This window comes from Ancylobacter mangrovi (assembly GCF_024752355.1).
GTDB lineage: Bacteria > Pseudomonadota > Alphaproteobacteria > Rhizobiales > Xanthobacteraceae > Ancylobacter > Ancylobacter mangrovi.
In genome coordinates this window covers 56,266-278,066 of the sequence record NZ_JANTHZ010000006.1, presented here as the reverse complement: position 1 = coordinate 278,066, position 221,801 = coordinate 56,266, and the positions used below count along the sequence as shown (strand labels likewise).

208 protein-coding genes, 1 tRNA gene, 1 pseudogene and 2 riboswitches (1 of these 212 running past the window's edge) are annotated in these 221,801 nt (G+C 69.4%); of the genes and pseudogenes, 119 read left to right on the top strand and 91 right to left on the bottom strand.

Features of this window, described 5'->3' with window-relative positions; translation table 11 throughout:
• Positions 1–97: 97 nt before the first annotated feature.
• Positions 98–856 (bottom strand): DUF1134 domain-containing protein, encoded by a 759-nt coding sequence (locus tag NVS89_RS14960; protein WP_258733556.1) that lies wholly within the window; start codon positions 854–856, stop codon positions 98–100.
• 356 nt (positions 857–1,212) lie between these two features.
• Here NVS89_RS14960 and chpT point away from each other — a divergent pair, with 356 nt between their 5' ends.
• The 4 genes from chpT (at position 1,213) to copM (ending at position 4,134) form a co-directional block, all read left to right on the top strand.
• Complete coding sequence (gene chpT / locus NVS89_RS14955) at positions 1,213–1,860, top strand: histidine phosphotransferase ChpT (RefSeq protein WP_258733555.1); 648 nt, start codon at positions 1,213–1,215, stop codon at positions 1,858–1,860.
• A 190-nt stretch (positions 1,861–2,050) separates the two neighbouring features.
• Positions 2,051–3,079 carry a chemotaxis protein CheW gene (locus NVS89_RS14950; RefSeq protein WP_258733554.1) on the top strand — a complete coding sequence of 343 codons (1,029 nt, stop codon included), beginning with the start codon at positions 2,051–2,053 and terminating at the stop codon, positions 3,077–3,079.
• Between the two features lie 106 nt (positions 3,080–3,185).
• Complete coding sequence (locus NVS89_RS14945; protein ID WP_258733553.1) at positions 3,186–3,617, top strand: hypothetical protein; 432 nt, start codon at positions 3,186–3,188, stop codon at positions 3,615–3,617.
• 64 nt (positions 3,618–3,681) lie between these two features.
• Positions 3,682–4,134, top strand: a complete 453-nt coding sequence (copM, locus tag NVS89_RS14940) for a CopM family metallochaperone (RefSeq protein WP_258733552.1) — start codon at positions 3,682–3,684, stop codon at positions 4,132–4,134.
• Positions 4,135–4,253: 119 nt separating this feature from the next.
• Here the strand turns inward: copM and ctrA are convergent, their stop codons facing one another.
• Positions 4,254–4,955, bottom strand: coding sequence for a response regulator transcription factor CtrA (ctrA, locus tag NVS89_RS14935; RefSeq protein ID WP_258733551.1), 702 nt, complete (start codon positions 4,953–4,955; stop codon positions 4,254–4,256).
• 529 nt (positions 4,956–5,484) lie between these two features.
• Between ctrA and NVS89_RS14930 the strand changes: the two genes are divergently transcribed.
• Positions 5,485–5,883: a flagellar FliJ family protein gene (locus tag NVS89_RS14930; protein WP_258733550.1), complete on the top strand. Its 399-nt coding sequence runs from the start codon at positions 5,485–5,487 to the stop codon at positions 5,881–5,883.
• Positions 5,884–5,895: 12 nt separating this feature from the next.
• Here the strand turns inward: NVS89_RS14930 and NVS89_RS14925 are convergent, their stop codons facing one another.
• Entirely contained in the window at positions 5,896–6,528 is a 633-nt protein-coding gene (locus tag NVS89_RS14925; RefSeq protein ID WP_258733549.1) for a GNAT family N-acetyltransferase, read from the bottom strand.
• Between the two features lie 120 nt (positions 6,529–6,648).
• On the opposite strand from NVS89_RS14925, the gene NVS89_RS14920 reads away from it, so the two are divergent.
• On the top strand, positions 6,649–7,749 hold the full coding sequence (locus NVS89_RS14920) for a sulfate/molybdate ABC transporter ATP-binding protein (protein ID WP_258733548.1): 1,101 nt from the start codon (positions 6,649–6,651) through the stop codon (positions 7,747–7,749).
• A 36-nt stretch (positions 7,750–7,785) separates the two neighbouring features.
• Here the strand turns inward: NVS89_RS14920 and tmpT are convergent, their stop codons facing one another.
• The 4 genes from tmpT to recQ all read right to left on the bottom strand — a co-directional run bounded on the left by tmpT (position 7,786) and on the right by recQ (position 12,232).
• Positions 7,786–8,424, bottom strand: a complete 639-nt coding sequence (tmpT, locus tag NVS89_RS14915; protein WP_258733547.1) for a thiopurine S-methyltransferase — start codon at positions 8,422–8,424, stop codon at positions 7,786–7,788.
• 96 nt (positions 8,425–8,520) lie between these two features.
• Positions 8,521–9,522, bottom strand: a complete 1,002-nt coding sequence (locus NVS89_RS14910; RefSeq protein ID WP_258733546.1) for a YVTN family beta-propeller repeat protein — start codon at positions 9,520–9,522, stop codon at positions 8,521–8,523.
• Positions 9,523–9,720: 198 nt separating this feature from the next.
• Positions 9,721–10,272 carry an SRPBCC family protein gene (locus NVS89_RS14905; protein WP_258733545.1) on the bottom strand — a complete coding sequence of 184 codons (552 nt, stop codon included), beginning with the start codon at positions 10,270–10,272 and terminating at the stop codon, positions 9,721–9,723.
• A 124-nt stretch (positions 10,273–10,396) separates the two neighbouring features.
• Positions 10,397–12,232, bottom strand: coding sequence for a DNA helicase RecQ (recQ, locus tag NVS89_RS14900; protein WP_258733544.1), 1,836 nt, complete (start codon positions 12,230–12,232; stop codon positions 10,397–10,399).
• Between the two features lie 123 nt (positions 12,233–12,355).
• Here recQ and cbiB point away from each other — a divergent pair, with 123 nt between their 5' ends.
• The gene (gene cbiB, locus NVS89_RS14895; protein ID WP_258733543.1) at positions 12,356–13,336 is read left to right on the top strand and encodes an adenosylcobinamide-phosphate synthase CbiB; all 981 of its coding nucleotides are present in this window, start codon (positions 12,356–12,358) and stop codon (positions 13,334–13,336) included.
• A gap of 4 nt (positions 13,337–13,340) precedes the next feature.
• Here cbiB and NVS89_RS14890 read toward each other — a convergent pair whose 3' ends face one another.
• The 6 genes from NVS89_RS14890 to NVS89_RS14865 form a co-directional block, all read right to left on the bottom strand.
• Positions 13,341–14,801 carry a cobyric acid synthase gene (locus NVS89_RS14890; protein ID WP_258733542.1) on the bottom strand — a complete coding sequence of 487 codons (1,461 nt, stop codon included), beginning with the start codon at positions 14,799–14,801 and terminating at the stop codon, positions 13,341–13,343.
• Positions 14,802–14,826: 25 nt separating this feature from the next.
• Entirely contained in the window at positions 14,827–15,051 is a 225-nt protein-coding gene (locus NVS89_RS14885) for an NINE protein (RefSeq protein ID WP_258733541.1), read from the bottom strand.
• Positions 15,052–15,150: 99 nt separating this feature from the next.
• Entirely contained in the window at positions 15,151–15,780 is a 630-nt protein-coding gene (cobO, locus tag NVS89_RS14880; RefSeq protein ID WP_258733540.1) for a cob(I)yrinic acid a,c-diamide adenosyltransferase, read from the bottom strand.
• Positions 15,777–16,283, bottom strand: coding sequence for a bifunctional adenosylcobinamide kinase/adenosylcobinamide-phosphate guanylyltransferase (gene cobU / locus NVS89_RS14875; protein WP_258733539.1), 507 nt, complete (start codon positions 16,281–16,283; stop codon positions 15,777–15,779). The genes cobO and cobU overlap by 4 nt, the downstream gene beginning before the upstream one ends.
• Positions 16,280–17,068: a CbtA family protein gene (locus tag NVS89_RS14870; protein ID WP_258733538.1), complete on the bottom strand. Its 789-nt coding sequence runs from the start codon at positions 17,066–17,068 to the stop codon at positions 16,280–16,282. The genes cobU and NVS89_RS14870 overlap by 4 nt, the downstream gene beginning before the upstream one ends.
• A gap of 13 nt (positions 17,069–17,081) precedes the next feature.
• Positions 17,082–17,267, bottom strand: coding sequence for a CbtB domain-containing protein (locus NVS89_RS14865; RefSeq protein WP_258733537.1), 186 nt, complete (start codon positions 17,265–17,267; stop codon positions 17,082–17,084).
• Positions 17,268–17,300: 33 nt separating this feature from the next.
• A riboswitch (cobalamin riboswitch) is annotated at positions 17,301–17,527 on the bottom strand.
• An 82-nt stretch (positions 17,528–17,609) separates the two neighbouring features.
• Here NVS89_RS14865 and NVS89_RS14860 point away from each other — a divergent pair.
• From NVS89_RS14860 to NVS89_RS14825, 7 genes and pseudogenes are all read left to right on the top strand, one after another.
• Positions 17,610–18,874: pseudogene (locus tag NVS89_RS14860) on the top strand (serine hydrolase domain-containing protein).
• A 20-nt stretch (positions 18,875–18,894) separates the two neighbouring features.
• Positions 18,895–19,109: riboswitch (cobalamin riboswitch) on the top strand.
• A gap of 119 nt (positions 19,110–19,228) precedes the next feature.
• On the top strand, positions 19,229–20,308 hold the full coding sequence (cobW, locus tag NVS89_RS14850; protein WP_258733535.1) for a cobalamin biosynthesis protein CobW: 1,080 nt from the start codon (positions 19,229–19,231) through the stop codon (positions 20,306–20,308).
• A gap of 31 nt (positions 20,309–20,339) precedes the next feature.
• Complete coding sequence (cobN, locus tag NVS89_RS14845) at positions 20,340–23,621, top strand: cobaltochelatase subunit CobN (RefSeq protein ID WP_258733534.1); 3,282 nt, start codon at positions 20,340–20,342, stop codon at positions 23,619–23,621.
• Positions 23,618–24,904 carry a precorrin-3B synthase gene (gene cobG / locus NVS89_RS14840; protein WP_258733533.1) on the top strand — a complete coding sequence of 429 codons (1,287 nt, stop codon included), beginning with the start codon at positions 23,618–23,620 and terminating at the stop codon, positions 24,902–24,904. The genes cobN and cobG overlap by 4 nt, the downstream gene beginning before the upstream one ends.
• Positions 24,905–25,540, top strand: a complete 636-nt coding sequence (locus tag NVS89_RS14835; protein WP_258733532.1) for a precorrin-8X methylmutase — start codon at positions 24,905–24,907, stop codon at positions 25,538–25,540.
• Positions 25,537–26,268, top strand: coding sequence for a precorrin-2 C(20)-methyltransferase (locus tag NVS89_RS14830; RefSeq protein ID WP_258733531.1), 732 nt, complete (start codon positions 25,537–25,539; stop codon positions 26,266–26,268). The genes NVS89_RS14835 and NVS89_RS14830 overlap by 4 nt, the downstream gene beginning before the upstream one ends.
• Complete coding sequence (locus tag NVS89_RS14825) at positions 26,265–27,023, top strand: precorrin-3B C(17)-methyltransferase (RefSeq protein WP_258733530.1); 759 nt, start codon at positions 26,265–26,267, stop codon at positions 27,021–27,023. Before NVS89_RS14830 ends, NVS89_RS14825 begins: the two co-directional genes overlap by 4 nt.
• Before the next feature lie 26 nt (positions 27,024–27,049).
• Here NVS89_RS14825 and NVS89_RS14820 read toward each other — a convergent pair whose 3' ends face one another.
• Positions 27,050–27,856, bottom strand: a complete 807-nt coding sequence (locus NVS89_RS14820) for a cobalt-precorrin-6A reductase (RefSeq protein WP_258733529.1) — start codon at positions 27,854–27,856, stop codon at positions 27,050–27,052.
• Between NVS89_RS14820 and cbiE the strand changes: the two genes are divergently transcribed.
• The 14 genes from cbiE (at position 27,855) to modC (ending at position 47,524) form a co-directional block, all read left to right on the top strand.
• A complete protein-coding gene (cbiE, locus tag NVS89_RS14815; RefSeq protein WP_258733528.1) occupies positions 27,855–29,174 on the top strand; it encodes a precorrin-6y C5,15-methyltransferase (decarboxylating) subunit CbiE in 1,320 nt (439 codons plus the stop codon). The genes NVS89_RS14820 and cbiE overlap by 2 nt on opposite strands.
• On the top strand, positions 29,171–29,569 hold the full coding sequence (locus NVS89_RS14810) for a cobalamin biosynthesis protein (protein WP_258733527.1): 399 nt from the start codon (positions 29,171–29,173) through the stop codon (positions 29,567–29,569). The genes cbiE and NVS89_RS14810 overlap by 4 nt, the downstream gene beginning before the upstream one ends.
• Positions 29,566–30,324: a precorrin-4 C(11)-methyltransferase gene (cobM, locus tag NVS89_RS14805; RefSeq protein ID WP_258733526.1), complete on the top strand. Its 759-nt coding sequence runs from the start codon at positions 29,566–29,568 to the stop codon at positions 30,322–30,324. Before NVS89_RS14810 ends, cobM begins: the two co-directional genes overlap by 4 nt.
• Before the next feature lie 79 nt (positions 30,325–30,403).
• Positions 30,404–31,714: a cobyrinic acid a,c-diamide synthase CobB gene (locus NVS89_RS14800; RefSeq protein WP_258733525.1), complete on the top strand. Its 1,311-nt coding sequence runs from the start codon at positions 30,404–30,406 to the stop codon at positions 31,712–31,714.
• 42 nt (positions 31,715–31,756) lie between these two features.
• A complete protein-coding gene (locus NVS89_RS14795) occupies positions 31,757–32,134 on the top strand; it encodes a DUF423 domain-containing protein (RefSeq protein WP_258733524.1) in 378 nt (125 codons plus the stop codon).
• Positions 32,135–32,222: 88 nt separating this feature from the next.
• Entirely contained in the window at positions 32,223–34,721 is a 2,499-nt protein-coding gene (locus NVS89_RS14790) for a glycogen/starch/alpha-glucan phosphorylase (RefSeq protein WP_258733523.1), read from the top strand.
• Between the two features lie 187 nt (positions 34,722–34,908).
• On the top strand, positions 34,909–37,152 hold the full coding sequence (gene glgB, locus NVS89_RS14785; protein ID WP_258733522.1) for a 1,4-alpha-glucan branching protein GlgB: 2,244 nt from the start codon (positions 34,909–34,911) through the stop codon (positions 37,150–37,152).
• A 7-nt stretch (positions 37,153–37,159) separates the two neighbouring features.
• Positions 37,160–38,428, top strand: coding sequence for a glucose-1-phosphate adenylyltransferase (glgC, locus tag NVS89_RS14780; RefSeq protein ID WP_258733521.1), 1,269 nt, complete (start codon positions 37,160–37,162; stop codon positions 38,426–38,428).
• 63 nt (positions 38,429–38,491) lie between these two features.
• The gene (gene glgA, locus NVS89_RS14775; protein ID WP_258733520.1) at positions 38,492–39,949 is read left to right on the top strand and encodes a glycogen synthase GlgA; all 1,458 of its coding nucleotides are present in this window, start codon (positions 38,492–38,494) and stop codon (positions 39,947–39,949) included.
• Positions 39,946–44,100 (top strand): glycogen debranching protein GlgX, encoded by a 4,155-nt coding sequence (gene glgX / locus NVS89_RS14770; RefSeq protein WP_258733519.1) that lies wholly within the window; start codon positions 39,946–39,948, stop codon positions 44,098–44,100. Before glgA ends, glgX begins: the two co-directional genes overlap by 4 nt.
• A gap of 223 nt (positions 44,101–44,323) precedes the next feature.
• Positions 44,324–44,566 (top strand): hypothetical protein, encoded by a 243-nt coding sequence (locus tag NVS89_RS14765; RefSeq protein WP_258733518.1) that lies wholly within the window; start codon positions 44,324–44,326, stop codon positions 44,564–44,566.
• A gap of 252 nt (positions 44,567–44,818) precedes the next feature.
• Complete coding sequence (gene modA / locus NVS89_RS14760; RefSeq protein WP_258733517.1) at positions 44,819–45,610, top strand: molybdate ABC transporter substrate-binding protein; 792 nt, start codon at positions 44,819–44,821, stop codon at positions 45,608–45,610.
• Positions 45,611–45,734: 124 nt separating this feature from the next.
• Entirely contained in the window at positions 45,735–46,424 is a 690-nt protein-coding gene (gene modB / locus NVS89_RS14755; protein WP_258733516.1) for a molybdate ABC transporter permease subunit, read from the top strand.
• Positions 46,421–47,524, top strand: coding sequence for a molybdenum ABC transporter ATP-binding protein (modC, locus tag NVS89_RS14750; RefSeq protein WP_258733515.1), 1,104 nt, complete (start codon positions 46,421–46,423; stop codon positions 47,522–47,524). Before modB ends, modC begins: the two co-directional genes overlap by 4 nt.
• Positions 47,525–47,560: 36 nt before the next feature.
• On the opposite strand, the gene NVS89_RS14745 is transcribed toward modC, so the two are convergent.
• Positions 47,561–47,734 carry a hypothetical protein gene (locus NVS89_RS14745; RefSeq protein ID WP_258733514.1) on the bottom strand — a complete coding sequence of 58 codons (174 nt, stop codon included), beginning with the start codon at positions 47,732–47,734 and terminating at the stop codon, positions 47,561–47,563.
• Positions 47,735–47,873: 139 nt separating this feature from the next.
• Positions 47,874–48,869 (bottom strand): DUF2865 domain-containing protein, encoded by a 996-nt coding sequence (locus tag NVS89_RS14740; RefSeq protein ID WP_258733513.1) that lies wholly within the window; start codon positions 48,867–48,869, stop codon positions 47,874–47,876.
• 195 nt (positions 48,870–49,064) lie between these two features.
• Here NVS89_RS14740 and NVS89_RS14735 point away from each other — a divergent pair, with 195 nt between their 5' ends.
• Positions 49,065–49,625: a CreA family protein gene (locus NVS89_RS14735; RefSeq protein ID WP_258733512.1), complete on the top strand. Its 561-nt coding sequence runs from the start codon at positions 49,065–49,067 to the stop codon at positions 49,623–49,625.
• Between the two features lie 42 nt (positions 49,626–49,667).
• Here the strand turns inward: NVS89_RS14735 and NVS89_RS14730 are convergent, their stop codons facing one another.
• Positions 49,668–50,015, bottom strand: coding sequence for a hypothetical protein (locus NVS89_RS14730; RefSeq protein WP_258733511.1), 348 nt, complete (start codon positions 50,013–50,015; stop codon positions 49,668–49,670).
• Between the two features lie 319 nt (positions 50,016–50,334).
• On the opposite strand from NVS89_RS14730, the gene cysS reads away from it, so the two are divergent.
• Entirely contained in the window at positions 50,335–51,726 is a 1,392-nt protein-coding gene (gene cysS, locus NVS89_RS14725) for a cysteine--tRNA ligase (RefSeq protein ID WP_258733510.1), read from the top strand.
• A gap of 50 nt (positions 51,727–51,776) precedes the next feature.
• Positions 51,777–52,223 carry a GNAT family N-acetyltransferase gene (locus NVS89_RS14720; RefSeq protein ID WP_258733589.1) on the top strand — a complete coding sequence of 149 codons (447 nt, stop codon included), beginning with the start codon at positions 51,777–51,779 and terminating at the stop codon, positions 52,221–52,223.
• Positions 52,224–52,245: 22 nt separating this feature from the next.
• Here NVS89_RS14720 and NVS89_RS14715 read toward each other — a convergent pair whose 3' ends face one another.
• Positions 52,246–52,857 (bottom strand): LOG family protein, encoded by a 612-nt coding sequence (locus NVS89_RS14715; RefSeq protein WP_258733509.1) that lies wholly within the window; start codon positions 52,855–52,857, stop codon positions 52,246–52,248.
• 176 nt (positions 52,858–53,033) lie between these two features.
• Here NVS89_RS14715 and NVS89_RS14710 point away from each other — a divergent pair, with 176 nt between their 5' ends.
• Genes NVS89_RS14710 through pssA form a run of 5 tightly spaced genes read left to right on the top strand, consistent with a single transcriptional unit; the run spans position 53,034 to position 58,174 of the window.
• Positions 53,034–53,435: an ArsR/SmtB family transcription factor gene (locus NVS89_RS14710; RefSeq protein ID WP_258733508.1), complete on the top strand. Its 402-nt coding sequence runs from the start codon at positions 53,034–53,036 to the stop codon at positions 53,433–53,435.
• Positions 53,436–53,459: 24 nt separating this feature from the next.
• On the top strand, positions 53,460–55,382 hold the full coding sequence (locus NVS89_RS14705; RefSeq protein WP_258733507.1) for an ABCB family ABC transporter ATP-binding protein/permease: 1,923 nt from the start codon (positions 53,460–53,462) through the stop codon (positions 55,380–55,382).
• Between the two features lie 25 nt (positions 55,383–55,407).
• Positions 55,408–56,484, top strand: coding sequence for a patatin-like phospholipase family protein (locus tag NVS89_RS14700; RefSeq protein WP_258733506.1), 1,077 nt, complete (start codon positions 55,408–55,410; stop codon positions 56,482–56,484).
• Positions 56,485–56,543: 59 nt separating this feature from the next.
• Positions 56,544–57,242 carry a phosphatidylserine decarboxylase gene (locus NVS89_RS14695; RefSeq protein WP_258733505.1) on the top strand — a complete coding sequence of 233 codons (699 nt, stop codon included), beginning with the start codon at positions 56,544–56,546 and terminating at the stop codon, positions 57,240–57,242.
• A gap of 17 nt (positions 57,243–57,259) precedes the next feature.
• Positions 57,260–58,174 (top strand): CDP-diacylglycerol--serine O-phosphatidyltransferase, encoded by a 915-nt coding sequence (gene pssA, locus NVS89_RS14690; RefSeq protein WP_258733504.1) that lies wholly within the window; start codon positions 57,260–57,262, stop codon positions 58,172–58,174.
• A gap of 54 nt (positions 58,175–58,228) precedes the next feature.
• Here the strand turns inward: pssA and NVS89_RS14685 are convergent, their stop codons facing one another.
• Together NVS89_RS14685 and NVS89_RS14680 are read right to left on the bottom strand one after the other, a co-directional pair.
• Positions 58,229–58,471, bottom strand: coding sequence for a transferase (locus NVS89_RS14685; RefSeq protein ID WP_258733503.1), 243 nt, complete (start codon positions 58,469–58,471; stop codon positions 58,229–58,231).
• Positions 58,472–58,884: 413 nt separating this feature from the next.
• The gene (locus NVS89_RS14680; protein WP_258733502.1) at positions 58,885–59,493 is read right to left on the bottom strand and encodes a protease inhibitor Inh/omp19 family protein; all 609 of its coding nucleotides are present in this window, start codon (positions 59,491–59,493) and stop codon (positions 58,885–58,887) included.
• 292 nt (positions 59,494–59,785) lie between these two features.
• Between NVS89_RS14680 and NVS89_RS14675 the strand changes: the two genes are divergently transcribed.
• Complete coding sequence (locus tag NVS89_RS14675; protein ID WP_258733501.1) at positions 59,786–60,553, top strand: SDR family NAD(P)-dependent oxidoreductase; 768 nt, start codon at positions 59,786–59,788, stop codon at positions 60,551–60,553.
• Here NVS89_RS14675 and chrA read toward each other — a convergent pair.
• Together chrA and NVS89_RS14665 are read right to left on the bottom strand one after the other, a co-directional pair.
• A complete protein-coding gene (chrA, locus tag NVS89_RS14670) occupies positions 60,550–61,794 on the bottom strand; it encodes a chromate efflux transporter (RefSeq protein ID WP_258733500.1) in 1,245 nt (414 codons plus the stop codon). The genes NVS89_RS14675 and chrA overlap by 4 nt on opposite strands.
• An 88-nt stretch (positions 61,795–61,882) precedes the next feature.
• Positions 61,883–62,752 carry a LysR substrate-binding domain-containing protein gene (locus NVS89_RS14665; protein WP_258733499.1) on the bottom strand — a complete coding sequence of 290 codons (870 nt, stop codon included), beginning with the start codon at positions 62,750–62,752 and terminating at the stop codon, positions 61,883–61,885.
• 211 nt (positions 62,753–62,963) lie between these two features.
• On the opposite strand from NVS89_RS14665, the gene NVS89_RS14660 reads away from it, so the two are divergent.
• Both NVS89_RS14660 and NVS89_RS14655 read left to right on the top strand, forming a co-directional pair.
• Positions 62,964–64,013, top strand: coding sequence for a DMT family transporter (locus NVS89_RS14660; protein WP_258733498.1), 1,050 nt, complete (start codon positions 62,964–62,966; stop codon positions 64,011–64,013).
• Positions 64,014–64,126: 113 nt separating this feature from the next.
• Complete coding sequence (locus tag NVS89_RS14655) at positions 64,127–64,465, top strand: rhodanese-like domain-containing protein (RefSeq protein ID WP_258733497.1); 339 nt, start codon at positions 64,127–64,129, stop codon at positions 64,463–64,465.
• Between the two features lie 48 nt (positions 64,466–64,513).
• Here NVS89_RS14655 and NVS89_RS14650 read toward each other — a convergent pair whose 3' ends face one another.
• Positions 64,514–65,893 carry an aspartate aminotransferase family protein gene (locus tag NVS89_RS14650; RefSeq protein ID WP_258733496.1) on the bottom strand — a complete coding sequence of 460 codons (1,380 nt, stop codon included), beginning with the start codon at positions 65,891–65,893 and terminating at the stop codon, positions 64,514–64,516.
• Between the two features lie 140 nt (positions 65,894–66,033).
• Positions 66,034–67,416: an aspartate aminotransferase family protein gene (locus NVS89_RS14645; protein WP_258733495.1), complete on the bottom strand. Its 1,383-nt coding sequence runs from the start codon at positions 67,414–67,416 to the stop codon at positions 66,034–66,036.
• Positions 67,417–67,610: 194 nt separating this feature from the next.
• Between NVS89_RS14645 and NVS89_RS14640 the strand changes: the two genes are divergently transcribed.
• The 3 genes from NVS89_RS14640 (at position 67,611) to NVS89_RS14630 (ending at position 70,833) form a co-directional block, all read left to right on the top strand.
• Positions 67,611–69,059, top strand: a complete 1,449-nt coding sequence (locus tag NVS89_RS14640; protein ID WP_258733494.1) for a glutamine synthetase family protein — start codon at positions 67,611–67,613, stop codon at positions 69,057–69,059.
• A gap of 122 nt (positions 69,060–69,181) precedes the next feature.
• The gene (locus NVS89_RS14635) at positions 69,182–70,294 is read left to right on the top strand and encodes a polyamine ABC transporter substrate-binding protein (protein WP_258733493.1); all 1,113 of its coding nucleotides are present in this window, start codon (positions 69,182–69,184) and stop codon (positions 70,292–70,294) included.
• 122 nt (positions 70,295–70,416) lie between these two features.
• Entirely contained in the window at positions 70,417–70,833 is a 417-nt protein-coding gene (locus NVS89_RS14630; protein ID WP_258733492.1) for a VOC family protein, read from the top strand.
• On the opposite strand, the gene NVS89_RS14625 is transcribed toward NVS89_RS14630, so the two are convergent.
• The 6 genes from NVS89_RS14625 to NVS89_RS14600 all read right to left on the bottom strand — a co-directional run bounded on the left by NVS89_RS14625 (position 70,812) and on the right by NVS89_RS14600 (position 76,369).
• Positions 70,812–71,729 (bottom strand): lipid A biosynthesis lauroyl acyltransferase, encoded by a 918-nt coding sequence (locus NVS89_RS14625; protein ID WP_258733491.1) that lies wholly within the window; start codon positions 71,727–71,729, stop codon positions 70,812–70,814. The two genes, NVS89_RS14630 and NVS89_RS14625, sit on opposite strands and share 22 nt — an antisense overlap.
• A 9-nt stretch (positions 71,730–71,738) precedes the next feature.
• Entirely contained in the window at positions 71,739–72,761 is a 1,023-nt protein-coding gene (locus tag NVS89_RS14620) for a zinc-binding dehydrogenase (RefSeq protein WP_258733490.1), read from the bottom strand.
• Positions 72,762–73,027: 266 nt separating this feature from the next.
• The gene (locus tag NVS89_RS14615) at positions 73,028–74,308 is read right to left on the bottom strand and encodes a beta-ketoacyl-ACP synthase (protein WP_258733489.1); all 1,281 of its coding nucleotides are present in this window, start codon (positions 74,306–74,308) and stop codon (positions 73,028–73,030) included.
• 39 nt (positions 74,309–74,347) lie between these two features.
• Complete coding sequence (locus tag NVS89_RS14610) at positions 74,348–75,544, bottom strand: beta-ketoacyl-ACP synthase (RefSeq protein WP_258733488.1); 1,197 nt, start codon at positions 75,542–75,544, stop codon at positions 74,348–74,350.
• Positions 75,537–76,052: a 3-hydroxyacyl-ACP dehydratase FabZ family protein gene (locus tag NVS89_RS14605; protein WP_258733487.1), complete on the bottom strand. Its 516-nt coding sequence runs from the start codon at positions 76,050–76,052 to the stop codon at positions 75,537–75,539. The genes NVS89_RS14610 and NVS89_RS14605 overlap by 8 nt, the downstream gene beginning before the upstream one ends.
• A gap of 35 nt (positions 76,053–76,087) precedes the next feature.
• Entirely contained in the window at positions 76,088–76,369 is a 282-nt protein-coding gene (locus NVS89_RS14600) for an acyl carrier protein (protein WP_163074070.1), read from the bottom strand.
• Between the two features lie 269 nt (positions 76,370–76,638).
• Between NVS89_RS14600 and NVS89_RS14595 the strand changes: the two genes are divergently transcribed.
• Positions 76,639–81,978, top strand: a complete 5,340-nt coding sequence (locus tag NVS89_RS14595) for an alpha-2-macroglobulin family protein (RefSeq protein ID WP_258733486.1) — start codon at positions 76,639–76,641, stop codon at positions 81,976–81,978.
• Positions 81,979–82,039: 61 nt separating this feature from the next.
• Complete coding sequence (gene pbpC, locus NVS89_RS14590; RefSeq protein WP_258733588.1) at positions 82,040–84,130, top strand: penicillin-binding protein 1C; 2,091 nt, start codon at positions 82,040–82,042, stop codon at positions 84,128–84,130.
• Here pbpC and NVS89_RS14585 read toward each other — a convergent pair.
• On the bottom strand, positions 84,117–84,323 hold the full coding sequence (locus NVS89_RS14585; RefSeq protein ID WP_258733485.1) for a DUF1127 domain-containing protein: 207 nt from the start codon (positions 84,321–84,323) through the stop codon (positions 84,117–84,119). The genes pbpC and NVS89_RS14585 overlap by 14 nt on opposite strands.
• Positions 84,324–84,705: 382 nt before the next feature.
• On the opposite strand from NVS89_RS14585, the gene NVS89_RS14580 reads away from it, so the two are divergent.
• Entirely contained in the window at positions 84,706–85,503 is a 798-nt protein-coding gene (locus NVS89_RS14580) for a lipopolysaccharide kinase InaA family protein (protein ID WP_258733484.1), read from the top strand.
• Positions 85,504–85,848: 345 nt separating this feature from the next.
• A tRNA-Gln gene (locus tag NVS89_RS14575) sits at positions 85,849–85,922 on the top strand.
• A 107-nt stretch (positions 85,923–86,029) separates the two neighbouring features.
• Here the strand turns inward: NVS89_RS14575 and NVS89_RS14570 are convergent.
• The 7 genes from NVS89_RS14570 to NVS89_RS14540 form a co-directional block, all read right to left on the bottom strand.
• Positions 86,030–86,278: a hypothetical protein gene (locus NVS89_RS14570; protein WP_258733483.1), complete on the bottom strand. Its 249-nt coding sequence runs from the start codon at positions 86,276–86,278 to the stop codon at positions 86,030–86,032.
• A 237-nt stretch (positions 86,279–86,515) separates the two neighbouring features.
• On the bottom strand, positions 86,516–86,875 hold the full coding sequence (locus tag NVS89_RS14565; protein WP_258733482.1) for a hypothetical protein: 360 nt from the start codon (positions 86,873–86,875) through the stop codon (positions 86,516–86,518).
• Entirely contained in the window at positions 86,872–88,599 is a 1,728-nt protein-coding gene (locus NVS89_RS14560; RefSeq protein WP_258733481.1) for a restriction endonuclease subunit S, read from the bottom strand. Before NVS89_RS14560 ends, NVS89_RS14565 begins: the two co-directional genes overlap by 4 nt.
• On the bottom strand, positions 88,596–90,050 hold the full coding sequence (locus tag NVS89_RS14555; RefSeq protein WP_258733480.1) for a type I restriction-modification system subunit M: 1,455 nt from the start codon (positions 90,048–90,050) through the stop codon (positions 88,596–88,598). Before NVS89_RS14555 ends, NVS89_RS14560 begins: the two co-directional genes overlap by 4 nt.
• A 1-nt stretch (position 90,051) precedes the next feature.
• Positions 90,052–91,017: a GIY-YIG nuclease family protein gene (locus tag NVS89_RS14550; RefSeq protein ID WP_258733479.1), complete on the bottom strand. Its 966-nt coding sequence runs from the start codon at positions 91,015–91,017 to the stop codon at positions 90,052–90,054.
• Positions 91,018–91,020: 3 nt separating this feature from the next.
• Positions 91,021–93,453 (bottom strand): EcoAI/FtnUII family type I restriction enzme subunit R, encoded by a 2,433-nt coding sequence (gene hsdR / locus NVS89_RS14545; protein WP_258733478.1) that lies wholly within the window; start codon positions 93,451–93,453, stop codon positions 91,021–91,023.
• Positions 93,454–93,608: 155 nt separating this feature from the next.
• Positions 93,609–93,905, bottom strand: coding sequence for a hypothetical protein (locus NVS89_RS14540; protein ID WP_258733477.1), 297 nt, complete (start codon positions 93,903–93,905; stop codon positions 93,609–93,611).
• Between the two features lie 184 nt (positions 93,906–94,089).
• On the opposite strand from NVS89_RS14540, the gene NVS89_RS14535 reads away from it, so the two are divergent.
• Genes NVS89_RS14535 through NVS89_RS14525 form a run of 3 tightly spaced genes read left to right on the top strand, consistent with a single transcriptional unit; the run spans position 94,090 to position 96,565 of the window.
• Positions 94,090–95,343, top strand: a complete 1,254-nt coding sequence (locus NVS89_RS14535) for a Ppx/GppA phosphatase family protein (protein WP_258733476.1) — start codon at positions 94,090–94,092, stop codon at positions 95,341–95,343.
• Positions 95,340–96,056 carry an RlmE family RNA methyltransferase gene (locus NVS89_RS14530; protein ID WP_258733475.1) on the top strand — a complete coding sequence of 239 codons (717 nt, stop codon included), beginning with the start codon at positions 95,340–95,342 and terminating at the stop codon, positions 96,054–96,056. Before NVS89_RS14535 ends, NVS89_RS14530 begins: the two co-directional genes overlap by 4 nt.
• Before the next feature lie 26 nt (positions 96,057–96,082).
• On the top strand, positions 96,083–96,565 hold the full coding sequence (locus NVS89_RS14525) for a hypothetical protein (protein WP_258733474.1): 483 nt from the start codon (positions 96,083–96,085) through the stop codon (positions 96,563–96,565).
• On the opposite strand, the gene NVS89_RS14520 is transcribed toward NVS89_RS14525, so the two are convergent.
• Positions 96,566–97,999 (bottom strand): MFS transporter, encoded by a 1,434-nt coding sequence (locus NVS89_RS14520; RefSeq protein WP_258733473.1) that lies wholly within the window; start codon positions 97,997–97,999, stop codon positions 96,566–96,568. It lies immediately after the preceding gene.
• Between the two features lie 304 nt (positions 98,000–98,303).
• Between NVS89_RS14520 and guaB the strand changes: the two genes are divergently transcribed.
• The 4 genes from guaB (at position 98,304) to guaA (ending at position 103,308) form a co-directional block, all read left to right on the top strand.
• Complete coding sequence (gene guaB, locus NVS89_RS14515) at positions 98,304–99,794, top strand: IMP dehydrogenase (RefSeq protein ID WP_258733472.1); 1,491 nt, start codon at positions 98,304–98,306, stop codon at positions 99,792–99,794.
• A 50-nt stretch (positions 99,795–99,844) separates the two neighbouring features.
• Positions 99,845–100,276 carry an MAPEG family protein gene (locus tag NVS89_RS14510; protein ID WP_258733471.1) on the top strand — a complete coding sequence of 144 codons (432 nt, stop codon included), beginning with the start codon at positions 99,845–99,847 and terminating at the stop codon, positions 100,274–100,276.
• Positions 100,277–100,286: 10 nt separating this feature from the next.
• The gene (locus NVS89_RS14505) at positions 100,287–101,612 is read left to right on the top strand and encodes an RsmB/NOP family class I SAM-dependent RNA methyltransferase (RefSeq protein WP_258733470.1); all 1,326 of its coding nucleotides are present in this window, start codon (positions 100,287–100,289) and stop codon (positions 101,610–101,612) included.
• Between the two features lie 112 nt (positions 101,613–101,724).
• Positions 101,725–103,308, top strand: a complete 1,584-nt coding sequence (gene guaA, locus NVS89_RS14500; protein ID WP_258733469.1) for a glutamine-hydrolyzing GMP synthase — start codon at positions 101,725–101,727, stop codon at positions 103,306–103,308.
• Positions 103,309–103,419: 111 nt separating this feature from the next.
• Here guaA and NVS89_RS14495 read toward each other — a convergent pair whose 3' ends face one another.
• The 3 genes from NVS89_RS14495 to NVS89_RS14485 all read right to left on the bottom strand — a co-directional run bounded on the left by NVS89_RS14495 (position 103,420) and on the right by NVS89_RS14485 (position 105,908).
• The gene (locus tag NVS89_RS14495; protein ID WP_258733468.1) at positions 103,420–104,406 is read right to left on the bottom strand and encodes a hypothetical protein; all 987 of its coding nucleotides are present in this window, start codon (positions 104,404–104,406) and stop codon (positions 103,420–103,422) included.
• A 296-nt stretch (positions 104,407–104,702) separates the two neighbouring features.
• Positions 104,703–105,191, bottom strand: a complete 489-nt coding sequence (locus NVS89_RS14490; protein WP_258733467.1) for a hypothetical protein — start codon at positions 105,189–105,191, stop codon at positions 104,703–104,705.
• A 135-nt stretch (positions 105,192–105,326) separates the two neighbouring features.
• Positions 105,327–105,908: a TetR/AcrR family transcriptional regulator gene (locus NVS89_RS14485; RefSeq protein WP_258733466.1), complete on the bottom strand. Its 582-nt coding sequence runs from the start codon at positions 105,906–105,908 to the stop codon at positions 105,327–105,329.
• Positions 105,909–106,150: 242 nt separating this feature from the next.
• On the opposite strand from NVS89_RS14485, the gene NVS89_RS14480 reads away from it, so the two are divergent.
• Positions 106,151–107,236, top strand: a complete 1,086-nt coding sequence (locus NVS89_RS14480) for a Gfo/Idh/MocA family protein (protein WP_258733465.1) — start codon at positions 106,151–106,153, stop codon at positions 107,234–107,236.
• 155 nt (positions 107,237–107,391) lie between these two features.
• Positions 107,392–108,150 carry a GntR family transcriptional regulator gene (locus NVS89_RS14475; protein WP_258733464.1) on the top strand — a complete coding sequence of 253 codons (759 nt, stop codon included), beginning with the start codon at positions 107,392–107,394 and terminating at the stop codon, positions 108,148–108,150.
• 62 nt (positions 108,151–108,212) lie between these two features.
• Here NVS89_RS14475 and NVS89_RS14470 read toward each other — a convergent pair whose 3' ends face one another.
• The 4 genes from NVS89_RS14470 to NVS89_RS14455 form a co-directional block, all read right to left on the bottom strand.
• Entirely contained in the window at positions 108,213–109,736 is a 1,524-nt protein-coding gene (locus NVS89_RS14470) for a tripartite tricarboxylate transporter permease (RefSeq protein WP_258733463.1), read from the bottom strand.
• A 10-nt stretch (positions 109,737–109,746) separates the two neighbouring features.
• The gene (locus NVS89_RS14465) at positions 109,747–110,271 is read right to left on the bottom strand and encodes a tripartite tricarboxylate transporter TctB family protein (protein ID WP_258733462.1); all 525 of its coding nucleotides are present in this window, start codon (positions 110,269–110,271) and stop codon (positions 109,747–109,749) included.
• 81 nt (positions 110,272–110,352) lie between these two features.
• On the bottom strand, positions 110,353–111,321 hold the full coding sequence (locus NVS89_RS14460) for a Bug family tripartite tricarboxylate transporter substrate binding protein (protein ID WP_258733461.1): 969 nt from the start codon (positions 111,319–111,321) through the stop codon (positions 110,353–110,355).
• Positions 111,322–111,450: 129 nt separating this feature from the next.
• Entirely contained in the window at positions 111,451–111,915 is a 465-nt protein-coding gene (locus NVS89_RS14455; RefSeq protein ID WP_258733460.1) for a cupin domain-containing protein, read from the bottom strand.
• Positions 111,916–112,432: 517 nt separating this feature from the next.
• Here NVS89_RS14455 and NVS89_RS14450 point away from each other — a divergent pair.
• The 4 genes from NVS89_RS14450 to NVS89_RS14435 all read left to right on the top strand — a co-directional run bounded on the left by NVS89_RS14450 (position 112,433) and on the right by NVS89_RS14435 (position 116,724).
• Positions 112,433–113,569: a Gfo/Idh/MocA family protein gene (locus NVS89_RS14450; protein ID WP_258733459.1), complete on the top strand. Its 1,137-nt coding sequence runs from the start codon at positions 112,433–112,435 to the stop codon at positions 113,567–113,569.
• 78 nt (positions 113,570–113,647) lie between these two features.
• Positions 113,648–114,652: a Bug family tripartite tricarboxylate transporter substrate binding protein gene (locus NVS89_RS14445; RefSeq protein WP_258733458.1), complete on the top strand. Its 1,005-nt coding sequence runs from the start codon at positions 113,648–113,650 to the stop codon at positions 114,650–114,652.
• Positions 114,653–114,759: 107 nt separating this feature from the next.
• The gene (locus NVS89_RS14440) at positions 114,760–115,206 is read left to right on the top strand and encodes a tripartite tricarboxylate transporter TctB family protein (protein WP_258733457.1); all 447 of its coding nucleotides are present in this window, start codon (positions 114,760–114,762) and stop codon (positions 115,204–115,206) included.
• Between the two features lie 9 nt (positions 115,207–115,215).
• A complete protein-coding gene (locus NVS89_RS14435; protein ID WP_258733456.1) occupies positions 115,216–116,724 on the top strand; it encodes a tripartite tricarboxylate transporter permease in 1,509 nt (502 codons plus the stop codon).
• Between the two features lie 76 nt (positions 116,725–116,800).
• On the opposite strand, the gene NVS89_RS14430 is transcribed toward NVS89_RS14435, so the two are convergent.
• The 5 genes from NVS89_RS14430 to NVS89_RS14410 are packed head-to-tail and all read right to left on the bottom strand — an operon-like array spanning position 116,801 to position 121,093.
• Positions 116,801–117,745, bottom strand: coding sequence for a LysR family transcriptional regulator (locus NVS89_RS14430; RefSeq protein WP_258733455.1), 945 nt, complete (start codon positions 117,743–117,745; stop codon positions 116,801–116,803).
• A gap of 58 nt (positions 117,746–117,803) precedes the next feature.
• A complete protein-coding gene (locus tag NVS89_RS14425; protein ID WP_258733454.1) occupies positions 117,804–118,352 on the bottom strand; it encodes a carboxymuconolactone decarboxylase family protein in 549 nt (182 codons plus the stop codon).
• Positions 118,353–118,362: 10 nt separating this feature from the next.
• Complete coding sequence (locus NVS89_RS14420; protein WP_258733453.1) at positions 118,363–119,385, bottom strand: Gfo/Idh/MocA family protein; 1,023 nt, start codon at positions 119,383–119,385, stop codon at positions 118,363–118,365.
• 53 nt (positions 119,386–119,438) lie between these two features.
• Positions 119,439–120,539, bottom strand: a complete 1,101-nt coding sequence (locus NVS89_RS14415; protein WP_258733452.1) for an LLM class flavin-dependent oxidoreductase — start codon at positions 120,537–120,539, stop codon at positions 119,439–119,441.
• Positions 120,536–121,093: a flavin reductase family protein gene (locus tag NVS89_RS14410; protein WP_258733451.1), complete on the bottom strand. Its 558-nt coding sequence runs from the start codon at positions 121,091–121,093 to the stop codon at positions 120,536–120,538. The genes NVS89_RS14415 and NVS89_RS14410 overlap by 4 nt, the downstream gene beginning before the upstream one ends.
• Before the next feature lie 77 nt (positions 121,094–121,170).
• Here NVS89_RS14410 and NVS89_RS14405 point away from each other — a divergent pair, with 77 nt between their 5' ends.
• The gene (locus NVS89_RS14405) at positions 121,171–122,139 is read left to right on the top strand and encodes a LysR family transcriptional regulator (protein WP_258733450.1); all 969 of its coding nucleotides are present in this window, start codon (positions 121,171–121,173) and stop codon (positions 122,137–122,139) included.
• Positions 122,140–122,162: 23 nt separating this feature from the next.
• On the opposite strand, the gene NVS89_RS14400 is transcribed toward NVS89_RS14405, so the two are convergent.
• The 10 genes from NVS89_RS14400 to NVS89_RS14355 all read right to left on the bottom strand — a co-directional run bounded on the left by NVS89_RS14400 (position 122,163) and on the right by NVS89_RS14355 (position 132,541).
• Positions 122,163–123,188, bottom strand: coding sequence for an amidohydrolase family protein (locus NVS89_RS14400; protein ID WP_258733449.1), 1,026 nt, complete (start codon positions 123,186–123,188; stop codon positions 122,163–122,165).
• Positions 123,189–123,197: 9 nt separating this feature from the next.
• On the bottom strand, positions 123,198–124,727 hold the full coding sequence (locus NVS89_RS14395; RefSeq protein ID WP_258733448.1) for a tripartite tricarboxylate transporter permease: 1,530 nt from the start codon (positions 124,725–124,727) through the stop codon (positions 123,198–123,200).
• A 19-nt stretch (positions 124,728–124,746) separates the two neighbouring features.
• Positions 124,747–125,199 carry a tripartite tricarboxylate transporter TctB family protein gene (locus NVS89_RS14390; RefSeq protein WP_258733447.1) on the bottom strand — a complete coding sequence of 151 codons (453 nt, stop codon included), beginning with the start codon at positions 125,197–125,199 and terminating at the stop codon, positions 124,747–124,749.
• 80 nt (positions 125,200–125,279) lie between these two features.
• Positions 125,280–126,302, bottom strand: coding sequence for a Bug family tripartite tricarboxylate transporter substrate binding protein (locus NVS89_RS14385; protein ID WP_258733446.1), 1,023 nt, complete (start codon positions 126,300–126,302; stop codon positions 125,280–125,282).
• Positions 126,303–126,828: 526 nt separating this feature from the next.
• A complete protein-coding gene (locus NVS89_RS14380) occupies positions 126,829–127,851 on the bottom strand; it encodes a CobW family GTP-binding protein (RefSeq protein ID WP_258733445.1) in 1,023 nt (340 codons plus the stop codon).
• 22 nt (positions 127,852–127,873) lie between these two features.
• Positions 127,874–129,112, bottom strand: a complete 1,239-nt coding sequence (locus NVS89_RS14375; RefSeq protein WP_258733444.1) for an LVIVD repeat-containing protein — start codon at positions 129,110–129,112, stop codon at positions 127,874–127,876.
• 145 nt (positions 129,113–129,257) lie between these two features.
• Positions 129,258–129,995 (bottom strand): FCD domain-containing protein, encoded by a 738-nt coding sequence (locus NVS89_RS14370; protein WP_258733443.1) that lies wholly within the window; start codon positions 129,993–129,995, stop codon positions 129,258–129,260.
• A gap of 101 nt (positions 129,996–130,096) precedes the next feature.
• A complete protein-coding gene (locus NVS89_RS14365; protein WP_258733442.1) occupies positions 130,097–130,786 on the bottom strand; it encodes a TetR/AcrR family transcriptional regulator in 690 nt (229 codons plus the stop codon).
• 40 nt (positions 130,787–130,826) lie between these two features.
• Positions 130,827–132,050, bottom strand: coding sequence for an acyl-CoA dehydrogenase family protein (locus NVS89_RS14360; protein WP_258733441.1), 1,224 nt, complete (start codon positions 132,048–132,050; stop codon positions 130,827–130,829).
• A gap of 11 nt (positions 132,051–132,061) precedes the next feature.
• Positions 132,062–132,541: a VOC family protein gene (locus NVS89_RS14355; RefSeq protein ID WP_258733440.1), complete on the bottom strand. Its 480-nt coding sequence runs from the start codon at positions 132,539–132,541 to the stop codon at positions 132,062–132,064.
• Positions 132,542–132,716: 175 nt separating this feature from the next.
• Here NVS89_RS14355 and hisD point away from each other — a divergent pair, with 175 nt between their 5' ends.
• From hisD to NVS89_RS14320, 7 genes are all read left to right on the top strand, one after another.
• On the top strand, positions 132,717–134,033 hold the full coding sequence (hisD, locus tag NVS89_RS14350) for a histidinol dehydrogenase (protein WP_258733439.1): 1,317 nt from the start codon (positions 132,717–132,719) through the stop codon (positions 134,031–134,033).
• A 237-nt stretch (positions 134,034–134,270) separates the two neighbouring features.
• Positions 134,271–134,915, top strand: coding sequence for a GntR family transcriptional regulator (locus tag NVS89_RS14345; RefSeq protein ID WP_258733438.1), 645 nt, complete (start codon positions 134,271–134,273; stop codon positions 134,913–134,915).
• A gap of 184 nt (positions 134,916–135,099) precedes the next feature.
• A complete protein-coding gene (locus NVS89_RS14340; RefSeq protein WP_258733437.1) occupies positions 135,100–135,915 on the top strand; it encodes an ABC transporter ATP-binding protein in 816 nt (271 codons plus the stop codon).
• A gap of 1 nt (position 135,916) precedes the next feature.
• Positions 135,917–136,783 carry an ABC transporter permease gene (locus NVS89_RS14335; RefSeq protein WP_258733436.1) on the top strand — a complete coding sequence of 289 codons (867 nt, stop codon included), beginning with the start codon at positions 135,917–135,919 and terminating at the stop codon, positions 136,781–136,783.
• A 174-nt stretch (positions 136,784–136,957) separates the two neighbouring features.
• A complete protein-coding gene (locus NVS89_RS14330; RefSeq protein WP_258733435.1) occupies positions 136,958–137,983 on the top strand; it encodes an ABC transporter substrate-binding protein in 1,026 nt (341 codons plus the stop codon).
• A 121-nt stretch (positions 137,984–138,104) separates the two neighbouring features.
• Entirely contained in the window at positions 138,105–139,196 is a 1,092-nt protein-coding gene (locus NVS89_RS14325; RefSeq protein ID WP_258733434.1) for an amidohydrolase family protein, read from the top strand.
• 2 nt (positions 139,197–139,198) lie between these two features.
• Positions 139,199–140,095: a polysaccharide deacetylase family protein gene (locus tag NVS89_RS14320; RefSeq protein ID WP_258733433.1), complete on the top strand. Its 897-nt coding sequence runs from the start codon at positions 139,199–139,201 to the stop codon at positions 140,093–140,095.
• Positions 140,096–140,120: 25 nt separating this feature from the next.
• Here NVS89_RS14320 and NVS89_RS14315 read toward each other — a convergent pair whose 3' ends face one another.
• From NVS89_RS14315 to NVS89_RS14275, 9 genes are all read right to left on the bottom strand, one after another.
• Positions 140,121–140,813, bottom strand: a complete 693-nt coding sequence (locus NVS89_RS14315) for a hypothetical protein (RefSeq protein ID WP_258733432.1) — start codon at positions 140,811–140,813, stop codon at positions 140,121–140,123.
• Entirely contained in the window at positions 140,810–141,658 is an 849-nt protein-coding gene (locus tag NVS89_RS14310; RefSeq protein ID WP_258733431.1) for an ABC transporter permease, read from the bottom strand. Before NVS89_RS14310 ends, NVS89_RS14315 begins: the two co-directional genes overlap by 4 nt.
• Positions 141,655–142,455: an ABC transporter permease gene (locus tag NVS89_RS14305; RefSeq protein ID WP_258733430.1), complete on the bottom strand. Its 801-nt coding sequence runs from the start codon at positions 142,453–142,455 to the stop codon at positions 141,655–141,657. The genes NVS89_RS14310 and NVS89_RS14305 overlap by 4 nt, the downstream gene beginning before the upstream one ends.
• Positions 142,455–143,288: an ABC transporter ATP-binding protein gene (locus NVS89_RS14300; protein ID WP_258733429.1), complete on the bottom strand. Its 834-nt coding sequence runs from the start codon at positions 143,286–143,288 to the stop codon at positions 142,455–142,457. The genes NVS89_RS14305 and NVS89_RS14300 overlap by 1 nt, the downstream gene beginning before the upstream one ends.
• Entirely contained in the window at positions 143,285–144,313 is a 1,029-nt protein-coding gene (locus tag NVS89_RS14295; RefSeq protein ID WP_258733428.1) for an ABC transporter substrate-binding protein, read from the bottom strand. Before NVS89_RS14295 ends, NVS89_RS14300 begins: the two co-directional genes overlap by 4 nt.
• Before the next feature lie 248 nt (positions 144,314–144,561).
• Positions 144,562–145,317, bottom strand: a complete 756-nt coding sequence (locus NVS89_RS14290) for an SDR family oxidoreductase (protein WP_258733427.1) — start codon at positions 145,315–145,317, stop codon at positions 144,562–144,564.
• Positions 145,318–145,327: 10 nt separating this feature from the next.
• Positions 145,328–146,329, bottom strand: coding sequence for a Gfo/Idh/MocA family protein (locus NVS89_RS14285; RefSeq protein WP_258733426.1), 1,002 nt, complete (start codon positions 146,327–146,329; stop codon positions 145,328–145,330).
• 11 nt (positions 146,330–146,340) lie between these two features.
• A complete protein-coding gene (gene kce / locus NVS89_RS14280; protein WP_258733425.1) occupies positions 146,341–147,273 on the bottom strand; it encodes a 3,5-dioxohexanoate:acetyl-CoA acetone transferase in 933 nt (310 codons plus the stop codon).
• 76 nt (positions 147,274–147,349) lie between these two features.
• Positions 147,350–148,303: a cyclase family protein gene (locus NVS89_RS14275; RefSeq protein WP_258733424.1), complete on the bottom strand. Its 954-nt coding sequence runs from the start codon at positions 148,301–148,303 to the stop codon at positions 147,350–147,352.
• A gap of 368 nt (positions 148,304–148,671) precedes the next feature.
• Here NVS89_RS14275 and NVS89_RS14270 point away from each other — a divergent pair, with 368 nt between their 5' ends.
• Genes NVS89_RS14270 through NVS89_RS14255 form a run of 4 tightly spaced genes read left to right on the top strand, consistent with a single transcriptional unit; the run spans position 148,672 to position 151,598 of the window.
• Positions 148,672–149,514, top strand: a complete 843-nt coding sequence (locus NVS89_RS14270) for an alpha/beta fold hydrolase (RefSeq protein WP_258733423.1) — start codon at positions 148,672–148,674, stop codon at positions 149,512–149,514.
• Complete coding sequence (locus NVS89_RS14265; protein WP_258733422.1) at positions 149,511–150,413, top strand: NAD(P)-dependent oxidoreductase; 903 nt, start codon at positions 149,511–149,513, stop codon at positions 150,411–150,413. Before NVS89_RS14270 ends, NVS89_RS14265 begins: the two co-directional genes overlap by 4 nt.
• Positions 150,414–150,416: 3 nt before the next feature.
• Complete coding sequence (locus NVS89_RS14260) at positions 150,417–150,854, top strand: GlcG/HbpS family heme-binding protein (RefSeq protein WP_258733421.1); 438 nt, start codon at positions 150,417–150,419, stop codon at positions 150,852–150,854.
• Between the two features lie 12 nt (positions 150,855–150,866).
• A complete protein-coding gene (locus NVS89_RS14255) occupies positions 150,867–151,598 on the top strand; it encodes an SDR family NAD(P)-dependent oxidoreductase (protein ID WP_258733587.1) in 732 nt (243 codons plus the stop codon).
• Positions 151,599–151,618: 20 nt separating this feature from the next.
• On the opposite strand, the gene gst is transcribed toward NVS89_RS14255, so the two are convergent.
• From gst to NVS89_RS14230, 5 genes are all read right to left on the bottom strand, one after another.
• Positions 151,619–152,320, bottom strand: a complete 702-nt coding sequence (gene gst, locus NVS89_RS14250) for a glutathione transferase, Atu5508 family (protein ID WP_258733420.1) — start codon at positions 152,318–152,320, stop codon at positions 151,619–151,621.
• Positions 152,321–152,531: 211 nt separating this feature from the next.
• Positions 152,532–153,236 carry a glutathione binding-like protein gene (locus tag NVS89_RS14245; RefSeq protein ID WP_258733586.1) on the bottom strand — a complete coding sequence of 235 codons (705 nt, stop codon included), beginning with the start codon at positions 153,234–153,236 and terminating at the stop codon, positions 152,532–152,534.
• Positions 153,237–153,279: 43 nt separating this feature from the next.
• On the bottom strand, positions 153,280–154,086 hold the full coding sequence (locus NVS89_RS14240) for an SDR family NAD(P)-dependent oxidoreductase (RefSeq protein ID WP_258733419.1): 807 nt from the start codon (positions 154,084–154,086) through the stop codon (positions 153,280–153,282).
• 10 nt (positions 154,087–154,096) lie between these two features.
• A complete protein-coding gene (locus tag NVS89_RS14235; protein WP_258733418.1) occupies positions 154,097–154,807 on the bottom strand; it encodes a glutathione S-transferase family protein in 711 nt (236 codons plus the stop codon).
• Positions 154,808–154,822: 15 nt separating this feature from the next.
• Entirely contained in the window at positions 154,823–155,785 is a 963-nt protein-coding gene (locus NVS89_RS14230) for a DMT family transporter (RefSeq protein ID WP_258733417.1), read from the bottom strand.
• Positions 155,786–156,015: 230 nt separating this feature from the next.
• Between NVS89_RS14230 and NVS89_RS14225 the strand changes: the two genes are divergently transcribed.
• Positions 156,016–156,636 (top strand): TetR/AcrR family transcriptional regulator, encoded by a 621-nt coding sequence (locus tag NVS89_RS14225; protein ID WP_258733416.1) that lies wholly within the window; start codon positions 156,016–156,018, stop codon positions 156,634–156,636.
• Positions 156,637–156,672: 36 nt separating this feature from the next.
• Here NVS89_RS14225 and poxB read toward each other — a convergent pair whose 3' ends face one another.
• Positions 156,673–158,412 (bottom strand): ubiquinone-dependent pyruvate dehydrogenase, encoded by a 1,740-nt coding sequence (poxB, locus tag NVS89_RS14220; RefSeq protein WP_258733415.1) that lies wholly within the window; start codon positions 158,410–158,412, stop codon positions 156,673–156,675.
• Between the two features lie 251 nt (positions 158,413–158,663).
• Positions 158,664–159,896, bottom strand: coding sequence for an FAD-dependent oxidoreductase (locus NVS89_RS14215; RefSeq protein WP_258733414.1), 1,233 nt, complete (start codon positions 159,894–159,896; stop codon positions 158,664–158,666).
• 407 nt (positions 159,897–160,303) lie between these two features.
• Between NVS89_RS14215 and NVS89_RS14210 the strand changes: the two genes are divergently transcribed.
• The 7 genes from NVS89_RS14210 (at position 160,304) to NVS89_RS14180 (ending at position 166,907) form a co-directional block, all read left to right on the top strand.
• Positions 160,304–160,714: a c-type cytochrome gene (locus NVS89_RS14210; protein ID WP_258733413.1), complete on the top strand. Its 411-nt coding sequence runs from the start codon at positions 160,304–160,306 to the stop codon at positions 160,712–160,714.
• Between the two features lie 40 nt (positions 160,715–160,754).
• The gene (locus NVS89_RS14205) at positions 160,755–161,732 is read left to right on the top strand and encodes a quinoprotein relay system zinc metallohydrolase 2 (RefSeq protein WP_258733412.1); all 978 of its coding nucleotides are present in this window, start codon (positions 160,755–160,757) and stop codon (positions 161,730–161,732) included.
• A gap of 477 nt (positions 161,733–162,209) precedes the next feature.
• Positions 162,210–163,955 (top strand): lanthanide-dependent methanol dehydrogenase XoxF5, encoded by a 1,746-nt coding sequence (xoxF5, locus tag NVS89_RS14200; RefSeq protein ID WP_309486554.1) that lies wholly within the window; start codon positions 162,210–162,212, stop codon positions 163,953–163,955.
• Positions 163,956–164,188: 233 nt separating this feature from the next.
• Positions 164,189–164,779, top strand: a complete 591-nt coding sequence (locus tag NVS89_RS14195) for a c-type cytochrome, methanol metabolism-related (RefSeq protein WP_374114573.1) — start codon at positions 164,189–164,191, stop codon at positions 164,777–164,779.
• A gap of 4 nt (positions 164,780–164,783) precedes the next feature.
• Entirely contained in the window at positions 164,784–165,641 is an 858-nt protein-coding gene (locus tag NVS89_RS14190) for a substrate-binding domain-containing protein (protein ID WP_258733410.1), read from the top strand.
• Positions 165,642–165,669: 28 nt separating this feature from the next.
• Positions 165,670–166,278, top strand: a complete 609-nt coding sequence (locus tag NVS89_RS14185; RefSeq protein WP_258733409.1) for a PQQ-dependent catabolism-associated CXXCW motif protein — start codon at positions 165,670–165,672, stop codon at positions 166,276–166,278.
• 65 nt (positions 166,279–166,343) lie between these two features.
• On the top strand, positions 166,344–166,907 hold the full coding sequence (locus NVS89_RS14180) for an HXXEE domain-containing protein (protein WP_258733408.1): 564 nt from the start codon (positions 166,344–166,346) through the stop codon (positions 166,905–166,907).
• A 19-nt stretch (positions 166,908–166,926) separates the two neighbouring features.
• On the opposite strand, the gene NVS89_RS14175 is transcribed toward NVS89_RS14180, so the two are convergent.
• The 5 genes from NVS89_RS14175 to NVS89_RS14155 form a co-directional block, all read right to left on the bottom strand.
• Positions 166,927–167,739: a hypothetical protein gene (locus NVS89_RS14175; protein WP_258733407.1), complete on the bottom strand. Its 813-nt coding sequence runs from the start codon at positions 167,737–167,739 to the stop codon at positions 166,927–166,929.
• Between the two features lie 77 nt (positions 167,740–167,816).
• Positions 167,817–168,653 (bottom strand): lanthanide ABC transporter permease protein PedC, encoded by an 837-nt coding sequence (locus NVS89_RS14170; RefSeq protein ID WP_258733584.1) that lies wholly within the window; start codon positions 168,651–168,653, stop codon positions 167,817–167,819.
• A 101-nt stretch (positions 168,654–168,754) separates the two neighbouring features.
• On the bottom strand, positions 168,755–169,540 hold the full coding sequence (locus tag NVS89_RS14165; protein WP_258733406.1) for a lanthanide ABC transporter ATP-binding protein PedB/LutE: 786 nt from the start codon (positions 169,538–169,540) through the stop codon (positions 168,755–168,757).
• 133 nt (positions 169,541–169,673) lie between these two features.
• Positions 169,674–170,660, bottom strand: a complete 987-nt coding sequence (locus NVS89_RS14160; RefSeq protein ID WP_258733405.1) for a PQQ-dependent catabolism-associated beta-propeller protein — start codon at positions 170,658–170,660, stop codon at positions 169,674–169,676.
• 27 nt (positions 170,661–170,687) lie between these two features.
• Positions 170,688–172,019, bottom strand: coding sequence for a lanthanide ABC transporter ABC transporter substrate-binding protein PedA1 (locus NVS89_RS14155; protein ID WP_258733404.1), 1,332 nt, complete (start codon positions 172,017–172,019; stop codon positions 170,688–170,690).
• Between the two features lie 262 nt (positions 172,020–172,281).
• Here NVS89_RS14155 and NVS89_RS14150 point away from each other — a divergent pair, with 262 nt between their 5' ends.
• Genes NVS89_RS14150 through NVS89_RS14135 form a run of 4 tightly spaced genes read left to right on the top strand, consistent with a single transcriptional unit; the run spans position 172,282 to position 175,343 of the window.
• Positions 172,282–172,833 carry a DUF3280 domain-containing protein gene (locus tag NVS89_RS14150; protein WP_258733403.1) on the top strand — a complete coding sequence of 184 codons (552 nt, stop codon included), beginning with the start codon at positions 172,282–172,284 and terminating at the stop codon, positions 172,831–172,833.
• Positions 172,834–172,844: 11 nt separating this feature from the next.
• Positions 172,845–173,846 carry an ABC transporter substrate-binding protein gene (locus NVS89_RS14145; RefSeq protein ID WP_258733402.1) on the top strand — a complete coding sequence of 334 codons (1,002 nt, stop codon included), beginning with the start codon at positions 172,845–172,847 and terminating at the stop codon, positions 173,844–173,846.
• A gap of 7 nt (positions 173,847–173,853) precedes the next feature.
• Complete coding sequence (locus NVS89_RS14140; RefSeq protein WP_258733401.1) at positions 173,854–174,603, top strand: ABC transporter permease; 750 nt, start codon at positions 173,854–173,856, stop codon at positions 174,601–174,603.
• Positions 174,591–175,343 (top strand): ABC transporter ATP-binding protein, encoded by a 753-nt coding sequence (locus NVS89_RS14135; RefSeq protein ID WP_374114580.1) that lies wholly within the window; start codon positions 174,591–174,593, stop codon positions 175,341–175,343. Before NVS89_RS14140 ends, NVS89_RS14135 begins: the two co-directional genes overlap by 13 nt.
• A gap of 199 nt (positions 175,344–175,542) precedes the next feature.
• Here NVS89_RS14135 and fae read toward each other — a convergent pair whose 3' ends face one another.
• A complete protein-coding gene (gene fae / locus NVS89_RS14130) occupies positions 175,543–176,049 on the bottom strand; it encodes a formaldehyde-activating enzyme (RefSeq protein WP_258733399.1) in 507 nt (168 codons plus the stop codon).
• Positions 176,050–176,556: 507 nt separating this feature from the next.
• Here fae and NVS89_RS14125 point away from each other — a divergent pair.
• From NVS89_RS14125 to NVS89_RS14085, 10 genes are all read left to right on the top strand, one after another.
• Positions 176,557–176,766, top strand: a complete 210-nt coding sequence (locus tag NVS89_RS14125) for a hypothetical protein (RefSeq protein WP_258733398.1) — start codon at positions 176,557–176,559, stop codon at positions 176,764–176,766.
• Between the two features lie 193 nt (positions 176,767–176,959).
• Positions 176,960–178,546, top strand: coding sequence for a sensor histidine kinase (locus NVS89_RS14120; RefSeq protein ID WP_258733397.1), 1,587 nt, complete (start codon positions 176,960–176,962; stop codon positions 178,544–178,546).
• Positions 178,543–179,232, top strand: a complete 690-nt coding sequence (locus tag NVS89_RS14115) for a response regulator transcription factor (protein ID WP_258733396.1) — start codon at positions 178,543–178,545, stop codon at positions 179,230–179,232. Before NVS89_RS14120 ends, NVS89_RS14115 begins: the two co-directional genes overlap by 4 nt.
• Before the next feature lie 215 nt (positions 179,233–179,447).
• The gene (gene pqqA, locus NVS89_RS22995; RefSeq protein ID WP_374114579.1) at positions 179,448–179,525 is read left to right on the top strand and encodes a pyrroloquinoline quinone precursor peptide PqqA; all 78 of its coding nucleotides are present in this window, start codon (positions 179,448–179,450) and stop codon (positions 179,523–179,525) included.
• Between the two features lie 58 nt (positions 179,526–179,583).
• Positions 179,584–180,501, top strand: coding sequence for a pyrroloquinoline quinone biosynthesis protein PqqB (gene pqqB / locus NVS89_RS14110; RefSeq protein WP_258733583.1), 918 nt, complete (start codon positions 179,584–179,586; stop codon positions 180,499–180,501).
• Complete coding sequence (gene pqqC / locus NVS89_RS14105; RefSeq protein WP_258733395.1) at positions 180,498–181,235, top strand: pyrroloquinoline-quinone synthase PqqC; 738 nt, start codon at positions 180,498–180,500, stop codon at positions 181,233–181,235. The genes pqqB and pqqC overlap by 4 nt, the downstream gene beginning before the upstream one ends.
• Positions 181,232–181,540 (top strand): pyrroloquinoline quinone biosynthesis peptide chaperone PqqD, encoded by a 309-nt coding sequence (gene pqqD / locus NVS89_RS14100; protein ID WP_258733394.1) that lies wholly within the window; start codon positions 181,232–181,234, stop codon positions 181,538–181,540. Before pqqC ends, pqqD begins: the two co-directional genes overlap by 4 nt.
• A gap of 5 nt (positions 181,541–181,545) precedes the next feature.
• Entirely contained in the window at positions 181,546–182,676 is a 1,131-nt protein-coding gene (gene pqqE / locus NVS89_RS14095; protein ID WP_374114578.1) for a pyrroloquinoline quinone biosynthesis protein PqqE, read from the top strand.
• On the top strand, positions 182,673–183,431 hold the full coding sequence (locus NVS89_RS14090; RefSeq protein WP_258733392.1) for a hypothetical protein: 759 nt from the start codon (positions 182,673–182,675) through the stop codon (positions 183,429–183,431). Before pqqE ends, NVS89_RS14090 begins: the two co-directional genes overlap by 4 nt.
• A 143-nt stretch (positions 183,432–183,574) precedes the next feature.
• Positions 183,575–183,904, top strand: a complete 330-nt coding sequence (locus NVS89_RS14085) for a hypothetical protein (RefSeq protein ID WP_258733582.1) — start codon at positions 183,575–183,577, stop codon at positions 183,902–183,904.
• Between the two features lie 96 nt (positions 183,905–184,000).
• On the opposite strand, the gene NVS89_RS14080 is transcribed toward NVS89_RS14085, so the two are convergent.
• Complete coding sequence (locus NVS89_RS14080) at positions 184,001–184,864, bottom strand: quinoprotein dehydrogenase-associated SoxYZ-like carrier (protein ID WP_258733391.1); 864 nt, start codon at positions 184,862–184,864, stop codon at positions 184,001–184,003.
• A 282-nt stretch (positions 184,865–185,146) separates the two neighbouring features.
• Between NVS89_RS14080 and gltS the strand changes: the two genes are divergently transcribed.
• The 17 genes from gltS to NVS89_RS13995 all read left to right on the top strand — a co-directional run bounded on the left by gltS (position 185,147) and on the right by NVS89_RS13995 (position 201,905).
• Positions 185,147–186,352, top strand: a complete 1,206-nt coding sequence (gene gltS, locus NVS89_RS14075; protein ID WP_258733390.1) for a sodium/glutamate symporter — start codon at positions 185,147–185,149, stop codon at positions 186,350–186,352.
• 38 nt (positions 186,353–186,390) lie between these two features.
• Positions 186,391–186,705 carry a hypothetical protein gene (locus NVS89_RS14070; RefSeq protein ID WP_258733389.1) on the top strand — a complete coding sequence of 105 codons (315 nt, stop codon included), beginning with the start codon at positions 186,391–186,393 and terminating at the stop codon, positions 186,703–186,705.
• A gap of 257 nt (positions 186,706–186,962) precedes the next feature.
• Positions 186,963–187,967 (top strand): glucose-6-phosphate dehydrogenase (coenzyme-F420), encoded by a 1,005-nt coding sequence (gene fgd, locus NVS89_RS14065; protein ID WP_258733388.1) that lies wholly within the window; start codon positions 186,963–186,965, stop codon positions 187,965–187,967.
• 3 nt (positions 187,968–187,970) lie between these two features.
• On the top strand, positions 187,971–188,726 hold the full coding sequence (gene cofE, locus NVS89_RS14060; protein WP_258733387.1) for a coenzyme F420-0:L-glutamate ligase: 756 nt from the start codon (positions 187,971–187,973) through the stop codon (positions 188,724–188,726).
• On the top strand, positions 188,723–189,655 hold the full coding sequence (gene cofD / locus NVS89_RS14055) for a 2-phospho-L-lactate transferase (RefSeq protein WP_258733386.1): 933 nt from the start codon (positions 188,723–188,725) through the stop codon (positions 189,653–189,655). Before cofE ends, cofD begins: the two co-directional genes overlap by 4 nt.
• Positions 189,652–190,353: a 2-phospho-L-lactate guanylyltransferase gene (gene cofC / locus NVS89_RS14050; RefSeq protein ID WP_258733385.1), complete on the top strand. Its 702-nt coding sequence runs from the start codon at positions 189,652–189,654 to the stop codon at positions 190,351–190,353. The genes cofD and cofC overlap by 4 nt, the downstream gene beginning before the upstream one ends.
• Before the next feature lie 12 nt (positions 190,354–190,365).
• Complete coding sequence (locus NVS89_RS14045; protein WP_258733384.1) at positions 190,366–191,106, top strand: alpha/beta fold hydrolase; 741 nt, start codon at positions 190,366–190,368, stop codon at positions 191,104–191,106.
• Positions 191,107–191,279: 173 nt separating this feature from the next.
• Entirely contained in the window at positions 191,280–192,386 is a 1,107-nt protein-coding gene (locus NVS89_RS14040; RefSeq protein WP_258733383.1) for an ABC transporter ATP-binding protein, read from the top strand.
• Positions 192,383–193,519, top strand: a complete 1,137-nt coding sequence (locus NVS89_RS14035) for an ABC transporter ATP-binding protein (protein WP_258733382.1) — start codon at positions 192,383–192,385, stop codon at positions 193,517–193,519. The genes NVS89_RS14040 and NVS89_RS14035 overlap by 4 nt, the downstream gene beginning before the upstream one ends.
• Before the next feature lie 41 nt (positions 193,520–193,560).
• Positions 193,561–194,976, top strand: coding sequence for an extracellular solute-binding protein (locus tag NVS89_RS14030; protein WP_258733381.1), 1,416 nt, complete (start codon positions 193,561–193,563; stop codon positions 194,974–194,976).
• Between the two features lie 118 nt (positions 194,977–195,094).
• Complete coding sequence (locus NVS89_RS14025; protein WP_258733380.1) at positions 195,095–196,018, top strand: carbohydrate ABC transporter permease; 924 nt, start codon at positions 195,095–195,097, stop codon at positions 196,016–196,018.
• Positions 196,019–196,026: 8 nt separating this feature from the next.
• The gene (locus NVS89_RS14020) at positions 196,027–196,863 is read left to right on the top strand and encodes a carbohydrate ABC transporter permease (RefSeq protein ID WP_258733379.1); all 837 of its coding nucleotides are present in this window, start codon (positions 196,027–196,029) and stop codon (positions 196,861–196,863) included.
• Between the two features lie 10 nt (positions 196,864–196,873).
• On the top strand, positions 196,874–197,821 hold the full coding sequence (locus NVS89_RS14015) for an acetamidase/formamidase family protein (protein ID WP_258733378.1): 948 nt from the start codon (positions 196,874–196,876) through the stop codon (positions 197,819–197,821).
• A gap of 10 nt (positions 197,822–197,831) precedes the next feature.
• Complete coding sequence (locus tag NVS89_RS14010; protein WP_258733377.1) at positions 197,832–199,001, top strand: LLM class flavin-dependent oxidoreductase; 1,170 nt, start codon at positions 197,832–197,834, stop codon at positions 198,999–199,001.
• 14 nt (positions 199,002–199,015) lie between these two features.
• The gene (locus tag NVS89_RS14005; RefSeq protein ID WP_258733376.1) at positions 199,016–199,513 is read left to right on the top strand and encodes a hypothetical protein; all 498 of its coding nucleotides are present in this window, start codon (positions 199,016–199,018) and stop codon (positions 199,511–199,513) included.
• Positions 199,514–199,553: 40 nt separating this feature from the next.
• The gene (locus NVS89_RS14000; protein ID WP_258733375.1) at positions 199,554–201,116 is read left to right on the top strand and encodes a GMC family oxidoreductase; all 1,563 of its coding nucleotides are present in this window, start codon (positions 199,554–199,556) and stop codon (positions 201,114–201,116) included.
• 69 nt (positions 201,117–201,185) lie between these two features.
• Positions 201,186–201,905 (top strand): phosphoribosyltransferase, encoded by a 720-nt coding sequence (locus NVS89_RS13995; protein ID WP_258733374.1) that lies wholly within the window; start codon positions 201,186–201,188, stop codon positions 201,903–201,905.
• 11 nt (positions 201,906–201,916) lie between these two features.
• Here the strand turns inward: NVS89_RS13995 and NVS89_RS13990 are convergent, their stop codons facing one another.
• Positions 201,917–204,208: a xanthine dehydrogenase family protein molybdopterin-binding subunit gene (locus NVS89_RS13990; protein ID WP_258733373.1), complete on the bottom strand. Its 2,292-nt coding sequence runs from the start codon at positions 204,206–204,208 to the stop codon at positions 201,917–201,919.
• Between the two features lie 156 nt (positions 204,209–204,364).
• On the opposite strand from NVS89_RS13990, the gene NVS89_RS13985 reads away from it, so the two are divergent.
• Genes NVS89_RS13985 through NVS89_RS13975 form a run of 3 tightly spaced genes read left to right on the top strand, consistent with a single transcriptional unit; the run spans position 204,365 to position 208,751 of the window.
• On the top strand, positions 204,365–206,761 hold the full coding sequence (locus NVS89_RS13985; RefSeq protein WP_258733372.1) for a xanthine dehydrogenase family protein molybdopterin-binding subunit: 2,397 nt from the start codon (positions 204,365–204,367) through the stop codon (positions 206,759–206,761).
• A complete protein-coding gene (locus NVS89_RS13980; protein WP_258733371.1) occupies positions 206,758–207,573 on the top strand; it encodes an FAD binding domain-containing protein in 816 nt (271 codons plus the stop codon). Before NVS89_RS13985 ends, NVS89_RS13980 begins: the two co-directional genes overlap by 4 nt.
• Complete coding sequence (locus NVS89_RS13975) at positions 207,570–208,751, top strand: xanthine dehydrogenase family Fe-S subunit (protein WP_258733370.1); 1,182 nt, start codon at positions 207,570–207,572, stop codon at positions 208,749–208,751. Before NVS89_RS13980 ends, NVS89_RS13975 begins: the two co-directional genes overlap by 4 nt.
• Positions 208,752–209,068: 317 nt before the next feature.
• Here the strand turns inward: NVS89_RS13975 and NVS89_RS13970 are convergent, their stop codons facing one another.
• Together NVS89_RS13970 and NVS89_RS13965 are read right to left on the bottom strand one after the other, a co-directional pair.
• Positions 209,069–209,890 carry an MBL fold metallo-hydrolase gene (locus tag NVS89_RS13970; RefSeq protein ID WP_258733369.1) on the bottom strand — a complete coding sequence of 274 codons (822 nt, stop codon included), beginning with the start codon at positions 209,888–209,890 and terminating at the stop codon, positions 209,069–209,071.
• Between the two features lie 108 nt (positions 209,891–209,998).
• Positions 209,999–210,634 (bottom strand): MBL fold metallo-hydrolase, encoded by a 636-nt coding sequence (locus NVS89_RS13965; RefSeq protein WP_258733368.1) that lies wholly within the window; start codon positions 210,632–210,634, stop codon positions 209,999–210,001.
• A 102-nt stretch (positions 210,635–210,736) separates the two neighbouring features.
• On the opposite strand from NVS89_RS13965, the gene lepA reads away from it, so the two are divergent.
• Both lepA and NVS89_RS13955 read left to right on the top strand, forming a co-directional pair.
• Positions 210,737–212,542 carry a translation elongation factor 4 gene (gene lepA, locus NVS89_RS13960; protein ID WP_258733367.1) on the top strand — a complete coding sequence of 602 codons (1,806 nt, stop codon included), beginning with the start codon at positions 210,737–210,739 and terminating at the stop codon, positions 212,540–212,542.
• 70 nt (positions 212,543–212,612) lie between these two features.
• On the top strand, positions 212,613–212,798 hold the full coding sequence (locus tag NVS89_RS13955; RefSeq protein WP_258733366.1) for a YegP family protein: 186 nt from the start codon (positions 212,613–212,615) through the stop codon (positions 212,796–212,798).
• A 71-nt stretch (positions 212,799–212,869) separates the two neighbouring features.
• Here the strand turns inward: NVS89_RS13955 and NVS89_RS13950 are convergent, their stop codons facing one another.
• The gene (locus tag NVS89_RS13950) at positions 212,870–213,253 is read right to left on the bottom strand and encodes a PRC-barrel domain-containing protein (RefSeq protein WP_258733365.1); all 384 of its coding nucleotides are present in this window, start codon (positions 213,251–213,253) and stop codon (positions 212,870–212,872) included.
• A gap of 233 nt (positions 213,254–213,486) precedes the next feature.
• On the opposite strand from NVS89_RS13950, the gene NVS89_RS13945 reads away from it, so the two are divergent.
• Positions 213,487–214,518, top strand: coding sequence for a L,D-transpeptidase (locus tag NVS89_RS13945; RefSeq protein ID WP_258733364.1), 1,032 nt, complete (start codon positions 213,487–213,489; stop codon positions 214,516–214,518).
• Positions 214,519–214,615: 97 nt separating this feature from the next.
• Positions 214,616–215,449 (top strand): penicillin-insensitive murein endopeptidase, encoded by an 834-nt coding sequence (gene mepA, locus NVS89_RS13940; RefSeq protein ID WP_258733581.1) that lies wholly within the window; start codon positions 214,616–214,618, stop codon positions 215,447–215,449.
• 26 nt (positions 215,450–215,475) lie between these two features.
• On the opposite strand, the gene NVS89_RS13935 is transcribed toward mepA, so the two are convergent.
• From NVS89_RS13935 to NVS89_RS13925, 3 genes are all read right to left on the bottom strand, one after another.
• Positions 215,476–217,101: a GMC family oxidoreductase gene (locus tag NVS89_RS13935; RefSeq protein ID WP_258733363.1), complete on the bottom strand. Its 1,626-nt coding sequence runs from the start codon at positions 217,099–217,101 to the stop codon at positions 215,476–215,478.
• Positions 217,102–217,269: 168 nt separating this feature from the next.
• The gene (locus NVS89_RS13930; RefSeq protein WP_374114576.1) at positions 217,270–218,100 is read right to left on the bottom strand and encodes a lytic murein transglycosylase; all 831 of its coding nucleotides are present in this window, start codon (positions 218,098–218,100) and stop codon (positions 217,270–217,272) included.
• A gap of 126 nt (positions 218,101–218,226) precedes the next feature.
• Positions 218,227–218,970: a DUF3750 domain-containing protein gene (locus NVS89_RS13925; protein WP_258733361.1), complete on the bottom strand. Its 744-nt coding sequence runs from the start codon at positions 218,968–218,970 to the stop codon at positions 218,227–218,229.
• A 156-nt stretch (positions 218,971–219,126) separates the two neighbouring features.
• Here NVS89_RS13925 and NVS89_RS13920 point away from each other — a divergent pair, with 156 nt between their 5' ends.
• Positions 219,127–220,473, top strand: a complete 1,347-nt coding sequence (locus tag NVS89_RS13920; RefSeq protein WP_258733360.1) for an Nramp family divalent metal transporter — start codon at positions 219,127–219,129, stop codon at positions 220,471–220,473.
• A 98-nt stretch (positions 220,474–220,571) separates the two neighbouring features.
• Positions 220,572–221,801: the 5' portion of a malonyl-CoA decarboxylase gene (locus NVS89_RS13915; RefSeq protein ID WP_258733359.1), read on the top strand. It continues 153 nt past the right edge of the window; only the first 1,230 of its 1,383 coding nucleotides appear in the window; it begins with the start codon at positions 220,572–220,574; its stop codon lies beyond the right edge, outside the window.

Below are 221,801 nucleotides of genomic sequence, written 5' to 3'. Positions count from 1 at the left end.
GTCGGGCGTGTCGATCGGCACAGCCTAGCGGCCAACGGTTACAAACACCAAAACGGCCGGGGTCACCCCGGCCGCTATCCTGCAACGCCCCGTTAACTCAGAACGGATTCCAGGTCGCGGTGGGCGTGAACTTGAGGTAGCCGATATTGGCGCCCAGTCGCACACCGACGCCGGAGCGGATCGGTACCACCACGATATTGTCCGAGGCGAGGGCCGTCATGCCGAATCCGGCGACGAAATAGGCCGAGCCCGAAATGCCGCCGAAGCGGCGGAAGATGTCGTTTATCGAGTTCAGATTGTAGACCAGGATCATGGTCCGCGCGCCGTCGCCGCCGAAGTCCCAGCCGAGCGAGGGCCCCTGCCAGAACACCTTCACGTCGCCGGCATTGCGGGTGTAGAGCGTACCCTCGCCGTAGCGCAGGCCGCCGACGAAGGCGCCGGAGCCCTCCTGGCCGAGGATGTAGCCGTTCGGCTGGCCCCACTGGTTGACCGCCTTCTCGATCGACAGGGCGAGGCCGCGCGAGACCTCGCCGAAGAAGCCGTGGCCCTGCTGGAGCAGTTCGTCGCTGGAATAGGTGCTCTGGGCCGGCGCGGCGGCGGGCTGCTGGTACTGGCCCTGCGGATACTGCCCCTGCGCGTACTGGCCCTTGCCGGCCGGGGCCTGGGCATAAGGACCCTGGCCGTACGGGCCCTGATTGTACTGTCCCTGGTTGTACTGGCCCTGGGGATACTGGCTCTGGCGGGGCTGGCTCTGGGCGTAGGGGTCTTGCGCATATTGGGCCTGCGCGGGCGCTGCGGCGATGGGTATGGCGGCGAGCGAGGCGAGGCAGGCAAGAAGGGCGCGCAAGGTCGGCATTGGCGGTCTCGCGTTCTGATCTGAAGACGTGTGCAACGGCCGTGAGGGCCGCCGGCCCGGGTATCATTAGCATGGAGTAAGACCTTAGGAAGGCGTCGGGGGCGCCCTCGCGCCCGGTTGCGCGCGGGTGTGATCCACAAGCCTCGCCCCGGACGTCGCCGCGACCTCACGCAACGTCCCGGCGCGTTCTCCTGCCTCGCGGCGCCCGCCGGTGCCGGCGCACCGGGCGAGCGGACAGGGTACGGGACGAGGCTCGGCGCGAGGTTGGCGGGAGCAGGCGCGCGGTGTATCCAGCGATGAAACCGCGCCGCGCCACAGCCGGTGATTCGTCCAGATCCGACAGACAGAGGGACGCGATGACGACCGCCATCGACCTCGACAAGCTCGACCTTGCCGCCCTTTTGTGCTCGCGCGTGTGCCACGACGTGATCAGCCCGGTGGGCGCGATCGTGAACGGGCTCGAGGTGCTCGAGGACGAGGACGACCCGAGCATGAAGGCGTTCGCGCTCGACCTCATCGCCAAGAGCGCCAAGCAGGCCTCCGCCCGGCTCCAGTTCGCGCGGCTCGCCTTCGGCGCCGCCGGCTCGGCGGGTGCACAGATCGACACCGGCGACGCGGAGAACGTCGCCCGCGGCTTCATCCAGGACGACCGCACCAGCCTCGAATGGAGCGTGCCGCGCGCGCTGCTGCCGAAGAACAAGGTCAAGCTGCTGCTCAACCTGCTTCTGGTCGCCGTCTCCACCATTCCGCGCGGCGGGCGCATCGCGCTGAGCGCGACCGGGGAGGGCGAGGCGGGCGGCTTCCAGCTTCGCAGCGAAGGCAGCCACGCGCGCATTCCCCCGCATCTGGCGGACCTCTTGGCCGGCAACGCGCCCGATGGCGGCATGGTCGATGCGCACGCCATCCAGCCCCATTATACCGGCCTGCTGGCGCGGGCGACGGGCTTCGCCATCCGGCTCTCGCATGAGGGCGATGCGGTGGCGATCACGGTCGAGACGGCCTGAGCCCGATTCACCCAGCGGCATCTTTCAGAAGACATTAACGCGATCGGGGGAAAACTCTGGCTGCGCGCCCTGCGTGGGGCGCGTGAGTTGAGTTTACCCGTGGTTGCCCATGTTGATGCCCGACGCCGATCGCTTCCTGTCCGCCACTGCCCGCCCGGTGCGAGTTCCACCGGCGCCGGAGCGTGCGCAGGTGCTCGTCTTTTCGCTGCACGGCATGCAGTTCGCGCTGCCAGCGAGCCGCGCCATCAACGTGATGCCGCTCTCCGGCGAGCGCTGGGACCGCATGGCCCGCATGGCGCAGGCGGGAACGCTCGGCACCAGCGGGCTGCCGCTGGTGCGCCTTTCCGACCGGCTCGGCCGCGCGGAGGCGATCGGGCCGGGCGAGGGGGCGCTGGTTCTGTTCGGCACGGAAGGGCGGGTGCGCGCGACGCTGCTGCTCGACGCCATGCCGCAGCGCGTGACGGCCGAGGTGGCGACGCTGCCGGCCGACTGGCGCGACCGCTTCGCGCCCTGCGAGGACATGATCGCCGGTATCGCCCGGCTGGCCGATGGCAGCCAGGCGGCGCTGCTCGACATGCCGATGGGCATCGCCGCGGCGCGCCCACGGGTGAGCGTGCCCTGCGCGCGTGACACGGCCCATCTTCTGGTACGCGCCGGAAGGCGCGAGCTCGAGGCGGTGCGCGTGGCCGCGCTGCGCGGGATGAACCCGATCGACGGGCGCAGCGGGCGCATGCTGCTGCTGCTCGGCGGGGAAGGCGAGGCGGTGGCGGTCGACGAGGTGGTCGGGCTGGCGCCGGCCGGGCGCATCGAGCGGCTCGGCGGCGAACGCTTCCTGGTGACGGGCGAGACCCGCTATCGCCTGCTTGAGCCGGGCGAGACCGTGCCGAGCACGACCGGGGCGGCGCGCGTGCTGCTGACCGCGCCGCAGGGGCCGGGGCGGGCGCTCATGGGCGACATCGTTCGCTCCATGGGGCACGACGTGTCGCTGGCCGACGACCCGCGCGCGGCGCGGCTGGCGGGCGATCGCTTCGACGTGGTGCTGGTCGACCTCGACGCCTATGAACTGGCCGGCCAGATGGACGGGGGCCGTGCCCGGCGCATCGGCTTCACGGCCGGGGGGCACCCGCCGGTGCCGGACGGCTTCGACGCCGTGGTGCCGGCCGGCGACGGCGTGGCGCTGGTCGCGGCGCTGCTGGTCCGGCGCGCCCGCGCCGCCTGATCTCCCTATCGTTCACGGTCGCGGCATCCGGCAACGCCCCTGCTTTCCGGCGGCAGCGGCGGTGATATCCTCGCGCCGTTGATCCTCGGAGCGAGCCCTTTCCCGCATGCACATCGTCCGGCTCTGGTTGCGGCTTTCGCGGCTGGTCGTCGCCCTGCTGGCGCTGGGGGCGATGCTCGCCGCCCCTTCGGGCGCGATGGCGGCCATGTCGGCCCCGCCGATGCCCTGCCACGCGGCGGAAACGGCCGTCGGCATGGCGATGAAGGGCGATATGTCCGCCGGCCATGACGCGGGCGCTCCTCTCGCGACCACGCACGACCATGCCGGCATGGCCGGAGCGGGCCTGCCAACCGGCCCGGGGCGGGCCATGCTCTTCCTGCATCTGTGCTGCGCGCTCGGCCAGCTCGCGATGGCGCCGTCGGACGGGGCGGGCCTCGCCCGTCCCGAGGCACGCCCGCTCGCCTTCGACGCGGCCGCGTCCCGCCTTCCCGCCGGCTGGACGCTCGCCATCCCGGAGCCTCCGCCCCGTTCCGTCTGACCGCATGCCCAAGCGCCGGGCGTCCATGCGGGCGCCCGATCACACGGAACAGACGGAGATTCCAATGAGAACCCTGATCACGGCGGCGCTCGGCGCCGCAGCCATCCTCGCGCTTCCCACGCTAGCGGCTGCCCAGAGCAGCCCGATGCCGATGGACCCCGGCACGATGAAGCAAGGCACCATGGAGCCCGGCACGATGGAGCCTGGCGCCATGGGGCACGGCGCCATGGGGCACGACATGTCGATGCCGGGAGGCGTGGCGAGCGGCTCGACCCGCGCCTTCGAGGAGGCCAATGAGCGCATGCACCACGACATGGGGATCGAATATTCCGGCAATGCGGATGTCGATTTCGTGCGCGGCATGATCCCCCATCACATGGGGGCGGTCGAGATGGCGCGGGTCGAGCTCCAGTTCGGCAAGGATCCCGAGCTGCGCAAGCTGGCCGAGGACATCATCGCGGCGCAGGAGAAGGAGATCGCCTTCATGAAGGGCTGGCTGGCCGGCAACGCCAAATAGCCGTGCCTTCCCACGGTGCCGGGCCGGCCATGCCGCGCCCGGTGCTTCGCCCGAGGGCGCCAAAAACGAAAACCCCGCCGTGAGGCGGGGTTTTTTGCGATCGGGAAGGGGAGGCCGGTTCAGGCCGGGATGCGCTGGGGCTCCTCGCCCATGTCGCGCAGCACGTAGCCGCGGCCCCATACGGTCTCGATGAAATTGTGGCCCTGCGAGGCGTTGGCGAGCTTCTTGCGCAGCTTGCAGATGAAGACGTCGATGATCTTCAGCTCGGGCTCGTCCATGCCGCCATAGAGATGGTTGAGGAACATCTCCTTGGTGAGCGTGGTGCCCTTGCGCAGGGAAAGCAGCTCCAGCATCTGGTATTCCTTGCCGGTGAGATGCACGCGGTTGCCCGCGACCTCGACCGTCTTGGTGTCCAGATTGACCACTAGGTCGCCGGTGATGATGACCGACTGGGCATGGCCCTTGGAGCGGCGCACGATGGCGTGGATGCGGGCCACCAGCTCGTCCTTGTGGAACGGCTTGGTGAGATAGTCGTCGGCGCCGAAGCCGAGGCCCTTCACCTTGTCCTCGATGCCGGCGAGGCCGGAGAGGATGAGGATGGGCGTCTTCACCTTGGCGACGCGCAGGCCCTTCAGCACGTCATAGCCCGACATGTCGGGAAGGTTCAGATCCAGCAGGATGATGTCGTAATCGTAGAGCTTGCCGAGATCGACACCCTCTTCCCCGAGATCCGTCGTGTAGACGTTGAAGCTCTCGGACTTGAGCATCAGCTCGATGCTCTGCGCGGTCGCGCGGTCGTCCTCGATGAGCAAGACGCGCATGCCAATCCCCTTCCCTCGCCATGGCCCCGGGGGTTTTCAGCGCTCAATCGGACAACTCCCGTACCGAGCGTGACCCCACCCCGCGCCCGGCCCAGCACACCGATTCGTTCTTCCGTGCGATATGGGTAACAAAATCTGATTCCCGAGCACAAGCGGGAACTCGAATTTTCTTCGAGTCTTCCCGCAAGAGGCTGGCAGCGAACCAGAAAATTTGAACTCAGTCGCTAAAGTCGAACGTTAAGATGCACCCATAAGTGAGTCAGCCGACTCTGCTTTTGGCATTGATCGGCAGTCCACACCGGACGATGACGCGATCATTAATGAGGCCGGTAAACAAATCGTTTCCATCGCCTTGAAGAGTCGTGGATTCCCGTGCCGCGGTACCTTTAAGGCGCAAAGAGTAAGGAAGCGGCAACATCTGTTGGCGATCATGAGGCTGCCGCCGCGTAAGGGCGGACCGAACCGGATGCGTGCCCGCCAGCCGAAAGAGCCCGGCGTGCATACGGCCCGAGCAGGAGTAAAGCCGGCCATGAAGTCGCTCGATACAATCGTCCGCCTCAAGCGGTTCCAGATGGAAGAGAAGCGTCGCCATCTGGTGCAGATCCAGACCATGATCGCGGATTTCGACCGCATGGCGCGTGATCTGGAGCGCGAGATCGAGGCCGAGGAGCAGCGCTCCGGCATCGTCGACACCCAGCATTTCGCCTATTCGACCTATGCCCGCGCCGCCGCCAACCGGCGCGACAATCTGCGCCGCTCGGCCGACGAGCTGAAAGGCCAGCTCGACGAGGCGCAGGTCGCGCTCGACGCCGCGCGCGAGGAACTGGAGAAGGTCGAGGCGCTGAGCGAGCGCGAGCGCGCCGACACGCCGGTCGAGATCGCCCCGCGCAATGCCGGCGGGCGCGCCCGCGCCGTCCTCGGCGCCTGAGGCGCCGTCCTTTCAGTCGATCAGAGGGGCATGGGGCGCGGCATCGGCCGCCAGAAGCCCCGACAGGCGCGGATCGTGCGCCACCTCGATGGCCCTCGCATAGGGCACGAAGCCGGCCCGCCGGTAGAACTCCACGGCGCCCTGCATGTCGAGCGTGCAGGTGTGGACATGCACCCGGCGTGGATCAGCCGCCCAGGCCAGCGCCAGGGCGCGGTTCATCATGAAGCTTCCCGCGCCGCTGCCCACCATCTCCGGCACCACGCCGAAAAAGGCCAGCTCCACCTCGCCCGGCCGACGGAAGTCGAGCTCCAGCAGGCCGACCTCCGCGCCGGCACGCTTCAGCACGTAGACGCCCACCAGAGGGTCGGCGAGCAGCGCGCCGAGTGCCGCCTCGTCCATCTCCAGCCGCGAGAACCACAGCCAGCGCTCGCCCACGCGGCGGAACAGCGCACGGTACCAGCGCGGATCGGGCGAGGGGACCTTCTCCAGCACCAGGTCGTGGCCCGGCTTCTCGGGCAGCGGCGGCGACGGCGCCTTCATTTCCATGAAGGTCACGATCGCCGCGATGCTGCCCGCCGGCAGGGGCGTATAGCCGTCGAGCTCGAGCGCCGGGGCGGCTTTGGCCGGGTGGTCGGAGGTCGTCATTCGGGTGCCCTGATGAACCGCTTGCGCTATATCATGAGCGTGCGCGGCGGGCTTCACAGGCCGGTAATTTCCGATATTATGCGGATAATTATATTCAATACATAAAATGAGAGTGAATTAATGACGGTGGCGGTCACCATCGAAGAGGTCGGCAAGTCGTTCGGCAGCGGCACGCCCGCGCTCGCCGGCATCTCGCTCGACGTGGCGCCGGGCGAGCTGGTGGCGCTGCTCGGCCCGTCCGGGTCGGGCAAGACCACGCTGCTGCGCATCGTCGCCGGGCTGGAGCAGCCGAGCACGGGGCGGGTGCTGTTCAATGGCGAGGACGCGCTGTCGGTGCCGGTGCGCCGGCGCGGCATCGGCTTCGTGTTCCAGAACTACGCGCTATTCCGGCACATGACGGTGGCCGAGAACGTCGCCTTCGGCCTGCGCTCGCGCCCGCGCGCCCAGCGCCCGCCCGAGGCCGAGATCAAGGGCCGGGTGGCGGACCTGCTCGCGCTGGTGCAACTCGAAGCCTTTGGCGGGCGGTTCCCGGCCCAGCTTTCGGGCGGCCAGCGCCAGCGTGTGGCGCTCGCCCGCGCGCTCGCCATCGAGCCGCGGGTGCTGCTGCTCGACGAGCCGTTCGGCGCGCTCGACGCGCTGGTGCGCAAGGAACTGCGCCGCTGGCTGCGCGAACTCCATGACCGCACCGGCCACACCACGCTGTTCGTCACCCACGACCAGGAGGAGGCTCTGGAGCTCGCCGACCGCGTGGTGGTGATGGGCCGCGGCCGGATCGAGCAGGTCGGCACGCCCGACGATGTCTATGACCGCCCGGCCACCGCGGCCGTGTTCGGCTTCATGGGCGAATCGAGCCGTATCGAGGTCGATGTGCGCGAGGGCGTCGCGGTCGCCGGCTCCACGGCCATCGCCGCCGCGACCCAGCCGGTGCCGGACGGGCCGGGCCTGCTCTATGTGCGCCCGCACGACATCTCGCTCGGCCTGCCGGGCACGCCCGGGCTGAGGGGCGAGGTGCGCGCCTTCCGCCGCCACGGCGCGATCCGCCGGGTCGAGGTGGAGGTCGGCAACGCGCTGTTCGAGGCCGACATCGCCCCGACCGTGCGGGTGCCGATCGGCGAGAAGGTGGCGGTGCGGCTGGACCGGGCGCGGCTGTTCGCGTCCGGCGGGCCGGGCGTCGACTGCCGCCCGCCGCCGCCCCAGCAGCCGGGCGATTACGCGATCTGAGAACCCCGCCGGCGCCCCCGTGCGGGCGCCGTCCGGTCAGCGCGGCTTGAGGAGGTAGGCCGCCTCGTGGGCGGGATGGCCGCCTTTCAGCCCACCCTTCATCTCGTGCATCTCGGCGCAGGCGACGTGGTAGGCGGCGCCGTAGTGGCGGCGCACCTCGTGCTCGGTCACCGAGAAGGGCGGGCCGATCGCCAGCGAGGGGTCGTATTCGAAGGTGATCAGAAGCTGCGGCGCGTGCCGGGTCACGGCCGCCAGATGGGCGGCGTAGCGCCCGCGCATCGGCTCGGGCAGGGCGACGAGGGCGGCGCGGTCATAGACGCCGGCGACCTCGCCCAGCGTCTCGCGGTCGAGATCGAGGAAATCGCCGACGAAGACGGTGAGCCGCCCCGCCTCGAAGCGCTCCAGCGGCCCCTGGTCCGTCACTTCGGGGTCGAGCCCCAGTTCGGCGAAGAGCTGCTCCACCGCCAGCCGGCTCAGCTCGGCGCCGACCACGGCGTAGCCCTGTCCCAGCAGCCAGTGAACGTCGCGGCTCTTCCCGCACAGGGGCACGAAGACGCGGGCGCCAGGCGCGAGGCCGAGCGCGGAAAAGTGGCGCAGCAGCAGCGCGTTGGTCTCGCCCTGGTGGAAGCCGATCTCGTCGCTCCGCCACTTCCGATGCCAGAATTCCTCGTCCATCGCAGCGACCTCCGGAGTGTGCGCGGGCGGCGCGCCCACGGTTCCGCATCCATAGGCCAGCCTCCGGCGCCGTTCAATCGGCCGGAAGTCGCGGCGTCACGGGCCGGTGCGGCGGATGAAGGCGCCGAAGGCGCGCGGGCCGTCGGCGACCGGGATGTCGGCGAGGAGCTTCAGCGTCTTCGCGTCGATCACGCCGAGCGTGTTGGTCTCCCAGTTGGCGACATAGACCAGCGTCCCGTCGCGGCTCGCCGCGATGCCCTCGGGATAGTCGCCGACCGGGATGGCGGCCAGCTTCTCGAAGCTCGTCACGTCGAACACGGTGACGGTCGAGGCGTACTGGTCGGTGCTGAAGGCGCGGCCCTGCGCCAGCGCCACCACATAGGGATGGTCGCCCACCGGCACGGTGGCGACGACCTTGCGCGCGGGAATGTCGATCACGCTGACGTCGTTCGAGACCACGTTGGCGGTGTAGGCGCGCTTGCCGGCCGCGTCGATGGTGACACCGAAGGGCCGTGTGCCGACGGCGACGGTGGCGACGCGCTTGAGGCTCGCCGTGTCGATGAGGCTCACCTGGTTGGAATCGCGGTCGGCGGAGAGCAGCAGCCGGCCGTCCGGCGTCACGGCGAGGCCGGAGGGGGAGTCGCCCACCTTCACCTCGCCGGTGATCGCCCCGCTCGCGGCGTCGACCGCGACGATGCGGTGCTGGTACCAGTCGGCGACATAGACCGGGCTGCCGGAAGGATGCACCGCGACGCCGAGCGGCCCGCCGCCGACATCGACGCGGTGCAGCACCTTGCGGGCGGCCGCGTCGATGATGGTCAGTGTCTTGCCGTCCGGCGAGGTGACGAAGGCGCGGGCGCCGTCGGGGGAGACGGCGATGCCGGCCGGCTTGCCGGGAATCGGCAGCGTCGCCACTACCTTGCGGGTGGGCAGGTCGACGATGGAGAGCATCTCCGCCGGCTGCGAGGTGACGAAGGCCTCGTCCGCCCGCGCGCCGGGCGCCGCCGTCAGCGCGGCGCCGAGGAGGGCGGCCGGCAGAAGCGCGCGGAGCCGGCGGGCGGCGGGGCGCGGGAGATGGGCTGCAAGGCGATGCGGCATGGAGCTTTTCCTGCCTTCCGGGCGCTCTTCGCGAGAAGGGGGCCGAGGCGTGCCATGGCTCGGCGGCGAGGCGGTGCCGGCATCCGCGGCACGGGTCCGCGCGGGGCAGATGGCGGGCGGAGGGGCAGGCGTCGGGCACCGGAGGGGGCGCCGAAGGGGCTAGAGGGCGCGCCGCGGGGGCGCGCCCGAAGCGGCGGCTCAGTTTCCGCCTTCGACCTTCTTCTTCAGCCCGGCGAGGCCGGCCTTGTAGACCGCGGTGACCGCCTTGATCGCCGCCTCGTCGTTCAGCTCCGGCGGGGGATCGTTGTTCGGGTAGCCGCGATAGAAGGCGCCCTTCCATTCGACTTCGGACTTCTTGCCGTCGTCGAGCGGGGTCACGGTGAGCCAGGACGAGTAGTTGGTGACCGGGAGCACCTTCACGTCGACCTGCTCGATCCGGTACATCAGCATCATCTTCTCGGGCTCGTACTTGGCGATCACCTCGTCGATGGTGCCGCCCCCCTGAAGAACGAGGCGCCGCTTGGCGCCGACCACGTTGCCGCCCGTGCCCTCGGTCTTCTCGACCGGCGGCAGCCAGCTCATGTCGTGGAACTCGCCGATCACCGCCCAGACCTTGGCCGGGGGCGCGTCGATCTCGATCGTCTCGGTGATCTTCTGGCGGGTCGGCCCGTGCGCGTCGGCGGAGTGCGGCGCGGCCGTGAAGGCGAGGGCAGCCGCCGCGAGCGCGGCGGTAAGCAGCTTGAGTTTCATCGTTTCCATCCCGGAGTGGTCTCGGCCGGGCGTTGGGCGCCCGTTATCCGCAGTCTAGGGAGAGAAACCGGCTTCGTGAACTCTTCTTACGGCTAAAATCGTCGCAGGATATTCTTAGAAGTTCTTAAGAAAATTCTTTGAGAATCCTAAGAAAGGCGGCGCCGAATGCCTCCAGCTTGGCGGCGCCCACGCCGCGTATGCCGCCGAGCTCGGAGCGCGTGCGCGGATGGCCGACGGCCATCTCCTCCAGCGTGCGGTCGGCGAAGATCACATAGGCCGGCACCCCGCGCTCGGCGGCGAGCTCGCGGCGCAGCGCCTTCAGCTTGCCGAGCAGGGCGGCCTCGGCCGGGGGCAGCTCCACCGCGTCCTCGCGCCGCGCATGGCGGTCGCGCTTGTGCCGGGTCGGCGCGCGCAGGGTGAAGGCGCGGGTGCCGGCGAGGATCGAGCTGCCGGCCTCGGTGAGCTCCAGCGCGCCGAAGCGCTGCGGGTCGGCATGCAGCGCGTTGGTGGCGACGAGCTGGCGCAGCAGCGCCCGCCATTCGCTCGCCGGCTTGTCGGCGCCGGCGCCGAACTCGGCCAGCCGGTCGTGGCCGCGCCCGCACACCTGGTCGCTGCGCTGGCCGGTGACGAGGCTCGCTATGTAGGCGGCGCCGTAGCGTTCGCCGCTGGCGCGCACCAGCCGCAGCACGAGCTGGGCCGAGCGGCTGGCGTCCACCACCTTGGGCGGATCGCGGCACACGTCGCAGGCCCCGCAGGCCTTGGCCCGCTCGCCGAAATAGCCCAGCAGCACCGCGCGCCGGCAGGTGACGGCCTCGCAGAAGCCGACCATGGCGTCGAGCCGGCGGGCCTCCACCATCTTGCGCTCGGGCGAGGAATCCTCCTCGTCGAGGAAGCGCCGGCGGGTGGCGATGTCGCCGGCCGAGTAGAGCAGCAGCGCCTCGGACGCCGCGCCGTCGCGGCCGGCGCGGCCGATCTCCTGGTAATAGGCTTCCAGCGTGCCCGGCGCGTCGGCATGCAGCACATAGCGCACGTCCGACTTGTCGATGCCCATGCCGAAGGCGACGGTGGCGACCATGACCACGCCGTCCTCGGCGAGGAACACCTCCTGGTTGGCGGCGCGCGCCTCCGGGCTCATGCCGGCATGGTAGGGCAGGGCGCGGATGCCGAGGCCGGAGAGACGCGACGCGGTCTCCTCCACCTTCTTGCGCGAGATGCGGTAGATGATGCCGGAGACGTTCGGGCGCGCCTTCACGAAGCTCTCGATCTGCCGCACCGGGTCCTTCTTGTCCTCGACGCCGATGAAGATGTTCGGCCGGTCGAAGCCGGAGACGAACACCCGCGCCTGCCCGCCGAACAGGCGCTCCACGATGTCGTCGCGGGTGGCGCGGTCGGCGGTGGCGGTGAGCGCCACCAGCGCGATGTCGGGGAAGATCTCGCGCAGGCGGCCGAGGCCGAGATATTCGTTGCGGAAGGAATGGCCCCATTGCGAGATGCAGTGCGCCTCGTCCACCGCGATCAGGCCGAGCGGCAGGCGGGAGATGGCGGAGAGCATCCGCTCGGTCATCAGCCGCTCGGGGGCGAGGTAGAGCAGGCTGACCTCGCCCGCCGCCACCCGGCGCCAGATGGCGACATTGTCCTCGCGCGACTTCCCGGAATGGATCGCCTCGGCCGCCACGCCCTGCAGCTTCAGCGCGTTCACCTGGTCGTCCATCAGCGCGATGAGCGGGGAGATGACGAGCGAGAGCCCGCCATGCACCAGCGCGGGAAGCTGGTAGCACAGCGACTTGCCGGCGCCGGTCGGCATCACCGCCAGCGTCGGCACGCCGGCGAGCACCGAATCGACCACGTCCTGCTGGCCCGGCCGGAACCGGTCGAAGCCGAACACCTCGGCGAGGCGGCTGCGCTTCAGCGCCTCGATCTCGGGCGGCAGCACGGCGGCGGTGGGCGAAACCATGTTCATCAGGCGGACGTCGTGCTCCGGCTCGTGTCGCGGCTCTTGCCCTCGCGCGGCGGCGCGGAAATGGTGTCAGACGCCGTTCCAACGGATTCGGCGCGCCCGATCCTTCCGACAGAATCACCCGCGATGGCCCTCGACCTTACTCTCGGTTTAACCCTGCTGGCGCTGCTGTGCGAGGCCGCCTTCGGCTATCCGCGCTTTCTGTTCGATCGCATCGGCCATCCGGTGATGTGGATCGGCTGGCTTATCCACCTGCTCGACACCCATCTCAACAGCGAGGCCGACGCGCCGATGGAGCGCCGGCTCGACGGCGTGGCGACGCTCGCCGTCGTGCTGGCGGTGTGCATCGGCGCGGGCGTGGCGCTGCAGGCGCTCGCCCTCGCGCTGCCGGCCGGCTTCGTCATCGCCGCGCTGGCGGGCTCGACCCTGCTAGCGCAGCGCAGCCTCTACGAGCACGTGGCGCGGGTGGCGGACGGGCTGGAGCATGGCCTTGCCGAGGGGCGGGCGGCGGTGGCGCACATCGTCGGGCGCGATCCCGAGGCGCTGGACGAGGCGGGGGTGGCGCGGGCGGCGATCGAGAGCCTGGCGGAGAACTTCTCCGACGGCATCGTCGCGCCGGCGCTGTGGATGGCGGTGGGCGGCATCGCCGGCGCGGTCGCCTACAAGGGCGTGAACACGGCCGACAGCATGATCGGCCACCGCACCCGCCGCTATGCCGAGTTCGGCTGGGCCTCGGCCCGGTTCGACGATCTGCTCAACCTGCCGGCGGCGCGGCTCGCCGGGGTGCTGGTCGGGATCGGGGCGGTGTTCGTGCCGGGCGCCTCGCCGCTGCGGGCATGGCGGGCGATGTGGCGCGACGCCGGCGAGCACCGCTCGCCCAATGCCGGCTGGCCGGAGGCGGCCTTCGCCGGCGCGCTGGGGCTCGCTCTCGCCGGGCCGCGCCAGTATGGCGGGCAGATGAGCGACGACGGCATCATGGGCGCGGGCGGACGGCGCGAATGCACCGCGCAGGACATACGCCGCGCGCTTCGGCTCTACCGCGCGGCGGACGCGGCGACGATCGCGCTGGCGGCGATCGGCTGGCTGGCGGCGGTGCTGGCGATGTGAGGCCTCAGCCGCGCGCCAGCTCCAGCAGCCGGTCGAGATCGACATGGGCGGCGAGATGGGCGGCGAGGGCGTCGAGCGTCTCCTCCACGCCCTCCTCGTAGCGAAGTCCGCTCGGCGGAGCGCCGAGACGCGCGAGCCAGGCGGCGCGCTGGGCATCGTCGGCGAACAGGCCGTGCGCATAGGTGCCCATGACGCGCCCATCGGCCGAGACCGCGCCTTCCGGGCCTTCGCCGTCGATCAGCGCGAAGGGGCGCGCGCGGCCGGGACCTTCGGTCACGCCCATATGCATCTCGTAGCCGCTGAAGCTCACGCTCTCCGCCGTGCCGGTGACGGCGACGAGGCGCTTCTCGCCCGAGAGCACGGTGTCGACCTCGATCAGGCCGAGGCCGGGAACCGTGCCGGGCGGGCCCTCGATGCCGTCCGGGTCGGACAAGGTGCGCCCGAGCATCTGGTAGCCCCCGCACAGGCCGAGCACCCGCCCGCCGCGCCGTACATGGGCGGCGATGTCGATGTCCCAGCCATTGGCGCGCAGCGCGGCGAGGTCCGGTATGGTCGATTTCGAGCCGGGCAGGATGACGAGGTCGGCATCGCCCGGCAGCGCCTCGCCGGGGCGCACGCGCACCACCTCGACCCCCGGTTCGGCGTCGAGTGGGTCGATGTCGTCGAAATTGGCGATGCGCGGCAGCAGCGGCACCGCGATGCGCAGTTTCGCTCCCGGCTTGGCGAGGGGCGCGGCGTCGAGGGCCAGCGCGTCCTCGGCCGGCAGGCGGCGGGCCCCGGGAAAGAAGGGGACGAGGCCGAGCGCTGCCCAGCCGGTGCGGGCGGCGATCTCCTCCATGCCGCTCGCGAACAGCGCCGGGTCGCCGCGGAAGCGGTTGACGAGGAAGCCGCGGATCATCGCCGCGTCCTCCTCCGCCAGCACCGCCCGCGTCCCGACGAGGCTGGCGATGACGCCACCACGGTCGATGTCGCCGATCAGCACGACGGGCACGTTCGCGGCGCGGGCGAAGCCCATATTGGCGATGTCGTTGGCGCGCAGATTGATCTCGGAGGCCGAGCCCGCGCCCTCCACCAGCACGAGGTCGGCCTCGGCGGCGAGGCGCCCGTAGCTCTCCATCACGGCGGCCAGGAGAGAGGGCTTGAGGCGCTGGTAGTCGGCCGCCTTCGCATTGCCGCGGGCGCGGCCCTGCACCACCACCTGCGCGCCGATGTCGCTCTGCGGCTTCAGCAGCACCGGGTTCATGTGGACGGAGGGGGCGACCCGCGCGGCACGGGCCTGCAGCGCCTGCGCGCGGCCGATCTCGCCGCCGTCAGGAGTGACGGCGGCGTTGTTCGACATGTTCTGCGGCTTGAAGGGGCGGACCTTGAGCCCGCGATTGGAGAAGGCGCGGGCGAGGCCGGCGACGATCAGCGACTTGCCGACATCCGAGCCGGTGCCCTGGAACATGAGGGCGCGCGCCCTCATGGCACGCCCGCGCCGCGCGGTCCGGTCAGGCCCGGCGCGATTCCAGATAGTCGACGCGGCGCTCGAGATTGGCCTCGCGCACCATGCCCGGGATCAGGAACAGGTCGACGAACTGGCCGATGCCCAGCAGGCCGACGGTCAGCAGCCACAGAGCGCCGGTCCAGTAGCGGCCGGCATAGAAGCGGTGGATGCCGCACACGCCGATCAGGCCGAAGAACCAGAACAGATAGGCGATGGGGGTGGAGCGCATCGGCGCGGAACTCCCTGAAGCCGCGCCGCGACAGCCGGCGCCTTTCTTCACATAAGGATGCCTCAGCGGAATTTCGAGGTCGCGCGGCGCGGAAGGCCATCAGAATTCGATGCCCTTCTGCGCCTTCACCCCGGCCTTGAAGTGATGCTTGACCAGCGTCATCTCGGTGACGAGGTCGGCCGCCTCGATCAGCGCCGGCTTGGCATTGCGGCCGGTGACGACGACGTGCAGCCCCTCGCGGCGGGCTTTGAGCGTCGCGATCACCTCGTCGAGGGGGAGGTAGTCGTAGCGCAGCGCGATGTTGAGCTCGTCGAGGATGAGGAGGCCGATGCTCTCGTCGGCCATCAGCTCGCACGCCTTCTCCCAGGCGCGGCGAGCGGCGGCGGTGTCGCGGGCGAGGTCCTGCGTCTCCCAGGTGAAGCCCTCGCCCATGGTGTGCCATTCCACCCGCGCGCCGAAGGCCGCGAGCGCGTCGCGCTCGGCGGAGTGCCAGGCGCCCTTGATGAACTGGACGACGCCGACCCGCGTGCCCGCCTGCCCCTCCGGCTGGCCCAGCGTGCGCAGGGCGAGGCCGAAGGCGGCGGTAGACTTGCCCTTGCCGGCGCCGGTGTGGACGATCAGCAGGCCCTTTTCCTGCGTCTTCGAGGCGACCTCGGCATCCTGCACCGCCTTGCGCTTTTCCATCTTCGCGCGGTGGCGGGCGGCCTCTTCGGCGGGGATGTCGCTCATCCTTTGACCCTCATCGGAAGCCCGGCGACCATGAAGATCACCCGGTCGGCCTTCTCGGCAACCATCTGGTTGAGCCGGCCCTGCGCGTCGCGGAAGCGCCGGGCGAGCGCGTTGTCCGGCACGATGCCGAGCCCGACCTCGTTGGAGACCACGACCAGCGGCGCCTTGCACGCGCCGAGCGCGGCGGCGAGCGCGGCGCTCTCGGCCGCGACATCGGCCCCGGCCAGCATGCGGTTGGTGAGCCAGAGCGTCAGGCAGTCGACCAGCACCGGGCGATCCGCCGGCAGGCCGGCGAGGGCGGTGGCGAGGTCGTGCGGCGCGTCGAGCGTGTGCCAGTCCTCGGCACGGCGGGAGCGGTGGAGCGCGATGCGCTCCGCCATCTCCGCGTCATGGGCCTCGGCGGTGGCGATGTAGGTCCAGGGCGGGGCGAGGCGCTCGACCAGTTCCTCGGCGTGCCGGCTCTTGCCGGAGCGGGCGCCGCCGAGGACGAAGGTGAGGCTCACGCCGGCCGGGCCGCGAGCGGCGCGGAGGCCTGCGCGGCGAAGCGCGGGCGCAGATAGCCGCAGAGCCCGCCGAGCAGCACCCAGAACACGAAACTCGCGACCGTGCTCGCCACCACGAAGCTGTGGTGCAGCGCTTCCGGGATCGGAGTCTCGTAGCTCGGCGGCTGCGGCGCGCCGATGGCGTGCGGCACCACGATCACCGCCACGCCGAGCGCGGCGAGCAGCGGCGAGCGGCCGAACACCAGCAGGCCCAGCCCGGTCGCGGTGGCGGCGGCGGTGCCGATCCACCAGAGCTGGCGCGCCATGAGGTCGGCGGCCGGCATGGCGGGCAGCTCCGGCGGAAGGCCGATCTGCGGGGCGATGGTGAACACCGCGAAGCCGGCGAAGCCCCACACTATTCCCTGCCGCCAGTCCTTCAGCCCGCCGGCGAGCTCGCTCGCCGCCAGCAGCAGCAGCGCGAAGCCGAAGCCGGTGAGCGCCATGAACACGAAGGTGAGGCCGTTGCGCTCGAAGCCGTTGGCCGGCTCCCAGCCCTCGTCGTCGTGCACGTGCGCCGCGACCGCGGTGGCGGCCGTTTCCCCGGCGCCGGCCTCGTGCGTGGTGGCGTCGTCGTGGGGGGCGGCATCGTGGGTGTGGGCGGCCGGCGCGGCGTCGCCGGCTTCCTCATAGGCCTCGGCCTTGAGGATGAGGGGCGCGGTGCCGACCATATGGATGCCGGCAACCACTACTCCAGTACCTATACCGGCGAGAGCGGCAGTGAACAGCAAAGTCCTGAACAGCGACATGTTGAACGCTTCCTCAGTGGCAGGGGAAGGCGTTGGCGTGGCGCACGTCGTGCGAGGCGTTGTGGACGGCGCTGATGTGGGAGAAGCCCACGCCGCCGATCACGAACACGCCGAGCAGCGCGACGAAGGTGAGCTGGACGGCGCGCGAGGCGGTCGATTCGTGGGAGGCAGCCGCGACGGGGCTGTGGGAGGTCTTCATGCCAGTCTCCTTTGGCCCTCCACCCGAGGGCCGGTTCGGGTTCTGTCGCCGGCCGGTCTCCTGGCTCGCGGGTCTTGGCCCTTTCCTCCGCCTTCCCGGGACGAATCCCAGTGACTTGCGCCAATGGCCAGTGGAGGGGGCTCACCGCTTACAGTTGCGGGGGCAGCCGCGGAATCGGCGGAAGGCTTTCGCTCTCCACCCCACCGCGTTCCCGTCTTGCGTCCCGTGTCACCACGGGAACCGACGACCGGGCAACTATAGGCGTCAGCGTCGCGACTGCAATCGCCATGTGCGGCATTCGGCGCCGCCGCGGCATCTTGCGGCACTGAGGTAGGGTCTCCTATGGCTTCGCTGCGGCGCGCCGCCAGCATGGCCGCGCGCGAGGAGGAGGGGCGCATGGCCGGGTGGTCCGCATGGTCGGGACGAGGCGCTCCGGCGCGGCTGCCGACGGTCATCGCCATCCTCGCCCTGGTCCTTTCCATCGCCATGTCCGGGGCGCCCGCGCGCTCGGCGCCGCTGCCCTGCGGGGCGCCGCCGCCCGCCGGCGAGGGCTGGGAGGTCGCCGCCCCGGCCTCGGTCGGGCTCGATCCCGCCCTTCTGTGCACGATCGGCGCGCGGCTGGAGAGCCCGGACCGGCCGAACGTGCATGCGCTGCTGGTGATCCGCCATGGCAGGCTGGTCTACGAGGCCTACGCCTCCGGGCGCGACGAGCGGTGGGGCGAGGACATCGGCCTCGTCGACCACGACGCCGGGCGCCTGCACGATCTGCGTTCGGTGACCAAGAGCGTGGTGTCGCTTCTGTTCGGCGTCGCGCGCGAGCGCGGAATGTTCGGCAGGCTCGACGCGCCGATCATCGATTTCTTCCCCGCCGAGACCGGAAATGCCGCGCCGGAGGCCCGCGCCGTCACGCTGCGCGACCTGCTGACCATGACGCCGGGTTTCACCTGGAACGAGGGCGGGCCGTGGTGGAGCCCCGCCAATGACGAGCGGCTGATGCACGAGGCGGCCGACCCCTATGCCTATGTGCTGTCGCGCCCGATGGGCGCACCGCCCGGCACGCGCTGGAATATAGCGGCGGCGCCACGACGCTGCTCGGTGGCGCTCTGGAGCGGGCGAGCGGCGAGAGGCTGGAGGACTTCCCGCGCCAAGCGCTGTTCGAGCCGCTGGGCATCGACACGTTCGAATGGGTGGCGATGAGCAATGGCGAGGCCGCCGCCGCCAGCGGCCTGAGGCTCTCCGCGCGCGACATGGCCAAGATCGGGCAGCTCGTGCTCGACGGCGGCGTCTGGAAGGGGCGGCGCGTCGTCTCTGAGGACTGGATCACCGAATCGACCGCGCCGCGCTTCGAGGGCTGGCGCCCGATGCGCTACGGCTACCAGTGGTGGGTCGGCGCCTCGCCGCATGCGGGCGGGGAGGTGAGCTGGATCGCCGCGATCGGGCTGGGCGGCCAGCGCATCTTCATCGTCCCCGCGCTCGACCTCGTGGTGGTCAGCACCGCCGGGCTCTACCGGGACCCGGATCAGGGCGCGTTCTCGCGCGCGGTGCTCGAGAAGGTCGTGCTGCCGGCCGTCCGCGAGGGCGGGGAGCGGCCGTCCGCCCCGCGTTGACATTCGCCGCGCGGGCTCCTTAAGTGAAGGCGACCGACGGTTTCCTCCCCCCGGGGAGGGACGAAGAGGGAATGCGGTGCGGGACGCCAACCGGAAACGGCGTGTCCCAATTCCGCGGCTGCCCCCGCAACTGTGAGCGGCGAGCCCGTGCCGGATGCCACTGGGATATCCCGGGAAGGCGGCGACGAGGCGGCGACCCGCGAGCCAGGAGACCTGCCATCGGTTCGGTCGTGATCGCCGGCGGGGTGCCCGGCGCTCAGGCAGAGCCGACGGGCACCCATTCCCGGCGGCTTCGCGCGGAAACCTCCGCGGCCGGCGCATCCCGTGACCCGACCGGCCCGCTGGAGACGCCGCATGAGCCAGACCGACCCGACCAACCTTTCGCGGGTGCCGTGCACCATCGTCACCGGCTTCCTCGGCTCGGGGAAGACCACGCTGATCCGGCATATCCTTGAAAACGTGCGCGGAAAGCGGCTCGCCGTGATCGTCAACGAGTTCGGCGACGTCGGCATAGACGGCGAGATCCTCAAGGGCTGCGGCATCGAGACCTGCCCGGAGGAGAACGTGGTCGAGCTCGCCAATGGCTGCATCTGCTGCACCGTGGCGGACGACTTCGTGCCCGCGCTCGACGCCATTCTCGCCCGCAGCCCGAAGGTCGATCACATCCTGATCGAGACCTCCGGCCTCGCCCTGCCCAAGCCGCTGGTGCAGGCCTTCCACTGGCCGGCGATCAAGAGCCGGGTGACGGTGGACGGCGTGGTCGCGGTGGTGGACGGCGACGCGCTCGCGTCCGGCCGGGTGGCGCACGACCACGACGCGCTCGCCGAGCAGCGCGCCAGCGACGTCCAGCTCGATCATGACGACCCGATCGAGGAGGTGTTCGACGACCAGATCGCCTGCGCCGACCTCGTCATCATGACCAAGGCCGACCTCGTCGACGCCGAGGGCCAGGTCCGGGCGCGGGCCGCGCTCGACGCCGAGCTGCCGAAGGGCGTCAGCGTGGTGAGCGTGGCGCAGGGGCGGATCGACCCGGCGGTGCTGATGGGCCTTGGCGTCGGCACCGAGGACGACATCGAGAACCGGCGCACCCATCACGACGACGAGGCCGATCACGACCATGACGACTTCGACAGCTTCGTCGTCGAGGTGCCGGAGATCGACGATCCGGCGGCCTTCGCCGCGCGGGTGGCGCGGGCGGCGGAAGAGGCCGACGTGCTGCGGGTGAAGGGCTTCCTGCCCGTCGCCGGCAAGCCGATGCGGCTGCTGCTGCAGGCGGTCGGCCCGCGCGTCAGCCACCAGTTCGACCGGCCCTGGGGCGCGGGCCCGCGCACCGGGCGGCTGGTCGCGATCGGGCTGAAGGGCCTCGACCGGGCGAAGGTGGAGGCGATCCTCTCCGGCGCCGGCGCCCGCAGCGGCGTCTCGGTTCCGGCCTGACGGCACGACGCGCCGGGCCGGGAGCCGAGCGATGCACATCCTCACCACCACCTCGACCAGCCTCGACGATCTCGTCGAGCCGGTCGACCTCGGCCAGACGCCGGGGGAGGTGGTGGTGCTGTCCTTCACCGACAGCGATCTCGGCGCGCTGGCGCGGGCTCAAGAGGGCGCTCTTGCGGCGGGCGACCGCCTGCCCAGCCTGCGGCTCGCCAGCCTGCGGGACCTGCGCCATCCGATGTCGGTCGATCTGTGGATCGACAAGGTGGCCGTGCATGCGCGCGTCATCGTGGTCCGCCTGCTGGGCGGGCTCGACTGGTGGCGCTACGGGGTGGAGCGGCTGGCGAGCGAGGCGCGCACGCGCGGCATCGCGCTCGCTGTGCTGCCGGGCGAGGACCGCGACGATCCGCGCCTCGCCGGGGCCTCGACCCTGCCGGCCGACGAGCTCGCCGCGCTGCTTTCCTATTTCCGTGCCGGCGGGCCTGAAAACATGCACGCCCTGCTGCGCCGGCTCGCCCGGCATGCGGGGCATGATCCCGCCGCGCACGATCTGGCCCCCGTGCCGGTGCCGATGGCCGGGACGTATGAATGGGACGGGGAGGCCGGGCAGGGGCCGGCCGTTCCGGTGATATTCTACCGCTCCATGTGGCTCGCCGGCGATACCGCGCCGGTCGACGCGCTGTGCGCCGCGCTCGCCGCGCGCGGGCTGGCACCGAAGCCGATTTTCGTCGCCAGCCTGCGCGAGCCGGCCTCGGCGGCCTTTCTCGCGACGGCGCTGGCGGGGATGGAGCCCGCCGTCATCGTGACGCTGACCGCCTTCGCCGCGGCCGACCCCGGGGAGACGAGCGTGCTCGACGCGCCGGGCGTGCCGGTGCTGCAGGCGGTGGTCGCGACCACGCGGCGCGAGGCGTGGGCGGAGGGCGCGCGCGGGCTCACCGCCTCCGACCTCGCCATGCATGTCGTGCTGCCGGAGATCGACGGCCGGGTGCTGGCCGGGGCGCTTTCCTTCAAGGCGCCGGAAGAGGCCGGCGCCGTGCCGGGCTTCACCGCGCTGGCGAACAGGGCCGAGCCGGACCGCGTCGGGCAGGTGGCGGACCGGGTGGCGGCGCTGGTGCGGCTGCAGGGGCTGGCGCCCGCGGCGCGGCGAGTGGCGGTGCTGATGCCGGACTATGCCGGCGTGCCGGGCCGGACCGGCTGGGCGGTCGGGCTCGACGTGCCCGCCAGCATCCTCGCGCTACTGGAGGATTGCCGTGCGGCCGGCTACGCGGTCGAGGAGCCGCCGCCGGACGAGCGCGCGCTGCTGGAATTGCTGGAGGGGGGCAATGTGTCCCTCCCGCTCGCCGAGTATCGCCGGCTGACGGCCACGCTCCCGGCCGAGGCGATGGCCGCCATCGAGCCCGCCTGGGGCGCGCCGGAGGACGATCCGGGACTGGTCGACGGCGCCTTCCGCTTCCGCGCCCGCGCCTTCGGCAATCTCACCGTCGCCATCGCGCCCGACCGCGGCTCGCAGGAGGAGCGGCGCGCGCAGTATCACGACCCGGCGCTGCCGCCGCGCCACGCGCTGCTCGCCTTCGGGCTGTGGCTGCAGCGCGAGGCGGACGCGCTGGTGCATATGGGCGCGCATGGCACGCTGGAATGGCTGCCGGGCAAGCATGTGGCGCTCACCGCCGGCTGTTTCCCTGAGCTGGTGCTGGGCGCGCTGCCGGTGGTCTATCCCTTCATCGTTTCCAATCCCGGCGAGGCGGCGCAGGCCAAGCGGCGCATCGCCGCGCTCACGCTCGGCCATCTGCCGCCGCCGACACTGGAAGCGGGGCTGGCGGGCGAGGCGCGCGAGCTGGAGCGGCTGGTCGATGAATATGCCGAGGCCGACGGGCTCGACCCGCGCCGGCGCCAGCGGCTCGCGCGGCTGATCGTCGAGGAGGCCGGCCGCACCGGATTCGCCCGCGATGCCGGGCTGACGACGGAGTTAGCGCCGGACGAGGCGCTGAAGCAGATCGACGCGTTCCTCTGCGACATCAAGGAGATGCGGCTCAAGGACGGCTTCCACGTCTATGGCCGGGGAGCGTGCGGGGAGGCCGAGCGCGCGGGGCTGATGGCGGCGCTCGACGGGCGGCGGGTTGCGGCCGGGCCGGCCGGCGCGCCGGGGCGCGGGCGCACCGACGTGATGCCGACCGGGCGCAACCTCTACGCGACCGACCCGCGCGCCCTGCCCACGCCCACGGCGATGGATCTCGGCACGCTCGCCGCCGAGGAGGTGCTGCGCGCCTATGCGCAGGCCCATGGCGACTGGCCGCGCGCGCTGGTGCTGGACCTGTGGGGCAGCGCGAGCCTGCGCACCGGGGGCGAGGAGATCGCGCAGGGGCTGGCGCTGATCGGCGCGCGGCCGACATGGGACCCGGCGACCGGGCGCGTGACCGGCATCGAGGTGCTGCCGACGGCCGTGCTGGGGCGCCCGCGGGTCGACGTGACGTTCCGCATTTCCGGCCTGTTCCGCGACCTGTTCCCGGCGCAGATCGCCCTGCTCGACGCCGCGCTGCAGGCGGTGGCGCGGCGCGAGGAGACGGGCGATGAGAACCCGCTGAAGGCGGCTATCGAGGCGGCGGCGAGGAGCGGCGACGACGCTGCGGCGGTGCGCATCTTCGGCACCGCGCCGGGTGCCTATGGTGCCGGCCTCGCGCGCGGCGAGGTCGACCGGGCGGCGCTCGGCGAGGCCTATCTCGCCAGCGCCTCGCATGCCTATGGCGGGGCGGAGGGTACGGCGCGGCTCGCAGGCGACGCCTTCGAGGCGCGGGTGGCGGAGGCGGACCTGCTCGTGCACGGCGCCGACGATCCCGGACGTGACCTGCTCGAAGGTGATGCCGACCTTGCCTTCATCGGCGGCTTCGCGGCGGCGGCGGAAAGGCTCGGCCGCCTGCCCGACCTCGTGGTGCTCGACACCGCCGATCCCGCGCGCCCGAAGGCGCGCCCGCTCGCCGAGACCATCGCGCGGATCGTGCGCGGACGGGCGAGCCCGCGCTACATCGACGGGCTGCTGCGCCACGGCCCGCGCGGGGCGGCCGAGATCGCCGAGACGGTCGACCGGCTGGTCGGCTTCGCCGAGGCGACGCGGGCGGTGCCGGGCCATCTGATCGACCTTCTGCACGAGGCCTATGTGGTCGACGAGCGGGTGCGCGCCTTCCTGATCGAGGCCTCGCCCGAGGCGGCGCGCTTCGTCGCCGGGCGCTTCGACCGGGCGCGGGAAAAGGGCCTCTGGCATCCGCGCCGCAACGATGTCGGCGCCGGCCTCGCCGCCCTCGTCGGGGAGGCGGCCGAATGAGCGCGGTGCCCGCGAGAGCGATGGAAATGAGCGCCGATGCGGCGGCGATGCGGCGCGGCGCCTGCCCGAGCCTGCCCGAGCCGATGCCAACCGGCGACGGCTTGCTGGCGCGGCTTCAGCCGGCAGCGCCCCTGACGCCGGACCAGCTTGCCGGGCTGGCGCGGCTGGCGTGCGAATGCGGCAACGGGATTGTCGAGGTGACCGCGCGCGGCAAGCTGCAACTGCGCGGGCTGACGGCCGAAAGTGCGGCGCGCCTGCCGGCCGGGGTCGACGCGCTCGGCATCGTGCCGGTCGGCGGCTTCCCGGTGGAGACCGGGGCGCTGGCGGGGCTCGACCCGGCGGAAGCGTTCGATCCGCGCCCGCTCGCGCAGGCGATTTCGGAAGGCGCGGCCGGGCTGGTGCCGCGTCTCGCGCCCAAGGTCTCGGTGGTGGTCGATGGCGGCGGGACGCTCCATCCCGGCGCGCTGAAGGCCGACATCGCGCTCACCGCCGGCGGCCGCGGCCGCGTCCTCGTCCGTCTGGCCGGCCTCGTTGCCGGCGAGGTGGCGCGGGAGCGGGCGGCGGAGGTGACGGTCGGCCTGCTGGCCCGCCTCGCCGGCCACGGCGCGACCGCACGGATGGACGGCATGGTGCGACAGGAGGGCATGGCTCGGCTGCGCGCGGCCTTCGGCCTCGACGCCGTGCCGGAGCCGCACCGCCCGCCGGCCGAGCCGGTCGGGCTGCACGCGCTGAACGATGGCAGCTTTGCCTTCGGGATCGCGCCCCCTTTCGGGCAGGCCACGGCCGGCGCGCTGGAACGGCTCACTGACGCCGTGCGCGCGAGCGGCGCGCGCCATGTCGAGCCGGCGGCCGGACGGGCGCTGCTCATCGTCGGGCTGGCGCGCGGGGCGGCGGAGCTTCTGGCGCGCGAAGCCGCGGCGCTCGGCTTCATCGTCGACCCTTCCGATCCGCTGCGGCGGGTCGCGGCCTGTCCCGGTGCGCCGGCCTGCGCCTCCGCCCGCATCGAGACGCGCGCGCTCGCCACCGCGCTGGCGCCGCTGCTTGCGGGTAGCGGAATGGGCGGCGAACTGCATGTCTCGGGCTGCGCCAAGGGATGCGCGCATCCCGCCCGGGCCGCGCTCACCATCGTGGGGCTGGACGCGGGGGCCGGGATCGTGGTCGAAGGCACGCCGCGCGACGCTCCGGCGCGGATCGTACCGCTCGGCAGGCTCGACGCGGAGCTGCGCGAGCTGCTGGCGCGGGACGTCATGGAAGATGAATTCTTGAAGAAGGACCCGGCCTGAGTGTCGAACCCGTTCGATTATGTGCGCGACGGCAATGCGATCTACGAACGCTCCTTCGCCATCATCCGGGAGGAGGCCGATCTCGGCCGCTTCTCGCCCGAGGAGGCCGACGTCGCGGTGCGGATGATCCACGCCTGCGGGCTGGTGGAAGCCGCCTTCGCCATCGATTTCGCGCCCGGTCTGGTCCGGGCCGGCCGCGCCGCGCTCGAAGCCGGCGCGCCGATCCTGTGCGATGCCGAAATGGTGGCGCACGGCGTTACCCGGGCGCGGCTGCCGGCGGGCAACGAGGTGGTGTGCACGCTGCGCGATCCCGCCGTGCCGGAGCTGGCTTCGAAGCTCGGCACCACCCGCTCGGCCGCGGCGATGGAGCTGTGGCGCGAGCGGATGGAGGGGGCGGTGGTCGCGATCGGCAATGCGCCGACCGCGCTCTACCGGCTGCTGGAGATGCTGGACGCGGGCGCGCCGAAGCCGGCGGCGATCCTCGGCATTCCGGTCGGCTTCGTCGGCGCGGCCGAATCCAAGGACGCGCTGGCGGCGGCCGACCACGGGGTGCCGTGGCTGGTGGTGCGCGGGCGGCTCGGCGGCAGCGCCATGACGGCGGCGGCGGTGAACGCGCTGGCGAGGCCGGGCATATGAGCACGCAGGGACGGTTGATCGGGGTCGGCGTCGGGCCGGGCGACCCGGAACTGATGACGCTGAAGGCGGCGCGGGCGCTCGGCGAGGCACAGGTGATCGCCTATTTCGCCAAGCGCGGCCGGGCGAGCCATTCGCGGGCCATCGCCTGCGCGCATTTCCGCGAGGGGGCGATCGAGCTGCCGCTCGACTATCCGGTGACGACCGAATCGCCGAAGGACGAGGCGCCCTATCGCGAGGCGATCGCGGCCTTCTACGAGGAGGCCGCGCACACGGTGGCGGGCCATCTCGACGCCGGGCGCACGGTGGCGGTGCTCTCCGAGGGCGACCCGATGTTCTACGGCTCCTACATGCATCTGCATGTGCGGCTCGCCGGGCGCTACCCGACCGAGATCGTCGCCGGGGTCACCGGCATGTCCGGCTGCTGGTCGCAGCTCGGCGCGCCGATCGCGCAGGGCGACGACGTGCTCAGCGTGCTGCCGGGCACGCTCTCCGAGGCCGAGCTGGTGCGCCGGCTCGGCGAGGCGGACGCGGCGGTCATCATGAAGGTCGGGCGCAACCTGCCGAAGATCCGCCGCGCGCTGGCGGCCTCCGGCCGGCTCGGGCGCGCGGTCTATGTCGAGCGTGGCACCATGAATGGCGGGCACTGCGTCCCGCTCGCCGCGCGGGACGAGAGCCCGGCGCCCTATTTCGCCATCGTGCTGGTGCCGGGCTGGGAGGCGCGCGGATGAGCGGCAAGCTCTACGTGGTCGGCCTCGGGCCCGGCGAGGCGCGCTTCCTGACGCCCGAGGCGGGCGCGGCGCTGGAAGCGGCCGAGGCGCTCTACGGCTACGTGCCCTATCTCGCCCGCGTGCCCGAGCGCGCCGGCCAGCAGCGCTTCGCCTCCGACAATCGGGAGGAGCTGGCGCGCGCGGGGGCGGCGCTGTCCCATGCCGCGGGCGGGTCACGTGTGGCGATGGTCTCGGGCGGCGATCCCGGCGTGTTCGCCATGGCGGCGGCGGTGATCGAGGCGATCGAGGCCGGGCCGGCGGAATGGCGCGCGCTCGAGGTCGAGATCGTGCCCGGCATCACCGCCATGCTGGCGGTGGCGGCGCGGACCGGCGCGCCGCTCGGCCACGATTTCTGCGCCATCTCGCTGTCGGACAACCTCAAGCCGTTCGAAGTGGTGGAGAGGCGCCTGCGGCTCGCCGCGCAGGCGGGGTTCGCGATGGCGTTCTACAACCCGGTCTCGAAGGCGCGGCCGTGGCAGCTCGACCGGGCGTTCGAGGTGCTGCGCGAGGAACTGCCCGGCAGTGTGCCGGTGATCTTCGGGCGCGCGGTGGGGCGGGCCGACGAGCGCCTGCGGGTGCTGGCGCTGACCCATGCGCGCGGCCACATGGCCGACATGGCCACCTGCATCATCGTCGGCTCGGTCGAGACGCGCCTGGTGGAGCGGCCCGGCCTGCCCTCGCTGGTCTACACGCCGCGCTCGGCGGGGCCGCGATGAGGGCGGCGCGCGTGGCTTGTGCCGTGTCAGTCGGGCGCGAAGCGGGGAAAGCGCTCCGCCAGCCAGTCCAGCACGGCATCGATGGTCGCCACCGTCTCGACCTGCGGGCGCGACGGGCGCGCGACCATCACCACCTCGACGCGGAGCGCGCGGGCGGCGGCGATCTTGCCATAGGTGGCCGCGCCGCCGCTGTTCTTGGACAGCAGCGCGTCGATGTGGTGGGCGGCGAACAGGGCGCGCTCATCCTCCAGCGCGAACGGGCCGCGCGCCTCGATATAGACCACGCGGGGCAGGGCGAGCGGCGGGTCGACGGGGTCGATGCTGCGCACCAGATAATGGTGCTGCGGCGCGGCCTTCAGCGCACGCACCTCGTTGCGGCCAAGCGTGACGAGCACGTTGCGCGGTGCCGTGCCGAGGGCGGCGACGGCGCCCGGAATGTCGGGCGCGTCGGTCCAGATGTCGCCCGGCTGCCGCTCCCAGGGCGGGCGCAGCAAAGCGAGGATCGGCACGCCGGCGAGCCGCGCGGCCTCGACCGCGTTGCGCGAGATGCCGGCGGCGAAGGGATGGGTGGCGTCGACCAAGACGTCGATGCGCTCGGCCGCGAGATGGGCGGCGAGCCCGTCCACCCCGCCGAAGCCGCCGGAGCGGACCGGCGCGGCGAGGGCGAGCGGGTTGCGCGTGCGCCCGGCAAGGGACACGCTGATCTCGAATCCACCGGCTCCCGCCGCCTCCAGCGCGGCGAGGCGGGCGGCGAGCTCGCGCGCCTCGCTCGTGCCGCCGAGAATCAGAAGGCGCGGCGGGCGCATGTCCCGTCCGTGGGAAGATGAGGTCATGACGAGTTTCCTGGCCGACGCCGACGCCGGTAGCAACGCAGAAGTCTTCGCGCCCGGGGCGCGAGGCGACGATGCGCAGGAGCGGGGCTGGTTGTCCATCGTCGGCATTGGCGAGGACGGCCTCGCCGGCCTGTCGCCCGCCGCGCGGGCGGCCATCGAGCGGGCCGAGATCGTGTTCGGCGGCGCGCGCCACCTCGCGCTCGCGGGCGCGGCGGTGACGGGGCGCGCGCAGGCCTGGCCGAGCCCGTTCGAGCACGGCGTCGAGATGGTGCTGGCCGCGCGCGGGCGCCGGGTCTGCGTGCTCGCCTCGGGCGACCCGTTCCTCTACGGGGTCGGCGCGGTGCTGGCGCGCCACGTGCCCGCCGACGAGATGCGGGCCATTCCGGCGCCGTCCTCCTTCAGCCTCGCGGCGGCTCGGATCGGCTGGCCGCTGGCGGACACCGCCTGCCTGACCGTGCACGGGCGCGCGCTCGATCTCATTCGCGCGCATCTGCATCCCGGGCGCCGGCTGCTGGCGCTGACCTCGGACGGCGAGGGGCCGCAGACCCTGGCGCGGCTCATGAGCGAACTCGGCTTCGGCCAATCGCGGATCCATGTGCTGGAGGCGCTGGGCGGCCCGCGCGAGCGGGTGCGCACGGCGTTGGCGGCGACGTTCGACCTTGACGGGATCGACACGCTCAACCTCGTCGGCATCGAGGTGGTGGCCGGGGAGGGCGCGCGCATCATCGCCCTGACGCCCGGCCTGCCGGACGAGCTTTACGAGCATGACGGCCAGCTCACCAAGCGCGAGGTCCGCGCGATGACGCTCGGCGCGCTGGCGCCGCGCCGGGGCGAGACGCTGTGGGACATCGGCGCGGGGGCGGGCTCGATCGGCATCGAATGGATGCTGGCCGATCCGTCGCTGAAGGCGATCGCGATCGAGGAGGTGCCCGCGCGCGCGGCGCGCGCCCGGCGCAACGCTTCGGCCATGGGCGTGCCGGGGCTCAAGGTGATCGAGGGCCGGGCTCCGCAGGCGCTGGGCGGGCTCGCCCCGCCGGACGCGATCTTCATAGGCGGCGGCGCGGGCGATGCGGGGGTCGTCGAGGCCGCGCTGGCGGCGCTGAAGCCCGGCGGGCGGCTGGTGGTCAATGCGGTGACGCTGGAAACCGAGGCGCGGCTGATCGCGCTGCATGCCGCGCGGGGCGGGGAGCTGGTGCGGCTCTCCATCGCCCGCGCCGCGCCGGTGGGCGAGCTCACCGGATGGCGCCCGGCGATGCCGGTAACGCAGTGGAGCTGGACCCGGCCGGCCGGCGAGGCGGCGCGCGGAGAGGCGCGATGATCGTCGCCGGGGTCGGCAGCCGGCGCGGGGTGAGCGCGGAGGAGGTCTGCGCCGCCGTGCGCGGGGCGATGGAGCGCCACGAGGTGAAGCTGTGCGACATCTCGCTGATGGCGACGCCCGCGGTGAAGGGCGGCGAGGCCGGCATCATCAAGGCCGCGCTCGACCTCGGCCTGCTGCTGGTGATGGTGCCGCAGGCGCAGCTCGAGGCGGCGGGCAAGCGGGTCATGACCCATTCCGAGCGGGTGGTGGCACTGATGGGCGTGCCCTCGGTGGCGGAAGCCTCGGCGCTGGCGGTGGCGGGACGGCGCTCCAGCCTGGTCGGCCCGCGCTTCGTGCTGGGGCCGGTGACCTGCGCGCTGGCGCGGGAGGCGGAGAAAGGGACGGGAACGCCGTGACAGTGCATTTCATCGGCGCCGGACCGGGCGCGGCGGACCTGATGACGCTGCGCGGGCGCGACCTCGTCGCGCGCTGCCCGGTGTGCCTCTATGCCGGCTCCCTCGTGCCGCCCGAGGTGCTCGGCTGGTGCCCGCCGGGGGCGCGAATCGTCGACACCGCGCCGATGTCGCTCGACGAGATCGAGGCCGAATACGTGGCGGCGCAGGCGGCCGGGCAGGACGTGGCGCGGCTGCATTCGGGCGACCTGTCGATCTATTCGGCGGTGGCCGAGCAGATCCGGCGGCTGGAACGGCACAGCATCGCCTATACGCTGACCCCCGGCGTGCCGGCCTTCGCGGCGGCGAGCGCGGTGCTGGGGTGCGAGCTCACCGTGCCGGGGCTGGCGCAGAGCCTCGTCATCACCCGCGTCTCCGGCCGCGCCTCCGCCATGCCGGAGCGCGAGACGCTGGCCGCCTTCGGCGCGACCGGGGCGAGCCTCGCCGTGCATCTCGCCATCCACGCGCTCGACCGGGTGGTCGAGGAACTGACGCCGCTCTACGGCGCCGACTGCCCGGTTGCGGTAGTGGTGGAGGCGACGCGCCCGAGCGAGCGGGTGATACGCGGCACGCTCGGCGACATCGCCGCCAGGGTCGCGGCCGAGCCGGTGGAGCGCACGGCGCTGATCATGGTCGGGCGAGCGCTGGCGGCGGAGGAATTCCGCGAGAGCGCGCTTTACGACGCGGCGTATCAGCGCCGCTTCCGGGGGCGGGGATGAACGCCCGCCGCACGATTTTTCCTCCCGCCCCGGTGCTTCCGGGCAGGAGAGGGCACCCGACGCCGGGGCGGGCCCGTCCATGAGCGCGCGCGGGTTCATCATAGGCGCGCCACGCTCGGGCTCGGGCAAGACCACGGTGACGCTCGGCACGGTGTCGGCGCTGGTCCGGCGCGGGATGGGGGTGCGGGCGGTGAAGTCCGGCCCCGATTATATCGACCCCGCCTTCCACGCCGCCGCCACCGGGGCGCCGGGGCTCAACCTCGACAGCTTCGCCATGCCGCCGGCGCTGATCGACGCGCTGGCGGGGGAGGCCGCGCGCGAGGCCGAGCTGGTCGTGATCGAGGCCTCGATGGGGCTGTTCGACGGGGTGATGGGCACGCCCGGGCGTACCGGTGCGGTGGCGGACCTCGCCGCCCGGCTCGGCCTTCCGGTAGTGCTGGTGGTCGACGTCTCCGGCCAGTCGCAGTCGGCCGCCGCCGTGGTGCGGGGCTTCGCCACCCACGACCCGCAGGTGCGCGTCGCCGGCGTCATCCTCAATAAGGTGGCGAGCGAGCGTCACCGGCTGCAGGCGAGCGAGGCGATCGCGGCGCTCGGCATTCCGGTGCTGGGCGCTTTGCCGCGCGAAGGGGCGCTGAGCCTGCCCGAGCGCCATCTCGGCCTCGTGCAGGCGGGCGAGCATCCCGCGCTCGAGGCGCATTTCGCCGCGCTGGCGGAGCGGGCCGAGGCACATATCGACCTCGACGCGCTGGTGGCGCTGGCGCAGCCGGTGCCGCTTCCCTCGGCGTCGGTCGTTCCGCTCGATCCTCCCGGCCAGCGGATCGCGCTGGCGCGGGACGTGGCGTTCTCCTTCGCCTATGAGCACCTCGTCGCCGGCTGGCGGCGGGCGGGGGCGGAAATCGTGCCGTTCTCGCCGCTTGCCGACGAGGCGCCGGACGAGGCCTGCGACGCGCTGTGGCTGCCCGGCGGCTATCCCGAGCTCCATGCCGGCCGGCTCGGCGCGGCCCGGCGGTTCCGCGACGGGGTGCGGCTTTTCGCGCGCACGCGCCCGGTCCATGGCGAGTGCGGCGGGTTCATGGTGCTCGGGGAATCGCTCGAGGACGCGGACGGCGCGACGCATGAGATGCTGGGCCTGCTCGGCCACGCCACCAGCTTCGCGCGCCGCAAGCTCAATCTCGGCTACCGGCGGGTGGAGACCTTGGCGGCCTCGCCGATCGGCCCGGCGGGGGCGCGTCTGCGCGGCCACGAATTCCATTATGCGGTCGTCACACGAAGCGGCGACGATGCGCCGCTGGTCGCGCTGGCGGACGGACAGGGTAAGGAAATGGGCACGGCGGGAAGCCGCCGGGGAACCGTTTCGGGGACCTTCTTCCACGTGATCGCCCGGGAATGATCCGGTCCTCCGGGCCGGGCGCGTGCCGAACTGGAGTGAGCGATGAACATGCTGCGCCGCCTCGTCGTCCTGCTGGCCGGGCTCATGGGAGCCGCCGGGGTCGCCGCCGCCGCGGCCGGGGCGCACATGAACCCCGATCCCAACCTGACCACCGCCGCCTATTTCCTGATGCTCGGGGCGGCCGGGGCGCTCGGTGCGGCGGCGTTCGCCGGCACGCACGGGCCGGGATGGTCGTTTGCCGATATCGGCGGCATCGTGATCGCGCTCGGGGCCGGCCTGTTCGGCAGCACGCTGGGGCTGCGCGCGCTCTGGGAGATCGTTCTTTTTCCTATGTCCGCGCCGATCGGGGGTACTATGCTGATCGCGGGATGGCTCGTGGTGGCACTGGCGGCGTTCGAACGGGGAACCCGCGCCGGCTAGTTGGCCAAAAGGTTGCATGAAATGCGAGGAGGCCTTCTGCCGCCGGTCCGTCCGGCAGCGGGAAGCCGCAAGGGAGCACAAGCTGCACATGTCAGTCGAGGTCGAGGAAAAGATGCTGGACAAGCCGGAGACTGCCCCGCCGATGGCGAGCGCGGGCGATGACGTCGCGAAGTTCCGTGCTGCGGTCATTTCCAAGCTGACCTACGCGGTGGGCAAGAATCCCGCAGCGGCGAGCGACCGCGACTGGTTCCTCGCCACCGCCTTCGCCACCCGCGACCGCATCGTCGACCGCTGGATCACCTCCACCCGCCAGACCTATTCGGAAGGGCGCAAGCGGGTCTACTACCTCTCGCTGGAGTTCCTGATCGGGCGGCTGCTGTTCGACGCGCTGACCAATATCGAGATGCTGGAGACCGCGCGCTCGGCGCTGGGCGACCTCGGCGTCGACATCGACCGGCTGCGCCAGGTGGAGCCGGACGCGGCGCTGGGCAATGGCGGCCTCGGGCGCCTCGCCGCCTGCTTCATGGACAGCATGGCGACGCTCTCCATTGCCGCCTATGGCTACGGCATCCGCTACGAGAACGGCCTGTTCCGGCAGATGATCAAGAACGGCTGGCAGCAGGAATATCCCGAGGACTGGCTGTCCTTCGGCAATCCGTGGGAGTTCGAGCGTCCCGAGGTGTTCTACGACGTCGGCTTCGGCGGCTCGGTGGAGACGGTGGCGGTCGGCGGCGACCGCAAGAAGCAGATCTGGCATCCCGGCGAGACGGTCGAGGCGGTCGCCTACGACACGCCGATCGTCGGCTGGCGCGGCAACCATGTGAACACGCTGCGCCTCTGGTCGGCCCGCGCGGCCGACCCGATCCGCCTCGACGCCTTCAACCAGGGCGACCATGTCGGCGCGCTGGTGAACCAGGTGAAGGCGGAGTCGATCTCGAAGGTGCTCTATCCCTCCGACGCCACGCCGGCGGGTCAGGAACTGCGCCTGCGGCAGGAATATTTCTTCACCGCCGCCTCGCTGCGCGACCTGACGCGCCGCCACGTCGACAGCTTCGGCGACGTGCGCTCGCTGCCCGACAAGGTGTCGATCCAGCTCAACGACACCCATCCCGCCATCGCTGTCGCCGAGCTGATGCGGGTGCTGGTGGACGAGCACGACATCGGCTGGGACGAGGCGTTCGACATCACCACGCGGACCATCTCGTACACCAACCACACGCTTCTGCCGGAAGCGCTGGAGACCTGGCCGGTGCCGCTGATGGAGCGGCTGCTGCCGCGCCACATGCAGATCATCTACCTGCTCAACGCCAAGCATCTGGAGAAGGTGCGCGCGCAGTTCCCCGGCGACGACGCGCTGCTGTCCTCGGTCTCGCTGATCCAGGAGGATCACGGCCGGCGGGTGCGCATGGGCAACCTCGCCTTCCTCGGCTCGCACTCGATCAACGGCGTCGCGGCGCTGCACAGCGAGCTTATGAAGACCACGGTCTTCAAGGACTTCTACCGCCTGTTCCCGGAGCGGATGAACAACAAGACCAACGGCATCACCTTCCGCCGCTGGCTCTACCAGACCAATCCGGGCCTGACGAACCTGCTGGTCGACGTGTGCGGGCCCGGTGTGCTCGACGACGCCTCGCAGCTCAAGAAGCTGGAGGCCCTCGCCGCCGACAGCTCGCTGCACGAGCGGCTGATGGCGGTGCGCCGGCAGAACAAGGTGGCGCTGGCGCGGCTGATCCGCGACCGGCTGGACATCAAGGTCAATCCGGGCGCGCTGTTCGACGTGCAGATCAAGCGCATCCACGAATACAAGCGCCAGCTCCTGAACGTGCTGGAGACCATCGCGCTCTATGACGCGATGCGCGCCAACCCGGCCAAGAACTGGGCGCCGCGGGTGAAGATCTTCTCCGGCAAGGCGGCGGCGAGCTATCACATGGCCAAGCTGATCATCAAGCTGGCCAACGATGTCGCCAGGGTGGTGAACGACGACCCGACCGTGCGCGACCTGCTGAAGGTGGTGTTCCTGCCGAACTACAACGTCTCGCTCGCCGAGACGATCATCCCGGCGGCGGACCTGTCGGAGCAGATCTCCACCGCCGGCATGGAAGCCTCCGGCACCGGCAACATGAAGATGGCGCTCAACGGCGCGCTGACCGTCGGCACGCTCGACGGCGCGAATGTCGAGATCAAGGAGCATGTCGGCGACGACAACATCTTCATCTTCGGACTGACCGCCGAGCAGGTCGAGGCGCGCCGCGCCAACGGCATCGACGAGTACGGCGCGATCCAGGCCTCCGAGCATCTGGGCGAGGTGCTGGACGCGGTCGGCTCGGGCGTGTTTTCGCCGGACGAGCCGGACCGCTACAAGGCGCTGGTCGACGCGCTGCGCCACCACGATTACTTCCTGGTGACGCCGGACTTCGACTCCTACTGGAACACCCAGCGCGACATCGACGCCGCCTGGCACGACAAGGCGCGCTGGTGGACCTCCAGCGCCATCAACACCGCGAATATGGGCTGGTTCTCCTCGGACCGGACCATCTCCGAATATGCGCGCGACATCTGGCACGTGCCGGTGCGCACGGTGCGCTGAGGCGCGCGCGACCTCATGCGGCGGACCCTTGGCGCACGGCCGGGCCCGCCGCCCTGCGACAAGCGGGCCGGCCCCCTGCGACAAGGATGAGTGATCGCGTCTGGTGGACTTTGTCTCGACGGTAAAGGAACCTTCATCTCGATCGGGTCTTGATGGTCTGAAGACAACTCGGGAGAGGTTGACGGATATGGTGGCGTGGCAGGCGCCGGACCGTGAGGTCGAGGCACTCGTGGGTGGCCGCCACGCCGACCCGTTCGCCCTTCTCGGACCTCATGAGACAAAATCGGGACTGGTGATCCGGGCCTTCGTGCCGGACGCCGCGACGCTGCAGGCGGTCGAGGCGGACGGCAAGGTCGTCGCGGAACTCACCTGCCGCCATCCCGCCGGCTTCTTCGAGGGGCTGGTGAAGGGCCGCCCGGCCTGGGCGCGCTATCGGCTGCGGGCGCGCAACGACGGCGGCACGTGGGAGCTCGACGACCCCTATTCCTTCGGCCCGGCGCTCGGCCCGCTCGACGACCATCTGCTGGTCGAGGGCACTCACCGCCAGCTCTACGAGCGGCTCGGCGCGCATATCTGCACGCATGAAGACGTCGAGGGCACGCGCTTCGCGGTGTGGGCGCCGAACGCCGCCCGCGTCTCGGTGGTGGGCGACTTCAACCGCTGGGACGGGCGCACCCACCAGATGCGCAAGCGCGTCGACAGCGGGCTGTGGGAGATCTTCGCCCCGGGCGTCGGCGAGGGCACGATCTACAAATACGAGATCATCTCCGGCGACGGTCGGCTCTTGCCGCTCAAGGCGGACCCGTTCGGCTTCAAGGGCGAACTGCGCCCCGCCACCGGCTCGGTGGTGGCGCGGGTCGACAATTTCGAATGGCACGACGAGGCCCATATCACCGCCCGCGCGCAGGGCGCGGCGCGCGAGAAGCCGATGGCGATCTACGAGGTCCATCTCGGCTCGTGGCGGCGCGGGGAGGGCAATCGCTGGCTCACCTATGACGAGCTCGCCGACGACCTCGTGGGCTATGCCGCCTGGATGGGCTTCACCCATATCGAGCTGCTGCCGGTCTCCGAGCATCCGCTCGACGCCTCCTGGGGCTATCAGCCGATCGGCCTGTTCGCGCCCACCAGCCGCTTCGGCGACCCGGCCGGCTTCGCGCGCTTCGTCGACAAGGCGCATCAGGCGGGGCTGTCGGTGATCCTCGACTGGGTGCCGGCGCATTTCCCGACCGACATCCACGGCCTCGCCCATTTCGACGGCACCCCGCTCTACGAGCATGCCGACCCGCGGCGCGGCTTCCACCCGGACTGGAACACGGCGATCTACGATTTCGGCCGGCGCGAGGTCGCCAACATGCTGATCGCCAACGCGCTGTACTGGCTCGACCGGTTCCATGTCGACGGGCTGCGCGTCGACGCCGTGGCCTCGATGCTCTACCTCAACTATTCGCGCCGCGAGGGCGAATGGTCGCCGAACCCGGACGGCTCCAACGACAACAAGGACGCGGTCGGCTTTCTCCAGCGTGCGAACGAGACCATCTATGCCGAGCATCCCGGTACGGTGATCGTGGCCGAGGAATCCACCTCATGGGCCGGTGTGTCGGCGCCGGTCTATGCCGGCGGGCTCGGCTTCGGCTTCAAGTGGAACATGGGCTGGATGCACGACACGCTCGACTACACGAAGCTCGACCCGGTGTACCGGACCTGGCACCACGACAAGCTGACATTCGGGCTGGTCTACGCCTTCTCGGAGAACTTCGTGCTGCCGCTGTCCCATGACGAGGTAGTGCACGGCAAGGGCACGGTGCTGACCCGCATGCCCGGCGACGACTGGCAGCGCTTCGCCACGGTGCGCGCCTATTACGCGCTGATGTGGGCCTATCCTGGCAAGAAGCTGCTGTTCATGGGCCAGGAATTCGCCCAGCGCCATGAATGGAGCGAGGAGCGCTCGCTCGACTGGCACCTGCTCGGCATGGGCCCGCACCATCAGGGCGTGCAGAAGCTGGTGCGCGAGCTGAACCTCGTCTACCGCGCCGAGATCGCGCTCCACGCCCATGACTGCGCGCCCGAGGGCTTCCGCTGGATCGTGGTGGACGACGCGGAGCAATCGGTGTTCGCCTGGGCGCGCTTCGGGCGCGAGGGCGACCCGCCGGTGGTGATGGTGGCGAACTTCACGCCGGTGCCGCGCCCGTTCTACCGTATCGGCCTGCCGCGGACGGGCCTCTGGCGCGAGATCCTGAATACCGATGCGGGCGACTATGGCGGCTCGGGCGTCGGCAATCTCGGCGGCGTCGTCGCCGTCGAGCAGGGCGCCCACGGCATGCCCGCGAGCGCCGAGATCGTGCTTCCGCCGCTGGCGACACTCTATTTCAGGTGGGAGCCGCCCGCGGCCTCCGCTGAGGCGGCCAACATTCCGAAGAGCAAAGGGGAGTAGACGCTACATGGCACCACGGTTGTCCCACAACGCTCCGCTCGCCCGCACGGCCATGGCCTATGTGCTCGCCGGAGGACGAGGCAGCCGCCTGATGGAACTGACGGACCGGCGCGCCAAGCCGGCGGTCTATTTTGGCGGCAAGTCGCGCATCATCGATTTCACGCTGTCGAATGCGCTCAATTCGGGCATACGCCGCATCGGCGTCGCCACCCAGTACCAGGCGCACAGCCTGATCCGGCACATGCAGCGTGGCTGGAACTTCTTCCGCCACGAGCGCAACGAGAGCTTCGACGTGCTGCCGGCGAGCCAGCGCGTCTCCGAGAGCATGTGGTATCTGGGAACGGCGGACGCCGTGTTCCAGAACCTCGACATCATCGAGGCCTACGGCACCCAGCACATCATCATCCTGGCCGGCGACCACGTCTACAAGCAGGACTACGAGTTCATGCTGCAGCAGCATGTCGACCAGGGGGCCGACGTGACGGTCGGCTGCCTCGAGGTGCCGCTCGACGAGGCGACCGCGTTCGGCGTGATGCATGTCGACGAGAACGACAACATCCTCTCCTTCCTGGAGAAGCCGAAGCAGCCGCCCTCCATGCCGGGCCGGCCGGACAAGGCGCTGGCCTCGATGGGCATCTACGTGTTCGAGACCGCGTTCCTGATCGAGCAGCTGCGCCGCGACGCGGCCGACCCGCACTCGACCCACGATTTCGGCAAGGACATCATCCCCTACATCGTCAAGCACGGCAAAGCCTGCGCGCACCACTTCTCGCGCTCCTGCGTGCGCTCGGACATGGAGACCGCGCCCTATTGGCGCGACGTCGGCACGGTCGACGCCTATTGGGAGGCCAATATCGACCTCACCGGCGTGGTGCCCGAGCTCGATCTCTACGATCGCGACTGGCCGATCTGGACCTATGCCGAGATCACGCCGCCGGCCAAGTTCGTGCATGACGACGAGGGCCGGCGCGGGCAGGCGATCTCCTCGCTGGTCTCGGGCGGGTGCATCATCTCCGGCTCGTCGCTGCGCCGCGCGCTGTTGTTCACCGGCGTGCGGGTGAACTCCTACGGCTCGATCGAGAACGGGGTGATCCTGCCCTATGTCGAGGTCGGCCGCTCGGCGCGGCTGAAGAACGTGGTGATCGATTCCCATGTGCGCATTCCCGAGGGCCTCGTCGTCGGCGAGGACCCGGAGCTGGACGCCAAGCGCTTCCGGCGCACCGACAAGGGGATCTGCCTGATCACCCAGTCGATGATCGACCGGCTGGAGCTCTAGCCGGCCGGACGGGGCGGCGCCCGGGTGCTATGGTAGCGGGGTTGGGGATACGGGGACGGCTGCGTGTCTGAGTTCAAGGTTCTTTCGGTCGTCTCCGAGGTCTATCCGCTGGTGAAGACGGGCGGGCTGGCCGATGTCGCCGGCGCGCTGCCGGCGGCTCTGGCGCGCCACGGCGTGGAGATGCACACGCTCATCCCCGGCTATCCCGCCGTGCTCGGCGCGATGGTCGAGGCGGAGCCGGTCTATCATTTCGACCATCTGTTCGGCGGCCCGGCGCGGCTGCTGGCGGCGAAGGCGGCCGGGCTCGACCTGTTCGTCATCGACGCCCCGCACCTGTTCGACCGCCCGGGCGGCCCCTATGTCGACGAGACCGGCGCCGACTGGAGCGACAATGCCGAGCGCTTCGCCGCGCTCAGCGCGGTCGCCTCGGGCATCGGGCGCGGGCTGGTGCCCGGCTTCGTGCCGCAGGTGGTCCATGCCCATGACTGGCAGGCGGGGCTGGCGCCGGCCTATCTGCACTATTCCGGCGGGTGGCGGCCCGGGACGGTGATGACGATCCACAACATGGCGTTCCAGGGCAAATTCCCCGGCGCGATCGCCGCCCATCTCGGCTTCCCGCCCGAGGCGTTCTCGATCCACGGCATCGAGTATTACGGGACGGTGGGTTACCTGAAGGCCGGGCTGAAGCTCGCCGACCGCATCACCACCGTCTCGCCCAGCTATGCCGGCGAAATCCTGCTGCCGGAGGGCGGCATGGGGCTGGAAGGGCTGCTGAACGACCGTGCCGACGTGCTCTCCGGCATCCTCAACGGGCTCGACACCGAGGCCTGGGACCCGATGGCCGACGAGCACCTGCCGGCGCGCTTCGATGCCCGGCGGCTGAAGGCGCGGGCGGCCAACAAGGCGGAGCTGCAGCGGCGCCTCGGGCTCGACGAGGACCCCGGCGCGCTGCTGTTCGGCGTTGTGAGCCGGCTGTCCTGGCAGAAGGGGCTCGACCTGCTGGCCGAGAATATCGGCACGCTGCTCGACATGGGCGCCCAGCTCGCGCTGCTGGGCTCGGGCGATGCCGATCTGTCGGGCCGCTTCTCCGGCGCCTCGGAGGCCCATGCCGGGCGGATCGCCGCCTGGTTCGGCTATGACGAGGGGATGGCGCATCTGGTGCAGGCGGGCTCGGACGCGCTGATCGTGCCCTCGCGCTTCGAGCCCTGCGGGCTGACCCAGCTCGCGGCGCTGCGCTACGGCGCGCTGCCCGTGGTGGCGCGGGTCGGCGGGCTCGCCGACACGGTGATCGACGCCAACGAGATGGCGTGCTCGATCGGCGTGGGGACGGGCGTTCAGTTCTCCCCCGTCACCGGGCCGGCGCTGCGGCAGGCGCTGCGGCGCACCCACGCGCTGTGGGGCAAGCCGGCGCTGTGGGCGAAGCTGCAGCGCAACGCGATGGCGACCGACGTCTCGTGGGAGCGGGCGGCGGTCGAATATGACCGGCTCTACCGCACCCTCGCGGCGGAGCGCGGGGCTTGAGCGAGCACCGGCTCGAGCCGGGCTCGCCGGAGCCGCTGGGCGTCACCGCCGATGCGCGCGGCGTCAATGTCGCGGTGTTTTCGGCCCATGCCGAACGGATCGAGTTCTGCCTGTTCGACGCGAAGGGCGAGCGCGAGATCGCCCGCCTCGCGCTGCCCGCGCGAACGGGGGACGTGTTCCACGGCCATATCGGCGGCGTGCCGCCGGGGGCGCGCTACGGCCTGCGCGCCGCAGGTCCGTGGGCGCCGCAGGAAGGACACCGCTTCAACCCCTACAAGCTGCTGGTCGACCCCTATGCGAGCCGGCTCGACCGGCCGTTCGTGCTGGCGCCGGCGCTGTTCGACACGCGCGCCCACGGCGCGCCGCGCGACGAGGTCGACAGCGCGGGGTTGGTGCCGAAGGCGATCGTCGCCCACCCGACCGCCGAGCCGCCCTCCCGCGCCGGCTCGTTCCCCTGGGACGACGAGGTGTTCTACGAGCTGCACGTGCGCGGCTTCACCAGACAGCACCCGGCGATCCCGCTCGAGATGCGCGGCACCTTCGCCGCGCTCGCCCAGCCGCCGGCGCTGGAGCATCTGGTCAAGCTCGGCGTGACCACGGTCGAGCTGATGCCTTCCATGGCGTGGATCGACGAGCGCCACCTGCCGCCGCTCGGCCTGTCCAATTACTGGGGCTACAACCCGGTGGTGTTCGGCGCGCCGGACCCGCGCCTCGCGCCGGGTGGCTTCACCGAGGTGCGCCGCGCCATCGAGGCGCTGCACGAGGCGGGCATAAGGGTGGTGCTGGATGTGGTGCTGAACCACACCGGCGAGAGCGACGTGTTCGGCCCCACCGTCAGCCTGCGCGGGCTCGACAACGCGACCTATTACCGCCACGCCCGCGAGGATGCGGGCCGGCTGATCAACGACGCCGGCACCGGCAACACGCTGGCGCTGGAGCGCATGCCGGTGATGCGGCTCGGCATGGACATGCTGCGGCGCTGGGCCGGGGCGGGGCTCGACGGCTTCCGGTTCGACCTCGCGGCGACGCTGGGGCGCCGGCCGGACGGGTTCGACCCCGAGGCGCCGTTCTTCGCCGCCCTGCAGCAGGACCCGCAGCTTCGCGAGCTGGCGCTGATCGCCGAACCCTGGGACATCGGGCCGGGGGGCTATCAGGTCGGGCAGTTCCCGGCCAACTGGGCGGAATGGAACGACAAGTTCCGCGACGCGGCGCGGCGCTTCTGGCGCGGCGACGGCGGGGCGGTGGGCGAGCTCGCGACCCGGCTCTCGGGCTCGGCCGACGTGTTCGCGGCGCGGCGGCGGCCGCTCTCGCGCGCGATCAACTTCATCACCGCCCATGACGGCTTCACCCTGGCCGATCTGGTCTCGTTCGAGCACAAGCACAACGAGGCGAACGGCGAGGGAAACCGCGACGGCACCGACGACAACCACAGCTGGAACCACGGCGTCGAAGGCTGGACCGACGATGCCGGCGTGATGGCGGCACGCCATGGCGACATGCGGGCGCTTCTGGCGACGCTCATCATCGCGCGCGGCACGCCGATGCTGACCATGGGCGACGAATGCGCCCGCTCGCAGGCCGGCAACAACAATGCCTATGCGCAGGACAACGAGCTGACCTGGCTCGACTGGTCCAAGGTGGACGAGGAACTCGCCGCCTTCACCGCGCGCCTGATCGCGCTGCGGCGGGCGCACCCGGCGCTGCGCGGCGAGGCGCCGCTCACCGGGCGGCCGGTCGATGCGAGCGGGATCGCCGACGTCGAGTGGCGCGCGCCCGAGGGCGGGCCGGTGCCGTGGGAGGATGGCGGCAACCGGACGCTGGTGGCGGTGTTCTACGTGCCCGCTTCCGGCGACGCGCCGGCGGACCGGGTGGCGGTGGCGCTCAACGCATCCGACGAGGCGCGCGAGCTCACCCTGCCGGCGCCCCGCGAGGGACTGGGCTGGCACGTCGCCGCCGACACGGCTCGGCCGGCGGGCGCGGGCGCGGGCGCGGGCGATCCGCTGGCGCCGCGTTCGGTGCAGGTGCTGGTCGAGCAGTCGGTGCCCGGTACGCCGGGGCGCGGCTCGGACCCCGCGCTGCTGGAGAAGCTTTCCTCGGCCGCCGGCATCGCCCCGGAATGGTGGGACGTGAACGGCACGCGCCATAGCGTCAGCGACGACACCAAGCGCTCCCTGCTCGCCGCGCTGCGCCTGTCCGCGCAGGGGGCGGGCGAGGTGCGCGACAGCCTCGCCAAGCTTTCCGACCAGCATTTCGCCCATGGCGTGCCCTTCGCCCGGGTGCTGCGGGTGGGCGAGCCGCGCACGCTGCGGCTCGGCGGGGCGGCGGCGAGCGCGCCGCGCCGGCTCGACCTCGGCCTCAAGCTCGAGGACGGCAGCGAGATGGAGTTCGCCGTCCGCCCCGGCGAGGGCGAGCGGCACACGCTGGAGCGGCCGGACGGGCGGCTGGCGCAGGCGAACACGGTGACGCTGCCCGAGCTGCCGGTGGGCCGGCACACGCTGACGCTGGGCGACGAGACCTGCCTCCTCACCGTGGCGCCGCGCGCCTGCTACCTGCCGCCGGCGCTGGAGCAGGGCGGGCGGTGCTTCGGCGTCGCCGCGCATCTCTACACGCTGCGGCGCGAGACGGGCGACCAGGGCATCGGCGACTTCACCGCGCTGGCCGACCTCGGCGCGCGGGTGGCGCAGGCGGGCGGGGCGGTGCTCGGCCTCAACCCGCTGCACGCGCTGTTCCTCGCCGACCGCGAGCGGGCGAGCCCCTATTCGCCCTCCGACCGGCGCTTCCTCGACCCGATCTATATCGACGTCGCCGCGCTGGGCGGCGATGCGGCGCCTTTCGCACCGCTGGCGGCGCTGGGCTCGGTCGACTATCCGCGCGTCTGGGCGGGCAAGGAGGCGGCGCTGCGCGCGGCCTTCGCCGGCTTCGAGGCGGCGCCTGACCCCGATTTCGACAGTTTCGTCGCCGAGGGCGGAACGACGCTGAGGCGCTTCGCGACCTTCGAGGTGATCTCGGGAATGCATCCGGGCACCAACTGGCGCGACTGGCCGGACGGGCTCGCCGCCTCCGCCGACCCGGCGGTGGAGGCGTTCGCCTGGGCCAATGAGCGCGAGGTGCGCTTCGTGCTGTGGCTGCAATGGGTCGCCGACCGCCAGTTCGCCGCCGCCGCCGCGAAGGCGCGCGAGGCGGGGCTGGAGCTCGGCTTCTACCGGGACCTTGCCGTCGGCACGGCGATGGACGGGGCGGAGGCGTGGTCGGAGGCCGGCATGCTGATGCAGGGCGTGACCATCGGCGCGCCGCCCGACCCGCTGGGCCCGGAGGGGCAGAACTGGAACCTGCCGCCCTTCGACCCGCTGGCCCTGCAGCGCGACGGCTATCGCAGCTTCGCGCGGCTGGTGGAGACGAACATGCGCCATGCCGGGGCGCTCCGGATCGACCATGTGATGGGCCTGCGGCGCCTGTTCCTGATGCCGCGCGGCGAGGGGGCGGCGGAGGGGGCCTATGTCGCCATGCCGTTCGAGGACATGGCGGGGCAGGTGGCGCTGGAGAGCGAGCGGGCGAAGTGCCTCGTGGTCGGCGAGGACCTCGGAACCGTGCCGGCCGGCATGCGCGAGCAGCTTGGCGGGGAGCGCATGCTTTCCTACCGGGTGCTGTGGTTCGAGCGGCGCGACGGCACCTTCGCGCCGCCGGAGGACTACCCGCAGGCGGCGGCGGCCTGCGTCTCCACCCACGACCTGCCGACGCTGGCGGGCTGGTGGGTCGGCGCCGACATAGACGAGCGCCATTCGCTGGGGCTGGAGACCGATGCCACGCGCGTGGCCGCGCTCGCCGAGCGGGCGGCGGAGAAGGCGCGGCTCGGCGCGGCGCTGCTGCAGGAGGGCCTGATCGCGGCCGCGCTGGCGCCGGACGCGCCGCTCGACGACAGCTTCGTGGCGGCGGTGCACGCCTTCATCGCCCGCACCGGCTCGATGCTCGCCCTGGCCCAGCTCGACGACCTCGCCGGCGAACTGGCCGCGGTCAACCTGCCCGGCACCGACCGGGAGCGGCCGAACTGGCGCCGGCGCATGGCGCACACCGCGGGGGCCATCTTCGAGGGCGCCCGCGCGCGCGGCACGCTCGACGCGATGGCGCACGAGCGCGGCCGGGGTGAGGGCTAGGCTCGCTGCGGCAGGATCGCGCCGCGCCCGCCCCGCCTTCGCGGCGCAGCAAGACGTGGATTATCCACCGCTTTTTCCTACCGCACTGCGCATGGTTATTTTTTCGTTGTCGAGGCGCGCAAGCTCGACCAAAGTCTGCTAATCGCGAACCAGTGTCGCGTTGCGCCGAGCCGCGCCAAGCGGCCGGTCCAGCCGCCATCGAGCGGAGAGGGAGGGGAACGACATGCCGTATGGCGAATTCGACATCGTCACTCTTTCGCCTTCCACCGTGCGCGTGATGCACAAAGTGGCGCACCACATCTACGAATTCTCCGTGGTGGATGACGGCAATGGCGGACGCACGGTCAGCCATGGTCCCTCCATCGTGTTCGGCAAGGACGGCGAGGCGTTTCCCGCATGGGAGCTCGTGCCCGAGGCCGAGCGTGTCGCCGTAGAGGCGGCAAGCTATCCGGGTGTGATCGGCTGATCCTCACCCGGATGCCTTTCTGACGACATTCCATCTTTCGGGGTAGGGCGCGCCCGCGCCGCCCCATGGACGCTCGCGGCAGGCCGCCCGCGGGCCGCGCGCGCCTGTGCGGCCGCCGAAGACGCGCGAAAATCGTTGCTTCATGAAATCCGAGGCGGTGCGGGGGTGCCCGACGGCTGGCATTCCGTATTTAATCATGTATATGGATGGATATATGTATACCGCTGGATATATGATCAGGGGAGCCCAGCCATGCCGTCCCGCCGTTCCTTCCTTCGCGCCGCCGCGACCCTCGCGCTCGCTTCCGCCCTGCTGGCGCCGCTCGCCCTGCGCGAGGCGCGGGCCGACGAGACGCCCATCGTCTTCGCCGCCTCGAGCCTGACCAACGCGTTCCAGGACATCGGCAAGGCCTATACGGCGAAGACCGGCAAGAAAGTGACCTTCTCCTTCGCCGGCTCCTCGGCGCTCGCCAAGCAGCTCCAGTCCGGCGCGCCCGCCTCGATCTTCGCCTCGGCCGACACCAAGTGGATGGACTTCACCGAGGAGAAGGGCCTGACGCTGAAGGACACCCGCGTCACCCCGATCGGCAACAGCCTGGTGCTGATCATGCCGGCGGGCACGGCCAAGCCCGTGACGCTCGACAAGTCGTTCGACTGGAAAGCCTTCCTCGGCGCGGACGGCAAGCTCGTCACCGGCCTCACCGACAGCGTGCCGGTCGGCATCTACGCCAAGACCGCGCTGACCAGCCTCGGCCAGTGGGACACGGTGAAGTCGCACGTCGTCGGCGCCGAAAATGTGCGCGCCGCGCTGGCGCTGGTGGAGCGCGGCGAGGCGACGGCGGGCGTGGTCTACTCGACCGACGCGGCCATCACCAAGGACGTGAAGGTGGTCGGCACCTTCCCCGCGGATTCGCACCCGGCGATCGAATATCCGTTCGAGATCGTGAAGGGGCAGGACACGCCGGCGGCCAAGGCGTTCTTCGATTTCCTCGTTTCGCCGGAAGCTAAGGAGATCTTTGCCAACTCCGGCGTCGTGGTGAAATAATCCGTCCCGGTCGTGCCGACGCGATCCCGGCGCCCCGCGCGGCGGGCCGGGATCGCGCGGCCATTTCCCGGCACCGTGCCGGAGCCGGCCGCCTGTCGGCCGGCATGACGCGTTTGAGGTCCGGATGCTCACACCCGAGGAATGGGTCGCGGTCTATCTCAGCCTGAAGGTGGCCTTCTGGGCGACCTTCTGGAGCCTGCCCTTCGCGGTGCTCGCGGCCTGGCTGCTGGCGCGCAGCTCCTTCCCGGGCAAGGGTCTCTTCGACGGCGTGGTCTACCTGCCGCTGGTGCTGCCCAAGGTCGTGGTCGGCTACATCCTGCTGCTGACGCTGGGCGCGCGCGGCTCGATCGGCCAGTATCTCGACGCCTGGTTCGGCATAAAGCTCATCTTCACCACCGCCGGCGCGACGGTGGCGGCGGCGGTGATCAGCTTCCCGCTCTCGGTCAACGCGATCCGGCTGGCGCTGGAGGCGGTGGACCGGGGGCTGGAGACCGCCGCGCGCACGCTCGGCGCCTCGCGGCTCGACGTGTTCTTCTCCATCACCCTGCCGCTGATGCTGCCCGGCATCCTCTCCGGCGCGCTGCTGTCGCTGGCGGCGTCGCTGGGCGAATTCGGCGCCACCATCACCTTCGTGTCGAACATCGAGGGGCGCACCCGCACCATCCCGCTCGCCATCTACAGCGCGACCCAGCTTCCCGACGGCGACGCCATGGCGATCCGCCTCACCGTGGTGTCGGTGGTGCTCGCGCTCGGCTCGCTGCTGCTCGCCAGCCTGGTCGACCGGCGAATCCGCGTGATGATCGGACGGGCATGATCGAGATCGATATCCGCATCGACCGCCCCGGCGGCTTCTCGCTGGAGGCCGGCTTCGCGGCGCCGACCTCGGGCGTGACGGCGCTGTTCGGCCGCTCGGGCGCTGGCAAGACCACCATCATCCAGTCGGTGGCCGGCGTCGTGCGGCCCGATAGCGGGCGTATCGCTATCGACGGCGAGCCGTTCTTCGACAGCGCGCGCGGCATCGACGTGCCGATCGAGGCGCGCCGGGCGGGTTACGTGTTCCAGGATGCGCGGCTGTTCCCGCATATGAGCGTCGAGCGCAACCTGCGCTATGGCGAACGGCGCAGCCGGGCGAAGGAGCGTCCGATCCGCTTCGAGGCAGTGGTGGAACTGCTCGGCATCGGCCACCTGCTGGCGCGCCGGCCGCACACGCTCTCGGGCGGCGAGCGCCAGCGCGTCGCCATCGGCCGGGCGCTGCTGGCCCAGCCGCGCCTGCTCCTGATGGACGAGCCGCTGGCCGCGCTCGACGCGGCGCGGAAGGCGGAGATCCTGCCCTACCTCGAACGCCTGCGCGACGAGATGCGGCTGCCGATCCTCTATGTCAGCCATGCCATCGACGAGGTGCTGCGCCTCGCCGACATGGTCGTGGCGCTGCGCGAGGGGCGGCTGGTCGCCGCGGGGCCGGTGGGCGAGGTGATGTCGGCGCCGGAAATCCTGCCGGTGGTCGGGCGCTTCGACCTCGGCACGCTGATCGCCTGCACGGTGAGCCGGCACGACGAGCGTTACGGCCTGTCCGACCTCGCCTTCTTCGGCGGGTCGCTCAGGGTGCCGCGGGTGGAGATGCCGATCGGTGCGCCGGTGCGCGCAAGAGTGCGCGCGCGCGACGTCGCGATCGCGCTGGCCAGGCCCGAGGAGGTCTCGGTCTCCAACCTGCTGCTGGCAACGGTGGAGGAGGTCCGGCTGCTCGAGGGGCCCTATGCCGACGTGGTGCTGAAGGTCGGTGAGGGCCACCTCGCTGCCATGGTGACGCGCGAGAGCGCGGAGCGGCTCGCCCTGCGCCCCGGCCTCGCCGTCTGGGCGATGATCAAGACCGTGGCGGTGGACAGCCGCACCACCGATTTCGAGGCGCGCGAGTAGCGCCTGCGCCTCGGTCCCGCCTCCGTCCGAAAGACGTCAGTGGCAGTGGCTGGTGCCGGCCTGCCGGTCCATGTGGCAGCACTGGCCGGGCGGCGAATTCTTGCGGCAGCCGCCGCCATGCGCCTCGGCCGCCGGCGCGAAGCCGACCATGGCAAGTGTCGTGAGCATGGCGAGCCCGGCGAGCGTCGCGGTGGTCATTCGGAAGAGCATGGCGTTTCCCCCCATCCATGTCTGGCGCGGCCGGGTGCGGCCGCGCGTTCGACATATGACGGAAAGGAAGGTGTATAGCAACCTTTGGTTGTATCGCGCCCGCCGGACCCGGGCGGCCGGGCCGCCCGATCCGGGCCGCTCAGGGCTTCTTGCTGACGGGGCCGTCGGCCGGGCGGGGCTGGGCCATCTCGCGCGAGGCGTCCTCGGTGACGATGATGTCGCCCTTGCGCACCGTCGTGTCCTGCTGCGCGCCGAGCGCCTGCGCCCAGCTCTCGCCCGCCGGGCGGCAGGAGCAGGTGGGCACGAACTGCTTCTTGTAGAGCAGCGCGTTGGGCAGCGACATGTAGGGCTGGCCGTTGGTTGCGACCGCCTGCTCGATGTCCTCGCCCGGGTTGCGATAGGCGAACAGCCGCGCCTCGGTGCCGGGGCACTGGCGCTGGCAGGCCTGCTCGTCCGAATAGAAGCGCGCCGGGGTGGCGGCATAGGAGAGCGGGAAGAAGAAGCCGTCGCAGGTGCGCACGCAGACGGTGCGGTAAGTCGAGACCTTGGGCATTTCGAGCGGCTGGACGTCGAGCGGCTCGGATTCCTCGCGCGGGACGCCGAACAGAGTCTCGAAGAAGTTGCGCGGTGCGCGGCGCGGCGCCCCGTTCGCGCCGCCGACCGAGCCCTGGCCGAGCGCCGCCTGGTACTGCGCGCCGCAATTGTTCTGGGCGAGGGCGTAGATGAGCTGCCGGCGCTGGTCGTCATTGCCCGAGCGCTGGTTGCGCGCCTGCATCATGGTGCGGTCGAGCGCGGAGCGGGCGTCGGTGAGCTGGCGGTTCAGGCCCTGGCACTGCGGGGGAAGCTGCGGCTGGAAGATGAGGAAGCCGCGCTTGTCGCAGCCCATCTGCCGGACCTGGGCGGACAGGTTGGCGACCTGCTGCTGCTGCTGGGCGATGGCCTGGGAAAGGTCGCGCTGCCCGCCGCCGCCACGATCGAGCGCGGCGAGCTGGCCTTCGAGCCGGATGCAGGCCGACCGGTCGCCACCCGCCTGCGCGTTGGGCGGCATGTCCTGCGCCCGGGCGGCGACACTCAGCATCGCGAGGGAGGCAAGGAGGGCGAGCGGGCGGAAGGCGTGAAGGCGCAAGAGCATCATCAACCGAGCTTCATCATTCGGGCGTGCCGGCCGCGGGCCGGTCTCGTTCGCCCTGTGTGCCGGAATCGGGCGTCGGGGGCAATGAGCACGCCGAGGGTGTCGAAAGTTTGAAGGCGGACCGGTCGCGGCCGGCCCCGCTTTGCGCCGGGCGGCGGGCATGCCCATATGCGGGCGGACCCGAACGGAGCCCACCTCATGACACCCCTACGTCCGACGACCCCACCCACCGCCTCGCGGGGACCGGCCCGCCTTCTCGCCGTTCTCGCGCTCGTCATCGCGACCGGCCTCGCCGGCCTGCTGCCGGCGGCGGCGCAGGAGCCGGACCTGATCTTCAAGAAGTCGACGGTGTGGAAGTTTCTCACCCCCGACGACAAGCTCGCCACCTATGGCATCGACGACCCGGTCGTGGAGGGCGTCGCCTGCCACTACACCATCCCCGAGCGCGGCGGGGTCAAGGGCATGCTGGGCGTGGCGGAGGAGGTGTCGGACATCTCGATCGCTTGCCGGCAGATCGGGCCGATCTCGTTCAAGGGCAAGTTCGAGCAGGGCGACGTGGTCTACCGCGAGAGCCGCTCGCTGATCTTCAAGAAGATGCAGATCGTGCGCGGCTGTGACACCAAGCGTAACGTGCTGGTCTATCTCGTCTATTCCGACAAGCTGATCGACGGCAGCCCGAAGAACTCGACCTCGACGGTGCCGATCATGCCGTGGGGCGCGACCAACGAGGCGCCGCGCTGCGCGGATTTCGTGAAGTGAGGGCCGGGCGGGACGGGAAGGGCGCCCGGCGCCTTTCCCTGCCTACTGGCTGCAGGTGATGGTCACCGTCTCGGCGCAGGTGCCGCCGAGGCAGGCCGGGACCGGGGCGGCCGCGGCGTCGGAGGCGGCCGGCTTGCCGGCGACCAGCTTCACCAGGCTCGCGGCCTTGCCGTAGCTGGCGGCGCGCTGGAAGTCATGGACCCGGCACCAGGCGTCGGCGACCGCCTGACCGCAGGCATCGCCGGCGGAGAGGCAGGTGTCGATGCCGTAGCCATCCGAGCTGTCGACGACGAACATCTTGGTGATCGGCCCCTGGGCGAGCGCCAGCGACGGCGCGCAGGCGAGGGCAGCGGCGAACAGGGCGAAGCGCAGGCTCGAGGCAGAACGCATGGGATTTCGTCGGTTGGGGTTACGGAGCGGCTGACGACAACGTGAATGTGGCGAAAAGGTTTGAAGCGAGGCTTAACGTTTTTTCCGCACCCGGGGCGTTCGCAAGCAGCGGCGCGCTGATAGCGCCACCGCCCGGCTTGCGTCAACTGCCACGGATGTGATGGGAACAGGGATAGTCTGTGGCGAATGGCAGCGCTTTCGCGAAAGCAGGAAGCGCGTACCGGGCCTTTTCAGCCCGCACGCTTGACGCGGCCGGCCAAACCGGGGACAGACGCGGCGCCGCCCGTGCCGGGCAGCACAATTTCGAAGGCGAATATCGATGTCGGACGCACAGGCGGGGCTTCCCGAGCTGAAACTCTACAACACGCTGACCCGCGCCAAGGAGGGCTTCGCGCCGCTCGATCCGGCGCTGGTGCGGATGTATGTGTGCGGCCCGACGGTCTATGACTACGCGCATATCGGCAATGCGCGGCCGGTGATCGTGTTCGACCTGCTGTACCGGGTGCTGCGCCATCTCTACGGCGCCGACCACGTGAAGTATGTGCGCAACATCACCGACGTGGACGACAAGATCAACGCGCGCGCGGCGGGCGAATATCCCGGGCTCGACCTCAACGAGGCGATCGCCAAGGTGACCTTCGCCACCGAGGCGCAGTTCCACGACGACCTCGAGGCGCTGGGCGTGATGCATCCCGACGTGGAGCCGCGCGCGACCGAGCACATCGCCGAGATGCGGACGCTGATCGAGAAGCTGGTCGCCTCCGGCCACGCCTATGTGGCGGAGAACCACGTGCTGTTCTCCGTGCCCTCGATGCCCGATTACGGTGAGCTCTCGCACCGCCCGCTTGACGAGATGCTGGCGGGCGCGCGCGTCGACGTCGCCCCCTACAAGCGCGACGCGATGGACTTCGTGCTGTGGAAGCCCTCGCGGCCCGGCGAGCCGGGCTGGCCCTCGCCGGCGGGCATCGACGTGAACGGGCGCCCGGGCTGGCACATCGAGTGCTCGGCCATGTCGTGGCGCCATCTCGGCGAGACCTTCGACATCCATGGCGGGGGCATCGACCTCGTCTTCCCGCACCATGAGAACGAGGTCGCGCAGTCGCGCTGCGCCTTCCACACCGGCATCATGGCCAAGGTCTGGATGCATAACGGCTTCCTGCAGGTGGAAGGCGAGAAGATGTCGAAGTCGCTCGGCAACTTCGTCACCATCCGCGACCTGCTGGCGGACTGGCCGGGCGACGTGCTGCGCCTCAACATGCTGAAGACCCATTACCGCCAGCCGATCGACTGGACGCTGAAGGGCCTTGAGGAGAGCGCGAAGACGCTGGAGCAGTGGTTCGACGCCGCCGCCCCCGACGCCTATCCGCGCCCGGCGCCGGCGGTGCTGGAGGCGCTCGCCGACGACCTCAACACGCCGAAGGCGATCGCCGAGATGCACGCGCTGAAGGACCATGCCGGCAAGAAGGCGCTGGGCGGCACGCTCGCCTTCCTCGGCTTCAGCGAGGCACCGCTCAGGAGCTGGGCGGCCGGGCGCGCGCCCACGCTCGACATCGCGCCCGAGGAGGTGGAGGCCCGCATCGCCGAGCGCATCGAGGCGCGGCGCAACCGCGATTTCGCCACCTCCGACCGCATCCGCGACGAGCTGCTCGCGCTCGGCGTGGCGCTGAAGGACAACAAGGACGGCACCACGAGCTGGGAGCCGCGGCGGTGAGCCCGGCGCCCGCCGCCGCGCTGCGCCCGGCGCTGCCGGCCGACGTGCCGATGCTGTCCGAGATCGCGCGCGAGGCGATCCTCGGGCTGACCGGCGAGGACTATGACGAGGACCAGCAGGAAGCCTGGGCCGAGTCGGCCGGCGACGAGGCGGCGCTGGCCCGGCGCCTCGCCGACCATTTGACGCTGGTGGCGACGCGCGAGGGCGAGCCGGTCGGCTTCATCGCGCTCGCCGACAACCGGCTGATCGACATGCTCTTCGTGCACCCGGAAGCCGCCGGGCAGGGCGTCGGCGCGCTGCTCTACGACGCGGTGGAGAAGCTGGCGGGCGCACGCGGGGCGAAGGTGCTCGCTGTCGATGCGAGCGATACCGCGCTCGGCTTCTTCCAGAAGCGCGGCTTCGTGCCCAAGAGCCGCAACACGGTGCCGCGCGGCGGCGTCTGGCTCGGCAACACGACGATGGAAAAGACCCTCGGCGAGCCGCCGACCACGCACTGAGCGGGCGGCGGGCCGGCTCTCCTCACATCCGGTCGAGCACGCTCTCCTCGGCCTCACCGTGCAGCGCCCCCTCGGCGACGGTCGCAACTGCGGACTGGAGCTGGGGCAGGACCGCGCTCACCTCGTTGGCGACCAGCAGCCGCACCGGGCGCGCGCCGTTGATGAAGCCGGTCGTCTGCATGTGGTCGATCAGGGTCAGCAGCGGCTTCCAGAAGCCGGCGATGTTGAGCACCATCACCGGCTTGCGGTGGCGGTTGAGCTGCACCCAGGTCATCTGCTCGACCAGCTCCTCCAGCGTGCCGATGCCGCCGGGCAGGGCGATGAAGGCGTCCGCCCGCTCGAACATCAGCCGCTTGCGCTCGTGCATGTCCTTGGTGACGACCAGTTCATGGGCGTGCTCGAAGGCCTGCTCCTTGCCGATCAGGAAATCGGGGATGATGCCGGTGACCATGCCGCCGGCCTCGGCGCAGGCGCGCGCCGTGGCACCCATCAGGCCGACACCGCCGCCGCCATAGATCAGGCGGATGCCCTCGCGCGCCAGCTGGTGGCCGAGCGCGATGGCGCTGTCGATGTAGATGGAATCGTCCCCGGGGGCGGCTCCGCAATAAACGCATACGCTTCTGATTTTCGACATGGCTCACATGGTGCATGGCGAGAGGGACGCGGGCAAGCGCCTCGATCATCCATCGCATCCGCCGCGGCCGCGCGCAAACGACGCTGCCGCGGCGACGGCAAGGCAACGGGCCGCCGGGCAGGAAGGTTCCTGCGCCCGGACTTGCCTCCATCGTCAATCGACGATAAACGATTGCCATGATCGATCCCGTGGCCGACGATCTCCTCGCCCTGCGCCTGCGCGCGCTCGCCCATCCGGCGCGGCTCGCCATCGTGCGTGCGCTGGCGCGTGCCGAGCGCTGCCAGTGCGGCGACATCGTGCGCGGCCTGCCGCTCGCCCAATCGACCGTCTCGCAGCATCTCAAGGTGCTGAAGGAGGCGGGCCTCATCACCGGCGCCATCGAGGGGCCGCGCTCCTGCTATTGCCTCGACCGCGCGGCCTTCGCGGCGCTGGCCGGCGAATTCACCACGCTGATGGAGCTGCTGTCCGGCGCGGCGGGGGAGGGGCGCAGCCCAGCCCTGCAGGCGCCGGCCTTGGCGCCGGCGTCCGCGGCCCCCATCTGCACGTCAACGAACGAATCCGGGCCGGTCTCGGCCTGACCGAAGCAGAATTGGAAGTGCTGAATGTCCGCACCTGATGGCGGAACCGCCGTTTCGCGTCCCTCCAAAGCCTCCGAGATCAATCCGCGCGGCAGCCTGCTGGTCGCGCTGAAGGGGCTGTGGCCCTATCTGTGGCCGGCCGACCGGGCGGATCTGCGCGCGCGCGTCGCCTGGGGCCTGCTGCTGCTGGTGCTCGCCAAGATCGCCACCATGGCGACGCCGTTCTTCTTCAAATGGGCGACCGACGCGGTGGCCGACAGCGAAGGCGCGCGCATCAGCACCGATGCCATCGCCTGGCTGATCGCCGCCCCGCTGATGCTGACCCTCGCCTACGGCTTCGCCCGCGTCGTCATGGCCGGGCTGACGCAACTTCGCGACGGGCTGTTCGCGCGGGTCGCGGTGCACGCGGTGCGGCGCCTCGCGCTGGAGACCTTCCAGCACATGCACGCGCTGTCGCTGCGCTTCCACCTCGAGCGCAAGACCGGCGGGCTGACGCGGGTGCTGGAGCGCTCGCGCGAGGGCATCGAGACCATCGTGCGCATGCTGGTGCTGCACCTCGCGCCGACCATCCTCGAATTCGCGATGGTGATCGGCGTGCTGCTGTGGCAGTTCGACTGGCGCTACGCTCTGGCGGCGGTGGCGATGATCGTCGGCTACACGCTCTTCACCTTCATCATGACCGAGTACCGGATGGGTATCCGGGCGGCGATGAACGAGAGCGACACCGACGCCAACGCCAAGGCGGTCGACAGCCTGCTCAACTACGAGACGGTGAAGTATTTCGGCGCCGAGAAGTGGGAGGCCGAGCGCTATGACCGCTCCATGGCCCGCTACGAGCGCGCCACCGTCCACACCCACACCTCGCTCGCCTGGCTGAACGCCGGGCAGGCGGCGATCTTCACGCTCGGCCTGACGGCGGTGATGGCGCTGTGCGTGTTCGACATCCGCGCCGGGCGGCAGTCGGTCGGCTCCTTCGTCATGGTCAACGCCATGATGATCCAGCTCTACCAGCCGCTGAACTTCCTCGGCATGATCTATCGCGAGATCAAGCAGTCGCTGATCGACATCGAAGCGATGTTCGCCATCCTCGCGCGGCCGCCCGAGATCAAGGACACGGCGCAGGCCCGCGTGCTGGAGCTGAAGGGCGGGGACGTGCGCTTCGAGAACGTGCGCTTCTCCTACGACCCCGACCGCGAGATCCTCAAGGGCGTGTCGTTCGAGGTGCCGGCCGGGCGCACGGTGGCGATCGTCGGCCCCTCGGGGGCGGGCAAGTCGACCATCTCGCGCCTGCTGTTCCGCTTCTACGAGGTCAATGAAGGCCGCATCCTGATCGACGGGCAGGACGTGCGCGAGGTGACGCAGGAATCGCTGCGCCACGCCATCGGCATGGTCCCGCAGGACACGGTGCTGTTCAACGACACGCTGGCCTACAACATCCGCTACGGGCGTACCGATGCGAGCGACGAGGACGTCGCGCGCGCGGCCGAGCTGGCGCAGATCGACGGCTTCGTGCGCCGCACGCCCAAGGGCTACGCGACCGAGGTCGGCGAGCGCGGGCTGAAGCTCTCCGGCGGCGAGAAGCAGCGCGTCGCCATCGCCCGTACCATCCTCAAGAACCCGCCGATCCTGATCCTCGACGAGGCGACCTCGGCGCTCGACAGCCACACCGAGCGCGAGATCCAGGACGCGCTGGAGCGGGTCTCGCGCGGGCGCACCACGCTCGTCATCGCGCACCGGCTCTCGACCGTGGTCGGCGCCGACGAGATCATCGTGCTGGAGCACGGGCGCATCGCCGAGCGCGGCACCCATGCCGAGCTGATGCTGCGCCGCGGGCTCTACCATTCGATGTGGGAGCGCCAGCGCGAGGCCGAGCGCGCCCGCGAGACGCTGAAGGAAGCCGAGGACGAGGAAGAGGTCGGCGCCGTCACCAGCGACGCGGCGGCCTGAGCGCCGGGCGAAACGGAGCCGCACCATGGCTGAGCGGGCGGCAAGGAAGGTCGGCATCGCCTGCCAGGGCGGGGGAAGCCACGCCGCCTTCACCGCCGGCGTGCTGCGGCGGCTGATGCAGAAGGACCTGCTGGAGCGCTACGAGCTCGCCGGCATCAGCGGCACCTCGGGCGGGGCGATCTGCGCCGCGCTCGCCTGGACCGGACTGAAGCAGGGCGGCCCGCAGGAGGCGCGCGAGCGGCTCTACCGCTTCTGGGACCACGCCAAGGCCGACACCCCGCTCGACGCCTGGCAGAACTACTGGGGGCAGGCCATCGCCAGCCTGCCGTGGCGGCTCGACGTCAGCCCCTACCGGGTCGAGAGCGGCGCGGACCGGGTGCTCGGCAGCTGGCTCAGGGAGTTCCTGAAGCTCGAGGAACTGACCAAGGAGGCCCGCGCGGGCGCGCCCTACCTGTTCATCGGCGCCACCGACGTGCTGAAGGGCGACCGCTGCATCTTCAGCGGCACCGACCTCGACTATCCCGAACTGCTGGGCTCGGCGGCGCTGCCCTTCCTCTACCGGGCGGTGCACACGCGCGGGCACGTGCTGTGGGACGGGCTGTTCAGCGTCAACCCGCCCATCCGCGACCTGCTCGACCTCGATCTCGACGAATTGTGGGTGATCCAGATCAGCCCGCTCGCGGTGGCGCAGGAGCCGAAGACCTTCGAGGCGATCCGCGACCGGCGCGACCAGCTCGCCGGCAACATCTCGCTGGCGCAGGAACTGCACTTCGTCGACAAGATCAACGAGATCGTGGCGCTCAACGGCGAGCTGAAGCGGCGCCGGCGGCGCGGCGAGCCGCAGCACTACTACCGCCCGGTGACGATCCGCCTACTGGACGCCGGCCTAGACGAGGCGAAATACGGCTACGGCTCCACGCTCGACCGCAGCCCGGAACTGATCGACGAACTGATCCGGCGCGGCGAGGCGATGGCCTCGCGCTTCTTCGACGAGGAGACGCTGTGGCCGCGCCGGGGCGCGCTCGAAGGGCGCACCATGTCGGTGGCGCCGCGGCGGCGCGCGCGGCGCAAGCCGGCCCCGGAGCCCGACGGCGGCATTTGACGGCGCGCGCGCGCGGCCCTACCTGTGCCCGGGTGCTCACCCGCGGGAAACCGTTCTTCATGTCCGTCATCGATTCCATCCGCAGCGGCCTCGTGCCGATCCACCGTGAAGGCTACCCCTTCATCCTGATCGGCGCGGCGGTGTCTGCCGTGCTGCTCTGGCTGCTGCCGCCGCTCGGCTGGATCTGCGTGCTGATCACCGCGTGGATCTGCTACTTCTTCCGCGACCCCGAACGCGTGACGCCGATCCGCGAGGGGCTGGTGGTCTCGCCGGCCGACGGGCGGGTGTGCCTCGTCGGCCCGGCGCTGCCGCCGCCGGAGCTGGGCCTGGGCGAACTGCCGCTGCCGCGCGTGTGCATCTTCATGAACGTGTTCGACGTGCATGTGAACCGCGCGCCGCTGGCGGGCCGGATCCTGCGCATCGCCTATCGACCCGGCAAGTTCCTCTCCGCCGACCTCGACAAGGCGAGCGAGGACAATGAGCGCTCGGGCATGGTGCTCGACACCGCGATCGGCGAGATCGGCGTGGTGCAGATCGCCGGGCTGGTGGCGCGGCGCATCGTCAGTTTCGTGCGCGAGGGCGACAGCCTCACGCCCGGCCAGCGTTTCGGCCTGATCCGGTTCGGCTCGCGGGTCGACGTCTACCTGCCGCCGGGCACGCACCCCGTGGTCGCGGAGGGCCAGAGGGCGATCGCCGGCGAGACGGTGCTCGCCGATCTCGCCGCCACCGTGCCGGCGCCGTCGTTCCGCGTGGACTGAACCCAGCGAGGTCTGCCATGTCCGACTTCTTCCCGCCCTTCGAGCCCGACGACACCTCCGAACCGGACGGCCCCGAGCCGGAGCGCCGCCGCCGGCGCTTCCAGGCGGTGCCGGTGCGGCTGCTGGTGCCGAACGTCGTCACCCTGCTGGCGCTGTGTGCGGGCTTGACCGGCATCCGCATGGCGGTGGAGGGACGGATGGAGGTGGCGCTCGGCGCCATCGTCATCGCTGCCGTGCTGGACGGCATGGACGGGCGACTGGCGCGCATGCTGCAGGGCACCTCGCGCTTCGGCGCCGAGCTCGACAGCCTGTCGGACTTCGTGTGCTTCGGCGTGGCGCCGGCGCTGGTGATCTACATGTGGGGGCTGGAATCGCTGGGCTCGATCGGCTGGATCGCCGCGCTCTCCTTCGCGATCTGCGCGGCGCTTCGCCTCGCCCGCTTCAACGTGATGCTGGACGACCCGAACCGGCCGCCCTTCGCCTCCGAGTTCTTCACCGGGGTGCCGGCGCCGCTGGGCGCCCTCGTCATGCTGCTGCCGGTCTATCTGGAGCTGATCGGCCTGCCGCGGCTCGAGGCCTTGCCGGCGATCGCGGCGGTGTTTTGCCTGGCCATTGCGCTGCTCATGGTCTCCAAGGTGCCGGCCTATTCGGGCAAGAAGCTCGGCTCGCGCATCCCCCGCGACAAGGTGATGCCGCTGTTCGTGTGCGTTGTGCTGTTCGTGGCGGTGCTGGTGACCTGGCCGTGGGCGGTGCTCTCGGTGCTGTGCGTCGGCTATCTGGCAGCGCTGCCCTTCTCGGCCATGCGCTACGCCAAGCTCATGCGCGACTACGAGGCGCGGCAGGGCGCGAAGGCCGCCGCCAAGGCGCGTATGGTCGAGCCCGGCCTCGACGGCGGCGCACCGGACCACGACCGGCCGAGCCACCTCAACTGAGGTAGTGACCCGAGCCGGCACGGCCGGCCGTGTGGGCGATGTCGTTCGGGGGAACTATTCGGCGCGGCGGTCGGCGAGGGCGGCGACGCGCATCGCCAGCGGGGCGCCGGGGAAGATCTGCCGCAACAGCCGCAGCGCCTCGGCGTCGGAACCGGGATTGGCGATATCGAGCTGCTGGCGCATGAGCTGGGCCACCGTCGCCGTATCGGCCGAGCGGCGCGGAAAAGCGCGCGGAAGCTCGTCGTACACGGTCGTGGACGACGACGGCTCCTGAACTACACGTGCAGCCTGCAGCATCACAATCCCCTCCGATCGCAAGAGCGAATCAATCAGCTTTCCTCATGCTCAACATGGGCCAGCCGGACCTCGAACGCACGAACTATTTTCCAGTTCCCGACTTTGTGAGGTCGCGCCACACAAAGTGCTCGCAACTAGTCCGCGAAACAATGGGCAGGATTGCGTATTTTCCCGCGTCCGATGTTTCGAATATGACAATAAATTACTGGATCGCCCGCCGGCGAAGTGCGGCGCGCACGGCCGGAGACTTTCGAGCCGGCAAAGTCTAGCGCCGCTCCATGACGGATTCATCACCCGCGCCACAATAAATGACTGGATTTATCCAGTCATTCCGGCATGGAGGTCTTTAGGTAGGGGTGTGGCCTGCGCCCTTGAACGTCTCGCCGCGTCCTGCCGGAGTTGAGGCGGGCGTCTCAGGAGCGGGTCAGCGTGACCTTGGCGCCGTCGCCGGTGGCAACGCCGTCATACTCGCCGTCGCCGGCCGGCTTCAGCCGCGCCGTGACCTTGCCGAGATGGTTCTGCAGCACGATCTCGCTGCCCCAGACGTCCCAGCCCTTGGTCATGAAGATGTCGTTCGGGCAGCCCACGTCCGCATTGGCGGCGAAGCCGTTCATGCCGCGGTCGGTCGAGAGCGTGATCTTGCAGGTCTTCTGGCCGTCGTCCCAGCCATAGTTCCAGGCGCCGGCGAGCTGCGTGCGCGCGGCGCCGGGCTCGGCATAGGCGACGCCGCCCGGCGCGGTCGGCGCGGGCGGGGCCAGTGCGACCGGGGTCTGCGGCGTCGTCTTGGGCGTGACCGCGGCGCTCGCGGTGGCGGCGCTGGCGCCGGTGGCCGTGTTGGCGCCGGCGACGTCGCTCGGCGCGGGGACCGGGGCGCTCACGATCGAGCCGGAGGGTGCGGGCGTGATCTGGCTGATTTCGGCGGGGGCGGGGGCCGTCGATGTACCGAAACCGTCGAGTTCCGTGCTGCAGCCGCCGAGCAGGAGGGCGATGGCGGCGGTTCCCGCAAGGGCATAGACGTTCATCGACCTGTTACTCCCGCGACCGGCTGGCGCCGGCCCTTCTTGTCCACCCCGTTACGCCGTTCGGGTACGGCGCGACACGTCCCCCTGTTTCCCCAAGGATCGTGGCACCAGCATGACCCTGAGGCGGCGGGAGCCTGTCCCCCGCTTTTCCATGTCCGTTGGTCAATGAAAGGTTAACAGACGCAGCCATCCGATCCTACCACCGTCACAATGGACGCCGCCCGCCGGCCGCGCTATGTGCGGCGCAGCACGAGCGCGGCGCGCGGCGTCGCAGAGCCTTCAAGGAGCCGTCATGTACCAGATGCTGGATCCCGCCACCCTGACCGTCCTTGTCACCGGCGCGACCGCCGGCATCGGCGCCGCGACGGCGCGCCGCTTCGCCCTTGCCGGCGCGCGGGTGATCGGCACCGGGCGGCGGGCCGAGCGGCTGATCGCGCTGCGCGACGAGCTGGGGCCGAACTTCCACCCGCTCGAGGTCGACGTGCGCGACAACGCGGCGCTGACCGCTGCGCTGGAGGGGCTGCCGGAGGCGTTCGCGAAGATCAACGTGGTGTTCGCCAATGCCGGGCTGGCGCTCGGCCTGGAGCCGGCCCACAAGGCCAGCCTCAAGGACTGGGAGGACATGGTCGACACCAACATCAAGGGTCTGCTCTACACCGTGCGGGCGACGCTGCCAGGCATGGTCGAGCGCGGCGAGGGGCATGTGGTGTTCACCGGCTCGGTGGCGGGCGACTATCCCTATCTCGGCGGCAACGCCTATGGCGGGACCAAGGCGTTCGTGAAGCAGTTCGCGCTGAACCTCGTCGCCGACCTCTCCGGCGCCGGGGTGCGCGTCACCAATATCGAGCCGGGCATGGTCGAGACCGAGTTCTCTCTGGTGCGCTTCCACGGCGACGAGGCGCGCTCCAGCGACGTCTATGCCGGGCTCCAGCCGCTGAGCGGCGAGGATATCGCCGAGCAGGTGTTCTTCTGCTGCACGCTGCCGCGGCACGTCGCGATCGACCGGCTGCAGGTGATGCCCACCAGCCAGAGCTTCGCCGGCATGAAAGTCGCCCGCTAGGACGACCGCAGCAGGACGGCGCCGGCGAGCGCCGCGCCCGCCACCACCGCCCAGGCCGGCGCGCGCCACAGGGCGAGCGCCAGATAGGCGAGCAGCGCCAGCGCCAAGGCGCGGGCCGAGGTGAGGCTCGACGTCACCACCGGGTCCCAGAAGGCGGCGCCGAGCAGGCCGACCACGGCCGCGTTGATGCCGGCCATGGCGCGACGGATGCGCGGCTGGCCGGCGAGGCGGCTCCAGAACGGCAGGGCGGCATAGACCAGCAGCGCCGAGGGCAGGAAGATCGCCGCCAGCCCGATCGCGGCGCCGGCGACGCCGTTGGGCGGGCCGGGCATCATCGCCCCGACATAGGCGGCGAAGCTGAACAGCGGGCCGGGCACGGCCTGCACCGCGCCATAGCCGGCGAGGAACGCCTCGCGGGTCAGCCCGCCGGGATGGACGAGCGCGGATTCGATCAGCGGCAGCACCACGTGGCCGCCGCCGAACACCAGCGCGCCGGCACGGTAGAGCGTGTCGAACAGGGTGAGGCCCGCGTCCGCCCCCGCGCGCGCCGCGAGCGGCAGAAGCACCAGCAGCAGCGCGAACAGGGCGAAGGCCGCCAGCGCCGGGACGGAGCCGGGCAGGCGCCCGGATGGCAGGCCCGCCACCTGACCGGGTGTGTCGCCGGAGGGTTTCAGCCAGAGGAGCCCGAGCAGGCCGCCGGCGAGGATGACGCCGATCTGCCCGGCCGCGCCCGGCACCAGCGCCGCACCGGCGGCGGCCAGCAAAGCGAGGGTGCGGCGCTCGCGGTCTGGGCAGAGGTTGCGTGCCATGCCGAGGACGGCGTCGGCGACGATCGCGACGGCGGCGATCTTCAGCCCCGCCAGCCAGCCCGCCGTGCCGTGCCCGCTCGCGTCCGCGCCGGCGACGCCATAGGCGAAGGCGATCATCACCAGCGCCGAGGGAAGCGTGAAGCCGAGCCATGCCGCCGCCATGCCGAGCGGGCCCGCGCGCATCAGCCCGATCGCCATGCCGACCTGGCTGGAGGCCGGGCCGGGCAGGAACTGGCAGAGCGCGACGAGCCCGGCATAGGCCTCCTCGGCCAGCCAGCCGCGCCGGCGTACCAGCTCCTCGCGGAAATAGCCCAGATGCGCCACCGGCCCGCCGAAGGAGGTGAGGCCGAGCTTGAGGAAGACGGCGAACACCTCGCCCGCGCTGCCGGCGTGCACGGGGGAGGCGGTGGTTCCGGGGCGCGTCTCGCTCATGATGCCCCAGCGTTAGCGCGGCACGGGCGGGGATGCATGTGAATTGTCGATGACGGCCGGCGCAAGCCGATGGATCGCGGGCGGCGCGCTACGCCGCGGCGACGGCGGTCGGCATCGCGAGGCCGGCGCGCAGCGTCTCGGCGAGGCGGCGCGCGGCGGGGGAGGCGGCGGGGGCGAGCACCAGCCCGATCTCCATGTCCGGCAGCGCTGGCAGGCCGTCGGAAGGGCCGAGCCGGCGCCATTCCGGCGGTGCGGCGCATTCGGGCAGGGCGGTCACGCACAGCCCGGTCTCGACCGCGGCGTAGATGCCGCCCTGCGAGGAGGAGGTGCAGGCGACGCGCCAGCTCTTTCCCGCCTTGTCGAGCGCGGCGGCGATGTGCGGGCGGGCACGGCAGCCCGTGGGGAACAGGGCAAGGGGCAGCGGGTCGTTGCGCTCGGGCCGGTGGCCGCGCGCGGCCAGCCAGTGCAGTTTCTCGCGCTTCAGCAATTCGCCGGTGGGGCGGGCGAGGTCGCGGGTGAAGAGCGCGACGTCGAGCTGCCCGCGCTCGACTTCCGGCTCGAGGTTCTTGGAGAGGTCGCAGCGGATCGAGATCTCGACCCGCGGATAGGCGGCCGCGAAGCGGGCGATGGTGGGCGTGAAATAGGCGTCGACATAGTCGTCCGGCATGCCGAGCCGGACGCTGCCCTCGGGCGTGCCGCCCTTGAGGTCGGCCAGCGCCTCGCTCTCGAAGGCGAGCAGGCGGCGCGCATGGGCGACCAGCCGCTCGCCGGTCTCGGTCAGCGAAATGCCGCGCCGCGAACGCTCCAGAAGCCGCACGCCGAGATTGTCCTCGAGCTGGGCGATGCGCGCGGAAACCGCCGACTGGGTGCGGCCCACGCGCTCGGCCGCGGCGGTGAAGCCGCCGCTGTCGACGATGGCGATGAGCATGCCGAGCGATTCGGTGTCGAGATGGCGCATGGTCTGGGTCCGGGAGGAGCGAGGTCCTGCAGGCTCGGCGCACCTATATCACTTTTGTCGATACAACCACAAAATAAATTCGCTTTGCCGATTGTCGACGCGGAGCTAACGGTACGACACCTGCCGCCGCCGAAGCAACGCTGCCGGAGCCATCCGTCACCGGCGCACCTTCCGCGCGCGGCCGATCTCATTCGACCTGTCGAGTCCGGCAATGCCTCCGCCTCCCGCTTCCGCCGCGCTAGCCCCGGCCTTCATTCCCGATTCCGCCGCGCCTTCCCTGGCGCGCAGCGAGGAGGCGCTGCTCGGCCAGCAGCGGCGCGAGGCGTTCCTCGCCGTGATCGCGGCGGCGATCTGCATCGGCTTCTCGGCCATCTTCGTGCGCCTGTCCGATGTCGGGCCGGCGGCGATCGGCTTCTGGCGGCTGTTCTTCGCGCTCGGCCCGATGGCCGTCTGGGCGCTGGCGGAGCGGCGCCATGCGAGCCGGCAGCGCACGCCTGCGCGGAGCCTGCCCGCCCGGCTGACGGTGCGCCAGATGGTGCTCGTCGCCGGCGCCGGCGCGTTCTTCGCCGCCGACCTGATCTTCTTCCACATCGCCATGCGCCATACCTCGACGGCGAACGCGCTTCTGCTCGGCAATCTCGCGGTGGTGTTCGTGTTCGTCTTCGGCTGGCTGTGGCTCGGCGAGCGGCCGACGCGCGGGCTGGTGATGGCGATCGCGCTGGCGCTGCCGGGCGCGGCGCTGATCGTAGGCGCCAGCGCGGGCAGCCACGGGACGGTGTCCGGCGGGGCGATCCCCGGGGTCAGCGTGTTCGGCGACAGCCTCGCGCTCAGCGCAGCGACCTGCTACGCCGCCTATATGCTGACGCTGCGGGCGCTGAGGCGCGGCGGCGAGGGGCGCGCCCCGGCGCTCGGCGGGGGCACCGTCGCCCTGCTGTCGAGCGCGGTGGGCGCGGTGGTGTGCCTCACCTTCGCGCTGGCGGCGGGGGAGGTCATCATCCCACAGAGCTTCAAGGGCCTGATGGCGCTGGTGGGGCTCGGCCTGATCGCCCATGCGGCGGGGCAGGGGCTTGCGACCTTCGCCCTCGGTCGGCTGCCGGCGGGGGTGATCTCGGTCGGGCTGCTGCTGCAGATCGTGGTGGGCACCTCGCTCGCGGCGGTGCTGTTCGGGGAAATCCCGTCCATCGGCGTGGTCGCCGGCGGCTCGCTGGTGGTCGCGGGCGTCATCGCCGTGCGTCCCGCGCGCAGGCCGCGCCGGCCGTGAAACGCGCCGCCAAGCTCCCCATCTAGCTCCCCATCTAGCTCCCCAACAAACTCCCGCTTGCGGTCGGCGCCGGTCGGCGCTACGTCCGCGGCGGGTGCTGATGGAGACGGACGATGCAGAACAATCCGTTCGGTGGTGTGATCGAGAATCTGTCGGTCGACGAGGTCAAGGCGGGTATGGACGCCGGGACGATGCTGCTCGTGGATGTGCGCGAGCCGAACGAGGTCGAGGCCGAGAGCATTCCCGGCGCGGTCAACGTGCCGCTTTCGACCTTCGACGTCGCTGCGCTGCCGGATGCCGGCGACAAGATGCTCGTCTTCTCGTGCCGGTCCGGCCAGCGCTCGCAGAAGGCTGCCGCCGCGGCCCAGGCCGCCGGGGTGGACCTCCACCGCCACATGGCCGGTGGCATACTGGCGTGGAAGGAAGCCGGCTTCGAGACCGAGAGGGGCTGAGGGGTCTCCCTCGCCCACAGCTCGACGGGTGCGGCCACCCCCGCCCTGTCAGTCGACGAGCCGGCGGATCACGTCGCCGGTGGCGGCGATGAGGTTGTCGACCTGCGCCTGCGTGGTCGCGGGCGAGGCCAGCATCATGTCGTGGAAGGGCGAGATCAGCACGCCGCGCACCAGCAGGGCGAGGTGGATCGCCGCCTCCAGCGCGGCGAAATGGGCGCCATGCGCTTCCCCGCCATTGATGAGCGGGGCGGGTGCGCGCACCACCTCCACCCGGGCGCCGCAGCGCACGACGTGCCAGGGCAGGCGCGCCTGCGCGATGGCGGCGGCGAGGCCGGCCTCCAGCCGGGTGGCGAGCGCGTCCATGTGGGCGTAGGCCTCGTCGGTGGCGACATGCTCCAGCGTCGCGCGCAGCGCCGCGAGCTGCAGCGGGCTGCCGGACAGAGTCGTGCCCATGCCCGAATGGCCGGACGGCGCACCGGCGCGGGCCGATTCGAGCCGCCCCGCCAGCTCCGCGCTCATGCCCCAGACCGCGGCCGGAATGCCGCCGGCGATCGCCTTGCCGACCACGAACAGGTCCGGCGCGAGGCCATGCGCCCCGGTATAGCCCCCAGGCCCGGTGGAGAGCGTGTGGGTCTCGTCGATCAGCAGCAGGGTGCCGTGGCGGCGGGTGATCTCGCGCAGCCCCTCGTGGAAGCCGGGCTGCGGCAGCACCATGGCGCAGTTGGTCATCACCGGCTCGGTGATGACGCAGGCGACCGTGTTGTCGGCGAGCGCCGTCTCCAGCGCGTCGAGGTCGTTGAACGGCACCACCCGCGCCAGCAGGGTGAGGTCGCGCGGCTCGCCCAGCAGGCCGGGCCGGTTGGTGACGCGCCCATTGGCGCTTATGCCGACGAAGGTCTCGTCCACCGCGCCGTGATAGGCGCCGTCGAAGACTAGGATGCGCGGCCGGCCGGTCACCGCGCGCGCCACCCGCAGGGCGAAGCGGTTGGCATCGCTGGCGGTGGTGGCGACCTGCCAGGAGGGCAGGCCGAAGCGGGCGCTGAGCAGCTCGCCGACCGCCGCCGCGTCGGGGCTCGGCAGCATGGTGGCGAGCCCGCGCCGCGCCTGCCGGCTCACCGCCTCGGCGACCGGCGGCGGGCCGTGGCCGAACAGCGCGGCGGTGTCGCCGAGGCAGAAATCGTCATAGCCGTGGCCGTCGACGTCGGTGAGGCGGGCGCCCGTCGCCTCCGCCACCACCAGCGGCACTGGGGTCGACCAGTCGACCATCCAGTGCATCGGCACGCCCTGGAACAGGTGCGCCGCGGCGCCGGCGGCCGCCCGCGTCTTCGGTCGGGTGCCGAGATAGAGCGCCTCCGCCTCCGAGCGCAGCGCGGCGACGCGTGCCGGGGAGACGCCCGATCGTTCGGCCAGGGAGGTTACGACGTCCATCTCACCGCCATCCGCGATTATGCGCCGGGCCTCGCCATCTAAGCACGTTTCGCCGGGTGGGGGCAGGAGCAGGGAGCCGGAGCGGGGGGAGTGGCGGCGGGATCAGACCCGGCATAGCCGGGCCTCGCGGCCCGCCCGGCTCAGGCGACCCAGCCGCGGCGCTTCAGCTCGGCATAGGTCTGGTCGAGGGTGCGGCGGGCGCGGGCGATCAGCTCGTCGCACTCGCCATGCGAGATGACCAGCGGCGGGGCGATGATCAGCCGGTCGCGCACGGCGCGCATGACGAGGTTGTTGGCGAAGGAGAAGTCGCGGGCGAGGGTGCCGACCTTGCCGACATCGGGGAAGCTGGTGCGCCCGACCTTGTCCGGCGTGAGCTCGAGCGCCCCGACGAGGCCGACCATCGGCGCCTCGCCGACCAGCGGGTGCTCGGCGAGGGCGCTCCAGCGGGCCTTGAGATAGGGGCCGACATTCTCGGCCACGCGCTCCACCAGCTTCTCGCGCTGCATGATGGCGAGGTTGGCGAGCGCCGCCGCGCAGGCCGCCGGATGGCCGGAATAGGTGTAGCCGTGGTTGAAGTCGCCCCCCTCCATCAGCACCTCGGCGACCTTGTCGGCCACCATCACCCCGCCGAGCGGCATGTAGCCCGAGGTGATGCCCTTGGCCATGACGAGGATGTCGGGGTGGGTATGGTAGGTCTCGCAGCCGAACCACTGGCCGGTGCGGCCGAAGCCGCAGATGACCTCGTCCGAGACGAACAGGATGTCGCGCTCGCGGCAGATGCGGGCGATCTCCGGCCAGTAGGTGATGGGCGGGATGATGACCCCGCCCGCGCCCTGGATCGGCTCGGCGATGAAGGCGGCGATGCGGTCCTCGCCCATGGCGTCGATGACGCTCTCCAGCGCCCGCGCGGTGCGGATGCCGAACTCCTCCATGGTCTCGCCCTGGCGCGCCTCGCCCCACCAATAGGGCTGGGCGATGTGGACGATGTCGGGGATCGGCAGGCCGCCCTGCTCGTGCATCGGCGCCATGCCGCCGAGGCTTGCCGCGCCGACGGTCGAGCCGTGATAGGCGTTGCGCCGGGAGATGATGACCTTCTTTTGCGGCTTCTCGCGGATGTCGAAATAGCGCCGGACGAGGCGGATCACCGTGTCGTTGGATTCCGAGCCGGAGCCGGTGAAGAACACCCGGTTGAACTGCGGCGGGGTCAGCTCGGCGAGCTTGGCCGAAAGCTCGATCGCCGGCTGGTGGGTGGTCTTGAAGAAGGTGTTATAGTAAGGTAGCTCGCGCATCTGGGCGGCGACCGCGTCGACGATCTCCTCGCGCCCGTAGCCGACATTGACGCACCACAGTCCCGACATGCCGTCGAGGATGCGGTTGCCCTCCGAATCCGTGAGCCACACCCCGTCGGCGCGGGTGATGATGCGCGAGCCTTCCGCGTTCAGCGCCTTCATGTCGCTGAAGGGGTGGAGATGGTGCGCGGCGTCGAGCGCGCGCAGTTCGGCGGTGGACTTGGGCTGCGGCATGGTGGACCCGTTGGCGTGTCGTCCCGGCGGTATCGGCGTCGCCCGGCACAGGGAAAGCGACCTGCACAATGTGATCACATTTTTCGTGCGTCAAGCCGGTCGGCATGGCACAAGGGAGGGTCACGGCAGCGACGGCTTGACCGCCGGCCCGTCGCCATGACCAAATCGACGGACGGACATCGACCAGGTGGATCATGCCAGTGCCTGACGTCGCGGCGGCTGCCGCGACCGCTGAAAGCCGGAGCGAGCCTTCACCCGCGCTATCCGGCACCGCTTCGGCGGCGGCTCTCGCGGGCGACGAATTCGCGGCCCATGTCGCCGCGCACGGCGTGCCCGACATCGTCGAGGTGCTGCTGCCCGACACCCACGGCGTGCTGCGCGGCAAATGGATTCCCGGCGCGGCGGGGGGCAAGATCTGGAGCGACGGCGTCGCGATCCCGCTGTCCATCTTCGGGCTCGACGTGTGGGGCCGCGAGGTCGAGGAGACCGGCATCCATATCGAGACCGGCGACCGCGACGGCATCTGCCGGCCGGTTCCCGGCACGCTGAAGCCGGTGCCCTGGGCGCCGCGCCCCTCGGCGCAGGTCATGCTCACCATGTACGAGCCGGACGAGCGCGGCGGCGAGCTGCCCTGGGAGCTCGACCCGCGCCACAAGCTCGCCCGCCAGGTCGAGAGGCTGGCCGCGCGCGGGCTGCACCCCTGCGTCGCCTTCGAGCTCGAATTCTACCTGATGAAGCCGGCCCCGGGCCCGGGCGGGCTGCCGGAGCCGGTGTTCCCCGCCTCGCCGCACGGCCCGGCGCGGCAGAACATGTATTCGATGTCGGACCTCGATGCCTATGCCGGCCTGCTGCACGAGGTCCGCCAGGCGGCGGCGGTGCAGGGCCTGCCGGCCGACACGGTGATCTCCGAGGCGGCGCCCGGCCAGTACGAGGTGAACCTCTATCACCGCACCGACGCGATGGCCGCGGCGGACGACGCCATCCTGCTGCGGCGGCTGATCGACGGAGTGGCGCGCCAGCACGGGCTGCGCGCCAGCTTCATGGCCAAGCCGTTCCTGGAATTCGCCGGTTCGGGCATGCATGTGCATGTGAGCCTCGCGGACGGGGCCGGCGGCAACGCCTTCGGCGCCGGCGAGGAGGGCGAGGCGCTGCTGCGCCACGCGGCGGCGGGGCTGCTCGCCACCATGGCGCCGACCGCCGTGCTCTACGTGCCGAGCTATAACGGCTTCCGCCGGCTGGTGCCCGGCAGCTATGCGCCGACCGGCATCTCCTGGGGCTACGACAACCGCTCGGTGGCGGTGCGCGTGCCCAACGGGCCGGCCAAGGCGCGCCGGCTGGAGCACCGCATCGCCGGCGCCGACGCCCATCCCCACCTCGTGCTGGCGGCGATCCTCGCCGGCATGCTGGAGGGGATCGAGAACGCGATGGAGCCGCCCGCGCCGCTGAGCGGCAACGCCTACGAGGCCGAAGCCCCGCTTCTGACCTACGACATGGGCGAGGCGGTGCACGACTTCGCCGCATCGGACTTCGTGGCCCGCGCCTTCGGAGCGGAATACCAGCGGGTCTATGCGGTGATGAAGGAGGCGGAGCGTGCGGCGTTCGAGCGTCGCATCAGTACGCTGGAGTACGAGACTTATTTGTGAGCGCGACCAAGACTTGGGCACAACGTCTTGAGCGCGTCGCGGCGACGCACTAGCCTGAGTACTCGGCCACTTCTACCCAATGCCCGATAGGCCACTCAACTCGATCTTCCAAGGAGAACAGGATGTCCCGCCTCCTCGCGACAATCGCGGCCGGATTTCTGGCGGCGCTGGCGGTTACGCCGGCTTCCGCGCAGGAAAAGGTCGTGAACGTCTATAACTGGTCCGACTATATCGACGAGTCGGTACTGGAGGAGTTCACGAAGGAAACCGGCATCAAGGTCCGCTACGACGTCTTCGATTCCAACGAGGTGCTGGAGACCAAGCTTCTCGGCGGCAAGACCGGCTATGACGTGGTTGTGCCCACCGGCTCCTTCCTGCAGCGCCAGATCCAGGCCGGCGTGTTCATGAAGCTGGACAAGGAGAAGCTGCCGAACATCCAGTACCAGTGGCCGATGATCTCCGATCGTCTCGCCGTCTACGATCCCGGCAACGAATATGCCGTGAACTACATGTGGGGCACGACCGGCATCGGCATCAATGTCGACAAGGTCAAGGAGCGCCTCGGCGCCGACACGCCGCTGAACTCCTGGGACCTGATCTTCAAGCCGGAGCTGCTCGGCAAGCTCGCCGATTGCGGCGTCTACATGCTGGACGGGCCGGAGGAGATCATCCCGACCGCGCTGCGCTATCTGGGCAAGGACCCGAACTCCAAGGACCCCAAGGACATCGAGGCCGCCGGCAAGCTGCTGGCGCCGATCCGCAAATACATCAAGAAGTTCGACTCGTCGGGCTACATCAACGCGCTGGCGGGTGGTGACATCTGCATTGCCACCGGCTGGTCGGGCGACGTGTTCCAGGCCAAGGCGCGCGCCGAGGAAGCCGCCGAGAAGACCGGCAAGGAGCCGATCCGCATCGACTACATCATCCCGAAGGAAGGGGCGCTGATGTGGTTCGACAACTTCGCGATCCCGAAGGATGCCCCGCATCCGGACGAGGCACTGGCCTTCATCAACTTCATGATGAAGCCGGAGATCGCGGCGAAGAACTCGAACTACATCGCCTATGCCAGCGGCAGCCTCGGGGCGCAGAAGTTCATCGACAAGGAAGTGCTCGACAATCCCGCGATCTACCCGGACAAGGAGACGCAGGAGAAGCTCTTCACCGTCACCACCTATCCGCAGAAGGTTCAGCGCGTGGTCACCCGCACCTGGACCAACTTCAAGCGCGGCAAGTGAGCCATAGGTGAACGACGCCTAATCGCCCCGGCGGCCTGTGTGCCGCCGGGAGCGCGACCAGCAAGGCCGGACCCCGCGTCCGGCCTTTTTCATATGGCGACGGGCGCGAAAGGAGGCCGGCCATGTTCTCGCACGTCCATGTCGGCGTGAGCGACCTCGAGCGCGCGCTCGCCTTCTACCGCCCGCTGATGGAGGCGCTCGGCCTCGTCCTCAAATTCGACGACCGCGAGCGCGGCTGGGCCGGCTGGAAGCGGCCGGAGGCGGACCGTCCGCTGTTCGTCGTCGGGCGACCGCATGAGGGCGCGCACGACCCGGGCAACGGGCAGATGGTGGCGTTCGAGGTGACGAGCCGCGCCGAGGTCGACCGCTGGCACGCGCTGGCGCTGGAGCTCGGCGGGCGCTGCGAGGGCGCGCCGGGCCTGCGCCCGCACTACCACACTGACTATTACGGCGCCTATCTGCGCGACCCGGACGGCAACAAGCTGTGCGTGTGCTGCCACGCGCCCGAGGGACGAGATCAGTCCCGCCAGCGCTTGTAGAACCAGGTCCACTGTTCGGGATTCTCGCGCACCCAACCCTCGACCACCGAGGTGATCATCTGCATCGAGCCGTCGACGTCGATTTTGCCGTCGGCGTCGCGCGGCAGGTTCAGCGGCGGGGTGCACTGGATGCGGAAGCGCCCCTTGGGCAGGCGGATCACGCGCACGCCATGCACCGGGCATTCATAGAGCCGGGCGAGGCGGGCGATGGTCGGGTTGGACGAGCACGGGCGGCCGAAGAACTCCACCTGCGGCCCGCCGCGCCGCGCCTGGTCGACCAGAATGCCCAGATGCTTGCCCTGGTCGAGCACGGCGGCGAGTTCGAACACCGCCACATGCGAGGCGGCGACGAGGTTGCCCATCACCCGCGAGCGGGCCTCGAACAGCAGGTCGGCGAAGAAGGAGTTGTCCGGCGCGCGGAACAGCACCGCGCTGTCGAGCCCCTGGGCGGCGGCGGCGATGGCCGGCAGCTCCCAATTGGCGAGGTGGGCGGTGAAGACCAGCGCCGGCTTGCCGTCCGTGCGCATGGCGACGAAGTTCGACACGCCGGTGGTCTCGATCCGGCTCTTGGCCGGCTCCCACATATTGTACTGCCAGATGCGGTCGAGATGGACGAACTCGCCCGCCATGCGGCCGAGATTGTCCCACATGCCGCGTGCGATCGCCTTCCGCTCGGCCTCGCTCTTCTCGGGGAAGGCGAGGGCGAGGTTCCTCAGCGCGATGCGCTGGATCGAGGTGAAGGGGCCGATGCGGCGGGCCCAGAAGCCGCCGACCCAGGAGGCGAAGCGGGGGCTCTGCAGCCGCATCAGCCGCATGAGCGCCCACACCGAGGCCGAGAGCGCGCCGTCGCGCACCCGCGTGGTCCAGGGCAGGCTGATGCGGTCGTTGCTAGCCATCAGGCATTATCAGAAGCGGATGACGACCTTGCCGAACACGCGCCGGGTCTCCAGCCGCTCCAGCCCCTTGCCGAAATCCTCCAGCGCGAATTCCGAATCGATGACCGGCATGACGCCGCGCGCCATGCGCTTCAGCCCGTCGGCGATCGCGCGCATCGGCGCGCCGAACGAGCCGATGATGCGGTACTGGCGCTGGAAGAGCTGCATCAGGTTCATGTTCACAGACACGCCCGAGGTCGAGCCGCAGGTGACGAGCCGCCCGCCCGGCCGCATGGAGAGCAGCGAGCCGTTCCAGGTCTCGGCGCCGACATGCTCGAACACGACGTCGACGCCCTTCTTCTTGGTGATCTTGCGGACCTCGTGCTCGAAGCGGTCGGTCTTGTAGTTGATGACGTGGTCGGCGCCGAGCGCCAGCGCCTTGGCGCATTTCTCGTCGTCGCCGGCGGTGGTGATGACGGTGCAGCCGATCTCCTTCGCCATGCGGATCGCCGCCGTGCCGATCCCTGAGCCGGCCGCATGCACCAGCACGGTCTCGCCGGGCTCGAGCTGGGCATTGTCGAACAGCATGTGCTCGACGGTGGAGAAGGTGACGGGCGCGCAGGCGGCGTCGACCCAGGAGATGCCGTCCGGGATCGGGATGCACAGGCGCTCGGAAATGTTGAGCTGGTCGCGGGCGAAGCCGTCGACGTGGAAGCCCATCACGCCGGCGACGTTCTCGCACAGATTGTCGCGGCCCTGCTTGCACATGCGGCACTGGCCGCAGGTCAGCGCGCCATACATGGCGACGCGCGAGCCGGGCTTGAAGCGGGTCACGCCCTCGCCGGTGGCGATGACCTCGCCGACCGCCTCGGCGCCGACCACGAGCGGCATCTTGCGCTTGGCGAAGGCCATGCCGCGCCAGCCCCACACGTCGATGTGGTTGAGCGCGAGCGCCTTGATCGAGACCTGCACCTCGCCCGGTGTCGGCGCTTCCGGCGCGGGAAGGTCGGCAAGGATCAGTTCGCGGTCCGAGACCAGTTGCAGCGCGCGCATGACAAACTCCGATGAACGCGGGCGGCGCCGCCGGCCTCGCTCCCGAACCGGTCGGGCGAAGCGGGCAGGCGATGCCGCTCGCGGAAAGATGTGGGTGGATATCGAAATCGGCGCGCAAAGGCTAGTGCGGCGGCACGCCCGTCAGCGGCCCGAATGTCGCGCATGCGATGAGAGCGTCGGCCGCGTGGCCCGCGCGAGGCCCATCCGGGGGGAGGGCAGCGCCCCGCGTGCCGGAAGACGGCGCACGGGGAGGCGGCGCCGATCGCTCAGGCCGGCTCGCCGGTGAGCACCAGGGCGACGTTCTGCCCGCCGAAGCCGAAGGAGTTCGACATGACGCGCTTCACCTGCGCGTCGCGCGCCACGTTGGGCACCACGTCGAGCGGGATCGCCGGGTCCGGGACCTCGTAGTTGATGGTCGGCGGGATGCGCCCGTTCTGGATCGTCAGCAGCGAGAACACCGCCTCGATCGCGCCGGCGGCGGTCAGCGTGTGGCCGATCATCGACTTGTTGGAGGAAAGCGGGATGTCGGGCAGCCGCTCGCCGAACACCGCGCTCATGCCGGTGAACTCCATGCGGTCGTTCTCGGGCGTCGAGGTGCCGTGGGCGTTGATGTAGTCGATGTCGTCCGGGCCCACGCCGGCATCGGCGAGCGCGGAGCGCATGCAGCCGATCACCGGCTTGGCGTCCGGCGAGGAGCGGGTGCGGTGGAAGCTATCGGCCATCTCGCCGCAGCCCTCCAGCACGCCGAGGATCTTCGCCCCGCGCGCCATGGCGTGCTCGAGGCTCTCCAGCACCAGCGCGCCGGCGCCCTCGGCGATGATGAAGCCGTCGCGGTTCTTGGAGAACGGGCGCGAGGCGGCCTCGGGCCGCTCGTTGTTGGTCGAGAGGGCGGAGAGCAGCGAGAAGCGGATCAGCGCCTCGGCCGTCACCGAGCCGTCGGTGGCGATGGAGAGCGCCGCGTCGCAGTCACCGCGCCGGATCGCCTCGACGCCGAGCTGGATCGAGGTGTTGCCCGAGGCGCAGGCGGTCGAGAGCGAGATCGGCTGGCCCCGCGTGCCGAAGCGGTCGGCGAGGTGGTCGGCGATCGAGCCGTAGAGGAAGCGCTCGTGCCAGGCGTCGTGGCCGTGGGTCTCGGCGGCGCGCAGCAGGTCGTCATAGGTGATCGGGCCGTTGGCGACCGATTCCTGGGCGAGGATGCGGCGCTGCGGCCATTCCAGCTCGATCGGCGGCACGGCGCAGAACAGCGGGCCGGGGAAGTCGCCCTTCGAGCCGATGCCGGACTGGGCGACGGCCTCCTCGGCCGACAGGGCGGCGAGCTCCTCCGACAGGTCCGGCGCGGTGCGCCCGCTGTCAGGCAGGAAGTCGACCGTGCCGGCGATGGTGGTGCGCATCGCGTCGATCGGGAAGCGGGTGATGCGGTGGATGCCCGACTGGCCGGAGGTCAGCTTGGCCCAGTTGTCTTCTTTGCCCTGGCCGAGCGAGGTCACCATGCCCATGCCGGTGACGACAACGATCGGCCGTCCGGCCTTGTCGGTATAGGAAGCCATGATCTGCTCCTGGGAAGCGATGTGCTTCCGCATATGGGGTCAGTCGGCGCGCTCCACCAGCGCGACACCTTCCCCACGCCAATGCCCCACCGCGGTTACGATGGCACGCGACAGCGGGCCGTCGAAAGGCTTTTCCATCGGCTCGCCGGCGAGCGGGGCGAAAAGCCGCCCTTCGGAGACCGACAGCGCGGCCAGCGCCAGCGCCACCGGCATCTGCGCCTCCAGCCCGTGGCCGACGCGGTCGGTGACGGAGCGCACCGGAAGGCCGGACTTCTCCAGCACCGCGACCTCGGCCCGGGTCGGGTCCGGCGCGCCGCTGGCGGCGGAAAGGATGGCGGTCTGCGCGTCCTCGCCGGTGTCGCCCGCCGCCCGCGCGGCGTCGACCAGCATACCGAGCACCTTCTCGACCGCACCGGGCTCGCCGCGCTTCGCCCGGTCCGACCAGACGCCGGACAGCTTGACGATCGGCCTGGCGCCGCGGGCGGTGGCGTGCTCGGGCGATTCCAGCACCAGGAAGGCACCGGCGGAGCCGGTCGGCACGCCCTTCGGTTCGGTCAGCACCGGCGCCCAGGGCGCGTGCATGGCGAGGCGCTTCAGCGCGTAGAGCAGCAGCATGTCGCGCCGCTCGGCATTGTAGGCGCCGCCCACCAGGGCGATCTCGCTGGTGCCCGCGGCGATGCGCGAGAAGCCGATGCGCACCGCGTCGGTACCCGAGCTTTCCTCGCCCATGAAGGTGCGCGAGGAGCCGGTGACGCCGTGGACGATCGAGATGTTGCCGGCGAGCAGGTTGGAAAGCTGGGCGAGGAACAGCGTCGGGCGCAGGTTGGACTGGAGCTGTTCGTTGAGGAACACGTCCGGTGCCGCCTGGTTCTCGATCTCGGTGAGGATGGCGCCGTCGACCGCCTGGTCGCGCTCGCCGCCGCCCGCCGCGACCACCATGTCGGTGGCGCCGAGGATCTCCTTGTTGCCCTTGAGGCCGGCCGAATCCAGCGCCAGCCCGGCCGCATAGGTGCCGATGCGCTGCCACGGCTCCATCTGCCGCTGGTCGCCCTTCTTGGGGATCTGCTGGTCGAAGTTCACGCTCGCCAGCGGATGCACCACGTAGGGCGCGAAGCGGGTCTCGTCGATGACGGGACGGGAGCCGTCGTTCAGCGCCGACCAATGGGCTTCCAGGCCTTCACCGAGCGACGAGACGAGCCCGATGCCGGTGATCCACACCTCGCGGCGGTCAGACATTCGTGAGATTTCCTGCACTTGCCGGGGCCGCGGAGCCGACATCGGCCGGCGCGCCCATGGGCATGCCGATACGCTCGGCGGTTTGCAGCAGATAGCCGCGCAGCTCCGGCGCCGGGAAGGGCATGGTCTTCAGCGTCACTTCCGCGTTGCAGACCAGCTTGCCCTCGATCTGCCCGGCGGCCTTGAGCCGGGCGAAACCGGAGCCGTCATGGACCATCTCGGCATGCACCTCGATGGTCTGGCCGGGCGTGACGAAGGTGCGCAGCTTGCCCTTGTCGACCGAGGCGAGGAACGCCATGCGGTCGTAATTGTGCAGGCGCAGAAGGAGCATGCCGCAGGTCTGCGCCATGATTTCGAACAGCAGCACGCCGGGCAGCAGGGGATGGCCGGGGAAATGCCCCTCGAAGATCGGACTTTGATCCGGCACGATATTGGCCGTTTTCAGCGTGCGGGCCTCGAGATCGAGTGCCAGCACCTTGTCGACCATCTGGAAATATTCGAGCCGCATGAGCCGTCCTGCTTAACCCTCGCTCCGCCTGCCGGTCAGGCGGTCTTGGCGGCAATCAGCTCGTCGATGCGCGCGCAAAGATTCTTGAGCACGAAGTACTGCTCGGTCGTCGCCTTGCCCTCGTTGACTTCCTGCGTCCAGCTCTCCAGCGGGAGCTTGATGCCGAACGCCTTGTCGATCGCGAACGCGATGTCCAGGAAGTCGAGGCTGTCGATGCCGAGATCGTCGATGGCGTGGCTTTCCGGCGTGATGTTCTCGCGCGGGATGTCGCACGTCTCGGCGATGATGTTGGCAACGGTCTCGAACGTGGTCGACATGGAATGCCTCTGGTCTCGGCGGCCGCGTCCGGCCCACGGTGGATAAGGAGCGCACGCCAGCCGCTGCCGCGGCGGCGGGCCTCCTGATGGATGACGGCCCGTATAGCGAAGCGCGAACGCCTATTCAATGGCGCGCGCACGGCAATCCTCGGCTGTGTGACATCCGCGCAAAGAAGGCTGCGCCGCCAACATGGCCGGAACGTGGATGGCCGCGCGGGCCAAACCGTCCTATCGTTAGGGTACCGTCCGGCTGGAAACGGGGAAGTGCCATGTTCGCGTTGTCGTCGGCTCGGGGATGGATCGGGCGCGGCATCGCCGTGCCGGCCGTGCTCGGGGCTCTCCTGATCTCCTCGGCTTTCGCACAGACGCCGCCCAAGCCGCCCGTGCGGCCGGCGCCCGCCGCCCAGAGCGGGGGAGCGGCCGGAGGGGTGGCCACGGCCGCGTCCGAGGCGGCGCTGCCCGCCACCTATTCGCGTCCCGACCTCGTGGAATCCGCACGTCGGCTGGAGGCGCTGCTCTCGCGCGACCGCGCGCCGCTCGCCAAGCCGGCGGCGCAGCTTCGCCGGGACGGCGATGCTGCGCTCGCGTCCGGCGACGCGCGCCGGGCGGCGGAGATCTACGGCCGGCTCGCCCAGCGCGCGCGCACCGATTCCGGCCTGTGGATGCAGCTCGCCCGCGCGCTGATGCGCATCAAGCCCGACGACAATGAGGGCTCGGACACCTTCCTCGACCGCGCGCAGGCGGCCTCCTTCCTCGCCTATCGCAACGCGTCCACGCGCGACCAGCAGGCGACGGCGCTCTACGCCATCGCCCATCTCTACGACACGCGCTCGCTCTGGCGGGCCTCGCTCGACACCTTCACCCAGGCCTTCACCTATGTGGACGTGCCGAGCCAGCGCGCCTTCTACGACAAGCTGAGGACCGAGCGCGGCTTCCGCATTCTCGACTACAGCGTCGATTCGGACGCCGCCAATCCGCGCATCCGCGTGCAGTTCTCCGAGCCGCTGGCGGCGGGCGGGATCGACTTCTCCTCCTTCGTCGGCCTCACCGGGCCGGACGGGCCGGTGGAGAAGCCGGCGGTCACGGCGCAGGACCAGCAGCTCTGCGTCGAGGGGCTGAAGCATGGCGAGAGCTACGAGCTGCGCCTGCGCGCGGGGCTGCCCTCCTCGATCGCCGCAGAGCCGCTGCAGAACGGCACCGAGCTCACCGTCTATGTGCGTGACCGCAAGCCGGGCGTGCGCTTCACCGGGCGCAACTACGTGCTGCCCCGCACCGGCCCGCGCGGCATTCCGCTGGTGAGCGTGAACACCTCGCTGGTCGGGGTCGAGCTCTACCGCATCGGCGACCGCAGCCTGATCCCGACCGCGCTCGACGGCGACTTCCGGCGCGACCTCGGCGCCTACGACCTCCAGCAGCTCAAGAACGGGCAGGCCGAGCTGGTGTTCAAGGGCGAGCTGGAGACCGCCTCGCCGCTGAACGAGGACGTCACCACCTCCTTCCCGGTGGACGAGGCGGTGGGCACGCTGGCGCCCGGCGTCTATGTGCTGGCCGCGCGGCCTGCCGGAGACGCGGCCGACCCGAACGTCGAGTGGAATTCGCGCGCGACGCAGTGGTTCGTCGTGTCCGACCTCGGCATGACCGCGCTGTCGGGCGACACCGGGCTCACCGTGCTGGTGCGCGCGCTCGGCACCGCGCAGCCGCTCGACGGGGTGGCGATCAGCCTCGTCGCCAAGTCGAACGAGGTGCTCGCCACCGCCACCACCGACGCCTCGGGCGAGGCGACCTTCGATGCCGGGCTGGTGCGCGGTACGGACGGTTTCGCCCCGACCGTGCTGGTCGCCCGCGCCAAGGACGGCGACTACGCCTTCCTGTCGCTGGAGGACCAGGCGTTCGACCTGACCGACCGGGGCGTGGGCGGGCGCGCGGCGCCGGCACGCATGGACGCCTTCGTGACCACGGAGCGGGGCGTCTACCGCTCCGGCGAGAGCGTGCACGTCACCGCGCTGCTGCGCGATCCTCAGGTGCAGGCCGTCACCGGCGTGCCGCTGACGCTGATCCTCAAGCGGCCGGACGGGGTCGAGGACGCCCGCGTGCTGGTGCAGGACCAGGGCGCCGGCGGGCGCGCGGCCGCGTTCGATTTGATGAGCGGCGCCATGACCGGCACCTGGCGCGTCGAGGCCTATGTCGACCCGAAGGGCGCGCCGATCGGCTCCACCACCTTCCTGCTCGAGGACTACGTGCCCGAGCGCCTCGCGCTCGACCTGACGAGCACGGCCACGGCGATCGCGCCCGGCACGCCGATCGAGGTGGATGTGCAGGGGCGCTGGCTGTTCGGTCCGCCGGCGGCGGGGCTCGACATCGAGGGCGAGATCGAGGTCCGGGTGGCGGACGCGCGCCCAAACCTGCCGGGATGGCGCTTCGGCCGCGCCGATGACGGCTTCACCCCGGTGCGCGAGCCGGTGCCCGACGCGCCGGTGACCGACCCGACCGGCAAGGCTTCGCTTACCGTCGCGCTGCCGTCGCTGCCGGCCACGGCGCGCCCGCTGGAGGCGGAGATCTTCGTCGGGCTCGACGAGGGCGGCGGGCGCTCGGTGCGGCGCTTGCTGGTGCTGCCGGTCCGCCCCGCCGGGATCGGGCTCGGCGTGAAGCCGCTGTTCGGCGCCGACGGGCCGGGCGAGAACGCGCAGGCCGGCTTCGAGGTGCAGGCCTTCGATGCGGACGGCAAGCCGGTCGCCCGGCCGGGCGCCACCTGGGCGCTGTACCGCGTCGAGACCCGCTATCAATGGTACCGGACCGGCTCGTCCTGGGATTTCGAGCCGGTGCAGGCGACGCGCAAGGTCGCCGACGGCACGCTCGACCTCAAGGCGGACGCGCCGGCGCGGCTGAGCCTGCCGGTCGAATGGGGCCGCTACCGGCTGGAGGTGGCGGACGGTGCGCTCGGCACGGTGGTGCCGTTCCAGGCCGGCTGGGGCGGCGGCGCGACGGCGGACGCGCCCGACCGGCTGGAGGTCGGCCTCGACAAGGAGCAGTACGCGGCCGGCGACACGCTGAAGGTCAACCTCACCAGCCGCTATGCCGGCTCGGCGACGGTGATGATCGTGGGCGACGGCGTGCTGGCCTCGAAGACGCTCGACGTGCCGGCCGGCGACAGCTCGGCGACGTTCGAGGTGGCGGCGGGCTGGGGCCCGGGCGCCTATGCGCTCGCCTTCCTGCACCGTCCGCTCGACGTGGCGGCGGGGCGCAATCCCGGCCGCGCCATCGGCCTCGCCTGGTTCGGCGTCGACCGGGCTCAGCGCGTGCTCGACGTGAAGCTCGACGCCCCCGCGCAGGTGCGCCCGCAGACCACCATGTCGGTGCCGATCGAGGTGGGCGGGCCGGGCCGGGGGAGCGAAGCCTATGTGACGGTGGCGCTGGTCGATGTCGGCATCCTCAACCTCACCGGCTTCAAGGCGCCCGATCCCGACGGCTTCTATCTCGGCCAGCGCGCGCTCGGCACGGAGGTGCGCGACTTCTACGGCCAGCTCATCGACGGCATGCTCGGCGGGCGCGGGCGGCTGCGTTCGGGCGGCGACGCGATGGCCGGCGGGTTGCAGGCCGAGCCGCCGACCCAGCCGCCGCTGGCTCTGTTCTCCGGCGTCGTGAAGCTCGACGCGGACGGACGGGGCACGGTCGATTTCGACATTCCCGCCTTCGATGGCACCGGCAAGCTGATGGCGGTGGCGTGGTCCGGTGCGGCGGTGGGGCAGGCGGAGGCGGACGTGACGATCCGCGATCCCGTCGTGATCACCGCGACGCTGCCGCGCTTCCTCGCCGAGGGCGACCGCTCGAACCTGCATCTCGCCATCACCAACGTCGACGGCGCGGCGGGCGACTACGCGCTCGACGTGGTGACGGACGGGCCGGTCGCGGTGGCCGATGCGCCCCATACGGTGCCGCTGGAGGCGGGCGGGCGGCAGGCGTTCAGCCTTGGGCTCACGGGCACGGGGCTGGGCGAAGCAAAGGTGTCGGTGCGGCTTTCCGGGCCCGGCGGGCTCGACATCGCCCGCGACTACCGGCTGAACGTGCGTCCCGCCTATCCCGCGATCTCGCGCCGCAGCGTCCAGACCATCGAGCCGGGCGCCTCGATCACGCTGAGCCGCGACCTCGTCGCCGACCTGGTGCCGGGGACGGGCGGGGTGAGCGTGTTCGCCGGAGGCGATCCCGCGCTCGACGTGCCGGCGCTGTTCGGCGCGCTGGACCGCTACGCCTTCACCTGTTCGGAACAGCTCACCAGCCGCGCCATGCCGTTGCTGTACCTGTCCGATTTCGGCGGGCCGGAGCGGTTCAGGCTGGCCCACGACCCGGGCGAGACGATCAACAACGCCATCGCGCGGCTGGTCGCCCGGCAGGGCTCGGACGGCTCGTTCGGCCTGTGGCAGGCGGGCGGCAACGACCTGTGGCTCGACGCCTATGTGACCGATTTCCTGACGCGGGCGCGCGAGCGGGGCTTCACCGTGCCCGAGCAGCCCTTCGCTATCGCGCTCGACCGGCTGCGCAACGCCATCGCCTATGCCGGCGACGGGGCGACCGACGAGGGCGCGGCCTATGCGATCTACGTGCTGGCGCGCAACGGAAGGGCGCCGCTGGGTGACCTGCGCTATGTCGCCGACGCCAAGCTCGACGCGGTGGAAAGCCCGTTCGCGCGCGGCCAGATCGGCGCGGCGCTTGCCATGCTCGGCGACAAGAGCCGGGCCGAGCGCGTGTTCGGCGCGGCGCTGGAGCTGCTGCCGGACGCGCCGCAGACGCTGGTGGCCGGCCGGCCCGATTTCGGCTCGGTGCTGCGCGACGCGGCGGGCGTGGCGACGCTCGCCTCCGAGGCCGGCTTCACCGGCGCGGCGCGCACCGCCCGCGCCCGGGTCGCTACCGCCTTCGTCGACGCCGGGCCGACCTCGACCCAGGAAGACGCCTGGCTGCTGCTCGCCGCCCGCGCGGCGCGCGAGGGCAAGGGCGTGGCGCTCGACATAGACGGCGTCGCCCATACCGGCATCTATGAGCGCGCGCTGACGCCGCAGGAGCTGGAGGCGGGGCCGATCACCCTCACCAATCGTGGCACCGCGCCGCTCGACGTGGCGGTGTCGATCGACGGCCCGCCGGTGACGCCGGAGCCGGCGGCGGCGAACGGCTTCTCGCTGACGCGCAGCTACTTCACGCTCGCTGGCGCGCCGGCCGACCCGGCCAAGGTGGCGCAGAACACGCGGCTCGTCGTGGTGCTGGAGGCGCAGGAGGACGAGGCGGCGCAGAGCCATGTGCTGCTGGTCGACTACCTGCCGGCCGGCTTCGAGATCGACAATCCGGCGCTGGCGGTGGGCTCGGATGCGGGCGCGCTCGCCTGGCTCGGCGAGACCACGGAAGCGGCCCATGCCGAGTTCCGCGACGCCTATTTCGCCGCCGCCTTCGACCGCACGCAGGGCTCGGAGGAGCCGGAGCTGCTGCGCGTCGCCTATGTGGTGCGGACGGTCTCGCCGGGAAGCTACGCCCACCCGCCGGCGACGGTGGAGGACATGTATCGCCCCGGCCGCTTCGCGCGCACGGCGGCCGGGCGCACCGAGGTGACGGGGCCGGCGCGATGATGGAGTTCGCGCGGTGAGCCGGTTCTGGCAGCGCGCGGCCGGCATCGCCCTGATCGGCGCGATGTTCGTCGTCGGCGGTGCCTGTGCCTGGCTCGTCGGGGTGCGGGCCGGGGCGCCGCCCGCGCCGCCGCTCGCCTATTCGACCGAGGTGCTGGACCGCGAGGGGCGGCTGCTGCGCCCCTTCGCACTCGCCGACGGGCGCTGGCGGCTGGCGCCGGACCTCGCCGAGGTCGACCGGCGCTATGTCGACATGCTCATCGCCTATGAGGACCACCGCTTCTACCGCCATGGCGGGGTCGACCCGGTGGCGATCCTGCGGGCCGCGGGCCAGCTCCTCACCCATGGGAGCATCGTCTCCGGCGGCTCGACGCTGACCATGCAGGTCGCGCGCCTGCTGGAGCCGCGCCGGGGCGGAGGGCTGCTGGCGAAGATCGGGGCCAAGCTGTCGGAGATGCGCCGCGCCATCGAGCTGGAGGCGCGGCTGTCGAAGCGCGAGATCCTCGCGCTCTATCTGGCCCTCGCGCCCTATGGCGGCAATATCGAGGGCGTGCGGGCGGCGAGCCTCGCCTGGTTCGGCAAGGAGCCGCGCCGGCTGTCGCTGGCCGAGGCGGCGCTGCTGGTCGCACTGCCGCAATCACCCGAGATGCGCCGGCCCGACCGCCATCCCGAAGAGGCCGAGCGCGCCCGCGCGGCGGTGCTGGCGCGGCTGCGCGATGCCGGGCTGTTCGGCGCGCCGGAAGCCGAGTTCGCCCGTCACGCGGCGATTCCGGCCGGGCGGCTCGACATGCCGATGCTGGCGGCCCATGCGGCCGAGGCGGCGCGGCGCGAGCGGCCGGGCGCGCGGGTGCACCACCTCACCATCGACGCCTCGGCGCAGAGCCGGCTGGAAGCGCTCGCCCGAGAGCGGGTGCACGAGCTCGGCCCCCATGTCTCGCTGGCCATGGTGATGGTCGACAACGCGACCGGCGAAGTGCTGGCCCGCGTCAGCGGCGCGGACCCGCTCGACGCCGAACGCGCCGGCGCGGTGGACCTGACCCGCGCGCTGCGCTCGCCCGGCTCGACGCTGAAGCCGTTCATCTACGGCCTCGCCTTCGAGGACGGCGTGGCGCATCCCGAGACGCTGATCGAGGACCGCCCCTCGCATTTCGGCGCGTATCACCCGCGCAATTTCGACCGCGACTATCAGGGCACGGTCTCGGTGCGGCAGGCGCTCCAGTTCTCGCTGAACGTGCCGGCGGTGGCGCTGCTGCAGGCGGTGGGGCCGCAGCGTCTGGCGAGCCGGCTCGGCGGCGCGGGCTTCGCGCTGCATCTGCCGCCCGGAGAGGTGCCGGGGCTGGCGGTCGGGCTCGGCGGCGCCGGCATCAGCCTTGAATCGCTGGCCGGGCTCTATGCGGGGATCGCGGACGGGGGACGGGTGCACGCGCTGGCGACGCGCATGCGGGAAGGGGCGGGGGAGGGCGCGCCGGCACCCGAACATCGGCTGCTGGGCCGGATCGCGGCGTGGTACCTCGCCGACGTGCTGCTGGGCACGCCCGCGCCGCTCAACGCGCGCACGGGGCGGATCGCCTTCAAGACCGGGACGTCCTACGGCTATCGGGACGCGTGGGCGGTGGGGTTCGACGGGCGGCGCACGATCGCGGTCTGGGTCGGGCGACCGGACGGGCAGCCGGTGCCCAACATGATTGGGCGCGAGGCGGCGGCGCCGATCCTGTTCGAGGCTTTCGCGCGGCTGGTGACGAAGCCGGCCCCGCTCGATCCCGCGCCGCGCGCGGCGCTGGTGGCACGCAATGGCGACCTGCCGCCGCCGCTCCGGCATTTCGGCCGGATGGCAGGCGAGGTCGCCACGGGGGGAGGGCCGACGATAGCGTTCCCGCCGGACGGAGCCCGGCTGGAGCAGGACGGCAATGAACCGCTGGCTTTGAAGGTCAATGGCGGAAGGGCGCCCCTGACCGTGTTGGTCGACGGGGTGCCGAACGGCCCGCCCACCGGCGGGGCTACCCTGTTCTGGCAGCCGGGGGGTGCGGGCTTCGTCCGCCTGACGGTCATGGACGCTGCCGGTGCGACCGACAGTGTCGTCTTGCGCATCACGACGCCGGAAGGGCGCTCAGCACTTCCGGCACATCATCTGACGGGTCGGCTCAGCGGCCGTTGACGGCAGCGTGGGCGATGGTGGCGCGCGTCAGGCCACGACGGGCGAGAGCGGCGTCGGACATGCGCGACAGGGTCTCGTAACGCTGGGCGATGCGGCGGCCTTCGGCCACGGCGTCGAAGAAGGAGGCGACGCTCTCGACGAAGCGCGAGAAGAAGTCCGGGGTGTTGTGGCGGGTCAGCGAAGCGGTGGTCATTGGAAAATCTCCAGCGAATGTATTCTGTATGCCAGGAATATAGACGCTCTGATGCATTGCAAAAGCATGGATGCTGCATGACAGCATTGAGTCCGATGCATGGGTTGACCTGTGGGAACTTGCCGCGTGGAGGTGCCATGAAACCTCAGCCCTGCGGCCGCCGCAGTCGATGGTAGTAAAATACATCCAATTGCGAAAGTGAGCGCCGTTTCGCAACCAGGGATGGGCCGGGGCGCCATGCTCTGAGCGCAGCCGGTGGTACGCCCTTCGTTGCGTGAACGATGCGCCGATGGCCGTCGGGCGGCTCCGGGCGTGCGTTCCGGCAAGGAGTGATGCGTTCGTCGGGCTTGCGATACCGTCGATATGACGATTCAATGACAGTATGTCGTCGCCTAAGATCCCCCGGAAGCGCATCGACGCCCTGATCGCCGAGCAGGGCGACCGGCAGCGGCGGGTGTTCCGAGTCATGGCCGGCAACCGCGCCGTCTGGGTCAAGTACGGCGAGAAGAACTACCGCAACTGGGGCCAGCGCCTGCTCGGCCAGATCGCGAGCCTGCCGCTGCGCCGGATGTCGCTGGCGCGCCAGCGCGTCTACACGGAGGTGACGCGGCTCCGGGCGCTGCGCCGCGCAGGCTTCAACGTGCCCGAGGTGGTCGCCATCGGCCCGGACTATGTGGCGCTCGACGACATGGGCGAGACGCTCGATTCGATCCTGCGCGCCGACACCGCCTCCGAGCGCGTGCGCGGCCTCGTCTCGCAGGCGGCGACGCTGCTGGCGCAGCTTCACACTGTCGGGCAGTGGCACGGGGCGGCGCGGGTGCGCAATTTCGTGGTGCTCGACGGCGCCATGGGCATGATCGACTTCGAGGACCCGGTCTCGGGCCTGCCGCATCTCTACAACCGGGTCATGGACCTGTTCATGCTGACGCTGTCGCTGACCCGCCGCGCGCCGGAGGGCAAGCTGACGCTGCTGGCGCTGGAAGCCTATGGCCGCCTGCGCTCGCCCTGGGATTTCCGCATCGCCGGCCTCCTGCTGCTGCCGGTCTACCTGCTGCTGCGCCCGATGCTGCCCTGGCTGGGCGAGGACGGCTGGCAGATCACCATGTGCCTCGGCACGCTCTACGCCGACGCTTTGACCGGCTGGTTCGGCTGGCTGATCGGTCGCCCGTTGGGGGACTGAACGCGGTTGGGGGCACAGAGCCTGGCGGCGGAGCATTGGACGCTGCCGGCTGCCGCCGGAAAGCTGCGGCAGGGGTGCTCCGCCATGGGACAACCCCGCCGGAAGCCTCGGCACGACAGGGTGCGGCAGTTCCTGGCCGCCATTTCCCGCCTGGTCGCGCATCTGATGGGCGAGCGCGCGGCGAGGCGGCGGCGCCGTCACGGGCCGTTCACAGTTTGTGTGAAAGGGGGTAGACCGCGCACCTGTGAGGCGCTATATCCCGCCCGTTCGCCGCCGGGTTCATGAAAACCGGCCGCCGGTCTTGTGAAACACGGGCAAAAAGCCCTTGATTTTCAAAGACATCGGTGGGGGATAGTTTAACGGTAGAACTGCGGACTCTGACTCCGTTAGTCCAGGTTCGAATCCTGGTCCCCCAGCCACCTTAATCAAGTCATTGAAGTCAAAGACTTATTTTCGCTGACACACCCGGCAAATACACCCGCGAATACACCCATATTTGAGTGAGTAGGGCCGCGAAGCTGCGGCATTAGCTTGCCTCCAGCACCGCCTCAGGGACCTCTCCAAACGACGCTATGAGCACCGGAGGGTCCGCTTCACCGCTCTCCTGCTCAACGTCCGTGGCGAACGCGATGGCGCCAGCTTTCACCAAGCTCAACCGCTTCGCAACTCGCTCCGCATCTTCAGCACTGCGCACTTCCATGGGGATTCCGGCCTTGATGGCTCCGCGCTTACCGGCCTCGAAGGGCTGGACGACGAAATAGGTCTTCTTGGTCATTGAACGCCTCCCGAGGTGGAGGCTGGACAGTGCGCTGTCGTTGCGAACAAATCAAGAACAATGGTGAGCCGTCCCCTTGGAGTTGCCGATGTCCTCGAAACTGCCTCACCCCGACTGAGGGAAACCTGAAAGGCGCGCTGGGGGCGCTGAAGTGCATCCCTTCGAGGCGACCGAAGCCGACATAGACGAGGCTCGCCTCGAGCCGGTCGCGAAGCGTCATCAGCGCATGATCGGCGCTCAGGAATACCATTCAAGAAGCGCCTCGAACGCCGTTCTGCTTTTTGCCTCGATATAGATACCTTTGGCGTCTGCGAGCGCACTCAATTCGCGGCGCCGAAGATCCGCGCATTTCTTCGGCTCCAGAAGGATGATACCGGCCATTGGCGGTGGAGCGGGAGGCTCGATCCATAGACGCACGCAATCGAGGTTCGCGGGATAGACATCCAAGCCGATGGCCTTTCCGCCACCGGTCTTGAAACCCATCACCTTCTTGTTTTCAAGTCCGAGCCGCCCGTTCCTATCGTCTGGAACCTTGTTGACCGTTTCGCCGAACCGATGAACGAGCGCCGGCAGCGCATCAAGAACACGAAAACTCATTCCGCCGCCTCCATTTCGCGGGCGTCCACCGGCGCGAGGGCTTCGGCGAGGAGCGCGTCGAGCAGACGGCGGCGCGTGGCGGCCGTGGCGGTGAGGCTGGCCTCCAGCTGGTCGCAGAGCGCCATCAGTGCGTCGACCTTGGCGACGATGCGGTGTTGTTCGGCAAGCGGTGGGAGGGGAATGGAAAGCGATCGAATGTTATCGAGGTTTAATCCGGGCTTGCCTGCCCCGTAGGCGCGTTCAACGAGTTCAGAGCGCCCCCCCGCACCCGCCATGAGGCAAAGAAGCAGCCATCCGGAAAGCCTTCGATCGCTTGGCCGAACTAGGCCGACGTGCTGGCTGACATATGCCTCGCCGGGATCGTGATCAAGTATCGCCGGATTGGTGACACCCGCGCCCGTTATGACGATCAACAAATCACCTTTGGCGACTTGGGTTCGGCTTCCTTCAGAGTTCGATGGCGGGTTGACAAAGGCCAGCTCGCTAAGCCGCAGATGTCCGAACCGGATGTTTTGCGCCCGGATGAAGCTGGGACCGGAAGTCGCGTAGAACTCGGCCCAGCCACGCGATCCGCTCGTGACCAGATTGCAGACTTGCCCGAGCGCTATCGGGCACCACGATGCCGGAAGCTTCTCAGTCATTTTAGCCGAATCGCGGACAGGTTCCTTTTTGGCGGGAATGGCACCAGCTTTCATCAGCCGCACCTTTTCCTTCGCGATCCGCTCTAGCAATGCCGAGGCCGGCTCGTCCCCCGCATCCTGCGGCACCAGCTTACCGCGCACAGCGAGGTTGAGGATGGTCTGGCGGAGGGCCTTGATCTGGTCGGGGCGCGTGGTAAGGGCGGGCAGCGCGTCGAGGGCGAAGCGGGCGTCGCCTTCAAAGGTTTTGGGATCGGGCGCGTTGAGACGGGCGAGGCTCGCCGCCGCGAGCCGGTCGCGCACCACCTCGCGGCCCGCCCGCGCCGCTTCGAGCCGGTCGCACAGGCCCATCAGTTCATCGACTTTGGCGACGATGCGGCGCTGCTCGGCGAGCGGTGGGAGGGGAAAGGGCGAATGCGCGAAATATTCGGTCGGCACGCGCTTCTGGCCTGCCGTGCCGGTCATCTTCGGGATGCCGGTTTCGATAAAATGCGGGCTCTTGAGAAATAGCAGAATGAAATCCTGATCGACGAATAGCGGGCGGACGATGTGCAACTCCGTCGTGCCTGCGCCGATCTCGCCAGTAAGGTTTCGGAACACGGTCGATTTGCCGTTTTCGAAGCACGGTGTGATCTTGGCGAGGCCCACGTCGCCCTCGGCAAAATGTGTGTAGCCCTTCTTGATCTCGCCCCAGAGGCGAACCTCGTGCTGGTTCGCGACGCCATACTCGGCGGCGATCAGCGGCATTGGCACGAAGGACGCTTCGAGCGCGTCGGATGCTTCGTTGCGCGGGCTCAGCACGCCTATTTCGGCAAGTTGCGACCATCGCCAATTCGGCGGGATCGGAAACGGTGTTTCGGCAAGCGCAGGCATCGCCTTCGGCTTCCTGATCTCCCCCGCCTTCACCAGCCGCGCCTTCTCCTTCGCAATCCGCTTCAGCAGTTCCGACGCCGGTTCGTCGTTCGCATCCTGCGGTACGAGCTTGCCGCGCACGGCCAGATCAAGAATGAAGCGGCGCAGGCGGGCAATCGCGTCGGGCGCGTCGGCGATCTTCTCGTAATGGGCCAGCAGGCGTTCGGCGTTCATCGGGCCAGCGCCTCGGCCAGGATCGCCTTCAACTGGTCGCGATAGGTCGCCGTCTCGGCCTCGGCGCGGGCAAGCTCCGCCAGCAGCGTTTCCGGGTCGCCGTGATCATCCGCCACCGCGTGCGGGTTCTTGATGTCGAGGTTAAATCCGCGCGCCTTCACTTCCTCGGCCGTCACCCGCCACGCCTGCGGCGTCTCCTCGCGGCCCTTACGTTCCTTGCCGCCCCACCAGTCGATGCAGCCCTGAAAATGCTCCAGCCGGATCGGCTTGGTCATCGAATAGGCTTTCTGGCCCTCGGGCACGCGGTGCTCATAGAACCAGATGTCCTTCGTCGGCGTGCCCTTCTCGAAGAACAGCAGGTTGGTGCCGATCGAGGCATAGGGCTTGAACACGGAATTGGGCAGGCGGACGATGGTGTGGAGGTTGCACTCCTCCATCAGATGTTCCTTGAGCCGCGTCTTGATGCCCTCGCCGAACAGTGTGCCGTCCGGCAGCACTACGGCGGCGCGACCATCCTGTTTCAAGAGGCGCACGATCAGCGCCAGGAACAGGTCGGCGGTTTCCTTGGTGCGGAAGGTCGGGAAGTTGTTCTCGATGCCATCCTCCTCCTTGCCGCCGAAGGGCGGATTGGTGACGACGATATCGACGCGCTCGTCCTTGCTCCACGAAATCAGCGGCCGGGCCAGCGTGTTGTCGTGGCGCACGAAGCTCGGGTCCTCGATGCCGTGCAGCAGCATGTTGGTGACGCAGAGCATGTGCGGAAGCTGCTTCTTCTCCACCGCGCGCAGGCCGGCCTGCATCGCCGTGCGTTGCTTCGGCGTGCGGACGTATTTCGCTTCCATGTGCTTGATCGCGCAGGACAGGAAGCCGCCGGTGCCGCAGGCGGGATCGAACAGGATTTCCCCGGGACGCGGGTCGATGCGATCGACCATGAAGGCGGTTACGGCGCGCGGCGTGTAATACTCGCCCGCATTGCCGGCCGATTGCAGGTCGTTGAGCAACTGCTCGTAGAACTCGCCGAAGTGCCGCCGCTCGTCGAGATTGTTGAAATCGACCTGGTTGATCTTGTTGACCACCTGCCGCAGCAACTGCCCGGACTTCATGTAGTTGTAGGCGTCCTCGAACACGTCGCGCACCACGCGGCGGCGGTCGCCTGGCTGGCCGGTGAGTTGCAGCCCCTTCAGCGCCGGGAACAGCTCGTCATTGACGAAGTCGAGCAGCTTCTGCCCGGTGATACCCTCCGGGTCCGTTGCCCAGTTGCGCCACTGGAAGCGCTCCGGGATCGGCGAGCGGTAGCCGTCACGCGTCAGTTCGAGTTCCTGGTCCTGATCGTCAATGATCTTGAGAAAGAACAGCCAGGTGAGCTGGCTGATGCGCTGCGCATCGCCATCGACGCCCACGTCCTGGCGCATGATATCCTGAATGGATTTGACGGTCGTGCGGACGATCATATTAGATAACACTCTGATTTTCGGGAGACAGCATCAAGCGTTCGGCTGCATCTTCTTGGGTGGTCTTCTGTTCTTGCCACTCATGGTAAGTGAGATCAGAGTTAACAACCTTCCATTCTCGCCGGCCATTCGAATTTCGATCTAGGATTACCGCCGAGGCGGCGGAGGGACTGCGGAACACGTACGGGCGGGCAAACGTGTAGACGCCGGCGCCATCGATCGTCGTGAGTACTCCTTGAGCGATCAACTCGTTTTTGAGCTCGCCATAGCTGTTTGCTCCGACGTATCCAGCATTCTTTAGCGCCTGGCTCCCGGCGAGAACGACGAATTCGCCGTCTTCTTCGATCGCTGTTGCTTGGACATTACTCTTATGTCGGATTTCGAATTTCTGGCCGGTGTCCGTTTTGGCTGGCCGTTCTGTCGTGGATATTGCGCGTGGTCTTGGCTTGAGCAGATCGAGCCCAACCACCGGGAGGATCACCCGCAAATTCGCGAGGAAAGCTTCCATATTGGCGCGGCCGGCCTCGGGGAGGGGTCTACGGTCGGGCTTTGGAGATTGCCCATTGTCCAGTTTCACACGCCCGGCTTCGCTCGCCAGTTCGATTAGGCGTGCCTCAAGGTAGCGAATATCGCCTTTCGTCAGTGTCTCGTCGCTCGTCGAGATTATGACGGCAGTTTCCCAGAACGCGCGTTCCTCGGCACTTTGGTTGATGCGATCCTTCACATAGTCTGCTTCGCCGATGTAGGCGCGCATGGACAACGGATCGTCGGGATCCGGCCCGAACAGGATATAGACACCCGAGCGATCTGCCTCAGGGCGAGCGCGCAGCTTGTCGAAAGTGGCTTGGCTAGCCACCACCACCGATCCCGTCCAGCCGTGAATAGACGCGATGATGAGCCCGTTGGGGATACCATCGACCAGAAAAAGCTGAATCGTGCGTCCAAAGCCTTCTGATTGCGCTTGCATCGGCTAGGCGGTCTCCTGGTAGAGCGCGTCCTGCATCTCATGGACGGCCCTCTCGAAACCCTCCTTGCCCCCGAACGCCTTGATAAGTTGAACGACGCTGCCCATCGCGGTGAAGGGCGTCACCTTCAGCACGTTGGCGTCGTCGAGATTGAGCACGCCCTCGTCGCGATACTTTTCCAAGAGCGCATCGAGTACCGCGCGGGCCTGCGGCCCATACTTGGTGAACGCATCGCGCTTCTTCACGTTTTCGGCCCGCTCGCGGCGGGTTAGAGGCTTCTTGTCGAAAGCGACGTGGCAGATCAGATCAAAGGGATCGAGGTTCCTGCCGATTTCGTCCGCCACCGCGTCGAGCGCCAGGCCCTCGGCTTCCAGTTCCTCGATGATCGCCTGCTTGCGCTCGGCCGATTTCCAGCGCTTGAGGAAATCACCAAGGCTTGCGAAACGCTTTTTCAGCGCCGTCTTGGTGAAGTCGCGAAGGGATTCCGTGACGAGCTTGCCATTCTCGTCGAGATATTCCACGCGCTCGGCCAGGATGCGGGCGCCGACGCCATCGACATATATCTTTCGGATCGGGTCGCCCAGCGGCACAGGCAGGCCTGGCTCACCGACGATGGTCTCCTCAGCCGACGGCTCGAAAGTCGCCTGCTCACCCTCCTCGAAGCCATCGGGCGGCGTGATTGGGTCGTCTTGACCGGGCTCATAAATCTGAACCGGGTCGCCGTCGAAATCCGGGTCGGCGAAATGGCTGGTCGCGCCGCGAAAGTCGATCAGCGTGAAGAAGAATTTCTTGCTGTCCTCGTGAACGCGGGTGCCGCGCCCGACGATCTGCTTGAACTCGGTCATCGAGCCTACCGCCCGGTCGAGCACGATCAGCCGGCAGGTCTGCGCATCGACGCCGGTCGAGAGCAGCCGCGAGGTCGTCACCAGCACGGGATAGCGCGATTCCGGATCGATGAAGTTGCCGAGCTGGTCCTGCCCTTCCTTGTCGCTGCCGGTGATGCGCATGACGTAGCGCTGATTTTCGGCGACCAGATCGGCGTTCTCGTTAACGAGCGCCTGCCGCATCCGCGCGGCGTGCTCCTCATCGACGCAGAATACGATGGTTTTCTGGAAGCGATCGCCGCTTTCCTTCAGGAACTCGGTGATCTTCTTCGCGGTGAGCACCGTGCGGTCGTCGAGCACGATATGCCGGTCGAAATCCTTGGTGTTGTAGATGCGGTCCTCGACCTCATTGCCGTCGCGGTCGAGCTGGCCGAGTTCGGGCCGGTAGCCTTCCACGTCGCGGTCGATGTGAACCTTGATGACCTTGTAGGGCGCGAGGAAGCCGTCGCTGATCCCCTGCTTAAGCGAATAGGTGAAAACCGGTTCGCCGAAATAGTCGGTGTTGGAAACGTATTCGGTCTCCTTCGGCGTCGCGGTGAGGCCAATCTGCGTGGCGTCGGCAAAGTGGGTAAGGATTTCACGCCAGGCCGAGTCCTCGGCGGCGCTGCCGCGATGGCATTCGTCGATCACGATCAGGTCGAAAAAGCCGGGCGAGAACTCGCGATAGAGCTTCTGCCGCTCCTCCGGCCCGGTGATCGCCTGATAGAGCCCGAGATAGATTTCGAAGGCGGTGTCGATGCGGCGCTTGCCATCGAGCGCCAGCGGCAGATCGACTTTGGTGCCGTCCTGCCGCTCGATGGTCTTTGCGTTGGTCGAGAGTTTCGCCATCGCCGCGCCGAACGGGCGGAAATCGTTGACCATCGTCTGGTCGATCAGCACGTTGCGGTCGGCGAGGAACAGGATGCGCTTCTTGCGACCCGCCTTCCACAAGCGCCAGATGATCTGAAACGCCGTGTAGGTCTTGCCGGTGCCGGTTGCCATGACCAGCAGCACACGGTCGCGGCCCTTGGCGATTGCCTCGATCGCGGCGTTGACGGCGTTCACCTGGTAATAGCGCGGGGCCTTGCCGCTGCCGTCGTCGAAATAATCCTGAAGCACGATCTGCTCGGCTTCAGGGTCCAAGCCCTTCCACGCGCGATAGCGCACCCACAGCTCGGCCGGCGAGGGGAAGGCATCAAGGCCGAGATTGGTTTCGACCGGAACGCTTAGGCCGGTGCGGTCGTGGAACACGAAGCCGTCGCCATTCGAGGAAAACACGAAGGGGATATCCAGCGTCGCGGCATAATCGAGCCCCTGCTGGATGCCGTGGCCGACCGAATGATTGTTGTCCTTGGCCTCGATCAGCGCGATCGGGATATTCGGCTTGTAATAGAGAACGACGTCCGCCTTCTTCGCTTTGCCGCGCGTGACCAGCTTGCCGCGCACGATGATCCGGCCCTTGGTGAAATAGACCTCTTCCCGAACCTGCACCATCTCGTCCCAGCCGGCACGCTTGATGGCCGGCAAGATGAACTTGGTGCAGATGTCGCGTTCGGTGAGGCTCCGTTTATTCATTGCCGCAGGCGAATCCTCAATTCGTTCAAGTCAAAATCGAGCATTGGCACAGATGCGCACCGTTTACATCCGGGTACGCACCCCAAGTTCGTATCCATACCGCTGGCGGAGGATCGCGCCTTTGCCGCCCGCACGGGAGGGGCGCCGGGAAGAACCTAACCGGCTCGCCCGCATCGAGAAAAGATGCCCACAGCCAATTCCTTCCCGTTCGCCTGTTCGAGAGCGCCCTTCATGCCGCTCAACAGCGCCATCAACTCCCCTCGCTCGGCGATGGCCACGGCGGTGTAGCCGCCATACTTCAATGCGTTGCTATTGCCCTTGGCCGCGTCTGGCGCCTTGCCGCCGCACATCCGGCAATGCCAGTTCGCCATTGCGGCCGACTGGCGCGGTGTCCCGGCATGGCAACGCGTGCTTGGGCGCATGGGCAATTTGGCCGGCAATCTGCTGCGCATGCGATTGTCCGCAGATTTTGCCGGCGTCCCCGCCCACGGTGGGCCGCGTGCAGAGCGGGGCAGGCATGAAGTTAATTGCGCCTTAGCGCCCGAATGTTACATTTCCCGCGAGATGTTGAATTATCCGGCCGAGACTCCGCCCCGCGCGGCGTCCGGCCAGGCGGCTTCGGCCGGGGAATCCATAATGGTCGACGAGACCGATACGTGGGCGGGTCGACGGGCGGCGGAAAGGCCGGCGCGCGAGGACGGGGCGGTGCGCGATGCGCGGCCGCCACGCCAGGACGTGCTGCGCAAAGAGATGCCGCGTCCGGACATGCCGCGTCCGGACATGCCGCGCCCGGAGGTGCCGCGCGACGACAAGCCGTCCGATCGCGGACGTCCGCGCCACTGGCACGGCCGGCGGCGCGACGGCGGGCGTGGCGAGAATGGCGGCGGCCCGCGCTACGACCCCTGCTACGCCGCGCTCGACCTCGGCACCAATAATTGCCGCCTGCTGATTGCCCGCCCGACCGCCAACGGCTTCCGCGTCGTCGATGCCTTCTCGCGCATCGTGCGGCTCGGTGAGGGGCTGATCTGCTCGGGCCGGCTGGGCGAGGCGGCGATGACCCGCGCGGTCGAGGCGCTCGGCGTGTGCGCCAGCAAGATCGGCGCGCGCAACATCGCCGACAGCCGCCTCATCGCCACCGAGGCCTGCCGCTCCGCCAGCAATGGCGACGCTTTCATCCGCCGGGTCGAGGACGAGACCGGCCTGAAGCTGGAGATCGTCGAGCGCGAGACCGAGGCGCGCCTCGCCGCGGCCGGCTGCACGCCGCTGGTCGACCCGCATTCGGACGGCGCCGTGCTGTTCGACATCGGCGGCGGCTCGACCGAGGTGGTGTGGCTCGACCGGGTGGAGACCCGCGACGGCGGGCCGCCGGCCGCCGTGATCCGGGCCTGGGTGTCGGTGCCGCTCGGCGTCGTCACCGTGGCCGAGCGCCATGGCGGGGTGCGGGTCACGCGCGACGATTTCGAGGCCATGGTCAACGAGTTCCGCCCGCATCTCGACGGCTTCGTGCAGGCGGTGGGCCCGCATGATTGCGGCCGGCTGCATCTGCTCGGCACCTCCGGCACGGTGACGACCATCGCCGGCGTCCATCTCGACCTGCCGCGCTACGATCGCTCGCAGGTCGATGGCACCTGGCTCGGCGCGGAGCAGGTGCGGGTGGTGGTGGACCGGCTGCTCGACATGCCGTTCTCCGAGCGCGCCGCCAACCCGTGCATCGGTGTGGAGCGGGCGGACCTCGTGCTCGCGGGCTGCGCCATCCTCGAGGCGGTGCGGCGGGCCTTCCCCTGCGACCGGCTGCGGGTCGCCGACCGCGGCCTGCGCGAGGGCATATTGGTGGAGCTGATGCGCGCGGACGGCGTCTGGCGCCGGCAGGCCGGAGCAGTGACCACGTGATCGACAAGCCCGAAGCCCGCAAGGGCGGAGAGGCGCGCCCGCTGAAGGTTCGGCTGAAGAAGGCGCGCTCGCTCAGTTCCTCGTCGCAGAAATGGCTGCAGCGCCAGCTCAACGACCCCTATGTCGCCCGCGCCAAGCGTGAAGGCTGGCGCTCGCGCGCGGCCTTCAAGCTGATCGAGATCGACGACAAGATGAAGCTCTTGAAGCCCGGCGCGCGCGTGGTCGACCTCGGCGCCGCGCCCGGCGGCTGGAGCCAGGTCGCCGCCAAGCGCATCCGGGCGGAGGAGGGCGGGGGCCACGTGGTCGCCATCGACCTGCTGGAGATCGACCCGGTGCCGGGCGTCGACTTCGCGCAGATGGACTTCCTGAAGGACGACGCGCCCGACCGGCTGAAGGCGATGCTCGGCGGCGAGGCGGATGTCGTGCTGTCCGACATGGCGGCCAACACCACCGGCCACAGGGCGACCGACCATCTGCGCATCGTCGGCCTGGTCGAACTCGCCATCGATTTCGCCCGCCAGGTGCTGGCCCCGGGCGGGTCCTTCGTCGCTAAGGTGTTCCAAGGCGGCACGGAAAGCTCGCTGCTCGCTGAGCTTAAACGCGACTTCACGGTCGTGAAGCACGTGAAGCCGCAGGCGAGCCGCGCGGATTCGGCCGAGCTCTATGTGGTCGCGTCGGGGTTCCGCGGGCGGGGCGAGGACCAGCCGGACTGACCAGCGCCCGCGCGGGGGGACGGCTCATGTATGTGCTGAAACCCGGCATCAAGCGCGATCCGGTGCGGCGCTGGGCGCTGCCGGACCGCATCTTCTTCGGCCACGGCGCCTGCTACATCCTCGCCGGCGTCTATCTCGCCGCGCCGCCGCTGGCGAGGTTCCATGCCGAACGGATCATTCCCGCGGAAGGCCTGCCGGGCGCGCATGTCTATGTGACCGACGGGCGGCTCGCCTTCGATTATCACGGCTACAGCCTGCGCACGCGCCTGCTCGCGCATCACAGGCGCGGCTGGGCGGCGCGGTTCGAGGGCTGGGAGGGCACGGTGGAGCCGGCCGACTTTCCGCTGCTCGACACGCCGGCGCTGAACGCGCGCCGGATGCTGGGGCCGGACCAATATCTGCACGACCCGATCCCCCGCGCGCGGGCCTTCATCGCCAGGGTGGACCATGCCGAGGCCGCGGGGCGGGCGCTGAAGCGCGCGCTGGAGACGGCCGCGCCGGACGCCTGATCAGGCCGCGCTGCCCATCTCCCCGGGCGGCTCGGCGGGCACGGCCGGCTTGACGCGGCGGCGGGCGAGGGCGGCGCCGGCGTCGGCCGGCAGGCGGACGAAGAAGAACACCGAGCACACGGCGATGAGCCCGACCACCGCGAAGGCGACGCTGAAGTCGCCGAGCTGGATGGTGCCGTCACCGCGCCAGCTCCGCATGGTGTCGAGCACCAGCGCGCCGACCGCGACGCCGGTGGAGATCGCCACCTGCTGGGCCACGCTGGCGAAGCTGGTGGCGCGGCTCATCGCCTCGTTGGAGATGTCGGCATAGGAGAGCGCGTTGGTGCTGGTGAACTGCAGCGAGCGGAAGAAGCCGCCCATCAGCAGCATGCCGACCAGCAGCGGGTAGGGCATGTCCGGCCGGAACAGCGCGGTGGCCGCGAGGAAGGCGGCGGCGATGAAGCAGTTTACCACCAGCACGCGGCGGAAGCCGAAGGTGCGGATGATCGGCGCGGCGGAGAACTTCATCGTCATCGCGCCGACCGCGGAGGAGAAGGTGATCATGCCCGAGGCGAAGGGGGTGAGGCCGAAACCGAGCTGCAGCATCAGCGGCAGCAGGAACGGGATCGCCCCGATGCCGATGCGGAACAGCGAGGCGCCCACCACGCCGGCGAAGAAGGTCGGAATCCTCAGCAGCGACAGGTCGAGGATCGGGCGGGGCGTGTGCCGCGCATGGCGCACATAGAGGAACATCGTCACCGCGCCGATGGCGATGACCAGCAGCGCGATCCACGGCGCGACCGCATGCTGGCCGAGCAGCGCGAAGCCGAAGACGAGCCCGGCGAGGCCGACGCCGGAGAGCACCATGCCGTTGAGGTCGAAGGCGCCGACGTCCTCCTCCCGGATGTCGGGGATGAACCGCGTCGCCAGCATGACGCCGACGAAGCCGATCGGGATGTTGAGGAAGAAGATCAGCCGCCAGTCGAAATAGGTGGTGATGAAGCCGCCCAGCGGCGGCCCGACCACGGGGCCGAGCAGCGCCGGCACGGTGAGCCAGGCGAGGGCGGAGACGATGCCCTCCTTGGGCACGGTGCGCAGGATCACCAGCCGCCCCACCGGCACCATCATCGCCCCGCCCATGCCCTGCAGGATGCGGAACAGCACGAATTCCGGCAGTGAATGCGCGAGTCCGCACAGCAGCGAGCCGGCGGTGAACACGACGATGGCGGCGCGGAACACGGTGCGCGAGCCGAATCGGTCGGCGAACCAGCCGCTGGCGGGAATGAACACTGCGAGGCTGAGCAGATAGGAGGTCAGCGCCAGCTTGAGCGCGATCGGGTCCTCGTGCAGGTCCCGGGCGATGGCCGGCAGCGAGGTGGAGATGATGGTCGAATCGAGCTGCTCCATGAACAGCGCGCAGGCGACGATGAGGGGGACGAGGCGTTCGGTGCGCACGGCGGGACTCATTTCGGTCGGACGCGACCGAGCTTTCGGCGTCTTAACGCCGCTTGGACCGGCAGACGATGTCAGGATCGCACACAAATCCGTCATCAAATCACGCTGATGATCAATCCCGGCGACGCGGGTCGGCATTGCGTGGAACACAGAGGAAGATGCCTAGGAAAGCGCCTCGCACCATGGTATGAGCCCTCGCCAACTCGTAGCGGCGCCGCTGTCCCAAAAGCTGGCGCCGCTTCGTCCATCCATCCATCGGGCATGAGCGGAAGTCTCTTCCGCGCACCCTTATCGGGAGTTGGCGATGTCGGTCCGTGACGGCCTCGCGCGGGAAGCGCTTACCTTTGACGACGTGCTGCTGAAGCCCGGCCTGTCCGATGTGATGCCGGGCGAGGTCGATATCTCGTCACGCGTCACGCGGTCGATCTCCCTCAACCTGCCGATCCTGTCCTCGGCGATGGACACCGTCACCGAGGGGCGCCTCGCCATCGCCATGGCGCAGGCCGGCGGCCTCGGCATCATCCACCGCAACCTCGACCCGGAAGTGCAGGCCGAGCATGTGCGGATGGTGAAGAAGTTCGAGAGTGGCATGGTGGTGAACCCTGTCACCATCTATCCCGACCAGACCCTCGCCGACGCGCTGGCGCTGATGAAGGCGCACGGCATTTCCGGCATCCCGGTGGTCGAGCGCGGACCCAATGGCCGCGGCGGCAAGCTGGTCGGCATCCTGACCAACCGCGACGTGCGCTTCGCCACCAACCCCGGCCAGCCGGTCTCCGAGCTGATGACCAAGGACCGGCTCGTCACCGTCCATGAGGGCGTGGAGCAGGCCGAGGCCAAGCGGCTGCTGCACCAGTTCCGCATCGAGAAGCTGCTGGTGATCGACGACGAGCAGCGCTGCGTCGGGCTCATCACCGTCAAGGACATGGAAAAGGCGGTCGCCTATCCCAACGCCACCAAGGACGAGCAGGGCCGGCTGCGCGCCGGGGCCGCGACCACGGTGGGCGAGGACGGCTATCGCCGCACCGAGCTGCTGATCGACGCGGGCGTCGACCTCGTGGTGGTCGACACCGCGCACGGCCATTCGCGCAAGGTGCTGGACCAGGTGAGCCGCATCAAGACGCTCTCCAACAAGGTGCAGATCCTTGCCGGCAACGTCGCCACCGCCGAGGGCGCGCGGGCGCTGATCGATGCCGGCGCGGACGCGGTGAAGGTCGGCATCGGGCCGGGCTCCATCTGCACCACGCGCATCGTCGCCGGTGTCGGCGTGCCCCAGCTCACCGCCATCCTCGACGCGGTGGAAGAGGCGCAGAAGAGCGACACCCCGGTGATCGCCGATGGCGGCATCAAATATTCGGGCGACCTCGCCAAGGCGCTCGCCGCCGGCGCGTCCTGCGCGATGATCGGCTCGCTGCTCGCGGGCACCGACGAGAGCCCGGGCGAGGTCTACCTCTACCAGGGCCGCTCCTATAAGTCGTACCGCGGCATGGGCTCGGTCGGGGCGATGGCGCGCGGCTCGGCCGACCGCTATTTCCAGGCCGAGGTGAAGGACACGCTGAAGCTGGTGCCGGAAGGCATCGAGGGGCAGGTGCCCTACAAGGGCCCGGTGGGCGGAGTGCTCCACCAGCTCGCCGGCGGCCTTCGCGCCGCCATGGGCTATGTCGGCGGCGGCACGCTCGAGGAGTACCGCGAGAAGGCGCAGTTCGTGCGCATCTCCGGCGCCTCGCTGCGCGAGAGCCACGTCCATGACGTGACCATCACCCGCGAGAGCCCGAACTACCCGCAGGGGGGCTGAGGCCCCCCGCCCCGACGCCGCATCCCCGTCCTCCGAGAAAGACCGCCGCCGTGTCCGTTCCCGCCATCCTGCTTCCCGTCTTTGTGCAGGTCGCGCTCACCTTCCTGGTGCTCGTCCGGCTCGGCAGCGTGCGCGGGGCGGCGATCCGGGCCGGGCAGGTGGAGGAGGCGCGGGCCGTGATCGACGACACGGCCTGGCCTGTGCGGGTGCGGCAGGCGAACAACTGCCTGCGCAACCAGTTCGAGTTCCCGGTGCTGTTCTACGTGCTGGTGGCGCTCGCGCTTTTCACGCGGCAGGCGGACCTGCCCTTCGTCGTGCTGGCCTGGCTGTTCGTGCTGAGCCGCATTGTCCATGCCTGGGTGCACGTCACCAGCAACAATATACGGCTGCGCTTTCCCGCCTTCGCGGCGGGCGTCGTCGTGCTGCTGGTCATGTGGGTGCTGTTCGCCTTCGGCATCCTGTTCTCGCCGGTGATGCCGTGAGGGGCGTGCCATGACCCCCGCCGCCCGCATCTCCGCCGCCATCGAGGTGATCGCCGGTATCCTCGCCGAACGCCGGCCGGCGGCCGACGTGCTGACCGAATGGGGCCGCCGCCACCGCTTCGCCGGATCGGGCGACCGTGCCGCTCTGTCCTCGCTCGTCTACGACACGCTGCGCCGGCGCGCTTCCGCCGGCTGGATCATGGGCCAGCCGGCCGGCGAGGAAACGCCGCGCGCGCTGGTGCTCGGCATGCTTCATCTCGCGCGCGGGCTGGACGCGGAGGCCATCGGCCGGCTGTGCGATGGCTCGCGCTTCGCCCCGGAGCCGCTGACCGACGAAGAGGCGGCGCGGCTTGCGGGCGATACGCTCGGTGAGGCGCCGGCCCATGTGCGCGGCGACTATCCCGAATGGCTCGACGCCCCGCTCGCCCGCGTATTCGGCGACGACCGGGCGGAGGAGGGCGCCGGGCTCGCCGGGCGCGCGCCGCTCGATCTTCGGGTGAACACGCTGAAATCCGATGTGGGCAAGGCCGCGCAGCAGCTCGCCCATCTCGATCCCGTCGCCGGCGCGTGGTCGCCGCTGGCGCTGAGGATCGCCCCGAACGCCGACGGCAAGGCGCCGCCTCTGACCGCCGAGCCGGCCTATCTCAAGGGTTCGGTCGAGATCCAGGACGAGGGCTCGCAGCTCGCCGCCATCCTCGCCGCGCCGGCGCGCGGCGCCCAGGTGCTGGATCTGTGCGCGGGCGGCGGCGGCAAGACGCTGGCGCTGGCCGCGCTGATGGACAATGCCGGCCAGCTCTACGCCTATGACGACGATTTGCGCCGGCTCGCCCCGATCCATGAGCGGGTGCAGCGCGCCGGTGCCCATAACGTCCAGATCCGCTCGCCCAAGGGCCGGGCCGGCACCGGGCCGGATGTGCTGGCCGACCTCGAAGGGCGCATGGACCTGGTGCTGGTCGACGCGCCCTGCACCGGCACGGGGACCTGGCGCCGCAACCCGGACGCCAAATGGCGCATGCGCCCCGGCGCGCTGGCCGAGCGGGTGAAGGAGCAGGCCGAGATCCTCGACGCCGCCGCACGCTTCGTGAAGCCGGGCGGGCGGCTCGCCTACATCACCTGCTCGCTGCTCGACGAGGAGAATGTCGACCAGGTGCGCGCCTTCCTCGCCCGCCATGCGGGCTTCCGCGCCCTGCCGCCGGCCGAGGCGGTGCTCGCGCTCGGCGAGCGCGGCATCGCACTGCGCGCGGCGGCACTGGAGCGGCCGGAAGGGCTGCTGCTGACGCCGCGCCGGACCGGGACCGACGGGTTCTTCGTCAGCCTGATGGTGCGGGACGCATGAGCGCGCGCGAGCCATCGATGCCGCCCCGTAGCTCGCGCTGCATGATCTCGCCCTTCATCGCCGTGCCGCCCGCTTCCCCGCTCCCCTTTCCGAACCGCCAGACGAGCCGCCCATGACCAAGATCGACGCCACCGCAGACGCTCCCGCCCAGCACGACACGATCCTGATCATCGATTTCGGCTCGCAGGTGACGCAGCTCATCGCCCGCCGCGTGCGCGAGGAGGGGGTCTATTCGGAGATCGTGCCGTTCCAGCACGCCGCCGAGGCGTTCGAGCGGATGAAGCCGGTCGGCGTCATCCTCTCCGGCAGCCCGGCTTCGGTGCTGGACGAGAATGCGCCGCTGCCGCCGCCCTCGGTGTTCGATTCCGGCGTGCCGGTGCTCGGTATCTGCTATGGCGAGCAGGCGATGTCGCACATGCTTGGCGGCAAGGTGGAGGCGGGCCACGATCGCGAGTTCGGCCGGGCGGCGGTGACGGTGGCGCGCCCTTCCGCGCTCTATGATGGTACCTGGGAGGTCGGCGGAGAGTATCCGGTGTGGATGAGCCATGGCGACCGCGTCACGGCCATTCCGCCCGGCTTCGAGGTGATCGCCACCTCGCCCGGCGCGCCCTTCGCCATGATCGCCGACGAGACGCGGCACTATTACGCCATGCAGTTCCACCCCGAGGTGGTGCACACGCCGCACGGCGCGGCGCTGATCCGCAATTTCGTGCGCAGGATTTCCGGCGCCACCGGCGACTGGGGCATGAAGGCCTATCGCGAGGAATCGATCCGCCGTATCCGCGAGCAGGTGGGCTCGGAAAAGGTGATCTGCGGCCTGTCCGGCGGGGTGGATTCCTCGGTCGCGGCGGTGCTGATCCACGAGGCGATCGGCGACCAGCTCACCTGCGTGTTCGTCGACCACGGCCTGCTGCGGCTCGGCGAGGCGGAGAAGGTGGTGACGCTGTTCCGCGACGCCTACAACATCCCGCTGGTGCATGTGGACGCCTCCGAGCTGTTCCTCGGCGCGCTGGAAGGCGTGACCGACCCGGAAGTGAAGCGCAAGACCATCGGCAAGCTGTTCATCGACGTGTTCGAGGACGAGGCGAAGAAGATCGGCGGTGCCGCCTTCCTCGCCCAGGGCACGCTCTACCCGGACGTGATCGAGAGCGTCAGCTTTACCGGCGGGCCCTCGGTGACGATCAAGAGCCACCACAATGTCGGCGGCCTGCCCGAGCGGATGAACATGAAGCTGGTGGAGCCGCTGCGCGAGCTGTTCAAGGACGAGGTGCGCGAGCTCGGCCGCGAGCTCGGCCTGCCGGAGGTGTTCGTGGGGCGCCACCCGTTCCCCGGGCCGGGCCTCGCCATACGCTGCCCGGGCGAGATCACCCGCGAGAAGCTCGACATATTGCGCCTCGCGGACGAGATCTATCTCGAGGAGATTCGCCGCGGCGGGCTCTATGACGACATCTGGCAAGCCTTCGCCGTGATCCTGCCGGTGAAGACGGTCGGCGTGATGGGCGACTACCGCACCTACGACTATGTGGTGGGCCTGCGCGCGGTGACCTCGGTCGACGGCATGACGGCGGATTTCTACCCGTTCGACATGGCCTTCCTCGGCCGCGTCGCGACACGTATCGTCAACGAGGTGAAGGGCGTCAACCGGGTGGTCTACGACGTAACCAGCAAGCCGCCGGGGACGATCGAGTGGGAGTGATTCAGCGCACTCCGCGCGCGGCCTTGCTGCGCCCGGCGGGGGGCTGCAAGAGCCTCCCGCGCGGGTGATTTCCCCGCCTGTCGTCGCAAAATCGCGCGGACGCCCAGCCGCTCACGGACCCTTGCAGATCGGCAGCGGCTGGGGCGGTGGCGACGGATGGGCCTTCTTGTAGCCCGCGATGATCGGCTCGAGGCTGGCCGCCGACCAGAATTTCGGCGCGTCGATCTGCTTCAGGCAGGTCGCGTTCCAGTAGAGACCGGCGCCCGACAGCGAACGGTGCGCCTTTACGGCCTGCGCGACGGCGTCGATGTCCTCGGATTCCGGGTAGATGTAGAGCGTGGTCGGCCGGTCCTTCGTCATCGGGACGATGTCGGCGGCGGCCGGCACCGACCAGCTCGTGCAGCCATTGCTGCGGCCCGCCGCGTAATTGACCAGCTTGCCGACCGGCACGTAGCCGTCATTGCCAGCATAGGGGCTGTTCGGGCTTTTGCGGCGGCAATAGGCCCGCAGCACATGCGCCGCGTGCCCGCCGAGTTCCCTCTCGCGGGCGTTCGCCGTCTCGCCCTCGCCGTCGAACTGCACGAAGGAGCGCATCAGCACCGCGTCCTTGCCCGACGCCGTGCGGTAATAGCCCTTGAACGAGGTCTTGATCTCCGCGGTGACATAGGGGCCGCCGGCGGTCAGCAGCGAATCCTGCGCGTTGCCGAAATTCTTCGCGCATTGCCGCCCGTTCGCGAAATTCGCGAGGCCCTTCAAGTTGCGGCCGCCGCCATGGCCGGAGGAGACGGCGCGGAAGGACTTTTGCGCTTCGCAGATGATGTAGAACCGGCGGCCGAGATCGCCCTTGCCGGTATAGGCGGGGCGCGTCGCATCCATGGCGAAGTAGCAGGGATTGCGGACCTTGCCCTCGCTCACCTTCCGCAGATAGAGCGCCCGCGCCCTCTGCAGCACCACCGGCGCGATCTCGCCGTCGTCCTCGCCGATATGGGCTTTCAGCCAGGCGGGCGGGCTCGATGACGGCGCCGCCGCGACGGGGCCGTGCCACGCCAGTACGGCGAGGGCGGTGAAGAGGATGCGCGATAGCCAGATCGTGGTCATGGGAGAAAACTCGTCCGTCCGACGCAGTGTCGTTGTAGACGATTTTGACGGTCGCACTAACCCGGGGAGGGCGGTTTTCGGGAAACGGCGCTTCGGGAGGCGGCCTCGCCGTGGCGACCGGCAGGAGCATCGCGACAGGCTATGCCGATGCCCGCACAATCGCGGGCCGGAAGCGAGGGGGCCTGCACGGGTGGCTTCGGCTTCCAGAGGGACGGCAGCCGTGATGGCGAAGCGCCGCCGGGCGGGGCGCCCGCAGCTAGGGCGGACCCGACGTCGCCCGGCGGCGGATCGGCGTGCTAGCCGGCGGCGGTGCGGCGGTGTCTCGCGAGATAGATGATCTGGGCGGTCAGGCCGAGGACGAGGATCACCAGAAGGCTCCCCTGGGCGCCGAGCAGCAGCGGCGAGTGGAGGTCGGTGACCAGCGGGTGGCCGTCCGGCACGCGGCGCAGCACCTCGGTGACGGTCGGCAGCATCAGCAGGAAGGCGGAAAGGCTGAGGCAGATCGTTTCCACATATCTGGCGACCGGCCGCGTGCCGAGGACCGGCCGCGCGCCATAGCCGGCGAGGAGGATCGCCAGCGTCGCGACGCCGATGACGTAGCTCACCGGCTCATGCGCCACCAGGAAGACCGTCACGGCGCCGATCAGCATCGACACGAGGTAGACGGTGCCGGCCGTCGACCGGGGCACGATCCGGCCGTGGGTGGCAAACATGTAGGCGGCGACGGGAATGGCGGGCAGGCTGCCGAGCGTGTGGACCCAGCCGAGCGGAGAGATTCCGAACATGGGATATTCGCTTTCATCGAAGGGAGGTTGGGGACGCCGCGACGATGCGGAGGGCATCGCGGACGTTTGGATTGTCTATCTACTGGTTGGTAGGCCAACGGAGCGTAGCGCGCGGTTCTTTGCCGGGCTCCGGTTTCAGGCGGTGAGGCGGGCCAACAGGGGGCGGGTGACAGTGCCGAAGGTGACGGGGTCGCCATAGGCGCGGGCGGACAGCATCGCGCCATGGACGGTGGCCATGAACATCTCGGCATCGCCATCGGCGCTGCCGGTCGTCAGCCGGAGGCTGCCGTCCTTCGCACCGCGCTCCAGCACGGAGGAAAGCCAGGCCGAGAGCATGCGGAAATGCGCCCGCACTTCCAGCGCGACGGCCTCGGGAAGCACCGGAATCTCGCTCGCCAGCAGCGCGCAGACGCAGAACGGGGCGCTCATGTCGGTGATGCACGCTTCCCAATAGCCGACATAGGCGCGCAGCTGGTCGAGCGGAGCGGCGACGTTGCGCTCCAGCTCGGCGATGCCCGCTTCGGCCTCCTGCCGGTAGCGGGCGACGAGCACGCGCACGAGATCCGCCTTGCCCGGAAAGTGGTGGTGGACGCTCGCATTGCGAATGCCGACCACCTTCGAGATGTCGGCATAGCTGAAGCTGTTATAGCCGCCCGCGACGATGAGCGATCGCGCGCAGCGGAGGATGTCGTCGGCGGTGGTGGAGGCGTTGGTCATGGTTCTATCTACCAACTAGTAGGTAGTCTGTCAACGTCGCGAGCCAAGGGAGGTTGCGGGACGAGGGCAGGGCTGGCGGGTGACTCTCTGTCGGGGCCTGCATGGCGCATCTGGAGACGAAATAAGTCCGGACATGATTTCGAGGTATATCCGTCGCAACGAGCCGCACGCGGATTGATTTCCGCGATTTGTACGGACATTATGACCGAAACATCAATCGCCGTTGGGGGGAGGTGCGCGCTATGAGGCAGGTCGAGGTCGCGGTCATCGGCACGGGCTGGTGCGGAGGGATCCGTGCCGAGACTCTCTCGCGCTCCGCCCTTGTCGACCGGCTGCACATCTGCGAGATCCGGCCCGACCGGCTGGAGGAGGTGCGCCAGCTCACCGGCGCGGCGAGCGCAACGCTCGACTATCAGGACATCGTCGGAAATCCGGCGATCGAGGTGGTCTACATCTCGACCACGCCCGAGAGCACGCATTTCCCCATCGCCCGCGACTGCCTGCGGGCCGGCAAGCACGTGCTGCTGGAGAAGCCCATCGCCATGGAGCTGTGGGAGGCGAACGAGCTGATCGAGCTCGCCCGCCGCAACCGCGTGAAGTTCACCATCGGCTATTCGCAGCGCTTCAACCCGAAGATCGCCTACGCCAAGAAGAAGATCGCCGAGGGCACGCTGGGGCGGGTCGTCAACGTCATGGTCAGCCGCCACCTGTCGCGCAATCTCGGCAAGAAGATCGCCTCGCGCGTGAAGCTGTCGCCCGCTGCGATGGAATCGACCCACGACCTCGACTTCGTGTTCTGGCTGCTGGAGCCGGCAAAGCCGGTGCGGGTCTATTCGCAGGGCGCCTATGGCTTCATGCAGGCCGTGAACGGTTCCTATGACTGCATGTGGTCGACCGTCACCATGGACAACGGCATGCTGGTGGTCATCGGCGGCGGGTGGAACCTGCCGCCCGCCTATCCCAATTATTGCGGCACCTGGATCGAGATCACCGGCACCGAGGGCGCGCTCATCCTCGACGACACGCAGCGCGACAACTGGCTCAGCACGGTGAGCGAGGGGACGCGCTTTCCCATGTCGACCATGCCGGGCGAGCAGGTTGACCATGTGTTCGCCGGCCAGATGGGGCCGGAGACGATCCACTTCCTCGAATCGATCCTGCGCCAGCGGCCGGTGATGGTCGAGCCCGAGCACGCCCGCATGGTGATGGAGACCTACATGGCGGCCGACCTTTCCGCCGCCATCAACGAGCCGGTCGACCTGCCGCTGTCGAACCAGTCCATCGCGCAGATCAACGATCTGAAAGGGGCGGCCATCGCCGCTTCGTGAGGGTAAAGGGTTCGGCGGCGAGCCCTTTCGCCGGCTTGCGACCTCGACGCCCGCCCGGCCGGCCCGGTAGGATTACCGCCGGATCGGCGCGCGAACGGCAAGCGAGGATCCGGCGGCCGGCGTGTGTGCGGTCGAAGAATGCCAGCGAGGATGCCATGACGGACGCGGAATCGGCTCAGGCGGGGCGCCAGCCGGGGCGGGGCGCGCGTTATCTGGAAATCGAGGCGACGCTGCGCCGCGAGATCAGCGCCGGCACCTATGCCGTCGGCGCCCGGCTCCCGACCGAGCACGAGCTGTGCGAGCGCTTCACCGCCAGCCGCTTCACCGTGCGCCAGGCGCTGGCGGGACTGCGCGAGGACGGGCTGATCGAGGCGCGCGCCGGCGTCGGCACGATCGTCGTCGCCAGCCGCAAGCGCGACGCCTTCGTGCACAAGCTCAGCTCGATCGAGGAACTGCTGCAATACCCGTCCGAGACCTATCGCCAGCCGCTGCGCGTCGACCGGATCGTCGCTTCGCCGGAGCTGGCGATGCTCTTGAAGTGCAAGGTCGGCCAGCCCTGGGTGCACCTGAAGGCGCTGCGGCGCACCCGCTCGTCCCAGACGCCGATCGCCTATTTCGACATCTATGTGCTGCCCGCCTATGCGGGGGTGCTCGACCGGCCCAATCCCGAGGGCGCGCCAGTGGTCCGGCAGATCGAGGAGGCGCTGGGCGTGCGCGCGGCGCATGCGCAGATCGAGATCTTCGTCGGCCACATCACGCCCGAACTCGCCGAGCCATTGATGGCGCGGCAGGACGATCCCGCCCTCATCATCATCCGCCGCTACCGCGGAACGGACGGGGCGGTGTTCCTCGTCACCTATTCCGTCCACCCGGAAAACCGGTTCTCTCTCAACATCGAGTTCGAGCGGCGCTGAGGCGCGCCGCCCCGAACGAAGAGCGGCCGGCCGGTCACATGCCGGCCGGCTGAGGCCCTGCGTCAGGCGGCGGCGGTACGGGCCGTCTCGCGGCGCGCCCGGAGGGCACGGCGGAAGGCGAGGAGCACCGTCGTCAGCGACAGCAGCAGCAGGCCGACAGTGATCGGCCGGGTCAGGAAGAAGCCGAGATCGCCGCCATGGATGACCATGGCCCGGTTGAAGTTCGACTCGATCACCGGCCCCATCACGAAGGCGAGGACGATCGGGATCACCGGCATGTCGATCTTCTCCATCCAGAACGCCCCCGCGCCGAGCATGATCGCCATCACGACATGCGGCGCGTAGCCGGCCTCGGCATAGACGCCCATGATGAGCAGCAGCAGCACGAACGGCCCGAGGATGTAGCGCGGCACTCGCGCGATCATCGCGAACACCCGCATGCCGGCCATGCCGACGGCCAGCATGATCAGCGCCGAGACGATGAGGCCGATGAACACCGCCATCACCAGCAGGCCGTTCTGCTCGAACAGCAGCGGGCCGGGAACGACGCCCTTGGAGATGAGCAGGCCGAGCAGCACCGCGATCGCCCCCGAGCCGGGCACGCCCAGCGCCAGCGAGGGGATGAGCGCGCCGGCGACGATGGCGTTGTTGGCCGTCTCCGGCGCGGCGACGCCTTCGTCGAGGCCGGTGCCGAACTTCTCGGGATGCTTCGAGATGCGCCGCTCCTCGTTGTAGGCGACGAGCGAGGACACGGTGGCGCCGGGGCCGGGGATGGCGCCGATCGCGGTGCCGATCACGGTCGCGCGCAGCATGGTGGGCGTGAGCTTCCGCATGTCCTTCCAGCCGACATGGTTGCGCTCGCGGTCGCTCTGGCCGAGCGCGTCGACGTCCGGCATCGGGTCGCTCTTGCGCGCCATCAGGAGCCGGAACACCTCCGGCATGGCGAGCAGGCCGGTGATGACGACGATCAGCGGCAGGCCCTCCATCAGCGATTCCAGCCCGAAGGTGAAGCGCAGGCCGGCAAAGCCGGAGCTGCCGATCATCGCCAGGAACAGGCCGATGCCGGTGGCGACGAAGCCCTTGACCGGGCTGCTGCCGAAGAAGCTGCCGATCATCGACAGGCCGAACACGCCGACCGCGAACATCTCGCTCGGGCCGAACTGCAGGCCGATCCAGGCGAGCAGCGAAGCGGCGAACACGAAGATGATGCTCGAGGCGATGCTGCCGGCGATGCCGGTATAGAGCGAGATCCGCAGCGCCCGCAGCGCCTTGCCCTGGCGGGCCATCGGGAAGCCGTCGAGCAGGGTGATCGCCGCGGCGGTGGTGCCCGGGGTGCGGATCAGGATGGCGGGGATCGAGCCGCCATATTCGGCCGCCGCATAGATCGAGATGAAGAACAGCGTGCCCGTTTCCGGGCTCATGGTGAAGGTGAAGGGGAACATCAGCGCCAGCGCCTGCGCCGCGCCGAAGCCGGGCAGGGCACCCATGATGGTGCCGACGATCACGCCCGCCAGCATGACGAAGAGGCTGGTCGGCGACATCACCATGAGGGCGGCGGGAAAGAAATTGTCGAACAGAGCGTCCATCGTCGCTTCCTCAGAACGTGATGAAGTCCGGCAGGATGGCGAGCGGAACCGAGACGTTCAGCAGCAGAACGAAGACCGCATAGAGAATGAGCGTCGTCAGTGCCGCCACTGCGACGGCCAGCGCCACGCTGCTCAGCCGCACCGCCAGCAGCAGCGACAGGATGCCGAAACAGGTGATCTCGAAGCCGAGATATTGCAGGCCCACGACGAAGGCGAGCACGGTCGCGATGGTGACGAGATAGCCCCGGTACTCGAACTCGATGCTGTCGTCGCCCGCCGCCGGGGCGAGCGCCCTCGTCTCGCGGGCGCTGCGCGCCCGGGCCAGCACCAGTCGGCCCAGCCAGATCACGGTGAAGACGGCGGTGTAGATGAGGACGAGCCGGGGCATGAAGCCCGCTCCCGGATAGCCGCGCATGGGCGAGGGAGGCAGCTCGAAGCTGTAGACGAACAGCGCAACCACCGCCGCCAGCACGACCGCGGCGGTGAAGAGCTCGGCTGCGCTCCGGCTGAGCCGGACAATGCCTTGATTTTCCATCTCGGGGATTCCTGTTCCCGAAACCAGATGCCTTCCGTCCGCGCCGATGTCTGATCGACGCGGACGGCACGGGTTCGGCGATCAGAGAATGCCGTTTTCCTGCATGAAGGTGCGGTAGCTCTGCAGCTCCTGCTGGAACGACTCGCGCAGCTTCTCGGGATCGTCCTCGAACGCCTTTTCGACATGCGGGCTGTTCTTCAGGTATTCGGCGTACTCGGGGCTGTCGACGACCTTGCGGAAAGCCGCGCGCAGCTTCGCCTTCACCTCGTCCGGCGTGCCCTTCTTCAGGAAGATGCCCTGCCACTGATGGGAGATCGGGTAGACGTAGCCGAGCTCCTGGATGGTCGGGACGTCGGGCAGGGCGGGCGAGCGGGTCTCGTTCAGCACCACGAGGGTGCGGATCTTGCCGGCCTTCTCGTGCGGCATGATCTGGCCGATCGTGCCGAGCGCCGCCGGCACGTGGCCGCCGAGCAGGTCGCGCATGGCGTCGCCCGACCCCTGATAGGGGATGTGGATGACGGTGGCGCCGGCCGCGGAGAAGGCGGAGATGATGTGCTTGTGGTGGATCGAGCCGATCTTGTTGCCGGCGATGCCGATCGTGCCGGGGGCCAGCTTGGCGGCGGAGACGAGGTCGCCGAAGGTCTTGTACTTGCTGTCCGAGCGTACCGCGAGGCCGTAGATGAACTTCTCGACCTTCACCAGGAATTCGAGGTCGTCCGGCTTCACCGAGAAGGTCGGCAGGTTCATGTAGCCCGAGAAGCTGGCGCTCGCATGCAGCAGCGTATAGCCGTCGGCGGGCCGGCTCATCACGTAGACGGCGGCCTCGTTTCCGGAGCCCGCGCCCTTGTAGACGACGTTGACCGGGGTGCCGAGCACGTCCGGCTTGGCGAGCACCTGCGCCATCAGCTGGCACCACATGGCCGCGGTGGAGCCGGGCGAGGTCGAGCAGACCAGCTCGATCGGCTTGTCGGGAAAGGACTGTGCCTGAACGGCGGGTGCGCTCACGGCGGACAGAACAATGGCCGCGAGGCCGGCGGCGAACTTCATCATCGCGTTTCCTCCAGCGTTCTCCGGCGGCCTGGTTGTTCTGGTGGGTCCGCCGGCTCGACATGCGCCCTCATGGCGCGGGCAGTCGGCGTGAGCGGGGCTATTGGCGCAGCCCCGCGCACGCATGGTCGCTCAGCTCTTCGGCTCGAAGCCCTTCTCGTAGAACGCGCCCGTCTCCTGGCCGTCGGCGGCGATGCCGGCGATGCCGAAGGACAGGTCCTTGACCACGAAGAAGTAGACGTCCTCCTCGGGCAGGGCGACGGTGGCGTGGACCTTGTTGGCGGGGAAGAAGATCAGCGTGCCGGGGCCGGCGATCTTTTCCTCCTCACCCTCGATGTGCACGCGCAGCCGGCCCTGCACGACGTAGTTCCACTGCTCGTTGGGATGCGAGTGCGGACGGGCGCCGGTGCCCTTGGCCTTGCGCATCAGGCCGACCTGCGTGCGCTCGCCCTCGACGACCGACCCGAAGGCGGAGCTGTAATGCGCGCCGGCGGCCATCTTGGCGAGGTTCGGCAGGTCGAAGACATAGGCGCCGTCTCCCGCCTTGATCGCCCCTTCGTTCTTCGTCTTCCGCTCGGTGGTGGCGTCTGCGAGCATGGGCGTGATCCTCTCTTTGACTGCTGGTCCGACGGCCTCGTCCGGGCCGCTTCGGAATAAATGTCCGGACTTGGGTGGGCAGCGCTCCTGCGGGGGCGGCAGATCAAGTCCGGATGATAACGACAGATGGAGAATGTTCGAACATTTCATTCGAGTCAATTAATTCGCTGGGAAATCGCGCGCGCGCGACACCGCATGCCGACACAGAGGCGAGAGGCACGGCCCACGCCCGTCGTCGTCGCCGGCGCGTTTCGCCTTAAATGTCCAGACAATTAGGTGTGCATCGCAGCAGGGCCGGGGAGTCCGAATCCGGCCTCCGATGGCGCTCCCGGGCGGCTTTGCGCGGATCGGCGAGCCATGCCCGGTCAGTATGAGCCAATGGCGAAAGAGTATTTGAACGTCATGGCTCCCCATGGTCCGCTTGCCGGCAAATAACGCCGCAATCCGCGCCGCCGGATCCAAGAAGCCGCCATGTCGAGGCGGCCGGTTCGCGCGGGACGACCAGGGAGTTCCGTAGATGCCGCGCCTGTCGCCCAAGGGTATTGGTCTTGCCATTGTTGGCGCCGGCCGCGTGGGCCTCTTTCGCGGCGCCGTCGCTGCCCGCCATCCCGCAGTCGAATGGATCGGGCTCGCCGAGATCGATCCCGAGAAGGGCCGGCGCGTCGGGGCGGAGATCGGCGCCGATTTCGTCACCACGAGCCATGCCGAACTGCTGAAGCGCCCGGAAGTGACGGCGGTCATCGTCGCCACCGACGAGCACCTGCATGTCGACCCGGTGATGGCGGCGCTCGAACGCGGGCTGCCGATGCTGATCGAGAAGCCGCTTGCCACCCATCTCGACGACTCCGCCCGCGTGCTGCGCGAGATCGAGGCCGCGGGTGTCGACGCGGTGGTCGGCTATACCCAGCGCTTCCGCCGCCGCTGGCTGGCGGCGAAGGAGAAGGTGCGCACCGGGGCGCTGGGCGACGTCACCATGGTCACCTCGCGCGCCTTCATGAACCGGCTGGTCGCGATCGACAATTACCGGCGCTCCAACGCGCCCGAGACGATCTCGCCGATGGTGATCTCGGGCACGCACGCGCTCGACATCGTCATGTGGTACCTCGAGGCCAAGCGGCCGGTGGAGGTCTATGCGCGCTCGGTCGACAAGGTGCTGGGCCCGGACTGGCGCGGCATCGACGGCACCGCCGGCATGATCATGATGGAGGACGGCTCCCTCTATCACCTCAACATCTCCTGGGCGCTGCCGGTGACCTGGCCCGGCGCGGTCTACAGCCTCGAGGTCGGCATCGTCGGCACCAGCGGGGTGCTGACCATCGACGACACGCATCGCGACATCGTGCTCGCCGTGTCGGCGCCGCAGGAGGAGGGCTACCTGCCGGACCGCAGTCGCCTCGTCGACTTCATGGGCAGCTATCCGCCCGGCGACATGGCCCTCGGCGAACTGCGCGGGCCCATGCGCACCGAGACCGAATCCTGGCTCAACCGCATCGCGCTCGACCTGCCCACCCAGCACGCCACGGCGGCGGAGGCGCACAACCGGCTGATGCTCACCAAGGCGCTCGACCTCTCCGCCAAGCTTCGGCGGGCGGTGAAGCTGCCGCTGGAAGTCGAGGGGGAACGCGAACTCATGCGCGAGGCCGCCATGGCCTGACGCATCCGCAATCGTCACAGCAAGTCGAAGCGGGGCCATTCACAACAAAAACCGGCGCCGCAACCCTGGGAGGGAACGATGAAAGCGTCTACGCCTGTCACCCGTCGTGCCGGCCTCGCCGTTCTTCTGGGCGCCGCCGCCGGCCTCGCCATGGCCTCGCCCGCGAGCGCGCAGTCCGACTACCCGAACCAGCCGATCACGGTCATCGTGCCGTTCGCGCCGGGCGGGGCGTCCGACTTCGCGGCCCGGCTGCTGCAGCCGCGCCTGTCGGAGATCCTCGGCCAGCAGATCGTGGTCGAGAACCGCGACGGCGCCGCCGGCAATGTCGGCATGGACATCGCCGCCCGCGCCAAGCCGGACGGCTATACGCTGTTCCTCGGCAATGTCGGCACGGTGTCGATCAATCCGTACCTGTTCTCCAGCCTGCGGGTGAAGCCGCTGGAGGACTTCATCCCGATATCGATCGTCGCCGACACGCCCGGCCTGCTGATCGCCAATCCGGCCTTTCCGCCCAACAACGTCAAGGAACTGGTCGAGTATGTGAAGGCGCGGCCGGGCGAGGTGAACTTCGCCTCGCCGGGCACCGGCTCGGTGAACCGGCTGGAGATGGAGGCGTTCCGCCGCGAGGCCGGGCTCGACATGGTGCACGTGCCCTACAAGGGCGGCGCCGGCCCGGCGACGGCCGACGTCATGGGCGGCCATGTCAGCCTGATGTTCGTCACCATCTCCTCGGGCATCAACCATGTGAAGGGCGGGCGGCTGAAGGCGCTCGGCGTCACCACCCGCGAGCGCGTGGAGCAGCTTCCCGACGTGGCCACCATGGCCGAGCAGGGCTACCCCAAGAGCGTCTCCTCCTCCTGGCAGGGCCTGCTGGCGCCGGCCGGTACGCCGCAGCCGATCATCGACAAGCTGCACGCGGCGGTGGTCGAGGCGATGAAGGACGAGACCATCAAGAAGCGGATGGCCGAATCCGGCGTCATCGCCGTGTCGAGCCCGAGCCCGGCCGACTTCAAGGCCTACATCCAGGCCGACGCCGCCAAGTGGAGCGGGGTCATCCAGGAGATCGGCGCCAAGGCCGACTGACGCTCCCTAGACAACGGGCCGGCCCGCCGCCAGCCCGTCCATCGCCCGCCCGGCAGCGCTAACCGGCGCCGGCCGGCGGGAAGAGGTCCAGACCCGAGGGGGCGCATATGGACATCAAGGTTTCATCGGATTTCCTCACCGGGCTGCTGTTCTGCGGCCTCGGCGCGGTCGCCATCATCATCGGCTCCAGCTACCCGATCGGCACGGCCTCGCGCATGGGTGCGGGCTATTTCCCGCTGATGATCAGCTCGGGCCTCGTGCTGCTTGGGGGCATCCTCATCATCCGCTCCTTCCTCGTCGAGACGGCGGAGGTCGGGCATGTCGACTTCCGCCCGCTGCTCATGCTGGTGGTGAGCATCCTGCTATTCGGGCTGCTGATCGAAAGCTGGGGCTTCCTGGTGGCGGGCGTGCTCGTCGTGGTCGGGGCGCGCGTCGCCGGACGCCACTACGCGCCGCTGGAGACCGCGCTGCTCGCGGTCGGGCTGACGGTCTTCTGCCTGCTTCTGTTCGTCTACGGGCTGGGCCTGCACCTGCCCGCCACGCATCTGTGGTGAGGGTTCGGCATGGAACTGTTCCACGACATCGGACTGGGCTTCAGCGTCGCGCTGACGCCCTGGAACCTCGTCTACGGCTTTCTCGGCGTGCTGCTCGGGACCATCATCGGCGTGCTGCCGGGGCTCGGTCCGGTGGCGACCATCTCCATCCTGCTGCCGGTGACCTTTACGCTACCGGCGCCGGCGGCGCTGATCATGCTGGCCGGCATCTATTACGGCGCCCAGTATGGCGGCTCGACCACGGCGATCCTCGTCAACCTGCCGGGCGAGAGCTCCTCGGTCGTCACCGCTATCGACGGCTACCAGATGGCTCGCAAGGGCCAGGCGGGACTGGCGCTCGCCACCGCCGCGCTGTGCTCCTTCATCGCCGGCACGCTGGCGACGGTGGTGATCGCCGTGGCGGCGCCGGCGCTGGCGGAGGTGGCGCTGGACTTCGGGCCGGCGGACTATTTCTCGCTGATGCTGTTCGGCCTGGTGGCGGCGGTGATCCTCGCCCATGGCTCGGTGGTGAAGGCGGTCGGGATGATCCTGGTCGGCGTGCTGCTCGGCACCATCGGCATCGACGCCAATACCAGCCTGGAGCGCTTCACCTTCGGCATTCCCTCGTTCGGCGACGGCATCGATTTCGCCGTCGTCGCCATGGGCATGTTCGGCATCGGCGAGACCATCTCCAACCTGGAGCAGAAGGATTCGGCCCGCACCTTCGTGAAGGAGGTGACCGGGCTGTGGCCGCGCTGGGCCGACATGCGCCGCTTCATCAAGCCGGCGCTGCGCGGCACGGCGCTCGGCGGCTGCCTCGGCCTGCTGCCGGGAGGCGGGCCGGTGCTCGCCTCGTTCTCGACCTACGCGCTGGAGAAGAAGCTGTCGAAGCGGCCGGCCGAGTTCGGGCGCGGCGCCATCGAAGGGGTGGCGGGGCCGGAGGCCGCCAACAACGCCGCCGCCCAGACCGCCTTCATCCCCATGCTCACGCTCGGCCTGCCCTCGAGCGCGGTGATGGCGCTGATGATCGGCGCGCTGATGATGCAGGGCCTCTCGCCCGGGCCGCAGCTCATGAACCAGCGGCCCGACCTGTTCTGGGGCCTGATCGCCTCGATGTGGCTCGGCAATCTGATGCTGGTGGTGCTCAACCTGCCGCTGGTCGGCATCTGGGTGAAGCTGCTCTCGGTGCCCTACCGCATGCTCTATCCCGCGATCATGCTGTTCTGCTGCATCGGCGTCTACAGCATCAACAACAACGCGCTGGACGTGGTGATGGCGGCGGTGTTCGGGGCGTTCGGCTACATCATGAAGCGCCTGCATTGCGAGCCGGCGCCGCTGCTGCTCGGCTTCATCCTCGGCCCGATGATCGAGGAGACGCTGCGCCGGGCGCTGCTGATCTCGCATGGCGACCCGATGGTGTTCCTCCAGCGGCCGATCAGCCTGTCCTTCCTCGTCATGACGGTGCTGCTGCTGCTCGTCCTCGTCGCGCCGATGATCCGGGTCACGCGCGAGCGGGCCTTCGAGGAAGGCGCGGACTGACGCTCCGTCCACCGCCGCAAAGAAAAACGGCCGCGCCCGGAAGCGCGGCCGTTCTGCCGTTGAGCGGCGCGCGGTCTCAGGCCGCTCCGGCAAGCGTGCGCGGCTGGGGGGAGATGTCCGGCAGCGCGCTGAACAGCCCGCGCTGGGCGTGCGCGTCGATTTCCGCGCGCAGCAGCCCCATCACCGCCTGCACCGCGGCGCTCACCTTGTCCCCCACATGGGAGAGCATGATGGTGCGGCTGAGATTGACGCCGCCGATGGCGACGCCGGTGAGCTGGCCCTCGTCGATCTCCTTGCGGAAGGCCGAGATGGGCATGATGGTCACGCCGCGCCCGCGCAGCAGCATGCGGCGGATCGCTTCCACCGCGTCGACCTCGCAGTCGATCTCGAGGCACACGCCGTGCGAGGCGAGCTGCTCGTCGACGAGGCCGCGTATGCCGCGGGTGACGAGCATCGGCGTCGCGGCGAGCTCGTCGAAGGTGACGACAGGAGACACGCCGCGCGACTGGCGCGGCATGACCACGACGATCGGCTCGGTGACCACGGCGGTGAAGCGCAGGGCGCGGTTCGGTGGCGGGTTGGTGAGCAGGGCGATGTCGACCTGCCCGTTGACGAGGTCGGTCTGCAGCCGCCGGGTGAACTCCTCGACGATGGTGAGGCTGATCGCCGGATGGGCGGTGGTGCAGCGCTCGATGAGGCCGGGCGCGAGCAGGGAGGAGAGGGTCGGCGAGATGCCGACCACCACGCGGCCGGAGAGGCAGTCGCCGGCGATGTTCATGTCCTGCGTGGCGCGGGCGACCTCCTGCAGGATGTGCCGGCTGTGCTGAAGGAAACGGCGCCCGGCCATGGTGAGCTGGACGCCGCGCGGCAACCGCACCAGCAGCGAGGTGCCGAGCTCGGTCTCGATGCGCTGGATGTGGCGGCTGAGCGCGGGCTGGACGATGCCGAGATCGCGGGAAGCCCGGGTGATGCTGCCGAGCTCGGCGACCCTCACGAAGGCTTCGATGCTGCGCAGTTCCATGGCGTCTTCCTCCGTAAGGGGCCTGTTCTGGTTCTGCGCCCCGTTGCAAGGCTGCTCGTCAGGCCGGCGGTGGCACGCGAAACACCCGCAGGGCGATGGCGAGCATCGAATAGTAGCCGAGCAGTCCCGTGAGCTCGACGACGGTGCGCCGGCCGAAGCGGGCGACTGCCGCCTCGAACAGCTCGTCCGGCACCTCGCGGTGGCGGTAGACGGCGGCGGCGAAGTCGTGCACCAGCGCGGCGTCCGGGTCGTCGAAATCCGGGCGCCGTCCTGCCTCCAGCGCCTTGATCTCGGCCTCCGGCACGCCGGCCTTGCGGGCCTCTCCCGCATGCACGCCGAACTCGTAGGCCGCGCCCCAATAAGCGGCGGTGGTGAGTATCGCGGTCTCCGAGAGGCGCGGCGACAGGCCGGTCCGATAGCGGCAGAACGCGCCGACCGCCTGGGCGGTGGCGGCGAGCTCCGGGCTTTCGACATAGATGTGGAACGGGGCCGGCACCTGGCCCGCGCGCGGGCGGCCGATGTCCTCGAAGATCCGGCGCTGCTCGGCATCGAGCGTGGCGGGATCGAGCTCGAAATAGCGCGGCGGGCTGGCGGTGGTGCTGTCCATGGCGTTGTCCTCAGGCGGTCGCAGCCAGCGGCGGGTGCGCCGCCGTCACGGGAACGGGCGCGTTGGTCGCGACGGAGCGGCAGATGGCTTCGAGCACCGCGATATTGTCCACCTTCTGCTCGTCGGTGAAGACGTAGGGCGCACCGGTCTCGATGCCGCGCGCGAAGGCTTCGAGATTGGCCCGTACGGTGTCGGTCCACTCATACTCCGTGACCTCGCGCCGCCCGTCCTTGTGCTGGATGGTGAGCGTGGTCGGGCCGGGCGTGTCGGGGTGCGTGTGGTTGCGCGCCTCCACCCAGGCCTCGGTGCCGAACACGGTGATGCCGATATAGAGCGGCGTCACCAGGATCGCGTTGAGATAGCCGGTCGCGCCCGAGGCGAAGCGGGTGTGCACCGAGACGACATCGCCGTTCGCGCGCTCGGAGGCTCGGCTGGCGGTGATGGCATAGACCTCGCGGATCGGGCCGAAGATGTCGAGGAAGGCGTCGGTGAGGTGGATGCCCATCGCCGTCATGCCGGCCGCGGGCGCGTCCACCGGCGAGGCGCGCCAGTCGGTCTTGGGGACGGCGGCGAGCTTGTCGTGGCTGAAATTGGCCTCGACATGGGAGATGGTGCCGAGCGCGCCGGACTGCACCAGGCGCTTGATCTCCATCATCGCCGGCTCGTAGCGCCGCTCGTGGCCGATGCCGAGCTTCACGCCCGCGGCACGGCAGACGGCGACCGAATGCTCCGCGTCGGCGCGCGAGAGCGCCAGCGGCTTCTCGCAGAACACGTGCTTGCCGGCCTTCGCCACCCGCTCGACCTGCGCCGTGTGCAGCGAGTGCGGCGTGCACAGGATGACCGCGTCGATCGCCGGATCGCCGAGCACCTCGTCCCAGTCGGTGGTGAAGCGCACGCCGTGCTCGGCCGCGAAGGCCTCCTGGGCCGGCGAGGTGTCGAGCGCGACCACGATGCGCAGCCCGTCCGAATCCGCCATGCGGCGGATCATGTGCTTGCCCCACCAGCCGAGGCCGACGATTGCGGCGCGGATCATGTTTCCTCCTTGTCTGCCGCCTTGTCCGGCGGCCTCGTTTCGCTCGTTCGGGTTCACTCGGCGGCGGCGGAGCGCCGGCCGGCGTTCACCGCGGGCATCACCTTCTCGGCCATCAGCTCGAGCGAGCGGATCGCCAGCGTCCGGTCGGCCCAGTCATGGCCGGCATAGAGCAGGGTGCCGAACTCGCCGACTTCGTCCTGGAAGGCGGCGAGCTCGTCGGCGACCTTCTCGGGCGTGCCCCAGATGACGAGATCGGCCAGCACGCTGTCCACCGTGACCGAGGAATCGGGCGCGCTCTGGTCGCGCTTGAACAGGTTGGCGCGGCCGTTGCCGACCAGCTTGGTGGCGAGCGAGTTGTAATAGGCGTGGTAGGGGCTGCCCGGCTCGGTGGCGTAGCGGCGGGCGGTGGCGAGGTCGTCGGCGACGAAGATGCTCTTGGCGACGCGCCAGTTCGCCGGGTCCGCCGGGCGCCCGCCTTTCTCGCAGCCCTCGACATATTTCGGCCAGTGGGTCTTCACCCAGCACGGCAGCAGGAAGTTGGCCGAGATCGGCTCCCAGCCGCGCTGCGCCGCTTCCGTCACGCCCTTGGAGAAGGGCGCCACCGCCGTGATGGCGATGGGGGGATGGGGGCGCTGGTAGGGCTTGTGGATGGCGCCCTGGCCGAGAGCTGGAATGTAGGTGCGTTCGGTCGAGATGCTCCAGTGCTGGCCGACCCGGTTGTAGGGAGGCTCGCCCGACCAGATGCCGAGTACGTGGTCGATCGCCTCGACGAACATCTCGGTGCGGTTCTTGTCGAGATTGCCGAACACCTCGGCGTCGGAGAGCAGCCCGCCGGGGCTGATGCCCATGATGTAGCGGCCCTTCGCCATGTGGTCGAGCATGGCGACCTCGGCGGCGACGCGGGCGGGGTGCTGGTTCGGCAGGTTGATGGTGCCCGAGCCGAGCCGGATGGTCTTCGTTTCCTCCAGCAGCCAGGCGATGAAGATCAGCGAGGAGGTGATGGTCTCGGCGGCGTCGGTGATGTGCTCGCCGAAATAGCCCTCACAGAAGCCGAGCTTCTCCGCGATGAGGCAGAACTCCCGGTCCTCGCGCAGCGTCTCGTGGAGCGGGCGGTGGAGCGGGTGGATCGGCATGGTGAAGAAGCCGAGTTTCATGACGCGCTTTCCTGGTTCGCGATTGTGTCGGTGGCCGGCGGGGCCGGCGGCAGCAGCGCGAGCCCGCACAGCGAGCCGGTGGCGAAGATCAGCGGCTCGCCGTCCCGGTGCGCGGCGCGCAGCACCCGGCCGAGAAAGATGAGGTGGTCGCCGGCCTCGATGACCTGCTCGGTGCGGCACTCGAAGCGGGCGATGGCGCCCTCGATCAGCGGCGAGCCGTGATCGCCGATGCTGTGCGGCACGGCCGCGAACTTGTCGTCGTGGGGCGTGGCGAAGTGCCGGCACAGATGCTGCTGGTGCGTACCGAGCACGTTGACGGCGAAGCACCCGGAGGTGGCGAAGCTCTCCAGCGATGGCGCCTGCCGCCGCAGGCTCCACAGCACCATGGGCGGGTCGAGGGAGACCGAGGAGAAGCTGTTGGCGGTCAGGCCTTCGAGCTTTCCGTGGGCGGTCCGCGTGGTGACGACCGTGATCCCGGTCGCGAAGCGGCCGAGCGCGCGCCGGAAATGGCCGTGATCGTCAGCGGATCTGAAGTCGATGACGTGTTCGCTCATGGGAAGGAGCTTAGGTCGCGACCGATCGCTTCAGAAATGATATGATCTGCTCATCTCCATCAGGAAACGTAATGTCGATGAGCGAGACCCTGCGCGATGTCCGGCTGTTCGTGGCGGTCTATGAGGAGCTGTCCTTCACCGCTGCCGCCGAGCGCGAGAACGCGACACAGTCCGGCGTCTCGCAGCATATCCGCAAGATCGAGGACCGGTTCGGCGTGAAGCTGTTCGCGCGCGGGGGCGGGAGCGTGCAGCCGACCCCGGCCGGGGAGAGCTACTACCGCCACTGCATCGAGCTGCTGCGCCTCAACGAGATGGCCAACCGCTCGGTCGGCCGCTTCGGTGCCGGGCTCGACGGCGAGATGGTGGTCGGCCTGATGCCGACCATGACCCGCTCCGTGCTGGCGCCGGCGCTGGCGCGTTTCGTCGATCTCCATCCCAATGTCGGGGTGCGCATCTGGGAGGCTTATTCCGCCAACCTCACCCAGCAGGTGAGGGCGGGCGAGCTCGCCTTCGCCATCGTTCCGGCCTCGACCGGGACGGTAGGCGTGCGCACGACGCGCTTCGCCTTCACGCCGGAGGTGCTGGTCTCGGGCGCGCGGGCGGGGCGCGAGCACATGAAGCCGGTGCGGCTCGCCGATCTTGGCCCGCTGAAGGTGGTGGTTCCGAGCGGGCAGAACGCCCGGCGCGCCAATATCGAGACCTATCTCGCCTCCAACGGGGTGGCGGTGGAACGGCGTCTGGAGCTCGACGCGATGATGGGAACGCTGGACTTCGTCGCCTCCACCGACTGGGTGGCGATCCTGCCGGGACTGATGATGGCCGAGGAGGCGGAGCGGGCGCGCAGCTCCGACCTGACCGGCCGCTTCACCGTGAACCCGATCGCCGATCCGGCGCTGGTCATGGATCTGGTGCTGATCGAGCCCGCCCGACGCCCGCTCGGTCCGGTGGCGGCGGCCTTCCTCGATGTGCTGGCGCAGGAGACGGCGCGGATCGGGCGGGTCTGGGGCGAGCGGGCCGGCCTCTATGCGGAGGTCGGCGCGGCGTAGATCTGGCCGGCACCGGGGCGGGCTCAGGCGCCGACGGCCTTGCGCTCCTCGCCGGCGACGCCCAGCCACCGGCCGGCTGTGCCGCCGAGGATCGTCGCCTCGTCATTCGGCGTCAGCCCGGCGGCGCGCACCTGCCGCACGCCCTCCAGCGTGCCCATGTCGAACGGGTAGTCGCTGCCGAGCAGCACATGGTCGGCGCCGAACGTGTCGGTGAGGTAGCGCAGCGCCGGGCCGAAATGGGTCAGCGTGTCGAAATGCAGCCGGCGGATGGAGGCCTCCGGGCTGTCCTTCAGGAAACGCCGGCATTCGGGGCGCTCCTTCCAGCCATGCACCATGCGGCCGAGCTGGAACGGCAGGAAGCCGCCGCCATGCACGAGGCAGATGCGCAGCCCCGGATGGCGCTCCAGCACGCCGGAGAACACCAGCGAGGCGCCGGCGATGGTGGTCTCCAGCGGGTTGCCGATGAGGTTCTTGAGATAGAATTCCCTGGAGCGCTCGCCCGCCGCCGGCTTCTGCGGGTGGATCAGGATGAAGGCGCCGAGCTCGTCGGCCGTCGCCCAGACCGGCTCCAGCGCCGGATCGTCGAGATTGCGGCCCTCGATATGCGAGCCGATCTGCGCGCCGTTCAGGCCGAGCCGGGTGACGGCGCGGCGCAGCTCGTCGGCGGCGCGCGCCGGGTCCTGCATCGGCAGGGTGGCGATGCCGCGAAAGCGCGCGGGATGCCTGCGCACCAGCTCGGCGATCGCCTTGTTCTGGATCTCGCACAGCGCCGCGGTCAGCGCCGCCTCGCGGTCGTAGAGAAAGGTCTGCGGGCAGTTCGAGAGTACCTGGACGTCGAAGCCGGCGATGTCGAGGTCGGCGAAGCGCCGGTCGAGGTCCCAGCCGCCGCGCGGGAACGGGCGCTGCACGATGTCGCCCACCTTCAGCACCCCGCCCTCGGCGTCGACCTCGCTGAGCGTCGGGCCGATATCCGGCGCCTCGCGGCGCATCCGGGCCATCATGTCCTCGGTGAGGATGTGGGCGTGAACGTCGATCGAGAGGGAGCTCATGCGGGTGTCCTAGTCCGAGGAATGGGAGAGCGCCTCGCTCACGCCGGCCCGGCGGGCCGCGCGGCGGGCGAGGAGGAAGCTGGAGAGCGGCAGGGCGAGCGAGCCGATGACGAGCAGAGCGAGGAGCGCGGCGAGCGGGCGCTGGACGAAGATCACCAGGCTGCCTTCCGACAGCATCAGGCTCTGGCGCAGCGAGCTTTCCATCAGCGGCGCCAGCACCACCGCCAGCACCAGCGGCGCGCGGGGAATGTCGGCGCGGATCAGCAGATAGCCGACCATGCCGAAGAACAAAGTGAGCCCGACATTGAACAGGCTGAGGCTGATCGCATAGGCGCCGACCAGCGACACGACGAGGATCCCCGGCACCAGATAGGAATAGGGAATGCGCAGCACGCTGGCGAAGAGCGGGGCGAGCGGCAGGTTTATGACCAGCAGGATGACGTTGCCGATGAACATGGAGGCGATGAGCCCCCAGACGAGGTCGGCCTGCTCGGTCAGCAGCATCGGCCCGGGCCGGATGCCGAGCAGCACCAGTGCCGCCAGCAGCACGGCGGTCGACGCCGAGCCGGGAATGCCGAGCGCCAGCATCGGCACCATGGCGCCGTGGGCGGCGGAATTGTTGGCCGACTCGGCGGCGGCGACGCCGTCCAGCGCGCCGTGGCCGAACCTCTCCGGGTGCGGGCTCGCCTTCTTCTCGACCACATAGGCGAGCAGCGCGGCCACGGTCGGCCCCGCGCCGGGCATCAGCCCGATGAGGAAGCCGACGATCCCGCCGCGCAGGATCGCCATGCGGCATTCCGCCCAGTCCTTCGCCGACAGCCACATGTCCTTGAGCTGGGTGCGCACCGCCTGCGCGGCCTGGCGCTGCTCCATCGAGACGAGGATCTCGGCGATGCCGAAGATGCCGATGGCGACCGGCAGGAAGTCGATCCCCTCCATCAGCTCGAGCGAGCCGAAGGTGAGGCGCGGCGTGCCAAGGATCGGGTCGGTGCCGACCAGCGCGATCATCAGCCCGAGCGTGGCGCCGATCATCGCCTTCATCGCCGAGCCGGTGCCGAGGCTCGCGGTGGCGGTGATGCCGAGCAGGGCGAGCAGGAAATATTCCGGCGCCGAGAAGCTGAGCGCGAAGGCGGCGAGCGCCGGGGTGAGGAAGACCAGCGCCGCGACCGCGCCGATGCCGGCGATGAAGGAGCCGATCGCCGCCGCCGCCAGCGCCTGCCCGGCGCGGCCCTGACGGGCGAGCTGGTTGCCGTCGACGGCGGTCATCACGCTCGCCGCCTCGCCCGGCACGTTCACCAGCACCGAAGTGAGCGTGCCGCCATACATGCCGCCATACATGATGCCCGAGAGCATCACGAGCGCGGTGACCGGCTCGAGGCCGAAGGTGACCGGCAGCAGCAGCGCCATGCCGGCCGAGGGGCCGATGCCCGGCAGCGCGCCGATGACCTGGCCGAGCGTGACGCCGATCAGCACGAACAGCAGGTTGGTCGGCGTTCCAGCGACCGCGAAGCCCTGGGCGAGGGAGGCGAGGGCGTCCATGGATGATCTCCCTGCGCCGTCAGATGCCGAACATGCCGGTGGGCAGGGCGATGCCGAGCCACGCGATGAAGACGCCGTAGACGAGCCCCGCCACCGCCGCGGTGGTGACGAGGCTCGGCACCAGAGGGCGCCGCTCGATGCCGAGAAGGAGGAAGAGGCAGAACAGGATGGCGGCCGGCAGGAAGCCGAGATGCGGGATGAGCAGGATCATCAGCCACAGCCCGGCAAGGAGCGCGACGACCCGTATCAGCCCGTGCCGGTCCGGGAACTCGTGTGGCCGATGGCTCGAATCCATCGCCGTGGCGACGAAAAGGGCGAGGGCCAGCACGACGCCGACCGCGCCGACCCAGAAGGCGGCGAAGGCCGAGCCGGGCGCGAAGTCGGACCAGTAGGGCAGCTCCCGCGTGCCGAACAGCACGCCGAGCGACAGGGCGAGCAGGACGAGGGCGGCGATGAGATTGGTCGCGCGCATGCCGGTCTCCACGGCTTCCTTCGGCAGGGCGGGCAGAGAACGGGCGGGGCCGGCCGGGCCAGCCCCGCCCTGTCCCTCGTTCACTGAACCGGCGGCTGCTTGGCGAGGCCGAGGTCGCGCAGCAAGGCGAGGTGCTCTTCGTGCAATTTCTGCATATAGGGCTTCACCTCGGCCGCCGGGATCAGCTTGGAGCGCAGGAAGTTCTCCTTGAGGCTGGCCTGCCATTCCGGGTTGGCGACGAGCTTGGCGATGGCGTCGTCCCAGAACTTCACGGTGTCGGCGTCGAGTTCGGGCGGGCCGGCGAGGCCCCAGGCCTGGCCCCAGACGATGTCGTAGCCCTGTTCCTTCGCCGTCGGGACGTCCTTCAGCTCCGGCTCGGGCCGGCGCTCGTCGGAGAGGATGGCGAGGATGCGCGCCTTGCCGGAGGTGACCAGCGGCATCGCCTCGCTCGGCGTCAACGTCATCAGGTCGACATTGCCGCCGAGGAACGCGGCCTGCGCGCTCCCGCCGCCGTCGAACGGAATATAGTTGAGCTTCACCTTGCCGGCCTTCTCGACCAGCCCGGCCACCATGTGGTCGGTGGAACCTGCCTGCGCGCCGGCGACCTTGAGCGAGCGCTCGCGCTGGGCGGCGAGCTCCATGAGCTGCTTGAGGTTCTTCACCGGCGAGTCGGGCTGCACCACGAGCACCAGATCGCCCTGGATGAACATGGCGATGGGGGTCAGCTTGTCATAGAGCGTCGGCAGGCCCTGGGTGATCGGCGTGGTGAGGATCGGCTGGGCGATGCACAGCACGACGTTGCGGTCGCCCTTCTTCCCCATCACGAAATTGCCCGCAACCATCCACGAGCCGCCGGTGCGGTTCTGCACCACCAGCGGGTTGGTGATGATCTTCTGCTCGTTGAGGATCTTGGCGGCCCGGCGCATCAGCACGTCCGGCGTGCCGCCGGGGCTGGTGCCGGTGGTGATCTCGATCGGCCCCGTCGGGGCGGACTGCGCCATCGCCGCGCCGGTCGCGCTGGCACAGGCGAGCCCCAGCGCGAAGGCGAGGGCGGACGGTTTCAGAAGCGGGTGAAAAGGCCGGGCTGCACGAAGCGGGCTCATCTGGCGTTCCTTCCCATGCTGGCATTTGACGCAGCGTCTTTCAGACGTCTTGTGCGGCGAGGAAAGGATGCTGACAACAAACTGTCAAGTGTAAACGGAATAAACCTGCCAGTATGACGTATAGCAAATCGGCATACGTATAGTACAAATGGGCATGGATGAAGAACTGAACTTGTATCCATTTGTCGAGCGGCTTGCCACACGCCATGGCCGGGCACGCTCCGGCGCGAGGCGCGCAGCCTCGATCCGCGGAATTATCCGCAATCGACTACTTTGAGATTGTTGTAATCGTGAAATTGTCGCGCGAAGCCAGCGAACGATAGGTTCCCACAGCTCTGGATTCGTCGTGAGGCTATGCTACCTTTATAAAAAACAACGAGCGTATGGGAGGAATAAAATGTCAGTAATACTGACGCGTATGTTCCGGTATCTGCGTATATGCCTCATAGAGGCGGGAACGACTCATTGTATACATAATATCAACGATATGCCCGCCGACCGGGCGGGGCCCGATCCGCGGCGCACGTCACGCCGCCTCCCGCGCCGCGAGAACTTCAAGACTGTTGCGTAATGTTTGTGGCGCGATGTTGCGGGTGATGAAGACGATGCGGGTGGCGTGATCCTCGCTTGGCCAGGCGGCGAGCTGCACCGGCGGGTGCAGCACGTTCTGCACGGCGTGCACCACCATCGGCCGGTCCTCTCCCTCCAGCGCCACGATGCCCTTCATCCGCAGCAGGTCGTTGCCGCGCAGCGAGAGGATCGAGCGCAGCCAGCGCCGCAGCGCCTCCCGGCGGACCGGCCGGTCGAGCGTGACGGCGAAAGCGGCGATGCCGCCATCATGGTGGGAATGGGTTCCGGCCTGCGCCTCCTCGAAGGCACGCTCGTTCAGCCAGGCGAGGACGTCGCCGCCGGTCCGCGAGGGATGTTCCGGCACCAGGGCGAACAGCGTGTCCGGCGCGATGGCGCCATGCTCCACCTGCCGGATGGCGGCGCCCGGGTTCAGCCGGCGGATTTCGGCCGCGAGGCGCTCGGGCGCGCCCGCCGCGGCGATGTCGGACTTGGTCAGCACCACGATATCGGCGAGCGCCACCTGGTGGCGCGCCTCTTCAAAGCTTTCGAGCTGGCCGGCGCCGTTCGCCGTGTCGAGCGTCGTGACCACCGCGCGCAAGGTGAAGCGCTCGGTGAGCAGGCGCTCGGTCAGGAAGGCATGGATGAGCGAGGCGGGGTCGGCGAGGCCGGTCGTCTCGATGGCGATGCGCGAGAAGGGCGGCAGCACGCCCTGCTCGACCTTGGCGCAGAGCTCGTCGAGCGTGTCGACGAGGTCGCCGCGCACGGTGCAGCAGATGCAGCCGCTCTGCAGCACCACCGCGTTCTCGACCGCGCTCTCGACCAGCAGGTGATCGATCGCGACATCGCCGAACTCGTTGATGACCACCGCCGTATCGGCCATGCCGGGGTCGCGCAACAGATGGTTCAGCAGTGTGGTCTTGCCGCTGCCGAGGAAGCCGGTGATCAGGATGACGGGGATGGGCGGCGAGCGATCCGGCATCGTCGGGCCTTTCTTCCGGGCGTCAGAAGTCGAGCTCCAGGATGTAGAGGCCGCCGGCGTGGCGATCGGCGCAATAGACGATGCCGTTCTCATCGACATAGACCTCGTTGATCTGCGTCGCCGGCACGCGGGCATTGGCCGGGGCGCCCGGCACGAAGGCGGCCACCTCGCGCGGGACCAGCGGGTCGGAGATGTCGTGAACCCGCAGGCCGCCATTGAACAGGGTCGAGAACAGTAGCGTCTCGGACTGCAGCGCCGTGTCGCGGGGCGGGTTCTCATGCACGTTGTGGCAGCCGAAGCGGCCGCCCTTGTGCCGGTACTCCTCGAAGGAGGGCATGGGCAGCGTGCCGAGCGGCACCAGATTGTCCTCGCGCCGGGCGTCGATCAGCCAGGTCAGCTTCGGCCAGTCGAAGCCGTCATCGTGCACGCATTCATGGGTGGCGACGAGCAGGTCGCGCCCGAACAGCGGCAGCAGCGTGTGGGCGAAGCCGGGGAAGGGCGGGTTGGGGTTGAAGCTCGAGATCACCGTCGGGCGCGACTTGTCGGAGATGTCGAACACGTAGAAGCCGCCGTCGATGTAGCCGACATAGGCGCGGTCCGGCCGGGCGGGGTAGACGTTGGTGTTGTGGCAGCGGAAGCCGCTGTCGATGGCGAGCCGCTCGGGCGCGGGCGCGTCGTCGCCCTCGGCGGTGCCGGGCATCCACCAGCGCCCGGCCTCGACCGGACGCGAGGGGTTGCGCACGTCGATGATGCGGTATGCCTGGTCGTCGAGCTGGTTGCGCGGCGTGAAGTCGGCGGCGCCGGCGGCGCAGTGGATGAACTCGCCGTCGACGAACCACACCTGATGCACGCCGCGCGAATAGGGGCCCGAACAGTCGAAGAAGCTGACGGAGCGCGGGTTCTCCGGCACCGAGATGTCGAACAGCTCGATGCCGGCCGGCTGCAGGCCGGGCGTCGCGGTCTGGTAGGCCACCGCCATCAGGTCGCCGCTGGTCTCCAGCGAGTTGGAGCGCACCATGTTGTGCGGCAGGTCGGTCTGGACGATCACGCGCGGCCGGCTGGGGTCGGTGACGTCGACGCCGGTGAAGTTCTTCGGCGGCCCCTCATGCGCGAGCCACAGGATGCGCCGGCCGTCGGGCGCGCGCTGCAGCGACATGCCCTCGCCGACCCCCCCGAAGCCGGAGAGCGGGTCGTGGGCGATGAGGCGCATGCCGGAGATGAGGTCGATCTTAACGTCGTCGGCCTTGATGTGATCGAGCATGCGTCGTCCTCCCGGCGGATCGGCGCGAGGCAAGGCCCGTCGAACGATCCCTGTGATTGTTAATTCGGAGGATGTTCGAACATATGCCCTATGTCAATAAATGAACCCCAAATTGTCCGGACAGGACCCGACGAGGTTGGCCAGCCTACCGCCCGTCATTGCCGGCCGAGAGGCTGCGCGAGATTTCCTCGTAGTTGCGCATGAGCACGTCGACGCTGCCCTGGAAGTGCTCGGCGAGGATGGCGGTGGCGCGGTTGGCATCGCGCGCGATGGCCGCCTCGGCCACCGTGCGGTGCTGCTCGCGCACGCGCCGCAGCAGCGGCTCGGACGCCGAGGTGACGACGATCACCGCGCGCCGGTAGCGCTGGAAATGGTCGGAGAGCGCGCCGCAGAAGTGCAGCAGCCAGGGCGAGCCGCAGGCGGCGATCAGGCTGCGGTGGAAGCGGTCGTGGCGCTGCTCCCATTCGTCGATCGTCTTGCGCTCCCCCACCGAATGGGGAATCGGTGCGCGTTCCAGCCGGTGCAGGGCGGCGAGGATTTCCGCTTCCCAGTTCTCGTCGCCGCTGGCGATGGAGCGGCGCAGCGCGTTGCAGCTCAGCTCGGTGCGCAGCGCGCACAGGTCGTGCAGGTCCGACAGCGACAGCGGCGCGACGGTGTAGCCGCGATGGCCCTCGAAGCGGACGAGCTGGTCCGAGACCAGGCGCGAGAGCGCCTCGCGCAGCGGGGCGATGCCCACGCCATAGGCGGCGCTCATCTGACGGAAGCGCAGACGCTCGCCGGGCTTGAGGTGGCCGGCGATCAGGTCGCGCCGGAGCCTCGAATAGATCTCGATGCCCAGGGTTGTGGTGTCGTCGTCATTGGTCGCGACGGGTTGCAGGGACACGGGACGCATACTCCGAAAGGGCGATGAAAAATCGCCACAATCATAAGCGCAGGACAGTTTCGATCAAAATGCCGATGTTCGAGCGCGTGCTGGAGAATGGTCTAATCCGCCGTTTCCGGGCTTTCGGCCAACCGCCGCAGCACCGAGCCGACGCCCTCGAGGAAGGCGTCGACCGCGTTGCGGATCATGGTCGAGCGGTCCACCGCCATCGGGAACCGGTACACGATCTCGCGCACGCCATAGTAGAAGATGCCGCCCTGAAGGGTCCAGAACAGCTCGATCTCCTCGGCCGCGGGCGGGCCGTCGCCGAGGCCGAAGCTCTTGCGGGTGGCGAGCGTGATCGGACGCAGCACCTCGGCTTCCACGGTGGCGGCATAGCGGTGGTTGATGTCCACCCCGCGCAGGCCGGCGAACAGGTAGATGCGCAGCCATTCCGGGGTGAAGATGGTGCGCGTGTAATCCTCGTAGAAGGCGATGATGCGGTCGCGGATCGGCTGGGTCTCGTCCAGCAGCCCGTCGCGCCACTGGGTTTTCCAGCGATTGACGTAGATCTCGCGATAGACCGCCGTGATCAGGTCGTCCTTGCTGGGGAAGTAGCGGTAGAGCAGGGGCTGGGTGACGCCGAGCCGCTGGGCGAGCTCGCGCGTGCCGGCCTCGAAGCCGACCTCGGCGAAGAGCTCGATCGCCTTGCGGACGAATTCCCGGTGCCGTTCCTCCGGCTTGTTGCGGGTGCGTCGCGGCGCCGGCTGGCGCTCGGCCGCCGCGACGGCTTTGGATAGGCGTTCGGCCATCTGCGGTTCGTCACATCCCCTCTTGTCCGGCCCGTGCGTGTCAGACGACCGGATTGTCCGCCTCCATGCCGAGTGCCAGACGGCCGAAGGCGGCATTGGCGACGTCGGTACTGAAGGCAATATGCGCACTTATAGCATGCGCGTCGCGGAAGCGGCGCTGCTGGCTCCCGGCAAGGTAGAGCGCCTGCGCGCCGCTGGCGGCGTTGACCTCGTCCACGGCCTGCGTCGCGAGCTGGGTAGCGAAGGCGAGGTCGCGCCGGTAGGCGAACTTCGTCGTCATGTCCGGGACATGGCCGCGCCCGGCGTCACGCATCGCCTCCTCGCAGATGGCGAGCATCATCCGGCGCGAATGGGCGAGCCGGGTGGCGGCGCTGCCGATGTGGATCTGGACGCTCTGCAGCTCCGCGAGCCGCGCGCCCGTGTAGTTGCCCGCGCGCTTGCGGGTCGAGGCGACATGGTCGGTCAGCGCGCCCTCGCCATTGCCGAGGCCGACGCCGGACAGGATGGCGGGGAACAGCGCGAACACCGGCAGCCGGTAGAGCGGGGCGGAATGGCGCTCGCTGCCGGGCGTCGGCCCGCCTTTCAGATGCTCGGCCGAGACCGTCATCTCTTCGGGCACGAACACGTCGGTACACACGACGTCGTTGGAGCCGGTGCCCTTCAGGCCGGTGACATGCCAGGTGTCGAGGATCTCGTAGTCGGCGCGCGGGACGAGGAAGATCCGGTGGTCGGGCGCCTCGCCCTCGGTCCGCACGATGCCGGCGAGCATGTTCCAGCCGCACACGTCGACGCCGGAGGAGAAGGGCCAGCGGCCCGACAGCTCGTAGCCGCCCGCCACCTTCTTCACCTTGCCCGCCGGGAAGATGAAGGACGAGGCGATGAGCGCGTCGGGATTTTCCTTCCAGATACGGTCCTGCGCGGCGGGCGGGAACATTGCCAGCATCCAGTGGTGGCTGGCGAGATTGGTGAGGTTCCACGCGCTCGAGGCGCAGCCGGCGGCGAGCGCCGCGCCGATGGTGATGAGGCATTCATAGCCGAGCTCGGCGCCGCCGACCGCCTGCGGCTGGAGCATGCGGTAGAGCCCGCTGTCATGCAGGTCGCGCTCGTTCTCGGGCGGCAGGCGGCGCAGCGCCTCGGCCTGCGGCGCGCGGCCGGCGAGGATGGAGGCGAGGTCGGTGGCGCGCTGGAGCAGTTCGTCATGCCGGCTGTCGGCAGGCGAGCGCACCGCCGGGGGAGCGGCGGTCGGGGAGGTGGTCCGGGTCATCGTCGCCTCCCTCAGGCCCGCCGGCGGCGATCGAGGAACAGCGTCGCCTCCAGATTTTCGCCCACCTGCTCGAAGCGGTCGGCGAGGCGCTTCAGTTCGGGAATGCGCGAGGTGTCGAGGCTCGCCACGTCCGGCCAGTCCACCTCCACCAGATTGCCGCCGGGATCGCGCAGATAGAGCTGCACGGTGCCGTCCGGCATTTCGTTGACACCGTTGCCGAAAGTGGCGTGGTCGATCAGCCCGGCCTCGCGGGCGCGCTCGTACACGCCCATGAAGTCGTCCACATTGATGGCGAAGTGCTGGTAGACCGGCGTGGTGTCCGGCAGGCCGAAAATGTGGAGCTGCTGGTCGCCGCAGCGCAGATACTGGGTGCGGAAACCGAAATTGTAGGTGGGAATGGTCTCCATGCCGAAAACCTCGACATAGAAACGCACGGAGGCATCGACGTCCCTGGCGCCGATGGACAGATGATTCAGGCCTGTGGCTCGCATGGCGTTCCTCCATATTAATTATCAGTTGATAAATTAACATGGCGGGCGGTGGCGGCGCAAGGCCGGCTTGACACCTCGGAAGAAATTAGTTTTCACTCGATAAATAACAACGTTCGGCTTTGTTCCGCAAGGCTTGACTGAGGGCGCCACAGCGACGGCGCCGGGAGGAAGATTCATGGCCCGCCATCTCAAGACGGCGCGTTCCATCGCGGAGCGTGCCGATGCCGACGCGCAGGTGCGCGCCACCGTCGAGACCATCCTCAAGGAGATCGAGGCGGGCGGCGACGCCGCGGTCCGCTCCTATTCGGAGCGGTTCGACAAATGGTCGCCGGCGAGCTTCCGGCTGTCGGAGCAGGACATCGAGGCGGCGCTGTCGAAGGTCTCGAAGTCCGATCTCGACGACATCCGCTTCGCCCAGGCGCAGGTGCGCAACTTCGCCGAAAAGCAGCGCGCCTGCCTGACCGACCTCGAGGTCGAGACCCTGCCGGGCGTCATCCTCGGGCACCGCAACGTGCCGGTGGAGCGCGTTGGCTGCTACGTGCCCGGCGGCAAGTACCCGATGGTCGCCTCCGCCCATATGAGCGTGGTGACGGCCAAGGTGGCAGGCGTGCCGAGCGTGGTGGCGGCCGCGCCGCCGTTCCAGAACGGGCCGCACCCGGCGATCGTGGCGGCCATGCATCTCGCCGGCGCGGACGAGATCCTGGTACTCGGCGGCGTGCAGGCGGTGGCGGCGATGGCGCTCGGCACCGAGACCATCGCGCCGGTCGACATGCTGGTCGGCCCCGGCAACGCCTATGTGGCGGAGGCCAAGCGCCAGCTCTTCGGCCGCGTCGGCATCGACCTGTTCGCCGGCCCGACCGAGACGCTGGTGATCGCCGACGAGACGGTGGACGCGGAGATCTGCGCCACCGACCTGCTGGGCCAGGCCGAGCACGGCCCGACCTCGCCGGCGATCCTGCTGACCAATTCGGAGAAGCTTGCGCGCGAGACGCTGGCGGAGATCGACCGACTGCTGTCGATCCTGCCGACGGCGGAGATCGCCTCCGTCTCCTGGCGCGACTTCGGCGAGGTGATCGTGTGCGACAGCTATGAGGAGATGGTGGCCGAGGCCGACCGCATCGCCTCCGAGCATGTGCAGGTGATGACCGCCGATCCCGACTACTTCCTGAACAACATGCGCAACTATGGCGCGCTGTTCCTCGGCCCGCGCACCAACGTCGCCTATGGCGACAAGGTGATCGGCACCAACCACACGCTGCCCACGCGCCGCGCCGCGCGCTATACCGGCGGCCTGTGGGTCGGCAAGTTCATCAAGACCTGCACCTACCAGAAGGTGACGAGCGATGCCGCGAGCGCCGAGATCGGCGCCTATTGCTCGCGGCTGTGCGTGCTCGAAGGGTTCCTCGGCCATGCCGAGCAGGCCAATGTCCGCGTGCGGCGCTATGGCGGCGACAACGTTGCCTATGCAAGCGCGGCGCGGGCGGGGCGCTGACCGCTATCCTTCCTGATCGGCGTCCTCCAAGACTCGGCCGGAGCTCGCTCCGGCCGATTTTTTTGTCCTGAGATATCTCGAATTTCAAACTGTGAGATATCAGGAATGGCAGCGAAAGCGGCCATGTCCATGTTGCGCAATGGTATTCCATGAATTCAACGCTTTCAGCGACCCCATATTGACGTTATCGGGCGATCAATATAACGTTCGTGATATCTCAGGGATGAGGTCGTTCGCATGAACCTGGTTCGCAACAGGGTGTATGAGATGGTCCGGCGGGACATCCTGTCCTGTGCCATCGTGCCCGGTTCCGAGCTGCGGGAGGCGGACCTCGCCGAGCGCTTCGGCGTCAGCAAGTCGCCCGTCCGTGACGCCATGCAGAAGCTGGAGCATGAGGGGCTGGTCGAGATCGAGCCGCGGCGCGGCCATCGCGTGCGCCCGGTCTCGGTGAGCGACGCGGCCGACCTGCTGGAGCTTCGCCTGATCCTCGAGGCGGCCGGCGTGCGCAAGGCCGCTTCCGTGGCCAGCGACGCCGAGCTGAAGGACCTCGACGCCTTCCGCAACGCCGACACGGCCTCGATCCCGCTCTTCACCGAGTATAACCGCCGCTTCCACTGCCATCTGGCCTCGCTCTCGCGCAACAAGAGGTTGTGCGAGGAGATCGGCCGGATGATGGATCTCTACGAGCGCCTGTGCATGCTCGGCCTCACCGTGGTGAGGACGCACAACCAGCATGTCGGGCCGCTGCACGAGCACAACGACATTATCGACGCCCTGCAGGCCCGCAACGGCAACGCCGCCGCGCGCATGCTGAGGCGCCATATCGGCCAGTCGCAGGAACAGATCCTGCGCGCCCTCGAAAGCCGTCCGATCGTCGCCTGACGGGACGGCCTTCGCCGCGCATCCGGCGGATGTCGGCTGCGCCTTACTCCGGAAGAACCCCTCATGGGGAAGCCGCAGACCCGTCCCGCCCTGCAGAAGGCGGGCTGCGGCGAGGAAACGCCACAGGTCGTCCCGACGCCTCGCCGGCGAATGCCGGCGGCTGCGCGCGACACGGAGGAGCTCCATGAACGCCTTTTCCAACACCATCGTCGCCGCCGACCGGGCAAGGCCCGCGATGGCCGGGGGCGACCCGGACATCGTCATTTCCGCCGACGGGCTGGTGAAGACCTTCAACGGCGAGGTCATCGCCCTCGACCGCGCGACCTTCGACATAAGGCGCGGCTCGTTCGTCTCGCTGGTCGGGCCGAGCGGCTGCGGCAAGTCCACTTTGCTGCGCCTCGTTGCCGGGCTGATCGCCAAGACCGGCGGCGAGCTCAGCGTCCTCGGCCACGGCGTGAGCGGCCCTTCCAGCGACGTGGCGATGATGTTCCAGCGCCCGACGCTGCTCGACTGGCGCACGGCGGTTGAGAACGTGCTGCTGCCGACCGAGGTGAAGCGCTCCGCCACCAATGCCGACCGCCGGCGCGCGATCGACCTGCTGAACCTCGTCGGCCTGAAGGATTTCGCCTTCAGCTTTCCGCGCCAGCTCTCGGGCGGCATGCAGCAGCGCGTGGCGCTGGCCCGGCTGCTGCAGACCGGGGCCAACATCCTGCTGCTCGACGAGCCCTTCGGCGCGCTGGACGAGTTCACCCGCGAGCGGCTGAACCTCGAGCTGATGCGCATCGTCGAGGATGTGGACGCCACGGTGCTGTTCGTCACCCACAACATCGCCGAGGCGATCTTCCTCGCCGACCAGGTGATGGTGATGACGCCGCGACCGGGCCGGCTCGCCCGGATCGTCGACGTGCCGTTCGAGCGGCCGCGCGGCGTCGAGCTGATGCAGACGCCGGAATTCAACGGCCTCGTCGGCGAGGTCCGCTCCATCCTGGGAGGGCATTGAGATGAGCCTCGCCGCCAACGAGCACTTCGCCGGCAGCCCGCAGGCCGGTTCCGCCCGCGCGCTGGTCATCGGGCGCATCGCCCGCCATCTCGCGCTGTTCCTGTCGATCATCGCCGTCTGGGAGCTGGCCAGCGCGACGCAGTTCGTCGATCCGCTGATCCTGCCGCGGCCCAGCGCCATCATCGTCGCGCTCTATGGCATGCTCTTCGTGCAGGGCAACGCCTGGTACCACATGGGCATCACGCTGTGGGAGGCGCTGGCCGGCTTCGTCATCGGCTCGGTGGTCGGCATCGCGCTGGCGGTAGCGGCCGGGCTCAGCGAGACCTTCCGGCGCTACATCTCGCCCTATGTGATCGTGCTGCAGGTCATCCCGCGCATCGCGCTGGCGCCGATGATCATCGCCTGGCTCGGCTTCGGCACCAGCCCGAAGATCGCCATCGGCGCGCTGATCTGCTTCTTCCCGCCCTTCATCAACACGCTGACCGGCCTCGTCAACACCGACGAGGACGCGAGCGAGATGTTCCGCTCGCTCGGCGCCAGCAAGCGGCAGATCTTCTTCAGCCTGATGCTGCCCAACGCCATGCCGATCATCATGGCCGGGCTCAAGGCGGCGATCTCGCTCGCGCTGATCGGTGCCATCGTCGGCGAGTTCATCTCGGCGGGCGAGGGGATGGGCGTGCTGATGCAGCGCTACAGCTTCGCGCTCAACATGGCGGCGTCCTTTGCGGTGCTCGTGATGCTGACTGCGGTCGGCTACCTGCTCTTCGTCGCCATGGAGGAGGTTGATGAGTACCTCGTCTACTGGCGCAGCGACGCGCGCATGGCGGCGATGAGCCGCCGGTGCGCCAAGGCCTGGCGGGCCGACTGAGGTCCCGCCGCGCCGTCACCTGAAAATACCGGAAGAACCGCTTCAACGAGACGACCCGCAAAGGGTCGACGGGAGGATTTTGCCATGTTCAAGAGCGATGCGTTGGTCGCCGGCAGGCGAGCGACCGAAACGAAGAGTGCCGGCGGGATATGTACCGGTGGCATATGCGCCGGATTGGCTGCGCTGGCGCTCGCCGCCGCGCTGCTGCCGGCCCCGACGCCGGCGAAGGCGGACGAGCTGAAGACGGTAAACGTCATCATGCCGCTGCCGCGTTCGGCCAATTTCTACCCGATCGTCGCCGGCGAGGCGCTCGGCTACTTCGCCGACGAAGGCATCGAGGTGAACCTGCTGCCGTCCTCGACCACGGTTCCCTATGTTGCCTTCGTGCAGAACGGCCAAGCCGAGCTCGCCATGCTCGACGCGCCGCAGACCTTCCAGGCGGTCCAGGCCGGCATCAAGATCAAGGTGATCTACGAGGCGCACCAGAAGGCGCCCGAAGGCGTCGCCGTGCTCGCCGACAGCCCCTACAAGTCGGTCGTCGACCTCAAGGGCAAGACGGTCGGCCTCGTCAGCGACCGCGATCTGGTGACGCTGACCATCGCGCTCAACCACAAGGGCGTGCCGATCTCCGACGTGCACACGGTGGTGGTCGGCGAGGCCGGCCCGACCATGGCCTCCGCGCTGAAGAGCGGGCGGGTGGTCGCCATCGCCGGGGCGACGCCGGACTGGCTGTCGCTGGAGGCGGCGGGCATGGATATCCGCCTCATCACCCCGACGGAGATGGAGGACCAGCCGGCCAACTCCTTCGTGGTCTCGGCCGACCGGATGGATGAGCTGCGCAAGACGCTGGAGGGCTTCTTCCGCGCCTATTCGAAGGGCATGGAGGTCGCGAAGATCGACCCGCAGGTCCTCTCCGCCATGCTGAAGAAGGCGGTGCCGGAGGAATGGCCCAACGAGGAGTTCGGCCAGAAGTTCGTCGATGCCTCGGTCGACCTCGCCTATTCCATCACCGACAAGAAGGGCGACGTGCAGGCCGAGGTCTGGAAGGCCGTGCAGCCGCCGCTGGTGAAGGTGGGCGAGCTGAAGGCCGAGATCGACCCGGCCACCTTCCTCGACGCCTCCATCATCGGCCCCGCCAACGACTATTCGCGCGACGAGATCGTCGCCGACGTCGCGGCCTGGAAGCAGAAGAACATGTGAGCGACGGCCGGCGGGCGGATCTTCCGTCCGCCGCCGCCTCGCCGCGCATCACGGGACGGCGGCGCGCGAGCAGAGCCCGCGCAAGCACCGACCTGCAGAGGACTGACCCGAGGACTGACTCATGGATCACAGCATCATCGACACCGCCACGCTGGGCGGCAACGTGAACCGATACGGCCCCACATCCGCCCGCAAGCCCTCCGCCGACCCGGCGCGGCTCGACACCGTCACGGTCGACATCCACGCCCATATCGGCGTGCCGGAGGCGCAGGCCTATGTCGCCCCGCATCTCGATGTGAGCGGGATCGCCATGGTGAAATACACCAATGACGAGACGCGGGCGGTGAACCAGCGCCAGGACCAGGACCGCGCGGGGACGATGGTGGACATCGACGACCGCATCAAGGTGCTGGACAAGCTCGGCATTTCGATCCAGGTCGTCGCCCCGCCGCCGTTCCAGTGCTACTACGCGGTCGACGCCGCCCATGGCGTCGTCGCCAACCGCATGGTCAATGACGGCATCGCCGCCTTCGTGGCGAAGCGCCCGGACCGCTTCGCGGGCCTTGGCACCCTCGCCATGCAGGACCCGGAAAGCGCGCCCGCCGAGCTCGAGCGCTGCGTGCGCGAGCTCGGGCTCAAGGGCGTCGAGCTGCTGACCAACGTCAACGGCCGCGAGCTCTCCGCGCCGGAATACGAGCCGATCTTCGCCAAGGCGGAGGAACTCGGCGCGCTCGTGATGATCCACCCGAACGGCTTCACCGGTGGCGAGCGGTTCACGCGCTTCTACTTCAGCAACATCATCGGCAATCCGCTGGAGACCACGGTCGCGCTGCACTACCTGATCTTCGACGGCGTGCTGGAGCGTCACCCCAAGCTCAAGCTGCTGGCGGTGCATGGCGGGGGCTACCTGCCGGCCTATTCGGGCCGCATCGACCACGCCTGGGGCGCGCGCCGGGATTCCAATGCCGGTCTTCCGCGCCCGCCGAGCGACTATCTGCGCCGCGTCTACTTCGACAGCGTGGTGTTCACCCCGCACCAGCTCGAATATCTCGTGAACACCTATGGTGCCGACCATGTGGTGATGGGCACGGACTATCCCTACGACATGGCCGACTACGACCCGGTGCAGCACGTGCTCAGCGTCGACAGCTTCGACGACGAGACGCGGGCCCGGGTGGTCGGCGGCAATGCGGTCGGGCTGCTCGGGCTGTGACGATGGGATTGCTGAGCGAGCGCGCGCCGTTCCAGGCGTTTCCGGACCGGCCGCGCATGCACCTGCCGGGCGATGCCCGGGTGGCGGTGTGGATCATCGTCAATGTCGAGGAGTGGTCGATCGCGCGGACCATGCCGCGCACCGTGCTGCCCCCGCCCATGGGCCAGCCGCTGATGCCGGACCTGCCCAACTGGGCGTGGCACGAATACGGGATGCGGGTCGGCTTCTGGCGGATCCTGAAGGCACTGGAGACGCGTGGCCTGCGGGCCACCTTCGCCGTCAACGGCCATGTGTGCCGCAGCTATGAGCGGGTCGCCCGCGCCGCGCACGATGTGGGCTGGGAGTTCATGGGGCACGGCTATGTGCAGCGCCCCATGCACCAGCTCGAAGACCAGCGGGCGGCGATCGTCGACACGGTCGAGACCATCCGCGCCTTCACCGGGCGTCCGCCGCCGGGCTGGGAAAGCCCGGGTCTGACCGAGAACGAGCAGACGCTCGACCTGCTGAAGGAAGCCGGGATCGGCTATGTCGCCGACTGGGTGATCGACGACCTGCCGTTCGAACTCGCTACCGCGCACGGGCCGATGCTCTCGGTGCCCTATTCGGTCGAGACCAACGACATCGTCGTGCACGCGGTGCAGCACCAGCCGTCCGACGCCTTTCGCCGCCGCTGCCTCGACCAGTTCGACCGGCTGTGGGAGGAGGGGGCGGAGAACGCCCACGTCATGGCGATCAGCACCCATCCCTATCTGACCGGCGTGCCTCACCGCATCGCCCATTTCGAGTCGCTGCTGGACGAAGTGCTCGGGCGCGGCGGCGTGGCGATGATGACGGGCGAGGAGATCGCCGACTGGTACCGCGCCGAGAAGGCGCGGATCGACGGGGAGCCGGCCCGCTAGGTCCGGCGGTCTCCCGCCCGTGCCGTCAGAACTCGGGCAAGGGCGGGGCGCCCGGCGCGACGGGAAGCGCCTCGTCGCGCCAGAAGTCCGCGCCGAGCGGGCCGAGCAGGGTGGGAAAGGTCTCCGGCTTCGCCAGGTCCCCGGCGGCGAGGGCCGCGATCTCGATGCTGGCGGCCAGCAGGTGCTCGCGCCGGCGCCGCTCCGCGCCCGGCAGAAGTGGCGAGGGCGAGAACAGCACCGCCTTCGCCCGCTGCCCATCCCAGAACAGCATGTCGGCCGGCACCCATTCGCTCCCCTTCGCGGATGGCACGCGGACCAGCGCGCGCGGCAGCGGCAGCGGCGCGGAATAGAGCGTGTCCTCGGGTGCGAACAGGCCGGCGAGGGGGGCGAGCCGGTCGAGGATGGCGCCGCGATGGGTCTCGATCTGGCTCTGCAAATAGGCGAAATAGGCGTCGACGAAGGACGCGGCGAGACGGTTCCACGTGCCCGACAGGCGCTTGAGATGGTCGGCGAGGCGCTGGTCGAGCGGCACGTGCCCCTGGCCGATGGGCGGCGGGGGCAGCACGAAGCGCTCGCTGTTCAGCCGCAGCGCCTCGCCCGGCACGAGGCTTATGCGCGGAACGCTTTCGGCGGGCGCCGCGCCCGCCGCCGGCCGGTCGGCGCCATAGGCGACGTCGACCGGAGCGGCAGATGGAACGCCCGAACCCTCCCGCGTCAACGGCGGGTCTCGGGATGCCAGGCAAGGATCCGCCGGCGCAGCAGCTCCACCGCCTTCACCACCAGGAAGCCGAGGATGATGATCTGGACGATGCCGGAGAACACGCCGACCGAGTCCGCGAAGCGCCCGGCCATGATCATCGCCCCGCCCACGCCGCGCCCGCCCATCAGCATCTCGGTGACGATGGTGGTGATCATGCCGACCGGCAGGGCCACCTGAAGGCCGGTGATGATCTGCGGCATGGCCATGGGCAGGTAGACCTCCCACAGCAATTCGCGCTCCTTGGCCCCGAACGAACGGGCCGACCAGATCGGCCATTTGTCGAGGCTCGCCGTGCCGGCATAGGTCGCCGAGACGATGGGGAAGAAGCAGGAGAACGCCACCATGATGATCTTCGAGGTGTCGTAGATGTCGAACCAGAGCACGAAGATCGGCAGGAAGGCGATCTTCGGCATCGGGAAGCCGATCGACACCAGCGGGTCGAGGAACCAGCGCACCACGGCGGAACGAGCCATGAGGATGCCGGCAGGAATGCCGATGATCGCCGCGATCACGAAGCCCACCAGCGCGCGGTAGAGCGTCAGCCCCACATCGACCAGCGCCGTGCCGGCGAGGACATCCTCCCAGAGCCGCTCCAGCACCACGCTGAGCGGCGGCAGCAGGAAGGGGTTGAGCGCGCCGAAACGGGCGCCGAACTCCCAGATGCCGGCGATGACGGCGACCACCGTCACCTGCACGCCGATGTCGATCACCTGCGGGGCGATGCTGCGCGAGGGGCGCGGGGCCTTGCGCACGGGTGAGTTGGGGGCGCGCGCCAGCGGCCTTGCCTCGGCCATGTCGATCATGCCTCCCTCCAGCGAAGGAGCCGCCGGGCGAACGCCGCATAGGTGCGGTCGGCCGCGAAGCCGATTCCGGCGACGAAGAAGATGGCGGCGAACATGGCCGGGTACTGGCCGCCGTCGCCGAGCGAGCTGATGAGGAAGCCGACGCCGTCGGTGGCGATGACGAACTCCGAACTCACCATCAGGATGAAGGAGAAGGCGAGCGCGGTCCGGCATCCGCTCAGAATGTCGGGCATCGCCGCCGGCAGCACCACCTCGCGCAGCACGTCGAAGCGCGAGGCGCCAAGGCTCGCCGCCGACCACAGGAGGAAGGGGTTGACCCCGCGCGCGCCATTATAGGTGCCGACCACCACAGGCAGCATGCAACCGAGGAAGATCAGCAGGATCTTGGAGCTGTCGCCGAGCCCGAGCCAGATCATCACCACCGGGATCAGCGCCGATTTCGGCATCGGGTAGAAGATCTGGACGATCGGGTTGAACAGCAGCCGGGCGGAGCGGAACGAGGCCATCAGCAGCCCCAGCATCACGCCGACCACGATTGCTCCCGCGAGCCCGGTCGCCGCGCGCCCCACCGAGCGGGCGGTGTTGTAGAGCAGGTCGCCGTTCAGCAGCATGCTCATGAAGGCGCTGCCGATCTCGCCGAAGCCGGGCAGCATCTGCTGCGAGATCAGGCCGCTGAGGCCCAGCGCCTCCCAGAGCAGGGCAAGGAGCAGGACCGGAGAGAAGCGCACCAGCACGCTGATCAGCGTGTAGGAAAAGCCGGGCCCGCGGCTTCGTGGGGCGTCGAGGGTGCTGCTCATCAGTGCGCCCCCCGCGTCGCCGCCACCGCCTGTTCGCGCACCAGCCGCCAGATATGCTCGCTGAGCTGGATGAATTCCGGGTTTTCCAGGATCGTCTCGTCGCGGTCCTTGGGCATGTTCACGTCGATCACGTGCTGCACCCGGCCGGGGCGGGCGCTCATGATCGAGATGCGGTCGGCGAGGAAGACCGCCTCCTGCACGTCATGGGTGACGAAGACCACGGTCTTTCGGCTGTTGCGCCAGATGGCGCGCAGCTCCTCCTGCATGACGCGCCGCGTCTGCGCGTCGAGCGCGCCGAAAGGCTCGTCCATCAGGAGGATGCCGGGGTCCACCGCGAGCGTGCGGGCGATGGCGGCACGCTGCTGCATGCCGCCGGAGAGCTGGGAGGGGTAGGCGTTCTCGAAGCCGGTGAGGTGCACCATGTCGATGTAGCGCTGCGCCCGCTCGGCGCGCTCGGCCGGGCCGAAGCCCGCCTTCTTGAGCCCGTAGAGCACGTTGTCGCGCACCGTCTTCCAGGGAAACAGGGCGAAGTTCTGGAACACGATGCTGCGGTCGGGGCCCGGCGCGGTGACGCGGCCGGTCGCGGTCGAGATCTGCCCCGACTGGACGGGGATGAAGCCGCCGATCAGGTAGAGCAGGGTGCTCTTGCCGCAGCCAGAGGGACCGAGGAGGCAATGGAACTCGCCGTCCTCGATGTCGATGTTGATGCCGTCGAGCGCCAGCGTTCCCGCGCCGCGTGCCCCATAGGTATGGGACACGTCCTGCACCGAGATGCCGCTGGGGGCATGGGCGGCCTGCCGGCGCGCCGTGGCGGCGAGCTGGGTTGCGCTCATTGGCCCGCCTCGATCCGCTTCTGGGCTTCCTTCACGAAGCTCAGGTCGACATGCTCCGGCGAGACCTGGATGCCGCGTGGGGCGAGGCCGAGATCGACCGCGATGTCGATACTGTCCTGGATCGACTTGACGTTCGGCGCCATGAACGGATCGCGGTAGTAATCCTCCTTGGTGAAGAGGTAGCTCAGCGAATCCGGCGGCTGCTGCATGAAGTCGGCGATGATCTTGATCGCCTCCTTCCGGTTCTTCGGGTCGGTGAACCAGCGCACCGCGCGCACGTGATCCTCGAAGAAGTCCATCAGCGCGGCGCGGTTGGCGTCGAGGAACTTGCCGTTCGCTGCGAGGAAGACGAGCTGGGACGGGCCCATCGCGTCGGACGAGGTGAAGAGCACCTTGTACTTGCCGGTGTCGAGAAGCTGCTTCGACATCGGCTGCAGCACCGTGCCGAGGTCGATCTTGCCCTCGTCGAGCATGGCCGGGATGTTCGGGAAGGCGACCTCGACCATGGTGAAGTCGCGCTTGTCCTGCATCTTGTTCTTGCGGAACATCGCCCGCATCGCAGTGTCGGAGGCCGAGCCGATGGCGTTGGTGCCGACGCGCTTGCCCTTCATGTCCGTCACCTTCTCGATCCCCGAGTCGGCGCGGACCAGGAAGGTCTCGCTATGCGAGCCGTTGACGCCGTCCTGGATGATGTCGGCGACGACCTTCACGTCGAGATGGGCGTTGGTCACGGCCAGCGCGAGCACCAGCGGGCCGAAGGCGGCCATGTCGATCTCGCCCGCCGCCATGGCGGTGATCTGGGGCGAGGAGCCGCGGAAGCGGATCGGCTCCACCGTGTAGCTCTTGCCGTAGTGCTTCAGGATGTCCGGCTTGCTGTACAGCACCGGAATGAGATGGCCGGGCATGGTAGACCAGCCGATGCGGATCTTCACGGGGTCGGCACTTGCCGTCGAAATGGCGCCAGGGGTCAGGGTGATGGCCGCCAGAGCGGCCGCGAGCGCAAGTGCGTCGCGTCGAGTAGCCATGGACGTATTCTCCCGTTGCTCCCGGATCGTTGCCGGGTGACGTGTTTTTCTGGGCAGGTAGGACCGGATGAAACATCGGACCCCCTTTTTGCGGGGTTGGCCGTCCGGTCGATTTGGCGTCGCGTGCCATCGGTAAGGTATCCGGCATCGCCTGCTTATTTATCGTTAGATAATCAGGCAAATGTTCGATCATGTCAACGATGCATGAGAATTCCCCGGCTGTTCAAGCGGGAGATTCGACGCGTCGCTCAGCGCCCGCCCGACACCGGAAGGATCGCGCCGGTTACATAGGAAGACGCGGGCGAGGCCAGCCACAGCACGGCGGCGGCGACTTCCTCCGCCGTGCCGGGGCGCTGCATCGGAACGGCCGGCCCGAGCCGGGCGAGCCGGTCCGGCGCGCCGGCGGCTGCGTGCAGGTCGGTGGCGATGAGGCCGGGGGCGACCGCGTTGACGCGGATGCCCTCGACCGCCACCTCGCGGGCGAGGCCGGCGGTCAGGCTGTCGATCGCCCCCTTGCTGGCGGCGTAGTGGATCCATTCGCCCGCGCCGCCGAGCTCGGCTGCCCGCGAGGACATGTTGACGATGGTGCCGCCGCGCCCGCCCTTGCCGGTCGACATGCGCCGCACCGCCTCGCGGCAGCACAGGAAGCTGCCGACGACGTTGATCGCCAGCACGTCGTGGAGGGCGGCGGCGCTGATCGCCTCGAGCCGGCCGAGCGGGCCAACGCCGCCGGCATTGTTGACCAGCACGTCGGGCGGGCCGAACGTCGCGTCGACCGCGCTGAACAGCGCGAGCACGTCCTCCTCGCGCGCGACGTCGGCGGAGATGACGAGCGCCTCGCCGCCGGCCTTCTCGACGTCGCGGGCGACGCTTTCCGCGCCGGCGGCGTCGGAACGGTAGGTCAGCGCGACGCGGTAGCCGGCCGCGCCGGCGGCCCGCGCGATGGCGGCGCCGATTCCCTTGGAGCCGCCTGTCACGATCATCGTTCGATCAGTCGTCGGCATGGCTGCCCTCCTATGTGACGGTTACGAAACGGTCCTGGCCGGCCGCGGCGATGATCGCCTCGAGCACGGCGACGCCGTGCGCCATCTGCGCGGCGCTTATGGGGTAGGGCGCGCCGCCGCCGGCCGCACGCGCGAAGGCTTCGAGCTCCGCGCGCACCGTGTCGAAGCCGGGAAGGGTCTCGACCACCGGCGGCGGGGCGGGCTTGCCCGGCCCGGGCGCGGCGGGCCGGATGGTCATCTGGTCGAGCGTCGGGCCCTCGATGGAGACGACGGCCTGCGAGCCGTAGACGGTGAAGCGGAACACGGGGGCGGTGGCCGAGAAGGCGAGCAGCGTGGCGGTGGCCCCGCTGCGCAGCCGCAGGGCTACGCTCGTCGTGTCCTGCGCACCCGAGGGCGCGGCGCGGTTGAGGCTCTGGCAGGCTACCGCGTCGATCTCGCCGAGAAGGCCGATCATCAAATCGACGAGATGGATGCCGAGCCCGGTCATGCCCCCGGCCGGCGACTGCTCCGGGTCGGTGCGCCATACCCCGCCCGGCAGGAACAGGGCGCTGGAGGAGGTCATCTCCGCGTGGCAGTGCAGCACGGTGCCGACCTCGCCGGCGCGCAGCATCTCCCGCAGCCGGGCGACATGGGGATGGAAGCGCCGGTTGTGGCCGAGGCCGAGCGCGATGCCCGCCTTCGCGGCGGCCGCCACCGCGGTCTCCGCGCTGGCCCGCGTCATCGTGAAGGGCTTCTCGACGAAGACGTGCTTGCCGGCGGCGGCGGCCTGCGCGATCTGCCCGGCGTGCTGGATATGGGGCGTCGCCAGCACCACGGCGTCGACGCCCGGCGCCGCCAGCACCGCCTCGTAGCTGTCCTCGAGGGCGATGCCGGCGAGGGCGGCGTACTCCGCCGCCCTGGCGCGGTTGCCGGTCGCCGCGCGGGTGAAGCGGATCAGCCCGCTCTTGCCCTGCACGGCGTCGACGAGGGTCCGGCCCCAATTGCCGAGCCCGATGATCGCGGCATTGAGCATGAGGGCATCCCTCAGAACGCGACCTGGTCCGCGCCCTTGAGCTGAAGGATCTCGCGCGCCTCGTCCGGGGAGGCGAGCTCGAGGCCCATGCCTTCGAGGATCTGTCGCGCCTTGCGCACCTGCGCGCCGCTGGAGGGGGCGAGCTCGCCCGGCCCGATCCACAGCGAATCCTCGAGGCCGACGCGCACATTCGCGCCCATCGAGGCGGCCATGGCGGCGACCCGGAGCTGCGAGGCGCCGGCCCCCAGCACCGACCAGCGGTACTGGTCGCCGAACAGCCGGTCGGCGGTGCGCTTCATGTGCATGATGTCCTCGGGGTGGGTGCCGATGCCGCCGAGGATGCCGAACACCGACTGCACGAACAGCGGCGGCTTGACGAGGCCGCGGTCGAGGAAGTGCTTGAGGTTGTACAGGTGGGCGATGTCGTAGCACTCGAACTCGAACCGGGTGCCGTTGTCGTAGCAGGTCTCGAGAATGTACTCGATGTCCTTGAACGAGTTGCGGAAAACCAGATCGCGCGTCGCCTCGAGATGCTGCCGCTCCCAGTCGTGCTTGAAGTCCTTGTAGCGGTCGAGCAGGTGGTAGAGGCCGAAATTGATCGAGCCCATGTTGAGCGAGGCGACCTCCGGCTTGTAGGTCGCGGCCGGCAGGACCCGCTCCTCGACCTTCATATAGGGGCTGCCGCCGGTGGTGATGTTGATGGCGGCGGAGGTCTGCTGCTTGATCTGCGGCAGGAAGCGGCCGAACGCCTCGGGCGTCTGGTCCGGCTTGCCGGTTTCGGGATTGCGGGCGTGCAGGTGAAGGATCGCCGCGCCGGCCTCGGCAGCGCCGATCGCGTCGGCGATGATCTCGTCCGGCGTGACCGGCAGGTGCGGCGACATGGAAGGGGTGTGGATCGCGCCCGTGCAGGCGCAGGTGACGATGACCTTGCGGGCAGTGGCCATGGATCGGCTCCGGGAATGAGCGGAAAGGGGACGGCGGCGCCGTGCCGCCGTCCTGCGGTGCGGTCCGGAACGCGGGCTACTTGATCGCCTGCGGGTTGATCGGCGAGCCGGTTCCCCCGGTGATGATGAGCGGCGGGCCGCAGAAGAAGAACTCGTAGACGCCGTCCTTCGCGCAGTCCTCGGCGAGCTCCTTCAGGTAGAAGATCTCGCCCATGCACAGGCCCATGGCCGGGATCACCACCCAGTGCCAGGGCTGGTTGGCGTCCGTGGTCTCGTTCGGCCGTACCTCGACGCCCCAGGTGTCGGAGCAGATCGCGGCGATCTCCTTCTCGTGGCACCAGTAGCAGTTCTCGAACTTCACGCCCGGCGCGTCGCCGCCGGCATAGCCGCCCCATTCGCCCTCGGCGAGACAGCGCTCCATCTGGCCGGTGCGGATGATGACGAAGTCGGCCTTGCGGATCTCGACTCCCTGCTTCTTCGCGCAGGCGTCGAGCTCGTCGTTCGAGATCGATTCGCCGTCCTGAAGCCAATCGACGCCGCGGAAGCGGGCGATGTCGAGCAGCACGCCGCGCCCGTTCATCTTTGCCCGCGAATGCTCGATGCCGAGCACGGACAGGCCGCGCGAGTCGATCAGCTTGGCGTCGTGGCCGTTATAGGCCTTGTCCTCGTAGAAGACGTGGCCCAGCGCGTCCCAGTGCGTCGCGCCCTGCACGCACAGGTGCAGCGTGTCGTCGGCGTAGCGGATCTTGTTCCAGTCCTGCTGCCCGCTCACCGCGTCGGTGCCGGTGGCGAGCATCTGGTGGATCGGGTTGAAGCGCCCGCCGAACAGCCCGTTCTGCGGGCCCTCGCGGTCCAGCGGGATGCCGAGCGAGAAGACGCGCCCGCTCTTGATGAGCTTGGCGGCGTCGACGATGTCCTGCGGGGTGACGTGGTTGAGCGTGCCGCTGTGATCGTCCTTGCCCCAGCGCCCCCAGTTCGAGAGCTTGCGGGAAGCTTCCGCGATTGCGTCGCGTCCGACGGTGATATCCATGGGTTTCCTCACTTTTTTCGGATTCTTTTGAGCCGGCGACAGGCCCGGCACGGCCGGGAAAGGCAGCGCCGCATGCCGATGCCGGCGGGCGGCGCCCAGATGGCGCGACGGGCTTTTCAACGCCGTCGAATTTGTTTATCGTCTGATAAATATCAGAACGAATGACCGGCTTTGTCAATCGTCAGATGAGCTCGAATCGCAGGGAGGGGGATGGCGCGGCGGGCGCCGGCGGGCAGGCGGGGCATCAGCGATCCTGATCGGCGCGATCAGAACTCATGGTTTCGCCGCGCGCCCGCGCCCTCGCTAGCGTCACCTAAGGACCGGAGGCGGAAAACGCCCCGGCAGACAATCGGGAGAGGAGACGTGCCATGACGGGTTCAAACGGGCCGGAGATCACGGATATCGTCGCGTCCGGCGACGCGCAGCTCGCCGCGCGGGTGGACGGCCCGGAGGGCCTGCCCTGGATCGTGCTTTCCAATTCGCTCGCGACCGACCTCACCATGTGGGACGACCAGATCCCGTTCCTCACAAAGGCCTACCGCGTGCTGCGCTACGATACGCGCGGCCATGGCCGCTCCAGTGCGCCGTCGGGACGCTATGATTTCGACATGCTGGTGGCGGACCTGGTGGCGGTGATGGACCATTTCGGCGTCGGCCGGGCCGATGTCCTCGGCCTCTCGCTCGGCGGCATGACGGCGCTCGGCCTCGGCCTCGCCCATCCCGGCCGGGTGGGGCGGCTGGTCTGCGCCGATGCGCGCGCCGATGCCCCGCCGCCCTTCGTGGCGGGCTGGGACCAGCGCATCGCCGCCGTGTCGGGGCACGGCATGGGCGCGGTGCTGGCGGGCACGATGGAGCGCTGGTTCACCGAGGCGACGCGGCAGGAGCGCCCCGGGGTGATCGACCGCGCCGCCCGCATGGTGCTGTCGACCTCGCCGGTCGGCTATATCGGCTGCGCCGAGGCGCTGAAGGGGCTCGACTATCTGCGCCGGCTGCCCGGCATGAAGCCGCCGGTGCTGTTCATCGGCGGCGCCGAGGACGGGGCCGCGCCGGCTGACGCCATGCGCGCCATGGCCGATGCGACGCCCGATGCGCGCTTCGAGGCGATCCCGGGCGCGGCGCACATCGCTAATATGGAGGACGTTGCCGGCTTCAATGCCCGGCTGGCGGATTTCCTCGACCTTTCCAGACAAGCTGCGGAGTCGGTTGCGTGACAGTTGAGACGAAGAAGGAGGCCGTCGGCATCGTCGGCCTCGGCATCATGGGCTCCGCCTATGCGAAGAACCTGCTGGAGCGCGGCTACGAGGTCGTCGGCACCGACGTCACCGAGCCCGCCATGGCGACGCTCACGGCGCAGGGCGGGCGCGCCGTCGGCTCGGCCCGCGAGGTGGCCGAGGGGGCCGATATCCTTCTGCTGGCGCTACCTTCGGTGAAGGCGCTGGAGATCGTGACCGCCGATCTCGCCGGCGCGCTGCGCCCGGGTGCGGTGGTGTGCGAGATGGGCACGCTGCCGATCGAGGCCAAGGAAGCCTGCCGCGCCGCTCTGGAGCCGAAGGGCGCCATCGTGCTGGACTGCCCCGTCAGCGGCACCGGCGCGCAGGCGGCGGTGCGCGACCTCGCCATCTATGCGAGCGGCGAAGAGGCGGGCTTCCGCAAGGTCGAGGCGGCCTTCGGCGCCTTTGCCCGCGACGTGCGCTACTGCGGCGGCTTCGGCACCGGCATCAAGCTCAAATACATCGCCAACCTTCTGGTGACGATCCACAACCTGTCGACCGCCGAGGCGCTGCTGCTGGCCGAGCGCTCGGGGCTCGACCTCAACCTCGTCTTCGACGCGATCCGCTCGGGTGCCGGCAATTCGCGCATGTTCGAGGTGCGCGCGCCGCTGATGATCGAGAACCGCTACGAGCCGGCGACGATGAAGCACGATATCTACATCAAGGATTTGCAGCTCATCATGGACTTCGCCCGCGAGATGCGCGCGCCGACCCCGCTGATGGCGGCGTGCCTGCCCTTCTACTTCGCCGCGCTCGCCGAAGGGCGGGGCAAGGAGGACACGGCCTCGCTCTTCGCCGTGCTCAAGGGCATGACCGAGCCGCGCGGCACGGAGGACTGAGCGATGGCTGATCTTTCGCTGGAACAGGCCGACATCATCGCCCGGGTGACGCTGGAGAAGGCGCGCGGGCTCGACGCCCAGCCGCTAACCGTGGTGGTGCTGGACGCGGGCGGGCACGTGAAGCTCGCCAAGAGGGAGGACGGCAGCGGGATCGTCCGCTTCGAGATCGCTTACGGCAAGGCGTGGGGCGCGCTCGGCATGGGCATTTCGAGCCGGGGCCTCGCCGCGCGGGCGGCGAAGATGGGCACCTTCTTCAACGCGCTGGCCGCGGCCTCGGACGGGCGCATGGTGCCGGTGCCGGGCGGCGTGCTGGTGCGCGACGCGGACAACCGGATCATCGGCGCGGTGGGCGTGAGCGGCGACACGTCGGACGTCGACGAGACCTGCGCGCTCGCCGGCATCGCGGCGGCCGGGCTCGTCGCCGATACCGAGGAGCGCTGAGCGGTGGGCGGCATGACGGGCGGGCGCATGCTCGCGGGACGCACGGCGCTGGTGACGGGCGCGGGCAAGGGCATCGGCCGGGCGACCGCACTGGCGCTGGCGCGGGAGGGCGCGCATGTCGTCGCCGTCGCGCGCACGGCCGGCGACCTCGAGACGCTGGCCGGAGAGGGCGACGGGCGCATCGAGCCCCTCGCCGCCGATGTGCGCGACGACGCCTTCCTTGCCCGGATCGAGGCGATGAGCGGGCTCGACATCCTCGTCAACAATGCCGGCGGCAACCGGCCCCGGATGATGGTCGACGTCGACGACGAGACGCTCGACTGGATGATCGACCTCAACATCCGCTCGGTCTATCGCGTCGCCCGCGCCGCGACGCGGGTGATGGGATCGGGCGGGGTCATCGTCAACATGTCCTCGCAGATGGGCCATGTCGGCTCGCCCAAGCGCACCGTGTACTGCATGAGCAAGCACGCGGTGGAGGGCCTGACTAAGGCGATGGCGGTGGAACTCGCTCCGCGCGGCATCCGCGTGGTGTCGATCGCGCCGACCTTCGTCATGACACCGATGACGAAGGGCATGTTCGAGGACCCCGAGTTCAAGCGGTTCGTCTACGACATGGTGCCGATGAACGATTTGCCGACGCCCGAGGACATCGCCGAGTCGATCCTCTACCTTGTGTCGCCCGCCGCGCGCTTCGTGACCGGCGACAGCCTGCGGGTCGATGGCGGCTGGACGGCGCGGTAGATGATCTCCCGCGCCGGGCCTCAGGCACGGAGCACCTTGCGCAGCGAGGCTTCGATCTGCCCGCCGCAATAGGCGTCGCCATAGTCCTTCCGGGCCCTGGCGGCGAGTTCGGCGAGCGCGGGCAGCTCGGCGACGCGCCGCGTCAGGGCGGCGGTCATCGGCGCGGCCTCGTCGAGCAGGGTGCCGATCGCGCCGAAGCGCTCGGTCATGGTGGACCAGAGGATGGCGGTCACGACGTCGGCGATGCCGGGCGCCTTGCCGCCGAGCAGGAAGCCGGACGTCTTCTTCAGCCCGTGGCGGCGTCCGGTCTCCTCCCAGAACGACATCCATTTCTTCAGGCGCGGGACGAACTCCTCCCAGCGGCTCTCGGTCCACATCAGCCGGCCGCCATCCAGCGTGATCTCGTCGATCACGTCGTTGGCGTCGTTGACGATCTTCATCGTCATGGCGCGCAGGGCCGGGCTGTCGGGCATCAGGTCCAGCGTCTCGCCGAGATAGAGGACGATGGCGGGCATCTGGGCGATGGCGAGGTCGGCCTTCCTGTCGACCAGCAGGGGCGGGCCCATGAAGGGCACCGGCATCTCGCGCGCCGGCTTGTCCATCAATTCGCCGATCGCGGCATCGCCGCCCTCGGTCCAGCTCTTCCCGGCATGGGCGAGCACGGCACGCACGAACTGGCCCCGGAAGGGGACGGACCAGTAATAGAGTTCGTAGTCGGACATTTCACGGATTCCCGGTCGCAGGATCGGTTTCGGCCGATAGCCTTAGCTAACGCAGGATCGCGCCCGGTCCAGCGCTGCCGGCACCGCCCGCGGCACTTTCGGGGCGAGGCCCGGCGGTTCCGCAGGGCCGCCGGGGAAGCATCGGCCCGCGCCATGTCGCGTGGATGAAGGCCGCCCGGCGACGACGGAGAGCCGCCGGGCGACCCTCCGGTCAGTTCTGGCGCACGCTGCTGGCGGTCTGGCCGAACAGCAGCTTCTTGCCTTCCTCCGTCACCGCCGGCTGGGCGGAGTAGGCGTCCGCCCGCGCATAGGCGCGCTGGGTGGCGGGACGCTCGCGGATGGCGTCGAACCAGCGGCGCAGATTGGTGAAGTCGTCGAGGTTCTGCTGCTGGCGCTTCCACGGCACGATCCACGGATAGCAGGCCATGTCGGCGATGGAGTAGTCGTCGCCGGCGATGAAGGCGCGCCCCTCCAGCCGGCGGTCGAGTACGCCGTAGAGCCGGTTGGTCTCGTTCACGTAGCGGTTGATGGCGTAGGGCAGCTTCTCGGGCGCGTAGACGCCGAAATGGTGGTTCTGCCCGGCCATCGGGCCGAGGCCGGCCATCTGCCAGAACAGCCATTCGAGCACGGTCTTGCGCCCGCGCGTGTCGGCGGGAAGGAAGCGGCCGGTCTTCTCGGCGAGATAGACCAGGATCGCCCCGGATTCGAACACCGTGATCGGCTCGCCGCCATCGGCCGGGTGCAGGTCGATGATGGCGGGCATGCGGTTGTTCGGCGAGAAGGCCAGGAATTCCGGCTTGAACTGGTCGCCGGCGCTGATGTTGACGGGGTGGATGGTGTAGTCCAGCCCCGCTTCCTCCAGGAACATCGTGATCTTGTGGCCGTTCGGCGTCGGCCAGTAATAGAGTTCGATCATCTCGCTCACTCGCTTGTCGTGATGGGCGCTTGCGGCGGGGTCGTCAGAGCGCGGAATGGTCGCGTACCGCCTCCTCGAGCGCCGGCTTCAGGCCGAGGAAGCGCTCGTCGACGGCGGCGGGATCGTCGCGGTTCATGGCGATCATCCTGGCGCGCGCCTCGCCGCCGCGGATCACCTCGAAGGCGCCCGCCTCCATGCCCTCGACGATGGCGTCGGCGACCGCCGAGGCCGGCTCGCGGGAGAAGCCGAGCTCCGGTCCGGCGCGGTTCGAGGCCATCATCGGCGTCTCGGTCGCGCCGGGATAGGCGGTCATGACGTGGATTCCCTCGCCCTTCAGCTCGCGCCGCAGCGCCTCGCCGAAGCGGGCGAGGCCGGCCTTCACCGCGGCATAGCTCGCATAGAAGGGCGCGCCGATCAGCGCGATGCCCGAGGCGACGTTGACCACCATGGCGTCGCCGCCGGCCCGCAGCGCGGGAAGGGCGGCGCGGGTGAGAAGGATCGGTGCCAGCAGGTCGACCGTCACCATCGCCTCGATCTCGGCCTCCGAGGTGTTCTCGAGCCGGCCCGCGCGCACCCCACCGGCATTGTTGACGAGGATGTCGAGCCCGCCCAGCGTGTCGAGCGCCTGCTTCAGCGTCGCCCCCCGTCCCTCGGCGGTGCCGACATCGGCGGCGACGCCATGGACCTCGCCGCCGGTCTTCCTCAACTCGTCCACGGCGGCGGCGAGCGTGTCCGGCCGCCGGCCGGTGACGACCACCTTCGCACCCTTGCCGAGGAGCACCCGGGCGATGGCGAGGCCGATGCCGCTGGAGCCGCCGGTGACGAGGACCTTCTTGTCCCTGAGCTGCATGACGGCCTCCTCACGCCACCGGCGACGGGTGGTAGTTGGACGGGAAGAGCGCGCGCTTGGTCTCCTCGTCATTGACCTTCTTGAAGTCGTGGCCGGCGCCGACCTGCCGCGCGCGGGCGACGGCCGGGCGCGCGTCCACCGTCTCGAACAGCCGCTTGAGATTGGGATAGGGGCCGAGCGGGTCCTCCTCGCCCTTGCGCACGCGCGAGGCCCGGTCGAGCCAACCCCAGGCCGAGATGTCGGCGATGGTGTAGCTGTCGCCGACGATGTGGTCGCGCCCTTCCAGATGGTCGTTCAGCACCTGGTAGTGGCGCTCGGCCTCGCGGCGGTAGCGGTTGCGCGCATAGACCGCGTCTTCCGGCGCCGCGAACTGGAAGTGCACCGACTGGCCGGAGAACGGGCCGAGCCCGGAAGCGAGGAACATCAGCCAGGACAACAGCTCGGGCCGGTCGGCCGGCGCGCCCAGCAGCTTGCCGGTCTTCTCCGCGAGGTAGAGGAGGATCGCGGTGGAATCGAACACGCGCGTCTCCTTGCCCCCCGGACCCTCGGTGTCGACGATGGCGGGCACCTTGCCGTTCGGGTTGATGGCGCGGAAGGCGGGCGCGTGCTGCTCGCCCTTGCTCGTGTCGACCGGGACGACCTCGTAGGGCAGGCCCGTCTCCTCCAGGAAGAGCGCGACCTTGGCGGGGTTCGGCGTGGGGTGGAAATAGAAGCGGATCATGGGCGTCTCCTCGGATCAGGTGGATGGGGACGTGCGCCGGTCCGGCGTCGGCCGGGCGGCCAGCAGCACGCCGGCGACGATGACGGCGATGGCGAGGGCTTCGGGAAGGCTCGGCACCTCGCCGAGAATCGGCACCGCCAGCAGCGAGGCGACCGCCGGCAGCAGGGCGATGATGGCGGTGGCGGCGCTGGAGCCGAGCAGGGCAACCGAGCGGTTGAAGGTGATGATGGCGACGCCGCTCATCAGCACGCCCTGATAGACGACCTGCAGCGCGATCTCGCCCGCCGAGGCATCGGAAAAGCGGCTGAGGCCGAGCAGCCAGTAGGCGGGAACGAACAGCACCGCCGACCAGACGCAGATCAGCGCCGCCGACTGGATCGGGTTCAGCCCGCTGCGGCGATAGAGCAGCGTGTAGGTGGCCCACATGGCGGCGGCGAGCGCGAGTGCGCCGAGGCCGGCGGGGCTCGGCGCACCGTGGACCGCCGCGCCGGCGGCGACGAGGGCCGCCATGCCGGCGACGATGGCGCCGTAGCCCACCCAGCGGGCGCGCCCCTGCCGTTCGCGCAGGAAGGCCCAGGCGAAGACCCCGGCGAAGACCGGCATCAGGGCGGGGGTGATCGACGCCGCCTGCGCGGCCGTGGTCAGGCGAAGGCCCAGCGCCACCAGCAGCACGAAGGGCATGCCCCACAGCAGCATGAAGACGAGGCCCTCGCCCCAGGCGGCGAGCGGCAGCGTGCGGCCGGGGCGCAGCACGGCGGGCGCGAGCAGCACCGCGCCGATGCCGAAGCGCAGGGCGGTGATGTCCCAGATCCTGAGCTCGCGCGTGACGCTGAAGCGCGTGACTACGAACCAGCCGGAGAAGATGGTCACCGTCAGCGCCGCCCAGCCGAAGCCGATGAGCAGCGACCGGCTCAGGCGCGGCGCCCGGGCGGACGTACCCGCCTCCCTGTCACGCGGCAGCGCGTCGTCCGCGTTCATCGGGCGCCGTCGCCGGCCACGCGGACGAGTTCCGCGTCGAAGACGGCGGTCGGTCGGTTGCGTTCCATGGTGATCGTCCTTCCGGCCCGCTCCGGTGGCTCGAGGCGCCCTGGGCGGCCCTGGTGCGGCGCAGCGCGGCCGTCACCTTGAGTTTTAGTACGTTTATTCTAGAATGCATGCTCGCGCGGAAGCTGGCAAGATGCCGCGAGCGAAGGCGAGCGGGTGAAGGGATGGCGAGGCCGAGGGAATTCGACGAGCAGACGGTGCTGGAGGCGGCGGTGCGGTGCTTCTGGCACCGGGGCTACGACTCCACCTCGGTCAGGGACCTGGTGGAGAGCACCGGCATCACCGCCGCGAGCCTCTACAACGCGTTCGGCGACAAGCGTGCGCTCTATCGCAGGGCGCTCGACCACTACATCGAGAGCAGCATCGCCGACCGCATCGAGCGCTGCGAGACGCTGGCGCCGCGCGCGGCGATCGCGGCCTTCTTCGAGGAGATCGTGGCCCGCTCGCTCGGCGACCACGAGCACAAGGGCTGCATGCTGGTGAACGCGGCGCTCGAGGTGGCGCCGCACGATCCCGGCTTCCGCAAGCTGGTCGCCGACATGCTGGTCCATATCGAGGACTTCTTCCTCGACCGCGTGAGGGCCGGACAGGCCGACGGCACGATCACGCGCGCGCAGCCGGCGGAGATGCTGGCCCGCCACCTGCTCGGCGTGCTGATGGGCGTGCGCGTGCTCGCCCGCGTGCGGCCCGAGCGGGCGCTGCTGGAGGGCGTCGTCGCGCCGGCGCTGGCGCTGCTCGCCGTCACCGGAGGGCAGGGCGAGGACGCCGCGGCCCGCCCCCAGTGAGAACGGGCCGGCGCCCCCCTTTCAGGCCAGCCTTGCTCAGAACAGGCTCTTGCCGCGCAGATTGGTGCGGGCGAGCTCCATTACCTCGTCGCCGCGCCCGTTCATGATCGCCTTCATCAGGAACAGGCTGAAGCCCTTGGCCTGTTCGAGCTGGATCTTCGGCGGCATGGCGAGCTCCTGCTTGGCGGTCACCACGTCGACCAGCACCGGGCCGTCATGCGCCAGTGCCTCCTTCAGCCCGTCCTCCAGCGCGGCGGGCTGCTCGATGCGGATGCCGCGCAGGCCGATCGCCTCCGCCATCGCGGCGAAGTTCGGGTTGTCTAGGCTGGTGTTGCTGTCGAGATAGCCCGCCGCCTTCATCTCCATGGCGACGAAGCCGAGCACGCCGTTGTTCAGCACGACGATCTTCACCGGCAGGTCGAGCTGGCGCAGCGACAGCACGTCGCCCATCAGCATGGAGAATCCGCCATCGCCGGAGAGCGAGATCACCTGCCGCGCGGGGAAGGCGGCCTGCGCGCCGAGCGCCTGCGGCATCGCATTGGCCATCGAGCCGTGGTTGAAGGAGCCGATCAGCCGGCGCCTGCCGTTCATCTTCAGGTAGCGCGCCGCCCAGACGGTCGGGGTGCCGACATCGGCGGTGAAGATCGCGTCCTCCGCCGCCAGCTCGCTCACCAGCCGCACCAGATGCTGGGGGTGGATGCGGCGGTCGTCGGCTTTCGGGTAGGCCAGCGCGTCGAGGCCCTTGCGGGCGTCGGCGTAGTGGGCGCGGGCATTGTCGAGGAAGCCGCGCTCGCCCTTGCGCTTGAGGCGCGGGTGCAGCGCCTTCAGCGTCGCGCCGATGTCGCCGACGAGGCCGAGCGCGACCGGCGCGCGGCGCCCGATGGCCTCGGGCCGGATGTCGATCTGGGCGATCTTCGCCTTCGTCGGATAGAAGTTGCGGTAGGGGAAATCGGTGCCGAGCAGCAGCAGCGTGTCGCAGTTCTCCATCGCGTGGTAGCCGGAGGAGAAGCCGATCAGCCCGGTCATGCCGACGTCGAACGGGTTGTCCCATTCGACATGCTCCTTGCCGCGCAGCGCATGGACCACGGGCGCGCCCAGCGTCTCCGCCAGCGCCACCACCTCGTCATGGGCGCCCGCGCAGCCGCTGCCGCACATCAGGGTGACGGCCTGTGCGCCATCGAGCAGCCCGGCGAGCCGGTCGAGATCCGCGTCGGCGGGCAGGACCACCGGCGGCGCGGCGGGCGCGATCCGCTCGGTGGCGCCGGCCGGGGCGGGCTTCAGCGAGACGTCGCCGGGCAGCACGATGACGGCGACGCCGCGGCGCCCGATGGCGGTGCGGATCGCGGTCTCCAGCACGCGCGGGAGCTGTTCCGGGTTGCTGACCAGCTCCACATAATGGCTGCACTCGCGGAACAGCTCCTGCGGGTGGGTCTCCTGGAAATAATGCAGCCCGACCTCGGAGGAGGGGATGTGGGAGGCGATCGCCAGCACCGGCACATGATTGCGGTGGCAGTCGAACAAGCCGTTGATGAGATGGAGGTTTCCGGGCCCGCAGCTTCCCGCGCAGACGGCGAGATTGCCGGTCGCGGCCGCCTCGGCCCCGGCCGCGAAGGCGCCCGTCTCCTCATGGCGCACATGCATCCAGCGGATGCTCCCGAGGCGGCGCAGGCTGTCGTTGAAGCCGTTGAGGCTGTCGCCCGTCACGCCCCAGATGCGTTCGACGCCGATCTCGGCGAGCGTGCTGGCGATGAAGTCGGCGCAGGTCGGTGCGGGCATGTCACTCTCGCTTCCAGTTTTGCTTTGCCGGCGCACTATAGGGCGGCCGGACGACACGTCCGCCGGGCGACGCGATGCCGGCATGGTGCCGAACGGCCGGCCCCGGCGGTGACTCCGGGCCCGACAATGCCTGTCTAGCGGAGAGAGGTCGAGCCGGGACGGGCGCCAGGAACGTGCGCTCCCGACCTCGCGCCGGCGGCCGAGGGTACGCGCCGCCGGTGCGGCGAGGAGGCCCGGGCGTCGGAAATCGCCTATGGCGCCTTCACATGCTCCTGCCGGAAGCCGAGGCCGATCAGCCGGCCGGAGAGGTGGGCGAGGATCGGCCAGCGGGCGATCCAGCGCATGAAGGCGGGCGGGCCGCTGCGCGCGGGCGCCGGCTCGACCCTGTTTCCGTGGCCCTCTCCTTCGCGCTTGCGCCGGTCGCGGCGCATCATGAGCTGGAGCTTCTGCGTCGCCCTGGTCGGGAAGCTGCGGCGCGATTCGACCGCGGCGAGGTCGCGCTCGCTCAGCGTGCCGTCGCGCAGCGGCCGGGCGAGGATGTTCGCGGCCGCCACCGCGTCCTGGATGGCAAGGTTCACGCCGAATCCGCCGATCGGCGACATGGCGTGGGCGGCGTCGCCGATGCACAGCACGCCCGGCCGCCACCAGCGCTTCAGCCGGTCGATCCGCACGCTGAGCAGGTGCACGTCGGCCCAGTCGCGGATCTCCTCCATGCGCGAGGCGGGCAGGGGCGAGACCTGCGCGACCGCCGCCCGCAGGGCGTCGAGACCGGCTTCCCTGACCTCGGCGAAGCTGCCCTTGCGCACCACGTAGCCGCACTGCCAGTAGTCGCCGCGATCGACCATCACGAAGCCCTGCCGCGGGCCGCCATGGCCCATCGTGTAGGGCGGATCGTCCGGCTGGTGAGAGAGCTTCATCCACAGCACGTCGCTCGGGCTGCCGAAGCTTTCCACCTCCAGCCCCGCCTTTTCCCGCACCACGGAGTGGCGCCCGTCCGCGCCGACGACGAGCGCGGCGCGCACCGTCAGATCGCCATCCGGCGTGCGGGCGACGAGGCCGACGACCTTCCCCGATTCGTCAATGATGTCTGTCACTTCGGCCTGGATGATGAGACGGAAATTCGGGTGCCGCGCGGCCTCGCGGGCGACATAATCGAGGAACTCCCATTGCGGCATGAAGGCGATGAAGCGGCACTGCGTGGGCAGGCGCGAGAAGTCGGCGATGGTGATGTCGCGCCCGCCGATCTCGGCGTGCAGCCGCGGCGCTTCGGTGTGCGGAAGCGCGAGCAGCCCCTCGAGCAGGCCAAGCTCGCGCATGATCTCCAGCGTCGAGGGATGGATGGTGTCGCCGCGAAAGTCGCGCAGGAAGTCGCCGTGCTTTTCCAGCACCGTGACGTCGACCCCGGCGCGTGCCAGCAGCAGGCCGAGCATGAGCCCTCCGGGCCCGGCGCCGACGATGGCGCAACCTGTCTCGATATCAGCCATGCCCTGCCTCCTTACCGCATTCCGGGTCTTTCCTCGAGCCGCCGTCCGTACGCTCCGTTCCGGCCGATGGCGGCCGGCGGACGCTACGGGAAACGTTCGCGCCCGGCGATCGGGTGAAGAACCTACGGTCGGGCGAGGTGGGATATTTCGACGCAAGCGCCGCGCGAAAACAATGTTGCCGGCGGCAAGCATCGGCCGGGGCGACGTCCGGTCGCGGAAGGATTCCGGGCGCCGGGCGGCTTCATCGTCCGCGACGAAATGCGCCGCGACATGGACCTATGTCGGGGCTGGACCTTTTTTCGTCTAGCATCATTCTAAGTGTTCGGCGGCGCTGCGAGCTGCCTGACAAGTTCCGTACAAGCCCCGTCATAAGGGCGCCACGAACGATCTCTGCCTGGAAGGACGCCATGAATCGCTACATCACAGCCGCCGCCCTGCTTGTGCTGGGCACGACCGCCGCTCTTGCCCAGAGCCCCGAGGCCGGCGACGCCGACAAGGGCGCCAAGGTCTTCCGTAAATGCATGGCCTGCCATGCCATCGGCGAGAACGCCAAGAACAAGGTCGGCCCCGAGCTCAACGGCGTCGTCGGGCGGAAGATGGGCTCGATCGAGGGCTTCAGCTATTCCGACACGCTGAAGGAGCACAACGCCAAGGGCGATGTGTGGACCGCCGAGGTGCTCAACTCCTATCTCGAAAACCCCAAGGGCTTCATGCCGGGGGTCAAGATGGTCTTCGCCGGGCTGCCCAAGGAGTCCGACCGCGTGAACATCATCGCCTACCTGTCCAGCTTCAACGCGGATGGTACGCCGAAGAAGTAGCCGCCGCGGGTTTCCGCGGGGGTATCGCGCGGAGGCTGCCATGCCTGACGTGCCGAGGCCCGACCGTCGTTCCTTCCTCGCGCTCGCTGCCGCGCTCGTCGCCGGCGGCGGGCGTGCGCGCGCCGCATCGGACCCGCCCGCTTCGGGGCCGTCCGGTGGCGCCGCGCCCATGCCGCTGGAGAAGGTCGCCGACGGCATCTTCGTGTTCCGCGCGCCTTACGAGATCATCGCTCCGTCGAATGGCGGCGCGATCGCGAACATGACGCTGATCGTCGGCGCGGAGGCGGCGGCGGTGGTCGACACCGGCAACAGCCGTCTGGCGGGCGAGCGCATGCTGGCGGCGGTCCGCGCGACGACGGACCGGCCGCTGCGCTACGTCGTCAACACCCACATGCACCCCGACCACACGCTGGGAAACGCGGCTTTCGAGGCGCAAGGGGTGCGCTTCGTGGCGCATCACAAGATGCCGCGCGCGCTCTCCGTGCGCGCCGACACCTATCTGGCGCAGGTGGACCGGATGCTCGGCGAGCAGGGCAGGGGCACCCGCATCGTGCTGCCGGACCTGCTGGTCGACGACACGCTGACGCTCGACCTCGGCGGGCGCGTGCTCGACCTGGCGGCGCGGCCGACCGCCCACACCGACAACGATCTGACCATCCGCGACCGGAACACCGGGACCTGGCTGCTCGGCGACCTGCTGTTCGTCGGCCATGTGCCGACCCTCGACGGCAGCCTGCTCGGCTGGCTCGACCTTCTGGGGACGCTCGCCGGCGAATCGGCCCCGCGGGTCGTTCCCGGTCACGGGCCGGCCAGCGTCGAATGGCCGGCGGCCTCCGAAGCCGAGCGGCGCTATCTGGCGGCGCTGCGCGACGATGTGCGCCGGCTCATCGCCGATGGGCGGCCGATGGGCGATGCGCCGGCCGCGACCGCCCAGGGTGAGCGCGGCGCGTGGTCTCTGTTCGACGAGTTCAACGCCCGCAACGCCATCGCCGCCTATCACGAGCTGGAGTGGGAATGAGCATGCCGCAGCGCAGCATGACCGCGCCGACGGGATGGTAGTTATTTCACGCGCGAGCGACGCGCATACGCACGAGGCAACGGGGCGGGAATTAAGTATAGTTGTCTGGTATATTGTATATTCTTCGCGCCTGCAGCAAAATCATAATAAGACCTATTTCTCATAAGAGTTCTTATTGCGCGTTGTAGGAATTCGGATTAGCCTTCCTTACGTCTTCGGCTTCAACGGCTTTCGAGGGGCAATCCTTCGATCCGGTTCGTAGGCCAGCTTGGGGCAGGAGCCCCCGTGAAGATCCGGCTGATTCTCCCCCAGCCGGTCGTGACACGCTGCCGAGGACGAAAGCTCAGAACGGCAACAAGCCGCGACGGGCCGACCTGTTGGTCGGTCCCGGAGGATCGTTCAGGAGGAGATTTAGGCATGCGCAAGGTTTTGGCAGCAGCATTCATCAGTGCTGCGGCAGCCTATGCTTGGCCGGCTATGGCCAATGACGGGCTGATGACTATCATGAAAGACCCCAAGCAGTGGGGTATTCAGACCGGCGACTACGCCAACACCCGTTATTCCAAGCTCGACCAGATCAATGCCGGCAATGTCGGCAAGCTTCAGGTGGCCTGGACGTTCTCGACCGGTGTGTTGCGCGGCCATGAAGGCGGCCCGCTCATCATCGGCGACATGATGTACGTGCACACGCCCTTCCCCAACATCGTCTACGCGCTCGACCTCAACAACGATGGTCGCATCGTGTGGAAATACGAGCCGAAGCAGGATCCGAACGTCATTCCGGTGATGTGCTGCGACACCGTCAACCGCGGTCTCGCCTATTCCGACGGCATGATCTTCCTGCACCAGGCCGACACGACGCTGGTGGCGCTCGACGCCAAGACCGGCGAGAAGAAGTGGTCGGTCGTCAATGGCGATCCGAAGAAGGGCGAGACCAACACCGCGACCGTACTGCCGGTCAAGGACAAGGTGATCGTCGGCATCTCGGGTGGTGAGTTCGGCGTGCGCTGCCACGTGACCGCCTATGACGCCAAGACCGGCAAGCAGGTCTGGCGCGGCTACTCGATGGGCCCGGACAGCGAGCTCCTCGTCGACCCCGAGAAGACGACCGCGCTCGGCAAGCCGATCGGCAAGGATTCGTCGCTGAAGACCTGGGAAGGCGATCAGTGGAAGATCGGCGGCGGTTGTACTTGGGGCTGGTACTCCTACGACCCCGAGACCAATCTCGTCTATTACGGTTCGGGCAACCCCTCCACCTGGAACCCGTCCCAGCGCCCCGGCGACAACAAGTGGTCGATGACCATCTGGGCCCGCGATGCCGACACCGGCATGGCCAAGTGGGTCTACCAGATGACCCCGCACGACGAGTGGGACTTCGACGGCGTGAACGAGATGATCCTCACCGATCAGCAGTTCAACGGCCAGCCGCGCAAGCTGCTCACCCACTTCGACCGTAACGGCTTCGGCTACACGCTGGACCGCGTGACCGGCGAGCTGCTGGTCGCCGAGAAGTATGATCCGGCGGTCAACTGGGCCTCCAAGGTCGACATGGACAAGAACAGCCCGACCTATGGTCGTCCGCTGGTCGTCGCCAAGTATTCGACCCAGGAGCAGGGCGAAGACGTGAACACCAAGGGCATCTGCCCGGCGGCGCTCGGCACCAAGGACCAGCAGCCGGCGTCCTACTCGCCCAAGACCCACCTGTTCTACGTGCCCACCAACCACGTCTGCATGGACTACGAGCCCTTCCGCGTCAGCTACACGGCGGGCCAGCCCTATGTCGGCGCCACCCTGTCGATGTTCCCCGCGCCGAACAGCCATGGCGGCATGGGCAACTTCATCGCCTGGGACAACACCAAGGGCAAGATCGTCTGGTCGCTGCCCGAGCCGTTCTCGGTGTGGTCGGGCGCCCTCGCCACCGCGGGTGACGTGGTGTTCTACGGCACGCTGGAAGGCTACCTGAAGGCGGTCGACGCCAAGACGGGCAAGGAACTCTACAAGTTCAAGACCCCGTCCGGCATCATCGGCAACGTCACCACCTACGAGCACAAGGGCAAGCAGTACATCGCCATCCTGTCGGGCGTCGGCGGATGGGCGGGCATCGGCCTCGCGGCCGGCCTGACCGATCCCAATGCCGGCCTCGGCGCGGTGGGCGGCTATGCGGCTCTGTCGAACTACACCAACCTCGGTGGTCAGCTCACGGTGTTCGCGCTGCCGAACTGAGGACGTGCTTGGAGGCGCTCCGTACGCGGGGCGCCCTCCTGAACGAAGGGGGCCTGGCCGCCGGCTTGTCCGGTGTGCCGGGCCCCGCCGTCTCAGGCCACCCAAGTTTATGAAGTTCTTAGAACAATTCCGAATCTAGGCACACGCTGCACCCTGTGACCGGCCCGCGCCGGCCTCGCCGATCCCGGCGCTCCGGCCTCCTGACCCTAGCGGCGCCCTGAGGAGACTGATCGATGAAGAATCCTGTTCGCGGATGGCTTGTTTCCGGCATCCTGCCGGCATCCGCCGGCGTATCGGCCCTGGTCCTCGCGACCACTCTCCTGATGCCGATCCCCTCCCATGCCCAGGAAGCCGCGACCCCGGCGCCGGCCGGCGAGCCGGTGGCCAAGGAAAAGGACGATCTGGGCGAGTACACGCTTCCGGACGGGACGCCGACCTACAACATCGGCAAGGACGGCACGGTCGACTGGTACACCTACAGCGGATACCGGCGCTATCACGCCGAATGCCATGTCTGCCACGGCCCCGACGGCATGGGCTCGACCTACGCCCCCGCGCTCGCCGACTCGCTGAAGACGATGACCTACGAGCAGTTCATGGAGACGGTCGTCAACGGCAAGAAGAACATCGGCGTGGGCACGGCTGACCAGGTCATGCCGTCCTTCGGCGAGAACAAGAACGTCATGTGCTATCTCGACGATATCTATATCTATCTGAAGGCCCGCGCCGACGGCGCGCTCGGCCGTGTCCGGCCGAGCAAGCGCGAGGACAAGAGCAATGCGTACAAGGAAAACGAGGATCAGTGCTTCGGCCGGGCGGGCTGAGGCGATGGGTGCGCTCGCGCGCGCCGCGTCGCGCTGCCTGCCCGCGGCGGCGGCCGGGCTGCTGGTCGTCGCGCTCGGCGGCGTGACCCCGGCTTCGGCCCAGGTCTCCGATCTCGTCGACCGCTCGACCCTGCGCGTGTGCGCCGATCCCGCCAACATGCCCTTCACCAACGAGGAGGGGGAGGGGTTCGAGAACAAGATCGCCGAGCTTCTCGCCAAGAAGCTCGACCTCGAGCTCGACTACACCTGGTTCCCGCAGGCCACCGGATTCTACCGCAAGACGCTCGGCTCGCGGGTTTGCGACGTGGTCATGGGCTATGTGGTCGGCGCGGATCCGGTGCTCAACACCAATCCCTACTACCAGTCCGCCTGGGTGCTGATCACCCGGAAGGACGGCGATCTCGCCGGCGTCGACACGCTGGAGGATCCGCGCCTCAAGGGACGGCACATCGGCGTGGTGGCCGGCACGCCCCCGGCCGACCTGCTGGCCCGCAACGGGCTGATGGGGATGGCGCGGCCCTATTCGCTGATGGTCGACCGGCGCTTCGACAGCCCGGCCGAGACGATGATCGCCGACATCGACGACGGCACCATCGATGCCGGCATCCTGTGGGGGCCGATCGGCGGCTATTTCGCCAAGGCCTCGTCCGAGCCGCTCACGGTGACACCGCTGGTGAAGGAGAAGGGCGATCCCTCGCTCGTCTACCGCATCACCTTCGGCATCCGCCCGGGCGAGCTCAACTGGAAGCATCAGCTCAACGGCTTCATCGCCGAGGAGCAGGGTGCGATCAACCGCATTCTCGCGGAGTACGGCGTGCCGCTGCTCGACGCGCAGAACCGGCCGATCGAGCCGGCGCCCTGAGACCGGGTGGCGGCTACTGGGAGGCATCATGAGCCCGCACCACGAACCGCCACTGACCCGCCTCGCCTGGATCGGCATCGTCGGTCTGGCCCTGGTCCTGTTCGCCCTCTCGCCGGTGTCGGGGCAGACCCCGGCGAACACGCCCGCTGTAGCGGGGGCGCCCGTCCCGGAGCCGGACGGCTACCGCATGGACGCCTATCGCGCGCCGACCCCGGCGACGCTGAAGGGCGCGCGCGTGATCGACACCGCCGAGGCCGAGCGGCTCTGGCGCGACAAGGCCGCGATCTTCGTCGACGTGCTGCCGCGCGACGTGAAGCCGGCGAACCTTCCGCCCGGCACCATCTGGCGCGACAAGAAGCACGACAACGTGCCGGGCAGCGTGTGGCTGCCCAATGTCGGCTACGGCGTGCTCAACGCGGAAATGGACGACTATTTCCGCCACGGCCTCGACGCGCTTGCCGACGGCCGGCAGGACGCGCCGTTGGTCTTCTACTGCAAGACCGATTGCTGGATGAGCTGGAACGCGGCCAAGCGCGCCATGACGTATGGCTATACCAACATCGTCTGGTATCCTGGCGGCAGCGACGGCTGGGCGCAGGCCGGCCTGCCGGTGGAGCAGGCCAAGCCGCGGGAATAAGCCGCAGGAATAAGGCGACAGGCGCCCGCCCGGAGCCCGTCGCGAGAGGCGGGGGCAGGGTGCGCATGCGCGACTGGCTGGTGGGTCACTGGGTCGCCGGCGCCGGCTTCATGGCAGCGGCGCTTCTGGCGGTCGTGCCGGCGCTGACGCTTCCCCCGGTGGTGCTGCTGATCTTCCTGCACAGCCCGGGTTATATGATCCATCAGGTCGAGGAGCATGCCGGCGACCGTTTCCGCCGCTTCGCTAACACGGTGGTGTTCGACGGGCGCGAGGGGCTCACGCGCACGGCGGTGCTGGTGGTCAACCTTCCTGTCGTCTGGGGCCTGAACCTCGCCGCCTTCTATGCGGCGCTTGCCTATGGGCTAGGCTACGGACTGGTGGCGCCCTATGCGATGCTGGTGAACGCGCTGACCCATGTCGCGGTGGGTGTGCGCCTGCGCCGCTACAATCCCGGCCTCGCGACCTCGCTGGTGCTGTTCCTGCCGCTGAGTCTGGCGACGCTGTTCGCCGTCATCGCGACCGGCGCCGCCTCGCTTCCCGCCCATCTGTGCAGCCTTGCCGGCGCGCTCGTGCTGCACCTCGCCATCATCGCGCAGGTGCAGTTCCGGCTCAGGCGGCTCCCCGCCTGAGCGTCGCGGCGCGCGGGCCTCAGTCCATCACGTTCTGGATCGCGCGGGCGAGGGCGAAGACGCGCTGCTCGAGGATCACCGGGCTTTCGCAGACCGCCGAGACTGCCTGGTGGCGGGCGTCGTAGATGCGGGTGTCCCAGAGCACTTCCTTTTCCAGCTCGGCGGTCGAGCCTGCCTGACCATTGCCGCCCTGGCCGGCGGTGTTCTGATTGGTACCGCTCTGGCCGGTGCCTCCCGCTGCCGCGCCGCTCGGCGTCGCGCTGTTCGGCGCGGTGGCGGCCTTGGCGTCCGGGGCGCTGGCATCGGTCTTTCCGGCCGCCGCCTTCTTCTCGGCCTTCTTGGCCCTGGAGAGCTCCAGGCTCTCCTCCTTGATGCGCTTGGACAGGTCGACCTGATGCTTCGAGTAGCGCTCGATGCCGGCGAGGATGCGGCTGCGCTGGGTGTTGATCTCGTCGAACACGCCGGCGAACAGCATGGTCAGCCGCTTGTTCTTGTCGGCGCCGCTGCCGGCATCGGCGGCGAAGGCGTTGATGAGGCTGTCGGCCTCGTCCATCGGTGTGCGGCGCGCGGCGAGAATCGGCACCAGCTCCGCGACCTTCGGGTCGTCGTGCCAGTTGATCCCCTCGATCGTGGGGCCGGCCCACATCTGCCCGGCGGCGAGGGTCGGCACCTTGGGCTGGATGCAGGGCCACAGCGGGTCGGCGCCACCGGCGGCATGCGCGGGCGCGGCTGCGAGGGCGAGGCCCAGTGCGCCGGCGGCGCAAAGCGCGGCGGAGAGCGCCGTACGTCGGAGAGGGGCGTCGGGGCGAAGGCGGAAGCGGCGTGCGGGCATCGGGGCGTCCTCGAAAGCGTTTCTGTTCTGGTTTTTATGGTCGTTCACGGCCGGCGGATCGAACGGGTAGGCCGGCCTCATCTGGCGTTGTCGGGCCCGCCGCGGCGGGCCATCACGCCGGCGGAAGGATCGTAGGCGAAAATGGCGGCGCCGAGAAAGACCAGCGCGCAGCCGGCCACCACGGCGGTGGCGAGCGGGTTGAACTGGCCATAAAGCGCGAAGCGGATCAGCTCCACCGCGTAGGAGAACGGGTTCAGCGTGCAGATCCACCACAGCACCAGGCTGCTCTCCTGCACCCGCCACAGCGGGTAGAGCGCGGAGGAGGCGAAGAACATCGGGAAGATGACGAAGTTCATCACGCTGGCGAAGTTCTCCATCTGCCGGAACACCGAGGACAGGAGCAGGCCCATCGCCCCCAGCATCAGCCCGGAGAGCATGAGCGCGGGCAGCACGGTGAGGTAGCCGATCGGCGGCAGCTCGACGTCCCAGAACCACGCGACCAGCAGGAATGCGTAGACCTGCAGCAGCGAGACGCAGATGCCGGCGACGAGCTTGGAGACCAGCAGGAACCAGCGCGGATAGGGGCTGACCAGCAGGATCCGCATCGCCCCGACCTCGCGGTCATAGACCATGGAGAGCGAGGACTGCAGGCCGTTGAAGAGCTGGATCATCGCCACCAGCCCGGGCGTGACGTAGACCTCGTACAACACATAGGTCTCGTAGGGCGGGATGATCGACACGCCCAGCACCGAGCGGAAGCCGGCGGCGAAGATGAACAGCCACACCAGCGGACGCACCAGTGCCGACAGGAACCGGCCGCGCTGGTTGAGGAAGCGCAGCCCCTCGCGCCAGCAGATGCCGGCGAGGCAGATGGCATAGCCGGAAAGCGGCAGGCGGAAGCGCCCGGCGGGCATCGCGTGGCGCGGGTCGGACGAGGGCGGAGTGGGAGCGGGCGCGCGTTCGGGCAGGGGCGCAACGCCCGCCTCGATGTCGCGCGTGCCGGTGCGGGGCGCGTTCATGCCGGCACCTCCGCGTCCTCACCGACCAGCGCGAGGAAGGCGGCCGCCAGCGTGCCGGCGCCGGCGGAAATCTCGCCGGCCCGTCCCTCGGCGCGCACGCGGCCGCGATGGAGCACCACGACCCGGTCGTCCGGCAAGATCTCCTCGATGATGTGGGTCGCCCACAGGACACCGATGCCTTCCTCGGCGACGAGGGCGCGGACCTGCGCCAGCAGCGCGGCGCGCGAGGCGATGTCGAGCCCGACGGTCGGCTCGTCGAGCAGCAGCAGGCGAGGGCGATGGATCAGCGCGCGGGCGATCTCGACGCGGCGCATCTGGCCGCCGGAGAGGGTGCGCACCTTGTCGCGGGCGCGCTCGGCGAGGCCCGCCTGCTCCAGCACCTCGCCCGCGCGGCGGCGCCCGGCGGCGAAGCCCATGCCGTGCAGGGTGGCGTGGTAGAGCAGGTTCTGCTGCACGGTGAGCTCGAGGTCGAGCGTGCGGGCCTGGAACACCACGCCGAGCCGGCTCAGCGCGGCGGCGGCCTGGCGCCGCACGTCGTAGCCCAGCACCCGGATCGTGCCGCTGCGGTTGTCGTAGAGCCGCGTGACGAGCGAGAACAGCGTGGTCTTGCCCGCGCCATTGGGGCCGAGCAGCGCGGTGAAGCTCGCCGCCGGAACGGTGAGGCTCACCCGGTCGAGCGCCTTGCGGCTGCCAAAGCTATGGGTGACGTCGGTCACGGCGAGCGCCGGCTCGCGGGCGGGGAGCCTGGCGTCGGGGAGGGGAGCGGTCGGCGATTCCGTCATCGGCAGTCCGGTCGGAAGGAAGGCCCCGGCGCGCGGCCGGGGCCAGTCGGATCTTCAGGAGAATGAACGCGCGAACGTCGTCATGTGAACCTTCTTTTCATGCCGGCTCCTCTCTTTCTCGTTTGGCGCCCGGTTAGGGCACGATCACCACGCCCCACGGCGCGCGGCCGACGGTGATCGACTTGGTGACCTTCTCGCTCGCCACGTCGATGATCGAGACGTCGTTCGAATTGCCGTTGGTCGACACGAGGACCTTCTCGTCCGGCGTGAAGCCGAGCTGCCAGACGCGCTGGCCGACGAGCAGATATTTCTCCACCTCGAGCGTCTTCGGGTCGATCACCGCGACGCGGTTGGCCGGGCCGAGGGCGACAAACGCCTTGCTGCCGTCCTTGGTCAGGCGGATGCCGACCGGCTGGATGGCCTCGTCCGCGACGCCGGGGATCTTGAAGGAGATCTTCTTCACGATCTTCCACGTCGCCGGGTCGACCACCGCGACCGTGCCACCGACCTCCGAGGATACCCAGAGCTGCTTGCCGTCATGGCTGAACTGGGCGAAGCGCGGGCGCGAATCGACGAGGATGTTCTCGATGATCTCGTTGTTGCTGGTGTCGATCACGTGGGCCATGTTGGTGGTCTCGGAGGTGTTGACGAGATATTTCCCGTCCGGGCTCACGCCCATGCCCTCCGGCTCCACGCCCACCGGGATCTCGGCCACCAGCTCGTTATTGTTCACATTCACCACCGTGACCATGTTGTCGTCTTCGTTGGCGATGTAGAGCGGGTTGCCCGAGGGGTGCAGCACGAACAGCTCCGGGTCGGGACCGGAGCGCAGCGTCTTCACCAGCTCCATGGTCTGGGAATCATAGACCTCGATCCGGCTGTCGTCTGAGGCGCACAGATAGATCAGCTTGCCGTCCGGGCTCGCCGTGATGCCGCGCGGCCGGCGGCCGGTCTTGATGGTCTTGATGACCTTGAGGCTGTCCATGTCGAGCACGCTCATGGTGTGGTCGCGCTCGTTGGAGATAAAGGCGCGGGGGCCGGCCTGGGCGGGCAGGGCATCGATCATCAAGAGCCCCGCCAGCGCGGCGAGGCCGGCGGCGAGCGTGACCGGGCGTTTCATCGGTTCCTCCTGGCAACTACATGATTTTTAGTTGAATTTGCATTTCGTCTCGGGCTTGTCGAAGCCGAGCGTGTCGAGCGGCGTGACCTGGTGGAGGAAGCCCTCCTGCGGCGAGAGCGAGACCATGTTGGTCGGCTGGGCCAGCACGATCGGCTGGCGCAGCTGGTGGTCCCAGCCGCGGAACGTCGCCGCCACGCCCTTGAACACGGGCAGGTCGTAGCCGGGGCCGAGCATGAAGTCGCGCACGGTCTTCACGTCGCTGTTGCGGGTCTTGATGCCGGCCGAGCCGATGGCGACCACGCCCTCCCAGAACTGGTAGTCGAGCGGGCGCATGAGGCGCTTGGTGGTCTTGAAGAAGCGGCTCTGGAGCTGGGAGGCGGCCCAGTTCTCCATGGTCTCGTGCCAGGACAGCGGCATCAGGCCCTGCGTGCCGGCGACCGGGCGCGAGAGCCAGGTATTGTAGGGCAGGATGTCGCCGAACTCGCCGAGCTCGTCGGCCACGATCAGCATGTCGTACTCGCCGACCTGGGTGCCGCGCGGCACTTCCGACTGGGCGGTGGCGCGCGCGTCCGGGCCGTAGTCCCAGACCTTCTCGGCGACGATCTTGCCGCCGAACTTCTTCGCCGAGTGCCGCACCGCATCGGCATAGAGCTTGTCGGCGTCGGTGCGCCCGACCATCAGGAACCAGTTGTTCCAGCGCTTGGTGATGAGGAACTGCGCCAGCGCGTCGGTCAGCATCGACCGGCTGGGGACGATGTGGAACACGTTGGCGCGGCAGTCCTCCTGGCGCAGCCGGTCGTCGGGGGCGCCGACATTGAGGAGGATGACGTCGCTGTCCTTCATCGCGTCGGAGATGCGCAGAAGCTGGTCGGCCGGGACGTCGAGCAGGATGAAGCGGTTGCCGGCGTCGTAGAGCTTCTGCGCCACCGGCAGCGGGTCGCCGTCGGTCGGCACGGTCTCGGTGGTGAGCTTGTAATCGAGCTTGAGGAAGCGCCCGCTGGTGAGGTTGTCGCGAATGCCGAGCTCGGCGCCGGCGATGCCGAGATCGTCCGGCGGCATCTGCAGTGGCGCCACCCAGGGCGGCAGCTCGGGAATCTGGCGCACCACGCCGATGTTGAAGGTCTGCTCGGGCGGGATCGTCGCGGCCGGCTTGGCCGCCAGCGGCGGGCTCGCGGGCTGCTGGGCCAAGGCGGGCGGCGCGGCGAACAGGCCAAGGAGGCAGGACACCGAGAGGCCGGCGGCCAGCATGCCCGAGGCCAGAAGGCGGGAGGGCGGAAGAGCGGGGGTCCCGTGCCGCGAGCCCGGAAAGCGCGAGCTCAAGAGGCGTGCCGCGGTCGCGGCGCCGGCCATCCAGTTCATCGGCGTTTCGTCCCTTGTGTGTTCTTAATTACATGACGGTGTGATTGACGTTTCGTCACCGCGGGAGAAATTCTATCAAAGGCATCCTAGTATTCAACACAATAGAGAAAATAAGAATTTAATAAGACTGGTCGATATCTCTGTTTATATTATAAATATTCCTGAGATCGTGACGCGAAGTTGATCGCGATCAGTTGCGGGCCCGGTCCCGGACGGTATGATTTCAGGCAACCGATAGAAAACGGGAAGGGAGACGTCCGGGATGAGGAGAGGTGCACGCGCGGCCGGAGGGTTCGCGTTCGGGGGGCTCGCGCTCGGGCTGTGGCTGGCGGCCATGGGCGTCGCCGGGTCCGCGCAGGCGGCGACCCGCGTCGCCGTCTTCCCGTTCGAGCTGTTCGACACCAGCGGCGAGGCGAGCCTGAGCGGTCCGAAGCCGGAGGAGGCGCACCGCCTCGCGCTCATCACCGACGAACTGCGCCGCCGGATTTCCGCCGCCGGCTATCAGGTGGTCGATCTTTCGCCCGAGGAGGCGAAGATCGCCGACGCCGCACCATTCCGCAACTGCAACAGCTGCGAACTGCCGATCGCGCGCCGGCTCGGTGCCGACATCGAGGTGATCGGGCTGGTCCAGAAGGTGTCGAACCTCATCCTCAACATCAATTTCCAGCTCCGCGACGTGGCGACGGGCAAGGTGCTGCGCGCGGGCAGCGTCGACATCCGCAACAACACCGACGAATCCTGGATGCGCGGCGTGTCCTATCTCGCCCGCAACCGGCTCTTCGATCCGCCGCTGACCGGCAAGGCCGCGCCATGAGGGCGAACTCCATGCTGTCCCGCCGAACCCTTCTCGCCTCCGCCGGCGCGCTCACCGGCGCGCTCGCGCTCGCGCCACCCAGCGCCCGCGCGCAACCCGCCAATCCCGTCGGGACGCTGCGCATCGGGGCGCTGAAATTCGGCACGCTGAACTGGCTGATCGCCACCATCGAGGCCGAGAAGCTGGGCGAGAAGGAGGGGCTCGTCATCGACAATGTCGATTTCGCCAGCGGGCAAGCGACGACGGTCGGGCTGCAGGCGGGCGATATCGACCTCATCGTCTCCGACTGGCTCTGGGCGATGCGCCGGCGCACCGATGGCGACCGGCTGCGCTTCGCCCCGTTCTCGAACGCCCTCGGCGCGCTCATGGTCGCGCCGGATGGGCCGGTGAAGACGCTGGCGGACCTGCGCGGGCGCAAGCTGGGCGTGGCAGGCGGCGCGCTCGACAAGAGCTGGCTGCTGCTGCGCGCCTATGGCCGCACGCAGATCGACGCCGATCTCGCCGAGGTCGCCGAGCCGGTCTACGGCGCGCCGCCGCTGGTCAACAAGCAGCTCGAGCTCGGCCGCATCGACGCCGTGCTGACCTTCTGGCCCTATGCGGCGCGGCTCGACGCCAAGGGCTACAAGCGCCTGTTCGACGTGAAGGACATCATGGCGGGGCTCGGGATCGACCCGGCGCCGCCGCTGGTCGGCTATGTCTGGCGCGAGGCGATCCTGGCGCAGAAGGGCGCGGCGATCGCCGCCTTCCTGCGGGCCGCCGCCGCCGCGAACCGGGTGCTCGCCACCTCCGATGCGGCCTGGGCGCGCATCCGCCCCCTGATGCAGGCGGCGGACGATGCCGAGTTCGCCAAGCTGCGGGACTATTACCGCGCCGGCATTCCCGACAGCTTCGGCGAGGCCGAGCGCGCGTCCTGCGCCAAGCTCTACGACGTGCTGGCATCGATCGGCGGGCCGGATCTGGTCGGGCCGAATCCGGGCTTCGACCGCGGCCTGTTCGCACCGTCTGGGGAGTGAGCGGGGCGTGTCGACGGCGTTTCGCCTCCTGCTGACGGCGGCCTCGCTGCTGGCGCTGGCCCTGGTCTGGCAGGCGGGCGCCTGGTGGATCGCCTCGCCCCTGCTGCCGGGCCCCGGCGCGGTGCTCGCGGCGATGGAGCGAGAGGCGGCGAGCGGCGCGCTTCAGGACAACATCGCCATCACCCTGGCGCGGGTGGCGGCGAGCTTCATCATCGCCATGGTGGTCGGCTCGGCGGTCGGCATCGTGCTCGGTCAGTCGCGCCAGCTCAACGAGATGTTCGGGCCATGGCTGATCGTGCTGCTGAACATGCCGGCGCTGGTGATCATCATCCTGTGCTACGTGTGGTTCGGCCTCACCGAGGTCGCTGCGATCACGGCGGTGGCGATCAACAAGATCCCCAATGTCGCGGTGACCATGCGCGAGGGCGCGGCGGCGCTGTCGCGCGACCTCGACGAGATGGCGCGGGTCTACCGCCTGCCGGCGCTGAAGACGCTGCGCGAGGTGACGCTGCCTCAGCTCGTGCCCTTCTTCACGGCGAGCGCGCGTTCGGGGCTCGCGCTGACCTGGAAGATCGTGCTGGTAGTGGAACTGCTCGGGCGCTCCAACGGGGTCGGCTTCGCCCTGCAGACGGCGTTCCAGCTGTTCGACGTCGCCACCGTGCTCGCCTATGCGCTGGCGTTCACCGTCGTCGTGCAGCTTATCGAGATCGCGCTGCTCCAGCCCTGGGAGCGGTGGGCGAACCGGTGGCGGCGATGACCTCGATCACCATAGACATCGCCGAGAAGCGCTTTCCGGCGGTCGGCGCCGCGCCGGCGCGGGAGATCTTCCGAGACTTCCGGCTCGAGGTCGCCGCGCATGAGTTCCTGGTGCTGCTCGGCGCGTCGGGGCTCGGCAAGACGACGCTGCTCAACATCGTGGCCGGCCTCGACACACGGTTCCGCGGTTCGGTGCGCTTCGGCATGCCGGCGCCGCGCATCGGCTACGCCTTCCAGAGCCCGCGCCTGCTGCCCTGGCGCACCGTGCTGGAGAACGTGGTGCTGCCGCTGCCGTCGGGCCCGGCGAGCCAGGAGGCGGGGCGCGCCATGCTGGAGGAAGTGGGCCTTGCCGATCTCGCGGACGCCTATCCCGAGCGGCTGTCGCTCGGCCAGCAGCGGCGGGTGGCGCTGGCGCGGGCCTTCGTCATCGAGCCGGACGTGCTGCTGATGGACGAGCCGTTCGTCTCGCTCGACGAGGCCAACGCGACGCGGCTGCGCGAACTGTTACGGGCGCTGCTGCACCGGCGCGCGGCGACCGTGCTGTTCGTGACCCATGACGGCAACGAGGCGGTCGCGCTCGCCAGTCGCATCGTCGTGCTCGAGGGCACGCCGGCGCAGGTGGCGCGCGACGTCGAGGTGAGGCTCGGACTGCTGGAGCGCGCGAGCCCTGCCAAGGTCGAGGCGTTCCGCCACACGGCCGGGCTGGCGCTCGCCGGCCGGGAGCGGACCGGGACGGCATGAAAAAGCCCGGAGCGGCGACGCTCCGGGCTTGAAGGGGCCGGCGGATCGGAGAGGGCGGGGTCCGCCTTCTCCATCGCGAAAGCGAGGGCGGGAGCCGCCGTCACTTGTCGAGAAAGATCGCCGCCAACCGCTGGAGCAGGCCCTTCGGATGCTGAGGCGCCGCGGGCGGTGCTGTTGTCTGCCCAGGGTTGCTTCCGATCTAAGCGGCGAAGGGGTGCTTGGCCGAGCCGGCCTGCGCGAGCACGTCCTTGATCTTCGGCTCGCCGTCGACGGCGCGCTTGATCGCCTGCTTGGTGGCTTCGTAGTTGAACTGCTGGATCTTGGCGTCGTCCGCCGCTTCCCAGTGAATGAACACGCCGACCGAGATGAACAGGTCGTCGGCCTCGTCTTCCGGGATCACGCCTTCGGCGACGCTGTCGACGACGGCCTTGGCGACGGCGTACTGGGCCGGCCCGAACATCTGCACCGCCTGGCGGGCGTCCTTGATGGTCACCTTGTTGAACAGGATGGTGTTCGGCTTGGCGAGCAGGTTCGGGGTCACCACTGCGAGCAGCGAGGTGAAGCCGTCCTTGTTGTTGGTGAGCGCGTTGAGGAACGCACTCTCCGCAGCGGAACCGCGCGGGCCAATGATGAGGTCGATATGCGCGACTTCGTTGCCGTCGCCGACCAGCGACTCACCGATGAGTACCTTGTTGATCTTGGCCATCTAAATCCTCCCAGACGGGGTTGCATGATCAAGGGGCGGGGATGCCCCTCTCAAATGTCCCGGCTATCTTTGTTGCAGCGTTTGGAACACCAAACCGGTTGGCCCGATAGCGCGACCGACACGTGACGGGCGAGAGACTAGGCTCGCTTCGCCTTTAACTGCAAGGGATTCTTCGGCCGTTCAGCGCCTTGCGGGTGGTTTCCGGGGGCTCCGGCCACAGGCCCTTCGTCGCAGCCTGCCGCTGCGAAAATTACCGGCATGACCAAAGAATATTCAGCATCGCACGGCGGCGCTCAATCAGAGGGCGATCAAGTGATCCGGTCACGCCACAGTTGTCGTATACATGTCGACCGACTGCATTGGTCTCATTCTTGCTGATGTGGGGGCGTAGAGGTTGCCTGGGGCACGTCCCGAAGGAACCGAAGAAGCCGGAAGGTGCCGCGAGGCGCCCACTTCGGAGGAAAGGGGAACGCAGAGGGTTCTGGCTCACGCCAAAGGAACCGGTTTATGGAACTGATCTTGTCTATCTGCCTCGTTGCCAGCCCTGGCGTCTGCCGTGAGGAGGCTCTGTCCGTCGCGCTGGAGCAGGCGCCGCTGCCGACCCAGTGCGTCATGTCCGCCATGCCGGCGATCGCCGAATGGAGCCAGACGCATCCGAAGTGGAAGGTATTGAGGTGGCGTTGCGGTCGGCCGGGCGCCGGCGGGCAGGATATCTGACCGAGGTCGGTATCCGCGCTTCATTGCCCGAGTCCCGCCTTCCGCCGGGCGCATTGCCGCGGGCGCGGATTTGTGCTGCGCCGCAGCGTGCGCGGGCGTCTTGTCCGTGAAATTATCCTGACGTCACCTCACGCAGGTGGTGTAACGGGACTGCGGCATGAGGCGCCTGTCTTTTTCGTCACTCAGAGCGCGTATGGCGCTGCTGCTCGCCGTTGCGGTACTGGTGACGGCGGCGTCGGCGCTCATGCTGGTGACGACGCTCGGCGCGGCCAACCGGCAGGTCGAGCGGCTGGTCACCGCGCAGAGCCGGCTCGAGCTGCTTTCCGGCATTTCCGCCCGCATCGGCGACTACGCGCTGGTGGCGCTGCGCTCGGCGCAGGACCCGAGCCTGCGCGCGCAGGGCGCCATGACCGTGGCGCGCCAGGCGGTGCTGGCTTCGTTCGAGCGCTTCGAGGCCGCGTTGGAGGCCGATGTCGGCCGCCTCGGCGACGAGGAGCAGCGCACGCTGATGGCGGCGCGCAGCCGCACCGTCGCCCGGCTGGGCGCCCAGTTCCAGATCCTCGACCGCCAGATCGAGACCGCGTTCCTGCGGCCCGACCCCGCCGACGGGGTGCGGGTCGCGCTCGACGTGTTCGCCGCCGGCTTCGGGGCCCCGCTCGGCCAGGCGATGGAGGACGAGCGCGCGACCGCGCACGACGCCCAGGCGGCGGTGGCGCAGCTTCGCGCGCGCAGCCTGCGCTGGGGGCTCAGCGGCGTGCTGCTGGCGTTCCTGATCGCCGTGTTCATCTATCACCGGCTCGGCCGCTCGCTGGTGCATCGCGTCGCCGACGTCGCCACCGCCGCCTCGGCGCTGGCCAAGGGACGCTCCGATACCCGCCTCACCGTCACCGGCCATGACGAGCTCAGCCTCGCCATGGCGCGGTTCAACCGCATGGCGGCGCATCTCGCCCGCCGCGAGGGCCGGCTGGTGGCGGCGCGCAAGATGCTGCAGGAGACCGTGGATTCGCGCACCGCGGAGCTGCGGGCCGCCAATGCCCGGCTGGAGAGCGTCGACCTCGCCCGCCGGCGCTTCTTCACCGATGTCAGCCATGAGCTGCGCACGCCGCTGACCGTGATTCTCGGCGAGGCGGAGATCACGCTGCGCGCCGCCCATCCGCCCGAGGCGGAGCTGCGCTCGGCGCTGGTCACCATCCAGACCCGGGCCCGCAAGCTGCACCGGCGGGTGGAGGACCTGCTGCGCATCGCCCGCTCGGAAAGCGGGCAGATCGAGCTCGATCGCTCGCTCTTTCCGGTGCGCGACCTTATGGAGGACGTGCGCGAGAGCATGGGCCCGCTGGCGCGGGCGGCGGGGCTCACCCTCGAACTCGCCGAGGCGGAGGAGGGGCTGCTGCTCAGCGCCGACCGCGACTGGCTGCGCCAGACGCTGGACGGGCTGGTGGCGAACGCGATACGCCATTCGTCTTTCGGCGGGAGCATCGGCATCGAGGCCGGCCGCGAGGCCGGAATGGTCGTGCTGACGGTGCGCGACGAGGGCTCGGGCATCCCCGAGGCCGAGCTGCCGCACGTGTTCGAGCGCTTCTGGCGCGGCGCGGCGGGACAGCACGAGGGCACCGGCTTCGGCATCGGGCTCGCCCTCGCCAAATGGATCATCGACCGCCACGGCGGTCGGATCGACATAGAAAGCAAGACCGGCCGGGAGGAGGGGGCGCGAAGCGGCACCTGCGTGACGATCCGCCTTCCCTCGCCTGAGACCGACATCCGCCTGGAGGCCGCCCAATGACCATTCTCATCGTCGAGGACGATCCCGATATCGGGTCGTTGCTGCGCCGGGGCTTCGCCTCGGAGAGCTATCAGGTCGAGCTCGTCGGCGACGGCGAGGAGGCGCTGAAGGCCGCCAACGGCAAGCCGCTGGAGGCGATCATCCTCGACGTGATGCTGCCGGGGCGCTCCGGCATCGAGGTCTGCCGCGCCCTGCGCGCCGGCGGCCAGACCGCGCCCATCATCATGCTGTCCGCCCGCTCCAGCGTGAACGAGCGCACCGAGGGCCTGCTGGCCGGCGCGGACGACTATATCGTCAAGCCCTTCGCCTTCGAGGAGCTGCTGGCGCGGGTGCGGGTGCAGGCGCTGCGCCGGACCAATGACGACGCGGAGCCGCGGGTCCTGACCGCCGGATCGCTGACGCTCGACCTCGAGACCCGGCAGGCGCAGATCGGCGCGACGCGTGTTCGTCTGACCGAACGTGAAGTGGAACTATTGGCGCTGCTGATGCGTCATGCCGGGGAACCGCTGGCGCGCGCCGACATCTTCACGGCCCTGTGGGCCGGCCATGGCGGCGCCTCGCTCAACGTGGTCGACGTCTATGTCGGCTATCTCCGCCACAAGCTGGCGGAAGCACTGCCGGAAGGGGTGCACATGATCGTCACCGTGCGCGGTCGCGGCTTCATGTTCGAGCCGGAGCCGGTCTGAGGCGGATTCGCGCGGACCGGGCGCGCACGATGAAGGATCTGGTGTGGCATAATGTAGACCTGGAATGACGTTCCAGGTCAATTCCCGAAGCAATACTTGACGTCTTCGGGAATAATCACCACACTCATTCATGCGGTAAAACAACCGCAAGTCCATAGAGCTTCTTATGATTTTCTTAGAAGCAACGTGGAAAGCAACAGACTGAGGAGGATGAAATGGCCTGGAACACTCCGCGTATCGTCGAAGTCTGCGTCGGCATGGAAGTCAACGCCTATATGCCGGCGGACTTCTGAGCCTTGAGGGGCCGGCCGGCGCGGTTCTGACCTGCTGAAGCTCATGACCGCGTCCCGCCTGCGCCTCATCGTGCTCGGCTCGGCAGCCGGCGGGGGATTCCCCCAATGGAACTGCCGATGCCCTGTTTGCACCCTCGCCTGGGATGGTGATCCCCGTGTCCGCCGCCGGACCCAGTCGTCCATAGCGGTCACCGCGGATGGCGAGAGGTGGGCATTGGTGAATTGCGCACCGGAGATCCTTGCGCAAATTCAAGCTGTGCCGGCATTGCATCCGCGAGGAGGCCGCCGGCATACGCCGGTGGCCTCCGTGCTGCTCACCAACGCCGATATCGACCATGTCGCCGGGCTGCTCAGCCTGCGTGAGGGGCAGCCCTTTGCGCTGATGGCGACGCCGTCCGTGCATGGCGTGCTCGGCGCCAACAGCGCGTTTGACGTGCTGGCCGAGGGAATTGTGGAGCGCCGCGCCGTGGAGCTCGGAACCTCGTTCGAACTGGTGGCCGGTGTCACCGCGACGATCTTTCCGGTGCCCGGCAAGATCGCGCTCTATCTCGAGGCGCGCGAGGAGGCCGAGAAGGGCCGCCTCGCCACCGATATCGAGGGCGAGCAGACCATCGGCGTCGAGCTGAAGGCCGGCGACCGGCGCGTCCTCTACATTCCCGGCTGCGCCATGGTCACGCCCGCCCTCGCCGAGCGCATGGCGGGCGCCGACGCCGTGCTGTTCGACGGCACGCTGTGGCGCGACGACGAGATGATCCGCGCCGGGCTCAGCGCCAAGACCGGGCATCGCATGGGCCATATGAGCATGTCCGGCCCGGACGGGTCGATGGCGGCGCTGGCGGATATCGGCATCGGCCGGCGCGTCTACCTGCACATCAACAACACGAATCCGGTGCTGATCGACGGCTCGCCCGAGCGCGTCGAAGCCAACCGGGCCGGCTGGGAAATAGCCGAGGACGGGATGGAGATCGCCCTATGACCGCGCTGATGACGCCCGACGAGCTGGAGGCACGCCTGCGCGATGTCGGCCGGCGGCGCTACCACAACCTGCACCCGTTTCACCGCCTGCTGCATGACGGCAAGCTGGATCTCGGGCAGGTCCAGGCCTGGGCGCTGAACCGTTTTTTCTACCAGGCGATGATCCCGGTGAAGGATTCCTCCGTCCTCGCCCGCATGGAGGAGCCCGAGCTGCGCCGCGTCTGGCGCCAGCGGATCATCGACCATGACGGCGATCACGAAGGCGAGGGCGGCATCGCCCGCTGGATCAAGCTGACCGACGGGCTCGGCCTCGACCGGGACTATGTCACCTCGCTGCGCGGCCTGCTGCCGGCCACCCGTTTCGCGGTGGAGGCCTATGTCCACTTCGTGCGCGAGAAGAGCCTTCTGGAGGCGATCGCTTCCTCGCTCACCGAAATGTTCTCGCCCGGCATCATCGGCGAGCGTGTCGCCGGCATGCTGAAGAACTATGATTTCGTCTCCAGCGAGACGCTGGCCTATTTCGAGAAGCGCCTGACGCAGGCCCCGCGCGATGCGGATTTCGCACTCGACTACGTGAAGCAGCACGCGCGCACGCCCGAGCAGCAGGAGGCCGCGATCCGCGCGCTGGAGTTCAAATGCGACGTGCTGTGGGTGCAGCTCGACGCGCTCTACTTCGCCTATGTCGATCCGAAGATGGCCTATCCGGGCGCCTTCGAGCCGAAGGAAAAGCGATGACCGTCATTCCCGCCACTGCCGTTCCCCGTCTCGTGCGCGGCGTGCGCCTGCGTCACGACGAGGCACGCGGGCAATGGGTGCTGCTGGCGCCCGAGCGCGTGCTGAACCCGGATCCGGTGGCGGTCGAAATCCTGAAGAAGGTCGATGGCACGCGCTCGGTCGAGGTCATCATCGACGAGCTGGTGAGCGCCTTCACCGTGGACCGCGAGCGGGTGGCGAGCGATGTCGACGCCTTCCTCGCCGGGCTGAAGGAGAAGGGGCTGATCGAGACCATGCCCTCGCCGATCGGGGATGCCGCATCATGAACGTGATCGCCGAACCGCGCCCTGCCGTCTCCACCCGCCCCGCGCCGCCCGCGCCCTACGGGATGCTGGCGGAGCTGACCCATCGCTGCCCGCTGCAGTGCCCCTATTGCTCGAACCCGGTCGAGCTCGACCGGCGCAATGTGGAGCTCGACACCGAGACCTGGCTGCGGGTGTTCAGCGAGGCGGCCCGGCTCGGCGTGCTGCAGGTGCACCTGTCCGGCGGCGAGCCGACGGCGCGGCGCGATCTCGAGGCCATGATCCGCCATTGCGTCGAGGTCGGCCTCTACACCAACCTCATCACCGCCGGCGTCGGGCTCACCCCCGAGCGCCTCGCCGCCATCTCGGAAGCGGGCATCGACCATGTCCAGCTCTCCTTCCAGGGCGCGGATGCGGCGATGACCGACCATGTGTCGAACTTCAAGGGCGCGCATGAGCGCAAGCTCGCCGTCGCGCGCGAGGTGCGCCGGCTCGGCCTGCCGCTCACCGTCAACTCGGTGGTGCACCGGGCGAACATCGAGCAGATCCCGGCCTTCATCGAGCTGGCGCTGGAGCTCGGCGCCAAGCGCATCGAGATCGCCCACGCGCAGTATTACGGCTGGGCGCTGCGCAACCGGCAGGCGCTGATGCCGACGCGCGAGCAGGTGTTCCGCGCGCTGGACGTGGTCGAGGAGGCGCGGGTCCGGCTCAAGGGCCGGCTCACCATCGACGCCGTGGTGCCGGACTATTACGCGCGCTACCCCAAGCCCTGCATGAACGGCTGGGGCCGGCAGTCGCTCAACGTCACGCCCTCGGGCAAGGTGCTGCCCTGCCACGCGGCCGAGACCATTCCCAGCCTCGAATTCTGGAACGTGCGCGAGCATTCGCTGCAGGAGATCTGGGTCGAGTCGCCGGCCTTCAACGCCTTTCGCGGCACCGACTGGATGCCCGAGCTGTGCCGCTCGTGCGAGCGCAAGGAGATCGACTGGGGCGGCTGCCGCTGCCAGGCGATGGCGATCGCGGGCGATGCCGCCGAGACCGATCCCGCCTGCCACAAATCCCCGCTGCACGCGCATCTGCTCGCCCTCGCCGAGGAGGACTCCCACTCGCGCGTGAACGGCTACGACTACCGGCGCTATCTCACGGAGCGCGACCAATGACCGGCGCGCGGCGCGGCGCGACCGGCGGGCACAAGAACATCGGGTGTTTCATGAAGCATGTCGCCGCCGGCCTCGGGGCCGGTCTCCTCGCTCTCTCCCTCACCGCGCTGCCCTCGTTCGCCGCGCCGTCCGCGACCGAGCTGTTCTTCGACACGCCCTATCTGATGCAGGTCGCGCCGGGCACGACGCTCGACTACCGCTACAGGCACAAATCCACCGAGGAGCGCCTCGGCGAGAGCTTCGACGAGACCATGGCGATGGACGTGACGGCGGACCCGCAGGACGCCTCCGGCCGGGTTGCCGACGTCGAGATCACGCGCGGCACGCGCGAGAGCGAGGCCGGGCCGTTCCCGAGCATGAAGGGCAACCCGATCGCGCTGGTGCTGCTGGAGCGCGAGGTGCGCGAGATGGCGCAGCTCACCAAGGGCAGCCCGTTCTACCTGCGCAACCGGCTGCGCGAGCATCTCGCCAGTGCCGCGGTCGAGCCGGCGAGCTTCGAATTCGACGGCAGGAAGGTCGAGGGGTGGCGGATGACCATGGTGCCGTTCGCCGAGGACCCGAACAGGGACAAGCTCGCCGAGCTGGTGGGCCGGCGCTACGAGTTCCTGTTCTCCGACGCCGTGCCGGGCGGGCTCTATTCCATCGACGTCGTCACGCCCAAGGCGGACGGCTCGTCCAACATCATCGAGACAAGCCTCACCCTGACCGGGGCGCGTGCGCCGGCGGCGAAGGAGGCGGGAGGAGGGACCCCATGAGCCACGCCACACGCCGCCAGTCCGGCAGCCGCATCACTCTCGGCCGAGCCGCGCGTTCGATCGCCGGCGCGGTGCTCGCCATGTCGCTGTCGGCGGCGCCGGCCTTCGCGCAGGACGCGATGTCGGGCGCGACGCTGTCGCCGATGCCGGCCGGGCCGAGCAAGCCCGCCCCGCAGGCGCCGAATGCCGGGCTCGTCAACGACTATCCCACCATCGCGCGCGCCGACTACGTGTTCGGCTGCATGGCGGCGAACGGGCAGACCCGGACGGCGCTGGAGAAGTGCTCCTGCTCGATCGACACCATCGCGACCATCCTGCCCTACAAGAAGTATGAGGAGGCCGAGACCATCCTCAGCGTCGGGCAGGTGTCGGGCCAGCAGGCGGAACTGTTCCGCTCGACCGCGATGTTCCGCGACATCGTCGCCGATCTGCGCCGGGCGCAGGCGGAAGCCGAGATCACCTGCTTCTACTGAGCCGGACGCCTTTCCGGCCCGGCTGAACATCAAGACATCCCGCGCGGTCCTGCCGGATCGCGCGGGATGTTCTTTTGCAGCAGAGGCGCGTGGCCGTCAGCCGGCCGGCTTCAGGTCGCCCTTGAACGTGCGCCCGTCGGTGTCGCCCGCGTCGACATGGATCTCCTTGCCGGAGGGCTCGTAGGAGAAGCGGATCGCCGGGTCTTCGCTCAGCGAGATGCCGCCGACCATGGAGAAGACCAACTCGTCGCCCTGCTTCACCTCGATGCTGTCGACGAACTTCGCGGGGATGTAGAGCCGCGTGACCTGATCCATCTGCAGCCCGGAATAGTTGGGATGGCGGATCATGAGCTGGAGCTGGGAGAAGCGGTTCGCCTTGGTGGCGTCGCCCTCCTTGCCCGGGCCGACGACGCGCAGCTTCATCTGGCCGATATTCTTCAGCGCGTTCTCCTCGTCCTTCATCGCTGGAGCGGAGCAGCCGCCCGAGGCCTTCACGAAGCGCTCGGTCATGTAGAGCCCGCCGTCGCTGAGCTCGGCGATGGCGCGCACGTAGGAATAGGAATTCACCCGCAGCCGCGTGCCGAGCGTCACGTCGTGGCGCGCGCCGCCGAAGGTGAAGGTGGCGGCGACGGGGGCGGGGTTCTCGTCGACGATCAGGGTGAGCTTCTTCACCGTCCGGCTGTCGCCTTCGGGCAGCGCCACCTCGATCGAGATCGGCACCATGGCCGCGTCCTCGGCGCGGGTCGGGGCATCGAGCCGGACCAGCGGGCTCGCGGCCTCGATCGGCCGTTCGCCGAACACGTCCGGCTTGAGGGCGTTCCAGGTCTCCTCGCTTCCCGCCTCCTGCGCCCCGGCGGCGGAGAAGGTGAGCGCGGAGAAGAAGAGGACGGCGAGAACGAGGCGCAGCCGGTGGCGCATCGTGTGACGTGTGCTGCCAGTATGCGCAGTTGTGCGAGACATGGCTTGGCTCCCGGAGTATCGCCGGGTCGTTTCCTGCCCGGCCTTTACGTAAATCATACGCCGAACGGGCGTGAAATGCAGGCACAATGATGCGAGCGTCGGACGGGACGCTCTGACGCAGGGAGCCGCGAAGGGGCGGCGAATGGGCATCGACGTGCCGGTACCGGATGACTTTACGGCCGCTCTGCGGCACAACCGCTTTCCCGAGATATCGCGATCACGCATCGTCCATCGGGCGACGGTGCGACGTGCGCGTGCGAGAGCCATGGCGAGCGAGGCAAGATGACCACCATCCAGACGCCGGCCCTGCTCAGCTTCACCATCGCGATCCTCGTGTTCTTCGCCGGAGCGAGCATCAATCGCGTGGTGCCGGTGCTGCGCGCCTTCAACATTCCCGAGGCCGTGACCGGCGGCCTGCTGGCGGCGCTGGGGACGCTCGCGGCCTACCGTTTCTTCGACACCGAGATCGCCTTCGCGCTCGAGGCGCGCGACATGCTGCTGCTGTACTTCTTCACCGGCATCGGCCTCAACGCGAAGCTCGACGACCTGATCTCGGGCGGGCGGCCGCTGATCGTGCTGCTGGGGCTGACGCTGGTCTACCTCGTGATCCAGAACCTGATCGCCGCCGCCAGCGTTTCGGTGCTGGAACTGCCCGAGGGGCTCGCCGTGTTCCTCGGCTCGGCCTCGCTCATCGGCGGGCACGGCACCACCATCGCCTGGGCGCCGCTGATCTCGGAGCGCTTCAACCTGTCGAACGCGCTGGAGGTCGGCATCGCCACGGCGACGCTCGGCCTCGTCATGGCGAGCCTCGTCGGCGGGCCCATCGCCCGCTACCTCATCACGCGCTTCGCGCTGAAGGGGCCGCAGGCCGAGGTGGACGTGATCGGCCTGCCGGAGAAGGACGATCGGACGGCGCGCAACGATGTGAGCCATGTGAGCCTGCTGCGCACCGTGCTGGTGCTGAACGTCGCGATCCTGATCGGCTACGCCGTCGACGAGGCGATGGCGGAGGTGGCGCTTAAGCTGCCGCTGTTCGTGGTCTGCCTGCTGGTCGCGATCGTGATGACCAACGTGGTGCCGCGGCTGTTTCCACGCATGATCTGGCCGACGCGTACCCGCGCGCTGGCGCTGGTCTCCGACCTGTCGCTGAACGTGTTCCTGGCCATGTCGCTGATGAGCATGCAGCTCTGGACGCTGGGCGGGCTCGGCCCGGCGCTGGTGCTTGTGCTGGCGTTGCAGACGCTGGCGGCGGTGGCCTACATCATCTTCATCGTCTTCCCGGCCATGGGGAAGAACTACGAGGCCGCCGTCATCTCGGCCGGCTTCACCGGCATCAGCCTGGGGGCGACGCCCACCGCGATCGCCAACATGACGGCCGTGACGAAAACGCATGGCGCCGCACCCCGCGCCTTCATCATTTTGCCGCTGGTTTCGGCGTTCTTCATCGACATCGCCAATGCCGCGGTCATCGGCTATCTCGCCCGCTGACCCCGGTTTCGGCTTCGATTCGATCAAGGGACCTGACCATGCTGACTCGCCGTTCGCTGCTCTCCCTGCTTGCCGCCGCCGCGGCGGCGGTTCCCCTCGGCCTCGCCGGCACGGACGATGCCGAGGCGCAGGTCGTCGTCGTCGCGCCGCCGCGTCCCCGGCGCGAGGTGCGCCCGGCGCCGCGGCGCGGCTGGGTGTGGGTACCGGGCTACTGGAACTGGCGCGGCGGCCGCTGGGTCTGGGTCTCCGGCCAGTGGATCCGCGCCCGTCCGGGATTCCGCTATGTCGGCCCGAGCTGGGCGCGGCGCGGGCGGGGCTGGGTCTACGTGCCCGGCCGCTGGGTGCGCATCTGATCGCGGGCGCGGCGCGGGCGGTCGTGAACCGCCCGCCTTGCCCTGCGCCGATCGCTGCCGAAATCGCCGACGACAGGCCCTCCGCCCGGCGCCGTTCCGGGCGGAGGGCGCATCCATGCCGGCGCGCCCTGGACGGACGGAGCGGGCTGGCCGTTTCCGTTTAACGAATTATCGCGTTGGGCTAAAAACATAAATCGGCATATTGTGCTGCACATATATATCACTCTATCATTCCTGCGCAGCGGTGGAGGAATGACGTGCTGAAACTCGGCTACAAGGCATCGGCGGAGCAGTTCGACGCCCGCCAACTGATCGACTTCACGGTCGCGGCGGAGCGCTCCGGCTTCGACTCGGCGTTCATCAGCGACCATTTCCAGCCCTGGCGGCACACGGGCGGCCACGCGCCGGCGGCGATCGCCTGGCTCGGCGCGGCCGGCAGCGCGACCTCGCGCATCGTGCTCGGCACCAGCGTGCTCACCCCGACCTTTCGCCACCACCCCTCCATGGTCGCGCAGGCCTTCGGCACGCTGGGCCAGCTCTTTCCCGGACGCGTCGTGCTCGGCGTTGGCTCGGGCGAGTCGCTGAACGAGGTGCCCGCGACCGGCGCGCCCTGGCCGGAGATGAAGGAGCGCTTCGCCCGCCTGCGCGAGGCCGTGCGCCTGATCAAGCAGCTCTGGAGCGAGGAGCGGGTGAGCTTCGAGGGCGAGTATTACCGCACCGAGCGCGCCACCATCTATGACCGTCCCGAGCGGCCGGTGCCGATCTATGTCGCCGGCGCCGGGCCGATGGTGGCGAAGTTCGCCGGCCGGGTCGGCGACGGCTTCATCTGCACCAGCGGCAAGCCGATGGAGCTCTACACCGACACGCTGCTGCCGAATGTCGCCGCCGGGCTTGAAGCCTCGGGGCGGCCGTCCGACACTTACGACCGCATGATCGAGATGAAGGTCTCGTTCGATACCGACAAGGCGCGCGCTCTCGCCGATACGCGCCTGTGGGCGGCGCTCGCGCTCTCGCCGGAGGAGAAGATGTCGGTCGAGGACCCGCTGGAGATGGAGAAGCTCGCCGACGCGCTGCCGGTGGAGCGGGCGGCGCGGCGCTGGATCGTCTCCGACGACCCGGAGGAGCATGTCGAGAGGATCCGGCCCTATGTCGAGCTCGGCTTCAACCATCTGGTCTTCCACGCCCCGGGCGAGGACCAGGAGCGCTTCCTCAAGCTCTATTCGGAGCAGGTGATGCCGCGGCTGCGCGCCGCCTTCGGCTGAGCGATGCAGGCACCCGCGCGGCTCGAACTGATCGCCTTGCCAGGCCTGCCCATGGTGCGGCCGGGCGACGATCTCGCGGCGCTGCTGGCGCAGGCGCTCGCCGGTGCGGGGCTGGAGCTGCGTGCGGGCGACGTGCTGGTGCTGGCGCAGAAGATCGTCTCCAAGGCCGAGGGGCGGCTGGTTCGCCTCGCCGAGGTGACGCCCTCGGCCGACGCGATGGCGCTCGCGGAGGAGACTGGCAAGGACCCGGCGCTGGTGGAGCTGATCCTCTCCGAAAGCCGGCGCGTGGTGCGACGGCGGCCGGGCGTGCTGATCGTCGAGCACCGGCTGGGCTTCATCATGGCCAATGCGGGCATCGACCAGTCGAATGTCGGGGAGGGGATGGCACTGCTGCTGCCGGCCGATCCCGACACCAGCGCCGAACGGCTTCGCGCGGCGCTCGGCGCCCCGACGGGCGTCGGCGTGGTGATAAACGACAGCTTCGGTCGGCCGTGGCGGCGCGGCACGGCGGGCGTCGCCATCGGCGCAGCGGGCCTGCCGGCGCTGGTCGACCGGCGCGGCGAGGCCGACCTGTTCGGTCGGCCGTTGCAGGTGACGATGATCGCGCTCGCCGACGAGATCGCCGCCACCGCCTCGCTGCTGATGGGGCCGGCGGCGGAAGGCCGGCCGGCGGTGCTGGTGCGTGGCCTTTCCTGGTCCGCGCCGGCGAGCCCGGCGGCGACACTGATCCGGCCCGAGGAAGAGGACCTGTTCCGATGAAGGTGGTGGCGATTTCGGGCGGCATCGGCGGGGCCAAGCTGGCGCTGGGGCTCGACCGCGTGCTGCCGCCCGGCGCGCTGACGGTGATCGCCAATACGGGCGACGACTTCCACCATCTCGACCTGCACGTCTCGCCGGACATCGACACGCTGCTCTACACGCTCGCCGGCCTCGACGACCCGGTGCGCGGCTGGGGCCGGAAGGACGAGACCTGGACCTTCATGCAGGCGCTGGAGCAGCTCGGCGGCGAGACCTGGTTCCGGCTCGGCGACGGCGACCTCGCCACCCATGTCGAACGCACGCGCCTTCTCGGGGCGGGGGCGAGCCTCAGTGCGGTCACGGCGGAGCTCGCGCGGCGGCTCGGCCTCGCCTCGGCGATCGTGCCGATGAGCGACCAGCCGGTGCGCACGAGGGTGGAGACGGACGAGGGCTGGCTCGACTTCCAGCACTATTTCGTGCGCCGGCAGTGCCAGCCGCGCGTGCTCGGCCTCGCCTTCGAGGGGGCTGCCGCCGCGCGTCCGGCGGAGGCGGCGCTGGAGGCGCTGGCCGATCCGGCGCTGGCGGCGGTCGTGATCTGCCCGTCCAACCCCTATCTCAGCGTCGACCCGATCCTCGCCGTGCCGGGCCTGCGAACAGCGATCGAGGCCAGCCGGGCGCCGGTCATCGCGGTGTCGCCCGTCATCGGCGGGCAGGCGGTGAAGGGGCCGACGGTCAAGATGATGGGCGAGCTGGGCCTCGACCCCTCCGCGGCGACGGTGGCCGCGCATTATCGCGGGCTGGCCGACATCTTCGTGCTCGACGAGACCGATGCCGGTCTCGACATCGGCGCCGGCCTGGAGCGGGCCGTCGCGCCCACACTGATGCGCACGCTCGAGGACAAGACGCGGCTCGCGCGCTTCGTGCTGGAACGGGCGGGCAAAACCCCATGAATACCGGCGCGGCGGGCATCTGGGCGGTGGTGCCGGTGAAGGAGGTCGCCCTCGCCAAGCAGCGCCTAGCGAGCAGCCTGCCGCCTTCCCTGCGGCAGGCGCTGGTGCGGGCGATGATGCGCGACGTGCTGGCGGCGCTGCAGGCGGCGCGCGGGCTCGCCGGGACGGTGGTTGTCACGGCCGACGCGGAAGCCGGCCTGCTGGCACGCGAGCACGGGGCGCGGCTGATCTTCGAGCGGTCGGTGCGCGGGCTCAACCTCGCGGTCGCCGAGGCCGCGACGCGCCTGCGGGTCGACGGTGCGGCGGGGATGCTGGTGCTTCCCGCCGACATTCCCTCGGTGACGCCGCTCGAGATCTCCGACCTCGTGGCGCGCCACACGCGCACGCCGGGGGTGAGCCTCGTGCCGGCCCATGACGGGCAGGGGACGAATGCGCTCCTCGTTTCGCCGCCGGACCTGATGACCTTCTCCTACGGCCCGATGAGCTGCTCGCTGCACGCGGGGTCGGCGCAGGCGCTTGGGATCGCGCCCGTGGTTCACGATCCCGCCCGCTTTCCCGGCCTCGCCCTTGACGTCGACCTGCCACGGGACATCGAGCGCCTCGAGCGCCTCGCATCGACCACCCGCACCCGCCGCCTGCTGGAGGCGGAAGGGCTGCTGGGCGCGCGAGCCCGCGACCCGGCCATCCGCCACCAATGAGGGATAAGTGACATGGCGCGTTTCGTTCTGGTCCACGGATCGTTCCACGGCGCCTGGTGCTGGCACCGCCTCGTGCCGCTGCTGGAGGAGCAGGGCCATGAGGTGATCGCGCCCAACCTTCCCGGTAGCGGCGGCGATACGGCGCCCCTGGAGAATGCCGATCTCGCCAGCTACGCGACCCGCATCGCCAGCATGATCGACACGCTGCGCGGGCCGCTGATCCTGGTCGGCCACAGCATGGGCGGCATCGTCTCCTCGCAGGTGGCGGAGTGGCGCCCGCACCGCATCGCGGCGACGGTCTACATCAACGGGCTGATGCTGCGCCCGGGCGAGAGCCTCGTCAGCTTCCTCGAGGCGCATGCGCATCTCGGCGTCGAGGACCTGGTGCTGAAGAACATGCAGGTGGCGCCGGACGGGGAGACCGCCAGCTTCCCCGCCTCGGCCGCGCCGGAGGTGTTCTACAACAGCTGCACCGACGAGGACGCCGCGTGGGCGACGGGCCAGCTCCGCCCGCAGCGGCTGAAGGTCTATTCCGATCCGCTCGCGCTCACGCCCGAGCGCTTCGGCTCGGTGCGCCGCTTCTATGTCGAGGGCCGGCGGGACAACGCCGTCTCCCTTGCCTACCAGCGATCTATGGTTGACTATACAGCCTGCGAGGAAGTGTTCTCGCTGGACGGCGATCATTCGCCCTTCCTCTCGGCGCCGAACGCCCTTGCGGGTATGCTCGAGGACGTCGCGCGGCGCTCGCTTTGAAGGCGTTATCGAGCGTGATCGCAAAGGGAGCAAACAGGTCGAATTTGCCCGATTATTGGGCAGATCGCCGGGCCGGTGCCCTTAAGGGAACCCGGTTATCCTGAGTTTCTATACACCAGCACATTCTGGCACAGAACTTGGATTGATCATTGGCATAGCCTCTGGAGTGCCCAATGTCGTCAATCGCGTTCACATCCGTCTTCAAGCGCTACGGGGAGGTCGAGGCGGTCAAGCAACTCGACCTTGCATGTGCCGCCGGCGAGATGCTGGCGCTGCTGGGCCCGTCGGGCTGCGGCAAGAGCACCACGCTGAAGATGGCCGCGGGCATCGAGAGCGTCTCCGAAGGCGAGATCTATTTCGGCGAGCGGCCGGTCTCGCGCCTCGCCCCGGGCGAGCGCAATATCGCCATGGTGTTCGAGGACTACGCGCTCTACCCGAACATGACGGTGTGGGAGAACGTCGCCTTTCCGCTCAAGATACGGGGCATCGGCGGGCAGCCCGCTTCCGAGCGCATCGGCGAGGTGCTCCAGCTTCTCGGCCTGCGGCAGATGGCGGACCAGCCGGTGCGCGGCCTTTCCGGCGGCGCGATGCAGCGCGTCTCCATCGGCCGCGCGCTGGTCCGCGACCCTGAAGTTATCCTGTTCGACGAGCCGCTCTCGCATCTCGATGCCGACCAGAAGGTGCAGCTTCGCGCCGAGATCAAGCGGCTGCAGAAGCTGCGGCAGGTGACCTCCATCCTCGTCACCCACGACCAGACCGAGGCCATCGCCATGGCCGACCGGGTCGCGGTGATGAATCACGGCGTGCTCCAGCAGGTGGGCGCGCCGCAGGAGCTCTATGAGCGTCCGGCCAACCTGTTCGTGGCCAACTTCATCGGCGAGCCGCCGATGAACCTGATGGCCGCTGAGTTCGGGGCCGATGGCGCGATCGTCGGCGCCGGCTGGGCGGCGAAGCTCGACGCGGCCCGCCTGCCGGCGGTCGCCGCCAAGGGCGAGGGTGGGGCGATCGTGGCCGGCATCCGGCCGGAGAACATCGCGGTGCGCGCGCCCGACATGGACGGGCAGGCGCGCGGCACCATCGCCTATCGCGAGCCGCGCGGCGACGCCGACGTGCTCACCGTGGTGCTGGAAAGCCAGAGCGGCGGCGCCGACACGCTGGTCGCCGAGATCGTCGGGCCCTCGCCCTGGCGCGCCGGCGACCGGGTCGCGCTCGGCATCGACGTCGGCAAGCTGCTCGTCTTCGACGCCACAAGCGGGCGCAACCGGGAGGCGCTGCAATGAACGTCGCCGTCCGCACCGGCCTCATCGCGCGAGGCCTCAGCAAGAGCTTCACCCACAAGGTGCTGCACGATGTCGGCATCGAGGTCGCGCCCGGCGAGCTCCTCGCCGTCACCGGCCCCTCGGGCGCCGGCAAGACGACGCTCGCGCGCATCCTCGCCGGCCTCGAGCGGCCGGAGACCGGCAGCGTCTCGCTCGGCGGGCGCGATCTCGCCGCCATTCCGGCCGGGCAGCGGCGCGTCGCGCTGATGTTCGAATCCTACGCGCTCTATCCGCACCTCACCGTGCGCGGCAACGCGCTCTCGCCGCTGCAGGCGCCGGGCGGGCGGCTCGATGCCGCCTCGGCGAACCGGCGCGTCGACGAGGTGCTGGAGCTGCTGGAGATCCGCCACCTCGGCGAGCGGCTGCCCGGCGCGCTGTCGGGCGGGCAGAAGCAGCGCGTCGCGCTGGCGCGGCTGCTGGTGCAGGCGCCCGACCTCTACATGCTGGACGAGCCCATCTCCCATCTCGACGCCAAGCTGCGGCACAAGCTGCGCGGCGAGATCCGGCGCCGCCTCTCGGCCCAGAGCGCGCCGAGCATCTGGCTGACGCCGGACGGCATGGAGGCGCTGTCGGTCGGCGACCGGGTGGTGGTGCTCGACCAGGGCCGGGTTGAGCAGGTCGGCACGCCGGAAGAGATCTGGCTGAAGCCCGCCAGCACCCGCGTCGCCCGGCTGCTCGGCGATCCGCCGATGAACCTCGTCGACGGCGCGCTCCAGCGCGAGGGCGACGTGCTGTTCTTCACCCGCCGGGGCATGCGCATCGCCCTGCCGCCGGCGCTGGCCGCCGCGGCCGCCAAGGCGGCCGGCGAGGAGGTGACCCTCGGCGTGCGCCCGGACGGCATCGGCTTCGCCGAGCCCGGCGCGCCGGGCACGCTGAGCGCGGAAATCTACTCCAACGAGCCCTTCGGCAAGCACGCCATCGTCACGCTCGACCTCGGCACGCTGCTGGCCAAGGCGAAGACGTCCATGGCGACGGCCGCCGCGCTGGGCGAGGGGGAGGGCGAAGGCATCGGCCGAGAGATCGGCCTCACCATTCCGGACGAGGGACTTGTCCTGTTCGACGGATCGACGGGTCGGGCGCTGTCCGGCAATTGACGGGCGCATGCCGCCAACGAGCAACAAGAGGGGAAGAGCGAATGATGCGTAAGACCTGGTGTTTCGCCGCCGCCTTGGCGGCAACGACGGCGCTGGTCGCGCCGTTGACGAGCGCCGCCCGGGCGGATGACAGCTTCTATGCGGAAGCGGGCAAGCCCTATGCGGGCACGACCATCCGCGTGCTGGACGAGATCACGCCGCTGCAGGAGACGCTGTCCAAGATCGTGCCGGATTTCGAGAAGGAAACCGGCATCAAGGTCGAGTGGGAGCTGCTGAACCACTTCGAGGTGATCAACAAGGGCCAGGCGGACATGCTGTCCGGCCGCGGCCACTATGACGCGATCATGCTGCACGGCGCCCAGCTCGGCCCCATGCTTTCGGCCGGCGTCATCATGCCGCTCGACAAATTCGTCGCCGACTCCAAGCTGTCGGATCCGGGCATGAACGTGGCCGACTTCATCGCCACGCCCTACAAGACCACGGCCTTCTTCGAGGGCAAGCAGTACGGCTTCATCAACTGGAACTACAACCACGTCTATTGGGCGCGCGAGGACCTTCTCAGCAATCCCGAGGAGATGGCGGCGTTCAAGGCCAAGTACGGCTATGACCTCGGCCCGGCGAAGACCATCGAGCAGATGCGCGACATCGCCGAGTTCTTCACCCGCAAGAAGGGCGAGAAGCTCGCCGGCAAGCCGCTCGAGAGCGATTTCTATGGAATCGTGCTCGAGGGCATCAAGGGCGGTTCGACCTTCTCGAACCTGTGGGTGAACTTCATCGAGAACTATGGCGGCGACCTGCTCGACGACAAGGGCATGCCGAACTTCGACACCCCCCAGGTCGTGGCCGCGCTGAAGATGTGGCGCGAGCTGTGGACCTTCGCCCCGCCCGGCATCGCCGAATACTCGCTCGTCGACGTGCCCACCGTCATGGGCAACGGCATCGCCGCCCAGTCGCTGGCCTGGTCGGACTTCGTGCTCGGCATCGACAAGCCCGGCGTGTCGCCCTACGCGGGCAAGTTCATCTACGGCCCGATCCCCGCCAAGGCGGGCAACGAGGCCCATCGCCACGCCGACGCCGAGCCGTCGGTGACCGTCATCAACGCGGCCAGCGAGCATCCCGAAGCGACCTTCCTGTTCCTGGAATGGCTCGCCTCGAAGAAGCAGCAGGACAAGCTGATCGAGATGGGCGAGGGCGGCGTGCCGATCCGCGAGAGCTCCTGGGCGCTTCCCGCGATCAAGGATAGCGACAACCCGACGCTGTTCGCCGCGATGAAGTCTTCGCTCGACGTCGCCAAGGCGCGCCCGAAGATGGAGAAGTACCCGGAGATCATCGACGCCATGAGCGGCATCGCCCAGGAGGTCGGCCTCGGTCAGATGACGCCCGAGCAGGGCGCCAAGGAAGGCCAGGCCATCCTGGTGAAGCTCTGCGGCGGAAAGTCCTGCACGCTCCCCGAGTGATCCCCGACCCGGGATGGGGGCGCCCGCGCCCCCGTTCCTCCACCGTTTCCGCCGACCGGCCGGTCACCTGTGACCGTGCCGGTCGGCGATCCTCTCGAACCGTCACGGAGAGACGTTCATGTCGGCGACGACGGAGGCCGCCCCCGCCCATGTGTCCACTCCGCAAGGGCTGCGCGAGCGCGTCTGGTACCCCTATATTCTGATCGCCCCGTCGATGATCATGCTGGTGGTCGTCTCGCTGGTGCCGTTCATCTACGCCATCTATCTGAGCTTCCATCAGGCGAAGTTCGGCCGGGTGCGTGACTTCATCTGGTTCGACAACTACGCCACGCTGCTGTCCGACGAGCGGTTCTGGAACTCGATCGGCGTCGCCGCGACCTTCGTGTTCATCGCAGTGCCGATCGAATTCATGCTCGGCCTGATCGGCGCGCTGGTGCTGAACCAGAACGTGCGCGGGCGCTCGGTGCTGGTGCCGCTGCTGTTCATGCCCACCATGATGGCGCCGATCGTCGTCGGCCTGCTGTGGAAGATCATGCTCGCCGGTTCGTGGGGGTTCTTCTCCTACAACGTGCTGGAGCGCTTCAACATCCTGACCGACACCTCGGTCTTCGCCTCGCCCGATCTGGCGCTCTACGCGCTGATCTTCGTCGACATCTGGCAGTGGACGCCGTTCATGATGCTGGCCTTCTTCGCCGGCCTGCAGGCGCTGCCGCTGGGTCCCTACCGCGCCGCCGCGGTGGACGGGGCCAACCCGGTGCAGATCTTCTTCCACATCACCCTGCCGATGATGACGCCGCTGCTCGCGGTGATCGGGCTGCTGCGCTTCATCGACGCCTTCAAGGTGTTCGACACCATCTACATCCTCACCAATGGCGGTCCCGGCACCTCGACCGAAACGCCCTCGATCCTCGCCAACAAGATGACCTTCGAGTTCTGGAACATCGGCGAGGCCTCGGCGCTGGCGGTGCTGGTGTGGATCGCCTTTTTCGCTTTCTGCACAATCTTCTACCAGGTCGCGAAGAAGCGCCTGAACGCCTTCTGAGGTCCAACATGGCTGAAGCTGTCAATCGCCCCGAGGGCTCGCGCGGTCTGTTCTGGACCACCATCGTCATCGTCTACGCGGCCATCATGCTGTTCCCCATCTTCTGGATGGCGACCATGATGGTGAAGCCCAACGACGCCATGTTCGCGCGCCCGACGCAGTGGCTGTTCGTGCCCACGCTCGACCACTTCACCTATGTGTTCGAGCAGGGCTTCCACTGGAGCCTGCTGACCTCCTTCGTGCTGTGCACGGTGTCGACGGCGCTCGTCGTCGTCATCGGCACGCCGGCCGCCTATGCCTTCGCGCGCTTCGAGATGAAGGCCAAGGACGACCTGTTCCTGTTCATCCTCGGCTCGCGCATGGCCCCGCCCGTGTGCCTCGTGATCCCGTTCTACCTGATCTATGCGAAGGTCGGCCTGCTCGACACCTTCCTCGGCCTGACGCTCGCCTACATGACCTTCAACCTGTCCTTCTATGTCTGGGTGCTGCGCTCCTTCTGCCGCGACCTGCCGGTGGAGCTGGAGGAGGCGGCGGCGCTGGAGGGCTGGTCGAAGGTGCAGATCTTCCGCCGCGTGGTGTTCCCGCTGCTGCGCAATGGCATCGTGGCGACCAGCGTGCTGTGCTTCATCTTCGCGTGGAACGAGTTCCTGTTCGCCTTCATGCTGGGCGGCGACAATGTTCATACGCTGCCGGTCTCGATCCCCAAGCTCATCACCTCGCAGGGCGTGCGCTGGGGCGAGATGGCTGTGGTCGGCATGACGGCGCTGGTTCCCGTGCTCATCGTCGTCTTCATCCTGCAGCGCCACATCGTGCGCGGGCTGACGCTCGGCGCGGTCAAGGGCTGAGGAGGACGAGATGGCCGAACATTATCTTCCCGCCCGTCCGGGCACGGTGAACTGGGGCCAGTGGGACGCCAGCCTGAAGCCGGCCCTCGCCATCAAGTCAGGCGACACGGTGGTGATGGACACGCTCTCCGGCGAGCCGGAGGACATGCCCGACCCGACGCTCGGCTTCACCCCCGTGCCGGGCCAGCGCGAGGTGTTCGAGAACACGTTCCGCGGTCCAGGCCCGCACCTGCTCACCGGCCCGGTGTTCGTGGAGGGGGCCGAGCCGGGCGACGTGCTGGAGGTGCGGCTCAAGGCGATCAGCTTCCGCGCCGATTGGGGCTGGAACATCCAGATGCCGTTCCTCGGCACGCTGCCCGAGGACTTCCCCACGCTCCGGCGCATCCATTTCGGCGTCGACGGCGAGCGTGGCGTCGCCACCATGCCCTGGGGCCAGGAGCTGCCGCTGGAGCCGTTCTTCGGCAATTTCGGCGTCGCGCCGGCGCCGGAATGGGGCCGGCTCTCCTCCACCGAGCCGCGCGTCTTCGGCGGCAACATGGACAACAAGGAACTCGGCGTCGGTTCCACCATCTACTTCCCGGTCTTCACGCCGGGCGCGCTGTTCTCGGCCGGCGACGGGCACGGCCGGCAGGGTGACGGCGAGGTGTGCCTCACCGCCATCGAGACCGCGCTGACGGGTACCTTCGAATTCCATGTGCGCAAGGACATGACGCTCACCACGCCGCGCGCCGAGAAGGCCGATACGTGGATCACCATGGCCTTCGATCCCGATCTCGACGACGCGGCCAAGATCGCGCTGCGCGACATGATCGCGCTGATCCGCGAGATGACCGATCTGTCGGCGCAGGACGCCTACACGCTGTGTTCGCTGTGCGCGGACCTGCGCGTCACCCAGACGGTCGACGGCAACAAGGGCATTCACTGCGTGCTGCCCAAGCGGTTCCTCGCGGCGCGCTGAAGGAGATCTGATGACCAGGACCCGCTTCGGCGTCTTCATGCCGCCGTGGAATTCCCCGCCGACGCAGAACATCACCACCTCGCTCCAGCGCAATCTGGAGACGATCAAGTGGATCGACGAGCTGGGCTATGACGAGGCCTGGGTGGGCGAGCACCATTCGGCCGGCAGCGAGATCATCGCCGACCCGATGGTGTTCCTCGCCTATGCCGCAGCGCAGACGCGCAGCATCAAGCTCGGCACCGGCATCGTGCCGCTGCCCTATCACAACCCCTACCATGTCGCCGACCGGATGATCCTGCTGGATCACCTGATGCGCGGGCGCTTCATGGCCGGCTTCGGCCCCGGCGGCCTGCCGAGCGACGCGGCGATGTTCGGGCTGGAGCCCTCGACGCTTCGCCCCGCGCTCGACCAAGATCTCGGCGTGCTGATGAAGCTGCTCACCACCGCCGAGCCGGTGAGCGTGAAGACCGACCGCTACGAACTGGTCAACGCCTTCTGCCAGGTGGCGCCCTATACCGACCCGATGTTCGACGTCTGCGTCGCCGCCACGCGCTCGGAGGCGGGCCCGCGCATCGCCGGCAAGCACGGGCTCGGCCTGCTGTCGACCGGCGTGATTTCGCCCAAGCTCGGCGAGCCGGCGCCGCCGCTGCACTGGGACGTCTATGCCGAGGAGGCGATCAAGGCCGGCCACACGCCGGACCCGAGCCGCTGGCGCCTCGTCGTCAATGTCCATGTCGCCGAGACCCGCGAGCAGGCGGTCGAGGACATGCGCCACGGCTTCGACGCCTTCTGCGAATACACCCAGAAGACCATCGCCATGCCCTCCATCACCGCGGTGGGCGACACGTTCGAGGAGCGCATCGCCTGGATGAACGAGACCGGCATCGGCGTCATCGGCACGCCGGACGACGCGGTCGCGTTCCTCCAGCGTCTCGCCGACCGGGCGGGGGATTTCGGCTGCTTCTTGATGCTGGCCCATGACTGGGCGAACCGGGAGGCGACGCTCCGCCACTACGAGCTGTTCGCCCGCCACGTAGTCCCGCATTTCCAGCCGACCCGGGCGCGCCTGCTCGCCGCCGAGAAGCACGCGCGCGAGCGTCATTCCGCCGACCTCGCCAAGCATACCGTGGCGATCAATGCCTGGCTGCCGCCCGAGCAGCAGCTTCCCACGCAGAACTGAGACTGGAGCGACCGATGTCCGCCATCACCGCCCACAAGGATCCCAAGCTTCCTCCTCCCGTCGACTTGCCGGAGGGAGCGGACTGGGTGAAGGCGCTCGCGCTGTTCGACCCGCATGTGGCGGAGACGCTGGTGGCGGTGGCGCGCACGCTCTATCCGCATGAGGGGCTGCCCGAGCGGGTCTATCGCCGCACGGTGTTCCATTTCGACGCCATGGCGGCCAAGGCGCCCGGCGCGGCCCAGACCTTCGCCGAGTTCGTCGACCTCGTCGACGGCGCGCTGCCCATGGCGTTCCTGGAGCTGACCGAGAGCTACCGCCTGCAGGTGCTGAAGGGGATCGAGGCCACCACGGCGTTCCAACTCGTGCAGCGCTCGACGGTGCGCTTCCTCTATGACGACCTCGAAGTGTGGCAGGCCTTCGGCTACGAGGGCGCCTCGGTCCATCTCGGCGGCTACGTCAAGCGCGGCTTCAACGACCTCGACTGGCTCCCCGATCCGCCGCCCGGCGTCTGATCACGCGAGCCTGACCTAGCGATTTCGGAGCGAGACTCTCATGACGGCCTACGAACTCGACGACGATGGCGTCGTCGTCATCATCGGTTCCGGAGCGGGCGGCGGCACGCTCGCCAACGAGCTGGCGCAGCGCGGTATCGACGTGGTGCTGCTGGAAGCGGGCAAGCACCTGACCCCGGACGACTTCGTCAACGACGAGTGGGGCGGCTACGAGATGCTGTCCTGGCTCGACAAGCGCACCTCCTCGGGCAACTGGCGCGTCGCCAAGGACCATCCCACGGCGCCGAGCTGGAGCTGCCAGGTGGTGGGCGGCACGACCACCCACTGGTCCGCCTGCTGCTACCGCCTGATCGCCGACGAGATGCGGGCGAAGACGGTCTATGGCGACATCCCCGGCACCACGCTGATCGACTGGCCCATCACGCTGGAGGAGATCGAGCCCTATTACGACCTCGCCGAGGCGAAGATGGGCGTGACCCGCACCAACGGGCTGCCCGGCCTGCCGGCGAACAACAATTTCAAGGTCATGTATGCCGGCGCGTCGGCGCTGGGCCTCAACGTCTCGACCGGCCGCCACGCCATCAACTCGGTTCCCTATGACGGCCGCCCGGCGACGACGCAGGACGGCTTCACCATCACCGGCGACAAGGTCGGCTCGCGCTGGTCGACGCTGAATGTCGAGATCCCGCGCGGCCTCGCCACCGGCAAGCTGGAACTGCGCCCGCAATCGCGCGCGGTCCAGATCGAGCATGACGAGGCGGGCAAGGCCTCGGCCGTGGTCTATGTCGATGCCGCCGGCGTCACCCATCGCCAGAAGGCGCGCGCCGTGGTGATGGCGGGCAATTGCGTGGAATCCTCGCGCCTGCTGCTGCATTCGAAGAGCGCGCGGTTCCCGGACGGCCTCGCCAACGGCTACGGCCATGTCGGGCGCCACTATCTGCGCCACCTGATCCAGACCGTGTGGTCGGTGTTCGACAAGCCGGTCTACATGCATCGCGGCGAGATCATGGGCGGCATGATCGACGACTTCGTGCGCCACGACCCCGGCCGCGGCTTCGCCGGCGGCTACTATATCGAGATGAACTCGATGGGCCTGCCCACCACCGCCGCCTTCATGGATCCGGGCTGGTGGGGCCGCGACTTCGTCTCGGTGATCGAGCAATACGCCAACATGGCCGGCATCTTCATGTCCGGCGAGGACATGCCGCAGGCCGACAACCGGGTGACGCTGACCGACGAGGTCGACGCCTATGGCGTGCCGGTCGCCAACATCCATTATGACGACCACCCGAACGACCTGAAGATGCGCGTGCACGGCTACAAGCAGCTCACCGCCATCCACAAGGCGGCGGGGGCGAAGCGCTCGATCGAGGCGCCGGCCTATCCGGCGAGCCACAATCTCGGCTCCAACCGCATGGCGGCGAAGCCCGAGGACGGCGTGCTCGACGGCAATTGCCGCGCCTGGGAGGTGCCGAACCTGTTCATCACCGACGGCTCGAACTTCGCCACCGGCGGCGCCTGCAACCCGACGCTGACCATCGTCGCGCTGGCGATCCGGCAGGCGGACTTCATGGCGAAGCAGATGGCGGCGGGCGAGCTCTGAGCGCCCGCCTGTCCGATTGAACGCGGCCGGCTCCGGCACTCGCCGGGGCCGTTTCCATGAGGCGCCGAGGTGGACGACCACTTCACGGAACCGACGCTGGACTACTGGCAGGAGCTGACGGACCGCGTGCCCGCGCGCTTCTCGGCCGGCCCGCCTTTTCGCTTCGGCTATCCGGTCACGCTGCCGGACGGACGCGTGCTGGTGCTGCCGCTGCGGCGGCTGCCGGACGGCGCGCACGCCGTCGCCTCGCTGATCGCCAACCAGGCCTCGCACGCCGTCGTCGCCGCGCTGGCGGACGCCATGGCCGATGAGGCGAGGGGGCTCGGCGGGGAGGTGGTGATCGGCCTGCCGACGCTCGGCCTCTCCTTCGCCGCGCTGGTGGCGGAGCGGCTGGGCCAGCCCCGCTATGTGCCGCTCGGCTATTCGAAGAAGTTCTGGTACGCGGACGAGCTCTCCGAGCCGGTATCCTCCATCACCTCGCCCGAGGCGGGAAAGCGGCTGCGGCTCGACCCGAACCTGCTTGCGCTGGTGAAGGGGCGCCGCGTGGTGCTGGTGGACGATGCCATCTCCACCGGCGCGACCGCGCTCGCCGCCTGCCGGCTGGTGGCGCGGGCCGGCGCCGAGGTGGCGGGGCTGGTGGTGGCGATGAAGCAGACCAATCGCTGGGTCGCCGCCATGGCGGGCGTGCTGGCGCCGGAGCGGGTGCGCGCCGCCTATGGCTGCCCGCGCTTCGACCTCGTCGCCGACGGCTGGTGGCCGGACGCAGCCACCCTGCCGGACGTGCCCTAGCCGTCTTTCCCTCAGCCCGCCTTCGCCGTCTCGATCGCCTCCCACACCCGGGAGGGGGTGAGCGGCATGTCGAGATGCTCGATGCCGAGCGGGGCGAGGGCGTCGATCACCGCGTTGACAAAGGCCGGCGGCGCGCCGATGGCGCCGGCCTCGCCCGCACCCTTGATGCCGAGCGGATTGGTGGTGCAGGGCGTGTTCCGGGTCGACACGTCGAAGAAGGGCAGGTCCTCGGCGCGCGGCAGGCCGTAATCCATGAACGAGCCGGACAGCATCTGCCCGGTCTCGGGATCATAGACGGTGCGCTCCATCATCGCCTGGCCGATGCCCTGGGCGATGCCGCCATGGATCTGGCCGCTCAGCACCAGCGGGTTGAGCGTGCGGCCGAAATCATCGACCACGGTGTAACGCTCGACCGTGATGACGCCGGTTTCGGGGTCGACGGCGACCTCGCACACATGCGCGCCGTTCGGGAAGGTGCCGGCAAGCTGCTCGAAATCGCCGACCCCCTCGATGCCACCCGCCTTCGCCGCCACGTCGAGGATGCCGACATGGCGGTTGGTGCCCGGCACGCGGAAGGCGCCGTCGTCGAATTCGAGCTCGCGCGTGTCGACCTCGAGCATACGCGCGGCCTCCTCGCTGGCCTTGGCGAGGACGGCGCCGGTAGCGAGGCGGATCGCGCCGCCGCCATGCACCATGGAGCGCGAGGCCACCGTGCCGCCGGCCGAGGGGATCGGCTGGTCGGTGTCGCCGGTCTTCACCGTGATGCGCGCGGGATCGATGCCGAGCGTCTCGGCGGTCATCTGCACATAGGTGGTCTCGTGGCCCTGGCCGGTGGACTGGGTGCCGACATGCACCGTCACATCCCCCGCGGCGCTGATCTCCACCGCCGCGCCCTCCTTGCCCGGCACGCCCGTGCGCTCGATGTAGTAGGCGAGGCCGATGCCGCGCAGCCGGCCGTCGTCCTTGCCGCGGCGGGCCTCGAAGCCGTCCCAGTCGGCGGCCTTCATGCCGGCGTGCATGACGTTGGCGAAGTCGCCGGAATCGTAGCTGACGCCGGTCGCCGTCTTGTGGGGCATCTCCTCGGGCGCGATCATGTTGATCTCGCGCAGCCGCGCCGGGCTCAGGCCGAGCTCGCGCGCCGCCTTGTCGACGAGGCGCTCGATCAGGTAGGCGGCTTCCGGCCGGCCGGCGCCGCGATAGGCGTCCATCGGCGCGTTATTGGTGTAGGCGATGCGCACGTCGGTGGCGACCGAGGGGATGCGGTAGACGCCGGGCGCCATGGGCGGGCCGGACAGCGTCGGGCAATAGACGCCGAAGGCCGAGAGCGCGCCGCCCGAGCTCGCCAGCGTCTCCACCTTCAGCGCGGTGAAGCGCCCTTCGGTATCGATGCCGAGCTTCGCGGTCGAGTAGTTGTCGCGGCCCTGCGTGTCGGAGAGGAACGCCTCCGCCCGGCTCGACTGCCAGCGCACCGGGCGCCCGAGCTTGCGGGCGGCGTAGAGCACCAGCGCCTGCTCGGGATAGGGGATCGCCTTCATGCCGAAGCCGCCGCCGACATCCGGCGTGATGACGCGCAGCTTCTCGCCCGGCAGGCCGAACACCGCCTCGAACAGCCAGGCGCGGATCATGTGGCTGCCCTGGGTGCCGGAGATCAGCGTGAACTGGCCGCTCTCGCCGTCGAACAGGCCGATCGCGTTGCGCGGCTCCATGGAGGAAACGACGATGCGGTTGTTGACGAGCTCGAGCTCGACCACCCGGTCGGAGGCGGCCAGCGCCGCGTCGGTCTCGCCGAGGTCGCCGAGGGTCCAGTGCAGCGCGAGATTGCCGTGCGCCTCGTCGAAGAGCTGCGGCGCGTCGTCCGCGAATGCGGCGGCGGGCTCGACCACCGCCGGCAGTTCGTCGATGTCGAGCGCCACCGCCTCGGCCGCCTCGAGCGCGGCCATGGCCGAGGTCGCGACCACGAAGGCGACCGGCTCGCCGAGATAGCGCACCTTGCCCCGGGCGAGCAGCGTGTGGGCGGGCAGGGGCATGCGCCCGCCCTCGGCATGGTCGAGCACGATGACGACCGGCAGCGAGCCGATGCCGTCGGCCTCGAGATCGTCGGTGGTGTAGACCGCGAGCACGTCCTCCATGGCGCGGGCCGCCTCGGCGTCGATGCCGTTCAGGACGCCGTGGGCGACGGGCGCGCGCACCACGGCGGCATGGAGCTCGCCCTCATAGCGGTGATCGTCGGTGTAGTGCCCGGTGCCGGTGATGAATCTCAGATCCTCCACGCGGCGGAACGGCTGGCCGAGACCGAACTTCATCGCTTCCACTCCTCGCCCGAAGCCGATCCGCAACCCGCGCGGCGGTCCGTGCCCTTGCGAATGTTTCTATTTGTGCAAAGATCAGCACTTATCCTGTGATAAGCTCGATAATCGAATAAGATAGTGTCTGACACAAGAGGTTCAGTCGGGGGAGTCATGGCCGGCCAGCAGGGGATCAGCGAACGGCGGGAAGGGCGTCGGGGGGTTGGTGCGTCGGTACCCCGCAAGGAGGATGCCCGTCTTCTCCAAGGGCGTGGGCGGTTCATCGGCGACATGCGATTTCCGGGCCAGCTCGAGGCCGCCTTCGTGCGTTCCACCCTGGCCCATGCGCGCATCCGCACCATCCACATCCCGCCCGAGCTGAAGGGGCGCGCCTTCACCCATGCCGACATGATGGGGGTGAAGGACATCCTCGCCAAGACCGGTCTGCCGGGCTTCCGCGTCTCCGCCCAGCCCTCGCTCGCGAGCGACAAGGTGCGCTTCGTCGGCGAGCCGGTGGTGATGGTGCTGGCCGAAAGCCGCGCCGAGGCGGAGGATCTCGCCGAGCTCGTGAGCATCGACTACGAGGAGCTCGGCGCCAATTTCGACATGCTGCGGGCGGTCGGGCCCGAGGCGGCGCGCATCCATGACGACTGGCCGGACAATGTGTTCCTGACCTCGCAGGCCGAGCGTAATTTCGACGAGGCGCTGGCGCAGGCGCCGATCAAGGTCACGCGCGAGGTGCGCACCAGCCGGCAGTGCATGGCGCCGATGGAGGGCAAGGGCTGCATCGCCGTCTATGAGCGGCATATCGAGCAGCTCAGCCTGTGGACCTCGACCCAGATGCCGCACATCGTGCGCTCGGGGCTCGCCGAATGCCTCGGGCTCGACGAGCGCCGCATCCGCGTGGTGGCGCCCGATGTCGGCGGCGGCTTCGGCTGGAAGGGGCTGCTCCAGCCCGAGGAAGTGTGCTGCTCCTGGGCCTCGCTCATGCTCGACCGGCCGATCAAGTGGCTGGAGGACCGGCGCGAGCACCTGATCGCCGCCGCGAACTGCCGCGAGCACCACTATGTCATGACCGCCTATGCCGACACCGACGGCAGGCTGCTCGGTTTCGAGGCGGTGTCGCATGTCGATGCCGGCGCCTATTCGGTCTACCCGTTCTCGGCCTGCCTCGAAGGGGCGCAGGTGGTCTCGAACCTGCCCGGGCCCTACGACCTGCCGTCCTACAAATGCCGCGCCTATTCGGTGTGCTCGAACAAGCCGCCCATCGTGCCCTATCGCGGCGTCGCCCGCACCGGCGTGTGCACGGCGATGGAGCTGATGATCGACGCGGTGGCCCGCGCGGCCGGGATCGAGCCCTATGAGGTGCGCATGCGCAACCTCGTGCGGCCGGACCAGATGCCCTTCAAGTCCATCACCGGGAAGGACTTCGACATGGGCGACTATCCCGAGAGCCTGCGCCGGGCGCACGAGATGATCGGCCATGCGGCGGTGCGCGAGCGCCAGAAGCGCGGCGAGGCGGACGGGCGGCGCATCGGCATCGGCTACGCCACCTATTGCGAGCAGGGCGCGCATGGCACCTCGGTCTATCACGGCTGGGGCATCCCCATGGTGCCCGGCTTCGAGCAGTGCGGCGCCCGGCTGACGCCGGACGGCACGCTGGAGGTGCGGGTCGGCAACCAGAGCCACGGCCAGTCGATGGAGACCACGCTGGCGCAGATCGCCTGCGAGGTGCTGGGCATCGACCCGGACCTCGTCAACGTGGTGCATGGCGACACGGCGGTGACGCCCTATTCCACCGGCACCTGGGGCTCGCGCTCGGCGGTGATGGCGGGCGGCGCGGTGGCGAGCGCCTGCGAGAAGCTGGCGGAGCGCATCAAGGGCATCGGCGCGCATCTGCTGCAGGCGCCGGTCGACGCGGTGCGGATCGAGGACGCGGCGGTGGTCGGCCCGTCCGGCTCCGTCACCTTCAAGGAGGTGGCCTTCACCTTCTACCGCGCGCCGCAGAACCTGCCGGCGGACGCCAATCCGGATGGGCTCGACCTCGTGGCGGGCTATCGGCCGACCGTGGACACCGGCACCTTCTCTTATGCCAGCCATGCCTGCGTGGTCGCGGTGGAGCCGGAGACCGGCGAAGTCGAGATCCTCGACTACGTCATCGTCGAGGATGGCGGCGTGCTGCTCAACCCGATGGTGGTCGATGGCCAGATCTATGGCGGCACCGCGCAGGGCATCGGCACCGCGCTCTATGAGGAGATGGTCTATGACGAGCACGGCCAGCCGCTCGCCTCGACCTTCGCCGACTACCTGCTGCCCGGCGCGGGCGAGATGCCGGAAGTGCGCATCGCCCATATGGAGACGCCTTCCCCCAACACCCGCTTCGGCCAGAAGGGCATAGGCGAGGGTGGGGCGATCGCGCCGCCGGCGGCGATCGGCAACGCGATCAACGACGCGCTGGCCGATCTCGGCGTCGAGCTCACCATGTCGCCGATGACGCCGCGCCGGGTGCGCGAGGCGGTGGAGGCGGCACGCGCCGCACGCGAAGCCGTGGGCGCGGAGGCAGTGTCGTGAAGGCCGCGCGGTTCGACTATGAGCGCCCCGCCGACCTGGCGGGAGCGCTCGCCGCGCTGGGGCAGGGCGGCGCCAAGCCGCTCTCCGGCGGCCAGAGCCTCGGCCCGATGCTGAACCTTCGCCTCGCCCGGCCGCCGCTGCTGGTCGATGTCGGCCGGCTGGCGCCGCTCCGGCAGGTCGAGGAGGGGGCCGAGGGCACGTTGTTCGGCGCCGGCATCACCCATGCCGAGTTCGAGGACGGGGCCGTGCCCGACCCGACGCCGGGCTTCCTCGCCCGCATCGCGCGGGGCATCGCCTATCGTGCCGTGCGCAACCGCGGCACCATGGGCGGCAGCCTCGCCCATGCCGACCCGGCGGCGGACTGGCCGACCACGCTCGCCGCGCTCGGCGCGCGCGTCCACCTCGCCGGGCCGTCGGGCACGCGCGAGCTGCCGGTGGAGGACTTCATCCTCGGCGCCTTCGAGACCGCGCTTCAGGACGGCGAGATCGTCACCGGCATCTTCGTGCCGCGCTGCTCGGCCGGGGCGCGCTTCGGCTACCGCAAGTCCTGCCGCAAGGTGGGCGAGTTCGCCGAGGCGATGTGCGCGGTGCTCGCCGACCCGGCGCGCGGCGTGCACCGCCTCGTCATCGGCGCGACCGAGGCCCGCCAGATCGTCATCGCCGACGCCGCGGCGGCGACAAGCGACCCGGCGACGCTGGACGACGCCTTGCGCGCGGCCGGGCTCGCCGCCGACCCTGCCAGCCTGCGCCTGCGCCAGGCCGTGATCCGCCAGGCGGTCGCGGCGCTGGAAGATGAGAGCCTTTCCGCATGAAGCCCATCCATATCGAGATCAATGGCCGGGCGATTTCCGCCGAGGTCGAGCCGCGCCAGCACCTCGCCGACTTCATGCGCGAGGAACTGCTGCTCACCGGCACGCATCTGGGCTGCGAGCACGGCGTGTGCGGCGCCTGCACGGTGCTGATCGACGGCGCGCCGGCGCGCTCCTGCATCGCCTATCCGGTGGCGCTGGACGGCGCGAAGATCACCACCATCGAGGGGCTGGCGGACGATCCGGTCGCCGCGCGGCTGCGCGAGGCGTTCACCCGCGAGCACGGGCTGCAATGCGGCTTCTGCACGCCGGGCATGATGATGATGGCGCGCGACATCGTTCTGCGCCGGCCCGGCCTCGACGAGGGGGCGATCCGCCACGAGCTGGCGGGCAATCTGTGCCGCTGCACCGGCTATGTCGGCATCGTGCGCGCGATCAAGTCGGTCGCCGCCGAGCGCATGGGCGAGGCGCCGGTGGTCACGCGCGGCAGCGAGGTGGCGCCGCCGGTCTACGCCTCGCCGCTCGCCTTGCCGGTGGCGCCTTCGCGCGTCGCGGCGGAGGCGGCGCCGGCCGCACCCGCCGGCGCGCAGGCACCGGGTGCGGCGCCCTTCGTCGCCGAACCGCTGCGCAACCCGGTGGAGATCGTCGAGGAGTTCGACGTCGCCGCCCCGCGCGCGAGCGTGTGGGAGCTGTTCCAGGACCCGGCGCGGGTGATCGCCTGCCTGCCCGGCGCGCGCCTCACCGAGCCCAGCGACGGGCGCAGCGTGGTTGCCGAGATGACGGTCAAGCTCGGCCCGATCCAGGCGGCCTTCGGCGGCACCGGCGTGATCGCGGCCGATCCGGCGAACTGGTCCGGCACCATAGACGGGCGCGGCGTCGACAGCCGCAGCGCCACCCGCGTGCAGGCGCGGCTCAACTACGCGCTCACGGAGACCGGGGCCGGCGCGGCGACGCGGGTGCGGGTCGAGGTCGCCTATGTGCTGCAGGGCCCGCTCGCGCAGATGAGCCGCGGCGCCATTGCGCGCGATCTCGCGGCGCGGATGACGGCTGCCTTTGCCGCCAATCTGAACGCCGCGATCAAGGGCGAGGCGGCGCCCGCCGAGGCCGCCCCGCTCGATGCCGGCTCGCTGCTGCTGGCGATGGTGAAGGGCTGGCTGGCGCGGCTGTTCGGGCGCGGCTGAGACGGCGATTCAGCTTCGGCGTCTTCCGGGCTCCGACGCCGATTCATGAGCGCGGGGCGGGGGCGGATATCCGCTGTGCCATTGCTTTAACCGCGCGTAAATCGTCGAGTCCGATCAGACTCTTGGAGCGAGTTCCGCACAGATCGATTCATCGACTTGCGCCGTTCGGCGGAGAAAATGAATCCGCGACTTGGCCGGCATTGCTGCCAGATCGATTCAGCGACTTGCCGGCGGTTCCTCGCACGGCGATTCATCGCGGCCCGGAGGCCGCAGGCGGCGTTCGCCTCCCTTATGCGCCCGTGCCCCTTAAAATGCCGTCAATGGCCCGGCAGCACGATGACGGTCGGCTGGGTCGGCAGGCTCGCCCGCGACAGGACGAGGGTGGGCGAGTTCTCGCGCCGGATCGCGTATTTGCTGCTGGCGAAATGCTCGAGGAAACGCTCCAGCGTGGCCTGATTGAAATAGTGCATCGGGATCACCACCGGCGATTCCAGCTTCTTGAGCACCTCGACCATGCCGTCGACGTCGAGCGTGTAGCTACCGTCGACCGGGGCCAGCACCACGTCGATGCGCCCCAGCGCGCCGAGGTCCTGTTCGGTAAGCAGGTGATGCAGGTGCCCGAGATGGGCGATGCACAGATCCGCCGCGCGGAACACGAAGATCGAGTTGCCGTTGCGGATCGTGCCGCCTTCCCAGTCGCGGATGTTGGTCTGCAGGTTGCCGATCCAAAGGTCCCCCACCTCCATGTCGTAATGGACGGGGTCGCGATCCTCGCGCCAGCCCTTCAGCACATATTCGATGCCGGGGTCCGGGTTCAGCGAGTAGTGGGTGAGGTGGGCCCGGTTCATCGTGGCGACGCGCGGCACCACGTCGGGGCGGGCATAGTCGTTGTAGTCGGTCGCCACCGTGACGCCGCCGACAGTCTCGATCAGGAAGGTGGAGTGGCCGATATAGGAGAGGCTCACCTCGCGCGGCTGGAGATAGGCGGCGGGGAGGGCGCGGGGCTCCGGCGGGGCGAGGAAGGGGCTGCCCGCCACCAGCTTGGGGCAGCGCTCCGCCTGCGCCGAGGCGGGCGCGGTCGCGAAGGGAGCCAGGAGGCCGGCAAGGGCGAGCAGGCACGCGGTTACGAAGCGCGTCATGACGGGACTCCGGGGCTGGTGTGGCCTCATCATCCGGTCAGGCGCGCCGGTGGGCGAGTAACTATTTCGTGGCGCTTCCCTTAGGCAATCTGCCGCGCTTTCGTGCCGTCAGCGCAGGAACGGGTTGGTGCGCTTCTCCAGCGCGATGTTCGAGGCCGCGCCGTGCCCGGGCAGGATGGTGAAGGCGTCGCCCAGCGGCAGCAGCTTGGACTTGATGCCGGCGATCAGCAGGTCGTGGTCGCCATAGGGGAAGTCGGTGCGGCCGACCGAGCGCTGGAACAGCGTGTCGCCGACGATGGCGATGTTGTTGGCGCGGTTCACCAGCACGATATGGCCCGGCGTGTGGCCCGGCACGTGCAGCACCTCGAACGGCACGCCGCCGATGTCGAGCACGTCGCCCTCGGCGAGCCAGCGGTCCGGCGTGACCGCGCGGCCGGGAATGCCGGTGCGCTCGCCGTCGGCCGGCAGGTTGTCGAGCAGGAACTTGTCGCCCTCATGCGGCCCTTCCACCGGCACCTTCAGCGTCTCGGCAAGCTCGGCGGCGCCCGCGGCGTGGTCGATATGCCCGTGGGTGAGGACGATCTTCTCCGGCGTGACCTCCAGTTCCTCCAGCGCTGCGAGGATGCGCGGCAGATCTCCGCCCGGGTCGATCACCGCGCCGCGCTTGGTCTTCTCGTCCCAGACGATCGAGCAGTTCTGCTGGAACGGGGTGACGGGCACGACGGCGATCTTCAGCTCGGGCATGGGAACTCCTTGAGGCAGGCGGTGGGAATGTGGTCGATCACATGCCACTGCGCAAGGCAGCCGCCTTGTGGCGCCTCGGCGCCAATGCTATCTCGCCGCGCCATGAGCAGAGCGCCACTCGACAACATCCGCAACTTTTCCATCGTCGCCCACATCGACCATGGGAAGTCGACCCTTGCCGACCGTCTGATCCAGATGACGGGAGGGCTGAGCGCTCGCGAGATGACCGATCAGGTGCTCGACTCGATGGATATCGAGCGCGAGCGCGGCATCACCATCAAGGCGCAGACCGTGCGGCTGTCCTACCACGCCAAGGACGGCCGGGATTACACGCTCAACCTGATCGACACGCCCGGCCATGTCGACTTCGCCTATGAGGTGAACCGCTCGCTCGCGGCGGTCGAGGGCTCGCTGCTGGTGGTCGACGCCTCGCAGGGCGTCGAGGCGCAGACGCTGGCGAACGTCTACCAGGCGATCGACAACAATCACGAGATCGTCCCGGTTCTCAACAAGGTGGACCTGCCCGCCGCCGAGCCGGAGAAGGTGAAGCAGCAGATCGAGGACGTGATCGGCCTCGACGCCTCCGACGCGGTGATGATCTCGGCCAAGACGGGCCTTGGCGTGCCCGACGTGCTGGAAGCCATCGTCACGCGCCTGCCGCCGCCGAACGGCGACCGCGCGGCGCCGCTGAAAGCGCTGCTGGTCGATAGCTGGTACGACGTCTATCTCGGCGTCGTGGTGCTGGTGCGCATCATCGACGGCGTGCTGAAGAAGGGCCAGCGCATCAAGATGATGGGCACCAACGCGGTCTATGACGTCGACCGCGTCGGCGTGTTCACGCCCAAGTTGGTGGCGGTGAGCGAGCTCGGCCCGGGCGAGATCGGCTTCCTCAACGGCTCGATCAAGGAGGTCGCCGACACCCGCGTGGGCGACACCATCACCGAGGAGAAGCGCCCGACCGCCGAGGCGCTGGCCGGCTTCAAGCCCGCCCAGCCGGTGGTGTTCTGCGGCCTGTTCCCGGTCGACGCCGCCGACTTCGAAGATCTGCGCGCCGCCATGGGCAAGCTGCGGCTCAACGACGCCAGCTTCTCGTTCGAGATGGAGACCTCGGCCGCGCTCGGCTTCGGCTTCCGCTGCGGCTTCCTCGGCCTGCTGCACCTCGAGATCATCCAGGAGCGGCTGGAGCGCGAGTTCAACCTCGACCTCATCGCCACCGCGCCGTCGGTCATCTACGAGATCGAGATGAACGACGGCTCGGTAATCGAGATGCACAACCCGGCCGACATGCCGGACGTGGTGAAGATCAAGGAGATCCGCGAGCCCTGGATCCGCGCCACCATCATGACGCCGGACGAGTATCTCGGCGCCGTGCTGAAGCTCTGCCAGGACCGGCGCGGCAACCAGATCGAGCTCACCTATGTCGGCTCGCGCGCCATGGTCACCTACGACCTGCCGCTGAACGAGGTGGTGTTCGACTTCTACGACCGGCTCAAGTCGATCTCGAAGGGCTACGCCTCCTTCGACTACCAGATCACCGAGTACCGCGTCGGCGACCTCGTGAAGATGTCGATCCTGGTCAATGCCGAGCCGGTCGACGCGCTGTCCATGCTGGTGCACCGCAGCCGCGCCGAATATCGCGGCCGGGCCATGTGCGAGAAGCTGAAGGACCTGATCCCGCAGCACCTGTTCCAGATCCCGATCCAGGCCGCGATCGGCGCCAAGATCATCGCCCGCGAGACCATTCGTGCCCTGCGCAAGGACGTGACCGCCAAGTGCTATGGCGGCGACATCACCCGCAAGCGCAAGCTTCTGGAGAAGCAGAAGGAGGGCAAGAAGAAGATGCGCCAGTTCGGCAGGGTGGAAATCCCGCAGGAAGCCTTCATCGCCGCGCTTAAAGTGGACGATTGACGCCACGCTACCCAAACACCGGATTTCGTGCTCACATCTGCCTACCTGATCGAGAAGGGAGACAGGGGGCATGGCTTACAAATTCGAAGTCTACAAGGACAAGGCAGGCGAGTTCCGCTTCCGCTTCAAGGCGTCCAACGGCGAGAGCATGTTCTCCTCGGAGGGCTACAAGGCCAAGGCCTCGGCCATGGGCGCCATCGAGTCGATCAAGAAGAACGCGCCCGGCGCCGATCTCGTCGACACGACAAAGGAATAGCGGCTTCCCCCAGACGCGCGAAAAAAGGCCGGGCTCGCGCCCGGCCTTCTTACCGACAGGTGCGTGCCGCGTCAGATGACGTAGGGCGGCACGTGGTAGTAGTCGTTGACCTTGCGGTCCCAGTCGCGATCCTCCCAGGCGCCTTCATCCGCGCTGGAATGGCGGGGCGCGCCGCGAAGCTGCTCCTCGGTGATGTCGACGAGGTAGCCATCGAGGCCCTCGTCGTACTTCAGCAGGGACCAGGGCAGGGGATAGTAGTCCTCGCCGAAGCCGAGGAAGCCGCCGAAACTCATCACCGCATAGGCGGTCTGGCCGCTCAGCTTGTCGATCATGACACGGGCGATGGAACCGATGCGATCGCCGTTCGGACGGTAGACGGCCGTGCCCTCCACCTTGTCGCTCCCGATCAGCGTCATGGTCTCGCGCGCTTCGAGGTTCTGCTGTGTGCTGTGCATTCTCTGCCTCCCTCGTGGATGAAGCACTGCAATGAGGGCAGAACGTCTTTTTGCGCGGCGGGTTCCGGAAGTTCGTAGATGCGCGTACGAAATATTAGCCGAGCACCACAAACAACTCCGGATACATAAGGTGCTGACGTAGTACCTGTAACGGGGAACTGTAAGACAGGTATAGTGGCGCGGCTGGCGGCGGGAGGATATCTTCACTTCGGCTGAAGTGGAGAATCACGGCAATGGCATCGGAGCGAAACCTGGCGGGCGCGAGCCGGCGCCAGGTCCTTCGTCTGTTCGGCGGCGCGGGGGCATTCGTCGCCGGCGGGGCGGCGCTGGCGCAGCAGGGCGGGCCGGCGAAGGACGGGGAGGTCGACGTCGACGCGCTCAAGCCGGGCGCGTTCGAGTGGTACCCGGACCGCGCGCCGGAGGGCTTCGTCGCCATCATCGTCTCGCTGCCGGACCAGCGCTGCTACGTCTACCGAAACGGGGTGCGGATCGGCGTGTCGACCTGCTCCACCGGGCGGGCCGGCCACGCGACGCCGGTCGGGGTGTTCACGATCCTGCAGAAGGACGTCGACCACCATTCCTCGATCTATGACGACGCGTCCATGCCCTATACGGAGCGGCTCACCTGGTCGGGCGTGGCGCTGCATGCCGGCGGGCTGCCGGGCTATCCGTCCTCGCATGGCTGCGTGCACCTGCCGCTCGCCTTCGCCAAGCTGGTGTTCTCGGTCACCCATTACGGCACGCCGGTGATCATCGCCGACGCCCATTCCGAGCCGATCGACGTGCTGCATCCCGGCCTCGTCCTGCCGGCGGACGCGACCACGGCGATCATGGACGATGCGCCCAAGAGCCCCGAGGCCAAGGCCGAGACCGATCCGGCCGCCGGGCCGGTGAACGCGGAAGACGCCGTCTCGATGGTCATCAGCGGCGCCGACCGGCAGCTCGTGGTGCTGAAGGACGGCGAAGAGGTGCTGACCGCGCCGGTCACCATCGCCGATCCGCAGACGCCGCTCGGCAACGTGGTCTACGTGCTGAAGAAGGTCGGCGGCGAGGTCTCCTGGACCGCGGTGGCGTTCGAGGGCAACGGCGTGGTGGGCGGCAAGCCGGCGGAGGCGATCGACCGCATCACCGTGGCGCCGGAAGCCAACCAGAAGCTCGCCGGCCTGCTCGTGCCCGGCTCGACCATGTTCATCACCGATCTGCCGGCGACGACCGACACGCGCTCGCCCAAGGATTTCGTCGTCATGACGCAGGCGATGAGCTGAGGCCATTATGGACGCGTGCCGGCCGGGACGGGGTGGGAGCTGGCGCCGGGCGGCCGTCTGCACGGCGATCCTGATCGGCGGGCTGTCGGCGCCGGCCATGGCGCAGCAGGCGGCGTCCGCGAAACTCGACACGGTGCCGGCCCGCCAGCTCTTCGGCGCGGAGAAGGGACCGGCGCCGATGCCCGAGCAGTCGATCGGCTTCTATTCGAAGGGCTGCCTCGCCGGCGCCGAGGCGCTGCCGATCACCGGCGCGAGCTGGCAGGTGATGCGGCTCTCGCGCAACCGCAACTGGGGCCATCCCGCGCTCATCGCCTTTCTCGAGCGTTTTTCCGCGAAGGTGCCGCAGGTTTCCGACTGGCCGGGCATACTGGTCGGCGACATGTCGCAGCCGCGCGGCGGGCCGATGTCGAGCGGCCACGCTTCGCACCAGGTGGGCCTCGACGCCGACATCTGGCTGAGGCCGATGCCCGGGCGCCCCTTCACCCGCGAGGAGCGCGAGAAGGTCTCGGCGACGATGATCGTGCGGCCGGACCGGCTCGACGTCGATGCCAAGGTGTGGACGCCCTCGCTGCTCGCCGTGATCCGGGCGGCGGCGCAGGACCCCGAGGTCGAGCGCGTGCTGGTCAATGCGGCGATCAAGAAGGCGCTGTGCCGCGACGCCACCGGCGAGCGCGGCTGGCTGCAGAAGGTGCGCCCCTATTGGGGCCACGACTACCACATGCATGTGCGCCTCGCGTGCCCTGCCGGCAGCGCGGACTGCCGGCCGCAGGCGGCAGTGACGCCGGGCGAGGGCTGCGGCGAGGCGCTCGACTGGTGGTTCTCTGACGAGAACCTCCACCCGAAGCCGCCCAAGGTGCCGCCGAAGCCCAAGCCGCCCTTGATGCTGAAGGACCTTCCATCCGTCTGCCGCCAGGTGCTGCTGGCGAAGTGAGGGCGACCCGGGGGCGCCTGCGTCGCCTAACGCCCGCGCGCGTCGGCGAGGATCATGGCGGCGGCCTTCTCGGCGATCATGATGGTCGGCGAGTTGGTGTTGCCCGAGGTGATGGTTGGCATGATCGAGGCGTCGGCGACGCGCAGGCCCTCGATGCCGAACACCCGCAGCCGCTCGTCGACCACCGCCATCGGGTCCGAAGCGAGGCCCATCTTCGCCGTGCCCACGGGATGGAAGATCGTCGTGCCGATGTCGCCGGCGGCGCGCGCCAGCGCCTCCTCGCTGTCGTCGATATCGGGGCCGGGAAGCATCTCGTCCGGCGCGTAGGGCGCCAGCGCCGGCTGGGCGACGACGCGCCGGGCGACGCGGATGCTGTCGGCGGCGACGCGCCGGTCCTCCTCGGTGGAGAGGTAGTTCGGCTGGATCAGCGGGGCGCGCGCGCCCACCCCGTCCGCGAGCGTCAGCCGGCCGCGGCTGGTCGGGCGCAAATTGCACACGCTCATGGTGAAGGCGGGGAAGCGGTGCAGCGGCTCGCCGAACTTGCCGAGCGAGAGCGGCTGGACGTGGAATTCGAGGTCGGCGCGCTCCTTGTCGGGGCGCGAGCGGGTAAACATGCCGAGCTGGGACGGGGCCATGGTCAGCGGGCCGCGCTGGAACAGCGCATATTCCAGCCCCATCTTCGCGCGGCCGAACAGCGAGTGGTACTGCTCGTTGAGCGTCGGCACGCCCGACACCCTGTAGATCATCCGCAGTTGCAGATGGTCCTGCAAATTGGCGCCGACGCCGGGCCTGTCGAGCGCCACGGCAATGCCGTGCCGGGCGAGCTCCTCGCCGGGCCCGATGCCGGAGAGCTTCATCAGGTGCGGCGAGCCGATGGCCCCGGCGGCGAGGATGACCTCGCCGCGCGCCCGCGCCGTGTGGCTGACGCCGTCGCGGCGATAGACGACGCCCGCCGCGCGGCCGTCCTCCACCAGCAGACGCTCGGTGTGGCAGGAGGTCTCGAGGCGCAGATTGGGGCGCGAGAGGACGGGTTTCAGGAAGCCACGCGCCGCGCTCCAGCGGAAGCCGCGCTTCTGGTTCACCTGGAAATAGGACGAGCCCTCGTTGTCGCCGGTGTTGAAATCCGGGATCGGGGCGATGCCGGCCTGGCGCGCCGCCTCGCGCACCTCGTCGAGCAGCTTCCAGGTCAGGCGCGGGAACTCGACCCGCCATTCGCCGCCGGCGCCGTGGAACTCGCCGGCGCCGAGATAGTGGTCCTCATGCGATTTGAAGACCGGCAGCACGTCCTCCCAGCCCCAGCCGGAAAGGCCGAGCTGGCGCCAGTGATCGTAGTCGGCCGCCTGGCCGCGCATGTAGATCATGGCGTTGATGGCCGAGGAGCCGCCGATGGTCTTGCCGCGCGGGTAGTTCAGGGCGCGCCCGTTCAGCCCCGCCTCGGCCTCGGTCCTGAAGCACCAGTCGGCGCGCGGATTGCCGATCGCGAACAGGTAGCCGACCGGGATGTGGAACCAGATCCAGTTGTCGCGCCCGCCCGCCTCCAGCACCAGCACGCGGTTCTTCGGATCGGCGGAGAGGCGGTTGGCGAGTACGCAGCCGGCCGAGCCGGCGCCGACGACGATGTAGTCATAGGTGTCGGCGGCGGTCGTCATCATGGGCACCTGCGTCGAATCCGGTGCGCGCAAACTGACCGCCGCCGCCGGGCGCGGGCAACAGGAAATTCGGCACAAGGGCTGTTCGCGAACGCCCGCCGGCCGGCTCGACCCGTCGCTGCCGCGCGCCCTTGCCGGGCGGACCGCCGTTTGGTGCGCCGGCCAGTGCCGCTAGTTGCTCAGCTTGCTGGCGAACAGGGCGATGGTTCGCGCATAGACCTCCGCCTTGTTCCAGCCGAGCAGGGCCTGGTAGTTGGCGCTGCCGGGCTGCCAGCCGCCGCCGGCGCGCCAGCCATAGCCGCGCAGATAGTTGGCGGTGGAGGCGAGCACGTCCGGCGCGCTGTGGATCAGGTCGGCGCGGCCATTGCCGTCGAAGTCGACGGCGAAGCGCACATAGGAGCTGGCGAGGAACTGGGTCTGGCCGAGCTCGCCCGCCCAGGCGCCGCGCATCGCGTCGATCGACAGGTCGCCGTGCTGGACGATCTGCAGCGCGTCGAGGAGCTGGGTCGTGAAGAAGTCGGAGCGGCGGCAGTCATAGGCCAGCGTCGCCAGCGAGCGGAACACCGGCATCTTGCCCTGGTTGACGCCGTAATCGGTCTCGAGGCCCCAGATCGCCACCACGACCTCACCCGGCACGCCGTAGCGCTGCTCGATCCTCGACAGCGTCGAGGCGTATTTCTGCATCATCTGCCGGCCCTTGGCGATGCGGCCCTTGCTGATGCGGCTGGAGGAGAACTGCTCGAAGCTCTGCTTGAAGTGCTTCTGGTTGCGGTCGAGCCGGATCACCTGCGTGCTGTAGGTCAGGCCGTCGAGCGCCTGCAGCGTGCGCGGGGAGAACCCCTTGGCGGCGGCCTGCTGGCGGAAGCCGCGCAGCCACGCGTCGAAGCCGGAGGCGTCGTTGCCGCAGCCGGCGGCGGAGGCCGGCCCCGCCGCGAGGGCCGTGGTCACGAGAAGGGCGGCGGCGAGCCCGGCCCGCCGCATTGAGATGAGAAGCTTCGGCATCATGGCTGTGTGTTCCCCGCGTGCGCCGTGACATCCTGCAACCGAGAATGTCGCATGGGAAGTGAACGGAGCGTGTCTTCCCGTTCGCCCGCGCGCGCATCGCCGCCGTTATTTGCTCGGGGCGCGTCAGATGCCGATGCGCCCGAAGCCGGGCAGCTTGAGGCCCGGGCGGCGCAGATCGAGCCCGGCGACCGCGCCGAGAACGTTGAGCTCCACCCCTTCGACCCAGGCGAGCGTCAGGCCGCCATAGCCGCCCAGCGTCACCCGAAGGCCGGTGCCGGAGGGGGCGAGGCCGATCCAGTCCCCGTCGACCGGGTAGTCCTTGCCGATCGCGGTCGGGGGCAGGGCGGCGCCGAGCTCCGGCACCCGGCCCAGCACGAAGGCGACGAAGCTGTTGGAGTTCGGCCCCGGCCAGGCCCGGTAGTCGCCGGAATGATCGTAGGGATAGGCCGCGATCGCCGTGTGCAGCTTCGGGATCAGCCGCGCCGCTTCCTCGCCGGTCGCCTCGGCGACGATGACCGGCTCGTTGCCGTACCAGCGCCCGTCCGGCGGGTAGCCGTTGTGGCGGATCGGCGAGCCCCAGCCGACCTTGTCGAAGCGCTCATAGGCGGACGCGCCGGCCTCCTTGAACACGATCCAGCTATGGACGGCGAAGATGCCGCGCCAGCGACCGACGCGGGCGGAATAGATCCGCACCATCGCCTCCGGCCGGTCGGCGGCGAGGGGCAGGGTGCCGGTGCTGGACCAGTCGGCGCTGCGCCAGGTGCGGGTGAGGTCCGCTTCGCGCCACAGCACCAGCGCATGGGCGCCGAGCGGCAGGGCGAAGAGCAGCATGAAGCCGAGAAGCGAGAGACGGGCGGCGCGCAGCATCGGCTCCACTGTGCCGAAGCCCGCGCCCGGCGCCAGCGAATTGGCGGCTGCGCGCGAAAAAGTGTCCTTTTAGTTGCGAATGGTTCGCAGAACCGTTGACAGCGCCGCTGCAGTGCCACATCTTAACTGCAACTCATTTGCAATAGCGTGAAACAGATGCTCGACAGGCCTCAAGGAAGCTCTGCGTCCTTCAACTGGCGACGCGAGCGCGGCGACCCCGCGCTCTCGGAGGTGCATGGCAGCATCGCCGTGCCGAAGAAGTCGACCATCTGGCGTTTCCTCGCCTTCATGGGGCCGGGCTACCTGGTGGCGACCGGCTACATGGACCCGGGCAACTGGGCGACCTCGCTCGCCGGCGGCTCGCGCTTCGGCTACAGCCTGCTCGCCGTCGCCCTGCTCTCGAACATGATCGCGATCCTGCTGCAGGCGCTGTGCTCGCGGCTGGGCGTCGCCTCGGGGCGCGATCTGGCGCAGGCCTGCCGCGACGCCTTCCCGCGCCCGGTCGGCTTCGTATTGTGGGTGCTCGCCGAACTGGCGATCTGCGCCACCGACCTCGCCGAGGTCATCGGCACGGCGATCGGCCTCAACCTGCTGTTCGGCATTCCGCTCGAGATCGGCGTGGTGATCACGGCGATGGACGTGTTCCTGATCCTGCTGCTGCAGAATCTCGGCTTCCGCTGGGTGGAGGCGCTGGTGGTGGCGCTGCTCGCCGTCATCGCGGCCTGCTTCGGCATCCAGATCGCGCTCGCCGACCCCAACTGGGGCGAGGTGATCCGCGGCTTCGCGCCGACGACCGAGATCGTGCGCAACCCGGACATGCTCTATCTGGCGCTCGGCATCCTCGGCGCGACGGTGATGCCGCACAATCTCTACCTGCACTCGGCCATCGTGCAGACCCGGCGCCATGACGACACGCTGGAAGGCAAGAAGGACGCGATCCGCCTCGCCACCTGGGATTCGACGCTGGCGCTGATGCTGGCGTTGACCATCAACGCCTCGATCCTCATCCTCGCCGCCTCCACCTTCCATGTCGGCGGCACCGGCGAGGTCGCCGACCTCGGCAAGGCGCACGAACTGCTGAACCCGCTGCTCGGCAGCGCTCTGGCGCCGACCCTGTTCGCGGTCGCGCTTCTGTGCTGCGGCCTCAATTCCACCGTCACCGCCACCATCGCCGGTCAGGCGGTGATGGAAGGCTTCCTGAACATCAGGCTGGCGCCGTGGCTGCGGCGGCTCATCACGCGCGTCATCGCCATCGTGCCGGCGGCGGTGGTCACCATCGCCTATGGCGAGAAGGGGGCCGGGGCGCTGCTGATCCTCAGCCAGGTGGTGCTCAGCCTGCAGCTTCCCTTCGCGGTGGTGCCGCTCATCATGTTCACCGCCGACCGGCGCAAGCTGGGCTCGCTGGTCGCCCCGCGCTGGCAGATCGTGCTCGCCTCGCTGGCCGCGGCGCTCATCATCGTGCTGAACTTCAAGCTGATCGTCGACGCCATCACCGGGGCGTGACCGCGCCGGTGGCCCGCTCGACCAAGGACCGGCTTGCGCCGCTCTCCGGCGCGGTCTCTCATTCCCTCTCGGCCGCATGTCGGCCGTGGGGAGAGAAGATGACGGACAGTTCGAGCTTCTTCGGTGATCTGCTGGGCACCATTGCCGAGCGTGGGCGCTCGCTGCTCGATCTGGGGCGCGAGCGCCGCCCGGCCGGCGCCATCCGCGCGGCGAGCATCGCGGCGCTGTGCGAACGTTTGCTCTCCGGGCGCGGCGAGGCGTCGGGCGTGGCGCTGGCGCAGGAGATCCTCATCGCCTATCGCGGCCTGAAGACCGGCGAGCGGATCGCCTTCTTCGAGGCGCTGGCGAACGAGTTCGGCCCGGACAGGGCCCGGCTCGCCGCGGCGGTCGCGGCCTTCGGCGCTGAATCGGGCGGCCGCGACATCGCGGAAATCCATGCGGCGAGCGAGCCGCGGCGGCAGGAACTGGTCCGCCGGCTCAATCTCGCGCCCGGCGCCACCGCGGCGCTGGTGGCCATGCGCGCGGATCTGCTCGACATTCTCTCTCGCCGCGGCGAACTTGCCGAGGTAGACCGCGACTTCACGCATCTGTTCGCCTCCTGGTTCAATCGAGGGTTCCTGGTATTGCGCAGGATCGACTGGTCAACGCCCGCCAACGTTCTGGAGAAGATCATCCGGTACGAGGCGGTGCATGAAATCCGGGACTGGAACGACCTGCGTGCGCGCGTCGACAGCCCGGACCGGCGCTGCTACGCCTTCTTCCATCCCGCCATGGTCGACGAGCCGCTGATCTTCGTCGAGGTGGCGCTGACCCGCGACCCGCCGGAAGCCATCGCCCCGATCCTCAGCAACGACCGGGTCCCGCTCGATCCCACCAAGGCGAAGACGGCGGCATTTTATTCCATCTCCAACTGCCAGCGCGGCCTCGGCGGGGTGAGCTTCGGCAATTTCCTGATCAAGCAGGTGGTCGAGGAAATCTCCCGCGAATTCCCGAACCTGACCCATTTCGTCACGCTGTCGCCGGTGCCGACCTTCCGCGACTGGCTGGAGGCGGAGCGGGCCAATCCCGAATCGGAGGTGCTGACCGCCGACGACCGGGCCGCGCTCGCCGCGCTCGACGAGCCGGGCGCACCTAATGCCGCCAAGCAGGCGGTGCTGCGGCCGGTGATCGGCGCGCTGGCGGCGCGCTTCCTGTTGGCGGTGCGCACGCCGCGGGGCCGCCCGGTGGATCCGGTGGCGCGCTTCCATCTCGGCAACGGGGCGCGGCTCGAGCGCATCAACCCGTTCGGCGACGTCTCCGTGCGCGGTATGAAGCAGGCGGCCGGGCTG

Excerpts from the sequence above, each read along its gene's own strand:
- NVS89_RS14960 (WP_258733556.1), bottom strand. The coding sequence starts at position 856 with ATGCCGACCTTGCGCGCCCTTCTTGCCTGCCTCGCCTCGCTCGCCGCC.
- chpT (WP_258733555.1), top strand. The coding sequence starts at position 1,213 with ATGACGACCGCCATCGACCTCGACAAGCTCGACCTTGCCGCCCTTTTG.
- NVS89_RS14945 (WP_258733553.1), top strand. The coding sequence starts at position 3,186 with ATGCACATCGTCCGGCTCTGGTTGCGGCTTTCGCGGCTGGTCGTCGCC.
- copM (WP_258733552.1), top strand. The coding sequence starts at position 3,682 with ATGAGAACCCTGATCACGGCGGCGCTCGGCGCCGCAGCCATCCTCGCG.
- ctrA (WP_258733551.1), bottom strand. The coding sequence starts at position 4,955 with ATGCGCGTCTTGCTCATCGAGGACGACCGCGCGACCGCGCAGAGCATC.
- NVS89_RS14930 (WP_258733550.1), top strand. The coding sequence starts at position 5,485 with ATGAAGTCGCTCGATACAATCGTCCGCCTCAAGCGGTTCCAGATGGAA.
- NVS89_RS14925 (WP_258733549.1), bottom strand. The coding sequence starts at position 6,528 with ATGACGACCTCCGACCACCCGGCCAAAGCCGCCCCGGCGCTCGAGCTC.
- NVS89_RS14920 (WP_258733548.1), top strand. The coding sequence starts at position 6,649 with ATGACGGTGGCGGTCACCATCGAAGAGGTCGGCAAGTCGTTCGGCAGC.
- tmpT (WP_258733547.1), bottom strand. The coding sequence starts at position 8,424 with ATGGACGAGGAATTCTGGCATCGGAAGTGGCGGAGCGACGAGATCGGC.
- NVS89_RS14910 (WP_258733546.1), bottom strand. The coding sequence starts at position 9,522 with ATGCCGCATCGCCTTGCAGCCCATCTCCCGCGCCCCGCCGCCCGCCGG.
- NVS89_RS14905 (WP_258733545.1), bottom strand. The coding sequence starts at position 10,272 with ATGAAACTCAAGCTGCTTACCGCCGCGCTCGCGGCGGCTGCCCTCGCC.
- recQ (WP_258733544.1), bottom strand. The coding sequence starts at position 12,232 with ATGAACATGGTTTCGCCCACCGCCGCCGTGCTGCCGCCCGAGATCGAG.
- cbiB (WP_258733543.1), top strand. The coding sequence starts at position 12,356 with ATGGCCCTCGACCTTACTCTCGGTTTAACCCTGCTGGCGCTGCTGTGC.
- NVS89_RS14890 (WP_258733542.1), bottom strand. The coding sequence starts at position 14,801 with ATGAGGGCGCGCGCCCTCATGTTCCAGGGCACCGGCTCGGATGTCGGC.
- NVS89_RS14885 (WP_258733541.1), bottom strand. The coding sequence starts at position 15,051 with ATGCGCTCCACCCCCATCGCCTATCTGTTCTGGTTCTTCGGCCTGATC.
- cobO (WP_258733540.1), bottom strand. The coding sequence starts at position 15,780 with ATGAGCGACATCCCCGCCGAAGAGGCCGCCCGCCACCGCGCGAAGATG.
- NVS89_RS14870 (WP_258733538.1), bottom strand. The coding sequence starts at position 17,068 with ATGTCGCTGTTCAGGACTTTGCTGTTCACTGCCGCTCTCGCCGGTATA.
- NVS89_RS14865 (WP_258733537.1), bottom strand. The coding sequence starts at position 17,267 with ATGAAGACCTCCCACAGCCCCGTCGCGGCTGCCTCCCACGAATCGACC.
- cobW (WP_258733535.1), top strand. The coding sequence starts at position 19,229 with ATGAGCCAGACCGACCCGACCAACCTTTCGCGGGTGCCGTGCACCATC.
- cobN (WP_258733534.1), top strand. The coding sequence starts at position 20,340 with ATGCACATCCTCACCACCACCTCGACCAGCCTCGACGATCTCGTCGAG.
- cobG (WP_258733533.1), top strand. The coding sequence starts at position 23,618 with ATGAGCGCGGTGCCCGCGAGAGCGATGGAAATGAGCGCCGATGCGGCG.
- NVS89_RS14830 (WP_258733531.1), top strand. The coding sequence starts at position 25,537 with ATGAGCACGCAGGGACGGTTGATCGGGGTCGGCGTCGGGCCGGGCGAC.
- NVS89_RS14825 (WP_258733530.1), top strand. The coding sequence starts at position 26,265 with ATGAGCGGCAAGCTCTACGTGGTCGGCCTCGGGCCCGGCGAGGCGCGC.
- cbiE (WP_258733528.1), top strand. The coding sequence starts at position 27,855 with ATGACGAGTTTCCTGGCCGACGCCGACGCCGGTAGCAACGCAGAAGTC.
- NVS89_RS14820 (WP_258733529.1), bottom strand. The coding sequence starts at position 27,856 with ATGACCTCATCTTCCCACGGACGGGACATGCGCCCGCCGCGCCTTCTG.
- NVS89_RS14810 (WP_258733527.1), top strand. The coding sequence starts at position 29,171 with ATGATCGTCGCCGGGGTCGGCAGCCGGCGCGGGGTGAGCGCGGAGGAG.
- NVS89_RS14800 (WP_258733525.1), top strand. The coding sequence starts at position 30,404 with ATGAGCGCGCGCGGGTTCATCATAGGCGCGCCACGCTCGGGCTCGGGC.
- NVS89_RS14795 (WP_258733524.1), top strand. The coding sequence starts at position 31,757 with ATGAACATGCTGCGCCGCCTCGTCGTCCTGCTGGCCGGGCTCATGGGA.
- NVS89_RS14790 (WP_258733523.1), top strand. The coding sequence starts at position 32,223 with ATGTCAGTCGAGGTCGAGGAAAAGATGCTGGACAAGCCGGAGACTGCC.
- glgB (WP_258733522.1), top strand. The coding sequence starts at position 34,909 with ATGGTGGCGTGGCAGGCGCCGGACCGTGAGGTCGAGGCACTCGTGGGT.
- glgC (WP_258733521.1), top strand. The coding sequence starts at position 37,160 with ATGGCACCACGGTTGTCCCACAACGCTCCGCTCGCCCGCACGGCCATG.
- NVS89_RS14765 (WP_258733518.1), top strand. The coding sequence starts at position 44,324 with ATGCCGTATGGCGAATTCGACATCGTCACTCTTTCGCCTTCCACCGTG.
- modA (WP_258733517.1), top strand. The coding sequence starts at position 44,819 with ATGCCGTCCCGCCGTTCCTTCCTTCGCGCCGCCGCGACCCTCGCGCTC.
- modB (WP_258733516.1), top strand. The coding sequence starts at position 45,735 with ATGCTCACACCCGAGGAATGGGTCGCGGTCTATCTCAGCCTGAAGGTG.
- modC (WP_258733515.1), top strand. The coding sequence starts at position 46,421 with ATGATCGAGATCGATATCCGCATCGACCGCCCCGGCGGCTTCTCGCTG.
- NVS89_RS14745 (WP_258733514.1), bottom strand. The coding sequence starts at position 47,734 with ATGCTCTTCCGAATGACCACCGCGACGCTCGCCGGGCTCGCCATGCTC.
- NVS89_RS14740 (WP_258733513.1), bottom strand. The coding sequence starts at position 48,869 with ATGATGCTCTTGCGCCTTCACGCCTTCCGCCCGCTCGCCCTCCTTGCC.
- NVS89_RS14735 (WP_258733512.1), top strand. The coding sequence starts at position 49,065 with ATGACACCCCTACGTCCGACGACCCCACCCACCGCCTCGCGGGGACCG.
- NVS89_RS14730 (WP_258733511.1), bottom strand. The coding sequence starts at position 50,015 with ATGCGTTCTGCCTCGAGCCTGCGCTTCGCCCTGTTCGCCGCTGCCCTC.
- cysS (WP_258733510.1), top strand. The coding sequence starts at position 50,335 with ATGTCGGACGCACAGGCGGGGCTTCCCGAGCTGAAACTCTACAACACG.
- NVS89_RS14720 (WP_258733589.1), top strand. The coding sequence starts at position 51,777 with ATGCTGTCCGAGATCGCGCGCGAGGCGATCCTCGGGCTGACCGGCGAG.
- NVS89_RS14715 (WP_258733509.1), bottom strand. The coding sequence starts at position 52,857 with ATGTCGAAAATCAGAAGCGTATGCGTTTATTGCGGAGCCGCCCCCGGG.
- NVS89_RS14710 (WP_258733508.1), top strand. The coding sequence starts at position 53,034 with ATGATCGATCCCGTGGCCGACGATCTCCTCGCCCTGCGCCTGCGCGCG.
- NVS89_RS14705 (WP_258733507.1), top strand. The coding sequence starts at position 53,460 with ATGTCCGCACCTGATGGCGGAACCGCCGTTTCGCGTCCCTCCAAAGCC.
- NVS89_RS14700 (WP_258733506.1), top strand. The coding sequence starts at position 55,408 with ATGGCTGAGCGGGCGGCAAGGAAGGTCGGCATCGCCTGCCAGGGCGGG.
- NVS89_RS14695 (WP_258733505.1), top strand. The coding sequence starts at position 56,544 with ATGTCCGTCATCGATTCCATCCGCAGCGGCCTCGTGCCGATCCACCGT.
- pssA (WP_258733504.1), top strand. The coding sequence starts at position 57,260 with ATGTCCGACTTCTTCCCGCCCTTCGAGCCCGACGACACCTCCGAACCG.
- NVS89_RS14685 (WP_258733503.1), bottom strand. The coding sequence starts at position 58,471 with ATGCTGCAGGCTGCACGTGTAGTTCAGGAGCCGTCGTCGTCCACGACC.
- NVS89_RS14680 (WP_258733502.1), bottom strand. The coding sequence starts at position 59,493 with ATGAACGTCTATGCCCTTGCGGGAACCGCCGCCATCGCCCTCCTGCTC.
- NVS89_RS14675 (WP_258733501.1), top strand. The coding sequence starts at position 59,786 with ATGTACCAGATGCTGGATCCCGCCACCCTGACCGTCCTTGTCACCGGC.
- chrA (WP_258733500.1), bottom strand. The coding sequence starts at position 61,794 with ATGAGCGAGACGCGCCCCGGAACCACCGCCTCCCCCGTGCACGCCGGC.
- NVS89_RS14665 (WP_258733499.1), bottom strand. The coding sequence starts at position 62,752 with ATGCGCCATCTCGACACCGAATCGCTCGGCATGCTCATCGCCATCGTC.
- NVS89_RS14660 (WP_258733498.1), top strand. The coding sequence starts at position 62,964 with ATGCCTCCGCCTCCCGCTTCCGCCGCGCTAGCCCCGGCCTTCATTCCC.
- NVS89_RS14655 (WP_258733497.1), top strand. The coding sequence starts at position 64,127 with ATGCAGAACAATCCGTTCGGTGGTGTGATCGAGAATCTGTCGGTCGAC.
- NVS89_RS14650 (WP_258733496.1), bottom strand. The coding sequence starts at position 65,893 with ATGGACGTCGTAACCTCCCTGGCCGAACGATCGGGCGTCTCCCCGGCA.
- NVS89_RS14645 (WP_258733495.1), bottom strand. The coding sequence starts at position 67,416 with ATGCCGCAGCCCAAGTCCACCGCCGAACTGCGCGCGCTCGACGCCGCG.
- NVS89_RS14640 (WP_258733494.1), top strand. The coding sequence starts at position 67,611 with ATGCCAGTGCCTGACGTCGCGGCGGCTGCCGCGACCGCTGAAAGCCGG.
- NVS89_RS14635 (WP_258733493.1), top strand. The coding sequence starts at position 69,182 with ATGTCCCGCCTCCTCGCGACAATCGCGGCCGGATTTCTGGCGGCGCTG.
- NVS89_RS14630 (WP_258733492.1), top strand. The coding sequence starts at position 70,417 with ATGTTCTCGCACGTCCATGTCGGCGTGAGCGACCTCGAGCGCGCGCTC.
- NVS89_RS14625 (WP_258733491.1), bottom strand. The coding sequence starts at position 71,729 with ATGGCTAGCAACGACCGCATCAGCCTGCCCTGGACCACGCGGGTGCGC.
- NVS89_RS14620 (WP_258733490.1), bottom strand. The coding sequence starts at position 72,761 with ATGCGCGCGCTGCAACTGGTCTCGGACCGCGAACTGATCCTTGCCGAC.
- NVS89_RS14615 (WP_258733489.1), bottom strand. The coding sequence starts at position 74,308 with ATGGCTTCCTATACCGACAAGGCCGGACGGCCGATCGTTGTCGTCACC.
- NVS89_RS14610 (WP_258733488.1), bottom strand. The coding sequence starts at position 75,544 with ATGTCTGACCGCCGCGAGGTGTGGATCACCGGCATCGGGCTCGTCTCG.
- NVS89_RS14605 (WP_258733487.1), bottom strand. The coding sequence starts at position 76,052 with ATGCGGCTCGAATATTTCCAGATGGTCGACAAGGTGCTGGCACTCGAT.
- NVS89_RS14600 (WP_163074070.1), bottom strand. The coding sequence starts at position 76,369 with ATGTCGACCACGTTCGAGACCGTTGCCAACATCATCGCCGAGACGTGC.
- NVS89_RS14595 (WP_258733486.1), top strand. The coding sequence starts at position 76,639 with ATGTTCGCGTTGTCGTCGGCTCGGGGATGGATCGGGCGCGGCATCGCC.
- pbpC (WP_258733588.1), top strand. The coding sequence starts at position 82,040 with ATGTTCGTCGTCGGCGGTGCCTGTGCCTGGCTCGTCGGGGTGCGGGCC.
- NVS89_RS14585 (WP_258733485.1), bottom strand. The coding sequence starts at position 84,323 with ATGACCACCGCTTCGCTGACCCGCCACAACACCCCGGACTTCTTCTCG.
- NVS89_RS14580 (WP_258733484.1), top strand. The coding sequence starts at position 84,706 with ATGTCGTCGCCTAAGATCCCCCGGAAGCGCATCGACGCCCTGATCGCC.
- NVS89_RS14570 (WP_258733483.1), bottom strand. The coding sequence starts at position 86,278 with ATGACCAAGAAGACCTATTTCGTCGTCCAGCCCTTCGAGGCCGGTAAG.
- NVS89_RS14565 (WP_258733482.1), bottom strand. The coding sequence starts at position 86,875 with ATGAGTTTTCGTGTTCTTGATGCGCTGCCGGCGCTCGTTCATCGGTTC.
- NVS89_RS14560 (WP_258733481.1), bottom strand. The coding sequence starts at position 88,599 with ATGAACGCCGAACGCCTGCTGGCCCATTACGAGAAGATCGCCGACGCG.
- NVS89_RS14555 (WP_258733480.1), bottom strand. The coding sequence starts at position 90,050 with ATGATCGTCCGCACGACCGTCAAATCCATTCAGGATATCATGCGCCAG.
- NVS89_RS14550 (WP_258733479.1), bottom strand. The coding sequence starts at position 91,017 with ATGCAAGCGCAATCAGAAGGCTTTGGACGCACGATTCAGCTTTTTCTG.
- hsdR (WP_258733478.1), bottom strand. The coding sequence starts at position 93,453 with ATGAATAAACGGAGCCTCACCGAACGCGACATCTGCACCAAGTTCATC.
- NVS89_RS14540 (WP_258733477.1), bottom strand. The coding sequence starts at position 93,905 with ATGCGCAGCAGATTGCCGGCCAAATTGCCCATGCGCCCAAGCACGCGT.
- NVS89_RS14535 (WP_258733476.1), top strand. The coding sequence starts at position 94,090 with ATGGTCGACGAGACCGATACGTGGGCGGGTCGACGGGCGGCGGAAAGG.
- NVS89_RS14525 (WP_258733474.1), top strand. The coding sequence starts at position 96,083 with ATGTATGTGCTGAAACCCGGCATCAAGCGCGATCCGGTGCGGCGCTGG.
- guaB (WP_258733472.1), top strand. The coding sequence starts at position 98,304 with ATGTCGGTCCGTGACGGCCTCGCGCGGGAAGCGCTTACCTTTGACGAC.
- NVS89_RS14505 (WP_258733470.1), top strand. The coding sequence starts at position 100,287 with ATGACCCCCGCCGCCCGCATCTCCGCCGCCATCGAGGTGATCGCCGGT.
- guaA (WP_258733469.1), top strand. The coding sequence starts at position 101,725 with ATGACCAAGATCGACGCCACCGCAGACGCTCCCGCCCAGCACGACACG.
- NVS89_RS14495 (WP_258733468.1), bottom strand. The coding sequence starts at position 104,406 with ATGACCACGATCTGGCTATCGCGCATCCTCTTCACCGCCCTCGCCGTA.
- NVS89_RS14490 (WP_258733467.1), bottom strand. The coding sequence starts at position 105,191 with ATGTTCGGAATCTCTCCGCTCGGCTGGGTCCACACGCTCGGCAGCCTG.
- NVS89_RS14485 (WP_258733466.1), bottom strand. The coding sequence starts at position 105,908 with ATGACCAACGCCTCCACCACCGCCGACGACATCCTCCGCTGCGCGCGA.
- NVS89_RS14480 (WP_258733465.1), top strand. The coding sequence starts at position 106,151 with ATGAGGCAGGTCGAGGTCGCGGTCATCGGCACGGGCTGGTGCGGAGGG.
- NVS89_RS14475 (WP_258733464.1), top strand. The coding sequence starts at position 107,392 with ATGACGGACGCGGAATCGGCTCAGGCGGGGCGCCAGCCGGGGCGGGGC.
- NVS89_RS14470 (WP_258733463.1), bottom strand. The coding sequence starts at position 109,736 with ATGGACGCTCTGTTCGACAATTTCTTTCCCGCCGCCCTCATGGTGATG.
- NVS89_RS14465 (WP_258733462.1), bottom strand. The coding sequence starts at position 110,271 with ATGGAAAATCAAGGCATTGTCCGGCTCAGCCGGAGCGCAGCCGAGCTC.
- NVS89_RS14460 (WP_258733461.1), bottom strand. The coding sequence starts at position 111,321 with ATGATGAAGTTCGCCGCCGGCCTCGCGGCCATTGTTCTGTCCGCCGTG.
- NVS89_RS14455 (WP_258733460.1), bottom strand. The coding sequence starts at position 111,915 with ATGCTCGCAGACGCCACCACCGAGCGGAAGACGAAGAACGAAGGGGCG.
- NVS89_RS14450 (WP_258733459.1), top strand. The coding sequence starts at position 112,433 with ATGCCGCGCCTGTCGCCCAAGGGTATTGGTCTTGCCATTGTTGGCGCC.
- NVS89_RS14445 (WP_258733458.1), top strand. The coding sequence starts at position 113,648 with ATGAAAGCGTCTACGCCTGTCACCCGTCGTGCCGGCCTCGCCGTTCTT.
- NVS89_RS14440 (WP_258733457.1), top strand. The coding sequence starts at position 114,760 with ATGGACATCAAGGTTTCATCGGATTTCCTCACCGGGCTGCTGTTCTGC.
- NVS89_RS14435 (WP_258733456.1), top strand. The coding sequence starts at position 115,216 with ATGGAACTGTTCCACGACATCGGACTGGGCTTCAGCGTCGCGCTGACG.
- NVS89_RS14430 (WP_258733455.1), bottom strand. The coding sequence starts at position 117,745 with ATGGAACTGCGCAGCATCGAAGCCTTCGTGAGGGTCGCCGAGCTCGGC.
- NVS89_RS14425 (WP_258733454.1), bottom strand. The coding sequence starts at position 118,352 with ATGGACAGCACCACCGCCAGCCCGCCGCGCTATTTCGAGCTCGATCCC.
- NVS89_RS14420 (WP_258733453.1), bottom strand. The coding sequence starts at position 119,385 with ATGATCCGCGCCGCAATCGTCGGCCTCGGCTGGTGGGGCAAGCACATG.
- NVS89_RS14415 (WP_258733452.1), bottom strand. The coding sequence starts at position 120,539 with ATGAAACTCGGCTTCTTCACCATGCCGATCCACCCGCTCCACCGCCCG.
- NVS89_RS14410 (WP_258733451.1), bottom strand. The coding sequence starts at position 121,093 with ATGAGCGAACACGTCATCGACTTCAGATCCGCTGACGATCACGGCCAT.
- NVS89_RS14405 (WP_258733450.1), top strand. The coding sequence starts at position 121,171 with ATGAGCGAGACCCTGCGCGATGTCCGGCTGTTCGTGGCGGTCTATGAG.
- NVS89_RS14400 (WP_258733449.1), bottom strand. The coding sequence starts at position 123,188 with ATGAGCTCCCTCTCGATCGACGTTCACGCCCACATCCTCACCGAGGAC.
- NVS89_RS14395 (WP_258733448.1), bottom strand. The coding sequence starts at position 124,727 with ATGGACGCCCTCGCCTCCCTCGCCCAGGGCTTCGCGGTCGCTGGAACG.
- NVS89_RS14390 (WP_258733447.1), bottom strand. The coding sequence starts at position 125,199 with ATGCGCGCGACCAATCTCATCGCCGCCCTCGTCCTGCTCGCCCTGTCG.
- NVS89_RS14385 (WP_258733446.1), bottom strand. The coding sequence starts at position 126,302 with ATGAGCCCGCTTCGTGCAGCCCGGCCTTTTCACCCGCTTCTGAAACCG.
- NVS89_RS14380 (WP_258733445.1), bottom strand. The coding sequence starts at position 127,851 with ATGCCGGATCGCTCGCCGCCCATCCCCGTCATCCTGATCACCGGCTTC.
- NVS89_RS14375 (WP_258733444.1), bottom strand. The coding sequence starts at position 129,112 with ATGCTCGATCACATCAAGGCCGACGACGTTAAGATCGACCTCATCTCC.
- NVS89_RS14365 (WP_258733442.1), bottom strand. The coding sequence starts at position 130,786 with ATGGCCGAACGCCTATCCAAAGCCGTCGCGGCGGCCGAGCGCCAGCCG.
- NVS89_RS14360 (WP_258733441.1), bottom strand. The coding sequence starts at position 132,050 with ATGACCCGGACCACCTCCCCGACCGCCGCTCCCCCGGCGGTGCGCTCG.
- NVS89_RS14355 (WP_258733440.1), bottom strand. The coding sequence starts at position 132,541 with ATGCGAGCCACAGGCCTGAATCATCTGTCCATCGGCGCCAGGGACGTC.
- hisD (WP_258733439.1), top strand. The coding sequence starts at position 132,717 with ATGGCCCGCCATCTCAAGACGGCGCGTTCCATCGCGGAGCGTGCCGAT.
- NVS89_RS14345 (WP_258733438.1), top strand. The coding sequence starts at position 134,271 with ATGAACCTGGTTCGCAACAGGGTGTATGAGATGGTCCGGCGGGACATC.
- NVS89_RS14340 (WP_258733437.1), top strand. The coding sequence starts at position 135,100 with ATGAACGCCTTTTCCAACACCATCGTCGCCGCCGACCGGGCAAGGCCC.
- NVS89_RS14335 (WP_258733436.1), top strand. The coding sequence starts at position 135,917 with ATGAGCCTCGCCGCCAACGAGCACTTCGCCGGCAGCCCGCAGGCCGGT.
- NVS89_RS14325 (WP_258733434.1), top strand. The coding sequence starts at position 138,105 with ATGGATCACAGCATCATCGACACCGCCACGCTGGGCGGCAACGTGAAC.
- NVS89_RS14320 (WP_258733433.1), top strand. The coding sequence starts at position 139,199 with ATGGGATTGCTGAGCGAGCGCGCGCCGTTCCAGGCGTTTCCGGACCGG.
- NVS89_RS14310 (WP_258733431.1), bottom strand. The coding sequence starts at position 141,658 with ATGATCGACATGGCCGAGGCAAGGCCGCTGGCGCGCGCCCCCAACTCA.
- NVS89_RS14305 (WP_258733430.1), bottom strand. The coding sequence starts at position 142,455 with ATGAGCAGCACCCTCGACGCCCCACGAAGCCGCGGGCCCGGCTTTTCC.
- NVS89_RS14300 (WP_258733429.1), bottom strand. The coding sequence starts at position 143,288 with ATGAGCGCAACCCAGCTCGCCGCCACGGCGCGCCGGCAGGCCGCCCAT.
- NVS89_RS14295 (WP_258733428.1), bottom strand. The coding sequence starts at position 144,313 with ATGGCTACTCGACGCGACGCACTTGCGCTCGCGGCCGCTCTGGCGGCC.
- NVS89_RS14290 (WP_258733427.1), bottom strand. The coding sequence starts at position 145,317 with ATGCCGACGACTGATCGAACGATGATCGTGACAGGCGGCTCCAAGGGA.
- NVS89_RS14285 (WP_258733426.1), bottom strand. The coding sequence starts at position 146,329 with ATGCTCAATGCCGCGATCATCGGGCTCGGCAATTGGGGCCGGACCCTC.
- kce (WP_258733425.1), bottom strand. The coding sequence starts at position 147,273 with ATGGCCACTGCCCGCAAGGTCATCGTCACCTGCGCCTGCACGGGCGCG.
- NVS89_RS14275 (WP_258733424.1), bottom strand. The coding sequence starts at position 148,303 with ATGGATATCACCGTCGGACGCGACGCAATCGCGGAAGCTTCCCGCAAG.
- NVS89_RS14270 (WP_258733423.1), top strand. The coding sequence starts at position 148,672 with ATGACGGGTTCAAACGGGCCGGAGATCACGGATATCGTCGCGTCCGGC.
- NVS89_RS14260 (WP_258733421.1), top strand. The coding sequence starts at position 150,417 with ATGGCTGATCTTTCGCTGGAACAGGCCGACATCATCGCCCGGGTGACG.
- NVS89_RS14255 (WP_258733587.1), top strand. The coding sequence starts at position 150,867 with ATGACGGGCGGGCGCATGCTCGCGGGACGCACGGCGCTGGTGACGGGC.
- gst (WP_258733420.1), bottom strand. The coding sequence starts at position 152,320 with ATGTCCGACTACGAACTCTATTACTGGTCCGTCCCCTTCCGGGGCCAG.
- NVS89_RS14245 (WP_258733586.1), bottom strand. The coding sequence starts at position 153,236 with ATGATCGAACTCTATTACTGGCCGACGCCGAACGGCCACAAGATCACG.
- NVS89_RS14240 (WP_258733419.1), bottom strand. The coding sequence starts at position 154,086 with ATGCAGCTCAGGGACAAGAAGGTCCTCGTCACCGGCGGCTCCAGCGGC.
- NVS89_RS14235 (WP_258733418.1), bottom strand. The coding sequence starts at position 154,807 with ATGATCCGCTTCTATTTCCACCCCACGCCGAACCCCGCCAAGGTCGCG.
- NVS89_RS14230 (WP_258733417.1), bottom strand. The coding sequence starts at position 155,785 with ATGAACGCGGACGACGCGCTGCCGCGTGACAGGGAGGCGGGTACGTCC.
- NVS89_RS14225 (WP_258733416.1), top strand. The coding sequence starts at position 156,016 with ATGGCGAGGCCGAGGGAATTCGACGAGCAGACGGTGCTGGAGGCGGCG.
- poxB (WP_258733415.1), bottom strand. The coding sequence starts at position 158,412 with ATGCCCGCACCGACCTGCGCCGACTTCATCGCCAGCACGCTCGCCGAG.
- NVS89_RS14215 (WP_258733414.1), bottom strand. The coding sequence starts at position 159,896 with ATGGCTGATATCGAGACAGGTTGCGCCATCGTCGGCGCCGGGCCCGGA.
- NVS89_RS14210 (WP_258733413.1), top strand. The coding sequence starts at position 160,304 with ATGAATCGCTACATCACAGCCGCCGCCCTGCTTGTGCTGGGCACGACC.
- NVS89_RS14205 (WP_258733412.1), top strand. The coding sequence starts at position 160,755 with ATGCCTGACGTGCCGAGGCCCGACCGTCGTTCCTTCCTCGCGCTCGCT.
- xoxF5 (WP_309486554.1), top strand. The coding sequence starts at position 162,210 with ATGGCCAATGACGGGCTGATGACTATCATGAAAGACCCCAAGCAGTGG.
- NVS89_RS14195 (WP_374114573.1), top strand. The coding sequence starts at position 164,189 with ATGAAGAATCCTGTTCGCGGATGGCTTGTTTCCGGCATCCTGCCGGCA.
- NVS89_RS14190 (WP_258733410.1), top strand. The coding sequence starts at position 164,784 with ATGGGTGCGCTCGCGCGCGCCGCGTCGCGCTGCCTGCCCGCGGCGGCG.
- NVS89_RS14185 (WP_258733409.1), top strand. The coding sequence starts at position 165,670 with ATGAGCCCGCACCACGAACCGCCACTGACCCGCCTCGCCTGGATCGGC.
- NVS89_RS14180 (WP_258733408.1), top strand. The coding sequence starts at position 166,344 with ATGCGCGACTGGCTGGTGGGTCACTGGGTCGCCGGCGCCGGCTTCATG.
- NVS89_RS14175 (WP_258733407.1), bottom strand. The coding sequence starts at position 167,739 with ATGCCCGCACGCCGCTTCCGCCTTCGCCCCGACGCCCCTCTCCGACGT.
- NVS89_RS14170 (WP_258733584.1), bottom strand. The coding sequence starts at position 168,653 with ATGCCCGCCGGGCGCTTCCGCCTGCCGCTTTCCGGCTATGCCATCTGC.
- NVS89_RS14165 (WP_258733406.1), bottom strand. The coding sequence starts at position 169,540 with ATGACGGAATCGCCGACCGCTCCCCTCCCCGACGCCAGGCTCCCCGCC.
- NVS89_RS14160 (WP_258733405.1), bottom strand. The coding sequence starts at position 170,660 with ATGAAACGCCCGGTCACGCTCGCCGCCGGCCTCGCCGCGCTGGCGGGG.
- NVS89_RS14155 (WP_258733404.1), bottom strand. The coding sequence starts at position 172,019 with ATGAACTGGATGGCCGGCGCCGCGACCGCGGCACGCCTCTTGAGCTCG.
- NVS89_RS14150 (WP_258733403.1), top strand. The coding sequence starts at position 172,282 with ATGAGGAGAGGTGCACGCGCGGCCGGAGGGTTCGCGTTCGGGGGGCTC.
- NVS89_RS14145 (WP_258733402.1), top strand. The coding sequence starts at position 172,845 with ATGCTGTCCCGCCGAACCCTTCTCGCCTCCGCCGGCGCGCTCACCGGC.
- fae (WP_258733399.1), bottom strand. The coding sequence starts at position 176,049 with ATGGCCAAGATCAACAAGGTACTCATCGGTGAGTCGCTGGTCGGCGAC.
- NVS89_RS14125 (WP_258733398.1), top strand. The coding sequence starts at position 176,557 with ATGGAACTGATCTTGTCTATCTGCCTCGTTGCCAGCCCTGGCGTCTGC.
- NVS89_RS14120 (WP_258733397.1), top strand. The coding sequence starts at position 176,960 with ATGGCGCTGCTGCTCGCCGTTGCGGTACTGGTGACGGCGGCGTCGGCG.
- NVS89_RS14115 (WP_258733396.1), top strand. The coding sequence starts at position 178,543 with ATGACCATTCTCATCGTCGAGGACGATCCCGATATCGGGTCGTTGCTG.
- pqqA (WP_374114579.1), top strand. The coding sequence starts at position 179,448 with ATGGCCTGGAACACTCCGCGTATCGTCGAAGTCTGCGTCGGCATGGAA.
- pqqC (WP_258733395.1), top strand. The coding sequence starts at position 180,498 with ATGACCGCGCTGATGACGCCCGACGAGCTGGAGGCACGCCTGCGCGAT.
- pqqD (WP_258733394.1), top strand. The coding sequence starts at position 181,232 with ATGACCGTCATTCCCGCCACTGCCGTTCCCCGTCTCGTGCGCGGCGTG.
- NVS89_RS14090 (WP_258733392.1), top strand. The coding sequence starts at position 182,673 with ATGACCGGCGCGCGGCGCGGCGCGACCGGCGGGCACAAGAACATCGGG.
- NVS89_RS14085 (WP_258733582.1), top strand. The coding sequence starts at position 183,575 with ATGCCGGCCGGGCCGAGCAAGCCCGCCCCGCAGGCGCCGAATGCCGGG.
- NVS89_RS14080 (WP_258733391.1), bottom strand. The coding sequence starts at position 184,864 with ATGTCTCGCACAACTGCGCATACTGGCAGCACACGTCACACGATGCGC.
- gltS (WP_258733390.1), top strand. The coding sequence starts at position 185,147 with ATGACCACCATCCAGACGCCGGCCCTGCTCAGCTTCACCATCGCGATC.
- NVS89_RS14070 (WP_258733389.1), top strand. The coding sequence starts at position 186,391 with ATGCTGACTCGCCGTTCGCTGCTCTCCCTGCTTGCCGCCGCCGCGGCG.
- cofE (WP_258733387.1), top strand. The coding sequence starts at position 187,971 with ATGCAGGCACCCGCGCGGCTCGAACTGATCGCCTTGCCAGGCCTGCCC.
- cofD (WP_258733386.1), top strand. The coding sequence starts at position 188,723 with ATGAAGGTGGTGGCGATTTCGGGCGGCATCGGCGGGGCCAAGCTGGCG.
- cofC (WP_258733385.1), top strand. The coding sequence starts at position 189,652 with ATGAATACCGGCGCGGCGGGCATCTGGGCGGTGGTGCCGGTGAAGGAG.
- NVS89_RS14045 (WP_258733384.1), top strand. The coding sequence starts at position 190,366 with ATGGCGCGTTTCGTTCTGGTCCACGGATCGTTCCACGGCGCCTGGTGC.
- NVS89_RS14040 (WP_258733383.1), top strand. The coding sequence starts at position 191,280 with ATGTCGTCAATCGCGTTCACATCCGTCTTCAAGCGCTACGGGGAGGTC.
- NVS89_RS14035 (WP_258733382.1), top strand. The coding sequence starts at position 192,383 with ATGAACGTCGCCGTCCGCACCGGCCTCATCGCGCGAGGCCTCAGCAAG.
- NVS89_RS14030 (WP_258733381.1), top strand. The coding sequence starts at position 193,561 with ATGATGCGTAAGACCTGGTGTTTCGCCGCCGCCTTGGCGGCAACGACG.
- NVS89_RS14025 (WP_258733380.1), top strand. The coding sequence starts at position 195,095 with ATGTCGGCGACGACGGAGGCCGCCCCCGCCCATGTGTCCACTCCGCAA.
- NVS89_RS14020 (WP_258733379.1), top strand. The coding sequence starts at position 196,027 with ATGGCTGAAGCTGTCAATCGCCCCGAGGGCTCGCGCGGTCTGTTCTGG.
- NVS89_RS14015 (WP_258733378.1), top strand. The coding sequence starts at position 196,874 with ATGGCCGAACATTATCTTCCCGCCCGTCCGGGCACGGTGAACTGGGGC.
- NVS89_RS14010 (WP_258733377.1), top strand. The coding sequence starts at position 197,832 with ATGACCAGGACCCGCTTCGGCGTCTTCATGCCGCCGTGGAATTCCCCG.
- NVS89_RS14005 (WP_258733376.1), top strand. The coding sequence starts at position 199,016 with ATGTCCGCCATCACCGCCCACAAGGATCCCAAGCTTCCTCCTCCCGTC.
- NVS89_RS14000 (WP_258733375.1), top strand. The coding sequence starts at position 199,554 with ATGACGGCCTACGAACTCGACGACGATGGCGTCGTCGTCATCATCGGT.
- NVS89_RS13990 (WP_258733373.1), bottom strand. The coding sequence starts at position 204,208 with ATGAAGTTCGGTCTCGGCCAGCCGTTCCGCCGCGTGGAGGATCTGAGA.
- NVS89_RS13985 (WP_258733372.1), top strand. The coding sequence starts at position 204,365 with ATGGCCGGCCAGCAGGGGATCAGCGAACGGCGGGAAGGGCGTCGGGGG.
- NVS89_RS13975 (WP_258733370.1), top strand. The coding sequence starts at position 207,570 with ATGAAGCCCATCCATATCGAGATCAATGGCCGGGCGATTTCCGCCGAG.
- NVS89_RS13970 (WP_258733369.1), bottom strand. The coding sequence starts at position 209,890 with ATGACGCGCTTCGTAACCGCGTGCCTGCTCGCCCTTGCCGGCCTCCTG.
- NVS89_RS13965 (WP_258733368.1), bottom strand. The coding sequence starts at position 210,634 with ATGCCCGAGCTGAAGATCGCCGTCGTGCCCGTCACCCCGTTCCAGCAG.
- lepA (WP_258733367.1), top strand. The coding sequence starts at position 210,737 with ATGAGCAGAGCGCCACTCGACAACATCCGCAACTTTTCCATCGTCGCC.
- NVS89_RS13955 (WP_258733366.1), top strand. The coding sequence starts at position 212,613 with ATGGCTTACAAATTCGAAGTCTACAAGGACAAGGCAGGCGAGTTCCGC.
- NVS89_RS13950 (WP_258733365.1), bottom strand. The coding sequence starts at position 213,253 with ATGCACAGCACACAGCAGAACCTCGAAGCGCGCGAGACCATGACGCTG.
- NVS89_RS13945 (WP_258733364.1), top strand. The coding sequence starts at position 213,487 with ATGGCATCGGAGCGAAACCTGGCGGGCGCGAGCCGGCGCCAGGTCCTT.
- mepA (WP_258733581.1), top strand. The coding sequence starts at position 214,616 with ATGGCGCAGCAGGCGGCGTCCGCGAAACTCGACACGGTGCCGGCCCGC.
- NVS89_RS13935 (WP_258733363.1), bottom strand. The coding sequence starts at position 217,101 with ATGATGACGACCGCCGCCGACACCTATGACTACATCGTCGTCGGCGCC.
- NVS89_RS13930 (WP_374114576.1), bottom strand. The coding sequence starts at position 218,100 with ATGCCGAAGCTTCTCATCTCAATGCGGCGGGCCGGGCTCGCCGCCGCC.
- NVS89_RS13925 (WP_258733361.1), bottom strand. The coding sequence starts at position 218,970 with ATGCTGCGCGCCGCCCGTCTCTCGCTTCTCGGCTTCATGCTGCTCTTC.
- NVS89_RS13920 (WP_258733360.1), top strand. The coding sequence starts at position 219,127 with ATGCTCGACAGGCCTCAAGGAAGCTCTGCGTCCTTCAACTGGCGACGC.